The sequence below is a fragment of the Olivibacter domesticus genome (genome assembly GCF_900109575.1).
GTDB classification, from domain to species: domain Bacteria; phylum Bacteroidota; class Bacteroidia; order Sphingobacteriales; family Sphingobacteriaceae; genus Olivibacter; species Olivibacter domesticus.
On record NZ_FOAF01000001.1, the window covers coordinates 950,675 to 1,181,360 of the forward strand.

Annotated in this window: 195 protein-coding genes (2 of these 195 cut by a window edge); 98 read left to right on the plus strand and 97 right to left on the minus strand. The window is 37.9% G+C overall.

Translation table 11 applies throughout. The features are described from left to right. Both BMY50_RS04065 and BMY50_RS04070 read right to left on the minus strand, forming a co-directional pair. Positions 1 to 4,222 carry the 5' portion of a CusA/CzcA family heavy metal efflux RND transporter gene (locus BMY50_RS04065; RefSeq protein ID WP_093318668.1) on the minus strand. 164 nt of this gene lie to the left of the window's left edge, so only the first 4,222 of its 4,386 coding nucleotides appear in the window; the start codon lies at positions 4,220 to 4,222; the stop codon falls past the left edge of the window. Between the two features lie 84 nt (positions 4,223 to 4,306). Then, the gene (locus BMY50_RS04070; RefSeq protein WP_093318670.1) at positions 4,307 to 4,720 is read right to left on the minus strand and encodes a hypothetical protein; all 414 of its coding nucleotides are present in this window, start codon (positions 4,718 to 4,720) and stop codon (positions 4,307 to 4,309) included. Between the two features lie 111 nt (positions 4,721 to 4,831). Between BMY50_RS04070 and BMY50_RS04075 the strand changes: the two genes are divergently transcribed. From BMY50_RS04075 to BMY50_RS04085, 3 genes are all read left to right on the plus strand, one after another. Beyond that, positions 4,832 to 5,722, plus strand: a complete 891-nt coding sequence (locus tag BMY50_RS04075) for a DMT family transporter (RefSeq protein ID WP_093318672.1) — start codon at positions 4,832 to 4,834, stop codon at positions 5,720 to 5,722. Positions 5,723 to 5,941: 219 nt separating this feature from the next. Then, positions 5,942 to 6,271 carry a YegP family protein gene (locus BMY50_RS04080; RefSeq protein ID WP_093318673.1) on the plus strand — a complete coding sequence of 110 codons (330 nt, stop codon included), beginning with the start codon at positions 5,942 to 5,944 and terminating at the stop codon, positions 6,269 to 6,271. A gap of 287 nt (positions 6,272 to 6,558) precedes the next feature. Continuing rightward, positions 6,559 to 8,040, plus strand: a complete 1,482-nt coding sequence (locus BMY50_RS04085) for a glycoside hydrolase family 130 protein (RefSeq protein WP_093318675.1) — start codon at positions 6,559 to 6,561, stop codon at positions 8,038 to 8,040. Here the strand turns inward: BMY50_RS04085 and BMY50_RS04090 are convergent. From BMY50_RS04090 to pnuC, 3 genes are all read right to left on the minus strand, one after another. Then, on the minus strand, positions 8,027 to 10,240 hold the full coding sequence (locus BMY50_RS04090; RefSeq protein ID WP_093318676.1) for a glycosyltransferase family 4 protein: 2,214 nt from the start codon (positions 10,238 to 10,240) through the stop codon (positions 8,027 to 8,029). The genes BMY50_RS04085 and BMY50_RS04090 overlap by 14 nt on opposite strands. Positions 10,241 to 10,409: 169 nt before the next feature. After that, positions 10,410 to 11,486, minus strand: a complete 1,077-nt coding sequence (locus BMY50_RS04095; protein ID WP_093318681.1) for an acyl-CoA dehydrogenase family protein — start codon at positions 11,484 to 11,486, stop codon at positions 10,410 to 10,412. A gap of 13 nt (positions 11,487 to 11,499) precedes the next feature. After that, positions 11,500 to 12,120, minus strand: a complete 621-nt coding sequence (gene pnuC, locus BMY50_RS04100) for a nicotinamide riboside transporter PnuC (protein WP_202907732.1) — start codon at positions 12,118 to 12,120, stop codon at positions 11,500 to 11,502. 375 nt (positions 12,121 to 12,495) lie between these two features. On the opposite strand from pnuC, the gene BMY50_RS04105 reads away from it, so the two are divergent. Further along, positions 12,496 to 13,644, plus strand: coding sequence for an AI-2E family transporter (locus BMY50_RS04105; protein WP_093318683.1), 1,149 nt, complete (start codon positions 12,496 to 12,498; stop codon positions 13,642 to 13,644). Positions 13,645 to 13,697: 53 nt separating this feature from the next. Next, positions 13,698 to 14,063: a DUF7674 family protein gene (locus BMY50_RS04110; RefSeq protein ID WP_093318685.1), complete on the plus strand. Its 366-nt coding sequence runs from the start codon at positions 13,698 to 13,700 to the stop codon at positions 14,061 to 14,063. 5 nt (positions 14,064 to 14,068) lie between these two features. Here BMY50_RS04110 and BMY50_RS04115 read toward each other — a convergent pair whose 3' ends face one another. After that, positions 14,069 to 15,907, minus strand: a complete 1,839-nt coding sequence (locus BMY50_RS04115; protein WP_093318686.1) for a DNA topoisomerase 3 — start codon at positions 15,905 to 15,907, stop codon at positions 14,069 to 14,071. A gap of 266 nt (positions 15,908 to 16,173) precedes the next feature. Here BMY50_RS04115 and BMY50_RS04120 point away from each other — a divergent pair, with 266 nt between their 5' ends. Then, positions 16,174 to 16,956, plus strand: coding sequence for a M90 family metallopeptidase (locus tag BMY50_RS04120; RefSeq protein WP_093318687.1), 783 nt, complete (start codon positions 16,174 to 16,176; stop codon positions 16,954 to 16,956). A 38-nt stretch (positions 16,957 to 16,994) separates the two neighbouring features. Here the strand turns inward: BMY50_RS04120 and BMY50_RS04125 are convergent, their stop codons facing one another. Beyond that, positions 16,995 to 17,366 carry a winged helix-turn-helix transcriptional regulator gene (locus BMY50_RS04125; RefSeq protein WP_202907733.1) on the minus strand — a complete coding sequence of 124 codons (372 nt, stop codon included), beginning with the start codon at positions 17,364 to 17,366 and terminating at the stop codon, positions 16,995 to 16,997. 258 nt (positions 17,367 to 17,624) lie between these two features. On the opposite strand from BMY50_RS04125, the gene BMY50_RS04130 reads away from it, so the two are divergent. Together BMY50_RS04130 and BMY50_RS04135 are read left to right on the plus strand one after the other, a co-directional pair. After that, the gene (locus BMY50_RS04130; RefSeq protein ID WP_093318689.1) at positions 17,625 to 18,257 is read left to right on the plus strand and encodes a nitroreductase family protein; all 633 of its coding nucleotides are present in this window, start codon (positions 17,625 to 17,627) and stop codon (positions 18,255 to 18,257) included. 224 nt (positions 18,258 to 18,481) lie between these two features. Next, on the plus strand, positions 18,482 to 20,110 hold the full coding sequence (locus BMY50_RS04135) for an NADP-dependent glyceraldehyde-3-phosphate dehydrogenase (protein WP_093318691.1): 1,629 nt from the start codon (positions 18,482 to 18,484) through the stop codon (positions 20,108 to 20,110). A gap of 76 nt (positions 20,111 to 20,186) precedes the next feature. Here BMY50_RS04135 and BMY50_RS04140 read toward each other — a convergent pair whose 3' ends face one another. Further along, entirely contained in the window at positions 20,187 to 21,464 is a 1,278-nt protein-coding gene (locus BMY50_RS04140; protein ID WP_093318701.1) for a M16 family metallopeptidase, read from the minus strand. Further along, positions 21,457 to 22,701 (minus strand): M16 family metallopeptidase, encoded by a 1,245-nt coding sequence (locus BMY50_RS04145; protein WP_093318704.1) that lies wholly within the window; start codon positions 22,699 to 22,701, stop codon positions 21,457 to 21,459. Before BMY50_RS04145 ends, BMY50_RS04140 begins: the two co-directional genes overlap by 8 nt. Before the next feature lie 121 nt (positions 22,702 to 22,822). Here BMY50_RS04145 and BMY50_RS04150 point away from each other — a divergent pair, with 121 nt between their 5' ends. The 3 genes from BMY50_RS04150 (at position 22,823) to BMY50_RS04160 (ending at position 25,696) form a co-directional block, all read left to right on the plus strand. Further along, on the plus strand, positions 22,823 to 23,716 hold the full coding sequence (locus tag BMY50_RS04150; RefSeq protein ID WP_093318708.1) for a 1-aminocyclopropane-1-carboxylate deaminase/D-cysteine desulfhydrase: 894 nt from the start codon (positions 22,823 to 22,825) through the stop codon (positions 23,714 to 23,716). 145 nt (positions 23,717 to 23,861) lie between these two features. Continuing rightward, positions 23,862 to 25,193 carry an L-lysine 6-transaminase gene (gene lat / locus BMY50_RS04155; RefSeq protein WP_093318714.1) on the plus strand — a complete coding sequence of 444 codons (1,332 nt, stop codon included), beginning with the start codon at positions 23,862 to 23,864 and terminating at the stop codon, positions 25,191 to 25,193. A 113-nt stretch (positions 25,194 to 25,306) separates the two neighbouring features. Then, complete coding sequence (locus BMY50_RS04160) at positions 25,307 to 25,696, plus strand: hypothetical protein (RefSeq protein ID WP_202907734.1); 390 nt, start codon at positions 25,307 to 25,309, stop codon at positions 25,694 to 25,696. 19 nt (positions 25,697 to 25,715) lie between these two features. Here BMY50_RS04160 and BMY50_RS04165 read toward each other — a convergent pair whose 3' ends face one another. From BMY50_RS04165 to BMY50_RS04180, 4 genes are all read right to left on the minus strand, one after another. Next, a complete protein-coding gene (locus BMY50_RS04165; RefSeq protein WP_093318715.1) occupies positions 25,716 to 26,696 on the minus strand; it encodes a GlxA family transcriptional regulator in 981 nt (326 codons plus the stop codon). A gap of 99 nt (positions 26,697 to 26,795) precedes the next feature. Beyond that, positions 26,796 to 27,719: a DNA-3-methyladenine glycosylase family protein gene (locus BMY50_RS04170; protein ID WP_093318718.1), complete on the minus strand. Its 924-nt coding sequence runs from the start codon at positions 27,717 to 27,719 to the stop codon at positions 26,796 to 26,798. A 273-nt stretch (positions 27,720 to 27,992) separates the two neighbouring features. Further along, positions 27,993 to 28,214: a CDGSH iron-sulfur domain-containing protein gene (locus BMY50_RS04175; protein WP_093318720.1), complete on the minus strand. Its 222-nt coding sequence runs from the start codon at positions 28,212 to 28,214 to the stop codon at positions 27,993 to 27,995. 92 nt (positions 28,215 to 28,306) lie between these two features. Beyond that, positions 28,307 to 29,134 (minus strand): aminoglycoside phosphotransferase family protein, encoded by an 828-nt coding sequence (locus BMY50_RS04180; protein WP_202907735.1) that lies wholly within the window; start codon positions 29,132 to 29,134, stop codon positions 28,307 to 28,309. Positions 29,135 to 29,383: 249 nt separating this feature from the next. On the opposite strand from BMY50_RS04180, the gene BMY50_RS04185 reads away from it, so the two are divergent. From BMY50_RS04185 to BMY50_RS04200, 4 genes are all read left to right on the plus strand, one after another. Next, entirely contained in the window at positions 29,384 to 29,782 is a 399-nt protein-coding gene (locus BMY50_RS04185) for a hypothetical protein (protein ID WP_093318723.1), read from the plus strand. A 797-nt stretch (positions 29,783 to 30,579) separates the two neighbouring features. Beyond that, positions 30,580 to 37,593 (plus strand): type I polyketide synthase, encoded by a 7,014-nt coding sequence (locus BMY50_RS04190; protein ID WP_093318729.1) that lies wholly within the window; start codon positions 30,580 to 30,582, stop codon positions 37,591 to 37,593. A gap of 18 nt (positions 37,594 to 37,611) precedes the next feature. Then, positions 37,612 to 41,928, plus strand: a complete 4,317-nt coding sequence (locus BMY50_RS04195) for a type I polyketide synthase (protein WP_093318737.1) — start codon at positions 37,612 to 37,614, stop codon at positions 41,926 to 41,928. Continuing rightward, entirely contained in the window at positions 41,916 to 42,218 is a 303-nt protein-coding gene (locus BMY50_RS04200) for a phosphopantetheine-binding protein (protein ID WP_093318740.1), read from the plus strand. The genes BMY50_RS04195 and BMY50_RS04200 overlap by 13 nt, the downstream gene beginning before the upstream one ends. 93 nt (positions 42,219 to 42,311) lie before the next feature. On the opposite strand, the gene BMY50_RS04205 is transcribed toward BMY50_RS04200, so the two are convergent. Then, a complete protein-coding gene (locus BMY50_RS04205; protein WP_093318744.1) occupies positions 42,312 to 42,533 on the minus strand; it encodes a hypothetical protein in 222 nt (73 codons plus the stop codon). 195 nt (positions 42,534 to 42,728) lie between these two features. On the opposite strand from BMY50_RS04205, the gene BMY50_RS04210 reads away from it, so the two are divergent. From BMY50_RS04210 to BMY50_RS04240, 7 genes are all read left to right on the plus strand, one after another. Then, on the plus strand, positions 42,729 to 44,180 hold the full coding sequence (locus tag BMY50_RS04210) for a DHA2 family efflux MFS transporter permease subunit (protein ID WP_093318748.1): 1,452 nt from the start codon (positions 42,729 to 42,731) through the stop codon (positions 44,178 to 44,180). Between the two features lie 194 nt (positions 44,181 to 44,374). Beyond that, on the plus strand, positions 44,375 to 45,343 hold the full coding sequence (locus tag BMY50_RS04215; RefSeq protein ID WP_093318754.1) for a fatty acid desaturase: 969 nt from the start codon (positions 44,375 to 44,377) through the stop codon (positions 45,341 to 45,343). Positions 45,344 to 45,499: 156 nt separating this feature from the next. After that, a complete protein-coding gene (locus BMY50_RS04220) occupies positions 45,500 to 46,351 on the plus strand; it encodes a helix-turn-helix domain-containing protein (protein ID WP_093318764.1) in 852 nt (283 codons plus the stop codon). A gap of 64 nt (positions 46,352 to 46,415) precedes the next feature. Next, on the plus strand, positions 46,416 to 47,387 hold the full coding sequence (locus BMY50_RS04225; RefSeq protein ID WP_093318776.1) for a multidrug resistance efflux transporter family protein: 972 nt from the start codon (positions 46,416 to 46,418) through the stop codon (positions 47,385 to 47,387). Positions 47,388 to 47,466: 79 nt separating this feature from the next. Beyond that, entirely contained in the window at positions 47,467 to 48,132 is a 666-nt protein-coding gene (locus tag BMY50_RS04230) for a FadR/GntR family transcriptional regulator (RefSeq protein WP_093318780.1), read from the plus strand. 38 nt (positions 48,133 to 48,170) lie between these two features. Beyond that, positions 48,171 to 49,403, plus strand: coding sequence for an MFS transporter (locus BMY50_RS04235; protein ID WP_093318784.1), 1,233 nt, complete (start codon positions 48,171 to 48,173; stop codon positions 49,401 to 49,403). Positions 49,404 to 49,552: 149 nt separating this feature from the next. Next, positions 49,553 to 50,455: a helix-turn-helix domain-containing protein gene (locus tag BMY50_RS04240; protein ID WP_093318789.1), complete on the plus strand. Its 903-nt coding sequence runs from the start codon at positions 49,553 to 49,555 to the stop codon at positions 50,453 to 50,455. 88 nt (positions 50,456 to 50,543) lie between these two features. Here BMY50_RS04240 and BMY50_RS04245 read toward each other — a convergent pair whose 3' ends face one another. Further along, the gene (locus BMY50_RS04245; protein WP_093318794.1) at positions 50,544 to 51,005 is read right to left on the minus strand and encodes a hypothetical protein; all 462 of its coding nucleotides are present in this window, start codon (positions 51,003 to 51,005) and stop codon (positions 50,544 to 50,546) included. A gap of 229 nt (positions 51,006 to 51,234) precedes the next feature. On the opposite strand from BMY50_RS04245, the gene BMY50_RS04250 reads away from it, so the two are divergent. After that, a complete protein-coding gene (locus tag BMY50_RS04250) occupies positions 51,235 to 51,597 on the plus strand; it encodes a VOC family protein (RefSeq protein WP_162276531.1) in 363 nt (120 codons plus the stop codon). A gap of 36 nt (positions 51,598 to 51,633) precedes the next feature. On the opposite strand, the gene BMY50_RS04255 is transcribed toward BMY50_RS04250, so the two are convergent. The 10 genes from BMY50_RS04255 to BMY50_RS04300 form a co-directional block, all read right to left on the minus strand. Further along, the gene (locus BMY50_RS04255) at positions 51,634 to 52,977 is read right to left on the minus strand and encodes a sigma-54-dependent transcriptional regulator (protein WP_093318813.1); all 1,344 of its coding nucleotides are present in this window, start codon (positions 52,975 to 52,977) and stop codon (positions 51,634 to 51,636) included. 100 nt (positions 52,978 to 53,077) lie between these two features. Beyond that, a complete protein-coding gene (locus BMY50_RS04260) occupies positions 53,078 to 53,641 on the minus strand; it encodes a hypothetical protein (protein ID WP_139202199.1) in 564 nt (187 codons plus the stop codon). A gap of 60 nt (positions 53,642 to 53,701) precedes the next feature. Next, complete coding sequence (locus BMY50_RS04265) at positions 53,702 to 54,214, minus strand: SAM-dependent methyltransferase (protein WP_238383656.1); 513 nt, start codon at positions 54,212 to 54,214, stop codon at positions 53,702 to 53,704. 95 nt (positions 54,215 to 54,309) lie between these two features. Further along, positions 54,310 to 55,659: an APC family permease gene (locus BMY50_RS04270; RefSeq protein ID WP_238383657.1), complete on the minus strand. Its 1,350-nt coding sequence runs from the start codon at positions 55,657 to 55,659 to the stop codon at positions 54,310 to 54,312. A 146-nt stretch (positions 55,660 to 55,805) separates the two neighbouring features. Further along, the gene (locus BMY50_RS28410; RefSeq protein ID WP_093318826.1) at positions 55,806 to 56,336 is read right to left on the minus strand and encodes a hypothetical protein; all 531 of its coding nucleotides are present in this window, start codon (positions 56,334 to 56,336) and stop codon (positions 55,806 to 55,808) included. A gap of 17 nt (positions 56,337 to 56,353) precedes the next feature. Further along, positions 56,354 to 57,637, minus strand: a complete 1,284-nt coding sequence (locus BMY50_RS04280) for a condensation domain-containing protein (protein ID WP_093318854.1) — start codon at positions 57,635 to 57,637, stop codon at positions 56,354 to 56,356. 6 nt (positions 57,638 to 57,643) lie between these two features. Next, a complete protein-coding gene (locus BMY50_RS04285) occupies positions 57,644 to 58,930 on the minus strand; it encodes a condensation domain-containing protein (protein ID WP_093318858.1) in 1,287 nt (428 codons plus the stop codon). A 22-nt stretch (positions 58,931 to 58,952) separates the two neighbouring features. Next, positions 58,953 to 60,143 (minus strand): glycosyltransferase, encoded by a 1,191-nt coding sequence (locus BMY50_RS04290; RefSeq protein ID WP_093318861.1) that lies wholly within the window; start codon positions 60,141 to 60,143, stop codon positions 58,953 to 58,955. 10 nt (positions 60,144 to 60,153) lie between these two features. Beyond that, the gene (locus BMY50_RS04295; protein ID WP_093318865.1) at positions 60,154 to 61,365 is read right to left on the minus strand and encodes a glycosyltransferase; all 1,212 of its coding nucleotides are present in this window, start codon (positions 61,363 to 61,365) and stop codon (positions 60,154 to 60,156) included. Continuing rightward, on the minus strand, positions 61,362 to 62,138 hold the full coding sequence (locus BMY50_RS04300; RefSeq protein ID WP_093318869.1) for an alpha/beta fold hydrolase: 777 nt from the start codon (positions 62,136 to 62,138) through the stop codon (positions 61,362 to 61,364). The genes BMY50_RS04295 and BMY50_RS04300 overlap by 4 nt, the downstream gene beginning before the upstream one ends. Positions 62,139 to 62,358: 220 nt before the next feature. Here BMY50_RS04300 and BMY50_RS04305 point away from each other — a divergent pair, with 220 nt between their 5' ends. Next, positions 62,359 to 62,733 (plus strand): YccF domain-containing protein, encoded by a 375-nt coding sequence (locus BMY50_RS04305; RefSeq protein ID WP_093318873.1) that lies wholly within the window; start codon positions 62,359 to 62,361, stop codon positions 62,731 to 62,733. Positions 62,734 to 62,761: 28 nt separating this feature from the next. Here BMY50_RS04305 and BMY50_RS04310 read toward each other — a convergent pair whose 3' ends face one another. The 5 genes from BMY50_RS04310 to BMY50_RS04330 all read right to left on the minus strand — a co-directional run bounded on the left by BMY50_RS04310 (position 62,762) and on the right by BMY50_RS04330 (position 66,410). Then, on the minus strand, positions 62,762 to 63,283 hold the full coding sequence (locus BMY50_RS04310) for a hypothetical protein (RefSeq protein WP_093318877.1): 522 nt from the start codon (positions 63,281 to 63,283) through the stop codon (positions 62,762 to 62,764). Positions 63,284 to 63,507: 224 nt separating this feature from the next. Next, positions 63,508 to 64,737, minus strand: a complete 1,230-nt coding sequence (locus BMY50_RS04315; RefSeq protein ID WP_093318882.1) for a TCR/Tet family MFS transporter — start codon at positions 64,735 to 64,737, stop codon at positions 63,508 to 63,510. Between the two features lie 214 nt (positions 64,738 to 64,951). Continuing rightward, positions 64,952 to 65,251 carry a hypothetical protein gene (locus tag BMY50_RS04320; RefSeq protein WP_093318885.1) on the minus strand — a complete coding sequence of 100 codons (300 nt, stop codon included), beginning with the start codon at positions 65,249 to 65,251 and terminating at the stop codon, positions 64,952 to 64,954. A gap of 285 nt (positions 65,252 to 65,536) precedes the next feature. After that, positions 65,537 to 66,058, minus strand: coding sequence for a GNAT family N-acetyltransferase (locus BMY50_RS04325; RefSeq protein ID WP_093318890.1), 522 nt, complete (start codon positions 66,056 to 66,058; stop codon positions 65,537 to 65,539). 133 nt (positions 66,059 to 66,191) lie between these two features. Further along, positions 66,192 to 66,410, minus strand: coding sequence for a hypothetical protein (locus BMY50_RS04330; RefSeq protein ID WP_139202200.1), 219 nt, complete (start codon positions 66,408 to 66,410; stop codon positions 66,192 to 66,194). 76 nt (positions 66,411 to 66,486) lie between these two features. Between BMY50_RS04330 and BMY50_RS04335 the strand changes: the two genes are divergently transcribed. From BMY50_RS04335 to BMY50_RS04345, 3 genes are all read left to right on the plus strand, one after another. Further along, positions 66,487 to 67,587, plus strand: a complete 1,101-nt coding sequence (locus tag BMY50_RS04335) for an AI-2E family transporter (protein WP_093318900.1) — start codon at positions 66,487 to 66,489, stop codon at positions 67,585 to 67,587. 149 nt (positions 67,588 to 67,736) lie between these two features. Beyond that, positions 67,737 to 68,216 (plus strand): hypothetical protein, encoded by a 480-nt coding sequence (locus BMY50_RS04340; protein ID WP_093318905.1) that lies wholly within the window; start codon positions 67,737 to 67,739, stop codon positions 68,214 to 68,216. 318 nt (positions 68,217 to 68,534) lie between these two features. Next, positions 68,535 to 68,975: a low affinity iron permease family protein gene (locus tag BMY50_RS04345; protein WP_093318911.1), complete on the plus strand. Its 441-nt coding sequence runs from the start codon at positions 68,535 to 68,537 to the stop codon at positions 68,973 to 68,975. Between the two features lie 225 nt (positions 68,976 to 69,200). On the opposite strand, the gene BMY50_RS04350 is transcribed toward BMY50_RS04345, so the two are convergent. Beyond that, positions 69,201 to 71,384, minus strand: coding sequence for an ATP-dependent helicase (locus BMY50_RS04350; RefSeq protein WP_093318915.1), 2,184 nt, complete (start codon positions 71,382 to 71,384; stop codon positions 69,201 to 69,203). Positions 71,385 to 71,731: 347 nt separating this feature from the next. On the opposite strand from BMY50_RS04350, the gene BMY50_RS04355 reads away from it, so the two are divergent. Beyond that, positions 71,732 to 71,917 carry a hypothetical protein gene (locus BMY50_RS04355; protein WP_093318920.1) on the plus strand — a complete coding sequence of 62 codons (186 nt, stop codon included), beginning with the start codon at positions 71,732 to 71,734 and terminating at the stop codon, positions 71,915 to 71,917. A gap of 87 nt (positions 71,918 to 72,004) precedes the next feature. On the opposite strand, the gene BMY50_RS04360 is transcribed toward BMY50_RS04355, so the two are convergent. Continuing rightward, positions 72,005 to 72,871, minus strand: a complete 867-nt coding sequence (locus BMY50_RS04360; RefSeq protein ID WP_093318925.1) for an AraC family transcriptional regulator — start codon at positions 72,869 to 72,871, stop codon at positions 72,005 to 72,007. Between the two features lie 164 nt (positions 72,872 to 73,035). Between BMY50_RS04360 and BMY50_RS04365 the strand changes: the two genes are divergently transcribed. Beyond that, positions 73,036 to 74,049 (plus strand): zinc-binding alcohol dehydrogenase family protein, encoded by a 1,014-nt coding sequence (locus BMY50_RS04365; protein WP_093318930.1) that lies wholly within the window; start codon positions 73,036 to 73,038, stop codon positions 74,047 to 74,049. A gap of 247 nt (positions 74,050 to 74,296) precedes the next feature. Beyond that, entirely contained in the window at positions 74,297 to 74,833 is a 537-nt protein-coding gene (locus tag BMY50_RS04370; RefSeq protein ID WP_093323555.1) for an OmpA family protein, read from the plus strand. A gap of 71 nt (positions 74,834 to 74,904) precedes the next feature. Here BMY50_RS04370 and BMY50_RS04375 read toward each other — a convergent pair whose 3' ends face one another. Both BMY50_RS04375 and BMY50_RS04380 read right to left on the minus strand, forming a co-directional pair. Further along, positions 74,905 to 76,635, minus strand: a complete 1,731-nt coding sequence (locus BMY50_RS04375) for a HAMP domain-containing sensor histidine kinase (protein ID WP_093318935.1) — start codon at positions 76,633 to 76,635, stop codon at positions 74,905 to 74,907. After that, complete coding sequence (locus BMY50_RS04380) at positions 76,632 to 77,756, minus strand: histidine kinase (RefSeq protein ID WP_093318939.1); 1,125 nt, start codon at positions 77,754 to 77,756, stop codon at positions 76,632 to 76,634. Before BMY50_RS04380 ends, BMY50_RS04375 begins: the two co-directional genes overlap by 4 nt. 407 nt (positions 77,757 to 78,163) lie before the next feature. On the opposite strand from BMY50_RS04380, the gene BMY50_RS04385 reads away from it, so the two are divergent. The 10 genes from BMY50_RS04385 (at position 78,164) to purL (ending at position 93,123) form a co-directional block, all read left to right on the plus strand. Next, positions 78,164 to 78,559 (plus strand): VOC family protein, encoded by a 396-nt coding sequence (locus BMY50_RS04385; protein ID WP_093318944.1) that lies wholly within the window; start codon positions 78,164 to 78,166, stop codon positions 78,557 to 78,559. 12 nt (positions 78,560 to 78,571) lie between these two features. Next, positions 78,572 to 79,417 (plus strand): SRPBCC family protein, encoded by an 846-nt coding sequence (locus tag BMY50_RS04390; RefSeq protein ID WP_093318949.1) that lies wholly within the window; start codon positions 78,572 to 78,574, stop codon positions 79,415 to 79,417. 416 nt (positions 79,418 to 79,833) lie between these two features. Continuing rightward, a complete protein-coding gene (locus BMY50_RS04395) occupies positions 79,834 to 82,224 on the plus strand; it encodes a TonB-dependent receptor (RefSeq protein WP_162276532.1) in 2,391 nt (796 codons plus the stop codon). Between the two features lie 121 nt (positions 82,225 to 82,345). Then, the gene (locus tag BMY50_RS04400; protein WP_238383658.1) at positions 82,346 to 82,657 is read left to right on the plus strand and encodes an ArsR/SmtB family transcription factor; all 312 of its coding nucleotides are present in this window, start codon (positions 82,346 to 82,348) and stop codon (positions 82,655 to 82,657) included. A gap of 39 nt (positions 82,658 to 82,696) precedes the next feature. Beyond that, positions 82,697 to 83,107 (plus strand): SRPBCC family protein, encoded by a 411-nt coding sequence (locus BMY50_RS04405; RefSeq protein WP_202907737.1) that lies wholly within the window; start codon positions 82,697 to 82,699, stop codon positions 83,105 to 83,107. 13 nt (positions 83,108 to 83,120) lie between these two features. After that, entirely contained in the window at positions 83,121 to 83,651 is a 531-nt protein-coding gene (locus tag BMY50_RS04410) for an SRPBCC family protein (RefSeq protein ID WP_093318972.1), read from the plus strand. Positions 83,652 to 83,792: 141 nt separating this feature from the next. Beyond that, positions 83,793 to 85,349: a sulfatase family protein gene (locus tag BMY50_RS04415; protein ID WP_093318976.1), complete on the plus strand. Its 1,557-nt coding sequence runs from the start codon at positions 83,793 to 83,795 to the stop codon at positions 85,347 to 85,349. A 233-nt stretch (positions 85,350 to 85,582) separates the two neighbouring features. Further along, positions 85,583 to 87,451, plus strand: a complete 1,869-nt coding sequence (locus BMY50_RS04420) for a M1 family metallopeptidase (protein ID WP_093318982.1) — start codon at positions 85,583 to 85,585, stop codon at positions 87,449 to 87,451. 12 nt (positions 87,452 to 87,463) lie between these two features. Beyond that, the gene (locus BMY50_RS04425; RefSeq protein ID WP_093318986.1) at positions 87,464 to 89,350 is read left to right on the plus strand and encodes a M1 family metallopeptidase; all 1,887 of its coding nucleotides are present in this window, start codon (positions 87,464 to 87,466) and stop codon (positions 89,348 to 89,350) included. Between the two features lie 113 nt (positions 89,351 to 89,463). Then, entirely contained in the window at positions 89,464 to 93,123 is a 3,660-nt protein-coding gene (purL, locus tag BMY50_RS04430) for a phosphoribosylformylglycinamidine synthase (RefSeq protein ID WP_093318990.1), read from the plus strand. 135 nt (positions 93,124 to 93,258) lie between these two features. Here purL and BMY50_RS04435 read toward each other — a convergent pair whose 3' ends face one another. Next, positions 93,259 to 93,489, minus strand: a complete 231-nt coding sequence (locus tag BMY50_RS04435; protein ID WP_093318994.1) for a hypothetical protein — start codon at positions 93,487 to 93,489, stop codon at positions 93,259 to 93,261. Positions 93,490 to 93,752: 263 nt separating this feature from the next. Beyond that, positions 93,753 to 94,421, minus strand: a complete 669-nt coding sequence (locus BMY50_RS04440) for an HAD family hydrolase (RefSeq protein WP_093323558.1) — start codon at positions 94,419 to 94,421, stop codon at positions 93,753 to 93,755. Positions 94,422 to 94,611: 190 nt separating this feature from the next. Between BMY50_RS04440 and BMY50_RS04445 the strand changes: the two genes are divergently transcribed. The 9 genes from BMY50_RS04445 to BMY50_RS04485 all read left to right on the plus strand — a co-directional run bounded on the left by BMY50_RS04445 (position 94,612) and on the right by BMY50_RS04485 (position 105,433). Beyond that, complete coding sequence (locus BMY50_RS04445) at positions 94,612 to 95,991, plus strand: MFS transporter (protein ID WP_093318999.1); 1,380 nt, start codon at positions 94,612 to 94,614, stop codon at positions 95,989 to 95,991. Positions 95,992 to 96,149: 158 nt separating this feature from the next. Next, on the plus strand, positions 96,150 to 98,417 hold the full coding sequence (locus BMY50_RS04450; RefSeq protein WP_093319004.1) for a GH92 family glycosyl hydrolase: 2,268 nt from the start codon (positions 96,150 to 96,152) through the stop codon (positions 98,415 to 98,417). 149 nt (positions 98,418 to 98,566) lie between these two features. Next, positions 98,567 to 98,863, plus strand: coding sequence for a hypothetical protein (locus tag BMY50_RS04455; RefSeq protein WP_093319009.1), 297 nt, complete (start codon positions 98,567 to 98,569; stop codon positions 98,861 to 98,863). Positions 98,864 to 99,232: 369 nt separating this feature from the next. Then, a complete protein-coding gene (locus tag BMY50_RS04460; protein WP_093323561.1) occupies positions 99,233 to 99,919 on the plus strand; it encodes a response regulator transcription factor in 687 nt (228 codons plus the stop codon). Further along, positions 99,906 to 101,162, plus strand: coding sequence for a sensor histidine kinase (locus BMY50_RS04465; RefSeq protein ID WP_093319012.1), 1,257 nt, complete (start codon positions 99,906 to 99,908; stop codon positions 101,160 to 101,162). The genes BMY50_RS04460 and BMY50_RS04465 overlap by 14 nt, the downstream gene beginning before the upstream one ends. A gap of 94 nt (positions 101,163 to 101,256) precedes the next feature. Further along, complete coding sequence (locus BMY50_RS04470; RefSeq protein ID WP_093319016.1) at positions 101,257 to 102,246, plus strand: PLP-dependent cysteine synthase family protein; 990 nt, start codon at positions 101,257 to 101,259, stop codon at positions 102,244 to 102,246. Then, positions 102,246 to 103,298 (plus strand): DUF6695 family protein, encoded by a 1,053-nt coding sequence (locus BMY50_RS04475; protein ID WP_093319021.1) that lies wholly within the window; start codon positions 102,246 to 102,248, stop codon positions 103,296 to 103,298. Before BMY50_RS04470 ends, BMY50_RS04475 begins: the two co-directional genes overlap by 1 nt. 16 nt (positions 103,299 to 103,314) lie before the next feature. Then, positions 103,315 to 103,683 (plus strand): aspartate 1-decarboxylase, encoded by a 369-nt coding sequence (gene panD, locus BMY50_RS04480; RefSeq protein ID WP_093319024.1) that lies wholly within the window; start codon positions 103,315 to 103,317, stop codon positions 103,681 to 103,683. Between the two features lie 250 nt (positions 103,684 to 103,933). Continuing rightward, on the plus strand, positions 103,934 to 105,433 hold the full coding sequence (locus BMY50_RS04485; protein ID WP_093319029.1) for an acyl-CoA dehydrogenase family protein: 1,500 nt from the start codon (positions 103,934 to 103,936) through the stop codon (positions 105,431 to 105,433). A gap of 101 nt (positions 105,434 to 105,534) precedes the next feature. Here BMY50_RS04485 and BMY50_RS04490 read toward each other — a convergent pair whose 3' ends face one another. The 3 genes from BMY50_RS04490 to BMY50_RS04500 form a co-directional block, all read right to left on the minus strand. Next, positions 105,535 to 105,726 carry a cold-shock protein gene (locus BMY50_RS04490; protein WP_093319034.1) on the minus strand — a complete coding sequence of 64 codons (192 nt, stop codon included), beginning with the start codon at positions 105,724 to 105,726 and terminating at the stop codon, positions 105,535 to 105,537. A gap of 277 nt (positions 105,727 to 106,003) precedes the next feature. Further along, positions 106,004 to 109,267, minus strand: a complete 3,264-nt coding sequence (gene ccsB / locus BMY50_RS04495) for a c-type cytochrome biogenesis protein CcsB (protein WP_093319039.1) — start codon at positions 109,265 to 109,267, stop codon at positions 106,004 to 106,006. Positions 109,268 to 109,487: 220 nt separating this feature from the next. After that, positions 109,488 to 110,069, minus strand: a complete 582-nt coding sequence (locus tag BMY50_RS04500; RefSeq protein WP_093319045.1) for a DUF4202 domain-containing protein — start codon at positions 110,067 to 110,069, stop codon at positions 109,488 to 109,490. A gap of 212 nt (positions 110,070 to 110,281) precedes the next feature. Here BMY50_RS04500 and BMY50_RS04505 point away from each other — a divergent pair, with 212 nt between their 5' ends. Next, entirely contained in the window at positions 110,282 to 111,646 is a 1,365-nt protein-coding gene (locus tag BMY50_RS04505) for a BamA/TamA family outer membrane protein (RefSeq protein WP_238383659.1), read from the plus strand. A 23-nt stretch (positions 111,647 to 111,669) separates the two neighbouring features. On the opposite strand, the gene BMY50_RS04510 is transcribed toward BMY50_RS04505, so the two are convergent. Next, complete coding sequence (locus BMY50_RS04510) at positions 111,670 to 111,963, minus strand: glycoside hydrolase family 2 TIM barrel-domain containing protein (RefSeq protein ID WP_317040829.1); 294 nt, start codon at positions 111,961 to 111,963, stop codon at positions 111,670 to 111,672. Next, the gene (locus tag BMY50_RS04515; protein ID WP_093323566.1) at positions 111,933 to 112,613 is read right to left on the minus strand and encodes an arylesterase; all 681 of its coding nucleotides are present in this window, start codon (positions 112,611 to 112,613) and stop codon (positions 111,933 to 111,935) included. Before BMY50_RS04515 ends, BMY50_RS04510 begins: the two co-directional genes overlap by 31 nt. A 51-nt stretch (positions 112,614 to 112,664) precedes the next feature. On the opposite strand from BMY50_RS04515, the gene BMY50_RS04520 reads away from it, so the two are divergent. Both BMY50_RS04520 and BMY50_RS04525 read left to right on the plus strand, forming a co-directional pair. Continuing rightward, the gene (locus tag BMY50_RS04520) at positions 112,665 to 113,321 is read left to right on the plus strand and encodes an ABC transporter ATP-binding protein (RefSeq protein WP_093319050.1); all 657 of its coding nucleotides are present in this window, start codon (positions 112,665 to 112,667) and stop codon (positions 113,319 to 113,321) included. A gap of 20 nt (positions 113,322 to 113,341) precedes the next feature. Then, entirely contained in the window at positions 113,342 to 115,858 is a 2,517-nt protein-coding gene (locus tag BMY50_RS04525) for an ABC transporter permease (protein WP_093319054.1), read from the plus strand. 16 nt (positions 115,859 to 115,874) lie between these two features. On the opposite strand, the gene BMY50_RS04530 is transcribed toward BMY50_RS04525, so the two are convergent. Then, positions 115,875 to 116,081 carry a hypothetical protein gene (locus tag BMY50_RS04530; RefSeq protein WP_093319058.1) on the minus strand — a complete coding sequence of 69 codons (207 nt, stop codon included), beginning with the start codon at positions 116,079 to 116,081 and terminating at the stop codon, positions 115,875 to 115,877. A 286-nt stretch (positions 116,082 to 116,367) separates the two neighbouring features. On the opposite strand from BMY50_RS04530, the gene BMY50_RS04535 reads away from it, so the two are divergent. Next, the gene (locus tag BMY50_RS04535; RefSeq protein WP_162276534.1) at positions 116,368 to 116,721 is read left to right on the plus strand and encodes a PAS domain-containing protein; all 354 of its coding nucleotides are present in this window, start codon (positions 116,368 to 116,370) and stop codon (positions 116,719 to 116,721) included. A 32-nt stretch (positions 116,722 to 116,753) separates the two neighbouring features. Here BMY50_RS04535 and BMY50_RS04540 read toward each other — a convergent pair whose 3' ends face one another. The 6 genes from BMY50_RS04540 to BMY50_RS04565 form a co-directional block, all read right to left on the minus strand. After that, positions 116,754 to 117,350: a GNAT family N-acetyltransferase gene (locus tag BMY50_RS04540; protein WP_093319066.1), complete on the minus strand. Its 597-nt coding sequence runs from the start codon at positions 117,348 to 117,350 to the stop codon at positions 116,754 to 116,756. A 117-nt stretch (positions 117,351 to 117,467) separates the two neighbouring features. Further along, positions 117,468 to 118,847 carry a sulfatase-like hydrolase/transferase gene (locus BMY50_RS04545; protein ID WP_238383660.1) on the minus strand — a complete coding sequence of 460 codons (1,380 nt, stop codon included), beginning with the start codon at positions 118,845 to 118,847 and terminating at the stop codon, positions 117,468 to 117,470. 150 nt (positions 118,848 to 118,997) lie between these two features. After that, positions 118,998 to 119,903: an NAD(P)/FAD-dependent oxidoreductase gene (locus tag BMY50_RS04550; RefSeq protein ID WP_093319077.1), complete on the minus strand. Its 906-nt coding sequence runs from the start codon at positions 119,901 to 119,903 to the stop codon at positions 118,998 to 119,000. Positions 119,904 to 119,990: 87 nt separating this feature from the next. Further along, positions 119,991 to 120,542, minus strand: a complete 552-nt coding sequence (locus tag BMY50_RS04555) for a TetR/AcrR family transcriptional regulator (protein WP_093319081.1) — start codon at positions 120,540 to 120,542, stop codon at positions 119,991 to 119,993. 94 nt (positions 120,543 to 120,636) lie between these two features. Then, positions 120,637 to 123,072 (minus strand): glycoside hydrolase family 2 TIM barrel-domain containing protein, encoded by a 2,436-nt coding sequence (locus tag BMY50_RS04560; RefSeq protein ID WP_093319084.1) that lies wholly within the window; start codon positions 123,070 to 123,072, stop codon positions 120,637 to 120,639. Positions 123,073 to 123,347: 275 nt separating this feature from the next. Next, on the minus strand, positions 123,348 to 123,863 hold the full coding sequence (locus BMY50_RS04565; RefSeq protein ID WP_093319088.1) for a DinB family protein: 516 nt from the start codon (positions 123,861 to 123,863) through the stop codon (positions 123,348 to 123,350). Between the two features lie 194 nt (positions 123,864 to 124,057). On the opposite strand from BMY50_RS04565, the gene BMY50_RS04570 reads away from it, so the two are divergent. From BMY50_RS04570 to BMY50_RS04580, 3 genes are all read left to right on the plus strand, one after another. Beyond that, on the plus strand, positions 124,058 to 124,609 hold the full coding sequence (locus BMY50_RS04570) for an LURP-one-related/scramblase family protein (protein ID WP_093319093.1): 552 nt from the start codon (positions 124,058 to 124,060) through the stop codon (positions 124,607 to 124,609). A 270-nt stretch (positions 124,610 to 124,879) separates the two neighbouring features. Then, positions 124,880 to 125,815 carry an endonuclease/exonuclease/phosphatase family protein gene (locus BMY50_RS04575; protein ID WP_093319097.1) on the plus strand — a complete coding sequence of 312 codons (936 nt, stop codon included), beginning with the start codon at positions 124,880 to 124,882 and terminating at the stop codon, positions 125,813 to 125,815. A gap of 57 nt (positions 125,816 to 125,872) precedes the next feature. Next, positions 125,873 to 128,173, plus strand: coding sequence for a GH92 family glycosyl hydrolase (locus tag BMY50_RS04580; RefSeq protein WP_093319100.1), 2,301 nt, complete (start codon positions 125,873 to 125,875; stop codon positions 128,171 to 128,173). Positions 128,174 to 128,216: 43 nt separating this feature from the next. Here the strand turns inward: BMY50_RS04580 and BMY50_RS04585 are convergent, their stop codons facing one another. Continuing rightward, positions 128,217 to 129,455 (minus strand): hypothetical protein, encoded by a 1,239-nt coding sequence (locus tag BMY50_RS04585; RefSeq protein ID WP_093319104.1) that lies wholly within the window; start codon positions 129,453 to 129,455, stop codon positions 128,217 to 128,219. 147 nt (positions 129,456 to 129,602) lie between these two features. Between BMY50_RS04585 and BMY50_RS04590 the strand changes: the two genes are divergently transcribed. Then, positions 129,603 to 131,864: a GH92 family glycosyl hydrolase gene (locus BMY50_RS04590; protein ID WP_093319109.1), complete on the plus strand. Its 2,262-nt coding sequence runs from the start codon at positions 129,603 to 129,605 to the stop codon at positions 131,862 to 131,864. Positions 131,865 to 131,946: 82 nt separating this feature from the next. On the opposite strand, the gene BMY50_RS04595 is transcribed toward BMY50_RS04590, so the two are convergent. After that, positions 131,947 to 132,579 carry a LysE family translocator gene (locus tag BMY50_RS04595; RefSeq protein WP_093319114.1) on the minus strand — a complete coding sequence of 211 codons (633 nt, stop codon included), beginning with the start codon at positions 132,577 to 132,579 and terminating at the stop codon, positions 131,947 to 131,949. Between the two features lie 363 nt (positions 132,580 to 132,942). Here BMY50_RS04595 and BMY50_RS04600 point away from each other — a divergent pair, with 363 nt between their 5' ends. Continuing rightward, the gene (locus tag BMY50_RS04600; RefSeq protein ID WP_093319119.1) at positions 132,943 to 135,330 is read left to right on the plus strand and encodes an ABC transporter permease; all 2,388 of its coding nucleotides are present in this window, start codon (positions 132,943 to 132,945) and stop codon (positions 135,328 to 135,330) included. Between the two features lie 93 nt (positions 135,331 to 135,423). Here BMY50_RS04600 and BMY50_RS04605 read toward each other — a convergent pair whose 3' ends face one another. The 4 genes from BMY50_RS04605 to BMY50_RS04620 form a co-directional block, all read right to left on the minus strand. Continuing rightward, complete coding sequence (locus BMY50_RS04605; protein ID WP_093319123.1) at positions 135,424 to 136,392, minus strand: 3-keto-disaccharide hydrolase; 969 nt, start codon at positions 136,390 to 136,392, stop codon at positions 135,424 to 135,426. Positions 136,393 to 136,567: 175 nt separating this feature from the next. Next, entirely contained in the window at positions 136,568 to 138,058 is a 1,491-nt protein-coding gene (locus BMY50_RS04610; RefSeq protein ID WP_093319128.1) for a RagB/SusD family nutrient uptake outer membrane protein, read from the minus strand. Positions 138,059 to 138,129: 71 nt separating this feature from the next. Further along, complete coding sequence (locus tag BMY50_RS04615; protein WP_093319132.1) at positions 138,130 to 141,483, minus strand: SusC/RagA family TonB-linked outer membrane protein; 3,354 nt, start codon at positions 141,481 to 141,483, stop codon at positions 138,130 to 138,132. A 468-nt stretch (positions 141,484 to 141,951) separates the two neighbouring features. Beyond that, positions 141,952 to 144,297 (minus strand): ABC transporter permease, encoded by a 2,346-nt coding sequence (locus BMY50_RS04620; protein ID WP_093319137.1) that lies wholly within the window; start codon positions 144,295 to 144,297, stop codon positions 141,952 to 141,954. Positions 144,298 to 144,712: 415 nt separating this feature from the next. On the opposite strand from BMY50_RS04620, the gene BMY50_RS04625 reads away from it, so the two are divergent. From BMY50_RS04625 to BMY50_RS04635, 3 genes are all read left to right on the plus strand, one after another. Then, positions 144,713 to 145,120: a GNAT family N-acetyltransferase gene (locus BMY50_RS04625; protein ID WP_093319141.1), complete on the plus strand. Its 408-nt coding sequence runs from the start codon at positions 144,713 to 144,715 to the stop codon at positions 145,118 to 145,120. A gap of 51 nt (positions 145,121 to 145,171) precedes the next feature. Next, the gene (locus BMY50_RS04630; RefSeq protein WP_093319146.1) at positions 145,172 to 145,564 is read left to right on the plus strand and encodes a hypothetical protein; all 393 of its coding nucleotides are present in this window, start codon (positions 145,172 to 145,174) and stop codon (positions 145,562 to 145,564) included. Between the two features lie 164 nt (positions 145,565 to 145,728). Further along, positions 145,729 to 146,151: a GNAT family N-acetyltransferase gene (locus BMY50_RS04635; RefSeq protein ID WP_093319150.1), complete on the plus strand. Its 423-nt coding sequence runs from the start codon at positions 145,729 to 145,731 to the stop codon at positions 146,149 to 146,151. A 183-nt stretch (positions 146,152 to 146,334) separates the two neighbouring features. Here the strand turns inward: BMY50_RS04635 and BMY50_RS04640 are convergent, their stop codons facing one another. Continuing rightward, positions 146,335 to 148,848, minus strand: coding sequence for a family 20 glycosylhydrolase (locus BMY50_RS04640; RefSeq protein ID WP_093319155.1), 2,514 nt, complete (start codon positions 148,846 to 148,848; stop codon positions 146,335 to 146,337). A 245-nt stretch (positions 148,849 to 149,093) separates the two neighbouring features. On the opposite strand from BMY50_RS04640, the gene BMY50_RS04645 reads away from it, so the two are divergent. Together BMY50_RS04645 and BMY50_RS04650 are read left to right on the plus strand one after the other, a co-directional pair. Beyond that, complete coding sequence (locus BMY50_RS04645; protein WP_093319160.1) at positions 149,094 to 150,467, plus strand: amidohydrolase family protein; 1,374 nt, start codon at positions 149,094 to 149,096, stop codon at positions 150,465 to 150,467. A gap of 225 nt (positions 150,468 to 150,692) precedes the next feature. Next, a complete protein-coding gene (locus BMY50_RS04650) occupies positions 150,693 to 151,676 on the plus strand; it encodes a lipase family protein (RefSeq protein WP_093319165.1) in 984 nt (327 codons plus the stop codon). A gap of 53 nt (positions 151,677 to 151,729) precedes the next feature. On the opposite strand, the gene BMY50_RS04655 is transcribed toward BMY50_RS04650, so the two are convergent. Continuing rightward, the gene (locus BMY50_RS04655; RefSeq protein WP_093319171.1) at positions 151,730 to 153,244 is read right to left on the minus strand and encodes a choice-of-anchor I family protein; all 1,515 of its coding nucleotides are present in this window, start codon (positions 153,242 to 153,244) and stop codon (positions 151,730 to 151,732) included. A 161-nt stretch (positions 153,245 to 153,405) separates the two neighbouring features. On the opposite strand from BMY50_RS04655, the gene BMY50_RS04660 reads away from it, so the two are divergent. Beyond that, entirely contained in the window at positions 153,406 to 153,696 is a 291-nt protein-coding gene (locus tag BMY50_RS04660) for a hypothetical protein (RefSeq protein ID WP_093319174.1), read from the plus strand. A 122-nt stretch (positions 153,697 to 153,818) separates the two neighbouring features. Here the strand turns inward: BMY50_RS04660 and BMY50_RS04665 are convergent, their stop codons facing one another. Beyond that, positions 153,819 to 154,022, minus strand: coding sequence for a dodecin family protein (locus BMY50_RS04665; protein WP_093323569.1), 204 nt, complete (start codon positions 154,020 to 154,022; stop codon positions 153,819 to 153,821). Between the two features lie 188 nt (positions 154,023 to 154,210). Between BMY50_RS04665 and miaE the strand changes: the two genes are divergently transcribed. Beyond that, positions 154,211 to 154,792, plus strand: a complete 582-nt coding sequence (miaE, locus tag BMY50_RS04670) for a tRNA-(ms[2]io[6]A)-hydroxylase (protein WP_093323572.1) — start codon at positions 154,211 to 154,213, stop codon at positions 154,790 to 154,792. Between the two features lie 100 nt (positions 154,793 to 154,892). On the opposite strand, the gene BMY50_RS04675 is transcribed toward miaE, so the two are convergent. The 7 genes from BMY50_RS04675 to BMY50_RS04705 all read right to left on the minus strand — a co-directional run bounded on the left by BMY50_RS04675 (position 154,893) and on the right by BMY50_RS04705 (position 161,714). After that, complete coding sequence (locus BMY50_RS04675) at positions 154,893 to 155,513, minus strand: HAD family hydrolase (RefSeq protein WP_093319178.1); 621 nt, start codon at positions 155,511 to 155,513, stop codon at positions 154,893 to 154,895. Then, positions 155,513 to 156,640, minus strand: a complete 1,128-nt coding sequence (tal, locus tag BMY50_RS04680; RefSeq protein ID WP_093319181.1) for a transaldolase — start codon at positions 156,638 to 156,640, stop codon at positions 155,513 to 155,515. The genes BMY50_RS04675 and tal overlap by 1 nt, the downstream gene beginning before the upstream one ends. An 83-nt stretch (positions 156,641 to 156,723) precedes the next feature. Then, positions 156,724 to 157,179, minus strand: coding sequence for an RpiB/LacA/LacB family sugar-phosphate isomerase (locus tag BMY50_RS04685; RefSeq protein ID WP_093319184.1), 456 nt, complete (start codon positions 157,177 to 157,179; stop codon positions 156,724 to 156,726). Positions 157,180 to 157,265: 86 nt separating this feature from the next. Further along, on the minus strand, positions 157,266 to 159,278 hold the full coding sequence (gene tkt / locus BMY50_RS04690; RefSeq protein ID WP_093319187.1) for a transketolase: 2,013 nt from the start codon (positions 159,276 to 159,278) through the stop codon (positions 157,266 to 157,268). A 346-nt stretch (positions 159,279 to 159,624) separates the two neighbouring features. After that, positions 159,625 to 160,122 carry a thiol peroxidase gene (gene tpx / locus BMY50_RS04695; protein WP_093323575.1) on the minus strand — a complete coding sequence of 166 codons (498 nt, stop codon included), beginning with the start codon at positions 160,120 to 160,122 and terminating at the stop codon, positions 159,625 to 159,627. A 243-nt stretch (positions 160,123 to 160,365) separates the two neighbouring features. Then, positions 160,366 to 161,148: an exodeoxyribonuclease III gene (xth, locus tag BMY50_RS04700; protein ID WP_093319190.1), complete on the minus strand. Its 783-nt coding sequence runs from the start codon at positions 161,146 to 161,148 to the stop codon at positions 160,366 to 160,368. A gap of 137 nt (positions 161,149 to 161,285) precedes the next feature. Continuing rightward, positions 161,286 to 161,714 (minus strand): CBS domain-containing protein, encoded by a 429-nt coding sequence (locus BMY50_RS04705; protein WP_093319194.1) that lies wholly within the window; start codon positions 161,712 to 161,714, stop codon positions 161,286 to 161,288. Between the two features lie 318 nt (positions 161,715 to 162,032). On the opposite strand from BMY50_RS04705, the gene BMY50_RS04710 reads away from it, so the two are divergent. Together BMY50_RS04710 and BMY50_RS04715 are read left to right on the plus strand one after the other, a co-directional pair. Further along, a complete protein-coding gene (locus tag BMY50_RS04710) occupies positions 162,033 to 162,287 on the plus strand; it encodes a hypothetical protein (RefSeq protein WP_093319198.1) in 255 nt (84 codons plus the stop codon). Positions 162,288 to 162,439: 152 nt separating this feature from the next. Then, entirely contained in the window at positions 162,440 to 162,628 is a 189-nt protein-coding gene (locus tag BMY50_RS04715; protein ID WP_093319202.1) for a hypothetical protein, read from the plus strand. 57 nt (positions 162,629 to 162,685) lie between these two features. Here BMY50_RS04715 and BMY50_RS04720 read toward each other — a convergent pair whose 3' ends face one another. Then, positions 162,686 to 163,942, minus strand: coding sequence for a sialidase family protein (locus tag BMY50_RS04720; protein WP_093319207.1), 1,257 nt, complete (start codon positions 163,940 to 163,942; stop codon positions 162,686 to 162,688). Between the two features lie 176 nt (positions 163,943 to 164,118). Between BMY50_RS04720 and BMY50_RS04725 the strand changes: the two genes are divergently transcribed. Both BMY50_RS04725 and BMY50_RS04730 read left to right on the plus strand, forming a co-directional pair. Further along, on the plus strand, positions 164,119 to 164,946 hold the full coding sequence (locus tag BMY50_RS04725) for a sulfurtransferase (protein WP_093319213.1): 828 nt from the start codon (positions 164,119 to 164,121) through the stop codon (positions 164,944 to 164,946). Between the two features lie 105 nt (positions 164,947 to 165,051). Continuing rightward, positions 165,052 to 165,243: a cold-shock protein gene (locus tag BMY50_RS04730; RefSeq protein WP_093319217.1), complete on the plus strand. Its 192-nt coding sequence runs from the start codon at positions 165,052 to 165,054 to the stop codon at positions 165,241 to 165,243. Positions 165,244 to 165,390: 147 nt separating this feature from the next. Here BMY50_RS04730 and BMY50_RS04735 read toward each other — a convergent pair whose 3' ends face one another. Then, on the minus strand, positions 165,391 to 166,425 hold the full coding sequence (locus BMY50_RS04735; RefSeq protein WP_093319222.1) for a fatty acid desaturase: 1,035 nt from the start codon (positions 166,423 to 166,425) through the stop codon (positions 165,391 to 165,393). A 550-nt stretch (positions 166,426 to 166,975) separates the two neighbouring features. Between BMY50_RS04735 and BMY50_RS28550 the strand changes: the two genes are divergently transcribed. From BMY50_RS28550 to BMY50_RS04750, 4 genes are all read left to right on the plus strand, one after another. Continuing rightward, positions 166,976 to 167,107, plus strand: coding sequence for a hypothetical protein (locus BMY50_RS28550; protein WP_262496881.1), 132 nt, complete (start codon positions 166,976 to 166,978; stop codon positions 167,105 to 167,107). 69 nt (positions 167,108 to 167,176) lie between these two features. Then, the gene (locus BMY50_RS04740; protein WP_093319225.1) at positions 167,177 to 167,368 is read left to right on the plus strand and encodes a cold-shock protein; all 192 of its coding nucleotides are present in this window, start codon (positions 167,177 to 167,179) and stop codon (positions 167,366 to 167,368) included. 140 nt (positions 167,369 to 167,508) lie between these two features. Then, a complete protein-coding gene (locus BMY50_RS04745; protein WP_093319230.1) occupies positions 167,509 to 168,366 on the plus strand; it encodes a sigma-70 family RNA polymerase sigma factor in 858 nt (285 codons plus the stop codon). A gap of 141 nt (positions 168,367 to 168,507) precedes the next feature. After that, positions 168,508 to 168,726, plus strand: coding sequence for a hypothetical protein (locus tag BMY50_RS04750; RefSeq protein ID WP_093319234.1), 219 nt, complete (start codon positions 168,508 to 168,510; stop codon positions 168,724 to 168,726). A gap of 104 nt (positions 168,727 to 168,830) precedes the next feature. On the opposite strand, the gene BMY50_RS04755 is transcribed toward BMY50_RS04750, so the two are convergent. Then, the gene (locus tag BMY50_RS04755; protein ID WP_093319239.1) at positions 168,831 to 169,409 is read right to left on the minus strand and encodes a peroxiredoxin family protein; all 579 of its coding nucleotides are present in this window, start codon (positions 169,407 to 169,409) and stop codon (positions 168,831 to 168,833) included. A gap of 43 nt (positions 169,410 to 169,452) precedes the next feature. Continuing rightward, positions 169,453 to 171,741, minus strand: a complete 2,289-nt coding sequence (locus tag BMY50_RS04760; protein WP_093319244.1) for a M28 family metallopeptidase — start codon at positions 171,739 to 171,741, stop codon at positions 169,453 to 169,455. Between the two features lie 282 nt (positions 171,742 to 172,023). Here BMY50_RS04760 and BMY50_RS04765 point away from each other — a divergent pair, with 282 nt between their 5' ends. After that, positions 172,024 to 172,788, plus strand: coding sequence for a methyltransferase domain-containing protein (locus BMY50_RS04765; RefSeq protein WP_093319247.1), 765 nt, complete (start codon positions 172,024 to 172,026; stop codon positions 172,786 to 172,788). 14 nt (positions 172,789 to 172,802) lie between these two features. Here the strand turns inward: BMY50_RS04765 and BMY50_RS04770 are convergent, their stop codons facing one another. The 3 genes from BMY50_RS04770 to BMY50_RS04780 form a co-directional block, all read right to left on the minus strand. Beyond that, positions 172,803 to 174,395 carry a gluconokinase gene (locus tag BMY50_RS04770; RefSeq protein WP_238383661.1) on the minus strand — a complete coding sequence of 531 codons (1,593 nt, stop codon included), beginning with the start codon at positions 174,393 to 174,395 and terminating at the stop codon, positions 172,803 to 172,805. 88 nt (positions 174,396 to 174,483) lie between these two features. Next, positions 174,484 to 176,028 carry a M61 family metallopeptidase gene (locus BMY50_RS04775; protein ID WP_093319257.1) on the minus strand — a complete coding sequence of 515 codons (1,545 nt, stop codon included), beginning with the start codon at positions 176,026 to 176,028 and terminating at the stop codon, positions 174,484 to 174,486. Between the two features lie 128 nt (positions 176,029 to 176,156). Further along, positions 176,157 to 176,438 carry a hypothetical protein gene (locus tag BMY50_RS04780; protein WP_093319260.1) on the minus strand — a complete coding sequence of 94 codons (282 nt, stop codon included), beginning with the start codon at positions 176,436 to 176,438 and terminating at the stop codon, positions 176,157 to 176,159. Between the two features lie 121 nt (positions 176,439 to 176,559). On the opposite strand from BMY50_RS04780, the gene BMY50_RS04785 reads away from it, so the two are divergent. Continuing rightward, complete coding sequence (locus tag BMY50_RS04785) at positions 176,560 to 177,186, plus strand: LysE family translocator (RefSeq protein ID WP_093319265.1); 627 nt, start codon at positions 176,560 to 176,562, stop codon at positions 177,184 to 177,186. 348 nt (positions 177,187 to 177,534) lie between these two features. Next, the gene (locus BMY50_RS04790; protein WP_093319270.1) at positions 177,535 to 177,960 is read left to right on the plus strand and encodes a nuclear transport factor 2 family protein; all 426 of its coding nucleotides are present in this window, start codon (positions 177,535 to 177,537) and stop codon (positions 177,958 to 177,960) included. Positions 177,961 to 177,963: 3 nt separating this feature from the next. Here BMY50_RS04790 and BMY50_RS04795 read toward each other — a convergent pair whose 3' ends face one another. Together BMY50_RS04795 and nudK are read right to left on the minus strand one after the other, a co-directional pair. Next, positions 177,964 to 179,175 (minus strand): MFS transporter, encoded by a 1,212-nt coding sequence (locus BMY50_RS04795; protein ID WP_093323581.1) that lies wholly within the window; start codon positions 179,173 to 179,175, stop codon positions 177,964 to 177,966. Positions 179,176 to 179,303: 128 nt separating this feature from the next. Then, the gene (gene nudK, locus BMY50_RS04800) at positions 179,304 to 179,891 is read right to left on the minus strand and encodes a GDP-mannose pyrophosphatase NudK (protein WP_093319274.1); all 588 of its coding nucleotides are present in this window, start codon (positions 179,889 to 179,891) and stop codon (positions 179,304 to 179,306) included. A 168-nt stretch (positions 179,892 to 180,059) separates the two neighbouring features. On the opposite strand from nudK, the gene BMY50_RS04805 reads away from it, so the two are divergent. Beyond that, complete coding sequence (locus BMY50_RS04805) at positions 180,060 to 180,599, plus strand: pyridoxamine 5'-phosphate oxidase family protein (protein ID WP_093319278.1); 540 nt, start codon at positions 180,060 to 180,062, stop codon at positions 180,597 to 180,599. Between the two features lie 53 nt (positions 180,600 to 180,652). On the opposite strand, the gene BMY50_RS04810 is transcribed toward BMY50_RS04805, so the two are convergent. Next, a complete protein-coding gene (locus BMY50_RS04810; RefSeq protein WP_093319284.1) occupies positions 180,653 to 182,089 on the minus strand; it encodes an MATE family efflux transporter in 1,437 nt (478 codons plus the stop codon). Between the two features lie 261 nt (positions 182,090 to 182,350). Between BMY50_RS04810 and BMY50_RS04815 the strand changes: the two genes are divergently transcribed. Together BMY50_RS04815 and BMY50_RS04820 are read left to right on the plus strand one after the other, a co-directional pair. After that, positions 182,351 to 183,379 (plus strand): DNA topoisomerase IB, encoded by a 1,029-nt coding sequence (locus BMY50_RS04815; RefSeq protein ID WP_093319289.1) that lies wholly within the window; start codon positions 182,351 to 182,353, stop codon positions 183,377 to 183,379. Positions 183,380 to 183,627: 248 nt separating this feature from the next. Then, the gene (locus BMY50_RS04820) at positions 183,628 to 184,491 is read left to right on the plus strand and encodes an SDR family oxidoreductase (protein ID WP_238383662.1); all 864 of its coding nucleotides are present in this window, start codon (positions 183,628 to 183,630) and stop codon (positions 184,489 to 184,491) included. Between the two features lie 160 nt (positions 184,492 to 184,651). On the opposite strand, the gene BMY50_RS04825 is transcribed toward BMY50_RS04820, so the two are convergent. Further along, the gene (locus BMY50_RS04825; RefSeq protein ID WP_139202202.1) at positions 184,652 to 184,930 is read right to left on the minus strand and encodes a DUF7677 family protein; all 279 of its coding nucleotides are present in this window, start codon (positions 184,928 to 184,930) and stop codon (positions 184,652 to 184,654) included. A gap of 73 nt (positions 184,931 to 185,003) precedes the next feature. After that, on the minus strand, positions 185,004 to 185,672 hold the full coding sequence (locus tag BMY50_RS04830; RefSeq protein ID WP_093319299.1) for a hypothetical protein: 669 nt from the start codon (positions 185,670 to 185,672) through the stop codon (positions 185,004 to 185,006). A 163-nt stretch (positions 185,673 to 185,835) separates the two neighbouring features. Between BMY50_RS04830 and BMY50_RS04835 the strand changes: the two genes are divergently transcribed. Next, on the plus strand, positions 185,836 to 186,261 hold the full coding sequence (locus BMY50_RS04835) for an acyl-CoA thioesterase (RefSeq protein ID WP_093319303.1): 426 nt from the start codon (positions 185,836 to 185,838) through the stop codon (positions 186,259 to 186,261). A gap of 147 nt (positions 186,262 to 186,408) precedes the next feature. On the opposite strand, the gene BMY50_RS04840 is transcribed toward BMY50_RS04835, so the two are convergent. Further along, positions 186,409 to 187,830, minus strand: coding sequence for an amino acid permease (locus tag BMY50_RS04840; RefSeq protein ID WP_093319308.1), 1,422 nt, complete (start codon positions 187,828 to 187,830; stop codon positions 186,409 to 186,411). A 223-nt stretch (positions 187,831 to 188,053) separates the two neighbouring features. Between BMY50_RS04840 and BMY50_RS04845 the strand changes: the two genes are divergently transcribed. From BMY50_RS04845 to BMY50_RS04855, 3 genes are all read left to right on the plus strand, one after another. Continuing rightward, positions 188,054 to 188,245, plus strand: coding sequence for a hypothetical protein (locus BMY50_RS04845; protein ID WP_093319313.1), 192 nt, complete (start codon positions 188,054 to 188,056; stop codon positions 188,243 to 188,245). Positions 188,246 to 188,432: 187 nt separating this feature from the next. After that, positions 188,433 to 189,701: a hypothetical protein gene (locus BMY50_RS04850; protein ID WP_093319316.1), complete on the plus strand. Its 1,269-nt coding sequence runs from the start codon at positions 188,433 to 188,435 to the stop codon at positions 189,699 to 189,701. Positions 189,702 to 189,994: 293 nt separating this feature from the next. Then, the gene (locus tag BMY50_RS04855) at positions 189,995 to 190,210 is read left to right on the plus strand and encodes a CsbD family protein (protein ID WP_093319320.1); all 216 of its coding nucleotides are present in this window, start codon (positions 189,995 to 189,997) and stop codon (positions 190,208 to 190,210) included. A gap of 18 nt (positions 190,211 to 190,228) precedes the next feature. Here BMY50_RS04855 and BMY50_RS04860 read toward each other — a convergent pair whose 3' ends face one another. Both BMY50_RS04860 and BMY50_RS04865 read right to left on the minus strand, forming a co-directional pair. Next, entirely contained in the window at positions 190,229 to 190,597 is a 369-nt protein-coding gene (locus BMY50_RS04860) for a hypothetical protein (RefSeq protein ID WP_093319323.1), read from the minus strand. Positions 190,598 to 190,808: 211 nt separating this feature from the next. After that, positions 190,809 to 191,036, minus strand: coding sequence for a hypothetical protein (locus BMY50_RS04865; protein ID WP_093319327.1), 228 nt, complete (start codon positions 191,034 to 191,036; stop codon positions 190,809 to 190,811). Positions 191,037 to 191,395: 359 nt separating this feature from the next. Between BMY50_RS04865 and BMY50_RS04870 the strand changes: the two genes are divergently transcribed. Next, on the plus strand, positions 191,396 to 191,665 hold the full coding sequence (locus BMY50_RS04870) for a hypothetical protein (RefSeq protein ID WP_093319331.1): 270 nt from the start codon (positions 191,396 to 191,398) through the stop codon (positions 191,663 to 191,665). Positions 191,666 to 191,715: 50 nt separating this feature from the next. Continuing rightward, entirely contained in the window at positions 191,716 to 192,192 is a 477-nt protein-coding gene (locus BMY50_RS04875) for an ankyrin repeat domain-containing protein (RefSeq protein ID WP_093319335.1), read from the plus strand. 28 nt (positions 192,193 to 192,220) lie between these two features. Here BMY50_RS04875 and BMY50_RS04880 read toward each other — a convergent pair whose 3' ends face one another. Next, on the minus strand, positions 192,221 to 193,348 hold the full coding sequence (locus tag BMY50_RS04880; protein ID WP_093319339.1) for a class I SAM-dependent methyltransferase: 1,128 nt from the start codon (positions 193,346 to 193,348) through the stop codon (positions 192,221 to 192,223). Between the two features lie 116 nt (positions 193,349 to 193,464). Here BMY50_RS04880 and BMY50_RS04885 point away from each other — a divergent pair, with 116 nt between their 5' ends. Together BMY50_RS04885 and ligD are read left to right on the plus strand one after the other, a co-directional pair. After that, entirely contained in the window at positions 193,465 to 194,502 is a 1,038-nt protein-coding gene (locus BMY50_RS04885; RefSeq protein ID WP_093319344.1) for an AI-2E family transporter, read from the plus strand. 93 nt (positions 194,503 to 194,595) lie between these two features. After that, entirely contained in the window at positions 194,596 to 197,325 is a 2,730-nt protein-coding gene (ligD, locus tag BMY50_RS04890) for a DNA ligase D (RefSeq protein ID WP_093319349.1), read from the plus strand. A 2-nt stretch (positions 197,326 to 197,327) separates the two neighbouring features. On the opposite strand, the gene BMY50_RS04895 is transcribed toward ligD, so the two are convergent. The 5 genes from BMY50_RS04895 to BMY50_RS04910 all read right to left on the minus strand — a co-directional run bounded on the left by BMY50_RS04895 (position 197,328) and on the right by BMY50_RS04910 (position 201,662). Then, positions 197,328 to 199,511, minus strand: a complete 2,184-nt coding sequence (locus BMY50_RS04895; RefSeq protein ID WP_093319354.1) for a catalase — start codon at positions 199,509 to 199,511, stop codon at positions 197,328 to 197,330. 15 nt (positions 199,512 to 199,526) lie between these two features. Continuing rightward, the gene (locus tag BMY50_RS04900) at positions 199,527 to 200,078 is read right to left on the minus strand and encodes a YciE/YciF ferroxidase family protein (protein WP_093319359.1); all 552 of its coding nucleotides are present in this window, start codon (positions 200,076 to 200,078) and stop codon (positions 199,527 to 199,529) included. A gap of 296 nt (positions 200,079 to 200,374) precedes the next feature. Further along, the gene (locus BMY50_RS28555; protein WP_262496883.1) at positions 200,375 to 200,944 is read right to left on the minus strand and encodes an aldo/keto reductase; all 570 of its coding nucleotides are present in this window, start codon (positions 200,942 to 200,944) and stop codon (positions 200,375 to 200,377) included. Beyond that, the gene (locus tag BMY50_RS28560) at positions 200,917 to 201,378 is read right to left on the minus strand and encodes an aldo/keto reductase (protein WP_262496884.1); all 462 of its coding nucleotides are present in this window, start codon (positions 201,376 to 201,378) and stop codon (positions 200,917 to 200,919) included. The genes BMY50_RS28555 and BMY50_RS28560 overlap by 28 nt, the downstream gene beginning before the upstream one ends. 71 nt (positions 201,379 to 201,449) lie before the next feature. Next, positions 201,450 to 201,662 carry a hypervirulence associated TUDOR domain-containing protein gene (locus tag BMY50_RS04910; RefSeq protein WP_093323587.1) on the minus strand — a complete coding sequence of 71 codons (213 nt, stop codon included), beginning with the start codon at positions 201,660 to 201,662 and terminating at the stop codon, positions 201,450 to 201,452. A 268-nt stretch (positions 201,663 to 201,930) separates the two neighbouring features. Between BMY50_RS04910 and BMY50_RS04915 the strand changes: the two genes are divergently transcribed. Further along, positions 201,931 to 203,538, plus strand: coding sequence for a polysaccharide lyase (locus tag BMY50_RS04915; RefSeq protein WP_093319363.1), 1,608 nt, complete (start codon positions 201,931 to 201,933; stop codon positions 203,536 to 203,538). Positions 203,539 to 203,607: 69 nt separating this feature from the next. Here BMY50_RS04915 and BMY50_RS04920 read toward each other — a convergent pair whose 3' ends face one another. Then, positions 203,608 to 205,236, minus strand: a complete 1,629-nt coding sequence (locus BMY50_RS04920) for a beta-N-acetylhexosaminidase (RefSeq protein WP_093319369.1) — start codon at positions 205,234 to 205,236, stop codon at positions 203,608 to 203,610. Between the two features lie 157 nt (positions 205,237 to 205,393). Next, positions 205,394 to 207,091: a GH39 family glycosyl hydrolase gene (locus BMY50_RS04925; protein ID WP_093323590.1), complete on the minus strand. Its 1,698-nt coding sequence runs from the start codon at positions 207,089 to 207,091 to the stop codon at positions 205,394 to 205,396. 299 nt (positions 207,092 to 207,390) lie between these two features. On the opposite strand from BMY50_RS04925, the gene BMY50_RS04930 reads away from it, so the two are divergent. Further along, positions 207,391 to 207,828, plus strand: a complete 438-nt coding sequence (locus tag BMY50_RS04930) for a VOC family protein (RefSeq protein ID WP_093319374.1) — start codon at positions 207,391 to 207,393, stop codon at positions 207,826 to 207,828. 248 nt (positions 207,829 to 208,076) lie between these two features. After that, positions 208,077 to 209,282: a GAF domain-containing sensor histidine kinase gene (locus tag BMY50_RS04935; RefSeq protein ID WP_093319379.1), complete on the plus strand. Its 1,206-nt coding sequence runs from the start codon at positions 208,077 to 208,079 to the stop codon at positions 209,280 to 209,282. Positions 209,283 to 209,330: 48 nt separating this feature from the next. Here BMY50_RS04935 and BMY50_RS04940 read toward each other — a convergent pair whose 3' ends face one another. From BMY50_RS04940 to BMY50_RS04960, 5 genes are all read right to left on the minus strand, one after another. Next, complete coding sequence (locus tag BMY50_RS04940; protein ID WP_093319384.1) at positions 209,331 to 210,272, minus strand: hypothetical protein; 942 nt, start codon at positions 210,270 to 210,272, stop codon at positions 209,331 to 209,333. A 260-nt stretch (positions 210,273 to 210,532) separates the two neighbouring features. Continuing rightward, positions 210,533 to 214,546 (minus strand): cobaltochelatase subunit CobN, encoded by a 4,014-nt coding sequence (locus tag BMY50_RS04945; RefSeq protein WP_162276535.1) that lies wholly within the window; start codon positions 214,544 to 214,546, stop codon positions 210,533 to 210,535. Continuing rightward, a complete protein-coding gene (locus tag BMY50_RS04950) occupies positions 214,536 to 214,880 on the minus strand; it encodes a DUF2149 domain-containing protein (RefSeq protein ID WP_093319400.1) in 345 nt (114 codons plus the stop codon). Before BMY50_RS04950 ends, BMY50_RS04945 begins: the two co-directional genes overlap by 11 nt. Positions 214,881 to 214,957: 77 nt before the next feature. Beyond that, positions 214,958 to 215,551 (minus strand): MotA/TolQ/ExbB proton channel family protein, encoded by a 594-nt coding sequence (locus BMY50_RS04955; RefSeq protein ID WP_202907738.1) that lies wholly within the window; start codon positions 215,549 to 215,551, stop codon positions 214,958 to 214,960. Between the two features lie 15 nt (positions 215,552 to 215,566). Continuing rightward, the gene (locus BMY50_RS04960; RefSeq protein ID WP_093319405.1) at positions 215,567 to 217,894 is read right to left on the minus strand and encodes a TonB-dependent receptor; all 2,328 of its coding nucleotides are present in this window, start codon (positions 217,892 to 217,894) and stop codon (positions 215,567 to 215,569) included. A 422-nt stretch (positions 217,895 to 218,316) separates the two neighbouring features. On the opposite strand from BMY50_RS04960, the gene BMY50_RS04965 reads away from it, so the two are divergent. After that, positions 218,317 to 218,889, plus strand: coding sequence for a Crp/Fnr family transcriptional regulator (locus BMY50_RS04965; protein ID WP_093319410.1), 573 nt, complete (start codon positions 218,317 to 218,319; stop codon positions 218,887 to 218,889). A gap of 200 nt (positions 218,890 to 219,089) precedes the next feature. After that, positions 219,090 to 219,791, plus strand: a complete 702-nt coding sequence (locus tag BMY50_RS04970) for a type 1 glutamine amidotransferase domain-containing protein (RefSeq protein ID WP_093323599.1) — start codon at positions 219,090 to 219,092, stop codon at positions 219,789 to 219,791. 87 nt (positions 219,792 to 219,878) lie between these two features. Here BMY50_RS04970 and BMY50_RS04975 read toward each other — a convergent pair whose 3' ends face one another. Beyond that, entirely contained in the window at positions 219,879 to 220,523 is a 645-nt protein-coding gene (locus tag BMY50_RS04975; protein WP_093319414.1) for an NAD(P)-dependent oxidoreductase, read from the minus strand. Between the two features lie 313 nt (positions 220,524 to 220,836). Continuing rightward, a complete protein-coding gene (locus BMY50_RS04980; RefSeq protein WP_202907739.1) occupies positions 220,837 to 221,859 on the minus strand; it encodes a zinc-dependent alcohol dehydrogenase family protein in 1,023 nt (340 codons plus the stop codon). 110 nt (positions 221,860 to 221,969) lie between these two features. Between BMY50_RS04980 and BMY50_RS04985 the strand changes: the two genes are divergently transcribed. Together BMY50_RS04985 and BMY50_RS04990 are read left to right on the plus strand one after the other, a co-directional pair. Continuing rightward, the gene (locus BMY50_RS04985; RefSeq protein WP_093319419.1) at positions 221,970 to 222,323 is read left to right on the plus strand and encodes a winged helix-turn-helix transcriptional regulator; all 354 of its coding nucleotides are present in this window, start codon (positions 221,970 to 221,972) and stop codon (positions 222,321 to 222,323) included. A 235-nt stretch (positions 222,324 to 222,558) separates the two neighbouring features. After that, a complete protein-coding gene (locus BMY50_RS04990; RefSeq protein ID WP_238383663.1) occupies positions 222,559 to 223,170 on the plus strand; it encodes a hypothetical protein in 612 nt (203 codons plus the stop codon). Here the strand turns inward: BMY50_RS04990 and BMY50_RS04995 are convergent. After that, positions 223,162 to 224,682, minus strand: a complete 1,521-nt coding sequence (locus BMY50_RS04995; RefSeq protein WP_093319424.1) for a GH3 family domain-containing protein — start codon at positions 224,680 to 224,682, stop codon at positions 223,162 to 223,164. The genes BMY50_RS04990 and BMY50_RS04995 overlap by 9 nt on opposite strands. Positions 224,683 to 224,965: 283 nt before the next feature. Between BMY50_RS04995 and BMY50_RS28415 the strand changes: the two genes are divergently transcribed. The 4 genes from BMY50_RS28415 to BMY50_RS05010 all read left to right on the plus strand — a co-directional run bounded on the left by BMY50_RS28415 (position 224,966) and on the right by BMY50_RS05010 (position 228,073). Then, the gene (locus tag BMY50_RS28415) at positions 224,966 to 225,550 is read left to right on the plus strand and encodes an ABC transporter permease (protein WP_238383664.1); all 585 of its coding nucleotides are present in this window, start codon (positions 224,966 to 224,968) and stop codon (positions 225,548 to 225,550) included. 74 nt (positions 225,551 to 225,624) lie between these two features. Next, positions 225,625 to 227,343, plus strand: coding sequence for an FtsX-like permease family protein (locus BMY50_RS05000; RefSeq protein ID WP_238383665.1), 1,719 nt, complete (start codon positions 225,625 to 225,627; stop codon positions 227,341 to 227,343). A gap of 213 nt (positions 227,344 to 227,556) precedes the next feature. After that, positions 227,557 to 227,787: a hypothetical protein gene (locus tag BMY50_RS05005; protein WP_093319428.1), complete on the plus strand. Its 231-nt coding sequence runs from the start codon at positions 227,557 to 227,559 to the stop codon at positions 227,785 to 227,787. Next, on the plus strand, positions 227,774 to 228,073 hold the full coding sequence (locus BMY50_RS05010; RefSeq protein ID WP_162276536.1) for a type II toxin-antitoxin system RelE/ParE family toxin: 300 nt from the start codon (positions 227,774 to 227,776) through the stop codon (positions 228,071 to 228,073). The genes BMY50_RS05005 and BMY50_RS05010 overlap by 14 nt, the downstream gene beginning before the upstream one ends. 449 nt (positions 228,074 to 228,522) lie before the next feature. Here BMY50_RS05010 and BMY50_RS05015 read toward each other — a convergent pair whose 3' ends face one another. Further along, entirely contained in the window at positions 228,523 to 229,743 is a 1,221-nt protein-coding gene (locus BMY50_RS05015; RefSeq protein ID WP_093319438.1) for a PepSY-associated TM helix domain-containing protein, read from the minus strand. Between the two features lies 1 nt (position 229,744). Beyond that, on the minus strand, positions 229,745 to 230,686 hold the 3' end of the coding sequence (locus BMY50_RS05020; protein WP_093319443.1) for a TonB-dependent receptor. It continues 1,431 nt past the right edge of the window; the window shows 942 of its 2,373 coding nt (coding positions 1,432–2,373); its start codon lies off the right edge, out of view; its stop codon occupies positions 229,745 to 229,747.

Sequence of the window (230,686 nt, forward strand, 5' to 3'; positions counted from 1 at the left end):
CATTTGCTTCTTCCAGTCCTCCAGATTCGTAAAATTCAACTGCTGATCTAAGCTGTCGGTAATAACTCAATTGTTGCAGATAAGAAGTTTTCATATTCATTAAGGTCTGCTCATAGTTATAGGTGGAAGCTTCAGTAGCTAATTTGGCAGCTTTTACTCTAGCTTTCTGTGCATTCATATTGAACACAGGAATAGTAATTCCAAAAGAAACCCCAGCTATTCGCGTATTTTGACCATAAGATTTATCGATTCCTTCTGGGTTCCAATTCGCAAAAATCAGTTGTTGTTGATACCCTAAGGTAATGTCTGGTAAAATGCTCGTTCGTTGCACTTTTAAATTTTCTTCGCTCAATTTTAGTTGTTGAGCCGCAAACAACAATAAGGGATTACTTTTAATGAATGCTGTATCTGTTAACTTTTCCAACTCCATTTTGAATCGCCCTTTCTTAGGCGTATCGTAAATGAACTCGCTGTTTAAAAGTTTTTTCATTTCTTGTAGTGCGACTACCTTATAGGCCTGTGCCTGTTGCTTCCATAACTGTAATTGACGATAGCGGTTTGTTGCTGCAAGCAATTCTGTTTTAGAGGTTTCGCCCGTTTTGTGTCGTAACCCTGCAATTTTTAGAAATTCGTTTAATATACTATCCTGCTTTTCCCATAAAACAAGCGATTGATTGGCGAAAAGAAGATTTGAAAAAGCTACTCGAACATCTTTAATTAATTCGTTTGAAGTAATATCTACGCGCTTTCTTTCTAAATTGGTTTGCTCTTTCAGTAGCCTTGTTTTTCTGACATATACAGTTGGAAAGCTAAAAGTTTGACCAACACCAATGTTATTATCAGGACTTACACCTTCAAGTGGAGATTGAGCTATCGAAATAGCCAGATTTCCCGGATCGAAGGCTGTTTTTTCTAACGCACTCTGTTGTAGAACATTTAAATTTGCCTCTTTTAGCCCAGGATTATTCTTTAATGCCAGTTCAATTGCCGCTTGTAAATCAATCTCCCTTTCAGCTGCTATCTGTTGTGCATAGGTTGTTTTGGGGATCATGGTTAAACCCACAACCGTTAAGCATATTATCGGGATAAAACTATTCGCCATGCGGGTAATGGCTTTTCTCCCTGTGGAATAAAAAAGAAAGTAGAGAATTGGGATTACAAATAATGTTAAAAATGTTGCCGATACCAACCCTCCAATCACTACAGTAGCTAAGGGTTTTTGCACTTCCGCTCCAGCGCCAGATGAAAGAGCCATGGGAAGAAAGCCCAAGGAAGCAACGGTGGCGGTCATCAAAACGGGTCTTAATCTTATCGATGTACCTTCCAAGATTCTTCGGAGAATATTCGTATGGCCCGACTTTTTTATCTGGTTGAAAGTACTGATTAAAACGATTCCATTGAGAACAGCCACTCCAAATAAAGCAATAAAACCTACTCCTGCTGAGATACTGAAAGGCATTCCACGCAATTCAAGCGCAAGCATTCCTCCAATTGTGGACATCGGAATAGCTGTAAATATGAGAATAGATTCTTTTACTGAGCCGAACGTAAAGAACAACAATGTAAAGATCATAGCCAAGGCAATTGGCACCGCAATCATCAATCGGGATTTTGCCTCTTGCAGATTCTCGAATTGCCCACCGAAGGTATAAAAATAACCCTCAGGAAGCTTCAGATCGGCGTTTAGTTTTGCCTTTATATCATCTACCACACTTTGCACATCACGACCAACTACATTAAAACCGACCACAATGCGTCTTTTGGCATCATCTCGACTTATTTGTGCTGGGCCTTCTTTGAAGGCGATATTGGCCAACTGCGAAAGCATAACCTGCCCACCACCAGGAATAGAAACAAATAAATTTTGTACATCTTCAATACCTTGTTTGGCGGTGCTGTCTAACCGAACTACGAGATCAAATCTGCGTTCGTTCTCATAAATTAGTCCCGCGGTTGCTCCAGCAAAAGCAGTGCTTAAAGTAGTATTTAAGTCTTTTATGGTCACTCCATAACGTGCAATTTGGTCATAATTATATTCAACGGTAATCTGTGGTAAACCAGTTGTTGGTTCTGGAATTACACCTGAAACGCCAGGTATGGAAGCGATACTAGCGGCTACTCTTTTTGAATATGCTGCAAGAACATCCATATCTTCGCCAAATATTTTCACTGCCACATCTTGCCTGATCCCAGTCATCAGCTCATTGAAACGCATCTGTATGGGCTGATTCGCCTCCATGTATACTCCAGGCAGCAATTTCAATGCTTCTTCCATATCCGCAGCCAGCTGGTCATACGTTCGCCCGCTATTCCACTCCTGCTGGTCTTTTAGTATAACCATCATATCTGATGCCTCCGGCGGCATAGGGTCTGTTGGTACTTCTGCAGAACCCGTTTTTCCTACCACCATTTTAACTTCGTCAAATGATTTTATAATTCGAGCGGCTTTCATGGATGTTTCGATACTTTGAGATAAGGACGCTCCTTGAGGCAGAACACATTGAAATGCAAAATCGCCCTCCTTTAATTGAGGAATGAATTCGGCACCCATTTTAGAAAATAAATAGGCTACTCCTGCAAACACCAATACTGTAGCTATCAATACTCCATACTTCATGCGTAGTGCACCTTTAAGTAAAGGGGTATAAAAGTGCTGAATCTTTACCATCATTTTATCTGAAAAACTCTTTTTGACAATAGGTTTTTTCGAAAGAAATAGGGCACACATCATAGGTATATAGGTCATCGAGAGTATTAATGCTCCTATGATAGCGAAACTTACGGTTTGGGCCATTGGACGAAACATCTTACCCTCTATGCCACTAAGTGTTAGGATCGGGATGTAAACCATCAGTATAATGATCTCTCCAAAGGCAGCGCTGGTTCTGATTTTCACCGCCGATTCATATACTTCGTTATCCATTTCTGATTGACTTAGCGTCTTAATTGACTTCCTTAGACCTAAATGGTGTATCGTAGCCTCAACAACAATGACTGCACCATCTACAATTAAACCGAAATCGATTGCTCCTAAACTCATGAGATTAGCACTTACACCAAAAATATTCATAAGTGAGAGTGCAAAAAGCATTGATAATGGAATGGCCGATGCTACAATGAAGCCTGCCCGTAGATTACCTAAGAATATAACCAAAACAAAAATGACAATCAACGCACCTTCTATTAGATTATTTCTTACTGTATTGATTGCTCGTGTTACTAAATCTGTACGGTCTAAATAGGCTTCTATAACCACATCTTCGGGAAGTGACTTTTGGATAGTAATCATACGGTTTTTAACAGACTGAACTACTTCTGCACTATTTGATCCCTTCAACATCATAACAACACCACCTACTGCTTCACGTTCACCATTGTAAGTCAACGCCCCATATCTTACAGCCCCGCCGAACCTCGGTGTGGCAACATCCTTGATGAGCACAGGAATACCTTCATTATTCTTCTTTATTACGATGTTTCCGACATCTTCTAAGCTATTAGCGAGGCCAAGAGAGCGTATGTAATAGGCATTTGGTTTTTTATCTATATAAGCTCCTCCTGTATTCTCATTATTATTTTGCAGTGCAGCGAATATCTCGGCAATGCTGATACGTTGTGCCCGAAGTTGATCTGGTTTTATAGCTACTTCATACTGTTTCAATATTCCACCGAAACCATTCACCTCCGCTACGCCGGGTGTACCATATAGTTGTCGCGCTACAATCCAATCTTGCATCGTTCGAAGATCGGTAGTTGAATACTTTCGCTCACTACCTGGCTTTGGATGAATAACGTATTGGTATATCTCTCCTAAGCCAGTACTAATGGGACCAAGAGTGGGTTCTCCAATTTCTAACGGAATTTGACCTTGAGCCCCCTTTAACCTTTCGCTGATCTGTTGCCTTGCCCAATAGATATCTGCGGATTCGTCAAAAACAACCGTTATAACAGAAAGGCCAAAACGACTGATACTGCGCATTTCGACCAATTTTGGAACAGTAGCGACCGACTGTTCGATAGGAAAAGTTACCGAACGCTCCACTTCTTGTGCAGCGAGACTGGGTGTACTGGTAATAATCTGTACCTGATTATTGGTAATATCAGGCAATGCATCTATAGGAAGTTTACTGGCAGACCAGATGCCCCATCCTACAAGCGCCAACGTAAAGACGCCAACTATCAGCTTATTCTTTATGCTGAAAAGAATGATTTTATTTAACATAAATTACACTTAAAATCCAAGAAATATTAAAACAGGATAGTGTGTAATGAAAAAAGAATTACATCAGACCCGATAGGTCCAATGCTACACTATCCTAAAAGAGAATAGCATTTCTTGTTGAGGCGGCTGCCAAATACTAAATCGGGGTTCGTTGGGGAAGTATATGTTGAAAGGAATAATATGCTTGACGATCTGATAATTTAGAAAAGACCAGTCATATGCCGAGGAAACCATTTTTAAAAGCTGTATCGAATATCCACAACTTTCGGAATGGTGATGATCACATGGAAATTTACGTTCATGAGCATGCTCATCAGACGGATGGTTTTCAGCACCTTGAATATGTTCATCGATAAAGCTAAGTAAAGACACTTGTCCATGCTCAAGTAGGTGATGAGAAAAATGAGCAGGGACAGATACAAAGAACAAAATAGCATCTTTCGGAATCACTATCCAAATAAAAAAATATATAATGCTAATTTTCTTTAATATTGCCATCGCTAATCTTTAGCTATTGCTGTAAAGCTATCAAATATTCATCATTTTAGCAAAAAGCGAGCCGAATTTTAAATATTTTAAGTTATAGATAGATGAGCCCCCATACCAATCATGAAAACATTATTTAAGCAAGGAAGGTATATTATTACCGGTGTTATTTTTGCCATACTTTGGTCATCAGCTTCCATAGCTACGAAGTGGGGTCTGGAAGCTTCACAGCCTTTTGTACTGGCAATTGTCCGTTTTGTAATTGCGGGTACTATCATGGTTTTTTTAACACATGTTATTTTCCGTCATAGACTTCCTTCTGGCAAAGAATGGAGACAACTCTTTATTTATGGTGTTTTAAATATCGGCGTTTACCTAGGACTTTATGTACTAGCCATGCAGCACGTTTCAGCCGGCCTTGGCTCATTGTTCCCTGCTACCAGCCCCGTCTTTGTTAGCATTATATCCGCGATAGTATATCAACAAAAGATAAAAAGGGAAACGATTCTCAGCCTTGGATTGTGTTTAATAGGAATTATGATAGCTTCATATCCTTTACTTTTGAAAAGTTATGCTTCAACTATCGGGCTGATGTTATTACTGTTAAGTATGTTATCTTATTCTTTTGGTTCTGTTTATTTTTCGAGAAAATATTGGGCAGATTTGCACATCCTTACTATCAACGGTTGGCAAACGATACTTGGGGGAGTTCTATTGTTACCTTTAATGCTTTTTTACTACGACACTACTTTAAATGAATTCAATACCAAATTTTTAGGAGCTGTTATTTGGTTGGCTATAATTGTTTCTATTGGAGCCGTTCAATTATGGCTCTATCTAATAAAAGAGGATGCAATTAGATCTTCCTTTTGGCTTTTTCTTTGTCCCATTTTTGGGTTTATAATGGCGTGGCTCTTTATGAATGAACCTATAAATGTTTTTACAATTCTAGGTGTTTCTTTAGTGATTTTAGGACTATATACCGTTCAGAGAAAAAATTTTAGTAATAAATGAGGTGTATTCGTATTGTTTTATTTCAAAGATTTTTCATATCGTTTATACCTCTATCAATTATCATTATGGATGTCAGCTAATATTTGGAGAGCTGCTTAAATATAGTGTATAACATCATAGTGTACATCATCAACTTAAGTTTGAGAAATAAAAAACTATAAAAGACATTGGTAATAAATAACTTAATTATTATGTTTGTTAAATAATAAACTTATTGTTATGGGAAAATTTGTTATTAAAACAGCTAAAAACGGCCAATTTCATTTTAATCTAAAGGCTGACAACGGCCAGGTTATTCTTTCAAGTGAACAGTATACTACTAAATCTGCTTGTACTAATGGTATTTCCTCTGTAAAGGAAAATGCTAAGGTAGACGAACGGTATGATAGTAAACAATCCAGTAATGGAAAGTACTTTTTTAATCTGAAAGCTCGTAATGGTCAAATAATTGGTACCAGCGAAATGTATGAATCCACCTCTGGACGTGATAATGGTATTAACTCCGTTAAGAAGAATGCACCTGATGCTTCGATAATTGACGAGGATTAAACACTAATAGAAATTCAGGCAATTTTTTACAGATAAATTACTATCTATTATTTAAAGTCATGTATTTGCCAATTGGTAAATGCATGACTTTTTTATTTCTTATAGCTAATTTTCTTCTCTATCACGTTTTTGTTTTTGAACGCAATACGATCAACATCAGCTCATCAATTAGAAACAAATCCAAACATATACTTTGTATATTTCCTGTTCTTAAAAGAAAAAGTGTTAACTTTATTTGAGAAGAATATTATACCTCTGAAAATATAATCTACAGAAAACTACTTTTTATGTCAGTAAATGTTATTAGAAAAAATATTTTTTTTCAGCCAGATTCCAAACGAATAATTACTCGTTTTTTTTTTATTAATGAAGCGCGTAGCATAAAAATAATATCTAGGATACTTAGCCTTCCAGAAAACCAACAAAAAGAGACATTGGGGCAAGTGCTCCGGGGATATGCAAAAAGACACAGAAGCATAGTCGATACTTTCGAAAGACACTTTAACCGTTTAACAGCATGTTTTGAGGTTTTAAAGATTGATCCTGCCTCCTTAACTCAAGTACAAAAACTTTTAATTGGTTCCTATTTTACAATGGAATATTCGATAGAAGCTGCCGCTTTCTTCAATCCTTCAATTGTAGAAGATTTAGATCAAACGCAACTTGCCAGTGGCGAGAAAAGAATCATCCTGAGCTTTAGAGCAACAGGTGAAGGTCACGTCTCCTCTATCGTCTTTAGATCGGCCATCATTGATAAAGATCTTAATATAAAACTGGAACATGTGGGCAATATGCTTGATAAGCCAATACGCATAAAAAACCATCGATATCACAAAAAAAGTTTTCTGAAAAAGCTTCATGAAATGCATTGCACCCAAGGTCCAATATATGATGTGATATCTGATAAATTTACCGATACCTTTACCTATGAAGAGTTAAAAAGGTATGTGGAAGAAACCAGAAGAGAGACAACTTTAGATCAAGAGGGCCAAGTATTATTGCAAGAAGTGATGTGGTTAGCTTCATCGCATTATGAGATGACTTTTTCATTGGATACTTCAATTTCTGAGCGGGTCATTTTCCCAATTGCTGACACCGAAAAGAGAGGAATTGAAGATGCCCGTTTTGTCAAATTTCAAGAAGATGACGGTAGTATTATGTATTACGCTACTTATACAGCTTATGATGGTGTTACTATTCTACCTAAGTTATTAATAACAGATGATTTTTATCATTTCAAAGTACTTCCTTTTCACGGTGAAATTGCGCAGAATAAGGGTATAGCGCTTTTCCCCAGAAAAGTCAATGGAAAATACGCCATGCTATGTAGAATGGATGGGGAAAACAATTACATCGCGTTTTCAGATACGATTAATGTATGGCGTGAGCCTGCTAAACTCATGCAAACACCGCAACACCCTTGGGAATTTGTTCAATTAGGAAATTGTGGATCGCCATTAGAAACGAGTGACGGTTGGTTGGTTATTACTCACGGGGTTGGCCCGATGAGAGAATATGTATTAGGGGCATCGTTGTATGATCTTAATAATCCAGAACAAGAGATTGGCAGAATGACACTTCCGTTATTGAGTCCCAACGATAAGGAACGCGAAGGATACGTACCAAATGTAGTATATTCCTGTGGGTCAATGATTCACAATGATCACTTGATTTTACCCTATGCCATGTCAGACCATGCCTCTACTTACGCAACGATAGCTATTAATGAGTTAATTAATGAAATAAAGATATCTGCTAGAGGTTATTAAAGGTTTTATGAACCGTGGTATAGGCTATTAAATATGAGAGTGTGCTTTCTGCTCCTTGATTCCTATTTACACCGTAGTTTTCAAGTCCATCGCAACAACCTTTCGTTTCATAATCATAAAGTGAAATGCGAAGATCATTTTCACCAAAAAACCACATAAAAGAAATATACATTTTTTCAAGATATTCTTTTTGCCCTGTTAATTGAAAGGCTTGATCGAACATAAGCACGGTTGCAAGCACATCCAAAGGTTGCTGTCCAAATTTACTTATATTCTTATCTTTATGATACCATTTTTGATTTCCGACAATAGACAAATAGCCATTTTTTAATATTATATTTTCTAGGAAAGTCATTGTTTTTAAGCCTATTGATATAATAGTATCATCATTTAAAAATTTAGCCGACTGCAATAAACAAAGAGGTAAAATGGCATTGTCGTAAGCCAATAATGGCTCAAACCAATGCCACCTTTCAGTAGCACTTATATTATACTCGTTTATTATCTGTTGGATCAAATTTCTCATTCGTTCTATCATACCTTCATCATTAGGGTTATACTCAAGATAAAAACATATTCCAATAATTGTATAAGCGATGCCTCTGATAGAACGTAAAGAATCAAAATTCTGGACGGCCTTAAAGAACATTTCGTTTCCTAACTGATAATAACCATCACACGGTGCGGTATTAAATAGGTAACCAAGGGCCCAGATCGCTCTTCCGAAAGAATCTTCTGAGCCTATTTTATCTAAGAACCCATTATTAAAACTCAGAAAATTTTGAAATTTCCCATCCGTTCGTTGCATATAATGAATGTAACCCAAGTAAGTTGGCATCAAACTTAAAGCCATCGGATCTTTATATTCCTTATAAGCCATTAGTGAAATAAGAAGAGCCCTTGCGTTATCGTCCAAGCAATATCCTTCTTTATAATTTGGAAGCGCGTAGGTAGCATGCTGAATAATACCCACATGATTTGTTAATCGCTTGATATGTTCTAGGCTAAAAGCAGGAAGTTTTTCTAAATTCAACTCAACGCTCTTTTTTGGTGTATGAATATGAACAGCATTGACAGTACTGTTGAAAATATTTATATATTTTTCAGCTACTTTTGGCCATGTTATTTGCTGCCCATAATAGCTAGCAGTTTCTCTCAGTTCTTTTAGCTTCGTTGGATCACCTAATAACTCTGTTAATAAAGAGCTTAAACCATCTATATCTTTAAAACCAAATAATCTACCTTTTCCATCTTTTAATAATTCCTTAGCGTGCCAATATGGAGTAGATAAAACCGCAGCCCCAGCCCCAATAGCATATGATAGTGTTCCACTTGTAATTTGCGCTTCATTTATATAAGGTGTTATATAAATATCACATGCGGATAAATAGCTTAATAAACCTTCTTGATCGATAAATTCATTAATAAATAAAACATGTTTATTTAACGACAATTGATCGACAAGATTTTCAAGATAGGCTCTATATTCCTCTCCAGAGTGTTTCAAAACATTTGGATGTGTTTTCCCGAGTACAATGTAACGAATATTCGGAAATCTGCTGATTACTTTTGGAAGGGCCTTTATAACCGTTTCAATACCTTTATTACGACCGATAAATCCAAATGTCAGTAAAATCTCTTTATTCATTAAATTGAGATCCTCTTTGGCTGCTACTTGTTGTTGATGAAATACGGGCACTCCATGAGGAATGTAAATGATCTTCTCTATAGGAACATTATATACTCTTTGCAAAAGTCCGATAGCCTTATTACTCATTACTACTACGGACGAAGCCATTTTACAGATTTCCGTTAGAACAGCGCGTTCATTATAAGAGGGTTTTTCAAGAACCGTATGAAGCGTTACAACAAGTGGAATACGCAATCTGCTCAGTAGTGGTAGAATATATATACCACTTTGCCCACCGAAAATTCCATACTCATGTTCTAGAACGCAACAATTTGCAGTATCATTAATATAATCTGAAGCAGTTAGATATTCTTCCTGATTTTCCTGTTGTATGATGAACTTAACTTCTGGTGGATATTGATATAGTTGGCCTGCATCATTGATAGCAACAACCTCGTAATCTATATCAACTTCTTGTATTATATTTTTAGCTGATTCTAACAAATTATTGGTAAAAGTACCTATACCGCACTCTCTTGGCACATATGTACTTATATATACAACCTTCATAAAAATGGATAGTAAATGAATATTAGCATCCAGTTAGAAAACGTTGCCCATTTTAAAATCTCTTATCAAGATTGAACATAGTATTCTTCTAAAAGGATGTTATCCTATAAAGCCATTTTAACAGACAATTGTTTTAAGTATAAAGGTTATATGAAGAGAAAATATTGTATTAAAGAAAAATACTATGCTGACTAGCCGTAAATATATTTCGCCATACTCTATTGATTTCCTCACTCGGTTTGGCGGCCGACATACCGCAATAAGGGTATAATTGTGATACCCACTTGAGCGCGGTTTTAACTAATATACGGCTTGTAGTAGAAATAATTTCAAGTAAATCTTCTTCTATAAAATTAGTTTCTGCTAGTTGTAGCCATGATTTGTTTACTGCTGCGTAAAATGATTTCCTTTGTTCAAATAATTCACTCTTAGCGTCCAAAAGAAGCTCCTTATGTGTTTTTATAAACGTTTGATCCCGGTTGTTTACAGTTCGCTGTTTGTTTGTTAAGATTTCGCCGCAGAGTTCTAAAAACCTTAACGTCATACCCAATGTATTAACAGCAAGTGTTGTTTCCGCAAATTGCTTAAATGGATAACGATAAATGACGTTATTGAGGGTTGTATATTGCGTGTTTATTTCAAATGCTCGATCTTTTTTTACCTTTAAATTCTTTACACTAAAAGTATCACTGGAGGTCGCTTTTAATCCCATAGCTTTCCAATCCTGAATCAATTCTACCTCTTGCCTTAAAAACATAAATGATTTAATAATGGGTGTACCATCATGATTTAATAAGGTTTTGTTGTCTTCAACCAGTTCACAGTTAGCTGTAAAAACAGTATTGTGAAGAGCTCCGGTTGCATATTGCCACTTGCCTGAAATTAAATAACCATCTTGAATTATTTCGGCTTTACCGGATGCTCGTCCACTTCCGCCAAAACAAACTTTCGTATCATAAAATAAGTCTTTGGCAATATCCTGATTTAAATACCCAACAAACATAGTGGCACCACTGCATAAAGTGATTGTCCAGCCTAAACTTCCATCGATTTTTGCAAGCGATTCCTCTAACATTAAACCCTGCGGTAGAGAAAGGTTTAATCCGCCAAATTCATTGGGCACGAACAGTTTAAACCATTTTTGCTCGTATATAACGGCTAACTGCTCGTCGGTAAGTCTTTCCATTTTCTCAGAAAGAAATGTTTGGCCACGTAGTTTTTCTATCAGATTTTCAGGTATTTCCATTTCTTTGTATATCTCAAGTTTGACTAATTAATCTTTCAGTAAGTTTATTTTTCCAGGAAATGTAGCCAAAAATGGCAACGATAAACAAGAATAATGTTAGTAATGCGTACAGAATTAAATCTTTATGGATAAGTAGCGGTATTGCAAAGGCATTACTTATGTTTAATAATATCCAATTTTCCAGTTTTCTTTTAGCTAGTAACCACATTCCGGCCCATGCAGTTATGCTTACCCAAGCATCCCATACCGGCACTGTAGAATCTGTGAAATATTTTAACGTAATAAATAAAGCAGGAAAGCCAATAGCAATAATGATAAAGGTAGATACCACTTCTTTTTTGGTAGACGAGCTAATAGGTAATATTTGATTATTTTTCCTTCGAAGCCAGTAATACCAACCATACAAGCTCATCACCAAGTAGTAAATATTTAGCAATATTTCGGCATAAAGACCTGCCTCGTAGAGCACAATTATCGTTATTATCACACTGATAATTCCGCAAGGATATAGTAAAACTTTATTAGCCTTAGCTAAGAAGACTTCTGCAATACCAAAACCTACACCCGTTAACTGCAGCAAAGGAGTTTCAATAATTTGTTGATGAAAAAGCTTTAGACTTTCCGAGATATTCATAGTATAATTACTTGTATTCTAAGAGAGCGAATTCAGAAAGATATTAGCTGGATGAAATTTATTTCCCTCCGCCGGTATTATCCGGATCAGGTGTCCAGCAAATAAACAGCGTAAGTAGCTCAGTGTCTATGCTGGAGGGTATAATCTCAGCCTTTATGAATAAAAGCACCCCTTTTAGATCGCGAAGATAAGTTTATTTCTTGCCAAACTCAAGATTTAAATGGATAGTATGAATGATCACTAAAAATCTGATGAGAGAGCGTTAAACTGGACGTGAAGGAATCTTATCTTACAGTTTGTTTTTTGAAACTAATTTTTGTTTTTTTTGTTACAATATGGATAAATATATAATCTGTAATTAGAATTTTAAATTATATGGATAACTCTACCAATAAAAAGCCCTATTCTTACGAATTAGCATCAAGTCTTCTCACACTTATTTTGATCATTGCCATTTTATACTTTTTACAAAGTGTGTTGGTACCGCTCATGTTTTCCATATTGATAGCTATATCATTATTTCCGGTAGCACGCTTTTTAGAAAAATTTAATATAAACAGGGCCATTTCGTCTATTTTGTCGGTTATACTCGCTATTGTGGTAATTTCAGCTCTCATTTGGTTTATTATCCACCAAGTGATTGTAATAGGTCATAATGGTACAGATTTACAAGATAGGTTCTTTACTATTTTCAACACGATACAGCAATGGACAACAGCAAAATTTGGCGTAGAACCTGGAGATCTTACACAAAAATTTAAAGAGCTTTCTAATAAAGCTTTGTCTAATGCCGGTACTTATTTAACGGCAGCTTTCGGATCTGTAGGTGGAATTTTAGCGGGTTTAATAATTGTTCCCTTGTTTTCTTTCTTTTTACTGTACTATCGTGATTTTTTTAGAGAATTTTTTTTCCATGCGTTTAAAAGTACTCCACAGGATAAAGTGCACGAGACACTCAACAAAATTTATATTGTGGTGCAAAGCTATTTACTGGGGTTGGTCACCGTTATGGCAATTGTAGCTATCTTAAACACCGTTGGCTTAATGATATTGGGGGTTGAGTACGCATGGTTTTTTGGAACCCTAGCATCGCTTCTTATGCTTCTCCCCTATATTGGTATAGCTATTGGCTCTATACTACCGGCTTTATTTGCACTAGCAACAAAAGATAGTTATTGGTATGCAGTTGGCGTAGTGGCATGGTTTCAGATAGTACAATTTTTGGAAGGAAATTTAATTACGCCAAATATTGTAGGAGGTAAAGTAAGTATTAATCCATTAATGGCAGTAATTGCTATTTTATTAGGCGGTATGTTGTTTGGCCTAGCTGGATTAATTTTAGCATTGCCATTGACTGCCGTAATTAAAGTTCTATTTGACGCTATACCGTCAATGAAAGCATTTGGGTTTTTAATTGGCGAACCGGAAAAGTACCATCTTAAAAGATACTCTACTATGGTTTTGTTAAAACGTTGGCAGCTTAAAGATAAGTTGCAGGAAAATGACAAAAACAAAAAAAAATAGGATAATTTTAACGACAACTACACGTTATTGTTCTATATTATTGAATAAACATCATGGAGCAATATGAAATTTCCGCCATAATGGCTGCTGCGTTGCCTTCGCTATTTATCGAGACAAAAAATAGTCGGCTAATGAATAATATCAACGGAATAATGAAGTCTGTAGTAGTTTTTACAAGACGTATGCTAATAAAGCATGATCTTAATTCTGTTGAGACATGTATGGCATTGATTTATGAAATTTATAAGGAAGGAGACAGAAAAATAAAAACAGCTATCGAACGTGTTTATATTTTTTCTTTTTCCAGTTTACGAAAAGAGTGCTCATTACAAGAATGGAATGATATTACCAGTAATATGCCAAGACCGCTGTATAATATTTATATTAAACAACTGAAACATGGAAAGATTACCACTTAAGTCTGCTATTCTGAGGACAGTACTGGGTTTATTTCTTTTCCAGCAACTAATAATTCATTGGTAATGGTTCTAGTATAAGCTTTTATCTCTTCTTTAAATTCTTTAACACTTGATCCAGATCTTATTTCTTCTAATCTTTTCTCCCATTGTCCGGTTAATTCAGCCTGTGCGATCATTTTATCTTTCACAACATCGTAGACAGCCAGTCCCATTGTTGTGGGAAACAAATTCTTCTTTTGCCTAACGATATATGATCTCTTTATTAGTGTTTCAATAATAGCAGCTCTAGTAGCCGGTGTTCCCAAACCACTCCCCTTCATAGCATAACGCAACTCCTCATCTTCTATTTCCTTACCCGCAGTTTCCATTGCTTTAAGAAGGGTCGCCTCGGTATAAAAAGGTTTTGGCTTGGTTTGTTTTTCAAGCATGCTTTTTTCTGTAATGGGCAAATGTTCACCCTCTTCTATTTTTGGTAAGCTTGGATTGTCTTCCTGTTCCTTATCCTCCTCTTCTTTTTCATTATATATAGATCGCCATCCCGCGGATCGGATAACCGTTCCACTGGCAATAAAAGTTGATCCCGATTCTATAATTATTTTAGTTAAATCTTTTACGCATATTTCATGGAATGCTTCTAACATTCTTGCTATAATCATATCGTAAATTTCTTGCTTATCCGAAGGTAGATTCCTAGGCGTCTCGCCTGTAGGAAGGATCGCATGATGATCTGTAACCTTTTTTGCATTGACGCTTCTTTTATTTAATTTTTGGCTTTTTAAATATGCAGCGTGTTTTCCAAATTGTGGATGTCCCTGTTGTTTTTCGATGAGCGCTGGTACTGTTGCAAATACATCGTCGCCTATATATTGACTACCCGTACGTGGATAAGTAATCAATTTCTCCTCATATAACCGTTGTAATATGGATAAAGTCTCATCAGCGGTATATCCTTTCTTTTTATTTGCTTCTTGTTGTAAGCTACTTAAATCATGTAATAAGGGAGGTGGTTCTTTTTTAGTTTTTGCTTCTACTTTTATTATTTCTGCACCGTTAGGGAATCCACTCGCTTGGTCTTTAACAGCTTGTAGAATTTGTTCAGCTTCTTCCTTTTTACTATAATTTTTCTTCGAGATAGCCTTAAAGTACTGTTCGTTTTTATGTAGTTGTATGCTGATCTGATAATAGGTCTGCGGAACAAAATTTTTGTTTTCTAAGTATCGAGAACAGATCATTCCTAATGTTGGTGTTTGAACACGGCCCAACGATAGGACTGTTTTTGAACCTGCAGAAATACTCAAGGCTTGTGTGGCATTCATACCCACCAGCCAATCCGACTCCGATCTACAATGAGCAGAGTAAAATAATGTATCATACTCCTTTCCAGGTTTTAAGTTTCTAAAACCATCTTTAATAGCCGCATCAGTTTGCGAAGAAATCCATAGTCGTCTAAATGGTTTTTTACATTGAAGATAGTGATAGATATATCTAAAAATGAGTTCTCCTTCTCGTCCCGCATCTGTAGCCACAATAATTTCAGATGCCATATCAAACAACATCTTAATTGTATTTAGTTGCTTTCTTATAGATGGGTCTTCTACAATACCGTCTTTTGTTTTAATCTTACGAACACTCAATTTCAATCGCTGAGGTAGCATAGGTAAGTTTTTAGCCTTCCATCCTATATACCCGTATTCCTGTGGAGGTGCTAATTGCAATAAATGACCAAATGCCCAAGTAAATGAATATCCTTTACCTTCTATGTACCCTTCTCTCTTAGTTGTTGCGCCAAAAACTTTTGCCAAATCGCGAGCAACAGAAGGTTTTTCCGTTATAATAATTTTCATCCGTATAAATTGTTTTTCAGTGGAGATGAAGCTATCATGATTTTTTACATATTACGTGAGCTTTTACAAAATCATGATGGTTTCATCTTTTCTTGTTTTTGGAAGCGCTAATTTAGCCTATCTTAATATGAAAACGGTATTTTTTTACACATAGCTGATAGTCAATTATTAAGATATTAGCATTTATTTCTACTATATGCTGCTGAATTTAAGTTAATACTATTAGCTAAGAAAACATTACATTAGTAGTTTATACGCTAGTTTATATGTATCCTTTAACAATCACTTTTTTCCTCATTGTGGCAGCTATTATAGTGCTCTTTTATTTGTCGAGGAGAAAAAAATCACTGAGAAGGCTAGAATTGAATAATAAGATAAGTGCGTATAGGATACTTCTTGAAAATCATGTGTTGTTTTATCAAAAACTTAACCTAACAGAGAAAGAACGTTTTTTAAAGGAAGTTGTTGATTTTCTGGCAGGAGTGAACATTGAAGGAGTAGGCGTAGAAGTAAATGATCTGGACAAGATTTTAGTTGCCTCAAGTGCTATTATTCCAATATTCTCATTTAAAAACTGGCAATATAAAAATATTACAAACATTATTTTATATCCTGATACGTTTAATGAAGAATATCAGTACGAAGGAGAAAAAAGAAATACACTTGGAATGGTGGGAACCGGTTATATGAACGGCCAGATGGTCTTATCAAAACAAGCTTTACATCTAGGTTTCTCGTCGCAAGCGGGTGTCAGTAATACTGGAATTCATGAATTTGTACATTTAATAGATAAGAGTGATGGCAGTACAGACGGCGTTCCAGAAAGCTTACTGAATAACAGTTATGTAATCCCCTGGCTCAAATTAATGCATCAGGAAATGAAAAAAATAAAAAGAGGTGATTCAGATGTTGATCCATATGCATTAACAAATGAAGCTGAATTTTTAGCCGTTGTAGCGGAATATTTTTTTGAAAAACCTTCAAAATTAAAGAAGAATCACCCTGAACTATTTCAGATGCTTCAGCAGATCTTTAACATAAAGAGTTAAATAAAGCTCTTTCCCTTCTAGTTGGTCGCCATAAGATCTTAGCGATGACTTTCTTCTTTTATTTTTTCGCGATGATTTAATCCCCAATGAATCATCTCTTTTATGATATTTTGAAGTGTTTCTCCATATGCTGAAAGTTCATATTCGACTGTTATTGGTTTTGTATCGCATACCTTGCGTGTAACCAAACCATTTATTTCCAATTCTCTCAATTCTTTGGATAACATTTTTGCTCCAACCCCTTCTACCTCTCGCTGTAATTCCATAAAACGTCTTTTACCAAAACTTAATGATGTAATAATCGAAATTTTCCATTTACCGCTAAGCATATCCAACGTGTCATGTACAGCTCTGAGCTTTACTTTACATCCATCACTGGTAATAGATTTTTTTTCTATTTCATTTTTCATTAGTGTCAATTTGATTTTTGTGTTCGAGCGCTCGCAAGCTAGGTTCGTTACCGTTGGTGAGTGCTCTCTCATGTGGTTTCATCTGTAAACAATTTTACTTCCATTGCTTGGATAGGGCTCGCCATCCAATATAGTTTCTCGGAGGAAAGTACTTCCTTATTTATAATTACTTTCAAAAGTAAACTATTATTCTGACTTTTGCAATGACATTATACAAGTGTGTAGAGAATGTGTTCAGAAATATCAATTTGAAAAAATATGGAATTATTAAAAGCTTTAAATTGGCGATACGCCACAAAAAAAATGAATGGAGAATCCGTTCTTCAAGATAAAGTAGATGCAATAGTTGAAGCTGCTCACCTAGCTCCTACTTCGTCAGGTTTGCAACCTTTTGAAATTCTTGTGGTAACAAACAAAGAGGTGAAAGAGAAAATCAAAGAGATTGCTTACAATCAAAGTCAAATAACTGATAGTTCGCATTTATTGATTTTCGCTGCGTGGGACGACTATACTGCTGAACGGATCAACAGTATATTTTCTTATACGGTATCCCAACGAGGACTACCGTCTGATGCCATGGACGATTATAAAAATAAAATTTTAGGACTCTATACGGCGCGCTCCGCGGATGAAAATTTTCAACATGCAGCACGTCAAGCCTATATTAGTTTCGGGATAGCGATTGCTGCTGCAGCCGAACTTAAAGTGGATGCTACACCAATGGAAGGATTTGATAATGCTGCCTTGGACAAGTTATTAGGGCTGAATGAAAAAGGGCTTAAGAGTGTAACATTATTACCTTTGGGTTACCGGGACGAATCAAATGATTGGCTCGTAAATTTAAAGAAAGTTAGAAAACCACGTACAGAGTTCGTTACGGAGGTCGCTTAAGCCATTCCAATTATGTAATATCTTTAGAAATGAAATCTCTAAAGATATTATTTTTTTGTTAATGTGTAAACGTTTGTTTATTGGTATTTGGTAATATATTTCATTTATTAATATGAATATATCAATGAAATGATTATTTTCACGCCGGCCAAAATAAAAAAAGAAATACAATTATTAACTCTGTAATACCCTATTTCTGTATTTATTAACATATTCAACAAAAAATGGAATTTAGCGATCAATTAAAATCGATTTTTGTGCCAGAAAGCACAATACCGATTGAATTTAGCCTTCCGCAGGAAACACATCAGCGGGAGTATTTGTGTGACGGCGAAATGCGGCAATGGAATGGAGACGTGAGTGAAGTTTATTCACCAGTTTGTATACCAGATGAACAAGGTAATTTAGTTCGTAAATTTATAGGCACCTATCCTGTTTGCACGGAAAAAGAAGCAATGGAAGCACTTGATGCAGCTGTGAATGCCTATGATAACGGTCGGGGCGAATGGCCTACGATGAGCGTTGATAACCGTATTAAATGTTTGCAGAAGTTTGTTTTTAAAATGAGTGAGCAACGCACACTGGTTGTTAATTTGATTATGTGGGAAATAGGGAAATCGCAAACCGATGCTGCAAAAGAATTTGACAGAACAGTTGATTATATCAATGCTACTATTGATGCTTTAAAGGATATAGACCGACAGTCCTCCCGATTTGAAATAGAAGAAGGCGTAGTTGCGCAAACAAGACGCTCCCCAATTGGAGTAGTGCTTTGCATGGGGCCATTTAATTATCCATTAAATGAAACGTTTACCACGCTTATCCCTGCAATTATTATGGGAAACACCTTATTATTTAAACCGCCTAAACATGGCACGTTACTACATTACCCATTATTGAAGGCGTTCCAGGAATCTTTTCCTAAAGGGGTTGTAAATACGATATATGGTAGAGGAGCTACCATTACGCCAGGATTGATGCAAACAGGAAGGATAAATGTGTTAGCTTTTATAGGCTCGAGCAAGGTAGCAAATGATTTAAAGAAACGTCATCCTAAAATTAATAGATTAAGAGCTGTTTTAAGCTTAGACGCTAAAAATGCTGCAATAGTTACGAAGAACGCTGATATTGCACTTTCGGTGAATGAAATAGTTTTGGGTGCTCTATCTTTTAATGGGCAGCGATGCACCGCCATCAAAATTGTTTTTGTACACAAAGACATTGCCGATAACTTTTTAATACAGTTAAGCGCTGCTGTTGCCAAACTTAAATTTGGTATGCCATGGGAACCTGGTGTAAGTTTAACCCCTCTTCCTGAACCTGGTAAACCGGAGTACCTTAAAGAATGCATCGAAGATGCACAAAAAAATGGAGCGAGGGTAGTAAACGAAAATGGCGGTAAAAATGTAGCATCGTTTGTATACCCAGCGATAGTATATCCTGTAAATGAAAAAATGAAGCTCTATAGAGAAGAACAATTTGGCCCGATCATTCCTGTTATTCCATTTGATTCAATTGACGAACCAATTCAATATCAGATAGACTCTCCTCATGGCATGCAAGTGAGTATTTTCAGTAATGATGCGCAAGAAATAGCTTCGTTAATAGATCCTTTTGTGAACTTGGTAAGTCGCGTTAATATTAATAGTCAATGTCAACGAGGACCGGATAAATTTCCCTTTACAGGTAGAAAAGATAGTGCAGAAGGTACACTTTCGGTAGTTGATGCGTTAAGATCTTTCTCTATACGTTCATTAGTGGCAACCAAAATGAATGACACGAATAAACAATTGATTAATGAGATTGTAAATCATCAGAATTCTAATTTTTTAAGTACTAACTTTATTTTTTAGTCAGATGTTATCTATAAACAAAGGGCATAGGAGTTCTCCATGCCCTTTGCTCTAAGTTTTTATAATATACTAGTATTTAAATTTTCCCTACGATTACTTTAGACATTTCGGAGAAATTTAAGTATTTATTTGCTATCGCTAAAACATCTTCGGGAGTGCTTTCCTTTATTTTTTGTAAATGGCGGGTATAGTAATGTAAATCCAAACCGATAAAGTGAACATTTTTAAATTTATCAACATGAGAAAAAATATTCTCCAATGACCCTATAAATGCACCATTCATATAGTTTTTCACAAGATTAAGTTCATCTATCGGCATAAGATCTGTCCGTAATTTGTCCATTTCTTTATGAATCTCATCTAATGTAGCCTGCGTAACGTTTATACCAACTTCGGTAGCAATTGTAAAGAAGGCGCTGTGCTTTAATGAACCTATGCCTGAACCAATACCATATGTATATCCCTTCTCCTCTCTTATATTAGACATTAACCTCGACCCAAAATATCCACCTAAAATGGTGTTTACCAGTTGCAATGATGAAAAATCTTCATGAGCTCTGTTTACGGTTCGGCAACCTATGCGTATAGCAGATTGAAGTGCATTGTTTTTTTCTATAAGAATCGTTTCATTAGGGTTTATATCAAAAATATATGGATGATCTTCTAGTGGTTCGCCTGTTCTTTCCCATTCATCGCCAAATATCTTATGTATAGAACTTATGATCTCTGATGAAACCTTACCCGAAACAAACATAGTACAGTTGTCGGCCACAATTTGCTTATTAGACAAATTAATTAAAGGTTCTTGTTCTAATGTTTTATAATCAACTAGGTCAGGACTGAAGCCATATCGGTTGTCGCCAAAAATAGTTTTGTTAAAGACTCTTCTCGCTACAAAATCATTTTTTTCCAAAGAAACAGAAAGAGATTGCCTATTATTTCTTTTATAAGTTTTTAATTCTTGTTCAGGGAAAATGCTATTTGTTAAAATATCTTTTATCACCGGTAACAAAAAATCAACGTACTTATTTAGTACATATAGCGTAAGTGATGTATGGTCAAAAGAATATTCAGGTTGCAGAAATGCTCCGTAAAAATCAACTTTTTCTGCTATTTCAGCACTCTCGAGGCTTTTCGTTCCTTCTATTAACATACCTCCTAAGGCCATGTTAAGGAGCGGTGTACTTCCTTTCGGACTGATGTTGTTAAAAACCCACTCAATGCGAACAAGGTCTTGAGCATCCGTATTAAAAATGAAGAGATTAATCCCATTACTCAAATTTTCTTTAACTGGCTCAAAAAGTTTTACTTGCTCGATATCTTTAAATTCAGGTGCGGTGCTTCTATTAATCATCTTTTTTTGCTAAGTATAATAACGTTGATGAATTTTCTTTGGTAAATAGTCTGTTGGCCGTTTCTTGAATTTCTTCAGCGGTAACTCTTCGGTACTTTTCAATTTCCTGGTTGAATAAATCTGCATCCCCTAAGAGTTCAAAGTAGGCTAAATTCATCGCCTTATCCAAAATTGACATCTCGGAAAATACCATAGTTGATTCGATTTTATTTTTAACTTTATCCAGCTCGTAATCCAATATAGGTTCGTCTTTCATTCTTTTTAGTTCGGTCCAAATAGCTGCTTCTGCATTTTCCAATGGAACATGCTCTAGAGGCTTACCTTCCACTATAAACAAACCGTTGTCAATACTTCCTAAAAGGTATGCATTTATTTCACTAAATAATTCTTGCTCTTTCAATAGCTTTCTAAATAACCTTGATGACTGTCCACGAGAAAGTATATCAGAAATTAAATCACAAATATAATAAGATGGCGAAGATCTATCATCCATATGGAATGCGATATATATACTATTTACCGGTACTTTGGCTTCAATTATACTTCTTCTGGCTTCAAGTTGAATAGCTTCACGCGCTATACTTCTATTATATTTCTCTCCGGCAGGAATGTTTTTAAACCATTTTTCTGATAGCCTTTTTATATCACTTGTTTTAACATCGCCTGCTACCACCATGATGGCATTTTGCGGTGTGTAGTGTTTTTTAAAGAATGCTTTAACATCCTCTATAGAAGCTTGTTCTATGTGGGATAGCTCTTTCCCAATAGTTGCCCACTTATAGGGATGTGTTTTATAGGCTAATGGCCTTAATTTTAACCAAACATCCCCGTAGGGTTGATTCAAATAACGCTGTTTAAATTCTTCAGCTACAACATTTCGTTGTGTTTCTAAACTCTTTGTATTAAAAGCTAAGCTTAACATCCTGTCGCTTTCCAACCAAAATGCTGTTTCGATATTATTCGCAGGAAGTGTAATGTAATAATTGGTTATATCGTTACTTGTAAATGCATTACTTTCTCCACCAACACGTTGTAGCGGCAAATCGTACTGAGGTATATTAACAGATCCTCCAAACATGAGATGCTCAAACAAATGAGCAAATCCAGTTTTATCTGGATCTTCGTCCCGAGCTCCTACATCATATAAAATATTTACAACTGCCATAGGTGTAGCTTCATCTTCATGAACTAATACTTTTAGGCCATTGCTCAAAGTAAAACGGTTGAAAGTAATCATGTAATAAGTATTCTTTTTTTGAAAAAACAAACCTAAACAATTTTCACAATAATACTGCTCCAATTAGAATATTGTAAAGCTATCTTGACTTTAAACTATATTTTTGTGAAAATTAGTATCGATGATTGATTTGAAATTTTATAGCCCCGTAGAGATGATTAACTATCATAAGTTTGAAAATAAGGGTTGTCACGTTCATATAAAACGAGATGACCTTATTCATCCATTTATTTCTGGGAACAAATGGCGAAAATTGAAATATACACTCAGGCATGCTAAAAATGAGAATAGAATGCATTTAGTAACCTTTGGAGGTGCATGGTCTAACCATCTGTTAGCTACCGCTGCCGCTTCTGCCAAGTTTGGATTTAGTAGCACAGCCTATATAAGGGGAGAAAAGGTAAGTAATGCGAGTCTCGATTTATGTGAGTTATTCGGTATGCAACTCGTATTTACAGATCGAAATACTTATAAAGACAAGGAGCTAATCTTTAAAAAGCATCACAAGGAAGATCCTAATACTTATTTCATTGACGAAGGTGGAGCGTCTGTCCACGCGCTGGAGGGCTGTGCGGAGATCATAGACGAGCTAACTGACGAATATGACCACATCTTTTGTGCTAGTGGAACAGGCACAACCTTGGTTGGTTTAAATAAGGGGATAAAACGCAACAATAAAAAGACGAAGCTTCATGGTGTGCCTGTTTTGGCTGGTGGGAATTTCCTTTATGAAGAAATGAAAAGATTGGATCGAGATTGCCAAGATGTTTTATTACATACAGAATACCATTTTGGAGGATATGCGAAAACGAAATCTTCTCTTATAGATTTTATTAAAGATTTTGTTTCCAGCACTGGTATTTTAATTGAACCAGTATATACTGGAAAAATGATGTTTTGTGTGATGGATTTAATAGAAAAAGGATATTTTAAACCAGGAACGAAAATTTTAGTATTGCATACAGGGGGGATTATGGGAATTATGGGGAAACTAGATTTATTCAAAAAACAGTGAATCAGTATTAAATTTTGTAAAAAACATAATTTATATTGGTTTTTTACCATAAAAAATTATATATTCAAATTATATCAACAATAAAATTGCATTTTTCAAAATTTTACACTATGTTTGGTTATTAACCAATACAAACATCGTTCATATGGAAAAGATTTCTGTTACTCCTCAAAATGCACAATCCATTATTAGCAAGCATGTATTAGCAGATGGTTTAGATCTGACCCTTGATTTAAAAAGAAGTAAGGGAGTTGTTATGTACGATTCTAAGCATGACCGCGAAATTTTAGATTTTTTCACGTGCTTTGCCTCTGTTCCTTTAGGATATAATCATCCAAAAATGTTAAATGACGAAGGCTTCAAAGAAGATCTTTTTCTAGCCGCGCTTTCAAATCCGTCAAACTCAGACGTCTATACCATGCAATATGCGAAGTTTGTTGAAACCTTCAGCCGTGTTGGTATACCGCCTTACTTACCTCATGCTTTCTTTGTTGCTGGTGGTGGGCTAGCTGTTGAAAATGCGCTTAAAACTGCGATGGATTGGAAGGTTCAAAAGAATTTTCAAAAAGGCTACATAAAAGAACGAGGCTTTAAGGTTATTCACTTCGAAAAAGCTTTTCATGGCAGAACAGGATACACTATGAGTCTAACAAACACGCAACCGGACAAAACAAAATGGTTTGCTAAATTTGATTGGCCAAGAGTAAGCATCCCTGCGATAGAATTCCCTTTTTCTGATGAAGGATATGAAAACCTACAACGTAGGGAACAACAATCTTTAGCGCAGATTAAACAAGCATTTGCAGATAATAAAGATGATATTTGTGCCATTATTATAGAGCCTATACAATCTGAAGGGGGTGATAATCACGTTAGAAGAGAATTTCTCGAGCAGCTCCGAATTATAGCAAATCAAAACGATGCGCTACTCATTTATGACGAAGTGCAAACTGGTGTGGGGTTGACGGGAAAATTTTGGTGTCATGAACATTTTGGAGCAAAAGCTAGGCCCGATATTATCGCTTTTGGAAAAAAAATGCAGGTTTGCGGAATTTTAGTGGGCGACAAAATTGATGATATAAAAACTAATGTTTTTAAAATTCCTTCCCGTATCAATTCAACATGGGGCGGTAACTTAGTAGATATGGTTCGCGCGACAAAGATATTGGAAATAATTGCAGAAGATAAATTGTTGGAAAATGTAACGGAATCTGGTAATCATCTCCAACAAGAATTGTTGACAATCGCTGAAAAACACCCTATCATTAATAATGTTAGAGGAAGGGGGCTTTTAGTTGCATTTGATTTTCCAAATAAAGAAACTAGAGATAACTTTTTAAAGAAAAGTTTGGAGCGAAACGTCTTGTTTTTAGGTTGCGGAGAAAAAAGTATTCGTTTTAGACCGGCATTAATTATACAAAAAGACGAAATAGATAAAGGTTTGTCGATACTGGCAGAAGTATTGCGTATACTTTAGAAGACGAAAAATAAGATCCTAAAACAATTTTTTAATAAAATAATGCCGTATATTTTAACTAAAAACGTCCTTCCCTATCGCGAGATGTTATTTGAAGTTTTATTAATATTATCATGATGAACAAAAGACGAACGTTAGGATTTGGCATTGGTATCTTGTTAGTGCTTTTGTTTATCTTTAAAGATGTTTTTTTTCTACCTAATGTTGAAAGTTTGAAAGGCGAATTTCATGAAGTTACTTTTGTTAGAAATGAACAAAATACAGGGCCTGTGATCAGGCTATATGTGGTTTCGGTAGGAAAAAAAGAAGACGCGCAATTTGAGGCTTATGGTAATTTTATGCCTCATACTAAATATGGAATAACCACAGTATTCTTTTTTGATAAAAAATCCCCTATACCGAGAACAATATCAGAAAACGAGCCTTACTTTAATACTGTTGATTTTAAACCAATAGCAAAATATGAAAAGAATCCTATGGGCAACACTTCCTTAACATTTTAAGAGGTTATCTCAACATTGTCTAGACATTCTGCATTCGATTATACTTATTTTTATATTGTACAGGAGATATACCAGTAATGCGTTTAAAAGTTGTTCTAAATGATTTTGTATCGCTGTAGCCAACATTATACATTACTTCGTTTACATTTTCATTCGTACTTTCTAAACTTATCTTAGCAGCCTCAATTTTAACACGTTGAATATACTCCAATATCGTGTTCGCAGTTGCTTTTTTAAATCTTCTTTCAAGGTTTCTTCTTCCAACACAAAGAACAGAGGCTAATTGATCGACAGTTATTTTATTGCGAAAGTTGTTTTCTATGAATTCTTGTGCTCTTTTTATCGTCGTATCTTCATGCTCTTTCTGCCGCTGGAATATTATAAAATGTAATTGACTATTACGCTCAATGTCAATTTCAAATATTTTAGATGACTGAATTGCCATATCTCTACCGGCATATTTTTCCAATAGATATAGAATCAGATTTAATGAAGAGTAGGCTCCACCACTTGTATAAATGCCATTTTCATCCGTTATAATCTTATAAGGTGCTAAATTTACCTTGGGAAACAAACTACTGAATTCGTCGGCAGATAACCAGTGGGTGGTACAATTTTTTCCATCAAGTAAGCCTGTTGAAGCTAAGATAAATGCGCCCAAACAAAGAGAAGCAATTTCCGCTCCCAGTTCATACTGTTTACGGATCCAATCTTTAAAATCACTATTCAATGATAAGATCTCACTCATATCTCCATGTACAGCAGGAATGATAATTAAATCTGTTTGATGTACCTCTTGAATCGTTGTATCAGGTTTGATACTGAACATGCTGTTTGATAACATTATTTCATTAGTGAGTCCGACTAACTGTATCTTAAAAAGTGGCAGTTTACCCTCCTTCTGTCGTGCCTCATTAATTTTTGTAAACATTTTGTAGGTAGCCTCAATATTACTTAAGCTAGTATTACCTATCGGGATGAGTATTGAAACATGTTTCATTTATTCCTAATTTTAATTTCTACAGTCAAAATTATAAGAAAATGACGTCGCAAACAACACCTTCCGCTGCCGTATTTACCCCAATAAAAAGAGTTTGATTTAATTATTTTTTATAGCCAAGCTCCTCCAAAGATAAAAGACAACGTAGCTCTCCCAACCTACAAATTGAGTAAAAAAGTGTTCTATTTTTTTTAAATCGCCTTTTTCCTTTATTATTTGATGATTAACTAACGCATTTAATAAACCTGCATCTCCATATGGTATACTTGAGGGCTCTCTTAGGCACTTCATAAGCGTATAATTGGCTGTCCAGATACCGATACCTCTTAAATCAGTCAAAACCTTTTGTCGGACCATCATATCCGGTAAGCCAAGCAAAAAGTCTTTGCTTAAGATATTGTTGTCGAATGTGCTTGCTAATTCAATGAGGTACTCCCCCTTTCTACTTGAAAATTGCATATCTTTAAGATCCGCCAACTTTGCTTTAGCCAAGGTACTATAATCTGGAAAAATATAATAACGAGTGTTTCCATACGAAATAAAATCTCCATATTGCTCTACTAGTCGTCTTTTAAGTTTATAAGCAAAGGATAAATTAATCTGTTGACCGATGATGCTCCATGCAAGTGCCTCGAAAAGATCTGGGATTCCAACTAAACGTAAACCATAATATTCTTTTGACATATATGCTAAAATACGATGGCCCTCGAGTAACTTATAAAATGGAGTCAAATCTCGAGCAAGATCAAACCATTCTGTAATGAATTCAATGATTTGCCTTTTAATATTTTCTGTCACATTTCCCACAAGTACAGTCGCCCTTAAACATCCTATGTCACCTGTAATTTCTAATAGCAAAAGATCGTTATTGAACTTTATGGCTTTTCTTATACCTTTCTCATGGATAACATGTAAGCAGTCGTCAAAATTTCGATTGAGAAACCAAAGACATTCATCGTAATCAACGTGATTTCCATAAGGTATAGTGATACTCTCAATACAATCATCTTTCTGGTTTAGCATGTTTTGAGCGTTAAATTTTATTTACAAATTACCATACTTGCATACATTAACTATTCGCCCAACGTGTATTGCGTAGGAAATAGACTATAAAGATAGTTAGTCTTTCTTAGTTATAGAACCCGTTATTTGCTAAAAGAAATCCTTCAGCTTGAGAAATATATGTAGACAGAAACTTCAAGATTCATCAATTAAATATGTCACAAACGGTGTAACAGTAATTTAATTAAATTTTTTACAGATACCATTTTTACAAATGGTATCTAGATAGAAGAATTATTTTTTAGGAGGTAATTCGAAGGCTATCGCTTCATGTTCAAAGTGGCCTTTGTGGGAGCCATCGCAAAATGGTTTATTTGTAGATAAACCACATCTGCATATTGAAACTACTGTTCTTCCTTGTAAACCATAGGTATTACCATGCTTGTCCAAGATTTCAAAATCACCCTCAACCCTCAAAGATCCGTTGTCATTAATAGTTAGTTTCGTGCTTGCCATAATTATTTTTTGCCAAAAATAACGAGAGAAGTGAACTTTAATAAATCATATTCTAATTCAGATTCATTCTTCCTTTTTTATCATTCATGCTATTACAATTCGAGTTCTCCTATCGCTATTTCCACGATCCGAAGATCTAAGTGATTTTTCCCGCCATCATTTAAAAGCCAGGTGGCCGACAACCCACCCCAAGCTATAATCCATTTAAGTAATCGCTTTTTAGACAAATCGGCTTCTTTCGCGACAACTTCTAATTGCTTAGCTAATCTCCCAGGTTTCAAAGCGGTTTCTATATCGGGGTTGCAAAAAATATTTGCATAGTCAAAACCGAACTCTCCAATTAGTCGTTTTGGATCGATCGCCAGCCAACCCCTCTCCTCTGAAAACAAAACGTTTTTATGGTGTAAATCACCGTGTAAAACAGTCACTTGTTCTTGCTGATCAAGTAATTCACGAGCAGTTAACGAACAAACTTCAAGAACACCTCCATGCCTTCGCGCTGCCGGAAAAAGCTCTTTAAACCAAACTTCTAGCGGAATTAATTCAAGTAGTTCTTTCCTGCGTGGTTGGTGTAGTTTTTTTGCAACGGTGCAGATGATCTTGCTAGCATCATCATCTGCACCCCTTTTCACTAAATCAACAAGTGAATGATGTCCATCGATACGCTCCATCAAGATCACATCATTCCACTGATTATAAACTTTCGCCGCGCCATCACCATCCCACCATGTCATAAGAGCGCTTCCCCATTTTTCTTCCGGTTCAATTGGAACTTTAATCATAGCAGGAAGGTTCCTATAGGTTACACGTTGCAATAAACTTGAAGTAGATATAAAGGATTTCTCGTCTGATTTTAATTTCCAAAGTTCCATGCAATATTTAAGGTGCCTTTTTGCTTCAATAATTTCAAGTCTTGTCATATAATGTTAGTTTTGAATCCCGAAAGACCTTATAATGTGCTTATTAGATGATTTTGTGTAAGCCACAAACCATTTCGTGTAAATTATTCTTTAAATATAACTTTTCATAATAACTTAACATTTTGAGCGATTAATTTACATCGTATTAGATACAATAGATGCATAGTTTTTTATGATAAGAGGATTATTACCTGCCACTCGACTCGGATTTAATTTGACGTAACAGTAAGATCTTTTAAAAAAAAACGAATGAAAAGGAGAGGAAAACTTAGTTTGATTAATCGTACGGTTTATGATTGGATCAAAACCAGCCAAAAAAATGATCATATGGCACGATGGCAATTCCCTGAAATAATCCCTGCTAAGAGTTCTGTTGAGGTGTTTATTGAATGGAAAAAAAACGAGAACATCTGCCTCTTAGGAGATAATTTTATCAACTATGTATTATTTGGTAGCCGAGATAGATCATTTCAAATAAAAACATCGTCTTTTGATTTTTGTGATCTTGAGATTCATTTTTTAAATCTAAAAACATCCAGACACCCCGTAGGAAGTGTACTCAGTTTGGGATGGACGAAAAGCGATATGACAGAATTTACTCTTTCCGGTACTGCGGACGAATTCGAGGTTAAAAGTCCTATTCATTAAACACCTCCTCATTATAATAAAATCTGGAATAGTAATATTAATATATAGTTTGTTCTTGAAATTAATTTCAAATTTTATAATATCGCAATTTTTTAGCTTCATCATCGAGCAAATTCACGATTAACCTTTAACGTTATTCAATTTAACGTTGCTATTTGCTACTTCTTAGTCGATTTCGTAAAATAGGTAAAATCTCCTGCTCATTTTAACTTATTTACTATATTTTTTCGATGTGCATTATCTCATTTTCTGACAATAAATATTAATAAATAGTTAAATGAAAATAAAAAAAACATGTATACTGTTAAGAAATTATTTCATTTGCTATTGAGCCACGCTATTTCGCAACTTTATACTGACAAAATCCTTTAAAAGGACTCACATAGCTATTCGATGTAATAAATAACTGACTCTCCAGCACGAAAACCACTGAACAAAATGAACAGATAAAGAGAATACATGTTTTACTATCTTGCATAAGAAATATTAAGGGATAGTTAAAAAACACTTCAAAACTCTTATTATTATAAAGATAGATATGACTAGTTTACAAATTACCAAAAACTACCAAAGTGGAGATATAGGAGAATTCCAAACTTTCAAATGGCATCTTTAACATTGGCTTTAGGCAATTTATTCAAGCAAACAGCAGCATTCACGGTAAAATCACATAGACTGTTTCTCCATTTAAACACTTGTTAGCAATGAAAACGCAAAAAAGTTTTGTTACATAACGGTATATAACAATATCCCAACCAACTAATTTATATCGTTTTACATCATTAATTATTAGCACCATGAAGAGTACAAAGTTGATTGGTATCACCCCTTTCGAGATTCCTGATCTTGTTTTACTTAATGCGTTAAGCAAAACAGGAATTTTCCCAGTTCTACATATGGGAAATGATTCAGATCAAAAAGAGCATTTATTTAAAGAAATAAGTAACTACCCTCCGAAATCAATAGGCATTTGTTTTGGACAAACCGATATATCAGATCCGCTGTTACCCGAAGCAGTCGGCTTAGTCATCATTCCTTTTGGAAATACAATCAATGTCAATTCAAATGTAACAGAAGTTATTTATCAAGTACACACATATGATGAGGCGCTGGCAGCAAAAGAATCGGGAGCTAAAACCGTTATCATAAAGGGTAACGAGGCTGGCGGTAAAATTGGAAATGATTCTACATTTATCTTGTTCCAGCGAGTTATCCAAAATGCAACTTTAAGAGAAATGGATATTTGGGTTCAAGGAGGTGTGGGAATTCACTCCGCCGCCGCGCTGATTGCTCTTGGAGCCGAAGGATTGGTCTTAGATAACCAATTTGCTTTGTTTCCGGAATGCAGTGCTCCTAATCCACTAAAAAATATTATTGAAAAACTAAACGGTAACGAAACGAAAGCAATCGGCGGACACAGAGTCTTAGTTAGACCTAATTCACCCATTTTACCCGGAGAACCTACCTATGAGAATCTGCGCCCTTATTTAATGGGTAACTATAATTTAGAAAACTCTTACCTCAGTGTTGGCCAAGACATTACATTATCAAAAGATTTAGTTAAGAAGTACAAAACGCTTGATCGTTTCTCATTTGGTCTATTAGAGGCTATTGCTGGTCATATAAAACAAGCGCAGTATGAAAATGTTATTCGCCCAGAAAATTCCTTAGCAAAAGAATTAAACATCAAATATCCAATTGCTCAAGGCCCTATGACGCGGGTTAGTGATGTACCAGCTTTCGCTAAGGCTGTATCAGATGCGGGCGCACTTCCTTTTATTGCACTGTCATTAATGACTGGGAATAAAGCAAAAGAGTTAGTTCATACAACACACGCGTTGTTAGAAGGCAAAACGTGGGGGGTTGGAATTTTGGGTTTTGCTCCACAAGAATTGAGGGAGGAACAAACACAATATATTATGGAAGTTAAACCGCCAGTAGTACTGATAGCTGGTGGAAGACCTTCGCAAGCTATTTCCTTCGAAAAAGCTGGCATAAAAACTTTTCTACATGTTCCTTCCTTATCGCTTTTGGATATATTCATTAAAGAAGGGGCTAAAAAATTTATTTTTGAAGGTAGAGAATGCGGAGGACATGTAGGTCCATTGTCTTCATTGGTATTATGGGAGCAACAGATTGAGCGGATTTTACAAGAAGAGAACTTACCTGCCTTCGAAATGTTCTTTGCTGGTGGTATTCATGATAGCCTTTCCAGCGCATTCGTATCTATCATGACTGCACCATTAGCTACCGCTGGAGCTAAAATTGGGGTACTAATGGGTTCTGCCTATATCTATACCAAAGAGGCTATTGATTCGGGTGCTATTTTACCAGGTTTTCAAAAACAAGCGCTAGAACAAGCAGAAACTGTATTACTAGAAACTGCCCCAGGCCATGAAACGAGGTGCCTACATTCACCATTCACTTCTTTTTTTAAAGAAGAAAAATCAAGATTACAAAATAATGGTGTTGAAAAGCAAGAAATATGGAAATCTTTAGAACAGCTTAATGTGGGACGTTTACGTATTGCAAGTAAGGGTTTGGAAAGAAATCAAGATACGCTAGTAAATGTAAGCGAAAAAGATCAGTACCAGCACGGAATGTACATGATAGGCCAGGTTGCTGCACTTAATAACGCTGTTCAAACGATGGATCAGCTTCACAAAGATGTTGCTTACAACAATTATAAACACATAACGAATGTAAATACCTCTACTTTGCAAGTAAAATCAGCTAAAGAGGCACTGGATATTGCCATCATTGGGATGGCATGCGTCTATCCAGATGCCCAAGATCTAGATGCATTTTGGCACAATGTCCTTGCCTCAAAAAATTGCATAACAGAGGTCCCAGATGAGAGATGGAATAAAGAAATATATTATGATCCAAATGATAGTAATGGTAAGAAATCACCTTCTAAATGGGGTGGATTTATTCCTCAAATAGATTTTGATCCACTTGAATTTGGAATACCACCTCAATCGCTAGCAGCTATAGATCCTACGCAATTATTGAGCCTACTTACAGCAAAAAGGGCGCTGGAAGATGCAGGATATGCGTCTAATCAAGTAGATAAAGAAAATATATCGGTAATTATCGGTGCTGAAGGAGGAAATGATTTAGCGAATAACTATAGTTTTAGAGCTCTTTTTCCGCAAATGTTTGGGGAAATACCAAAAGAAGTAGATGATGCTCTTCCAAAATTAACGGAAGATTCCTTTCCGGGCGTATTGGCAAATGTGATAGCTGGTCGTATTACGAATCGATTGGATTTAGGTGGTCGCAATTATACGGTAGATGCCGCCTGTGCCTCCTCCCTAGCAGCTGTTGATTTAGCATGTCAGGAGTTAATCCTTAAAAAATCGGACATGGTAATTGCAGGAGCGGCTGACCTTCATAATGGTATCAATGATTACCTGATGTTTGCAAGTACGCATGCGCTATCTAAAAAAGGTAGGTGTGCAACATTCGATGCAGAGGCCGATGGTATTGCCCTCGGTGAAGGTGTAGCAATGATCGTCCTCAAAAGACTGGAGGATGCACAAAAAGATAATGACAAAATATATGCTGTCATAAAAGGAGTCGGTGGCTCTAGTGATGGAAAAAGCTTGGGACTTACGGCGCCTAGATTATCAGGGCAAACAAAAGCTTTAGAAAGAGCATATGAACAAGCGGGCGTTTCTCCATCTGCTGTGGGTTTGATAGAAGCACACGGAACAGGAACTGTGGTAGGAGATCGTACGGAGTTAAGTGCTTTAACGCAGACAATGATTCAAAGTGGAGCAGTTAGAGGGCAGACACATCTAGGGTCAGTAAAAACACAAATAGGCCATACGAAATGTGCCGCAGGTATGGCCGGTCTAATTAAAAGTGCGCTGAGTGTGTACCATGGAATCAAACCACCAACGATTAATTTAAGACAACCAAATGGCTATTATAAAGAAACAAACAGCCCTTTTGTATTTACTGATAAAGCCGGTTTATGGAATGAACAGGAGAGAATTGCTGGGGTAAGCGCTTTCGGATTTGGTGGAACTAATTTCCATGCACTTATTTCAAACGTCAAAGAAAAGAGTGATAATGTATTTTCTGCGACTAAACAATGGCCCGCCGAGCTCTTTGTGTTTAGAGGACATGATTTCTCTGAAGCATCCCTCCTACTTCAGCAGGTTAAAAAATTAATAGATTTAAATGATACAATAAAATTAAGAGATATCGCTTTTTCTTTGACTACTTATAGTAAAGCTCCTATACAGTTTACTATATTAGCTGAGTCCATAGATGACCTTATCTTTAAAATGGATCTGGTACTTTCTGGTACCCATACAAAAGACACTTATCATACCCAACCAGTTACAGGAAAAACGGCCTTTTTATTTGCCGGACAAGGGAGTCAGCGCATCCATATGGCTAGAGAGCTGATGGTCAACTTCCCTAAAATGCGGTCAATTCTCAAACTATATCCAGAATACGAAAATGTGCTTTTCCCTAATCAGACATTTGACGAAGAAGCACTACAAAATCAAAAAACGGCAATAAAGGATACCCGGATGGCTCAACCATTATTGGGTATTGTTGATTTAGCAATTGCTAGATTTTTGGAAGACCTTGGTATCATTCCTGACATGTTAGCTGGCCATAGTTATGGTGAATTACCCGCTTTAGCTTTTTCGGGTGTTTTTGATGATCAATATCTTGTACCAATGAGTAAACAGCGAGCCGAGTCTATTCTATCTTCATTAGCTGAGGATAAAGGTATGATGGTTGCCGTTAATGGTAACAAACCCTTAATCGACGGCTTAACAGAAACTAGAGGAAATGTTTTTGCTGTAAATCACAATTCTCCTCAACAATGGGTGCTTGCAGGGACCTCAGCGGCCATGAATGACCTTATAAAAGAACTAAAAGATAAGAAAATATCTTACCGGCAATTGGAGGTTGCTTGTGCTTTCCATAGTCCTTTAATTGAAGGGGCTGCTCATAGTTACTATCAATCAATTGAATCAATACCATTTAATAAGCCAACTATAGCAGTTTGGTCAAACACCACAGCAGCGCTTTATCCCATAGACGGTCAAGCGATCAAAGAAACACTTGCAAATCATATCATTAAACCAGTACATTTTTCTGATGAAGTGGAAGCTATGTATAATGATGGCGCACGTGTATTCATAGAAGTAGGGCCAGGAAAAACGCTTATAGGACTTGTAAAATCAATCTTAGGTAAGGATGAAGTGCTATTGCATACAGAAGAAAATGGAAAAGGTGGAATCTTACAGCTATTAACGATGATAGCACAGTATATTGCTACAGGAAGATCAGTTAATTTAGAAGCATTATTTACCGATAGAGATGTTCGAACCATTGATTTTAATCATCCGGAAAAATATAAAAGAAGCGCATCTACTTGGTTAGTAAATGGCCAAATGGCAATGCCTTTAAAAGGAAAATTACCTTCTTACAGCGTGCCGCCTGTTGTAAAACCCATACTTAACTTTAATCAATTGAATGCGGTACAAGGTGGCGCTTCACAAGCCCCTTCTTCAATACCAGGAACGGCAGAACAAATGACGTTAGAATACTTATCAAGTATGAAGTTGTTGATTCAGGCGCAGCGTGATGTATTACTTGCTTATCTGGGGCATAATATTTCTCCTATGGCCAACCCAAGTGATGTAACCCCATTACGCACTGAGGCAAAGAAAAGTACTCCTGTTGTAGAAGCGAAGACTTCAGAAATAATGCCAGAATCGCCAAACAACATTGTGATCGATTTGACAACCATTTTATTGGACGTAGTAAGTGATAAGACCGGATATCCAAAAGAAATGTTAGGTATGGATTTAGACTTAGAGGCAGATTTGAGTATTGATTCAATTAAGCGACTGGAAATTATTGGAGAGTTACGTGTGCAATTGAGTTCTGCTGAATTTAAGGGCAAAACGCAAGATGAAATGGTAGAGCAGTTGGCCTCCATCAAAACTCTAAATGGTTTGTTAAATTGGTTCAATGAAAACCTTGAAATACAGAAAGAACCTAAAATATCTCAAGAAACTACAGTAGTTAACGCACAACAAGCATTGTTGTCAGAACAAGATATTCGCGACATCTTACTCGAAATTGTAAGTGAAAAAACTGGTTATCCTCAAGAAATGCTAGGTATGGACCTGGACTTAGAAGCTGATTTAAGTATTGACTCCATCAAACGGATAGAAATAATTGGTGAACTTCGGAATAAGCTTGACAACGTGCTTCCTCTTAACGAAGAGGGGCATGCAAACATAGAACAACTCTCCTCTTTTAAAACCTTACAGCATTTAGTTCAATGGATAGTTACTAATAGCGATAGCAAAGGTAGCACTTCTTCCCTAATGGCAATTGAAGCAATGGATGATATTGCCATTAATGAGCATTTGAAGCGAATAAAATTTGAATTGGTAGATATCCACGCTGCATTACAGCATGATAACCCAACTTCATTTATGGGGCACAAGCTGGCTATTACAAGAGACGGGAGCTTAGGAGAGGTAATAAAAAAAGCGCTGGAAAAAGAAGGAGCTATTGTTGATGTTATTAATCAGGAAGCAAATTTAGAGGCTTATGATGGATTAATTATTTTAGATATGGTTGCATCTAATCATCGTCTGAGTATTATCGAAGCTGTCCAAATGGTAAAATCCTTAGATATGCAGCGGGTGAAATGGGTGTATGTGCTGTCAGACCATTCTGCTCATGTTGATAAAAATGATGATCCAAAATTTTTAAGAAGCTATCAAGGATATACGGGATTCATTAAAAGCTTGGATAAAGAATATGAACATACAAAGTGTAGAACCGTTCATTTTATGAATGAATTAGATGAAATAAAAATTTCAGATTTATTACGCAAAGAAATGCTTTGCAACGATGAGCCATCCGTTATTTATTATAAAAACGAGCAACGGCATACTATTCAAGAAGCCCATCATCCATTACTTACTGAAAATCAAGAAGCTTTAATGCTTGACAAAGAAGCAGTAATCTTGGTATTGGGTGGTGCTCAAGGGATAACCTCTGCTCTCACCACGCATTTATCAAAAGAATATCCTTGTCATTATGTATTAGTTGGTAGGTCCGTTTATCCAGATGTAAAGGGCATACCACCAGATGTAAAAACCAAAGAAGATATTAGAAAGTTTCTCATTAGTCAAGCATACTCTAAATCGCCAGCTGAAATTGAACAAAAGACATCTCAACTTTACAAGGCAATGCAAATTGTTTCCACAATGGAAACCATTAAATCGCAAGGTGCACGGGTAAGTTATCATACCGTCGATGTGAGAGATGAAGAAAAACTTATTCAACTTATACAAACATTATACGCTAAATATGGGCGAATAGATGGCGTCATTCATGGTGCAGGTATTTTAGAAGACAAATTATTCCAAAATAAAACACCTGACTCTTTTGAACGCGTATTTTCTACAAAAGTTACGCCACTTCGCGTCTTAGCTGAACATTTAAAGGTTGATACCAAATTCATTGTCTTCTTTTCGAGTATCGCATCTGTTTACGGTAACCGCGGTCAAACTGACTATGCAGCGGCAAACAGTGTATTAGATCATTATGCCGAAGTGTTAAGAAAAAAGATGAAAGGAAGGGTAACCGCTATCAATTGGGGGCCTTGGAAAGGTGCAGGTATGGTCTCTGCAAGTCTAGAAAAAGAATATGAACGAAGAGGAATATCCTTAATTCCTTTAGAAAGTGGAAAAGAAACTTTTGCCAATGAAATTAAGTATGGGAACGAAAGCAGAGTTTTAATTATGGCTTAATTCAGAAAAGAACAGACAATGACGAAGGACATAGCAATTATTGGAATGTCGGCCATATTTCCTGGAGCTCCAAATGTACAAACCTACTGGGAAAACATACTTAATAAAATAGATGCTGTTAAAGAAGTACCGGCTAACAGGATTGATAGCCGGTATTTTGGGGCCCATATAGCTACCGTAGATAGATTTTATTGCGATAAAGGTGGCTTTATTGATGATTATGCGCGCTTTGATCCAGTTGCTTTTGGCATTTTGCCATTAGCAGTTGAAGGTATGGAACCGGATCAATTGCTTACTTTACAGTTAGCCCATCAAGCTTTGGAAGATGCAGGTGTTTGGAATAAAAGATATTCGCTTGATAATACTTCTATTATTATAGGAAAAGGCAATTATGTTGGTCCAGGAGCGACAAGAGCTGTGGAGGTTGTGCACGTATCTGAGCAAATGATAGAGGTGTTAAGAAATCTTATGCCTCACCTGAGTGAGGAAGAACTTGACAAGGTAAAAAAAGAGTTTCAATCGAAAAAGGGGCGCTTTACTCCAGACACAGCGATGGGGCTGATACCCAATTTAGTCGCATCATTGGTAGCTAACCGCCTGAATCTAGGTGGTGCAGCATATACTGTTGATGCCGCTTGTGCCAGCTCATTGTTAGCAATAGACCATGCGGTAAATGAATTGATCTCTGGTCGTGCGGACATGGCGATAGCTGGTGGTGTACACGTAGCTCAAAATGCAACCTTTTGGAGTATCTTCAATCAGTTAGGAGCGCTATCCAAAAAACAACAAAGCAGACCATTTGATGAGGAGGCTGATGGGTTAATCATTGGAGAGGGTTGCGGATTTGTGGTGCTAAAGACGCTGGAAAAAGCGCAGCAAGATCTCGACAGAATTTATTGTGTTATTAAGGGAGTAGGTATAAGCAGCGATGGTTCGGGTACAAGTGTCATGAGCCCATCAGTTAAAGGACAAGCTAAAGCAATTGAACAAGCATTAAGAAATGCTGAAATATCACCAAATGACGTGGGCTATATTGAAGCACATGGAACAGCCACACCGCTAGGTGACCGTACAGAATTAGAGACTTTAAAACAAGTCTTTGGAACATATCAGAGTGGGTTAAAAGCAAAAATAGGTAGTGTAAAATCAATGATAGGCCATACTATGCCTGCAGCGGGTGTTGCAGGTGTAATTAAAACGGCTCTTGCTCTTTACCATGATATATTACCTCCTACACTACATTGCGACTCACCCATCGAAACAATGATGAGTACGCGCTTCGAGCCCTCTCTTAAACCAATTGCATGGTCGGAAAGCGGATTACCCCTCGTGGCAGGTGTAAATGCGTTTGGCTTTGGAGGAATTAATGCACATATTGTGCTAAAGGCTTATCCACAGCAAACAAAAATTGCATCCAAGCCAGCAACAACTTCCGTACTACCTGAAGAAAAACTCCTTTTATTAGCACGCACTAACGTAGAAGAATTGGTAGCAGCTTTGAAAGTACAGGATACTACACTAGGTGAAGGAAGCCACAGGATTGCTATTTTTAACCCTACAGAAGATAGGATAAAAAAGGCAATAAATATTGTAAAAAAAGGCAAACCATGGCGTAATCGCCAAGATATTTGGTTTAGCAATGAGCCACTCTTGAGTGATAATGGAAAGATCGCATTTCTATTTCCTGGCCTTGATGGATTATCATCAGGTGAGACAGACAGTATTGTTCACTATTTTGGAATTGAAAAGGAATTTTTGCTAGACAACTCGATGGAGGAGGCAAACGTACTAGGCTCTGCTTTAAGTCAGCTACATAATAGTAGAGTAATAGATTTGGCGTTAAAAAAATTGGGAGTATTACCTGATTTAAATGCGGGACATAGTATGGGTGAATGGCTCGCGGGTATGTCGGCGGGGCTCGTAACCACAGAATCAGTCAAAACACTAGTCGAAAATTTAGATCCTCGATCTTTTGAAATATCTGACGCACAATTTATTGCAGTGGGTTGTAGTTATGAACGAATCAGTAACCTGCTAAGCGTGATACCGAATCTCTACCTAGCCAATGATAACTGTCCTCAACAAGTTATTTTATGCGGGAGTCATGTAGCAATACAAGAGCTTACGCATCAGCTTAAACAAGACCAAATCTTTCATCAGGTCCTTCCATTTCAATCAGGGTTCCACACACCATTTATTAAGGATAAGGTTCCACAGTTACTTTTGGGAATAAATGAAATTGAATTTTTAAAAAATAAAGTACCAATATGGTCTGCTACCACTTTATCTCCTTATCCAACAAATGTGGACGAAATCCGTGCACTCACCGTTGAGCACCTAATACAGCCTGTTAGATTTAGAGAACTTATTGAAAAGTTACACCAGGAGGAAGACGTTAAAATTTTCTTGCAGATTGGATCAGGAGGAGTGACTGGTTTTGTAGACGATATTTTAAAAGGTAAAGCATATAATGCATTTGCGGCTAATTCTCCTCATAGAAATGGTTTGGCGCAATTAAAAAGGGTGCTTGCTTTATTGTATGTTGAAGGCAAAGAAGTAGATCTGGATTTCTTAGGAGTATCTAAAAAGCAAAAACTGGACTCCAGTATACAGCTCCAATTGGGTTCTTCACTCGTAACCGATTGGAAATTTTCACTCCCCCTTTTAGCACATCAACCTGAAAAGAAACAGAACAGAAGTAGTTTACTGTCTGCTGAACAGGTGAAAAATCCTTTGGCGAAAGCGGTAGTTGAAAATATGGAAGAAGCCATTGGAATGTATTCAGAGCTTATCACTATTTTAGAAGAGAGCGCTGTTCAATCAGGTAATTCTATACATAAAGAATATCGAGACACGCAGAAAGAGACGGTTATAATATCGTCTGAACCGCAAGTAATGTACGCCCCACTCTCTGTTTCTCTAGCAACACACCCCTACTTAATAGATCACGCATTAGTAAAACAAAAGAAAGGATGGCATTGCCCCGAGGATATGGATCCTGTTATTCCAATGACAATGATTTTTGAATTATTTGGAGAAATAGCTGAGTCATATGCTGAAGGAAAGATCTTAAATAAAATACAAGATATCAGAGTGTTCCAATGGATGAATGTAAGTAAGCCATTCAAAGAATCTGTAGAGGTGCGATGGATGGGTGCCGATAAACTCTCACTTAGTATCCAAAAATACGCTGAATTAATCGCTATTGTTGATGCAAATCGGAGTGTTGCTCCGCCTATCCAGCCCTTAGATATTGGAAAGCCACTAAACATTTCTATTGAAGCCAAAAGCATCTATGATCGCCATATGTTTCATGGACCTGCCTATCAAGGTATACGGTCTATATTAAGTATTTCTGATAAAGGAATAAGAGGAATGATTTCTGGGAATGGAGGAAAAGGTTCCTTACTGGATAATGCCGGACAATTATTTGGACTTTGGTTACAATTAACTTTGCCTATCAATCGTGTAGCATTTCCCGTTAAGATAGATGAAATTACTTTTTATCAAGATTTCCACGATCAAACTGGTGTCTTTGAATGCACCTGTATGCTAACGGATTTAAATAGTGAAACCGCTACTGCAAATTTTCTGCTGACTAGAAATGGAAAATTATGGGCCTCTATTCATGGATGGCAGAATATTCGTTTGGAATTTGACGAGCGTTTATGGCAAGTTTCTATGGCCCCAAAAAGTAATATTCTCTCGGATGAAATATCCCCAGGGGTATTTAAATTTCATAAAGCCTACCAGAAAGTTATCTCTTGGGATTTTATTGCTAAACGTTATTTACCACTTGACGATAGAAATTACTTACAGGAAATGCCGCTTAACAAAAGGAAAAAATGGCTAATAAGTCGCGTAGCAGTACGGGATGCCATTCGCTCTTTACTTCTAAAAGAAAAAAATGAAGCTCATTTTCCTATAGAATTTAATCTTGGAAAGTTGTCAAGTGGCCAACCAATAGTTAAAGGCGAAAATAAAGAAAATATTCATATTTCTATAGCCCATAAAAATGATGAGGCAGTTGGAATTGCAAGTATGGGCAAACCCGTTGGGATAGACATAGAAGAAATTAAAGAAAGAGGTAGTGGTTTCGATGAAATTGCGCTAACACATGCCGAGCAACTATTGCTAAAAGGCAGATTACATGATGAGTGGGTAACACGTTTTTGGGTAGCGAAAGAAGCGTACGGAAAATATTTAGGTAAAGGACTGCAAGGAAACCCAAAGAAATATCAGGTAAGCGCTGTAAATGGAAATGATCTATTAATAGAAGGCATTAAAATAAAAACTATTAAACATAACAATTATATTATAGGATGGACACTTTAGTAAATAACAGTAATGAAATTCAAAGTATATTTTTGACACTTAAACAATTCATTACGGAAATTATAGGGGAAGAATTTGTGGAAGAAATGGATATTACAATAGACAGTTCTTTTACAAAGGATTTAGAAATGGATAGTATTGAGATAGTTTCATTTTCTGAAAAGGTAAAAAACTACTTTGGCGAAGAAATAGATTTCACCGGTTGGCTTTCTAGCTTGGATCTTGATCAATTAATAGATTTGAATTTAAAAGACATTATACAATACATACTTTCGAATCAGAATAAATAAAATATTATACTAGTCCTTCTCGCAGAGCACTACTGACGAATCGAGATAAACTTTACTATAATATTCTCCATTTCAGTGAAGTTTATTTCGATTTTATCTTTCAGAAACATATGTAATATTATTTCCTTTTTTCGTTAAGACTAACTGCCACACATTGTTATACTTAGCTTTAAAAGATGCAGCACTAACACTAGCGATCCAAGGCTCAAACGGCACTATAAAAACGCTTGTCATTAACTGTAAATCATAGGGTCGGTCCCCACCTATCCTAACATCACTGGGTCTTAATAATTCCGTTAAAAAATCATTCATCATAATTGTAAAGTTTAAGCGATTTATGATTGCATCTTTACTATAGAAAAGGTTGTTAAATATATTCTAGTACAAAGATCTCAACAAATAGTTTAAAATATTTTTCATACTCAATTTGTTGGTTGAACTGAAAAATATTATTGATAATACATTGACAATAAGAAGGAATATTGCGGTTTTGAGTATATTTGCATACTCATGTTAAAAAGTAAGTCTTTCGTACTCATCACCCTCATGATGGCTACTTCCATGGCAGCAATAGACAGTAGTATCGTAAATGTTTCTTTACCCGTAATGAGGAGTGACTTTCAAGTAGAGTTAAATCAAATTGAGTGGGTAGTCACCGCCTATATGATTTCCTTTTCACTTTTCATTCCATTGACAAATTGGTTAAAAAAACGTTTTGGATACTATCACCTTTTTTTGGGAAGCATTTTAATATTTACAATTGGCTCTTTAATGTGTAGCATATCTCCTACACTTGACCTACTAGTCATTTCCAGAATTATACAGGCTATTGGCGGTGGAGCATTGTCTCCTACTTCGTTAGCTATATTAAGCGAAACCTATCCTAAAGAAGAACGTGGTACGGCCATTGGTTGGTGGGGAATGGGTAATGTTATGGGGCCAGCACTTGGTCCTACTTTAGGAGGAATACTTACCCATTTCCTTGGCTGGCAATCGATATTTTATATAAACATCCCCATAGGTATCCTTACAATTATATTTACAGTTAAATACCTAGGATTTCTTAAAAAGAAGTTTGATACGGCCAGTAAGTTTGACTTTAAAGGATTTGTTTATTTCTCCTTATTTATTATTGTATTGCAGTATACAATATCGATTATTAGTAAACAGGGATTCTTTTCGTTGTATTTTTTTATAGGATTGATCGTTTCTGTGCTAACGCTAACCCTATTTATAAGATCGTCAAAACGTCCACAATCGCTTTTAGATTTAAACGTTTTTAAAATATTCCAATTTAATATCGCGGCCGCAATAACAATTATTCGCTCATTGGCCTTGTATGGCGGCATGTTTTTTCTCCCTTTTCTGCTCCAAGGCTTACTTGGTTATTCTGAAATTGAGTCTGGTTTACTCATGTTGCCAAATGCCTTGATAATGCTTATAAGTAGACCCATATCTGGACGATTGGCCGATAAGGGACTAATAAGATACATTTCCATCACTGGAATTATAATAATTTCGTTTTCTTTTTTTCTATTTTCCCGCATTGACATTGGGGTATCTATTTGGTTTATCATTATTACAATGCTTTTTAGAGGTCTTGGGATGAGCTTATTAGTCGCACCGGTATCAACTGCGTTATTAAATGCAGTGACACCTTCACAAACACAAACAGCTACAGCCTTAAGTAGTCTTTTTTTGCAAGTAGGCGGTTCTATTGGTATTGCAATAAGTGCTGTTATTCATACTTTTATCTATGATCGTTATCTAGGCCAGGGGTATGAAATTAAAGTAGCAGAACATTTTGCATTACAAAACAGTTTTCTAATTACGGCGATTATTATCTTGTTAGCTGTCATTCCTGCCTTTAAGTTACCCCAACGTTCTAAAATTGCTTATCTACGGGAAAAACTTAAACATAGAATCGACAAAAAGAACATGGAAAACACTTTAGAAATATAAATGATGGACCTTTTATATAGGTATTTACCAGTCAGATCCTAAATAATCTTAGTCACTGCAATTCTTGAAAAAAAATATATATCTTGCACACGTAAAAATAACGGAGGTTTATACCAATTATAAATACTTCAGTATATTATACTTTTTATAGAACACACACGTTAACTTTGTTATAAAAAGAACACCTAACATAAATGAGTAAGAAAAAAAGCTTCAGCTGGTCTGAACAATGTGAACCGCACAAGCTACGCACAAAAGAAATAATCTCCCAGCATCCTGAGATACGCCAGTTAATCGGTAAGAATCCATATACTTTTCTTGTCATCTTGTTGTGCGTAGGTATACAGATTGGAATGTCTTGGATTTTGTACGATGAAAGTTGGTGGTTCATATTCCCTTGTGCATATTTAGTTGGAGCCTTTGCTTGCCATACTCTTTTTATTTGTATTCATGAATGTTCACATAACCTTATTTTTAAAAATCGTACATTAAATACTATCTCAGGAATAATTGCCAACCTGCCATTGGTATTTCCGAGTTCTGTATCCTTTCAAAAGTATCATTTAAAACATCATGCTTTTCAGGGAATAGAGGAGTTGGACGCAGATATGCCAAGCGAATGGGAGGCTCGATTGGTGAACAATTCATCTTTAGGAAAAGCACTATGGTTATTGTTTTATCCTATTGTTCAAGCATTAAGGCTCCACCGAATGAGCAAAGAAATCAAAATGTTTGATAAATGGCTTGTGGTAAATTATTTAGTCCAACTAGTATTCGTTGCTTTTATATTTTATTTTTTGAAATGGAAAGCTATTGTTTATTTGCTAGCTAGTTTTTTCTTTTCGGTAGGGCTACACCCGCTAGGTGCACGTTGGATACAAGAGCATTTTCTTACACATGATGAAGAACAGGAAACAAAAAGTTATTATGGCGTGCTGAATACAGTTAATTTAAATGTAGGCTATCATAATGAACATCATGATTTTCCATCCATTCCTTGGAATAATTTGCCAAAAATTAAGAAAATTGCTGGTCAACATTATACTTCTTTAGGTTATCATAGCTCATATACAAAATTACTCTTCAGATTTTTGTTTGACAGGAGATTATCGTTATATTCTCGTGTTGCCCGAAATAATCGTGGAAAAACTAAAATGTCTTAATTTATTTCTTTTAGCAAATACCGACAAATTCTTATTTAAGGCTATCTAAAACAGAAGATTAGGTTAATTGCACAATCGCCAAGAGAAGTTGATTGATTTTTTGATTTTCATATATGTGCCGAAATCTAATTGTTTACCAATATATGTGACACGAATATGGCTAAACTACATAGTCTGCCAATTCAGATTTTGCTTGCTAAAGACTTTTTAAGAATTGAGAGGCTTCGCACCGATTATCATTATCTATCAACTGTTCCCCATAGACATGATCATTATGAATTACTTTGGATAACTTCTGGCAAAGGATTTCATTATATTAATTTCAAACCTTACCCTTTTATACAAAACAGGGTTTATCTCTTACAGGAAGGTCAAATGCATCTCATTCCTGAATTTGAAAGAGATGGTTGGATAATTTTAATTAGCGAACACCTTATACATCAGTTTTTTGCTATGCACCCAACAGAGGAAGGTTCGGGCTTATTTGATCCTTTTGGTACCGATCCGTTCCTTGATTTAGACGACCATACTAGTTTATTTTTCAATAATTGCCTTTCTCTATTGCAAGCAGAATTGGCAAGCGGCTATCCAAGCAAAAATGTACTATTTCACTTATTAAGTATAATGCTTCTAAAGATTAACGGACAGCATTTAAAAGCATACGGAAAGGAACCTTTAATACAACGTGACAAGGAAGTTCTTCTAAAGCTTAGAAGACTTATTAATCAACATTATCGAAAGGAACATAATACAGATTTTTATGTACAAAAACTTGGAATAAACGTAAAAACAGTTAACCATATCTGCCAGAAATTAGTACAAAGAAGTGTTCACGATCTTATTCAAGATAAGCTTTTAACCGAAGCCAAAATGTTGTTATTAACCAGCGGTATAAATATGAAAGAAATTGCCTTTAAATTAGGTTTTAGTGATCCTGCCTATTTTGGCCGTTTTTTCAAAAAGCTTACTAAGCTTACGCCAGCGAACTATAGGTCTGATAATTCGTAATAATACCATACTTTTCTTAAAAGTTCATATAACGGAAAGCCATACTGAGCTAATTTTGCTCAGCATGAACGAACAAAAAAAAACGTTATCTGCTGTGTTCATTGGAGTGTTAGCAGCTTTATTTTTATCATCAACCTTTACAATTAATAGCCTATTAGCGCATACAGGAGGGCACTGGGCATGGACCGCTTGCTTGAGAAGTTTATTTATGATTCCGATAATGTCATTTCCTCTTCTTCTGTCTAAAAAGCTATTTCCCTTAATAGCAGTACTCCTAAGATTTCCATCGATTTTTTTGAAATGGGGTATTTTTGGGTTTGGAGGATTATATACCTGTATTGCACTTGCCTCTCTATACCTCCCCGGTTGGTTAATTGCCGCTATTTTTCAAATTAATATTCTAGCTGGCATATTAATTGCTCCTTTCATTTATAATGATCACCGGAAGAAAATACCCCTGAAAGCCCTGCTCTTATCATTATTCATTGTACTAGGTGTATTTGTGATGCAACTAGACAGATTAACACATCTCCAAAATATTCACTCGCTTTATTTCAGTTTCTTACTAATAATTATTGGAGCCTTTGCCTGGCCTTTGGCAAATCGAAAGCTATTAATTGATTTGGAAGAAAAAGGGTATAATCTAAATGCAATGCAGCGGGTAATGGGACTTACACTGGGTTCGTTACCCTTACTGCTTTTGCTAGTATTCTATGCGTACTCTCAATCAGGCAGTGCTCCAATTAGTCAAATACAAGCCTCACTTTATTCCGCGATCTTTTCAGGTTTTTTTGGTGGGGTGTGCTTTTATCAAGCTACACAAATGGTCAAACATAACCCAATAGCACTTGCGACCGTAGAAGCCACTCAAGTATTTGAAATATTCTTCGCGCTAATTGGTGAAATGATCTTGATAAATGCTCCAATGCCTAGTAAATACGCTCTTTGGGGTATGTTGCTAATAGGTACTGCAATGCTGGTGCAAATCTTGTTAGCAGTCCGTACATCGCGATCCTTAACTGCTACTATTAGATAGTCCTGTCATTTTTCTTAATTTTATTAAAGATAATTTTGTTCTCGGAATTATTTTGTAATTTTGAAATTCATCAGATGATATGACGAATATAATTTTTAAAAGATCATTGGCAGACGAGGTGGCCATAAAATTAACCGAAGAGATTACCTCTGGCCATTACAAGTTAAATGAAAAACTTCCTACTGAGCCCGCGCTTATGAAACGTTTTGGAGTGGGGCGGTCTACCATAAGAGAAGCGACAAAAATTCTCGCCAATCTCGGTTTATTGAGAATTCAACAAGGAGTAGGAACTTTTGTGGAAAGTGCCGAACCAGTAAAAGAACCTATAGATCAGCGATTGAAAAGGGCTAAGGTACAAGATCTTGATGAAGTGAGGCAACTGCTTGAAATGAAAATTGCTGAAAAAGCGGCTAAAAACCGTACTGCTGAAGACATCAAATCAATTGAATTTCATCTAGCTGAAAGAAAGAGAACTGCAGAACATGGTATGCTTAGTGAATGTATTGAAGCAGATATTAATTTTCATGTTGCAATAGCAGAAGCCTCTAAAAATGAAATTTTAGCTGATTTATACAAATCAGCCTCTGTACATTTGAAAAACTGGTTTTTACAAATACATACTGATACGAAACCTTTTTTGGACACCTATCATCTACATCATGAACTTCTCCAAAATATTGTCAAAGGTGACTCAAAAAAAGCCTGGGCAGTTGCAGCAAAAATTACTGGACATTTTTCAAAATAATTATAACATAAATCGTAAGCGCATTTGACAATTCAACTATGAAAACGTTAACGGAAGCACCTATTACTCCACCAACAAAAGAAATAGTAAATAAAACAGTTTTTTCGATTCTGTTTACTATAAGCTTTACACATTTACTTAACGATATGATCCAGTCAGTTATCCCTGCTGTTTATCCGTTGATCAAAACAAATTTTCATCTTTCATTCAGCCAAATTGGAATGATAACTTTCACCTTTCAATTAACGGCATCTCTGCTACAACCTTTCGTTGGCTTCTACACAGATCGTACGCCACGTCCCAATTCATTGGCAATAGGTATGGGTTTTACCTTATTAGGCTTGATATTGCTATCTTTTGCGACTAGCTTTTTAATGATTTTAGTTTCTGTTAGTTTGATTGGTATGGGCTCTTCTGTCTTTCATCCAGAATCGTCAAGAGTTGCGCATATGGCATCGGGGGGGCAAAAAGGATTAGCTCAATCCATTTTCCAACTTGGGGGGAACGCAGGCAGTGCTATAGGCCCTCTTTTAGCAGCTATTATAATTGTTCCGTATGGTCAAGCGAATATTATTTGGTTCGCTTTTGCAGCAATTTTAGCTATTGCAGTTTTATTCCGTATTGGAAAATGGTATCGAGAACATCTATATCTAAAGAATTTTAACAAAGTAAAATTATCATCTGATTTCTCTCCTAGCTTACCTAAAAAGAGAATAATATTTTCAATTTGTATTCTATTAGTACTTATTTTTTCAAAGTATTTTTATATGGCAAGTATGACGAGCTATTTTACTTTTTATTTAATAGAAAAATTTCAGGTTTCTGTACAGCAATCGCAGATTTATTTATTTGCATTTCTAGCAGCGGTTGCCGCAGGAACTATGATTGGTGGGCCGTTGGGAGATCGTTTTGGTCGTAAACATATTATTTGGGTTTCTATCTTAGGAGCTGCGCCCTTTACTTTACTGCTTCCATATACTAATTTGTTTTGGACTGGAGCTCTTTCAGTAATCATTGGATTAATAATATCTTCTGCTTTTTCAGCAATATTAGTATATGCAACTGATCTTATGCCAGGAAAAGTAGGTATGATTGCAGGATTATTTTTCGGCTTTGCCTTTGGGATGGGGGGTGTAGGTTCGGCTGTTTTAGGGAGGCTGGCTGATCATACTAGTATCGAATATGTATTTAAAATTTGTGCATATTTGCCTTTAATTGGAATTATTACGGGCCTGTTACCCAATATTGAAGGCAGAACTAGACGTAGTTAGTTTTTGACACCTTGTTTTCTTTTGCAACCGAAAACAAGGTGTCTTATTTTTATAACTATTTTTATTTTGTTTGAATATTGCAATCATATGTTTGAATATTACTTCCCTTTAGTCGTTTATCTCTTTATCTTTGATTGAATATTTGGTTTATGGAAAATACAGAGACATTAGAACAGTTTTACCAACACAAAATGAGTTGGTTGCCAAAAAACCTAAAGCAAGATATTGGACATGTGAATGTTTTTCGCTTAGAGGACTGTATGGGTGTTGGAAAAAGACCAGTCAAATATAGCAGGAGAGATTTTTACAAAATAGCTTTGACACGCGGTAAACACATTTACCACTATGCCGATAAAAGTTTAGAGGTTACTGGATCAACCTTAATATTCTTCAACCCATTAGTCCCTTATACTTACGAACAGCTATCTGAAGACGATCCGTCTGGCTACTTTTGCATCTTTAAAGAATCATTTTTTACGGAACGTATCAGAGGAGGAATAAAAGATCTACCAATGTTTGTTCCTACAAATAAGCCAAGCTACTCATTAAGTGTTGAACAGGACCATTCTGTTAGTCAAATTTTTGATAAAATGATAGCAGAAATAAATTCAGATTATGTTTTCAAATATGACTTGATTCGTAATTATATCATGGAAATGATACACTACGCAATGAAGATACATCCCACAGAAACATTATATACGCATACAGATGCCAATGCACGTATTACAGCTGTATTTACTGAACTATTAGAACGTCAATTTCCAATAGAATCGCCTACCCAACGATTTACTATGCGCTCTCCTCGAGATTTTGCAGATCAGCTTGCTGTCCATGTGAATCATTTAAATCGTGCTATTCGCTTAACGACGGGTAAAACTACTACTGACCACATTTTTGAAAGACTTGTTAGCGAAGCCAAAATATTACTTAAATATACAGATTGGAATGTAGCCGAAATAGGATACTCTTTAGGTTTTGAAGAGCCAGCTCATTTTAATCATTTCTTCAAGAAACAGACAGATCTAACACCGAGTTCTTTTAGAATTTAAATGGGCATCAACGCTTGTTTATGGTCTATTTTCTCGATAATACGAAGATTGGATTTCTTACTCACAATGAGTGGCGATGAAAATAGCATTAATGGACCGATTTAATTTGGTAATTTTTGCCGTTAAAAATAAAATGTTCTTTTGCTGCCCTTCCTATTAAATTTTTGCCAATCGGTGATTCGGGTGATATCACAAAATAGCTTTGTCCACGCACAACGAGCTCACCAATACTTATTGCAATAAAGAAACATCCATTGTTTGTTTCGATCAAATTACCAATTTGAATGGTTACGGTGGTTCTTTTTTCATTTATTTGATTGAGTATTTGTTGCATATGCTTAGCAGTATTCAAGAGTTGCTCATTTCTATTGATCTCCTGATTCATCATTTCTCTAGTAGTTTCATACTTATCTCCGGCACTACTTTTAGCATCGCTATTCGCTGCATCACGAGCAGAAGCTATTGCTTGTTTTGCCGTCTGCACTCTCTGCTCCACGTATTCTTTGCAAGCTAATAAAAGAGCCAACTTTTGATTTTGAAAATCTGTCATAGGACAAATTTATCATGAAAATAATGGAAATAAAACTTTTTATGTTCGTTCATGCGGGCTCGATAGTCCAATATTTACGATTGCTATACCTATATATTGCTTATTACGATAATAGTTTTTTTGTTCTTTTTATTATAATTCAAAAACAGAATGCCAGGAATATCGTTAATATAGTAATTTCGCCCAAATGAATAAGGAGAACATCTTTTCACTACTAAAAAACTGGTCTATGAAAACTTTAGGTGTTGCAGCAGTAATCCATGTGAAGAACATGAATCAATCTTTGCCTTATTACATAGACATTCTCGGATTTACTATAGACTTTCAATATGGTGAATATATAGGAATTAAGCATGGAGACGTTCTATTGCACTTAAGTAGCTCTTTAAACCCCGGAAGAAAGAAAGCGCCAGGATCTGGGCATGTTTGTATAGATTGTGATGAAGTCGACACCTATTATGCCCATATCCAAGAAAAAGGAGCAGATATTTCTGCACCTTTAGATAATAGACCTTATGGCATGCGTGATTTTGCTGTCGATGACCCAGACGGAAATACACTCGTTTTTGGTAAAAGCATTTACGTCTTATAAAACCACTATAGTTCTTTAAATAAAAGAATTGGAAAACTATATTTTTATTTTATATTCCTCAATTTTTCTGTATAGGGTGGCTAATCCTAATTCAAGCAAACGAGCAGTTTCCGTTTTGTTACCCTTCGTATAATTAAGCACGTGTTGGATATGTTTTTTTTCAATACTCCACATGGAAAAAGTTGACTGCAGTTCAGCATCAGGATATGAAACTGTTTGTATTTCATAAGGTAAAGAAGAAATATCTAATGTATCGTCATTAGACAGTATAACGCTTCTTTCAATTACATTTTTTAATTCTCTAATATTACCTTTCCAATAATGTTTTTCTAACGCCGCAATATATTTGGCATCAAGTTTCTGTATTTTCTTGTTAGTTTTTGCGGCAAATATGCTAGCAAAATTTTTAGCTAAAATGGATATGTCCGATTTCCGCTCTCTTAGTGGGGGCAGCAAAATCTGAAAAACAGAAAGCCTATAATATAAATCATTCCTAAAGCGATTTTCAGCAATTTCAGTGTCTAAATTACGATTAGTTGCAGCTATAACTCTTACGTTCACTTTAGTGGTCACAGTATCACCTACCTTTATAAATTCTCCGGATTCCAATACCCTTAAAAGCTTCGCTTGTAGTTCTGCTGCCATCTCCCCGATTTCATCTAAAAAGATTGTTCCACCATTAGCTTCTTCGAATAATCCTTTCTTATCTTTTAAAGCACCTGTAAATGCACCAGCCTTGTGTCCAAATAACTCACTCTCTAGCAACTCTCTTCCAAAGGCAGAACAATTGATGGCAACAAAATTTTTTCTATTTCTTTCACTTGCTTGGTGTATAGCTTGTGCGAATACCTCTTTACCAGTGCCGGTCTCCCCTAACAATAGTACTGTTGTATCAGTGACAGCTACTCTTTTTGCTAAATCAATAACTTGTAATATGTTTTCAGCATTACCCAATATACTGTCAAATGAATACTTCTTGCCTACACGTTCCTCTAATTGCTTCACTCGTCGCGATAATTCTACCTTTTCGAGTGCTCTATAGATGAGTGGTAAAATTTTGTTATTGTCATCGCCCTTGGTAATATAATCAAAGGCTCCGTTTTTAATGGCTTGCACACTATTTGGTATATTGCCATAAGCAGTAAGCAATATTACCTCTGCATTTGGTTGTATATCTTTTATTCTTGGTATAAAATCGACACCATTGCCATCCGGTAACTTTACATCGCAAATAATCACATCAACCTCTTGTTGCATTAATTTTTTCTCGGCCGACTTTAGGTTTTCCGATTGCATGACATGAAAACCTTCAAAGCCAATAATTTTAGCCATCAGATTTCTGAGCTTCTCCTCATCATCTATAAGTAAAATCTGTTGCACGCTTTATAAAATCTATGTGAAAATTAAATTATCTAATGAATGATAAAATAACGATTTACAATATCCATTAAGCTTATTAGGACTTTGCATATTATTGCAATTATTTGATTTTCAATTTATTCCACCAAACAGAAAGCTTATTATCATCGAGATTTTCCTTCTCTGATAAATCAATCGATTTATTAATCATGTATAAATTGTTCTCACGTAAGGTGTCAGGATCGGGAAATGGGGACGGGTAAGCTTTGGAAACCCTTATAGTGCCTTTTAGTGTTTCAATCGACTGCCCTTGGTCTTCATCGTAAGCAGTAACTCTAAAGGCAGAAGGTGTTAAAACTTGAATTTCCATCAAACTCGTAAATATATAAAGCGGAAGATTACCACCCTCTATATTAAAGAAAACATCCCCATTTAATTTAATTTTTTTTTGATCGTTGACTTGAGTATCAATAAGTAAACTCGAATTGTCTATATAAAACACTTTAGAGCTATCTGATAAAATATTTTCAATTTTAGAAGGGATAGGTATACTATCATTTAAAGAAAGTTTTTTTGAAATATCGGCCTCCTTTATATTATTGTTAGTTGTGCTGCTACCACAGCCAGAAAAAAAAAATATTAATGTATTTAATAAAATGGAAGCGAGAGATTTGCTAAACATCATTGTACTTTATCGATTAAAGACAAAGCTATGATTTTTTATTGTTTCACAATAGTTTTTGTATTATTGTTTATTTGGAACCGTCCATAAATAAATGGTGGAGCTCCCAACAGACATTTGTTTATCAGGTTTCCAGTCGCCCATATCAAATGAATGGGATACAATTCTTGTTCCCGGTTTTAAATTAAGTAGTTTTGGTTTAAGCTTTAAATTCACAGAAGGTAACAGATAGAGTGTGACAACGGTGGCTTTGGTAAAATCTGCATTAAAAAGATCGTCTTGTATAAAAGTAACCTGATCTTTTACTTTAGCTTTCTTTGCGTTTTTTTTTGCTTCTTCTATACGTTGAGGGTCAATATCTACTCCAACGCTTGTCGCTCCATATTTTTTTGCAGCGGTTACCACAATACGCCCATCTCCACAACCTAAATCGTAAAGTATATCGTTCTTATTTACCTGAGCCAAATTAAGCATTGCTTCTACAACCTGCTGGTCAGTAGGAACAAATGGCACATCTGTTTTAATAGGTTCTTGAGCAAAAGCTGCTTGAGAACTGCATATAAATGCAAATAACATTCCGATTATAATTTTCGCCCTTTTCATGTTTTCATATAACTAGCTGATAATCCAACATATCAGTAAAATAATTGTTTTATTTTTTTACTATTCCTTCATTTCGATTTATCATCTACGAATAAGACAAATAGCAAACCTACCATCAGCACACCAATACCTAGCAGTGCGCCCTTTCCAGTATATAGAACGCTGCTAAGTAATAGGAACCCGCTACTTAAACAGAAAACTAATGGCATAAACGGATAAAAGGGAACTTTAAATGGCCGATTTCTACTCGGATCCTTAACTCTCAAAATCAAAACAGCCAACCCTACTAATAAAAAGAAAAACCAAAAAACAGGCGCAGTATATTCCACAATGGTTTCGAAGCCATGTCTCGTAATGACACCGAGTGCGATAAGCATTAAGGAAATAATTGCTTGTAAAATGAGTGCATTTACAGGGGAAGACACCTTATTATTCCATTTACCGAGAGTAGCAAAATGGGAAAAGTCATTTCCGACGGCATAGTTAGATCTTGCTCCTGTTATTATCGTAGCGTTTGCTGATGTCAATGCAGAAATAGCAACAAGTAAACCGATAAATTTAACTGAAGCCCCACCCCAAGCTAGTTGAACCAAATCAGCAGCAACGGCCTTTGAATTGGCCACGCCTTGATGGCCTAGCGCATAAATATATGCGTAATTAACCAATATATATACAATGGTTATAATCAGGATACTTGCAATCATAGCGAACGCCATACTTCTGCTACCTGATTTCATTTCAGCTGAAACATAAGCAGCTTCGTTCCAGCCCCCATAGGTTAACAAGACAAAAACCATTGCCATGCCCCAATTACTCATGAACGAACTTGTATTTTCGTGTACATTTGGTGAAGGTGGGGCTTCGGTAGTAAAAAACAGACCAGCCACGATTACAAGCAATATACCAGTGACTTCCATCAAAGTGAATATCTTCTGGGTACCTGTTCCGATTTTTATACCAAGTATGTTCACAAATGTGAGCAAAACAATAATGCCCGAAGCATAGATTACTTCAGTATATGGTCCCAAAGTATAAATTTGTGAAGCATAATCACTAAATATAAATGCTAATAAAGCAATAGATCCGGTTTGGATAACTGTCATCCTAGCCCAAGCAAATAAAAAAGCTAATCGTTTGCCATACGCCCTATAGAGGAAGTGATAATCTCCTCCTGTATGCGGGTAAGCGGAGGTTAGCTCAGCATAGCTCAATGCTCCAGACAACGAAACTGCACCCCCTAATAGCCATGACAGTAGAAACATAGAGTCATTAGAGGTATTTGCTGCTACCAATGCTGGTGTTTTAAAAACACCGGCTCCAATTACAATTCCAACAATAATTGATATAGCATCTACCGATCCTAATATTTTTTTGGGTTCGCCAATGTTTTCATTAGTTGATTTTTTTACATCAATCACGCTAACATTAATTTTGGTTCATCATACTTAATATAAAACATAAATTAAGTACAAATGAGAACCATTAATTGTTTAAGCATCAATTTGATTAGTTAGCTCTAAAAAGACCTAACCGTAACAAGCTGAATTAACTGTTGATTGACGAATCAATTTCGTTCTACAGCATTGACATATTCTTCCAAAATAGTATTAATTTGTTTGACACTAACTAGCGTAAAATAAGCAGCCAATGAGCAGGCTAAAATCCCATTTATACAGGCCAGTAGCAAACCATTGAAAGTGCTCTCAGCTGGCAATAACCACTGTACCACCAGCATAATAATCAAAATAGCAAGAAATGTTTTTAAACCATTATAAACACCTTCACGCAAAAAAAAACGCATATTTACTTGCTCATCGTCCCATAATTTCCCTAGGTTGGCTGTGGTAAAAAATTCAGTGATTTTTTTCATAAAATCAACTGTAATGGCTAATGGTACAAATAATGCCATTGGTAATATAAATCTGGCAAAACAAAACTCCCCTTCAAATAACGAAACTGCTGTGGGGTTTTCAAAACTAAAATAGGGTATTATCCCATTAAATAACAGATTAGGAACCAAATACCAAAAAAGCTTCCTTTTGAGAAAGGCTTTTGCTGGTTTATAATCAGTAATAGTTTTAATCTGGTCTATCATTACGTACTAGTGCAATTTTAATTTTCTAATAGATCCTGATGTATGATTGACCTTAACGTCTCAAAAGTAGTTTTAATAAAAACGTTTGCTTCCTTTTCTGCCATTATTGCCTCATTAGACATAAATGTTAAGTCCAGAATACCTTTATAAGAACTAATCACAATTGTATTGGGGTTGCGCCATGGAAATGACACTGACGGACTATAAATAGATTGTACCTCAAACGTATTAAATGTTTCTTGTATAGCTAAACTGCCCATATTAGAAAATGTAAAATCATGTGTACCATCTTTCGTAAGAAGGTGGTTTATAAGCTTCGGAACTATTTTTTGAAATCCCTCGCTCATTTCTAGAATTTCAGCAATATTGATCTTTTTGATTCCACGGTTGATTTCTTCTTTCATTTTTTTAGCTGATGGCCAAATAGCATCTAAATTCCTTTTGTCTAAGTTCAATTCAATAATTGGAGCAAAAGCAAAAAGTTGATCTTCTTCTATGTCAGTTAAAAATTTTCGTATATCAATTGGACATATTAATTTCCCTTTAAATTTCTCAGGAAAGAGATTAAAGTACGTCTTTAGTAAAGATACACCCACTACCGTATACAATGAAGCACCTTGTGATTTACACAACCTAAGTATTTTTTTTGTCTCCCCAGCTTCTAAACGGTGATGTATCATGTAAGACAATTCCGGTTTTAATAATTTTTTTTGATTTACTTTGCTCGGTAACAAAATATTCGCCAGTCCCTTACCAACATAACCTTTAAGGGATAAATTCAATTTTTTCCAGCCAGAAAGTGCTATAGGAGAAGATAACTTTTCTATGAACGGCTGGCCTTCCAAATGGTGTTGTGGATCATCAATAAGTAAGAGTAATTCTCTTAAAAGAGTAGTCATGCTTGTTCCATCAGCAATGCAATGGGGGCAAACGAGTATAATTTCAGAAATCTCATCTCCTTTCACCCAAATAAGTCTTGCCAAAGGTCCGCTGACCACATCGAAAAATGATTGCCATTGCATTTTAGAAATAATCTGCCAGTACGCATCATCCTTTCTTTTATGTTCGATTATTGGAATAGGTTCAATCTCATTTTTAAGCATGAAATAGGGTTTCGTGTCCTGTTCGCAAACGATCGATCTTAAAAGAGGATGTTTTTTCTGAAGTTTTTCTAAGGCCGCACTAAGTATAGGTCGGGATAATTCTCCTCTAATGCTTACAGTAAATAAACAATTGACGGATTGATGTTTACCGACATACATTATTCGCTCACCAACAGAAAGTGCTCTTTGCTTCGTCATCGTTATTTATTTATCTGTTAGTAACTCGATTTTTTCATGCAAATAATCTATTAATTCTACTGCTTTATTTTGGGGAAGAAAGGCTTCATTCGACACAAACGAGAAGTCTAATTTGTCCCTAAAGGTCGAGCAAATTAGCGTGGATGGGTTTGCAAAAGGACCTATAACCATTGGGCTAAAAACAGTATCAATCTCAAACTTACCATATTTTTCCTTTAAGGGAATTTTTCCGATATTAGAAAACATCATATCATTACCAACTTTACCATAAGTAAGCATGTTTAACATATTTGGTAAGGCACTGTGCAACCGCTCAAATGTCATTAAAAATTCGTAGGGACGTAATTTTTTTGTTTGCCTGTCAACGGTTGTTTGCAATACGGTAGCTTCTTTCCAAAAATCTTGCTCTTTTTTGCCATCACGACTTAGTGTTAATACCAAGCCAAATGAAAATAGTTGATCATTGGTTATCTGTGTTGCAAATCTTCTAATATCAACCGGACAAGAAATTTTATTTTTTGCATGATTCCCTTGTACATGTTGATATGCCTTCAACATCAGAAGTCCCGTGGCCGTATTTACAGTGGTTGATGCTTCTTTGCATTTTTTTATCCATCTATCCGTCAATTCTAAAGGTAATTTTCTATGAATAATATAATCATCCAATCGCGATAGTCGTAATTTATTTTTTGAGATAAATGGTGCAGAAACGGTAAGGGCAGATTTTACAAGAGCTGCTAAGATAGTCGTTTTTAAGTGCACCTTCTTTTGCTTCAATATGTCTTTGGGTACAATATCCTTATAATCAAGTAGGCGATCGTGTCTTCCAATAGAAACCCCTGGTTCCTTTAATATTTCCAATAGTTCATGGAGCAAGAGCACTCCCCCACCACCATCGCAGATGCAGTGGTGAAAGGTGATAATTAAATCAAACATTCCCTCAGTATTCAAACAAACAGCTTGTATAAGTGGACCGTTTTCTAAATCAAAATGGTGTCTTAAGCCAAGTAGTGATTGCTCTTGCCATTCATGTTCATGTTTCCAAGGAAGGAAGCTCACCGGTATTGGCTTGATTTCTGTTGGTATAAAAAAATACGGCCTTTTCTCTTTTATATCAGCTATTGCTATTTGCAACTGCGGATGTTTCCTTTGGATCTTGCTAAATGCGTTTGAAAGTTCTATTGAATTTACTTGGCCTTTAATTCGTATGGAAAATACACCGTTAAAGGGTTGGCTGCCATCGCCAGCTAATGTCCGTTCTAAAAAAAGAAGGGGTCTCTCTTTTCGCTGCATTTTTTTCTATTATAATTACTCGTTAAACGGCAATTGCATTATGGGTCATTTCCTCCAATAATGACGCTGCTTTATCATTACCCCCAGCTTCTCTGAAGGTTTTGTTTACATAGGCCACACCTCTTTTATAAGTTGGTTGTTCAATTAGATCCCAAACTGTTTTCTTTAATTCATCCAAACGCATACGCTTATACCTTATTTTTCGACCACAACCTGACTTTTCAACTAAATCAGCCGTATGAAAATGATCATACGCAATGGGAGTTATAAGAAGCGGTAATTCGTTTAAAATTGCGTCATTAACTGTGTTAAAACCTCCGTGACATATTACAATATCCATCTTTTCCATCACCTTAGTTTGCGGTACAAAACCTTGGACTATAAAATTTGATGGCCAGCTCTCAATAATGGCTGGATCTGTTGCCGCAACAATTGTTAATGGTTCATCTTTAAAGGCCTCTATAAGCTTTTCAAAGAATTCCTTCCTAATATTTTCCAGTAAGGTGCCCAAGGATACAAATACTCTCGGGCGATTGCTATTTTCTAATTTCTGCCAATCAAAACCAACTTTATTTGGTCTACCTTTAACTGGGCCAACAAACTGCATATGAGATTCCGAATCTTTTATAGCTGCAAAATATTGAGAGGTGAAAACAATATTTAACTGCTTAGAATGAAAAATCAATTCGTTAGTATGTACATCTAAGTCCTTTTGTAAATTAAACATAAGTTGTTGCTGCCACTCCCAAATTTTTGGAGAATTAATTGCATTCGCACCAAGGTCGGGTGGTACGGGAGTGGTGGTGACGTAAGGAATTCCCTTTTTATATGCGCATATTCCTCCTACAAAGGTTATACAATCACTGATTATCAAATCTGGTTTAAAATCATCTATTACCGCATTTACACCGTCATGCATGATTTTACAAAACGGAATATAGGTCTCTTCCAATGCTAGTTTCCAGGTTTCAGCTCCAGAGAGTAAGGGGCCATTATCTTGTTTTTTCAGTATGTCGTCTATCTGCTTTTTATGATTATTCCAATAAGACGAAGGAACAACAAATTTTCCACCAGCCGGAACTTGATCCTCTTTTATCTTAAGCAAAGATACCCATTGCACCTCATGACCTCTTTCTAACAGAGTTGCTCCTACACTTAAAGTCGGACTAACATGCCCGAAAAAGGGGGGCACAACAAATAAAAATTTAGCCATTTTTTATAAATTATATTGTATTCTTGTTATTGTAAATATTATTAAGAGCCAAGTCTTCCAACAATCTTACAGCATAGCCAACGCCACCTGCTTGTTCAAATGAACGACGAAGCTTTTGAGCTGCCAATCGATAATTAGATTCAAATAAAACAGATTGTAAAGAACTTAAAAGATGGTGCGCTTTAAACCGTCTGTAATTCAATCGTAAGCCAGCTCCAGTGGCGACAACTCTTCCTGCAACATATGATTGATCATAAGCAATTGGAATAACAACCAACGGAATGCCGTTATTTAAAGTCTCACAAACGGTATTATGCCCACCGTGGCAAATAACAGCATCAAAAAACGGTAATAAATCCAATTGAGGAATTTTCTTTGATACCATAAAATTGGAAGGCCATTGATCAAATAGACTTGGATCGGAAACTACCACTACTCCTAAATCCTGGTTGCCGAATGCCTCTATAACTTTCGAGAAAAAGTCACGCTTAAAAGAATGATCGAAAGTTGTTCCTATAGAAACCAAAATTTTATGTGCATAAGGCATTGCGTGGAAATATTCCCAATTAAAGTCGAACGCAGTTGGGCGATTTAGCGTGGACAAACCAATAAATTTATAATTTCCATTGAGTTCCATTTCACCAAAAAAATCCAACGATGTGTAAACAAGGGTTAAATCGTTCGAACAGGCTACGGATGTTTCCATTGCTAGTCCTAACTCGTATTGAAGCTTTATAATTTGATTATCCTCCCAAGCTGATACACCTGGCAAATCTTGCTGCATTTTTATAGCAGCCGGTGCTGTCACTGATGTCGCATACTTTATTTGCTGCTGCTTAGCAACTATTGCTCCGCTAAAAAGCTGTTGGTCGTTAATAATGACATCGGGGTTAAAAGAACCAACACAACTGTTAATGTGCTCATACATATACCTATTTAGCGGTATTAACACCTCTTCATATAAAAATCTTACACTTTCTATTCCTGTTACATTCTTACTTGAAATTTGGTTCTGATAAGCTTCATGTTCATTTTTATTGACATCCAGTTCTTTATGCGTTATACAAAAAAACACACCGCCAACCGGAAGGAGCTTTTCCAAATTAGCGTCTACGCTGAGCCAAGCCACCTCATGCCCACCTAATAATAAAGCCTTTCCTAAACTTAATGTCGGGTTTACATGACCCGAAAGCGGGGGAACAACAAATAAAAACCTGCTCAAAACAATACTTTTTCTTTAGTTAAAAACTCAATTAATGTTTCGGCTACTATTTCTGGATGCTGTATGGGTAAATTATGATCACCTTCAAGTGTTTTTAATTGTGATTCAATAATTTTGGACGACAAAATTTCTCCCGATTCCAGACAATTAGATGCTAAACCATACAAGAGAAGTGTTTCATGATTAATTATATTAAACGGTGCATCTTCAAAAAAAGCCATTTCACATTCCATATCGTTCTTAATACTTGTGTTATTAAAAAGATACGTATACATACGATGATTTTTCTCTAGTTGTCGCCTCCCCATGTTAATCTTCGTCGTATCCGTAAAATTCTGAATATAGTTTTCGAGAAATTCTTTACTATACACATCAATTAAATCCATGGCTTTACGATCGCCAGGATTTGGGGCTTCAATTACACACAATTTTTCTATCCGCTCAGGACAGCTCATACAAGTATTTAACGAAACTAATCCACCAAAGCTATAGCCCACAAGATGCACTTTATCTAAGTTTAACTGATCCAGTAATTGAATTAAATCGTCTGTCATATGTGAAAATCGATACCCACTTTCCGCCCGGGCCGAAAGACCATGGCTTTTAAGATCATACATGACTACATGAAATCTTTTAGCTAAGATTGGTGCTATTTTAAAATAGTAAACAGAAAGGTTGCTAAACATGCCGTGTACCAGCACTAAAGTATCAGAAGCTCCTTTGTTTAATTCCTGGATATGTACACTTCTATTATGTATATCTATGTAGGGCATCGGCTATGTAATTATTAAAAATGTTTAACCGTTGACTAAAAAAAGTCATTGATCATCGAAAGGCTAAAATACGTTCTTTGATATTTTAAGACACGAAAGACAAGTAAAGCATTTTGTTCACTTTTTTTTACGCATCTAACCCTGTCCAATAATTAATACTGTAACAATTTTTTAAATTGTGCATCTTTGTTAAGAACAACATTTTAAAAACTATTAAAGGATGAATTTTTTAGGGAATATAATATGGTTAATTTTTGGTGGATTTCTTGCTGCTTTGGGTTATTTCATAGGAGGCCTTGTCTTGTGTGTAACTATTGTTGGAATTCCTTTTGGAATCCAATGTTTTAAGTTAGCGGGTCTCATGTTGTTTCCCTTTGGAAAAAGAGTTGTCAATACAGCCGGTGCATCGGGGTGCTTTAACTTGTTCGCTAATATTATCTGGATTTTCTGTGGAGGAATATATACAGCTTTGAATCATCTTTTTTGGGCAGTATTGCTCTCTATTACAATTGTAGGTATACCATTTGCTAAACAGCATCTCAAATTGCTCGAAATATCATTAATACCATTTGGTAAAAAAGTTATTGAGAACTGAGATAATACCTATCAAAAAACGTCTACTGTTAGGGATTCTTTAGGTATTGCGATTGACCAGGCAGTATAACAGCTCTTCTATAAACAATATCTAAATAAGTCAGTATTCTTCTTGAATAGCTATGTAGTTCATTTTTGTGGTGATTAATGCCATTACGCAGCATAACAAAAGTTAATAGCCAGCCACCTATTGCAATCGTTGATGGTATGAGTTTCATCCCGCCTAAATAAAAAACGTATGTGGTAAATACAAGTAAGAAAGACAAAAGCGCCAAAGACCAGTTTCTTATGAATTTTTTAGTAAAAGGTTCTATTGTGCATTTAATAGTTGTTCCATTATCTGCGGCTGAAAGTCTAAAATTCACGACCCCCTCCCCTCTGAAACTCTCAAATATAGAGGGATTTCTTTCCACTCTTATGCAATCTTGATGTATACTAAATTTTCCTTGATGGTCCTGCCCTACTTTCTCACATATACTATCAAAAACATCTTCCAAAGATAACTCTGTATATACCTCATAATAATACTGTAACTTGTTTAGATTTCTCACGGTCTAATTGTTGTAAATGTTCAATCGATAGGACAATAAAATTACGTTCTCACTATATATAGCTAATGTAAATAAGTAAATTTAATTTCACAAATTTTTAGAGAAAATATGTAAAATTACGTGCAACTCTGAAATATTCCTTGAAATATTTCACAAATCTAAAAAAGAATTTTTGGCCCTATAAGTCAATTAGGAATTCGGGAAAGAAAAGACTAATTACAAGTCTATCGAGCACTACTTTTTTTAAAACTACGAATCGCTAAGAATGCGCTAATAAGCATTAAAATAGCCGCAATATAATATGGTGCCGCTGGTAGGTATATAGGTGCTTTACCACTTGTAAAAAAATAAAAGATATAAGTCATGAACCATGGGCCAAAGATAGAACTGAGACTCATCAAACTTGTCAATCCACCCTGAAGTTCACCTTGTTCGTTTGCAGGCACTTCATTTGTCATCACTCCTTGGAGCGCGGGACCCGCAATACCCCCTAAAGAATAAGGAATCATATAGGCAAACATCATCCAACTTTGGTTGGCGAGTCCAAACAATAACATACCAATTGAATATAAAATGAGTCCAACCCATATACTTCTTTCTTGACCTATTTTAGGAATAACCACTCTAATTAAACCTCCCTGAACTAATGCTATTAACAAGCCTATAAATCCAAGCGAATAACCTACAAGATCTTCATCCCAATTAAATTTTTGCATTGTATAAAATGTCCATACACTCTGTACCGCGTGCCCTGCAAAATAAACAACAAATAAACATATAGCTAATCCTATTACTGCTGGATATTTTTTTAGTTGAACCAATGTGCCTAGCGGGTTAGAACGTTTCCAACTAAAGGGGCGTCTATGTTCCTTAGCCAAAGATTCTGGAAGAATGAAAAAACCATAGGCAGCATTTAAAAGAGCTAGTGCTGCTGCAGCATAAAAGGGATAATGGACATCCATTTTCCCTAAAACACCCCCTATCACAGGGCCAATAATAAACCCTAGTCCAAAAGCTACTCCTATCATTCCGAAATTCTGCGATCTCTTTTCTGGGCTGCTTACATCAGCTATGTAAGCAGAAGCAGTGGTAAAGCTAGCTCCAGTAATACCTGCAATAACCCGCCCAATAAATAACCATCCAATACTTGGCGCAAATGCTAAAAAAAGATAATCAATGCCAAACCCTAATAAAGAGAACAACAGTACAGGTCGGCGACCATATTTGTCACTTAAGTTACCCACTAAAGGAGAAAATAAGAACTGCATAACAGCATATGCAACAAGAAGTAAACCTGAGATTCTAGAAGCATCACTTATATTTCCATGAATCAGTCCTTCAATTAATTTAGGAAAGACCGGAATTATAATGGCCAGACCAATAACATCAATAAGTAAAGTGATAAAAATAAATCCTAATGCTGCCGGTTTTTTGCTGCTGTTCGTTTGATTCATATCTTAAAAAATCTATCTGCAAAGAAAGCATATAGATTTAATTTTTCTTAAAAAACAAAGAAATTTTGAACAATTAGAAGTCATGATTATTTAGGAAAGTCCAAAGGTCAATTGACTATCAAGTCCTCATTATCGTAAATAACGGCGAGACTAGCATATTTTGGCTTACCAAAAGACGATTCTTATTTAAAATTATTGGTAAATAACAAGTTATTTACCTCTTTCTAAACTTAAACGGATGCTCCCCTTGGTTCGAAAGAAAAGAGAAAACTTCTTCCTTAGAATAGACTATTTTTCCTTTTTTTGTGCCATAATTGATTGCAGCTGATGTTATGTGTGAGGGGTCAATATGACCGCCACAATTTTTTGGATAGTGCTCTTCAATACCTATCCATGGTTTATCTTTGTGAATATAATATCGTATAACAATATAATCGTAATTATTTGTTAATACGGGACCTTCAGAATCCTCAAAACCTAATTCTAAAAGATCATTTCTGTTAATCGTTGCCATAATACGCTCTATTAAATATCTCTCGCACAGTTGTATTATAATAACAGATTCATCTATATGTTTGTTCTGTCTAAACGATAAATAGCTTTACCAAGAATGCATTTTCAAAACAGATGTAATGTTTAAATACGGGATTCAAATCGTACCTATTCTGTACATGTAGCACTATCCGTACATTTATTGAATTATCTTTTGTAGATAAACGTTAGCACAAAAATTAAGATAATGGCCATCAGCGTATAATCCAATGCTATAAATAAAGCAGTTGACAGCTTTTCCATTAAATTAATATAATAAATTAGTAGTTCTCCTTGGAATATATTGCTGAAGGATCTTAGAATAAATTGTGTTTCCGCTGTTCTTTTTATCCTTTGCGAAACCTAATTTTTCCATGACACTAATCACGTGGTCGTTTATCGTATTTAATAAAATTTTCACTTCATAAATACCATAGTAATACCTAGCCATTTCAAGCATTTGATTAAACGCGTCGAGCATAAGCCCTTTATCTCTATATTCAGGCAGCAAAGTACCGCCAACATATATTTCTTTTCTATTCTGTCCGCCTTTATAGATTTCACATGCCCCAACTATTACGGTGGGGGCCGATTTTAATCTGATTGTATACATGCATTTAGAAAGCCACAACAATCTTCTTGTAAAGTCCTCAGGCGATTCGTCATTAGCATACAAGTCTTTACAATAAGTGCCATATTGTTCAGGATAATCAAGCAAATGACAAACTTCACGTGCATCACTTAGACATAGTTTTCTTAAAACTACACCTGCTTTCTTTTCATTTTCCATTAGATAAGAGTATATTATATATGTTAAGAATAAAATTCTCAAGACGTTTATAGCTATAAATTCTATAGTAGATGTTCCATATAGCCACTACAGCAAATTGTTCTAAAATTTTTAACCTGAAAAAAGTTAAATACTATTGCAATAAAGAATTCTTTTCTCCAATGATATGATAGTTGTCCATTATGGCACTGTAACTTGGGTAATTCTTATCTATTTTGGTAATAGGAAGTGTACCCACTTCTCGGAGAAATTTTTTTAAATGAGGAGAGCTGGCACTATTTAAATTCCTTAGATCCACATCATCATTTATTGCAACAGCCATTTCTAACTGATAACAAACTAAATAATACATAGCTTTAAATAAATTTTTCTTTCTTTAATACAACACTTGCCGATTTTATTTGTTTTGAATTATAAATTATCTCCAAATGCATAAACTTCAATATAGTATCTATATTCTTCTTTTTATTATATTAAGTGTCGCAATACTGTTCTTCTCTAGGAGCTTTTTAATACCCATCGCCTTAGCCGGAATTCTCGCTATGTTATTCATAGGTATTTCTAATAAATTAGAAAGTTTCGGCATAAGAAGAGTATTTTCCGCTCTAATCGCTATATTATTTTTTTTATTTGTAATAGCGTTTATCTTTACGTTACTCACTTGGCAACTAAGTGATCTTCCAGATAACATGGAAAATATGAAAGAGCGTTTACTATCTCTTGTAGAAGAGGTAAGAATCTGGTTAAATGAAAAAATAGGCATCAGCAATCAACAACAAGACGCTATCGTTAACCAACAAGGCGCTCAAAATGCTAAATCACAGGGCAATCTATTAGCAAACTTTGCCATTGGTATTCTTGATGTTGTAATTAACATTATTTTAGTCTTAGTTTACACGTATCTCTTTTTACTGTATCGATCACGAATTAAAAAATTTATTTTAAAGCTTGTATCTCCTAAAAATTACAATCAAGCAGAAGAAATTATTCAGCAATCAACAAAGGTATCACAACAATACCTCATTGGTTTGGCCACTATGATTTTGATGCTCTGGGTACTTTATGGCATTGGTTTCAGTTTAGTTGGTGTTGAAAGTGCGTTATTTTTTGCGATATTATGTGGGCTTTTAGAAATCATTCCATTTGTAGGAAATATTACCGGCACCTCTATTACGGTATTGGCAGTTATCGCGCAGAATGGTCAAAGCGAAAAAATATTAGGTGTTATTGTTGTGTACCTCATTATACAATTTTTTCAAACATATATTTTAGAACCATTGGTAGTCGGTAATCAAGTAAATATCAATCCGTTATTTACAATCTTGGTCCTAGTAGCCGGAGAATCAGTATGGGGGATTGCTGGAATGATTTTAGCCATCCCCTTATTAGGAATGGCTAAAATTATATGTGATCATGTTCCTTACTTACAACCTTATGGATACTTGATAGGTACTGATAGGAAGCCAGAAAAAGGGATTATTACGAAAATAAAGAAGATCAAAAACCGATTCATCAATAAAAGCACTTAAAGATAGACTAAACGAATTTTATATAAGGCAAAGCATATTGGTTTAAATAATTTATATCGTTTTGTTAGAAAGGTTTGATGAAGGAATAATCTCTTTTAAGAGAGGAATAATATTTGTAACAGTGTATAAAGCACCAATGATTGATTTCTATGCCCTTCGCAGCTATCATACTTTCCGGATTAATTGGTACAGCAGCAATGACAGGAATAATGTACATATGTTCTTTTATGAATGAAAAGACGATAAGAGTTCCAAAAATTCTTGGTACCATGTTATCTTTCAGCACTACTGCCCATGGCAAATTGTGCAACACCCCCCTTTGCATAAGTATAGGAATTGTATCTCATTACGCCATGGGAATTTTTTTTATGTTTTGCTACTATTTACTTTGGTATTTTAACTATGGTAAACCAGATATATTCTATGCGCTTGTTTTTGGTTTAGTTCATGGAGTGGTAGGGATAGGCATTTGGCGCATATTCTTTAATCTTCATCCAAACCCACCCTATATTCCTCTAACTAGTTATTCAATAGAGCTTTTGATAGGACATTTCGTTTTCGCCCTGACCGGCATTATCTCCTATAATTTAATAAATCAAGTTTTGAGAATAGGAGAAATACAACCGTAATTAATAATAATAACATATGGAGGGGGTATAAATCAATTAATTGGCCAGTCTTCGTTACAACCTAAGCAAAACTTTGCTATAAACAAGTACATAAGTAGGTGTCTGGCTGTATTCTTTTTTATATAGAATATCCTTTATTATATACAGTAATCAAAACTGTACCAAACCCATCACTGCGGGTTAAATCTCACGGTTTAATAGCATTGAAATATACTTAAATAAAATACGCTAAATTTAAACCTCTTCCCAAACGTGCTGAGTTTCGCTTTATTTTTTAGCATTCTATTTGCTTATATAAAAAAAACAAAAAACACTCCTATGTCAATAAATAAGTTTTTCGAAAAATTTTCTGATAAAATCACCAGTTGGACCGGAAGTTCAATGGCATTCGGTATTGCTTTGGGTGTAATCATTGTCTGGGGTATTTCAGGTCCTATTTTCGGTTATTCAGACACCTGGCAGCTAGTGATTAACACAGGTACTACTATTATCACTTTCTTAATGGTTTTTTTAATTCAGAAAACACAAAACAAAGACTCAAAAGCTATTCAACTGAAATTAAATGAACTCGTCGCAGCTAACAAAAAGGCAAGCAACCGAATGGTAGACGTTGAAGACTTTACAGAAGAAGAGCTGGATGTATTACATAAATTTTATCAAAAGCTTTCGGAGAAAGCAAAGGAGGAAGATGATATTCACAAATCGCATTCTATTGATAATGCTGAGGAATTGCAGAAAGCCAAACAAGCAAATAAATAGGAACACCCTCCAGCAAGTCGATTAATTTCAAGACACAAAAAGATCAAATCAATCGATTTGCTTGATTCCTAGATTTTTAATATTAGCTTTAATGACCTATTAGCTCTTTACGACAACACATAAAATGAGGAGATAAGAAAATCTATCATGCGAAAAATTGGGAGTAGGAAGCAATGTAAGTCCGCCCGCCATTTTCGAGAAGCAATTACCAAAAAAAATCAATTACTATAAATCGTAGTAATTCTTAGCAATTTCATTTAAAAAACGAGTTGGCTTGGTAAATACGGCGTCCCACGACGCTACATATGCTGGCATTGTTAAAAAAAGATATTCTTTTGCTCTGCTACATGCTACATAAAAAAGTCGTCTTTCCTCCTCCAGTTCTTGAAGAGATCCTAAAGATCTTACAGATGGTATAATTCCATCAAGCACAAATGGAATAAATACGGCATACCATTCTAGTCCTTTTGCTGAATGTATGGTGGAGATTGTTAAAGGCTTTTCGTCGCCTTCGTTGAAAGGAACTGATTTATCTTGGTAACGGTTAGCAGGCGGTTCAAGCGTAAAATCAGTTAAAAATTTTTCTAAATCTTCATACTTACTAGCTATCTCTGCGAAAATTTCTAAATCCATTTTCCGCGCTTGAAAGTCATCCTCTATTTGTTGTAAAATTGGCTTATAAAACTCATAAATACGTGGAATTACCATCGAAGGAGATTCCACACTCTGCAATTCATTCAATAAAGTCATTAATGGTCTAAGGTTATCGATATGTTTTTTACTTTTAAAATTTTCAGGGTCAATATTACCTGCCTGCTCGTGGATGATGGTAATGATCTCTTTGGCTCGTACATCTCCTATCCCTTCCAAAAGCTTTAAAATTCTATGCCAGGCAACGGCATCCATGGGATTCATTAATATCTTTAAAAATGAAATCATATCTTTAACATGCCTACGTTCACTAAATTTTATGCCGCCTACAACGACAAAAGGAATGTTTCTTTTCATTAATTCAGCCTGTACAAAATTAGATTGCCATGAAGCTCTTGTAAGAACAGCGAAATCTTTATACGTTAAATAATTCTCTTTCATTGCCATAATGGTATCCACAATAAATTCGGCTTCTGTCTGCGTGTCTGTCAAGCGCTTTACAAGTGGTTTTTTCCCTTTTTTTATTCTTGAGAAAAGCCTTTTTTTAAATCCTACCCGAGCGTTTAAAGCAATATCATTTGTAAAGTCCAAAATAGGTTGATTGCTTCGATAGTTTTCTTCGATTTTCACCACTTTGCAATCTGGAAAAGATTGAGGAAAACGAAGTATATTTTCGAAGTTAGCCCCTCTAAAGGAATAAATGCTCTGGGCATCATCTCCAACTACCGTTACTTTCCCACTATCCGCTGTAATCAGCTCCACTATTTCTCGTTGTATAGTATTTGTATCCTGATATTCATCTACCAAGGTATAAGCTATCTGTTTCTGTAATGTCTTTCTGAAAACCTCATTTTCTCTTAGTTTATTACGTAGCATATCAATGAGATCATCATAGTCCATTAAGTTTGAACGCCGCTTGTAGGCAATTAATACTTTATTAATCTTCTCTATATCTTCTATATGCCGTTCATGATCAGAAAAATACTCCAAAATGGTATCTCTTATTCTAAGTTCCAAATTTTTAGATTTAGACAGAATTGTTTGTATTGTAGCAGATTTTGGAAAATGTTTACTTCCCTTTTTAGGAGTCAAATTTAATTCGGCTTTCAACAAACTGATGATATCAGTCACATCTTCACCATCAACAATTGTAAAGTTAGCAGGTAACCCTATTAATGCATGATATTTTCGAAGCGCGAAATTAGCAAAGGCATGAAAAGTACCACCTAAAACGCCAGTTATAGACTTAGATCTAAGTAATTGTTGTACACGGCTAAGCATTTCGTTAGCAGCTTTTCTCGTAAATGTAAGTAATAACAATTGGTTTGGCTCGTATCCTTGCTCGATAAGATAGCTTACTTTATAGGTAATAACCCTCGTTTTTCCGCTACCTGCCCCGGCAATGACTAACAAGGGGTGTTTCAGCATACGAACAGCTGCTAGTTGCTGACTATTTAACTCTTGTGCATAATTGATTTTGAATTTGCTAGCGTCAAAAGGTTGGTGGATATCCACCAAACGACTTTCAATACTGTCAGTAATTACTTTTAATTCTTTGAGATGATTGGAAAGTTCGTCATTAAAATCATCTTTATTTACTATTTCTTCAGCTAATAGTGATTCCAAGCTACGATATCCTTTATCAGAATGAGTGACAATATTGGTGTTTAATAACAAACCATCTAATAAATTATCAAAATTTAATGAAGATTCCTTATTCCAATCATGCTCATTTTTATGGCTATCTTTATTGTTCATAAACTCAAAACTAGTTATGGGATTACTCAAAAATACACTAATTTTTTTAGCATAACAAAAGTTTATAGGCAGATCTATTTAATTTAAATTATCAAAAGCCACTCTTCCCACCCGGCAGGCCTCGTAACTTCCTTACATAAAATTTCAGTGATAAGTTAACCTGTTATCATGCAATAACCTAAGCCATTTTCCTGGCAGTGGTCAACACCGTCTTCCATACATCTTAAAAAACGTTCCAATCGCTATATTTTATATTTTAACATCATTAGATAACACTTAACTCCGTTAAAAAAACAGAAAAGTCCCTTATGTGTTACAATATATAGAACCAACTAACAAATGATCTAATGGAAAATAATTCAAATAGTACAAAAGTGAAAGTCGAAACAGATTACAGCGCTCATGAAGAGAATCCAGGACCTGCGAAAAACGCAATTGAAGAAAAAAATGATAAGGGAGTTGGAAATACAATCAAGTGGGTCATATTAATTGCTGTGATAGCTTTAGCAATTATTTATTTCTTCTTTATTTGAACCATTTAAACTATCCTTTTCTAAAAATAATAAGTTAACAGACGGAAATAAATTGCTATTTAACAAAAAACTTTACCAATTAATCGTTTATACTAAAGCAGAAGAAAGATGCAACTTCTGATAAACTTTAGGAGTTCTTCCCGTTACTGATTTAAATATTTCATGAAAAGATGTATAATTGGTAAAACCGCTATCATAACATATCTGCTTTATAGTATCATGATTTTCAAGCAGTAATTTGCAAGCATATCCTATACGGATATTCTGCAAAAATTGCGTATAAGTTTTGCCCGTACGATGTTTGAAGTATCTGCAAAAGGAACTGGGAACTAAATCTGCAATAGTCGCAACATCCTCCAAGTTAATTTTGCTCTTAAAATGTTTAAGTGTATAGTTATATATATTATTGAGCCGATCCGTTTCTTCCACACTATGTTTATATTCAAAACCCACAGAAGATAACAAATGGTGAGATTTTATGGAGGCAATCATCTGTAAACATTCCAACAAATACATAACACGCTTAAAACCATCCGATTCATAAATACGGTTGATATGGTTGGCTATTTCTATCTCTTTAATAAGAATGCCCCGATCTGCCGTCGCCAATAAAGATCGTATAGATCTGAATTCAGGTAAGTTTAACCAACCTTCCCCCATGAAGTCCTTATTGAAATGAAGTACGGTTGAATAAGAATCTTCTTTACCGTTATCTTCAGAGTCTAGATCATATCTCCAGTAATGTGGCAAATTAGAACCAACAAGTACGATGTCTCCTGCGGCAAATCTTTTTATATTATCTCCTACAAATTGCGTTCCCCCACCTTTGTGAAAACAAATAAGTTCTACTTCTGTATGACAATGCCACCGATTATTAATATTAGGTATCTGTTCCTTTCTTATAGAAAAAGAATTTGTAGTAGTATGGGGAACAATTAGTTTTTGTGGCTTCATCGGTTTAGCATCTATTATTAAAGACAATTTTCATAAAAAAATATCACTATTCAAAATATATGTTAAAAACTCGTAAAAACTTGTAAAAATAGCTAATGGTAAATTCATAAAAATACAGGTTCTTTGTATAATTAATGATGATTCAAAATGAATAATAGAATTTTATGAATACGCTGATTTGCTCCACACCTTATACCTTTGAATATATACAAACGCCGATGCCTGTACTAACTACCGATAGCTCTATTCTGAAAATAGAAAAGGTAGGTATCTGTGGCACCGATATACATGCTTTTGAAGGCACACAACCTTATTTTAGTTATCCCCGTATTCTTGGTCATGAAATAGCTGCGGAAGTCTACGAGACACAATTAAATAGCGGATTCAGCAAAGGAGACAAGGTAACGCTTATCCCGTATCTACATTGTGGTGAATGCATAGCTTGCAGGAATGGTAAAACGAACTGTTGCGTGCATATGCAGGTGCTTGGAGTACATACAGATGGAGGAATGAGAACTTTTTTAAGTGTTCCTAATAAACATATTATTAAAGGAAACCAACTATCAAGCGATGAATTAGTTTTGGTAGAACCGCTTGCTATAGGTGCACATGGCGTAAGAAGAGCGAACATACTACCAGAATCATATGTTTTAGTTGTAGGAGCGGGTCCTATTGGTTTAGGGACCATGGAAATGGCAAGAATTGCTGGAGCGAAAGTAATTGCATTAGATATTAATCAGAATAGATTAGACTTTTGTCAAGATCGTATAGGTGTTTTTGCTACTATTAATGGAAGAAAAACAAATGTATTAGAAAAGCTACAAACGATAACAAACGGAGATATGCCGCTTACAGTATTCGATTGTACAGGAAATTTGCAATCTATCAATCATGCATTTCAATATGCTTCACATGGTGGAACTTATGTGCTTATCGGTCTTCAAAAAGGCGAAATAGCATTTAGTCATCCAGAATTTCATAAAAAAGAGCTAACGCTCATGAGTAGTAGAAATGCAACTAAAGAAGATTTCGAACATGTAATGAAAAGTATTGAACGGAAACAGATCAATCCAAAAAACTATATTACTCACCGTTTTGATTTTAACCAAGTAAAGGATGAATTTGAATCATGTCTAAATCCGCAAAATAATATCATAAAAGCGATCATTAATTTTTAAGACCGGGTCCAACTAAAAGGCAATACAAAAGCTAAGGCTGGGGAAGCCAATGTTTTTATCAGCGGTTATCGTGCCCTTGCCAAGACCGAGAATACATCATAGACCGGAATAAAATACAATATCAAGATCTTAATTCTGTTAGCAGCGTGAATAAAACAAGGAATTACCGGATTATTTGCATTAAACTGGCATACATATTGGTAGCATTAGCCGAATATTTTATATGTTTACAAAAAGTTTAATCCAAATGAATATTTCAAAAGCTTATTTATTAATTTTCGCGATGGCCGTTTCGACTGTGGCGATGCAAGCATGTAAATCTAAAAAGATGGCTGTTCAGCCAAGTGCGGATGTAGAAACCGTTAAAAAAGAACCCGTAGAAGAAAAGCAACCCGAAAAGCCGCCTGTTGAAGAAAAAGAAGAGGTTGCCCCAGTTGTTGAAAAACCTAATTACGATTTTAAAAATATACAGTTCGAATTTGATTCAGGTGTATTAAAAACCGATTCTTATAGTATATTAGATCAGATTGTAAGGGAAATGAAAAAGGACACTTCCGTTAAATTTATCATAAACGGTCACTCGTCTATTGAAGGGTCGGCAGAACATAATATGGCTCTTTCTGTAGATCGTGCAAATGCTGTAAAGTTGTACCTTGTTAATGCAGGTATTAGTCCCGACAACTTAACTAGTAAGGGATTTGGAGCAACTAAACCAACAACTACAAACGATACCGAGGAAGGACGGACTTTAAATCGTCGCGTTGAAATAGAAATTATGCAATAAAACAATTTGTCTCTTCATTTTTCGATACACTGATAAAATGAAGAGACAAATCTGCTAAGTTTGATGTTATATTAAGCAACTTGTAAGACCTTAAAATAAAACCTACTCCCCTGCCCAAGAGCACTTTCTACTCCAATCTCACCGCCTTGTGCTTCTATAAAATCCTTACTGATGGCTAAGCCAAGTCCTGTTCCTGATTTACTACTTCCCGGAATTTGGAAATATCTTTCAAATATGCGTTCTTGATAACGTTTGTCAATGCCCTGACCATAATCCCTTACTGAAAACACCAAATAATCATTATCTTTTGTTAAGGATAGGGATATTTCGCTTTGCTCGGGGGCATAGCGTATCGCATTACTCAAAAAGTTAGTTAGTACCCAAGCGGTCTTTTCCACATCAGTTTTAATTCGCGGTGAATCCTCGGTAGTGATAACTTTAATATGAATATTTTTTTGCCCGGCCGATATTTTTGTTGCTTCAATGGCATAGTTGATGATTTGCATAGGGTCACACGTTTGCAAGTTCAATTGAATATTTCCAGTTTCCACTTGCGACATGTTCAATAATTCCCCCGTAATCCGCAATAAACGGTCGCTATCTTCCTTTATACTTTCTAACAAATATTTCTGGTCATCATTTACTTGTCCGGTCTTTTCGTTATTAAGTAACTGCAAACTCATCTTTATAGAAGCAATTGGTGTTTTAAGTTCATGTGATACAGTTGCAATAAAATTCGTTTTCGCCAGATCTAATTCTCGGAAAGGGGTGATATTTTTAAGTAGGATAACGTAACCAATATGTTGCTTTATTAGCTCTCCAGCGGGAGTGATACTAATATCTAGTAGCTCTTTTTCAAAATAACTCTCTTTTCCATTCGCAAATATTTTGATAGGTTCGTGTACAATCTTTTTGGCCGACTGATTATTGATATCCTTAATCAATAATCTGGTAAGATCATTATATGAGGCAACATCTGTAATGAACTTACCAACTATTTTTTCTTTTTCTAAACCTAATACTTTTAACGCTTCGTCATTCGCAAATAATACTGTTAATTTTTCATCTAAACCAATCACAACATCCTGCATGTTATTTATCAACGTATCAATGCGCCTTTTCTCCATTAATATTTTAGATAAATTGCTACCTGCATATTCTTCCAATTTACTGGCCATGGTGTTAAAGGATCTCGCCAGTTCTCCAAATTCACTATGGCTTTCAAAATGTACGCGCTCTCTATAATTATGAGAGGCAATTTGCTTGATACTTGCCGTCAATTCGCCTATTGGATTTGCTATATTTCCTGGTAAATTAATCAGCAGTGTGAAAGCAATAATAAAGCAGGTGGCACCCGTAACACCAGCCCATACCATAGCTTTATCAGCAGTATCGGTTGCAATATTGCTTTTTCTAATAATTGCGTTCATATTTAAGCGCATAATTTCCATAATATCACTACGTATGAGCGGTAAAAGAATTTTGTCCTTTGGGCGTTTTTCAAATGCGTTAAAATGTTCACTTAATTGGACGGTTAAATCGCCCTCTCCTTCTTCCGTTAAATTTACTTGCTGTTTAGCAAGATTACTCTTGAAAATAGTCAAGGCATTTGACTGAGAGTCAAGCTCATCAAGGGCTCTTAGCATATTACCTGAATAAAGAAGTGTATTATAATTCGCTGCTAATATTTTTTTTGTATCTCTTTTTAAAGTGTGAATATACCATACGCTTAACCCAGAAAGCAATGTAATGAGTAGAAATAATACACCTATTCCCAACGTTAATTTTGTTTTAATATTCATGATAGAATAATCAAATCTATATTTTCTTTAGTTAACTGTTTTAATAAACGGTTAAATACTCCAGTTGCTAAAATGATACGAAATAAGTTCAATCGCGGTTTACCAATGCAGACAGTGGTAGCTTTGTATTTAACAGCCTGCTCAGAAATCATTATAGGAACATTCTTTGCCTGTACCTGTAGCACTGTACCGCCAAGCTCAGTCGCTAATTTAAAGTTGTTAATCAAGAACCTTTGTTTGTACAATGCTATTTTGTCGCTACTTTCTTGAGGAGTTTGTACATATAAAACGAACCATTTACCACTATAATAGCTCGCTAAGCGGGCGGTCTTTCGTATAACATCCTTTGCCTTATTTTCGTTAGAACTTATACAAGCAAGAAAACGCTCATGACGCATCCCAGCAGATTTTGACATAATGATATCAACTTTTCTTTCAACATGTGAAGCTACTTCCTTTAAAGCTAGTTCTCTTAACTGTAGAATATGTTCATTTTTGAAAAAATTCTCCAACGCCCCCTGTATTTTGTCGGCAGTATAAATTTTTCCCTCTTTCAGTCGTATAATTAGCTCTTCTGCAGTTAAATCAATATTAACCACTTCATCAGCCATACCAATAACTCTGTCAGGTACGCGTTCTCTTACCGTTATGCCGGTTATATTATTAATCTCATCATAAAGACTTTCAATATGTTGAATATTAACCGCACTTATAACATTGATCCCTGCTTCCAGGATCTCAACAACATCTTGCCAACGTTTTTCGTTCTTACTTCCTTCAATATTCGTATGTGCTAACTCATCTACGATAACTACTTCCGGGTGCTGGTTGATTACTGCTTGTACATCTAGTTCTTCTAGTTCCTTCCCCTTATAGAAAATTTTTCTGCGTAAAATTATTGGCAGTCCTTCCAATAAGGCCTCTGTCTCTTTTCTATTATGCGTTTCTATGTAGGCAATCTTAACATCAATTCCGTTTTTTAAAAGCGTATGTGCCTCTTGTAGCATCCGGAAACTTTTGCCAACACCGGCACTCATACCAATATAAATTTTAAATTTCCCTCGTCTAGATTGCTGAACTAAATGAAGAAAATGTTGCGTATTATAGTCTTTATCTTCCATAATTTATACGGCTTCCAAAACCAACTGTTGGTGCAATAATCTGGCTATTATCCCGATCAGTAAAGATATATTCTTTACGTTGCAAATCTATAATCTTTACGCACGACAAACATCTTGCAGTTGATACCATTTTGATTATTTACGAAATACAATTTCATCTATCAATTCCTTTTTGCGATACATTATTGATAACGAATGAAGTGCCAAAGAAAAATTATTTCACACAATTAATTGATTAATAACACTTTAACCAGACACTTTCAATAACAGAATGCGATGCCTTTTTACCATAATGAGAAGTTTTTATCAAAATGATAAAATAACATTAAATTGCGAAACCAGAAGGTTTCGTTACATTTGTAACCATATAGTTTCAGATAGTTAATAATTTAATAAAGAATCTTGTTATGAGCAACAACATCACACCTTTCTTAATGTTCGAAGGGAAAGCAGAGGAAGCAATGAACCTTTATATCTCTTTATTTAGCCATAGCTCCGTTATAAAGCTAGAAAGATATGGCGTTAATGACGGAGAGATGGCAGGAAAAATCAAAATTGCTTATTTCGAACTAAATGGCCGAGAATATATGGCTATTGACAGTAACGTAAAACATGCATTCACCTTTACGCCCTCTTTCTCCTTATTTGTGGAGTGTGAAACGGAAAAAGAACTAACGCATTTCTTTAATAGTCTAACTAAGGAAGGAGAAGTGCTGATGCCACTTGATCATTACGGTTTTAGTAAGAAATTTGCTTGGGTTAACGATCAATTCGGCATTAGCTGGCAATTAAATTTATCATAAAATAATAGTACTATGAGTTTACAACCATTAATAATCGAAAAGACGTATCAAACGTCCTTAGAAAGTGTATGGAAAGCGCTTACTGACAAAGATCAGATGAAAGAATGGTACTTTGAGTTGCAAGAATTTAAACCTGAAGTGGGTTTTGAATTTCAGTTCTACGGAGGAAGCGACGATAGGAAATTTTTACATATGTGTACGATAACGGAGGTTGAATTTCTTGCGAAGTTATCATATACATGGCGGTACAAAGATTATCCGGGTCAATCGATCGTCACGTTCGAACTCTTCAAGGAGTCGAAAAATAAAACTAGGCTAAAGCTAACCCATACTGGCTTGGAAAGTTTCCCTCAAGACATAGAGAATTTTGCTATCGACAATTTTAGGACTGGTTGGAATTTTATTTTGGGAGAATCCCTTCCAAATTATGTTGAAACGGCAACGGTCTCTAAATCCATTTCCATAAAAGCATCGGCACAATCGGTATGGAACATTTTATTGCATCCCAACAATCAATGGGGACAGGCATTCGGAGAAGGAGCATTTATAGAAACAGATTGGCAGAAAGGGAGTCCAGTTATCTGGAAAGATATTGAAGGTAATATCGGTGCTAATGGAATCGTAATGGTAAATAATATTAATGACTACTTACAAGTTGGGTTTTACGATGAAGTTAATCCACCACAAGGCACACCACTAGGAAGTTATGTTGAGAAATTTAAAATCACCGAAAATGAAGCTAATGAATGTATACTTCATATAGAGGCTGGCTTATTGTCTAAGAAGGATGTTTCCTTTCATAGTCAAATGTGGGATAAAGCATTAGAAATTATGAAGACGCTCTCTGAAAAAAAATAAAATTACTTTTAAATACATTCTTGTGTAAGGTGCCTCGATGGCACCTTTAATTTTATAATATCTGTTGCCAATCAGATTCACCATAATTAAAAAAACTTCTCGAAGGATATTGTCAGCCATTGCATTAAAAAAAAGAAATATTTTTTTGCAACGTTTTACAGTTTAAAGCGTCTATCCTATTAATAAGCGAACTAAATTGCCGTTTATTTAAATATAATTAATTCAGGATGCAGTTTTTATTCGTTAAAAAATATTTAAATGTTTTTCACCTAAATCTCATCTTACTCAAGTAGAACACGAGCTACTTTTAACTAAATCAAAAACAACAAAAACTTTATATGATCCACGTATTTTTACCTAAACCCACAACAAATTTAAAATGCTTTACATACAGCTGCGCGCTTGCTATCATTTTAATGACGAGTTTCAGCTATAAAAGAACTTTCGCTCAGGAAAATCATATCATCAACGGTCAAGTAAAAGATGAAACTAACGCACCGATAGATCTAGCGACCATTTCTCTCCTTAATCCTAAAGATTCCTCCTATATCCGCTCGGTATTTTCCAATGAGAAAGGGGTGTATGCGTTAAAATCCATACCACAAGGTAAGTATATTTTAGCTGCGACTATGATAGGCTACAGAAAAACCTATGTGAAAGTAGAAGTAAACCAAGAACAAAATATAAATGCTTCCGATTTAGTACTTCCACTTGAAGCGAAAGCACTGGGAGAAGTCACCATAACAGCCAAAACCCCACCTGTGGAGAGAAAAGACGGTGCATTAGTGGTAAACGTTGAAAATTCAGCATTGGCAGCGGGGAATACAGCTATGGACATATTACAACGTTCGCCTGGCGTCAGCGTCGATAAGGATGGAAACATAAGTTTGATGGGAAAACAAGGCGTAACAGTTATGTTAGATGGAAAACAAACCTACTTATCTGCAGAACAATTGGCTAATATGTTACGTGCAATGGATGGCAATAATATACAATCTATTGAATTAAACACAAATCCTTCAGCTAAATACGATGCGGCAGGCACTGCTGGTATCATTAATATCAAGTTAAAAAAGAACAAATTAGAAGGCACAAATGGAACACTTAGTTTAAGTGCAGGATACGGTAAAACGCATAAGTCTAACAATTCTTTACAAATCAATCATAAAGTAGGAAAAGTCAACTTGTTTGGTAATTACAGCTATGTTAATAATGGCTTTAATAGTGGTTTAGAGCTTTATCGGACCATTGGTCAAGGTGAAGATGCTAAAGTTTTTGATCAATATGCCCAATTTGAAAACAGGCGTGCAAGCAGTAATGCGCGGTTGGGCATTGATTATCAAACAAGTGATAGAAATACCCTCAGCGCATTGTTCTCTGGCTTTTTCATGAATGGGAAAGACGAATCAAACAGTAACAACTATATCTCAGATATCGGCTCATCGCTTGATTCTACATTAACAACATTGAATAGAGGAAATAATAAATATAATAGTTTAACATTTAACATCAATAATACTTTCAATATAGATACCTTAGGAAAGAAGCTTGTGATAGAAGCAGATATATCTCGTTTTAATGATAAAACGAAAAACTTTTACGATAATTTTTTTTACAACCCTTCCGGCGGTTATATTCGTGATCCAGAATTTATCTTAAATGATATGCCTTCCACCATTAATATTCAAACAGCTAAAGCTGATTATACACATCCTTTTAGTAAAAAAAACAAGTTGGAAGTTGGCGCAAAATACGGCAATGTAAAAAGTGATAATAACATGGGTTTTCTTAATCTTATTGATGGAAATTGGCAAAACAACGAGGGGCGTTCCAATCATTTTGTATATACCGAACGTGTCACAGCTGCATATGCAATATTTAGTCAACAATTGAATAAAACAGAAGTTAAAACAGGTTTACGTATGGAACATACCTACTCGGATGGTAATTCTATTACAATGAACGTTCGAAATAAACGCGACTATCTCAATTTTTTTCCCAACATAAGTATCAATCAAGAACTATCTAATAAACATAGTTTAGGTATTTCTTATAGTAGACGTATTAATCGACCAAATTATAGTAATTTAAATCCATTTCTATATTATGTAGATCCTTATAGTTATCAGCAAGGGAATCCATTTTTGAATCCTTCTTTTACCAATTCGTATGAGCTAACCTACACGTTATTGAAAAAGTACAATGTTACAGCGGGCTACCAAAAAACAAAAGATATGGTAGGAGAAATCATGTATCAGAATGACGAAACAAATGTATTGTACGTTACCAGAGAAAATATTGCTAGTGAGAACGTGTACTTTGTAAACATAAATGTGCCAATAGCAATTGGAGAGTTTTGGAGTAGTAATACAAACCTAAATGCATTGCATTTGGGATATAAAGCCGAAATTCCAACCGCTCCAATAGATTATGGCCAGTTTGGCTTACAGGCAAATAGTAACCATACATTTAATATTAGTAAAAGTCTACGCGTAGAGGCGACGGCACAATACCAATCCCCATTGAGGTGGAGTATTTACCAAATCGGTTCATATTGGGGCTTGGATCTTGGTGTAAATAAGTCTTTTTTGGATAAAAAAGCACAAATAAAATTAGCTATAACCGATATTTTTAGCACAATGCCAAATACTGTACGAACTAACTATGCCAACCTTAATGTACGAATTATAAATAATTATGAAAGTCGTGTAGCTCGTTTAACGTTCACTTACAACTTCGGAAACCAAAAGTTAAAAACATCACAACGTAACCTAGATAGTACCGAAAAAAACCGAGTGGGTAAATGATAAAACAATCCATTCATTTAGCTGACATTAATAAGGTGTCAGCTTTTTTTTAAAAAATAATTTGCGTAACCGAATGGTTTCTCATATATTTGAAACTAAATGGTTACTAATTAAAACAATATTGGAAACGAGAAGAGATGTATTTCAGGCAATAGCCGATCCTACTAGAAGGGCAATTATTCATTTGATTGCTCAACAACCACTTAATTTAAATGCCGTGGCTGATAATTTCGACATCAGTCGTCCAGCTGTTTCGAAACATATCCGAATTTTAACAGAATGCGGACTGATTATAATAAAAAAACAAGGACGAGAACGTTTTTGTAATGCTAATTTAAAATCGCTGCGTGAAGTAGCCGATTGGGTAGCACATTATCAATTATTTTGGACCGATCGTTTAAATGCATTAGAAGATCTATTAAAGAATGAATAAATATTATAAGCACCTTAAATTATGTATCAAATAACAACTATGAATTATATTAATTCATCTATTGAAACCGTTTATAAAAGTTTAACCAGTAATGAAGGGTTATCAGCAGTATGGACTACAGATTGCCAAGTTAAAAATAAGGTAGGTGAAACTTCTATTTTCGGTTTTGGCAATGAAGAACCTACCGTATTTAGAATTGTGGAATTAATTCCCAACAAGGAGATAACTTGGATCTGTACAGATTCTGATCCTGAATGGATCGGTACTCAAGTATCTTTTGAACTTAAATACCATAATGGAAAAACAGCAATAACACTTGTACATAGTGGATGGAAGAGTCCAAGTGAGTTTTTTTGTTGGTGTAGTTATAACTGGTCGTTCTTTCTCTACAGCTTAAAATTATTTTGTGAAGATGGCAAAGGAATTCCCTTTCAAGAACGTAGATTTTAACTAGTTAAAGATTATGAATAATCAAGGAGAAATTATTGCACCAGGCACATTGCGTTTTAAGCGATTATTACCTGGATCTATCGAAAAAGTGTGGTCATATTTAACCGATTCCGAAAAAAGAGGTAAATGGTTAGCAAAAGGCAGTATGGAATTATATGTTGGAGGTAAAGTGGAGTTACATTTTTTCCATGCAGATCTCTCACCCCATAAAGAAACACCCCCAGCTAAATACAAGTGCTATGAGACGGGAGATAGCATTTCTGGAGAGGTAATTGCCTGCTTCCCTCCTAGGCTGCTGAGCTTTACTTGGGGAGACCATTCTGAAGTGACCTTTGAATTAAGCGAACAGGAAAATAATTTAATACTTTTAATCCTGACTCACCGTAAGATAGAAGATAAAATAGATACGCGCATTAGTATTGCAAGCGGGTGGCACACGCATTTGGGAATTTTAGATGCTCATTTAAATGACCGCATACCCGATGGCTTTTGGGAAGTTCACAACAAAATGGAAAAGGAATATGGCACGCTATTTTCAAAATAATATTAGAAGCAAATAAAGCTTAAAGAATTAATATTTACTTTGGATTATTTGCATATTTTAGGATAGTATCACTATCTTTAGAACTTATAGCGGTAGGCACGTCGATATGGACACATCATACTGATCAAAAGGCAATAACTTATGAATAAACCACTTCTATTTATTCTTACCACATGTTTAGCAATAGGAATGTACTCCTGCCAACAGTCCGCTAATCAGAAGAAGAAACACAAAAAGCCTAATATCATATTCATTTTTTCTGACGATCATGCTTATCAGGCGATCGGTGCTTACGGCAATAAAATCGCAAAAACACCGAATATTGATCGTATAGCTCAAGAAGGAGCTATTTTTAAGAATTTTCTAGTAACAAATTCAATATGTGGTCCCAGTAGGGCAAGCTTACTTACAGGAAAATATAGTCATAAAAATGGCTATAAAGGAAACGAAGGCAAATTTGATGTTAATCAACAGCTTTTTACCCGGCTGTTAAAAGAGGGCGGTTATCAAACCGCTTGGATTGGCAAATGGCATCTTGGCACGCTTCCAGGCAATGCCTTTGATTACTGGAATATTCTTCCTGGCCAAGGGCATTACTATAACCCTGATTTCATCAATCAGGAGAATGATACAATACATATCGAAGGATATGTATCAAATATTATTACGGAGCTAGCCACCACATGGTTAGATAAACGTAAAGAAGGTGAGCCGTTCTTTTTGGTAGTAGGAGAAAAAGCCACGCACCGGGAATGGCTACCGGACTTACAAGACTTAGGTGCCTATGATGACAAAGACCTACCCATTCCTGAAACTTTTTATGATAAGTATGAAGGAAGACAGGCTGCCGCCGACCAAGATATGACCGTTGACAAAACGATGCGTTTGAAAGAGGACTTAAAGGTGCATGCCGATTATGAAAAAAATGGCATCTATAATCGTTTTACTCCAGAACAGAAAAAAGTATTCACCGACTATTACGAAAACAAAATCAGTAAAGATTTTGACAGTAAAAAACTAAGTGGCAAATCTCTTGTTGAATGGAAATATCAGCGTTACCTTAAAGATTATTTGGCAACCGCAAACGGATTGGATCGCAATATTGGCAAATTGCTGGATTATTTAGATCAAAATGGCTTAGCGGAAAATACTATTGTAATTTATGGCTCCGATCAGGGTTTTTATTTAGGCGAACATGGTTGGTTTGACAAACGTTTTATTTATGAAGAATCCTTACGTACGCCATTTGTGATTCGCTATCCGGGCGTTGTCCAAGCGGGTACAAATATCGATCAGCATGTCCTAAATATTGATTGGGCACCTACACTACTTGAAATCGCTGGAGTAAAAGTACCTGAAGATATTCAAGGAAAATCTTTTTTACCTGTTCTTAAAGCAAATGGTCAAAATGTAACTACTAGGAAAGCAAGTTATTATCATTATTACGAATTCCCACAACCTCATCATGTCTATCCACATTTTGGTTTACGTACAGAACGTTATAAGTTAATTCGATTTTACGGTGGTAAAGATTCCTGGGAGCTCTATGACCTTCAGCACGATCCACATGAACTTCATAATTTATATGGGCAAGATGCGTACAACACACTTACAGACGATCTTAAGAAGGAGCTTAACTTGCTAATAAAGCAATATCAGGATGAAGAAGCTGCGTCGGTTTTATCCAAACAAATTTAATTATTGATAATTGGTTATATCTTTAAAATAACAAAAGACATATTATCTCAGGCGTATAAAACATATGGAATCTTAAGACCTCTAAGGTTATGTTTCATTATTTAGTAAGATCTGCCAGATAATAATTTTGAATGCATATTCTAAATACCATTTTCCTTTAGGTGTTTTGGTAAATATTGTGCTTTTTTCTATCTTAGTTGTCAAATTCACCTCGATCATTTCATCGTTTAAGTATGAACTACTTTTATTTATTCACTACATTATTTTTTTTAATTATACAGACCGGTCAAGGACAAGAACTTTATCAACCTCGTAATATAAAAGCTGCCTTCGCACAAGGAACACGTGCTAAAAGCGGTGCTCCCGGCGAAAATTACTGGCAAAATCATGGAAAATATGATATGGATATTAAAGTCGACCCACAAAGTAAGTTAGTGAGTGGCAAAGAAGATATTTATTACAGCAATAATAGTCCAGATACACTGCACAAAATAGTCATTCGTTTTGTCAATAACCTTCATAAACCTGGCGCTATTCGATCGAGTAATGCTTCTGAAAATTTTTTAACTAGTGGATTAAATATCCTTCAACTCCGCATCGGAAACAACACATACCCTATTGATGCCAAATCTTGGGGAACAGAGGCAGAGATTACACTGAAACAACCTTTACTACCGAAAAGCCAAACCAAACTGTATATCGAGTGGGAATACCCGTTATCCAAAGAAAGTGGTCGCGAAGGACAAATAGATAGTACAACGTTTTTCGTGGCTTACTCCTATCCGCGCGTATCTGTCTACGACGACTATAATGGTTGGGATATATTGCCTCACAATGGACGGCAGGAGTTTTACAACGATTTTAACGATTATTCCTTCCGCGTATCAGTCCCTAAAAATTTTGTTGTTTGGGCTACTGGGGATTTCCTAAATCCAGAACAAGTATTAAAACCGGCAATCGTCAAACGTCTTAAGAAGTCCTATACAAGTAATAAACTAATTAAGATTGCCTCTACAGAAGAAATGAGGAAGAGGCAAGTGACACTCACAAAAGATTGGAATACTTGGGCATTTAATGTTAAAAACATACCTGACATCACGTTTGCAGTTAGTAACCATTATCAATGGGATGCCAGTAGCGTTGTGGTCGATAGTAAAACAAAACGACGAGCTAGTACGCAGGCAGCATATAGCAGCAATGCTAAAGATTTTGAGCATTCTGTTGAATGGAATAATTATGCGTTAGCTTGGTTTTCTAACAATTGGCCAGGCGTGCCCTACCCTTATACTAAAATGACTGCCGTTCAAGGCTTTGCCGATATGGAGTTCCCCATGATGGTAAATGACACACCTGTACCTAATGATTTCCGACTTGCTAGATTAATTCAAGATCATGAAGTAGCACATACTTATTTCCCTTTTTATATGGGTATTAATGAAACACGTTATGCATACATGGACGAAGGATGGGCGACCACTCTTGAATATTTAATTGGTATAGATGAATTCGGAAAAGAACAAGCAGATGACTTTTATAAAAAGTTTCGAATAAGTCCTTACATCACCAATTCATCCTCCGAAGAAGATCAACCCATCATTACCATGTCATCACAGGTATCAGGTTATGGCTATGGGCATAATGCGTACGGAAAACCATCTTTGGCCTACTTAGCGTTAAAAGATTTACTGGGTGATGAGCTATTCAAAAAAGCGCTGCATCACTATATGAACCTGTGGAATGGTAAACACCCTATTCCATGGGATTTTTTTAATGCTATCAATACCGGCGCGGGTCAAGATTTAAACTGGTTTTGGCAGAATTGGTTCTTTTCTAACCATTATATTGATCTCACCGTTACTAACGTAGAAAACGACAAGATAATCTTGCAAAATATAGGCGGTTTTGCTATTCCTTTTGATATTCATATTGAATATGAAGACGGAAATATGGGAAGCATTCACCAATCCCCTTCTATTTGGAAAACAGACATCCAAAAGGCTATAGTTTCTCTTAAAAATAAAAAACCGATCAAAACCTTAAAGGTCGACGGCAGACTCTTCATGGATGCAACACCGAATAACAATAGTTGGAGTAAAAAATAAAAGAATAAAAAAATGAAGAAGAATATCCTATTACTCCTTCTTTGGCTAGTAAATACTTGCCCTTTAATAGCTCAAGATCTTTACATACCCAGAAATATCAGAGCAGCAATAAATAAAAGATCACGAACAGAAAATGGCTTGCCAGGTCAACATTATTGGCAAAACCATGGAAAATATGATTTAAATATCCAATTGGATCCAAAAACAGGCATCATTCATGGAGAAGAAAAAATCATTTATTCTAATAACAGCCCTGACACACTAAACAAGTTGGTTTTCAATTTTGTAAATAATGTCCATAAGCAAGGGGCATTTAGAAATACAATTCCAGAGGAGGGGTTCATTACACGAGGACTTCAAATAAGAAAACTAGCAATTGATGGTGAGATTTACGATATAGACGGAAAAGAATGGGGTACCGTGGCTGCAATTCAACTAAAAAAGGCACTTCGTCCAGGTAGTAAAGTAGACGTTTTACTTCATTGGGATTATCCCTTATCAAAAAAAAGTGATCGAGAAGGTCGGATTGACAGCACCACCTTTTTTGTTGCATATGCTTACCCACGTATTGCGGTATACGATGATTATAATGGCTGGGATATGCTTCAACACAATGGTCAGGTGGAATTCTACAATGACTTCAATGATTATAACTTAAAGGTAACTGTACCCAACAATTATGTTGTTTGGGCTACCGGTGAATTTCAGAATCCAGATGAAGTATTGCAACCGCCCATTGTTGAACGCTTAAAGCAGTCGATGCAAAACGAACAAGTTATTAAGGTCGCTTCTAGAGAAGAAATGGCCGCTGGCAAAATCACCAAACAAAATAATTGGAATCAATGGAGGTTTACGGCGCAACACATTCCTGATGTAGCTTTTGCTGTAAGTAATCACTATGAATGGGATGCAAGTAGTACTATAGTGGACACTAAGACAGCAAGAAGAGCAAGTACACAGGCAGCTTATGGTCCCGATGCTGAAGATTACCCTAATTCTGTAAAATGGAATAACTATACTTTGAATTGGTACTCAACAGTATGGCCTGCTATTTCTTATCCTTATAGTAAAATGACTATATTTCAAGGTTTTTCAGCCATGGAATTCCCGATGATGGTTAATGACATCAGTATTCCTGATACATATAATGCCATGCGGGTACAGAATCATGAAATAGCACACACTTATTTTCCTTTTTATATGGGAATAAATGAAACCCGTTACGCTTTCATGGATGAGGGCTGGGCAACCATATCAGAATACATGATTGGCAAAAGTTTGTACGGAGAAGAGAAAGCCGACAGTATATTTAAAATCTATCGTGTTAAAGATTATATTAAAGATCCTTCTGCTGAACAAGATCAGTCTATCATTTCTCAATCTTCCCAAGTCTCTGGAAGTGCATATCGTACAAATGCCTACAGTAAATCTTCCTTAGCATTGCTAGCCTTACAGGATTTACTAGGTAAAGAAAAATTTAAAATCGCCTTTCAAAAATATGTAGAAATATGGAATGGTAAGCATCCCAATCCTTGGGATTACTTTTATTGTATCAATGCTGCAACGGAGCAATCATTAAACTGGTTCTGGAATAATTGGTATTTTAGTAATAACTATATAGACCTTAAAATTAAGGATATACAAGATAAAAGTGTGGTAATAGAGAATATAGGCGGATTTGCTATTCCCTTCGATTTAGTTATTCATTATGTGGATGGTTCTCAGAGCAGGCAACATCATTCTCCAAAAATTTGGCAGTCATCTCCAAACAACATTTCCCTTTCCATTGTTGGTGAAAAAAAAATGGCCACTGTAGAGCTTGATAACGGAATATTTATGGATGCAACTCCGGCAGATAATTTTCAACAGATCGAGGACGTGACAGCGACTAAACATTAGTCTAATATCGCTTAGTTTAACCATAAAAAGGGCTATAAAAATTGCTTTTATATGTTTCATTTAATTGGATATAAAAGCAATTTTATCTAAATTTGTGACTTCTAAAGAACAACATGATTTTTTTCTTTCAAACCCCTCAACGTAACATTTTTGCTTTACAAATAGAGCGACTATTAACCCCCGAAGAAATTGCTAAACTAAACTGGTTATTCGGAGGTTCATCATTACTCCAAGAAAGCATATTGACAAGCTTTTATATCGGCCCTCGTGCAACAATGGTTACTCCTTGGAGTACTAATGCCGTAGAAATCACGCAAAACATGGCAATTTCTGGTATTATAAGGATAGAAGAATTTCAACCAGTGGAATCAACTTTTGAAGCCTATGACCATATGCTTTTTCAAAAGTATCCAATACTAAATCAAGAAATATTCACCATAAATATTCAGCCTGACCCTATCTTAGAGATCGCGGATATTGCTGTATACAATAAACAAGAAGGCCTATCCTTAAGTGAAGAAGAAGTAGTGTATCTTGATGAGCTTGCAAAGAAGCTGGGGCGAAAACTTACCGATTCAGAAGTATTCGGTTTTTCACAAGTAAACTCCGAGCATTGTCGCCATAAAATATTTAATGGCACATTCATCATAGATGGTGACAAAAAGCAGCTTTCATTATTCAAATTAATTCGTAAAACTTCTGAGGAAAACCCTAACACAATTGTCTCCGCTTATAAAGACAATGTTGCCTTCATAAAGGGGCCAAAGGTTCAGCAATTTGCACCTAAAAGAGCTGATGAGCCAGATTATTATCAAGTAAAAGAGTTCGATTCAGTTATCTCATTAAAAGCAGAAACACATAATTTCCCCACCACTGTAGAACCTTTCAACGGTGCCGCGACAGGATCAGGTGGAGAGATTCGTGATCGTCTGGCAGGAGGTCAAGGATCCTTGCCTCTAGCAGGTACAGCCGTTTATATGACTTCCTTCTCTAGACTAGAGAAAAATAGACCTTGGGAAGAAGCAATGGAAGAACGGCCTTGGTTATATCAAACGCCTATGGACATTCTTATTAAAGCTTCTAATGGGGCCTCCGATTTTGGTAATAAATTTGGGCAACCGCTAATTACAGGTTCGGTACTTACCTTTGAACACGAAGAAGATGCTCGTAAACTTGGTTTTGATAAGGTTATCATGTTAGCAGGTGGAGTGGGATATGGAAAGGCCGATCAATCAAAAAAACAAGAGCCTTCTTCAGGTGATAAAATTGTTGTACTTGGTGGCGAAAACTATAGAATTGGTATGGGAGGTGCTGCAGTTTCCTCAGCAGATACAGGTGCCTTTGGTTCCGGAATAGAGTTAAATGCTATTCAACGTTCTAATCCTGAGATGCAGAAACGGGCAGCAAATGCCGTTCGTGGCTTAGTAGAAAGTGATCATAATACCATTGTTTCTATACATGATCATGGAGCTGGAGGACATTTAAATTGTCTTTCGGAACTCGTTGAAAGTACAGGAGGCAAAATTGACCTGGATAAACTTCCTGTAGGTGACCCTACCCTATCCGCTAAAGAAATTATTGGTAATGAATCGCAGGAGCGAATGGGACTTGTAATTAGAGATCAGGATATCGATGTTTTAAAGAAAATTGCTGATCGAGAAAGAGCTCCTATGTATACCGTTGGGGAAGTAACCGGTGATCATCGTTTTACCATTGCTTCTCAAAAAAACGGAACTGCTCCAATGAATCTTGCCTTGGAAGATATGTTTGGCAGCTCCCCGAAGATGGTGATGGAAGATAAGACTATTAATCGTACTTATGAAGAGATAACTTATAATATACAAGATCTCAATATTTATCTGGAACAGTTACTACAATTAGAAGCTGTAGCCTGTAAGGATTGGTTAACAAACAAAGTTGACCGTTGTGTTGGCGGTCGTGTCGCAAAGCAACAATGTACAGGGCCGCTACAATTACCATTGAATAACTGTGGTGTAATGGCTCTTGATTTTCAAGGTAAAGATGGGATTGCAACATCAGTAGGCCACTCCCCCTTATCGGCGTTAATTAATCCCGCGGCAGGCAGCCGTAACGCCATCGCGGAGTCTTTATCTAATATTATATGGGCGCCTCTTAACGAAGGTTTACAAAGTGTATCACTCTCAGCCAATTGGATGTGGGCATGTAAAAACGAAGGTGAAGATGCCCGCCTTTATGAGGCAGTAAAAGCATGTTCTGATTTTTCAATCGCGTTGGGAATTAACATTCCTACTGGAAAAGACTCGCTTTCCATGAAGCAGAAATATTCAGATCAGGAAGTAATAGCTCCGGGAACGGTTATTATTTCTGCTGGGGGGCATTGTAATGATATCAGAGGAGTGGTAGAACCTGTTTTACAAAAAGATGGAGGCTCCATTTTTTATATAAATTTATCAGCAGATGACTATAAATTAGGTGGCTCTTCCTTTGCTCAAATCCTTAATCGCATTGGCTCGGAGGCACCAGATATTTTAGACGCCCTTCAATTAAAAAACACATTTAATACCATACAGGAACTTATAAAATCTGGCCGTATTCAGGCGGGTCACGATATTGGCAGTGGAGGTTTGATTACTACGCTCTTAGAAATGTGTTTTGCAGATCGTGATTTGGGAGCTACTATTGATCTAACGGGCTTAGGAGAAGAAGACACTATTAAAGTATTATTTTCAGAGAATATTGGCTTGGTATTTCAAGCAGATAACAACGTAGCGGATATACTTACTGCAAAAGGCCTAGTATTTCATAAAATTGGAGAGGTGACCAATCGCGCCAGCCTTCAATTAAAAAATAATGTAGAAACTTTTAACTTTGATATTGATCATCTACGTGATACTTGGTTCAGAACATCTTATTTGTTAGATCAAAAACAAAGCGGGCAAACAAAAGCAAAAGAACGTTTTGAACATTATAAACACCATGTTCTGAAATATACATTTCCAAATCACTTTAATGGAAAAAAACCCGTAATAGATAATAGTAAACCAAGGCCAAAAGCAGCTATTATTCGAGAAAAGGGAAGTAATTCTGAAAGGGAACTTGCTAATGCTATGTATTTAGCAGGGTTTGATGTAAAAGACGTACACATGACTGATTTAATTTCCGGGAGAGAAACCTTAGAAGATATTCAGTTCATTGGTGCTGTAGGTGGTTTCTCTAATTCGGATGTATTGGGCTCGGCAAAGGGCTGGGCAGGTGCCTTTCTTTACAATGAAAAAGCACGCATAGCATTGGAAAAATTCTTTAATAGAAAGGATACCTTGTCTGTTGGTATTTGTAATGGTTGTCAGCTTTTCGTAGAATTGGGTCTTATAAATCCCGATCACCAAGAAAAACCTAAAATGCTCCATAATGAGAGTCACAAGCACGAAAGTGGTTTTACATCTTTGAGCATACAAGAAAACAATTCAATCATGTTATCAAGCCTTGCTGGGTGCACTTTAGGTGTCTGGATATCGCATGGAGAAGGAAAGTTTCAACTTCCGTATAGTGAAAATCAGTACCGTATCGTGGCTAAATATGGTTATGAAACCTATCCTGCCAATCCGAATGGCTCTGATTATAACACTGCGATGCTGTGCGATGAAAGCGGTCGTCATTTAGTGATGATGCCACATATTGAACGCTCGCTCTTCCAATGGCACTGGGCCAATTACCCAAAAGGAAGGAAGGATGAAGTATCACCATGGATAGAAGCATTCGTAAATGCTAGAAAATGGATTGAAAAGCAATAATAAACAAGAAGAGTCCTACACAGTAATAGGGCTCTTCTTGTTTATTATCAACATATAGTATTTAATCTGTACCTAAAAACTATAGTTAAACAATGCGCGTAGCTAACCGATTAATACTGTGTTCCAATAAGGTTTCTATAATCCAAAATAGTTCTTTAGTGCGTCTCCAATATTATCAACGCTTTCTTGATCAGCAACTCCATTTACTAAACTCCATTCATTGCCACCCTTTCGTATAATGGACAATTGGTCTCCCTTTATATTAACTACAAACACATCTCCTTGTCGTAACACATCGAGTGTTTCTATTTTGCCAGTGCCAGACACATCTATGTTAATTTTGCTATTTTTATTAGAAAGCATCATTTCCTTTACTTAATTTTTCTGCAATTATCTAAAATGTGTAGAGCCTATACCATCCTTGAGTAATAATTTGTCATCCATCCTTTGTATAATTACAATCATATTAACGTAACAAATCATTCAGTAGGTAGTTTTATAAATCTTTTCAAAACCGATACTATCCTATCATTTCCCATCATACATCGAAAAATCAATTCTCTTTCACCACAGCACACAACCTTTTTAAAATTAAAGTACTATACTCGTCAATTTAGGAAATTAACAGCTTAATGATTTAACGATATGGTAGTGATGCCATTTTTCAACCAGTATACAAAATCTTCAAGGTGAAAAAAGATATGCTCTGGTGCAAGTGGTATTAATTTCTTCGGTTCTGCAGTTTCAGCCCATGCTGCAGCAACAATTGGTATACCTACTATTTTACAGGCCTCAATATCACTAGGCGCATCGCCCACATATATTACCTCTTCCGTTTTTATATTTGGGTAATGAGACATAACAGCCTTAATACCATCTACTTTTCGTGGCCCAACTGATGAACCTGTTTCTATATGTTGAAAAAAATGCCTGATACCAAAACGTTTGAGCGAAATTTCTGTGCTATACAATCCTTTTCCAGTAACAAGCGCTATTGGAAACTTCTTTTCATTCAGCCATTCAAGCAAGTCCCGAATACCTTCGAAAGGTTCAGGACACATTTCATGTAAGTTCTCATACAAGCTTAAATAATCGGCTACACCTCTATCATAATAATCCGGAGCTAATTGCTTAATAGTGCCTTCTTCCGAAGGGCCAAAAGTTGCAATAATCTCACTATCTGTAATAGATCGGTTAATCAATGGCTCTACAGATTGTCTAAATGCTTGAATACACAAAGGAAGCGTATTGGCAAGCGTTCCGTCTAAATCAAAAATAACTAACTTAATGGTTTGCATAAATTCTTTTATTAAAATTGCTTGCTTTTGCTGTTCCAACCAACATAATGAAGCCCAATTGAATAAAATTATATATCAAATGATTTTCTTCTAAAATAAAAAATATTCTGGAAAGAGTTCGTTTTTCAAGACCCTCCAATCCTTTTAAATTATTTTGGACAGCGGTTTAAATAGACATATCTTTGAATACATGGAAGAAATAACAGATTGCATAACCAAAGAAAAATTACCCTCTTTTGGTTTTGTTGTTGGTACTACAAGTCTAGCCTTTGTAGTATCGCAACTGGACGTATCAATAGTCAATATAGCACTTCCCCAAATTGCCCAAACATTTTCCGCAGATATCAGTGCATTACAATGGATTGTAGACGCTTATACTATTGCTTTTGCAGTGTTAATGCTGTCAGCAGGCGGTATGGGCGATTTACTAGGCTCCAAACAAATTTTTCAATTAGGCCTATTTGTATTTGGAATAGCTTCATTAGGATGTGGTTATGCATGGAACGTTCCTAGTTTGATATGTTTCCGTGTTTTACAAGGCGTCGGTGCAGCCACTATGATTCCCAGCTCATTATCAATTTTAAATCAAACCTTTTCGCATGACAAAAAGCAACGTGCCCGTGCAGTAGCACTTTGGACGGCCGCGGGTGGTGTTTCCATTGCCGCCGGCCCCATTTTGGGTGGCTTACTTATCCATATCAGTAGCTGGCGAATGATTTTTCTCGTCAATATCCCTATCTGTCTCGGAGGACTTTTATTAAGTCGGCATTTACATGAAAGTGATCGTCATCCGAATAAAGGATTTGACATTCTTGGTCAGTTCTTATGGATGTTTACGTTAACAGCCTTCATAGGAGCTATTATTGAATGGCATGATTTAGGCTATAAACATCCTTTTATCATCAGTAGTTTGCTTTTTAGTGTCATCACGTTTTGCTTGTTTATCATTACAGAAAAAAGGGCAATTGCTCCTATACTACCGTTGGATTTATTTAGATCAGCAAATTTTAATGTATTGATTTTACTTGGTATTATCTTAAATAATGCCTATTACGGAACTGTATTTGTGCTAAGCCTATACTTACAGGATGTATTGCTATATTCATCATTACATGCAGGTCTTGCATTTATTCCATTAACGGCGGGGTTTATTGTTTCCAACCTAATAAGTGGAAAATTAATGGCACATTATGGTATCCGCCTACCCGTTTTATTGGGTACTTCTATTGCTTTGATTGGTTTTACGGCACTTTTAATTGCAGACACAGATACGCAGTATTGGCAACTATTTTTCCCGTTCATAACTATTCCGCTTGGCATGGGACTTGCTGTGCCAGCCATGACCACCGGCATTCTGGCAAGTGTAACAAAAACGAGGTCCGGCACAGCTTCAGCAGTATTAAACACTACACGGCAGGCTGCGGGAGCGCTCGGAGTTGCAATATTCGGCGCTATGGCAAATGGAGGCTCCGCAGCAATAGTCCATGCCATCAGCGTCAGTTCTATTATTTCGGCATGTAGCCTTTTCTGTTGTGCAATACTTATTTTCAAATATCTAAAGGCGGTTTAAAGAATATACGTCTCGCATAATTAGCTATTGAAAAGCTAAAACGTTTTATATATATTTGTGTGCATATACGAAATGCGGTGTATGCAGACTAAGTCGTATTATAAAACCAGTTTTTAATAACCAATTGAAATCGAAATTTAACTATAGCCAAGAATCTAATGAGACTTAAAACCTTTTTCTCCCTATTGTTAATAGGATTGAGCTATCCATCCTTAGCCCAGAAAAAAGAACTTGTAAATTATGTTAATACACTTCAGGGCACTAATTCTAAACATGAACTTACACGTGGAAACACCTATCCAACAACGGCGCTTCCCTTCGGAATGCATACCTGGACACCGCAAACTGGAAAAAATGGCGACGGCTGGAAATATCAATATTTTAAAAAGAAATTAAGAGGTTTTCAACAAGCACATCAATGCAGTTCTTGGACAAGGGATTATGCAGTACTTTCTTTTTTTCCAACACTTGATAGCCTTCAGGTTGATGAAGAAAAACGTGCTACCGGTTTTAACCACAAACAAGAGATAGCCAAACCTCACTATTATAGCGTTAAGATGGACAATGCCATACAAACAGAGATTGCTCCAACCGAACGAGGGGCACATCTTCGTTTTTCTTTTCCAAAAGGGCATAAAGCTTTTCTAGTATTAGATGGTTATACAGGTATAAGTATGGTGAAGATCTTACCAAGAGAACGAAAAATAATTGGATACGTAAATAATGGAGAGGGTTTTAAAGAGGGTTTCAAAAGTTTCTTTGTAGCACAGTTTGATCAAGACTTCACAGATTACGGTACTTGGGAAAACAAAAAGAATACCGTTTCTCCAAAATCTATTACAGCCACCGGAGACGGAAAGGGCGCTTACATTGCTTTTAAAAATGGTGCAAAAGTGCAAGTAAAAGTTGCATCTTCTTATATTAGCTTAGTACAGGCAGAACTAAACTTAGCACGAGAATTAGGTGAGCATAAAAACTTGGAAGCCACAAAGGAAAAAGCTGCAAATGTATGGAATAGTCATTTAAGAAAAATAGAAGTAGAGGGTGGCAGCGAGGAAGATAAAGCTACTTTTTACAGCTGTTTTTTCAGAGCGAGCCTATTTTCGCGTCAATATTTCGAGTATGATAAAGATGGGAAACCGTATTATTTCAGTCCCTACGACGGAAAGATATATCCCGGCTACATGTTCACTGACACCGGTTTTTGGGATACCTTTCGAGCACAATTCCCTTTAAATGCACTTCTCCACCCCACTATGCATGGTAGGTACGTCCAAGCCCTATTGGAGGCTTATGATCAATGTGGCTGGTTACCGTCTTGGTCTTTTCCAAGTGAAGCAGGAAGTATGATTGGTAATCATGCAATTTCGTTATTAGCAGATGCGTGGGCAAAGGGCATACGTACATTTGATCCGCAAAAAGCGCTGAAAGCCTATTTACATGAGGCCACTAACAAAGGACCATGGGGCCCATCAAATGGTAGAGACGGTTGGAAAGATTATTATCAGCTTGGGTACGTTCCCTACCCCGAAGTGAGAGAAGCTACAGCAAAGACCTTAGAATATGCTTACGATGATTTCTGTGCCTACCAATTGGCCAATATGACTAACCAACCCTTCTACTCCAACATTTTCAAAAAACAGATGTATAACTATAAAAATGTATTTGATCATCAAACAAAATTCATGAGGGGTAGAGACCGTAACGGTAATTGGAGTAGTAATTTTGATCCTATGGAATGGGGTGGTCCTTTCACAGAAGGAAATGCCTGGCATTGGGTATGGTCTGTCTTTCATGACCCTGACGGACTTGCAGATTTGCTGGGCGGTGAAAATGCCTTTGCGACTAAGCTTGATTCCGTATTCACAGAGCCGAATCGTGTGAATGTGGGTAGCTACGGTGGTATGATCCATGAGATGACAGAAATGGTGATGGCTAACATGGGGCAGTATGCACATGGAAATCAACCCATTCAGCACATGGTTTATCTTTATAACTATATTGGACAACCATGGAAAACACAGTTTCATACCCGAGAGGTGATGTATAGGTTGTATAATAGCACCGAAAACGGTTACCCAGGCGATGAAGATCAAGGACAAACCTCTTCTTGGTACGTATTGAGTGCTTTAGGATTTTATAGCGTTTGCCCAGGAACCGATCAATATGTTCTAGGAAGTCCAATGTTCGATAAAATAACTATCAATCTAGAAAATGATAAGAAATTTATCATACAGGCTCATAATAACAGTAAAGAGAATGTTTACATACGAGAGGCTAAGCTAAATGAAAATCCTTATACAAAAAACTTCGTTACTTATAAAGATATTACCGAAGGGGGCAACCTGATTCTTGAGATGGCCGATAGGCCCAACAAGGAAAGAGGGGTCAACGATGAAGATAAACCATTTTCAGTAAGTCGATAACAAGCAATTTCCCTCAAGGTAAACGTCCCGTTATTTTCATTTGGTTAATAAATGTTAAAACGTATTTGTTACTGGGGTAATGGAACATTTTTTGTTTCAAATCGCAAAAGCCTTGTAAAACAATTTACGTAGGAAAGTGATCTAGCTGAATGAAACATATAATCGTTTTTTTTATTTTGAGCATGTTATTTTCATGTAGTAAAGATGAAATAGATTTTGCGACAGAAGATGGAAAACATGCTTGGAACAGGGAGTTATATAAGGTAACACCTACTTATAAGTATGTTAACAATATTAGGATTGAAAGCGATCCTACAGAAAAATTCATATCCTATGATATTGTTCATTTAAGTTCTATAGAAGCGCAAAACCAACAAGATAGTTTATATAAAACATCAGCAGGCAAGTATCTCTACCGTTTTAAAATGATCAAAGAGGACAAGTAAACAACTAATACTCCCGTAAATAATAGTAACTATTTATTGTTTATTTTACTCGCCGCGGGATTTAAATCAATGTGTCCCGTTAATTTTCTTTTAATTCTATAATGTTTCATTTAGTACTTCCGCGCCTTCTTGAAATAGTTTTTGTTAAATTGTCTTCTCATCATACGAGAAAAACAGCGAAAGGGTTTTCAAAAATTAATAAAAGGTCAGTCGTTTAGGCAAATTAATATTCGATGGAAACGACATACTTCTCCATAGATTTGATTATGAATTCTCTGGAGAATGAAAATATTTCCATTTTTGATTTTGGTGTCCAAATTTTTTAGTATACTTAGAAACACATTTTTATCCTTAATATTCAATGCAAACATGAAAATCTTAGTCATAGAAGATGAGCAGGATTTAATTGATATCATAGCCGTTTCTTTAGAAAAAGAAGGATATTTAGTTGAATGCGCTAACAATTTTAATAGTGGATTGCAAAAGATAATAGATTATGAGTACGACTGTGTTTTGTTAGACATCATGTTGCCAGACGGTAATGGTCTTACCTTGATCGAAGAGGTAAAAACACAGGGTAAAGAAGTAAACATCATTATCATATCAGCGAAAGATTCATTAGATGATAAGGTTTATGGTCTTAATCTGGGAGCAGACGATTATCTGTTAAAACCTTTTCACATCGCTGAATTAACTGCTCGGATTAACTCTGTGGTACGAAGGAAAGTGCTGAATGGTTCATCCGTATTGGAGTTTTGCAATCTTAAATTAGATCTCCAAAATCGAACAGCTTCAACAAACAATACGGGTATTCCGCTCAATCGAAAAGAATTTGATATTATCACTTACCTTGTACTAAATAAAAACAGACTGGTAAATAAAGCAGCATTAGCCGAACGGGTTTGGGGCAATTACATCGACGAATCAGATGATTTTGAATTCATGTATGCACAAATTAAAAATTTACGAAAAAAATTGCGTCAACATTGCATACAGCTGGAAATTCAATCTATTTATGGTATAGGTTATAAAATTACTGCTAATGAAGCTACTTAATTATATGTCGCTCTATTTGGCTGTAGCAATATTATTAATAGTCAGCGTCTGGGGAACGATCTATTATTTTATTATGCTTGGCGATGTAAAAAGAGATGTAGACGAGGGTTTAGTAAATTCAAAATATATTATATTACGAAATGTCGCCGCCAATCCCCATATTTTAGACAAATCTGCATTTTTTGGAAACAATTATTCCATTCGAGCAATTAGTAAAGCAAATAACCTGGCAAAAGACCACTATCAAGATACAACACGATTTATACAGCATGAAATAAAATATGAACCCGTTAGAATGCTTAAAACTGTATTTAAGCATAAGAACAAACTTTATGAATTAAGGGTTTTTGCTTCTATGGTTGAAGAAGATGACCTAATATCAAGTTTATTTAAAGGACTTATCGGACTATATATGGCTATTATAATCAGCAGTTTAATTGTACAACAACTACTTGTACGAAGAATCTGGCAGCCCTTTCGTCAATTACTTGATAAGTTACGGGATTTTCAATTAGACAGCCACCAAGACATCCTTCCTATCTCCACTAAAATAACAGAGTTTAAGGAAATGAATGACGTTATTACTTCACAGATGAAGCAGGCAATGGAAACCTATAATAGTCAGAAACAATTTCTTGAAAACGCGGCTCATGAATTGCAAACACCCCTAGCCGTTAGTATTAATAGACTTGAGCTGCTTATTGAGGAAGATCTCAAAGAAGAAGATAGAAAACACGTTGCACAAGTAATACGCACATTAGAACGTTTAAGTAGGTTAAACAAATCATTATTACTGCTCACTAAGATTGAGAACCGTCAATTTATCAGAAAAAGTCCCGTTTCGATCAATGATATTTTCCGATATTTACTTACCGAATTTAGAGACCTTATTGAACAAAAAGCACTGACTTATTCCTTGCATGAAGAGCAAGAATTACAGTGGACGATGAATAGAGATTTAGCCATTGTACTCATTAGCAATCTGTTAAAGAATGCCATCGTTCATAATCATCAACATGGAAAAATCAACATATATATTTATGACCAATTATTTGCCATTGAAAATAGTGGTGAGAGCACTGCTTTAGATGAAAAAGAACTTTTCAAGCGATTTAAGAAGCAAGGCAAAAACAAAAACAGTATAGGGCTTGGTTTAGCCATCACTAAAGCGGTTGTTAATACTTATGGTTTAGGAATCAAGTATCGTTTTTCAACAACGCATCAGTTTATTGTTTCCTCCTAACACAGCTATTCCCAATTGTTTTCAGATTTCTCATTTATATTTGATTTATATCGTTTAACCGCCCTCTGGGCCTGCCCTAAATAAGAACTTGTTGATGATAGATCAAATAGGCAATACACCCCTTACCAAATCTGAAACACTCTCAGATCAATACCAGTGTCAAATTTACATAAAAGAAGATTTTCACAATCCAGGCATGTCTTCAAAAGACAGAGCTGCTTTGTATATGATTCGCGATGCAGAAATTAAAAATTTTCTGAAACCTGGATATACTATCATAGAAGCCAGCAGTGGCAATACAGGTATTGGGCTGGCCTTACTGGCTAAAGAACTCGGATATAAGTGCCACATATTTATGAGTAGCAAAGGCTCATCAGAAAAAGTTAACCTCTTAAATAGTATTGGTGCAGAGGTTACCATTTGCCAAAATTCAAACGGGCCTAAAGATCCGGCCTCCAGTCAAGCTCGAGCAAAAAGCTACCATGAACGTCACCCGCACTCCTTCTTCTGCAATCAATATTTCAATCAAGCAAACATAGATGCTCATTATTATATGACGGGTCCCGAAATATGGAAACAAAGCGAGGGCAAAGTATCTCATATCATTGCTGGAGTAGGCACTGGAGGGACAATATCAGGTTTAGGAAGGTATTTTAAAGAAAGGAAAAAAAACGTAAACATTTTAGGTGTAGATCCCGAAGGATCTATTTTAACGGATTACCACCTTAAGGGTGTTGTGAATACAAGTCCAGGTAAATATCTCATTGAGGGAATTGGGCGTCACTTTATACCCGGAGCATTAGATTTTTCGGTTATTGACCAATTTATACAGGTAAGCGATCAAGAAACCGTTACCGCTGCATATAATTTCAAAGAAATGACTGGTTATCTAAGCGGTTTTTCGAGTGCTGCCGTCCTAGCTGCTCTTAATAAATTAGATCAACAACAACATTTTAAAACAACTGATTTTGTTGTGTTGTTCTTTGCCGATCACGGTAGCCGCTACATTAGTAAATTATATAATAGTGACTGGCTCAAAAAAGAACTTGGTTATAAGTATATTAATCGCAGTGAACTAACCTAATGATGGCAATAGACAAATATGAAGATCTAGCAATTGTTCTCGCTTGGCCTGAGCAAACTGCCCGGGGTGATGAGGGTTGGATGGCATTTTTTAAAAAATTAGGCATTGTAAAGAATCTAAATTTTAAAGTGGGTCATTCGGCTATCATGCTAGTAGAAAAGAGAACGGGCAAATTGGCTTATTTTGATTTCGGAAGATATATTTCACCTAGAGGCTATGGTCGTGCTCGCTCAGCGCTAATAGATCCTCGGTTGAGAATTGAAAATACTGCACGGATAGCAAACGGAGAAATTGAAAATCTTTTAGAGTTGTTAAATGAACTTAAATCTATTGAATATGCAACTCACGGCAGTAAAAGTTTATATTTCTCCATTGCCAAGCATTTGTCGTTTACAAATGGAATAAAATTTGCACAATCAGTTGTACAACAGGGCCATATTTTGTATGGGGCACTGGCTCGAAACAACAATAGTTGTTCTAGGTATGTGGCGCAGATCTTATTGGCCGCTCTAAAGCCAAAACACCCTTCACGCCGAAGTATTTATCTTCCTGAGAGTTTTAAAGCAAGCCCAATGAGCAATGTAGTCAATGCAGTTCCAGATCGTACGATTTACTGTTTTGAAAATGGAAATCTTCGAAAATTTAGCATGACCAGATATCAGTCGCTTACTTTTCAGCTCTCTCTCCTATTCCATAATATTATTCCTAAAAAGGCTGCTCTTTTACCATGCGATAGACAGGCTGGGTTTATGATTGAACCGATGCGACCAACAACTATTCCTGATCACGCTCAGTGGCTCGGTGGCATTGGTGAAGGAGTTTGGTATTCACTTAGATTAGCCTCATTGAACACCTATCTTATTACCCGATACAACAGTAAAGGAGAAGCAGAATATCATGAGTACTGCCAATCGGAAGAGTATCTTGATCCAAAAAAAGATTATCAATTTACTTATAACTGCCATTACGGAAGCTACACACTTAAGTTTCAACAAAAGGAAATTAAGTTAACAGCCACTGATAAAACAATTACACACGCAATTAAGAATTAAACAAATCCTTGAAAATATGTCTATCAATATATTAAAATCGAAAATACATACTGTCAAAGTAACAGAGGCAAACGTAGCTTATAATGGGTCTATCACAGTAGATGTTGATTTACTGGAAGCAGCGAATATCAAAAAGTATGAACAGGTATATGTAAATAATGCAGTTAACGGAAGTCGCATTATGACTTATGTATTGCCCGGAGAACGAGGGAGCGGTGAAGTCTGCATGAATGGTGGTGCAGCTTTACATGCCCAAGTAGGAGACATCGTTCATATTTTGAGTTTCTTTCAAATACCTGAAGACGAAGCAGATGAATACCAACCTATCTTAGTATTTACCAAAGATGAAAATGTTATTGAGTCTGTAGATTATTATAAATATTAGCACGTTCTCCGTAACGATAAAAAACAAATTTCGGCATAATCAATGTCAGCCAATAGCTAATGTTTATAGGCTGTCAAGATTAGAGTCATATAATAAGTACGTAATAATAAATAAGTGCGTATTTTTGCTGATACAGCATCAATATCGATACAAATAAAAGGTAACAATGAATATTTAGTTTCGAAAGTCTTTGAAAAGATTCTAAATAATATTAAGTTTACAAAAATCAACAAAAACATATACATCTCTCTTGAAAACTGAAAACACCCATAGTCTTACTGCTTTCATCAATAACTTTGAACGAACATTAAAAAAGGTCTTTTATGAACAAGCTGATATTAATCAGCTCAGCTTGGAACGAGGCTTACCCCCTGCTCTATGGAAAAATATTATGGATGCCAAACCACTTTCAGTGGCGATACCTGAAAAATTCGGGGGGCGAGGATGCATTGTTAAGGAATGTTTAGCGTTGCTTTCAGCAGCTTCATATGAATCACTACCACTTTCTTTGACCTTTGGAATCAACATTGCACTATTTTTAGAACCAGTGGCCAAATATGCTGATGAAAGTATAAAAGCAAATATATTCCACCGATTTTTGGAACAGCAGAGTATGGGTGGCCTGATGATTACTGAACCAGATTTTGGCAGTGATGCTTTGAATATGCGAACAGCCTTTAGAGAAGAGCAAGAAAATTTCCTAATACAAGGAAAAAAACATTGGCAGGGCCTCACTGGGCAAGCGGATTTCTGGATAGTAGCTGCCCGAAAGGAACTGGAAAACGGTGACTTGGCTAGAGATATAGATTTTTTTGTCACCGATAATACCATCACGACGCAACATATCCAAGTTGAGTCTTATTACAATAATTTAGGCCTTTATATGATTCCGTATGGTTTAAATAAAATAAATATTACCATTCCAAAAAATCAACGGCTAAAGGTAGAAAGCACTGGAATCAAGATGATGCTAGATATTTTGCATCGAAGCAGAATGCAGTTTCCTGGCATGGGTATGGGCTTTATCAAGCGCATGCTCGACGAAGCATTAGGCCATTGCAAAAATAGGATCGTCGGTTCAGGTAATCTTTTATCCTTCGATTCTGTACAATTCCAGCTGTCGAGAATTCAATCTGCTTTCACTATCTGTTCTGCTATGTGTAGCAGGAGCAGTAATATCAGTGGTATTACAAATAGCTTGGCGACAGAAGGCTTAGAAGCGAATAGTATGAAAGCCTTTGTTACCGATTTAATGCAAGAGTCGGCGCAACTATGCCTGCAAGTTTCTGGAGCTAATGGTTATAAAATAAGCCATATAGCAGGCAGAGGAATAGTAGATAGTAGACCTTTTCAAATCTTCGAAGGATCCAACGAGATGCTTTATTCCCAAATTGCTGAAATCATTTCAAAAAAAATGAAAAAAGAGAAAGAAATGAATCTCTATAGTTTTCTCGCTTCCTTTAACTTGGCCCAAAGAGCGTCAGAGCATTTCAAAGATCAATTGAATTTTATTCCAGGTGAAATGATTACGCAAAGAAAAATGGTAGATCTTGGTAAGATCATCAGCAGAGTAATTTGTATAGGCTATGTACTTGATATGTTTGATAAAGGTTTTAGAAAGGACCTAATCGAGAATTGTATTAATAATATAAAAATGGATATCGCTCACCTGGCTTCTAACTTGTCTTTAAACAATCGCACAGAGGTGGTTTATGATTATGCAGAAAACAGTAATTGGCTTGGATATTAATCTTATAGCCATCGATAATATTCTCAATGAAGCAAAACAAAAAAGCTATCCGTAAAGATAGCTTTTGCTAAATAAATCAGAAATTTATTTTAAAGACCTAATTAGATTACGCGAACGTTAACGGCATTTGGTCCCTTTTTACCTTGTTCTACCTCGAAAGAAACATCATCATTTTCGCGGATACGATCCACAAGACCAGACGAATGAACAAAGATTTCTTTCCCGCCACCTTGCGGGGTAATAAATCCGAAACCCTTGGTTTCATTGAAGAATTTTACTACTCCTTCTTGCATTGAATTAAAATTTAAATATTAATAATATGCAATGATAACTATAAAATATTGTTAATCAAAGGCTTTTATTCCAAGATTGGTTTTTTTTTATAAAATCACCACTATTGATTTTGTAACTTAAAACAGATCAATGATCTAAACGATTTATTTCATCTAAAAATTCAACTTTTACATACGTTTCGATAGGTTTCATAGCCTTTACTTCATCATATTAGTGTCTTCATAAATTGAAAACATAGTGCAATATCATGTGATTCCCATGAGAGTTAACGATGTTCTATGTACGGCTTCGTTTATAACGCATAAAAGATACACCAGCTAATATAAAAATACTAACTACCGTAATATAAACCCAAACAGGAATAGGTACTGGATCTCCCTGTGCATAAGAGTGTAAACCAGACAAATAATAATTTACACCAAAATAAGTCATGATTACACTTGAATAGCTCAATAAAGACAACAGATTAAACAGGTATTTTCCCTGCATTTTAGGAATCAATCGTATATGCAAAACAAAAGCATATATTATAACGGAAATAAAAGCCCATGTTTCCTTTGGATCCCAACTCCAATAACGTCCCCAGCTTTCGTTTGCCCATATTCCACCCAGAAATGTACCGATAGTTAACAAAAATAAACCTACCGTAAGCGACATTTCATTTACTAAAGTTAGTTCGTTGATAGATGCAAGTACTTTCCTTTCTATTTTGCGATTATTTATAATATACAAAATTAAAACCACCATACCTAGTAGTGCACTTAAGCCAAAGAAACCGTAACTGGAAGTAATAATGGCAACATGAATCATAAGCCAATAGGATTTAAGTACCGGAACAAGTGGCGTAATCTGAGGGTTCATCTGAGAACCTCCATGTGCAAACCCCATTAATATAACGGCAATAAGGCATCCTGCTGCCGGTATAAAAGCGTTGCTGTTTCGATACATCAGTAAACCTGAAACAATGCCAATCCAGCTAATAAACATAACAGCTTCATAGCCATTACTCCATGGTTCATGACCCGAGATATACCACCTGATCCCTAGGCCTGTCGCCTGTATAATGGCTCCAATAGTAACCAAAACCAATAGTAAAGCAATAGATTTATCAACCCATTTTAAATTGATAAAAAGTTTGGTGAATGCCAGTGCCAATATCAAGGTACCAAGCAAAGCATAGCCCATCATGAGTTTAAAAAAGATATTCCAGGAGTTATAGCGTATTTCCCATTCAATTTTAGACCGAGAGGGTATCACATCATTCCCCCAGCGATATTGAAGATCTTTAATTGCCTGTAAATGCCGGTCTGCTTGGGGCCAGGCTCCAGTCGTTTGAGCACTAATAACTCCTCTAAAATAATCTTCGACAGGATTAGACTTACTACCTCCATCATGGTTATGGCCACTTTCCCAAGCAATCCAAGTGTTATTAGGATCATTTGGAATAGGAAGTATTCGCAAATACTGACCACTTATTAATAGTTGCATTACCTGCAATTTGTCATTTAGCTCAATGACATCCTTATCATAACTATTTTGCTCGGCTGGCTTTTTTGCAAAGGCTTTTTGATAATCTGCTTCGAGTATAAAGTGCGGACTGTTATCATTGCCAAATTTTAATAAATTGATAAGTGAGGTGTATCCTTGCGTATTTGCTCGAGTCGCCTCTGCAAGCTGAGCACCTCCTTTTGTCCCTACCTTAATCATCGGAATCTGTGCCCAGGCAAAAGGTTGAGTTGAAACTGCAAGAAGAAACTGATTGGCATCTAACTGATAAAACTGATCCTTATGATATAGTTTTCGAAGAATTTCAAGTGCTAACGTATTTATAGGTTCAATTCTGCCATCAAAATTTTGTACTAGCAGCGAACCGAACCTTGTCGCATGGCTTTTGTCTATTTTAATGGAACGCGCAAACTGTTCAGCATCTTTTGTTTGGAGAGAGAGGAGCCCTTTAATTTCATTGTTACCGATTGTTTCTTTGTTGTGCTCTTCATGATCGTGTGTATCGTGTTGGTGCACATCCTCTTTCAATTGATTTCCCTGAGAAGGCCCGTGCATATCTATTTGTTGTGCAAAAGTAGTGCTTAAGGGCAAAAATAATAAAAGAAGTACCGCGAGCTTTTGTTTTGAAAGCGCCTTCAATTGACTGTTCAGTTTTGAAAAACGGGTCCCTTTCCAGAATAAAGTAACAAACATACCAAAGAATAAGAAAGTGTAACCTATGTACGTAATCGTTGTTCCCCAGTAATCATGATTTACCGAAAGAACGGTTCCCTTTTCATCATGATCAAAACTCGATTGAAAAAACCGGTAACCGCCATGGTCTAATACATGGTTCATGAAAATAGTGTAAGGTACTTCCCTACCGCCATCAACAATAGAAACATCAGAAGAATAAGATGCTGGACTATCACTACCTGGGTATTTTTCCATTTTAAATTTGCGCAGTTTGAGATCAAAAGGAGTGTAGTATATTTTAGACCCATAACCTAGCGAAATAGTAAGACCATCAATTTCAGATTGATGTTGAAAACTTGTTATCCCTTTCCCGCCATAAAATGAAACGGTATCAGCCACATTAGCAGTAGCCAGCTCAAGTTTTACAAGGTCGGCATCATTTTCATGTGTTCTCTTATCTCCTTCAAAATGTACAATTTCACCAAGCATCGGCGCTTGAGGTACAACGAAGGTCAGCCCAGGTAATGTATATAAACTCCTTAAATAAAACGGTTGCTTTTCATTTGATCCCTTAACTGTCTCTTGTGTCTGGGTAGCCATCACCATATAACTGCCATCTCCGGGAGAAGAAATCACGAGCCCTTCACCCTCATCTAGGATATTGATAGCGCCGGCAGTTTCTTTGTTATAGCTTACAAGCATATTCTGTATCAGTTGCACGCTACCAGAACTAATATACTTGTTCTCTCTATTGCCGTTTATCAGTGCGACCAGATGCAAAATGGGTTTTCCCGACGATGATTGAATAAGTGAATCCTGTGCTCTGGGAATAAAGTCGATCACTTTCATCTTTACCCGTTTCCCCATAAAATCATATTCTGCCGAATAATCCTTCTTGAAGGGTTTAAGGTAAATTGGAATCTGCTGAGAGGTAAGTATAACAGGCACATCGTCATATGCCAGTGCTTCATTACCATTTGTTATTTGTACTTTGAAAAAAGACGCATCAGAAATAATCTCATTATTCGAATCACCTTCACGAATATGCATGGATCCTTCAAAGCTTACATACCGGGTAATACATCCGCCAACAAATATTAATATAAAAGCAAGGTGAAAAACTAGTAGCGGCCATTTATTTCGCTTAAATAATTGATACCGTTTAATATTTCCTATAAAGTTTAACACGAGTATTAGCATAATTAGCTCAAACCACCAGTTATTGTAAATAAGCGCCTTCGCAACCGGTGTACCATAGTCATTCTCGACAAAGGTGGCAACCGCCATTGACAAAGCATATAATAATAACATAAGACCCATCGTGCGGGTAGAAAACAGTACTCTTCCAATAACTTTCATTGGTATATATTTGAACGTAATTTATAAGGGCCGATGGTAATATTCGGCATAAAAAGGCTGATGCGTTTATCTTGCAAAATCGAAGTATTTCTATTTTGTTGTGGATTGATTAATTAACCAAAAATTGGTCAAACTTCCCCTTTTTTAAACGCAGAATGGTAATATGAATATAATTTTTTTGTAAAAAAAATGTGAATAATTGCTAGTTAACTTGCAACACTTAATTTCCCAACGCCTTATTCAACAGCATGCTTCCCTTATCGCTGTATTGAAGTGCCAATGCGGCTTCTTGCCCTTCCCTGCTCATTTTCGCCCATGTTTTTTGAAGGATACCTACCATTTTCTCTTCCGAATGTTTTTGAAGTAAGTCATCATATTGAAATTCAAGAAAAACCAAGCAAAGCGCATTTTCTATAGTCTGGACGTCTTGATCTCTTTTTATTCCCTTCTTTAAAACAATTTCCTTAACTTTTGCAATCACATCAGCTTCATAGTTTAATGAGTCCATTATTTCGGTAGCTTTCTGAGCATGGTGTTTCGCAAGATCACTTCTCCATTTCAAATACCCTACCCTACCTTCAGGATAGGTTTTCCTTTCAATTTCCCATCTTCCAATGTGTTGGCACCTAGAAGCCAGCAACAATGCTTCGCTAGCATGTTGGTCAAGATTTCTCACCCACTCATACAATTTGATAGCATAAAAATACTCCGAAGGGTAATCCTGCCCTTTCCAAGTAATTCTTTCGGGCGATTGCTGGTTGTATTTATCAAATAATGTAAAAGCTTGTTCGAGTTTTGTCATGGAGAATAAAAATAATTTCTGGTAGCAAACTTAAATAAAATGGCCTTCATATGCAAAGCACCGAGAATCAAATTAATTCACTCATTAACAGCATATTAAAATATATTTATTTATTTCGGCGTTATTATTGCAGCAAAAAGATCAAAACAATTTCGCTCCTTTTAGGTTTAGAAATTTGCAATCGTATATTAAAGTATTTAAGCGAATTGAAATTGAAATTTAACTCTTTATTCCCTATACCCGCACTACAGGTTAATCGCTGTAATATTTATGTAGTTTTCAGAACATTATTACTAGTTGTGTTATTAAGTTTACATAACAAGGGATTTGGCCAAGCAACCGTACCTACCGACTCACTGAAGGCTGATTCAATAAGAGCAGATTCTTTAAAGGTCCAACAGGATCTTCTCTCCACAAGTGGTCAATACGATATCAGTGATTTGATCCGGAACGTTATCCATCCCAAAAGAAAACCAGATTCACTTCGAAAACCATCGGGAATAACGCCTATGCCTAATATAGCTTACAATCCTAGCATTGGAGCACAGATCGGAATTAAGGCAGTAGCTGGTAAAGTACTAGGCAATGACCCAAATACCTTGATGTCGGTCGCTGCGACCTCAGCTTCCATTACTACAAAAGGTATTATTTATTTTTACCTCAGCCACAACATTTATACACCTGGAAATAAGTGGAATTTTCAAGGAAGTCTGGTTGCAGCAAAAACAGTTTCTCCCGATTATGGGTTGGGCATTGGCCATGTTGCAGGAAATACCGAAGCGGATCGTATATTAACGAATCCAGATCGTAAAGTATATGTACAACGGGCACAGTTTTATAATTTTCGAGAAAAGGTGTACAAACAAATTCAAGAGAACTTATTTGTTGGAGCAGGTGTTTCCATTGATATCAGAAGGAAAATTGACGAGAGAGTGGAAGAAGATGTATTAACTCCCTATAAAATTTATAATCAAAAATATGGCTTTGACGGAGAAGACTATATGTCAAATGGTTTCCTCTTCAATGTACAATACACAACACGCGATAATCAAAACCGTCCCTATAACGGTATCTATTCGGATGTTGGTATTCGGGTAAATCAAACGTGGATTGGAAGTACAAAAAGTGCCGTACAACTCAGCACAGACTTTAGAAAATATTGGAGCCTATCCGAACGTAATCCAGAACATGTAATTGCCTTTTGGAACTGGGGTTCATATTTAGTAAGCGGAGCCCTGCCCTACTTGGAATTACCTGGAACGGGTAAGGACATGAACTTTCGCAGCGGCAGAGGTTATACCGTAGCTTATTTTAGAGGCCCTTTATATTTCTATTCAGAAGTAGAATATCGTTTTCCCATTACACGAAACAAATTTCTAAGTGGTGTTACATTCTTTAATATACAAACAACTAATGATGAACTTGGCACCAAACTATTCGAACGGTGGCAGCCAGGAGGAGGTGCTGGCCTACGTGTACTCTTTAACAAAAATACACGTACAAATCTATGCCTCGATTATGCTTTTGGTAAATACGGCGCAAGGGGCTTTTTCCTAGGTTTAAACGAGGCCTTCTAAATAGAAAATTACCTTTTCTGCCATCAGGTTAGTTCGTCTATCACAAAAAGTCCCAAAGAATCACATACATCTAAAAAACGACTGTCGGGCGGATGGTGCGACATCCTAACCGCATTCATATTCATATCTTTAATCAGGTTTACATCCAACTCACTTTTTGCCTTACTCATCGTCCTTCCGATGGTAAGCCATGCGCTGTGTCGATTTACACCTTTAAATTTTACTTTAATTTCGTTGACAAAGAATCTAATACCTTTCTTAAAAACATTAGCATAAAATGCAAAGTCTACTGAAGTAATGGCTCCAGCACCTTCCAGACGTTTTCTGCTAAAATTTTTTGCCCAGCACTGGTGGGATGGATTCCATCTTTTTGGTTCAGTTCAACTTCCCCACCTACACCCTCTAGTAAAAAAGGAATAAGAAATAACCGATATTCCTTCGCCAGAGCAGGAAATATCGCTTGAAATTTTTTCACATAAGTACTTCCCATACTCGGCGGAACCATCATACCTGCTAGCACAATCTGGCAATCGGGATTGATAGCCCTTACTTTTTTTATAATGCTTGCTAAGTTCTGGTATGTTGCTTCAGTAGCTAATCCACGAAGACCATCATTGGCACCAAGTTCCAGCACAAAGATGTCAAAAGGCTGTTTTAGTACCCATTCAATACGCTCATTTCCACCTGCACTCGTTTCTCCACTTAAACCTGCACCAATTACTTTATATGGTAATTTCAAGGAATCTATCTTCTGTTGAATCCTCGCGGGAAAGGCTTCTTCTGGACTTTCTAACCCATAGCCCGCAGTAAGGCTGTTGCCAAAAAACAAAATATTCTTACGAGTAGATGTAGATACTTCTTTTTCGTTCTTATTTTCCTGTTCCGCTGATGCTTTTTCTTTACTGCTGTTTGAGCAAGATATGGAAAGCAATGTAACAATTGTTGATATAATCAATCTTATCTGCATAATTAGAGCTAATTTAAACAAAAAATTCATTAGCTCGTCATTTGTAGGACAATGCTCAGCGTTAAAAATATTTCAAAGATTTATCAAAGTGGTTTCAACAAGTTAACAGTGTTGAACAATATCAGTTTCGAAGTAGCACCCGGAGAAACCGCTGCAATCGTTGGCCCTTCTGGAAGCGGCAAGACCACCCTATTGGGTCTCTGCGCCGGACTTGATCGCTACGATGCAGGAAGTATTACCCTATATGATTCATTACTTAGTGAACTTGATGAAGATGGGCTGGCACAAATCCGTAATCAACATGTTGGTTTTGTATTCCAAAATTTTCAGTTGTTACCTACCTTAACTGCGCTAGAAAATGTAATGGTTCCTATGGAGCTTCAAGGAGCTTTAAACGCTAAAAAGAAAGCCTTAGCTTTGCTTGATAAGGTAGGATTGGCCGACAGAGCCACGCATTACGCCAGTGAATTATCTGGTGGCGAACAGCAGCGTATCGCTTTGGCAAGAGCTTTTTCTAATAATCCTAAAATTTTGTTTGCTGATGAACCAACGGGCAATCTTGATACAGAGACAGGCCAAAAAGTGGAGCAGTTGCTCTTCAACTTAAATAGAGACGCTGGTACTACGCTCGTGTTGGTAACTCACGATCTAGAACTTGCAAACAAAACAGAACATATCATTCGCTTAAAAGGAGGAGTCTTAGTGTGAACGGATGGTGGATAATCAAAATGGCTTGGCGCGATAGTCGTAAGAATAGATCTCGACTGCTGTTTTTTATCTCGTCCATTGTGTTGGGTATAGCGGCATTAGTGGCAATAGCTGCCTTCGGTAAGAACCTTAAACAAGAAATCGATAATCAAGCTGCAAGCCTAATAGGTGCAGATTTAGAAATAAGCAGCGGCAAGCCGTTGACGGTTTCCGCTCACAAGCTGATCGATTCGTTGATAAACCTTAGTCAATCGCACGCAGAGGAACATCAGTTTGCTTCTATGGCAAATTTTATAAAAAATGGTGGCACGCGTTTAGTACAAATACGAGCATTAACGGGTGCTTATCCATTTTATGGGGCTTTGGAAACCTCACCAGCAGCAGCTGCCTTCACTTTTCTTGATGATCAAAAGATACTTGTAGATAAAACATTGCTTCTGCAATTTAATGCCGCAGTGGGTGATACCGTCAAACTTGGCGATTTGAACTTTCAGATTGCTGGGTCATTAATTAATACTCCTGGAAAAACAGTCATTTCCGGATCGGTGGCCCCTACCATCTTTATGCCACTGTCACTTCTTGAAAAAACAGGGCTTTCACAGAAAGGTAGCCGTATTAATTATAAATATTATTTCCGTTTTTTAGATAATTATCCGGTAGATAAACTTGTCGAACATTTAGACGATCAATTTGAGCAGCTAAGTCTTCGAACCGAAACCATTGCTAGTACGAAAGAAAATACCGGAAGGTCCTTTACAGATCTCACTGACTTCCTTGGATTAGTAGGATTCATTGCCTTAATGTTGGGCTGTTTGGGAGTGTCCAGTTCCATCCATGTGTACGTAAAAGAGAAATTACCTAGCGTAGCTATCTTGCGATGTATAGGTGCTCGTTCACACCAAACCTTTCTTATTTATTTGGCGCAGATTATAGGTATTAGCACCATTGGAGCCCTTTCAGGGGTTATATTAGGTGCCATAGTACAGCAAGTGTTACCTTGGATATTAAAAGACTTTTTACCAGTAAATGTTCGTAGTGACATTTCATGGTCGGCCATTGTACAAGGCATCTTAATTGGCCTTTCTATGTCCCTTCTATTTTCGCTTATTCCCTTGCTTAGTGTACGGAAAGTATCACCACTCTACACATTAAGAATTCAAAGTAATGATCGTTTAAGCATTAGTAAAGGTGACGCTCTTAAAAACTTAGTTTACTTGTGTATAATTATCTTTATTACAATATTTTCCCGTTTCCAATTAAATAGTTGGTATCAAAGCATAGCCTTTGTAATGGGCATTTCCATGGCCTTTGTTGTCCTCTATGGAACAGCCGTTCTCCTAATGAAAGCGTTAAGACAGTATACGCCACTTTCCTGGCCCTATGTATGGAGGCAGGGTTTAGCAAATCTATACCGCCCCAATAATCAGACAGTGATGCTGATAGTTGCTATTGGCCTTGGTACAGCTTTAATTGCTTCACTCTTTTTCATACAAGGGATTCTTCTTAATCGCGTTACCTTATCTTCTTCTAAGAATCAACCCAACATGGTGTTATTTGATATTCAATCTTCACAAAAGGATGAAGTCGCCGCTCTTATAAAGCGATCTAAGCTTCCAGTATTGCAAAAAACACCTATAGTAACCATGCAGTTAACAGCCATAAACAATTATACTTTAGAAGATGTAAGAAAAGATAGCACCTTAGGTTTTTCCACGCGTGCCTTTGGAGGAGAAATTAGAGCCACCTATAAAAGTACATTAGATCCATCTGAAAAAATAACTGATGGTCAATGGATTGAAAAATCTATGGTGGGAGATACCGCTAAAATATCCTTAGATCAAAGCTATGCCAAACGATTAAAGGTAAAGGTAGGTGATCGTTTACAATTTAATGTGCAAGGGGTAGTTATACCTACTATAATTGGGAGCTTAAGAGAGGTAGATTGGAATAGGATGCAAACAAATTTCAGGGTGCTCTTTCCTCTTGGCGTAATTGATAATGCGCCGCAATTTCATGTAATTATGACAAGAGTACCAAATGATAGGGTCTCTGCAGATATACAGCAATTGCTAGTTAAACGATTTCCAAACATATCTATAATCGATTTAGATTTAATATTAAGCGTGTTAGATAGCATTTTAGATAAAATAGGTTTTGTAATCAAATTTATAGGGGCCTTCAGTATACTTACCGGTATTGTTGTATTGATTGCCGCTATTATGATCAGTAAATACCAACGTATACAAGAAAACGTATTATTAAGAACATTGGGTGCTTCTCGCCGCCAGCTATTTACCATTACAGGCTGCGAATATTTATTGTTAGGTTTATTGGCATCTATAACCGGAATTATATTGGCATCAATTGCTAGTTTTTTGTTAGCATTTTTTATTTTTGAAGCATCGTTCAAACCTTCTATTTCAGTTATCTTGTTGTTATTATTCGGTGTGTCGGGCCTAACTTTATTTATTGGGCTATTTAATAGTCGCTCTGCTTTAAATCAACCACCCTTAGTCGTACTGAGAAAAGAAGTTTGAAGTCAACGCGCACGCTTTAACCTTCCATCTCTAGAAACCATTCTTTCGCTTTAGCAACAGCCTTATCGTATAACAAATCCCCCTCCGGCTCTCCTTCCTCATAAAGTTTATTAGCAATTTCTACTGCTTTTTCCTGAACATTCGGGTTTAAATTACTCTCATTAAATGGAAAATTATTTACGGTCCATTTTCCATGGTCGTCGTCATATCTATAAATTTTCATAACACTTCAGTTTAGTAGCCTATCATTTTGTTTTGCTTTAATTTCTAACAACTCAATTTATTCAGATTTTTCGTCCCTACTGCTATTCTTCGATGTCTATTTAATAACAGCTGAGGATGCTAAGGGTTTTAATCTGTTAAATAAAATTCATTGATTTTTAAATATTTAAACATATCCATCTCAACAAGTCATATTCAAAGGCAGACTTCAATATTTATCTATTTTTTTAAAAAAAATTATGCTAACAAAAACAAGGCATAATTGTTATAAAGTAAAAAACAAAGACATGCGTACAGCACATAACAAATATCGCGGCATTAGATATAATGGTATTCCTTCATTTAATCCTATCCAGACATCTGGGTATTTAAAGACGAATTTGCAAAACGAAATAATTTCTGTTGACGAAAGAGCCGCTCAGTTGTTGGGATATGATGCCAAGACATTACTAGGACATAATTTTTGGGATATTATATGTGTGAGTATACCCGCCCATTGTCATCAAGCTATTAATGCAAGTATTATGCAGCGAAAAAACACGGTTATAAAGATGAATTCATTGAAAACAGGTGCACTGATTCATTTTACTATCAGTCACACGGAATTCGATTCAACCATAAAAATTGAAGGATTAGTGTAAAGCACAGCCCAATTAGGGCAGATAGAGGCATTTCATATCAATTTGCTTTCTAATTGAGCTTTGATGGCCTCGTGCCATTCCTCTTTTAGTATACTTAAAACAATGGAAGTTCTTCTACTTCCATTTTCTTTTTTCAGATGATTTCTCAATACACCCTCTACTGTACAGCCAATACTTTTCATCGCGGCAATACTTGCTTCATTATCCACGTCTGCCCTAAACTCTACCCTTTCAGCGCCTAATTTTTCAAAGGCATATCGTAATAGCAAATACTTGCAGTGCTTATTTAGCCCCGTTCTTCTAAAGTTTTCGCCATACCAGGTATAGCCGAGCTGGAGCGTCTTGTGGTCATGCTGTATATCATAAAACCTGGTACTACCAGCATACTTATTCGCAAGTTTATCAAAAATAATAAAAGGGTATTCCCTACCTGCCTCCCTAGCGCTGAGAGCAGTATCAATATAATTTTTGATGCCTAGTCCACCTGCAACGGAGGTAATCGAATACCTCCAGATATCTGGTTCATTCAATGCAAAGGGTAAAAGATGATCATAATCCTCCAGCTGTAACGGACGTAATAAAACACGTTCATTCTCTAAATGCACATTATTTACCAGATTGAAGTTCATAAATTTAGATCTATAATAGTAACCGATTATCGTTAGCTAGAGCCCAATATACGACTAACAATAACAACTTCCGAATTTTCACTATAATTAAACAAAAGCTTTCAATACACTCCGTTGCTATTTATGCTCTTCTGGAAAAGCATTGAAGAGCGCTTTCAGTTCTTTAGCTTTATCTGGAAATTCTTCTATTACATTTGTACGTTCGCTTGGGTCATAAGCAGTATTAAACAATTCTTTAGCAGCATCATATGGTTTTCCTGAATTATTATTGATACCAGCCGGTAGCTCTCTATATTTCCAATTCCCACTTTTTACGGCTTCCACTTTACCATGATTTACCAAATAAATAGGTCGATGCTCATACCCGTTACTATTCACTTCCCCAGTTAATAAAGACGCGATCGACTGTCCATCCAAGATACGATTTTTCGGTAATGGAGCCCCGGTCCATTCTGCCAGTGTCGGTAATATATCCAGGTTGCTGATGGCATTTCTCAGGAGCCCTCCATCAAGTGTATGACCTTTCCAATATACTATAAAAGGCACGCGTACTCCTCCCTCATAAGTTTGCGCTTTTGAGCCTTTGAAAACGCCAGCTGTGCCCGCATGCCAGTTTTTAGTAGCGCCATCGCCACTCATACGCACCGGATACTCTATCCATGGGCCATTATCGCTAGAGAAAAATAAAATGGTATTATCCGCTAAGCCTTGTTCTTCCAATACTTTCCACAACGCAGCAATACGTTTATCCAAATCTTCTACTACTGCTCCCAATGGCCCAGCTTCCTGCATATTTTTCATTGCATCCGCCTGCGCAGCAAATGCAACAGGCAAATGGGGCATATTATGGGCATAATATAGAAAAAAAGGTTGATCCTTACGTTGGGCTTTGATAAAGCGTATAGCCTCCTCATTATAAATACGGCTAAGCGAAGAGTCTGCCGGGCGCACAACTTCCGGTGTACGATTTCTGAAAATTTTAATGGTGATATCCGTTTTTACGTAAGGGTCTCGGTAATCATGACTATACAGCATGCCAAAAAATGAATCAAAACCTTGCGCAGTAGGATAATTATAGTCATGCTTTTCTCCTAAGTGCCACTTTCCTATAAGTGCGGTACGGTAGCCAATTTCCTTTAACATCTCTGCAATAGTTATTTCTTCATCAGGCAGTCCAAGCGGTGAGCCAGGCCCAATGGGATCAGGTAAGTTATAGCGTGAAGCATACCTGCCCGTTAATAACGACGCACGTGAAGGCGTACAAGAAGGGCTTGATACAACATAATCAGTTGCTCTAACTCCCTTGGCGGCCATCTCGTCTAAAAAAGGTGTCGATATACTTGGATTCCCGTAACAGCTTAGATCTGAGTATCCCATGTCATCTGCCAATACAAAAATAATATTTGGTTTATCCTGTGCACTAATGTTTGTTAATGAACAGATAAGAAACAAACTAACTAAAAGGACTTTATCGAATGGAGCAACTGACTTTTTCACAATCATTAATTTAATTTTCAGTAAGAGGGTTAAGCAAGCAAGATATAAAAATATTTCTCAAGCATACCTACTTTCAAGCTTGGTTTTTAAATTATTTTCTCACCTAAACCTACAAAAACATTAGCAGACAGTTAAAATCATAATATTCATTTAATAACCTTCAGTAATAAGCTCATGGTTAATAAAAGCTCCTGCAACGGTGCCTGCCCCTACCGCCATTGATACGCCCCTAAACATAGTGGTGTTATCTCCCGCAGCAAAGACACCAGGAATACTTGTTTTCTGAAAATTATCTACTTGTAAATGTCCTGTATCAGTTAAAACGCATCCCATGCTCGCCGGTATCTGACAATGTTGCACAAATGGAACCTGCGCATAAAGCGCTGTAAGCGGAATAGAACTGTCGTCCGTAAAATGAAGACGACTGAGATAACCATCTTTATGTTCAATCTTTTTTAATGGTATTTCAACTATATTTATGTTCATAGTTGCTAATTTTTCTTCCTGCACAGCACCAATCGTAGAACTGCCATTCGTAAAAATGGTAAGCTGTTTCGTCCAATTACGAATCAGCCGTGCCTTTTCAAAGGCCATTTCTCCATTCATGAACAAACCTGTACGTTCTTCCCGATACTCATAACCATGACAATAAGGGCAATGGATAACAGAAATCCCCCAACACGCAGCAAAGCCGGCTATCAACGGCATTTCATCTTTAATACCCGTCGCAAAAATTACTTTTTTAGCCTGTATTCGTTTTCCGCTAATAGTCTCAATACGAAACTGAAGGTTTTCACCTTGCACTGAAGTCACCTCGTCATCAACCAATTGCACCGTTGGATAAGCAAGCACCTGTTCGCGCCCCAGTCTAGTAATTTCAGCAGGAGTGTTACCGTCTTGCGTAAGGAAATTATGCGAATGTGGTGTTTGTTGATTACAAGGTTTACCCCCATCAATAATAAGTACTTTACGGATTGCGCGTCCTAGCGCCATTGCTGCCGACAAACCAGCATAGCTACCACCTATAATGACTACTTCAAAATTGTTGTTTTCCATATGATATTGCTTAAATTTTTTATACCTGTTTTGTGAGATCACCCACCACCCATGTCTCAAAATTGAGACATGGGTGGTCAAATTTTTTTAAATTCCGATTCCCTTACTAAAAGAAAACCATGCAAATTGCTTTAAACTTTGCTTAGCTACCGTACCCATTGAATCTGCTTTAACTGTTGCACTAACAACCCCTGTGAAAAACATAAATATCCATTCGTTGGTTAGTTGTTTACTAACCTTTCCCTCATCCTGTAACTTTAAAATAACCGCTTGATAATGCTGATACATGGCATCATATTCTGCACAATCTTTGTTCTGATGATGATGCTGATGCCCCTCCTTATTATGCATTTTATGAAAAAATGAATATTTAGCGCCGCAATCCACTCCTGCATATAACATCTGCTCCAACTGCTCTAAAGGATTAGTAGAGCTATTTAACGCATTCGCCATAGCTTTACTACAACGTCTTCGCATATCCGTGGCACAGGCGGCTACCAATTCACTTCTATCTTTAAAATACCGATGAAGTGTTCTTCTTGTTACCATCGCCTTATCTGCCACCTTCTCCAGTGATGCCGAAAGATCATCGTTGAAAACCAAAATGGCCGAATCGATTATATTTTGTTGCGTATCCATCGTACTACCTCCGCACAATTGTATGACTAATTTCTCAGATTTGTGACATATATTTGTCACAAATAAGCAAGCATTATCGAAAACAGGCAGCGCACTATTTGACAGCCAATGCCATTCCCTTGCTTTTAATGCCTTTGCCTTCTATATTAAGATGAACTATCCCCGCTTTTTTATCCGCTTGTATAATCACCACTAACTTTCCGTTAAATGTTTTCATCATCGGTTCGTGAAACAATTCTAATGAGGTGGGATCACCATTACAAACCGCTTTAAAAGCCCCTGCGCCTTTTGCTTTAAAAGTAAGTGGAAGGTTCGCTTGAGGGCATAAATTACCGTCTTTATCTACCACCTCCACCGTTACAAAGGAAAGGTCATTCCCATTGGCAACCAGCTCCTCCCTATCAGCCGTTAATCTTAAACCAACAGGCTTTCCGGCAGTATGTATTTGTCGCTCCTCTGCCACTGTTCCGTTTTCATCATAAGCCACCACCCTGAGGGTACCTGGTTGATAGACAACGTTATTCCATCGCAGTCGATAGCGATCCAATTTCGAATCACGGTTCTTCTTAATTTTACCCTGACTGATACCATTCACAAAGAGTTCTGCCGAAGGATAGTCTGTATAACAATATACGGGTATGGTATCCCCTTCGTGCCCTTCCCAATTCCAATGTGGCAAAAGATGTAAAGTATGAGTCACCTTGTTCCATTTGCTTCGGTAAAGGTAATAACGATCTTTAGGCAACCCGGCCAAATCGCATATGCCAAAATAAGAACTTCGTGCAGGCCAATATTCATCATAAGGAGTAGGCTCACCCAAATAATCGAAACCTGTCCAAACGAATTCACCTATAACCCAAGGTTTATCATCCTGTAATTGCCAATCATCTTCTGGCAAATTGGACCAACTACAGCTTTCCAGATCATATGAAGACGACTGCCCATCCGAATAAGTTTTTTGTTTTAACACTTCCACCGGCAACTTATAAACGCCTCGCGAACTTACAGTAGAAGCCGTTTCAGATCCCAATATAAATCCTTGCGGCAACTTATCATAAGCAAGTTCGTATTTTTGTGTTCTATAGTTAAGTCCAGGCACATCTAAAATAGCAGCAAAACCGCTCGCAATAGCGTTATCCACTCTATCCATTCCGCAGGTTACCGGTCGTGTCGGGTCTTCGCGATGACAAATATCCTGTAAACGCTTGGCAATACGATTTCCGCCTGCTATACTCTGTTCCGGCACTTCATTACCTATACTCCACATGATAATGGAAGGATGATTACGATGAAGACGAATGAGATTAATCAGATCGCGTTCGGCCCAATCCTCAAAGAAACGATTATAACCATTTTTACATTTTGCAGCTTTCCATTCATCAAAGCTTTCAGCCATCACCATAATACCCATTTCATCGCACAGATCCATTTGCCAAGGCGCGGGCATGTTATGCGCGGTACGGATAGCATCCGCACCCATCTCCTTCATGATCAATAACTGCCGTTTTAATGCGGCCTTGTTAATGGCAGTTCCCAAAGGCCCCAGATCATGATGTAAACACACACCCTTAATCTTCCTTGCTTTTCCGTTTAAGATGAATCCCTTTTCGGCATTTATCTGTACCTCTCGAATCCCAAAACGTACTGAATCCACGTCCAATAAATCCGTCCCTTCATAAATAGACACCCTAGCATAATATAGACTAGGGCTTTCGGGAGACCATAAGCTGGGGTTTTCCAATTCTATATTGTCTTCGAATAGGCGACCAATCATTTCTACATCTCTTTCGTGGTTCTTGATCACTTTCCCCTGATTATCTAGGATAGCTGTTTTGATCCGTAACTTTCTATGCTGTGCTTCTTCCAACGCAGCTTTTATGTTGATCTTGGCATACGTTTCCGACACTACGGGTGTGCTCACTGCTAATCCCCAAGTAGCGATAGCCGTTGTATTCGTTAATAACAAACGTACCGGGCGATAGATTCCCGCTCCAGGGTACCAACGGGACGATTCCGGCGTATTCTGCAACCGAACTGCTAGTATATTTCCACCCTGCTTGTTCAAATAAGGCGTAATATCGAAATAGAAGGAGTTATAACCATAAGGCCAATACCCCACCTTTTTACCGTTCACAAAAACGGTGGCTTCACTCATTGCACCATCAAAAATCAGGGTAGCTTTTCGGCTGTCAAAAGATTCTTTTGGTAGATCTGTTCGATACCAGCCAACCCCTACATAAGGCAAGGCACCTGTTCTTCCTGTTTTTTCGGTTGGTATTGTTTCACCATTTTGCGTTATTGCTACTGTCTGTTTATCAACCTCTTTATCGAAAGGACCTGTAATCGCCCAATCGTGTGGCACTTTTACATCCTGCCACGCCTTGTCATCATAACTAGGCTGCTCAGCGCCAACCTGCTCTCCCTTTATAAAGCGCCACCCTTCTTCTAGCATTAGTTCTTTTCTACTCTGAGCCGATACAAAACAGCTATAAAAACAACATAAAATCGTAAAAACGGTACGTATATTCATTTTATTTACTTAATATTATTCTAACCAAATTGCGCCAACATCCCAACTAAACGTTGTACCAGCGGGCATTTATCGTGTGCTATGAACAGCTGCAATTTATCCAATTTTTTTAAATTGATGCTTATATATATAGAATAGCATGAGGGTAAATCCTGAGTATAGATAGGTAATAATAACAACCCGCCCAATTCTAGAAGAACAATCGGAATTCTTATGGGCACTTTTTATCAGGTATGGAAGATTCCTGATAGCGCAGATGCGCTCCATAAACGATATCAATCTTCCTTCGCTAATTGTAGCATCTGTTTTAATTGTTTCACATGGCGCATAGTATGATAAGTATCAAACCATAGCCACTCTAGACGCGTAAATTCACCATATTCCGGAATAGCAAAGTCAGTACAAATAACAGCAAGATCCTGATGCAAAAGCACTTCTTTATAGGCAACAACCCTTTCCTCTAACCCTTTGAGCAGTCTTCTCTTCTGCACCGGCGCACCTGTTGGAATAACTTCTACGGGTGCCTCATAGCTGTTATCGAAATTCAGTAAGACACCTTTAATTTTTGCTACTTTTTGATCGATGGGCCTGTTGGCAGGCTTCGTATTTCCCTTTAAAATATAGATTGCAGCGTATGCCTTATAAAGATGCAGACCTAGCTGACCAGGTGTCCATTTACCAGGAATAAGTACGCCATTCAATTGCCCCTCCGTTAAAGAATGAAGTAATTGTAGCAATTCGTTGGTAATTCCATCAAATGCTTGTATCAACTCATTATATTGGTTTTTCATAAAATAGCCTCTTTATAACCATAACTTTATAGTAAACAAAAGTATAACATTCCGTCCATTGCTTTCTGGTGTAAATACGACAGAATATGAGTGATTTACGACTATACCCCTTACTTTCTATCGCTAAGTACATAGTTAGAACCAAAATCTTTCTTATCAGAAAGATTATATTTGTGAAAACATATCAATGAAGAATGGAAATTATTGTTGCACAAAAAAAAATAGCAATAGGCGGCAAATATAGTATATTTACGAATGGTCAGCCTACGCACAAAGCCTCTAGGCAGCTTTTACAACTGTTGGCAAAAATTCTTCTTTTCGAAAGTAGTGGCGTTACGCCGCATTTGATCATCAACAGAAAATTCACTTGGTTAAAGCCTGCATATGATATTACCAAAAAGGATCACCAGGTCTTAGCATTCAGAACAAAATCATTCTGGAAACGACATTATCAATGTCGATCTAACGCCGATATATACGATATATATAGGCACAGGGGGCTAAAATACTCGATTTTTAAAAACAATCAGCAAGTTGCATGGTGGGAAAAAAGCATCATTACCTGGTTTGAAGGAGATAGTTATAAGATTATCGCTAATGACGATTGCGATGTCGATTTAATGATTTCTTTTTGTCTAATCATTGATAATGTATCAGGCCACCACGATACCCAGGTGATGACCATCAACATAGGCAACATAGGTTTTCAAGCAAAAAAATTTGATTCCCAATGGCAAGCAAGGTAAAGCGTTCGATGCGCGCGTAAGGCCTCGACTGGAATAACAACTATAAAAATAAAATAGATCATCCGATAGATCACGAACTGCTTCTTTATACATTATTTTTAGTTTTAAAAGCTTAGTTTTGTCTGGCATATATAATCGTATGTAACAATTTTAACCATATCCCTTGTTTTTCAGCTAAAAAAACTTGCGATAAAAGGATAATCTAAGCATATTAGCTAAATCAATTTAGCTATAGAATAATCGATAAAAACTAAAACAACAGCACATATTATGTATTTATTCAAAGAAAAATTCTATTTATTACTTATTGGTCTATCCTTATTTTCATCCGTATTACAGGCGCAACGTCTCAATATCGCCACCTACAACATTCGTAACGACAATAACAAAGAAGATGCTGCGAGAGGTGATGGTTGGCAACAGCGTTATCCGGTTATAAGCGACTTGATACGTTTCCACGATTTTGATATTTTCGGCACGCAGGAAGGTCTTCATCATCAATTGGAGGATCTCAAAAAAAATCTTCCCCATTACACGTATACCGGTCGCGGTCGCGATGATGGCAAAGAAGCAGGTGAATATTCAGCAATTTTTTATAATACCGATAAATTTCAGTTAATAGACCATGGTGATTTCTGGCTATCCACCCAAACAGATAGACCTAATAAAGGCTGGGATGCCGTGTTGCCACGTATCTGTAGCTGGGCAAAATTGCAATTGAAAGAGAACGGGAAGACACTTTATTTTTTCAATGTTCATTTTGATCACGTAGGTACTACAGCTCGAAAGGAAAGTGCAAAGCTTATTTTAAGCAAAGTAAAAGAACTAGCCGGTAATCATACAGCTATTCTAACGGGAGATTTCAATGTAGACCAGCATAGCGACAGCTATCAGGTGTTAGAACAATCTCATATTATGGAAGATGCTTATGGAAAAGCGAATATTAAATACGCCACCAACGGTACTTTTAACAATTTTAATCCAAATAGTAAAACCGATAATCGTATCGACCATATCTTTCTCACAACTGATTTTAAGGTATTCAGGTATGGTGTCTTAACGGACAGTTATCGATCCCCTTTGAAAAATCCTGCAGAGGCCTACCAGTCGGGCAACTTTCCAAAAGAGGTGAGCTTAAAAGACTATCGCGCTCGTGTACCGTCCGATCATTTTCCAGTGATGGTAAGTATTGAAATGCCTGAATAGTAAGTTAAATATGAATTTTTAAAAAACAAGTCAGTAAACCCTTTCTAAAGAAACGAAATGAATTTACCAATAAGCCTTAAAAGGGCCTTTCTTATTATTTTTTGTACAGCTATCTCTTCAATAGTTATTGCACAGGAGCAAGCAGATCCAGTTTCTTACGTCAGTACATTGGTTGGCAGTCAGTCTAAGTTTGAACTTTCTACAGGTAACACCTACCCAGCTATCGCGATGCCATGGGGTATGAATTTTTGGGTGCCGCAAACAGGAAAAATGGGCGACGGCTGGGTGTATACCTATGCAGCCGATAAAATTAGAGGTTTTAAACAAACACATCAGCCAAGCCCGTGGATGAATGACTATGGGCAATTCTCATTAATGCCATTAACTGGCAAGCCAATATTTAATGAAGATGAGCGTGCTAGCTGGTTTTCACATAAAGCGGAAGTAGCGAAGCCTTATTATTACAAGGTCTATTTAGCCGATCATGATGTGCTCACCGAAATCACACCAACAGAAAGGGCAGCAATGTTTCGTTTCACTTTTCCAAAGGCTGACCATTCTTATGTTACGATAGACGCCTTTGATAAAGGTTCTTATATCAAAGTAATCCCTGAGGAACGTAAAATTATCGGCTATACTACCAAAAATAGTGGCGGAGTGCCAGCCAATTTCAAAAACTACTTTGTTATTGTTTTTGATAAGGACTTCACCTACAAAGCTACTGTAGCACAGCAGCAAATACAAGAAAATCAGTTAGAAGTCGATGCCGATCATAGTGGTGCTATCATCGGTTTTACCACAAAAAAAGGTGAACAGGTACATGCTCGTGTGGCATCATCCTTTGTCAGTTTCGAACAAGCAACCACTAATCTTAAAGAATTGGGGGTGCTGAACTTCGATCAATTGGTAGAAAACGGCAAACAGACTTGGAACAAAACCTTGGGGAAAATTGAAGTAGCTGACAGTAATATCGATAACCTGCGTACTTTTTATTCATCTCTTTACCGTTCTGTACTTTTTCCAAGAAGCTTTTATGAGGTCGATGCTCAAGGAAAAATTATACATTATAGCCCATATAATGGAAAAGTGTTACCCGGTTATATGTTCACCGATACCGGATTTTGGGACACCTTTCGCTCACTATTCCCTTTCCTTAACCTCGTATACCCATCCATGAATACCAAGATGCAGGAAGGTTTAGTGAATGCCTATAAAGAAAGTGGTTTCTTACCAGAATGGGCCAGTCCCGGGCATCGTAATATTATGGTGGGTAACAACTCCGCCTCTGTGGTGGCAGATGCTTACATTAAGGGTCTGAGAGGTTATGCTATTGACACTCTTTGGGAAGCATTGAAGCATGGAGCCAATAATGTACACCCTACTGTAGCGGCTTCAGGCCGTAAAGGATACGAAGAATATAACAAATATGGTTATATTCCGAATGATGTAGATATTAGTCAGAACGTTGCCCGCACGTTGGAATACGCTTATGACGATTGGGCCATTTATTCTTTGGGGAAAAAGCTAAACAGACCAAAAAAAGAAATTGCTATTTACGCAAAAAGAGCCTTAAATTATAAAAACGTATTTGATTCCACCTATAAATTGATGCGTGGCAGAAAGGCAGATGGCAGTTTTCAATCCACCTTTGATGGTACTGATTGGAGCAGAGATTTTACGGAAGGTAATAGTTGGCATTACAGCTGGTCTGTTTTTCATGATCCACAAGGCCTAATCGATTTGATGGGTGGTCAACAATCGTTTAACCAGATGCTCGACTCGGTGTTTATCATTCCAGGTGCAGAAGGTATGAAAAGTCGCTCTGTAATTCATGAAATGCGTGAGATGCAGGTAGTGAATATGGGGCAGTATGCGCATGGTAATCAACCTATTCAACATATGATTTACCTTTATAACTATTCTGGTCAACCATGGAAGTCGCAATACTGGGCACGAGAAGTGATGGATAAGCTTTATGCCGCAGGTCCTGATGGTTATTGTGGTGATGAAGATAACGGACAAACATCTGCTTGGTATGTGTTTTCAGCACTAGGTTTCTACCCTGTTTGTCCAGGTACTGATCAATATGTAATTGGCTCTCCCCTTTTTAAGTCGGTAAAACTTAACTTAGAAAATGGCAAAGAGGTAACAATAGAAGCCCCTAATAATGGCAAAGACAAGCGTTACATCAAAGGCTTAACAGTAAACGACAACGTCTACACCAAGAATTTCTTTCTCCATCAAGATCTTAACAATGGGGCAAAGATCAAGTTCGATTTAAGCGCAGAACCAAACAAAGAGCGAGGCGTAAATCTCAAAGATGCGCCCTACTCGTTTAGCAGGGAAATTTCCGAATAGTTTAGTCGGCAATAACATGGCCCTACAAAATGATAGGGCCATGTTATTTTTCCCATATTTTTATCGCGGTAATTTCACCCGTTGCGATATTCCAGTTGTATTCTACAATCTCTGCATAACCAATAGCCTGCACTTTCCAGACATCTTGCATATCACTAGGTGCTGCCCGGTGCTGAAACCCTACTATAGCATTATGCCGCAGTTTTTTGCTTACGTTTGCTTGATCGAAATGCTGAGATGAATTTACGAATATATAGGCATTCATTGTGAGGTCTTCTGGCTCCATGACAATAGGGTTCAAATTAGACAATTGCTCTTCAACATCTTTAAAGTCAGATCCTTCATAAAGTGAATGATACATAACCGGAATAGGAATAGGCAATTCTTTCTCGGCCAAGAGCTGCTTTCTTATACGCACGTACTGCTGTTTATTTTCTTTAAAAAAATCTTGCAGACGAATTGCTAAATCATTGTTAATAACATAATACGCATTTTCCTCTACCTGCATGCTGTCGTATAAGTTCCATTGGTATTCTCTTAAATGTAGTGAAAGTGAATCCGCTAGTGTAACAGGTTGGATAAAAGGAAAAAATTTAATATCACCTATCATTCGAGTATTCGGTGGTGTATAACCAAAGTCGCTCAACACACCCGTTTTAATATTCCAAGAAAAACGAATAGCGTACAATCTATTCACGCTCCATATTTTCCATTCATACAGGTCTTGCTGCTTTACGTATGTTTTTGTGCCATACAATTGAGATATGCTAAGCTGCTTTCGGTAATCCTCTCCGCTAGCATTTAATATTTGAGGTATCAGCAAACTGCCTACGATAGAAGCGATGTCTACCGGGCGTAATGCGCGAATAAATAATAAGCGGGCAATTTCTGGCGTTTTATAAAAATTCGACAAACCCTCATCCATCGGTATAGATTTATATGATAGTTCCACCAACTGTTTGGGAGGAGCAAGCGATTTGGCCAATTCTTGCTGCCTTAATGTCAAGTACTCATGCTCGTGCCGATGAAGAAAATCAGTTAGTTTAATAAAAAAAGATGTCTGCTTTAAAGCGATCCTCCGTTGTTCTTCACTGAGTTTTTCCAATGAATCACTAGCGCTGTCAAAAGTTACGAGGTCTCTTGCAATTTCAAGCATGAATGTCGTCGTTTCTTTCTTTAAGGAAGATTTTATGAAGGTATTATCTTGAGCATGCAAATAAGATCCGCATATCACCAGCGAGATGGCCAGTAAGATTTTTCCAAAACAAGCTTTAATATTCATTATCATTTCAACAAAACTATCAACATATCATGAACAAGGCAATAGCGATAAACAGGGATTCCATTATAACAAGTCGATTTATGCTAAAACAAATTAGCTCATTATAAATCAAGAAATATGCTTTAGTTTTAATACTTTTACCTTATTATGAAGCAGCCAAATTTTTCAACCCTACTACTCTCATTCCTGTTAACGACAACAGGCTTATGTGCACAAGCTTTAAAAGAACCCGTCGATTATGCAAATCCATACATTGGCAATATCAGCCACATGCTGGTGCCCACCTACCCTACGGTTCATTTACCAAATAGTATATTGCGCGTGTATCCAGAAAGAGAAAATTTTACTGGCAATATCTTAAACGGACTGCCGTTAATTGTAACCAGTCACCGCGGGAGCTCGGCATTTAACCTGAGTCCATTTCAAGGAGCAGTGCATGATATTAAAAATATCATTCCCTTAGGTTACGACAACGAAGTGATCAAGCCCAACTATTACAGTGTAGATTTAGACGATCAGGATATTGCTGTTCAATACGCGCCATCTCATCAATCAGGTATTTATGAGTTTGATTTTAAAGCGGCACAGGGCTCCCCCTATTTAGTGTTAAACACCCGTAATGGTGCACTGACAATCGATGGTAATGCCATTAGTGGCTACCAACAACTTGATAACAATACGAAGGTTTATATTTATTTTGAAACAGAAAGCAAGCCGTTGGAAATTGGCACACATCAAGGTAATCAACTAAACACAAAAGAAAAAACAACAGAAGGAAAAAATGCCTACTTCGTTATAAAATTCCCAGCTAATACCAAGCGGCTAAACGCACGTTACGGCGTATCATTTATCAGTGCAACACAAGCGAAAAAAAATTTATATCGTGAGATTAAGCACTATGATTTAGCTTCTGTAGCAAAAGAAGGACGCGATATTTGGAACAGCACTCTAAGCAAAATTAAAGTCTCTGGTAGCGATGAAAATGCAAAAACCGTATTCTACACTTCCCTATACCGCACCTACGAACGGATGATTTGTATATCAGAAGACGGGCAGTACTTCAGTGCCTATGACGGCAAAGTACATAGCGATGAAGGAAAACCTTTTTATACCGATGATTGGATCTGGGATACCTACCGTGCTACCCATCCCTTACGCGTGCTTATTGAGCCTAAAATGGAAAGCAATATGATTAATTCTTATATTGTGATGACACGTCAGATGCCACGTGCTTGGATGCCTAACTTTCCTGAAGTAACGGGTGATAGCCGTCGAATGAATTCCAATCATGCAGTAGCCATGGTGGCCGATGCCTATAGCAAGGGTTTAAGTGGTTTTGACCTAGCGGAGGCATATAAGGTTTCAAAAGCTGCCATCACTGAGAAGACATTAGCACCGTGGTCATCAAAACCAGCAGGCGTATTAGATCAATTTTATAAAGATAAAGGCTATCTCCCTTCACTGGCTCCGAACGAAAAGGAAACTGTTCCCGAAGTTCATTCCTGGGAGCGCCGCCAACCGATAGCGGTAACCCTCGGTACGGTGTACGATGAATGGTGTTTGTCGGTTATTGCCAATGCACTTAAAAATAAAGAAGAAGCGCAGTATTTTTCCGAAAGAAGTCTCAACTATCGGAAGGTATTTAATCCAGAAACAAAATTCTTCCATCCAAAAGACACACTTGGTGCATTTATGCCTAACCTCGATTACCGTTTCCCTCCGGGCATTGGCGGACGCGATGCTTACGATGAAAATACCGGGTATGTATATCGTTTTGATGTACCCCATAATGTGGCTGACCTTGTACAGCTCATAGGTGGCAAACAGGCGTTCGTAGATGCTTTGGAAGACATGTACAGCACGCCGCTTGGTAAAGGCCGACCAGATTTTTACCATATTTATGCAGATCATACCGGTAACGTTGGTCAATTTTCCATGGGTAATGAGCCAGCCATGCATGTTCCTTATCTCTATAACTATGCTGGTCAACCTTGGCGTTCACAAAAGAGAGTGCGTAACTTGTTAAATCAATGGTTCCGAAACGACCTCATGGGAATCCCTGGCGATGAAGATGGTGGAGGACTCACCTCTTTTATAGTATTTTCACAATTAGGGTTTTACCCTATAACACCTGGACTTCCCATGTATGTAATAGGTAGTCCTACTTTTGAAAATGCTACCCTATCCCTAGGAAATGGAAAAACGTTTAGCGTTGTTTGTCAGAACTATTCGCCCGACCACAAATACATTCAATCTGCCAAGCTAAATGGTAGAGATTGGAATAAATCATGGTTTAGTCATGAAGAATTAATGAAAGGCGGAACATTGGAGCTAGTCATGGGTAAACATCCTAATAAAACATGGGCTTCAGGGGACGATGCCATCCCTCCATCTTTTAAAATGGACTAAACTTAATTTTAGAAAAACATAGCTATCTAATGTAGTAGATAGCTATGTTTCTAAAAACTTATGAAAACAAGATTATTTGCTTTTACGTGTTTTTTCCCGAGAAGAGTAATTTTATCCCCAAAGAAACATACACCAGTCCTAAAATCTTATGCAATTTATTTTTAAAAAAATTACTGGAAAATACTTTGTCCTTCACACGGCTTAATAGCGTAATTAGCATTAAATCCCAAAGTAGGCATAACATAGCTATTATAGATCCAAGCACAATAAATTGCAAGGCAGGAGATGCTTTAGCAGGATTTACAAACTGCGGTAAGAAAGAAACAAAGAATAGCGCTACTTTAGGGTTTAAGATTCCGGTATATATACCCTGAGCAAATGTCCTTTTCAAGGATTGCAAAGTAACGTTTTCAAGTTCTTGCTTATTTTCTTTCCTTTGAAAGCTGCTTATTCCCAAATAAATCAGATACAATGCCCCAGCAAATTTTATCACCTCATAAGCAATGGCAAAAGTGGAGAGTAACGCCGATAAACCAATCGCCATACACAGTGCATGAAATAAGGTACCAACATTTAATCCAAGCGTTGTCATCAGGCCATGACGCTTTCCATTACAAACAACTTGAGAGAGCACCAATGCTTGACCAGGCCCGGGTATTAACACAATAATCATAGCAGCCATTAAAAAGGCAATAAAGGTAGTAGGATCGAACATAACTAGAATAAATAAAATACTAACCAAGAAAGAAAGCTCTTTACCCAAAATATTATAATGCCCCTTGGCCTCTAACGCAAATATAATTATTTTAAAAATATAACCATTTTAAAATATGCGGCTTATGGTTCGTTCAAGTCATAGATTTACAGCTTGCACAGCGGGGCGATGCAGAATGAGATTCAAAATAGATGACGGCTAACGAATTTTACTGTTCGAAAATGAACGAAAAGTGTCCGAATACGAACAGAGACGGCGAAACCCCATAGCATAGGAACTAACAAAGTAAGATTTAAACCTTTGGCAGCTTTATTGATTTAAAATAGTACAACAATTATATTTATAAGCACAAAACACCTGTTTATGTTTACTAATTATCTTAAATCAGCCTGGCGCAATCTTTTGAAAGATAAGTATTATGCGCTCATGAATGTATTCGGACTAGCTATTTCGATTACCGTTTTTCTGCTGATCATCAATTTTGTTAAGTTTGAGTACAGTTATGAGCAACATATAAAAAATGCAGACGATCTGTACCGGATCACCCTCGATCACTACAAAGGATCAGAATATATAGATACAGACTGTGAGACCTATCCTCCATTGGGTTCCTTCCTTAAAAATCAGTTACCTGAAGTGGTTGATTTCACTCGCATACAGATGCTGGAAGACAATAATGAAATTCAATATCATAACCGGGCCTTTAGAATGGAATACATTTACGCGGTTGATCCTTCTACCTTCCACCTTTTGGACGTTCCGTTCGTACGTGGCAATGCCGCTAATTTCGACAAGCCCTATCAGGCTGTGTTAACTGAGACCCAAGCGAAACGCATCTTCGGAAACGAAGATCCGATAGGGAAAACAGTAAAAGACGACGACATGCTGCTAACGATCACGGGCATTATTAAAGACTCACCAACCAATACCCATCTTAAATTTGACTTCTTGCTCTCCTTTTCTACCCTTACTGCACTGGGGTGGTCAATGGATAATTGGGGGGGAAACAATAACTACTTATATGTGCAACTGAACCCCGGAATAGATTGGAAAAAATTCAACAGCAAATTACAAACCTTAACAAAAGAAAAGCTCAGCGATAAAATTGCGAAAGGCAATCGTTTTACTGCTGAGCCAATTAAGTCAATACACCTTTATTCGCATAAATTTTTTGAACCGGAAGTAAATGGCGATGCCAAAACAGTTAAATTCTTAACAGTTATAGCCCTTTTGATCTTATTGGTCGGTTCAATCAACTATGTCAACCTAACAACTGCGAGGGCAACGGAAAGGATAAAAGAAATTGGTATGCGAAAATTACTGGGTTCTTCCAGATCACTACTCATTATCCAGTTGATGATCGAAACCTTACTAATCAATATCGCAGCAATGGGCCTAGCACTTCTGCTAATCTGGGGGTCTCTGCCCTTTTACATGCAGTTGATTGGCAGACCTATTGCACTTGATTTTTTTAGCTCGGGAACCTTCTGGCTAATAGTATTGACACTTTTGGCATTCAACTGCCTGATTTCCGGAATTTATCCTGCCTTTAGTCTATCTGCTACTAAACCCATTAAAGTAGTTGGTAGAACATTTACTTCCAATAACAAGGGTAATTTATTTAGGCGATCATTAATCGTCGCACAATTTATTGCCGCTATTGTTGTCCTTTCGGCCACCTTAATTGTTTTTAAACAGTTAAACTTCATGAAAAAACAAGACCTGGGCTTAAATCCTTCCGAGGTACTCGTGATAAGAGGTCCCAAGTCGGGCACTGATTCTTTACGGAATCAAAAAGGATTCAGCTTTAAAAACAGTCTTCTGCAAATGCCTGAAGTAGAAAAAGTAGCTATCTCTGGAGCAGTACCCACTATACTATATGATGTGAGCACCACCGTTGGCGTTACGCGATATGGATCGGACGAAGGGAAAGATTACAATTATACCCTCTATGGTATCGATGAGGATTTTATTCCAACCAATGGCATGACATTAGTAGCTGGGCATAACTTCGAAAAAGGATCTTCAAATGGCGGCAAAGTTATTATTAATGAAACCACGGCCCGACTATTAGGTTTCACGAAACCGGAAGAAGCTATAGGTCAGCGGATAACTTTATGGCAAGGATACACTATTATCGGTGTCATGAAAGATTTTCGCCAGCTATCCTTGAAAGAAGCTGTGCTGCCCATGATCCACTGGTATGGAAGTGCATCCGATTTTTTTTCTATTAAATTACAGACAAAAAATATCCATCATAGTATTCAAACAATAGAAAAGCTTTGGAAAATCACCTATCCAGAGTATCCCATGAACTACCATTTTATGAATGAGCTAGTTGATAAACAATACTTCGCTGATCGTCAATTCGGTAAAGTGGTAGGTGCCTTCTCCATTTTTGTTTTATTTATCACCTGTTTAGGTATTTTAGGATTAACCGCCTATAACATCAATAAGCGCAGCAAAGAAATAGGTATCCGTAAAGTATTAGGTGCAACTATAGTCGAAATTTTCAAGTTGATATCATTCGACTTTGTAAAACTTATATTGATAGCATTATGTATTGCTGCCCCCATAACCTGGATAGTCATGAGCAGTTGGTTGGAAAATTATGCCTTGCACATCGAAATTAAATGGTGGATATTTGTATTCGTTGCTTTCGTAGCCATTCTGGTTACCTTAATTGCCTTAAGTTATCAATCCATTAAAGCCGCTCTTGTGAATCCGGTAAAGTCGCTTCGGTCAGAATAGAATAAGCAATTTGCCAGCGTTCAGATTTAATAACTATAGCCAGCATAATATCATGCTGGCTATAGTTATTGAAGCCTATTAAAGGTAAAAACCCTACTTAACAGGTGTAATTTCGATTTTCTTGAATTCAATCGGACCGTGGTCTCCCTGTATATAGATCGGACCAGGGTCTCCTTCATTACTGTTTAAAGCTCCACCCGTGATGCCCGGTATTTCCTGGTTAGCAATAATAGTTTTGCCATTAGCTACAATGGTAACCATACGGCCAACCAGTGTAATATCGTAGGTTTGCCATTCATTAGGACCTAAAGTAGGCATTTCGCTCGGCACCAAAAAACCATATACACCGCCAAATAAATGACTGTTGGGATGATCTGTTTTCGGATTATCAATAATTTGCACTTCATAACGTCCTCGTAGATAAACACCACTGTTACTCTCTTCTTTATACCTAAACTCAACGTGCAACTTAAAATCCGTAAACTCTTTTTCAGAAACCAGGTTGGCACCCGATTGTGCACTTGTCAAGACACCATCCTTTACAATCCACTGATTTTCACCCAATGCTTTCCATCCTGTCAAGTCCTTTCCATTAAATAAGGCGATCGGTTTTCCCCATTCTGGTTTATTAGTTCGCGCAAGATCAGGCGCTTTAACTCCTGTAAATGAATAGGTATCACCGGCGCTGGTAGTAATAGAACCTTGAATTCGATCGTCCTTTACCGTTCCTTCCAAAACAAGGTCCCGATCTTCTTTTTCCCATTGTGGTGGAATAGCAAAACCGAACTTACCATTTTCAAAATTGACTTTAGATACTGGTCGTGCACTTCCACCTGTACTTACAAAACGTCCTACCAACGTTTTAAAGCCCGACAATTCCACTTCCAACCAAGAAGGAGCTGGCTTACCATTTTCATCAACAGTGATATCCCAGCGACCAATAAGCTCACCTCCGTGAACGGCATTAGAATGAATAGGCGCTACTTGCGCCTGTGTACTGAAAGGTTGCGTTAACGCAATTATTAAACAACATGCAAAACCTAAAAAAAAATTCTTCTTCATAAACGTTGGTCTTCAAAATAAATTAATAAGGAGAAATAAAGGTATTGTTTTTTTACCATTAATTAATTTTTGAATGCGAACTTATACAATCACGTCAACAACCTCTGGCTATACGAAAGAAAAAAAGGCTCTGCCTGATCCATTAAGCAGAGCCTTTTATAAAAATTAACACACTTTACAATGGATTTTGCGTTACAACGCCATTAGTATTGTTAATTTCATCTTGCGGAATTAAAAACTGCCATCTTTTATCTCCGACAGGTACCTCCATCACACTATTGGCATAGGTTGCATTGTGGTTACCACCCGTCCTATCTAAAGCGGTATCTGTTCTTTTCAAATCATAAAAGCGAAAACCTTCACCCCATAGTTCCACGCGACGTTGTACAATAATTTCATCAATCAAGGCTTGGCCACTGTTCATCGACAATTGATAAGAAGGATCTCGGTTCACCGCAAAGGTCCGTAGCACCTCTGCAGCAGCGGCATCACTACCACTCCTTGCTAACGCTTCCGCTTCGATCAGGTACATCTCTGCTGCGCGCATATACGGCACATCTCCAATACTCAAGCTTTCATCGGCCACTAAAAATTTACGGCTTATATACGGATATCGTGATCCGTTATTTGGTACCGGAAATTCTGCTGTATTTTTACCCGTCGGATCCCACCATTTTTTCCTGACATCAGTTTCAGAAATTTTATCATATAAAACCGAGAAGATCGATTTGGGGTTTGTACGAATAGCTGTAGAATTATAATTGGCAGACATATATGCAAAAAAAGAATAAAAATAACTTGTCTGATCAGACTGAATGCGAGATGCCCACATCCATTCTGTATTATCATAATTATTAAATCCTTCCAGCATTGCGTTATTATTCATCAAGTTAAAACCTTCGCGTGCTTGCTTTGCGTTTTCTGCAGCCGCATTCCAGTCGCCCTGTGTCAGTGCTACTCGTGCTTTTATGCCCTTTGCAACATGCACATCTAAATGTGATTTATTTGCCCGACTATAACCTTCCAACAATGTAACGGCTTGCGTTAAATCAGTATTAATTTGGGCATAAACCTCTGCGACAGTATTTCTCGGTGTAGCTGTAAGTTTCGGATCTAGCACCAAGGGAACACTCAAACCATCATTAGCAGCACCTGCCACATAACGCTCACCGAAAAGCTGCACCATCTGAAAATACGACCAAGCCCGATAAACGAGGGCTTGCCCCTTCAAGATATCTTTATCTTCCTGCGGTCCTTCCGCTTGATCCACATTAGCCAGGATCTTATTAGCATTTCCTATAATGACATAATAGAATTGATAATTATAAAAGAGCATGCGATTTGTGGGATTTCGATGGCCTATCCATTGATATTCATCCCGTAACCAGGCATTTGCTGTGCTATTAAAAACCATATCTTCACCTATAATATCCATATAAAGTATATTCCCGCTTTGGCCACCTTGCGATTGGACACCGAAAATCTGCGAATACATAATGCGATGGATACCATTTAAAGCCGCCCACACATTTGTTGTCGTGCTAAAAACCTCCTCCTCCGAAACTTCGTCGGTTGGCCTTGTCTCCAAATAATCCTTACCACAGCTACTTAAACACAGCAAAAAGATAAGTATTAAGGTATTATTATTGTTTAAAAAATTTTTCATTTCTGTTCATTATTAGCGTCAAAGCGCGTTGATAATCTTTTTATTTATCCTTATCCCTACAAATACAGACATTAAAAAGTCAGGTTTACCCCAACAGATACAATACGGTTCAGGTTATATGTATTGTCAACTGTTCCATTGAAAGCACCAACCGTATTCATACCTTTTCTTTTTGTCCACAATGCTAAATTCTCAGCGCTGCAATAAATATTCGCATTTTGTGCTTTCAAATGGTTTAACCATTTCTTTGGAATCGAATAGCTTAAAGACACGGTATTTAGCTGAAAATAGGAAGCATCTGTTAAAAAGCGATCGCTAATACCAGCATAGTTAGCAACCTGACCGTTGTCTAATCGCGGTACGTCTGTGATATCTCCAGGATTCTGCCAACGTTTAAGCGCATCAACATGCATAGCTGTTCCATAAGTACCTCCATGCATGAGAGAACGGTAGGCATTATCGTACACCTTACCACCTACCTGATAAGTAAATTGCACGAACAACGAGAAATTCTTACAACTAAAATTATGACTCATCGCACCATGAAAGTCAGGGATGGCTGATTCTCCCGTATAAGTGTAATTTGCCTCTGCAATCTGGTTGGTTACTGTATCCTGACCAATGATTCGTGTATTATTAGTTTGCTGATTGGTATAGTACAATGCCTCTCCATTGTCTGGATCTACCCCATAAAAGCGTCTCATATAAAAATCATATACAGAATGCCCTACACTGTAGGCTTTGGTACCATCCTGAATCAATGGTTGGTTATCCGGCATTTTCGTTATTTCGTTCTTGAAAGTTGTCCAATTCAGTGTAGCCGAATATTTAAAATCACCGGTATTAACGATCTGTCCGGTCAACTGAAGTTCAACCCCTCGATTATACAGGTTACCGATATTACTATTAATTTTAAAGTAGCCTTCGCTACTTCCAAGATAATTTCCTCCATTAGACATTGGTTGAGGCACCGCGAAAATTAAACCGCTTGTTTCCCTATTAAAGAACTCAAGGCTACCTCCTAAACGGCCTTTAAAGAAACTGAAGTCTATACCGGCATCAAAATTTTTAGCTGTTTCCCAAGTGAGCTCCTCGTTTGGTAAGGAGTTCTGCGTAAATCCTGCTTCGCTCTGATTATTACGCCCCAGTAAATACAAAGCTTGATACGGATAGTAACCAAAGGCATCTCCACCTCGGTCATTGCCAACCGTACCGTAGGAAGTACGGAACTTTAGCTGGTCAACCCAGTCCACATCAAAGAAATCTTCACGATCGATGTTCCAAGCAGCACTTAAAGACCAAAAATTTGCCCAACGTACTCCAGGAGCAAATTTTGAGTTACCGTCCCTACGCAAACTACCGCTAAAGATGTACTTACCGTCGTAGTCGTAGTTAACCCGCGAAAGGTAGCTTTCGATCGTTGCATTATGTTCATAAGATTGTAAGCCCAAAACGGTAGCAAAATTATCCAACTCTGTAATTCCCTGTGCAATCAAACCACTTCTGCTACCATTAAAGTTATTGTATTTATAGCTGTAGTTTTCGTGACCGGCCAACACGTTTAAGTTGTGCTTCCCGAAGCTTTTTGTGTACTCTATTAATTGATTAAAAGTATAGCTTGTGGTGCGGTAAAAATACTGATAAGCCCTGCCGGAAGGAGCTCCATCACCTAGAGTGGGATTGTCGTAAGTTCTATTATGTGTATCGAGCAGGTCAAAGCTAATATTGGTCGTTGCCTTTAAACCTGGCACGATGAAAACCGTTCCATAAGCCCTTGCATTCACCTGTCCCCGTACCTGATTCTGTGCATCCATTAAATTTTCGTAGATCGTATGCCTTCCGGGTGCAAAAGGTCTATTATCTCCAAAATCATACCGGGGCTGTCCATTCGCATCTAAAACCAATGCACCTGTTTCATCGTGCAGATGTACCGGATAAATAGGTCCGATAAAACGGGAAATATAGAAAGGATTAATGTAACCAGTACCACCGTCTCCCACATTGTCATACTGTGCCTTTGAATAGTTACCGCTTACATTCAAGCCAGTTTTGAAAAAATCCAACGGTTGCGTGTTGACGCTTAATCTGGCGGTATATCTTTTTAAGCTCGACTTCACCAGGTAGCCCTCTTCGTCAGTGTATCCGAAAGACCCATAATAATCTGAGCTACTCGATCCACCGCTGTAGCTCAAATTATAGTTTTGGCGTTGCTTCCCCCCTTGCGTCGATTGTTCCTCCCAATTGAGATCGTCAGGATATAAGAGTTGCGCGTTTGGATTCAGTTCGCCATTTGCATTGACAATCTGGTTATCCGGTACGTTAAAAGGATTATAACCCAATAAACTGTTTATTCCCGAATATCTTCGTCCGTTATATTCCGTTGTAAGCCCCGCTGCAATACTACCTGCCACATCCCTGGGTATCCTAGCACTGCCATATGCTAACGAATTTCGATATGTTTCCCACATCAGTGGATAATATTGCGTTGCCGTCACCCGATCATACTCAGGCAAGCCTCTACTAATCCAACCCTTACTGGCTTTTACGTTTAGATTTTTACTATCAATCTTACCTTTTTTTGTCGTGATTAACACTACGCCATTAGCGCCTCTAGAACCATACATTGCCGTTGTGGCAGCATCCTTCAGTACCGATATGGATTCTATATCATCTGGGTTAATACCGGCCATATCTCCTTCGAAAGCGGCTCCATCTAATACAATAAGCGCACCATTTTCAGCTGATAGAGAACCAAAACCTCTAATACGAATAGACGGACTGGCCCCCGGAGCGCCACCTGCCGTAGTCGATTGTACTCCTGGCGCAGAACCGGCAATGGAGCTTAATGCGTTGGTGATAGGTCTCTTCTCAATTAACTCAGCACTGATTTTTCCGGATGATCCGGTAGCTAGGGCTTTATTTATACTCCCGTAGGCCACTACCACTACCTCGTCCAAAGCATTCTCTCTCGAAGCCAGCTGTATTGTCAATAAAGTTTGTCCCGATGTAGCGATCTCTTTTGTGGCATAACCTAAATAACTTGCTACGATAATTCCGTTCTTAGGCACACCCCCTAAGCTGAAATTACCATTTTCATCTGTTTGCGTACGCAATGTTGTACCTTTTACAGCAATTGAAACACCAGATAGCGGTGCATTTTGTCCATCTACAACCTTACCCATTATTCGATCCTGTAGCATTACCGAAGAATAAACTGGCCGTTCGACATTTAGCTTAGGTTCAGCAGCTAAACTATGAATCTGGCTACAAGCTAAAACAGTCAAAAAAATTGGATAGCGAGCTTTTTTAATGACCTCCCATGGCATTCCATTTTTTGGAAAAACATGATGGTCACTTTTTGCCAAGATCCCGCTTTTCACAGCAATAGGATCCCCAGCACTCTTTTTTTGTTTAGTTAAATACATAGTGTGTTTGTTTAGGAAGGTATAAATCAAAAACTACTAATCAGGTTGATTTTTAGATAAAATATAGAAAGATTTAGCAGTATTTAAGTAAAATTATACCATAGTAAATAGTAAAAAAATTGAAACCAAATAAACTTATTTGTTTTTTTTAACAAGTATCGTAAATATCTGTCAAAAAAAATAAATTTATTAATCATTTTTTCTCAAAATATGTAAAATAACTTCATATATTATAATTTTAGAATAAAAAAACTACTTTTTGAAATAAAAAAATACAAAAAATAACGATAAAAGATGTTTATTCAAAAAAAAACACACCATTATAAATATAAACAATAATACACAGACACATATAGCTGTGCATATAGAAAAAATCAACCAAATTAAAGGTATTTGGCAATATTGATATAGTTATTTGCAAGGATGGTAGACTATTCCCTCCCTCAAACCCTTCATTCTAGTGCGTTTCTACTCTTCTTTTATTGCTTTAATCGGATTACCCGTCGCGGCTACGAAGCTCCGGACAAAAACAGTAATCCCCGCGACAAAAAGGGTGGTGAGCAAGGCCACAATAAAGTGCAGGGGCACAATGTTAATCTGATAAGCAAATTCTTGCAGCCAACCATGCATCGCATACCAAGCGACGGGCACCGCTATCACAAAGGCCATCAATATTAATACTACAAAGTCTTTTAAAAAGAGAGCGACGATATTTTGCACCGAAGCACCCAACACCTTGCGCACACCAATCTCTTTTACACGCTGCACAGCCATTAAAGACACAAGACCCAACAATCCTACACAGCTGATGATGATAGCAATGATAGTAAAAACCTTAAAAGTACTATAAAGCGTTTGCTCTCGCTCATACAATCTGGCAACTTTATTATCGAGAAATTCATAGTTAAATAAAGACTCCGGGTTTAGTATTGACCATTCCTTATTAATCGCTGTAATTGTTTCCTTTATATTTCCCGATTGAAGCTTCACACTTGCCTGGTAGAACCCCTCAGGATCATAATATAGAAAACAGGCTCTGATTTTTTTATGTTTCGACTCACTTTGAAAATCAGCTACGACTCCCTGAATCTCTGCGCGACGATCTCCCACTATCACCTGCTCGCCCAGGGCATCGTTTGGATCACGTATACCCAGTCGTGTTATAAACGTTTTATTGACTACAATTTTCTGGATACTGTCTTTTGTTGTCTTCTTAGCAATAGGCAGGCCGGCTAACATCTCTATTTTAAACATGGAAAGATAATTTTCATCAACCACTTTCGCCTCCGTGACATCCACTTCATCCATTCCTAAGTGGGGTGCTGAAAACGGCATGTATCGCATATTATATGCTGGTGCAGCCGATGCAAAACTAAAGTCTTTAACCCCGGGTTGCTTTGAAAGGAGGTGGCGCAATCCTTCAGGATTTTTTCCTACACCAAAAGTTATAATCGATTCTTTGTCAAAACCTATATCCTTATTAAGGAAAAAATCCATTTGTTGAGCAACAATGAATGTACTCATAATAAGCAATTGAGTCACTAAGAATTGTACACCAATCAGTCCTTTTTTTAAGGTTGAACGCCCCTTAACAGCTGTAGAAAAAGGCGATTTTAAGATTTGTAATTGATTAAATCGCGACTGTATCAAGGCAGGGTATAAGCCGGAAATCAAAACAGCAAACAACGAAATCAGCAAAAGGCCGATGACAACATCAGCCTGAAAGAGCTGATTTGAAGAAATACGAACACCGAACACATTCTCTGTATGAGGCATAAATAACAATAGGCTTCCCAATGCTAATATTAAAGCCATCAACACTTGAAGTATTATTTCCAAAAGTGCGCTCTTTATGATCTGTATAGGCTTGGCCCCTATTACCTTACGAATGCCTACTTCTTTTGAACGCTTTACAGCAAATGCCGTCGCTATATTAACGAAATTTATACAGGCTATTACTAAAATAAATAGGCCAACGGCCGCTAAACCATAGATACTCTTTTTGGAGCGTGGCATGCTGGTCTGGTTGATATATCGCTGATCGTAATGTATATCGGTTAATGGCTGTAATAATAGTTTGCCTTCTTTTTCAATTTCTTCACCCCAATTCTTTTTAATAAATGCGGGAAGTCTTCCCTCTATACTTCGGGCAGACAGTCCCTCAGGTAAGGTGACGTACAGATATCCCCCTTGTATAGACCAAAAGTTGGTTGTTTTATCATGAAATGTCTCCCATGATACCAGTGATTTAAATGTTAAATGAGTGTTACTGGGCAGATCTTTAATTATGCCCGTTACTTTCAGGTCCCAATTATTATCCATGCGGATTACTTCTCCGACAGGATTTTTATCTCCAAAATATTGTTTCGCAATACTCTTTGTAAGTACAATCGTATTTGGAACCGCTAGCGCCGATTTAGGATCGCCAGCCAACCATTCTAAATCGAATATCCTTGCAAATTCACCGTCGGCCGCGCCTATATCTTTTATAATACGACGCTCATGGCCAATTTCGATCATACTCTCTTGCCAATAATAATATTGCGAAATATGTTCCAATTCCGGGAAATCATTCCTGATAGCTGGAGCTACCGCAAAAGAAACACTAGGATTATAGTCTAAGCCAAGTGATGTTATCCGATAGGTCCGGTCCGCCTGACCGTGATACTGATCGTAACTGAGTTCATTTCTAACGATAAGAAAGATTAATATACAAGAAACAAGTCCTAAACCCAGACCGAAAATATTAATGGCCGTGTACGATTTATAACGCAGCATGGAGCGCGTAGCAATCCGAAAATAATGTTTGAGCATATCACAATAAAATATGGTTGATAGCTCAGCTTCAAATACAAAGCCATTTCAAAGAAACGAGCGATAAAGCGGTTCCATGCACATTGCTATTTAAAGTACTGTACGGATTCGAACACTTATTGTTCGTTTTGAGACATATTTTTTTGTAAATTTATTATTGAAGCAACAAAGGCTCCGCTTTGGGAAGCAAGAGCCTTTGTTATATAATCAACCTAAACCTACTACTCTAAACGAGATTTTTGCTTATTTGTTTTAGCTATTCCGATTTTTTTTCGGATAATACTTCGGCAATTAATCATCATTCCTTTTATCATCATGGGATCATTAGTAAAAATAGACCTGAGGGAGTATTTAAGCGAAATATTTATTAAAATAATAATTATATTTACCTTATAACATCCCTAAATTTATTTTAATGACTATAACAATTTCTGAAAGAAGAGACATCTCATCATCAGCCATTATTGATTTATATCGTGCAAATAAATGGAGTTCAGCAAAAAAAACCGTAGAGCTGATCAACGCACTTAGAAATTCCCATTCGTTGTTTTCCGCATGGGATGACGATAAATTGGTAGGTATCTGTAACGCTATCTCGGATGGTCACTTGGTTGTATATTATCCGCATTTGCTTGTTCACCCAGACTATCAGGGAAAAGGTATTGGTCAGCTAATTATGAACAAGATGAAAGACAAGTATGGTCATTTTCATATGCAAATGTTAACTGCTGATGAGCAGGCAATCGATTTCTATAAGAAAGTCGGATTTGTAAAAGCTGGAAAAACAGAAGCTATGTGGATCTATAATGGAGATGAACATTAAATAATAGAACGGATAACCAACAAATTAAGAAGAAAAAGATACGCTAAAGCGATGAAAGATCAACAAGTACTATTTGAAAACCAAGCACTGTGGATACATGATTTTGAAATTCAGAATATGAACTACGATGAGCGGTTTAGTATAAGACACTTTTCATTTGTTCCTCCACTCTCAAAACATAGTGGTAATATACTTTTAACCGAAGCAGAAATTATTTTATATGGAGATGAAGCTACAAATATATCATTAAGAAACATAACGGAATTATATTACGGCTTTGACGAATTATATACGGCTTCTTCAGTCAAAAATTTCGGTATATTCTGGAAGCCTTTGAGAATAAAATATAATCTGTATAACGTCATATACCTCATTGTCAATTATCGCCATTTTTACACCTCAAATGAACAGTTTTTATCCATTTTAAAAGATATGTTATTATAGTTTTTTGTTCTGAATCGAGATTTATTAGTAAAGTCATGGATCCAGTAAAATTTCTAATGATTATGAACCGTCCATGTTTAAAATTTCATTTTTATCACACAGGGAAATGTAAATTTTCAACATGGTAAGCTCCATCTGACCGATGGATAAAAAATTATTTACAGATGAAAAAAGATAACCTTTATATTTCTACGGATAAATCACTTTTAGATATCAACTTAATCTATCATTACCTAAGCCTAGAATCCTATTGGGCAAAAGGCAGAAGCAAAGAAACAATTGAAAAATCGATTCAACATTCATTATGTTTTGGTATCTATGATAACACGAATAAACAACTTGGTTTTGCTCGAGTGGTGAGTGATTATGCTGTATTTGCTTGGTTAATGGATGTATTTGTGTTAGACGATTATCAGGGAAAAGGTCTGGGGAAACAACTTATAAACGCAGTAGTTAACCATCAAGATCTACAAGGACTTAAAAGATGGGGACTTGGCACAAAGGATGCCCACAGCTTGTACGAAAAGTTCGGTTTTCAATCGCTTTCAGAGCCAGATAAAATGATGGAAAGATTACCTTTTTCATAGAAGAAACCAGTACTCTTTCCTCGCGAACGAAAATTAACCAAATAATTTATTCATATCAGAATAGGATGCTGCATCATTAGCGTAACCAAATGTTCCCTTCTCCAAAACCTCCCGTTCAACGCTATAATCTCATGTTTGTCTAACCTAGGGAGAATGTTGACAGGACCTTTGTTTAATACAAAACTACAACTGCACGCTCCTACCGCTTCTTCCTTGATTGTTAAAGGCACTGAATTTCATTCCCTTTTCAAACGGAAGTGGGTCTTTATAAACCGGGCTCTTTATGGTAGGTTCAGAACCATCTGTTGTATAATGTATGGTAAACCCTGGAAGTTGGATATTAGCATGTATTTTATCTCCAATCTTCTTGACCCCAGGAGTTGAAACCCGATAAAGGTAGCCGCCATTATAAAAATCAAGCCGAGCAAGCTCACGCTTAGCTACTGTATGTAAAAATGCCGACCAGGCCTTCTGGTATTCTTCTTGATTACCCGACCTAGCCCACGAAGGATCCGGAGCCCATGCCCGTTCTACCAAACCCAAAATCTTAGGTAATAACAGGTATTCCTGTTTCTCTTTGGAGGTAATTTTTTCTGCCCAAAGGGGAGATTGAACGCCTACAATGTTCGTTTTACCAAACGCGGTTAGCTTTTCCTTACCACTAAAATGACCCGACTTCAGTGGATTTCCCTTTTCATCTTCGGTCTGATTCTTATAATAGTCGTACGGAATAAAACTAAAGGGCTTCTCTATGTCAACATAACCGCCCCAATATTGCCCCATCTCATAAAAACTAGGATTGTAGGCCAAATCAACATACATATTGGTCACATTCGTTAAGACTACCTTATAGCCGGCATTTGCCAATTTGTATGCAAGATCTTCATTACCGGAAAGATTATTCCAAACGTCCAAATAGAAATTATTATGCACAAAACGTTTTTCCACTTCCATCTTCTTGGTTCCATCTGCTGCCGTTACTTTACGTAAACCAACTTCCTCCCATCCAGAAAGAAAAAGCTCCCTGCTAGCAAGCATTTCATGGAGTTTATTGAAATAATAGTACCATAGGTCTTCCGGCGATTTAATAGCAACGTTACTGGCCATGAGCTTTTGAACGGCCGGGGAGTTTTCCCAAACACCATTGGGCACCTCATCTCCTCCAAAATGGATAGTACGCAAAGGGGCTCCGGCCTCTGCATACATAGCGATGAGTTCATCGCTTACCTTGGTGAGAAAAGTATATACAGAGGGTAAAGCAACGTTAATTACGTTATCATGAAAGCCTTGAACCGATTCGTAGGATGATTTATCTGCTAGATCCCGTAACAGATACATGGAAGCTTCCTTTTCTTTTCCTTCGGCTTTTAGCCTTGCATAACGTTCGTCCATCGCCTTAATAGCCGCGCGCGCATGCCCGGGTGTTTCGATTTCCGTTATCACTTCGATATGCCGATCTTTGGCGTATCGCAATATTTCAATAAAGTCTTTCCTTGAATAGAATCCGTTTCCTGACAGATTATCTGTAGTAGGTCCTGATCCATAAGAAGGCAAAAGACGGTCCTTCTCATCCCGTGTATGCCCTCTGTGAGCACCTACCTCAGTAAGCTCCGGCAAACCTGGGATTTCCAGTCTCCAGCCCTCATCCTCCACTAAATGAAAATGGAAGACATTTAGTTTATAAAGTGCCATTAGATCCAACACTTTCTTTACCTGATCTTTCGGCTGAAAGTTTCTTGCTACGTCTAACATAAAAGCACGATGAGCAAATCGGGGTTCATCTTGTACAACAAGTGATGGCAATGATATCTCTTTTTGTTTATTCTTCCAAAGGTCGGGCGCGGTAAGTGTTTTAATAGACTGTATTGCGTAAAATGCACCTGCACTGCCCGACGCTCTTATAACAATATGCTGAGATGTTATCTCCAACTCATAGGCTTCATTGGAAGCTAGTTTCTTTTGTTGGATCTGTATCGTAGCCGTGTTTTGCTGTTGCAGAACGTCTATTTCCGAACCGGTAAATTCTCCCAATGTTTTGGCCAAGTATTTTGCTTCGGCAAGAAATGCCGTGTCAGCGGAAATCGTTGTCTGCGCATTTAGTTTAAAAACCCCTTCATTTCTTTTATAGTATTTTGGTGTTGGAAAAAGTGGAGGTATTTGGTTGCTATCTACAGCTGAAATACGCGTATTTTGGTCGTATATCTTCGCGTTTAACATTTCTTCATGCTGACGCACGTATGCTGGCGTATCGATGGAAAAAGGAATGGAAATCCCTTTACTCGAATCGCTCTCCAGCACTATATAAAAACCATTAGGAAAATCTGTTAAATTCTTAAACCGGCGTGATGTGACGTTCACTTTCAGTGAATCCCCAACGTTTAACCCCGCGAAACTCGAATCAGGTTCCAGCAAAAAGAAATCTCCGTTAACATGTCGAGTATGGAGGTGACTACTATCGCCTTCCGCTATTTTAATATTCCCTATATTGAAGTAGAGCTTCCATCCATTTTTAGGTAAGGCCTCTTCGGTGGTATTCAAAAGCGTTAAGGTAGAAAGACTCTCATTTGCATGCTGCTGTGAATGATCAGACACGCGCCATTTTAATGTTATAGGAGCGGTTACATTATTACCTTCTCTTTTACCGGAGCATGCCATTAAACAAATCAATGAGAGGCTTAGTATGTTAATTATCTTCATCGGAATATTTATTTTTTTACTGGGGGCCTATACTTGCCATAAAAATCGTATTATATTTTTAATTTCGAAATTTTTTCCATAAATCTTTCATTCAACCCAATGAAAAGCTTAACAACGATTCCATCGAGACAGCTGATTAATAACAAAAAACCTTATCTTTAACAGTTAAAATAATAGCGTAACTCAACATTGGCTAACCATTAAAATAGCATGAATGAGTAAATGAGAACCTAAAATCAATAGCTATGAGAACAAATATCCGTGTAATAAGCCCCATCCTGTTCGTTACAAGTCTATTAATGGCCTGCAATAATAGACCGTCCACCAATACTGAAAAAGATAGTATACTTTTAAAAAATGTAAATCTAGTAGATGGCAATGGTGGCATCCCGGTGAAACAAACCAACATTCTCATACAGGGGGATACTATTTCTGCCATTGGAAAAGATTTGAATACCTCAGCGAAAAAGGTTATCGATCTGAAAGGGAAGACCATTATACCAGCATTGATCAGTGCGCACACACATATTGGAACGTTAAAAGATTTAAGCACAAGGGAAGAAAACTACACGCGCGAAAACATCCTCAACCAACTTAAAAAGTACATGGATTACGGTGTTACCAATATCCAGGTGATGGGAACAGATAGACCCTTGCTATTTGAAACAGGTCTTGGCGACTCTAGTAGAAAAGGACTTTTACCCGGTGCACGTATTTATTCCGCAGGCTATGGATTTAGTATTCCAAATGGCCCCTCACCCGCATTGGAGCATGGTAAGGATTATATTTATCGGCCTAAAACTGCAGAACAGGTACCTGGTGAAATCGATAGCCTTGCCCGGTTGAACGTTTCTATCATAAAATTATGGCAAGATAATTTCGGAGGAAGCTTCAAAAAAATGGAGCCCGCCATCTACCAAACAATCATTAACGAAGCGCACAAGCATAAGATGCGTGTGGCGGCGCATGTATACTACCTCTCGGATGCGCGGAAATTAGTGGCCAGCGGTGTCGACATCATTGGGCATAGCATTCGTGATAGTGTTATAGATGATGTATTGATACAGGAAATGAAAGCACGGAAGGTAGCCTATATCCCCACGCTATCGCTAGATGAATTTTCCTTTATTTATGCACGTAAGCCCGATTGGATCAATGATCCATTTTTCAAGGCTTCCCTTGAGCCAGGCGTATATGAAATGATTACATCAACCAAGTACCAGGAAAGCGTAAGGAACTCACCAGCTTATGCGCGTAATGTGAACGGTTTTGAAATCGCTTTAAAAAATCTTAAAAAGCTTTATGATGCAGGTGTCTTAATCGCCATGGGTACAGATTCAGGCGCAAACCCCTTACGTGCCCAAGGTTTTTCAGAGCATTTAGAACTGGAATTAATGGTGCAGGCTGGCATCGATCCTTTGCAGACCATTACCGTGGCCACCAAAAATGGTGCCGCCGTTTTACAAATAGCAGCGCATTATGGTACCATCGAAGTTGGAAAAATTGCCGACTTTATTGTGCTCAGTGAAAGTCCGGAAAAAGACGTTAAAAATACACGTAAAATTGAGGCGGTATATAAAGCTGGTAAAACAGTAAGTAAAGGTCCTTTAGTTAAGTAATAGGTTGGAAATCGATTCATCTTATTTTTAGCGGATTCATTATTCTCTGCTCTGTTCTATATCGATAACTTAACTATATTCATTCCACCGTCTAAACATTCTTATAGGTATAAGTACCTGAAAAAAAAATCGGGTATTTATACTCTTTTTACCGTTGTTTATTGCGCCTAGCTTTGATATGTACAGAAGAAAGCACTTTTGTATTTCACTTTAAAAGTCAAACATATGAACACTAGCATTAAACAACTCAATACACAACAGATTGCTGTGCTCCTTGCTGCCATTACCTATAGCAATAATCCACAGCAAGATATGGACATACTCCTACCTGGCTGGAAAATTGTTTGGGATGGTAATCAAACCATTGATGGTAATTATGCTTTTATTGCTACCGACTCCTTGCAAACACAATATGCGCTAGCAATACGTGGTTCATTACCCCCCAATGAAGTTTTTACAGATTGGTATGCTTTTGCTAATTGGGTAATCGAAGACCTCGACGTAATAACACGTGTTAATTGGCCTTATGCTGTATCAAACAGTGCTTTAATAAGTCAGGGTGCTTTTACCGCCTTCACGAATGTGCAGAACATGCAAGACTCCTTAAATTCCGGAACACTCATTTACGATTATCTTAAAAATAATGCGGTCATACCGGGAAAACAAGTTATTATTACCGGGCATAGTTTGGGAGGTAACATTGCCAATGTGTACGCATCTTATTTTGTTGCTGCGCTGGCACAAGATGGACTCACCTTTAGCAACACCTCTTTATTTACATTTGCGGCACCTGCTGCTGGCAACAGCGATTTTGCAACAGATTTGGACAGTAAAATTTCAAATGCCTGGCATTACGAAAACAGTAACGATATCGTTCCAAAATTCCCCGTTTCAGCAGCAATTTTGGAGCTTACTTTATTATATTTTCCAGCACCTTCCGCGGGAAAAATCACGTTTACCTACAAGGGACACGTTATTAGTCTAAGAGAGGCCTTTATGCTGCTGGCAGGTGTATTTTATCCATATCACTACCAGCAACAAGCTGCCAATTATAAAATATTCTTCAATGCACTAGACACCAAATATGAAAGCAATACTATTGAAGACTGGTTTTACCAAGCCGGTTCTCAACATGCCATGAGCAATTACGCCAATTATTTAGGAGTATCCTTGACGAACGAATTAAATGAACGAAGCCGTTTGATATAGATCAAAGAGGGGTGCGCCATGCACCCCTGAATGCGAATACCTGTAGAAGAAAACTAAATGGTTTTTGGTGTATATACCTTTATGACGCCATCCTCTTCACTACTAACAATCAATAAAGTCTTTTTAGTCGGGCTATCTTCCGCCTTGACCATCATAATTCCTTCAGGCGCATCACCAGATTGTAATAGCTGCAAAAATTTTGGTTGAATTGGATTATTGATATCATATACAGCAACAGCATCGGCTCGCTCCATTCCTACGAAAGCTACATTTGTATTACCAATTTTTCCAATCGTGATGCCTTCCGGCTCAACTGATTTATCATCACTCCTACCATCATCATAAAAACCTGCTTCTGTTACTTTTTTATCTAACTCGTTTTTGCTGTCGTATACCTGTGAGCCGTCATTTCCATTCCACACACTAAAAGATCTGGCGCCTAAAGAATAAAGTGTTTCGAAATCACCATCATGGTCATTATCTCCTAAGGTAGTAGTGATGTTTAGCCTGCCAAGCATTTCATCCTTTTGTAAGGTAGCAGCATCAGGAAAACTTGTGGGGTCTAAGCTTACATTCTTTATACGATCCAATTCCTCAAATGCGTCATATTCACGAGCATCCCCTTCATTCGCCGTAAACAAAAACGGTGTACCATTCGTTTCGAGTACTGCAATGGCATCTGGCATATAAATCCCTTTTATATTCCATTTCTTTGGCTCCATACCATCATCCTTGTCACTAACATCAATCTCGTTTCCTGCTAAATTATAGTCTTTAAAGCCTAGTGGATAGATATCCGTTATTGTTTTTGAACTAATATTGATTTTTGCAATCGCATTATTTTCCTGTAAAGTAACCCAAGCGGTCTTTGAATCAGCAGAAACCGTAATATATTCCGGCTCTATGTCTTTGGCGAAATCATTGGACGGACCGAAGATTCTAAAACCTTTGGATTTAAGGTCCTCCTCTTGATTAGCAAGATCAGCAAAGTCTAACGTAGACACTGTATAGTTTTCCTCCACAGAAATAATGGAAATACTACCAGTAGGATCATTTGTATAGTCGGCATTAGGCTCTCCTTCATTGGCAGTTAAAATATACTTTCCGTCTGGAGAAAAAGTTACCATATCTGGCAAAGCACCCACCGAGACCGCTGCCAGTTCGTGATAATCACTTGTTTGAAATACCACCAATTTACCAGCGGCTTGTTTATCAAGTGACTCAATAGCCGCCGCTAATTTTCCATTAGAAACACTCACACTATTAACCACACCGCCATAAGGTTGCACGCTGATCGAGCCGATAACAGTCATGGAGACCGGGTCCTTCATATCGATTACATCGATTTTATTGACTTCGCTATTATTTACAACAAATAAACGGTTGGTGGAGGGGTCAAATGCAGAGATTTCTGCCGCACCGACATCGCCGATATCAATTTGACCAATTTCTGTAAAAGTGCTGGGATCTTCATTTACAACAGGTTCCTCTCCCTTTGTGTCATTCTTTTTGCATGCAGCTAATGCAATGATACCTACCAATAGGCTTATTTTGATTTTATGATACATCTCGATTTTTAATGTTGTGAAACTATTTAATCGAGATGAACAAATTATTAACAAATCATTACATAAACACTAAATATATAGCAAACAAATTTATATATTTGCTAATTAAATTAGTATAAATAAACTTTTCAGTAAAAGGCTTTTAGCAATTTCTTACCCACATGGACAATACGCATTATTATAAAATAGTAGCCGCCCAATTTAAGTCGAACGTAGATAGAAAGAAACATCTTATAAAGCTATACCCAAAAACGAAATGGGAAGATATCTTAAAAATTCGTCAGAACGACTATAATAATGATACCATTATTCAATACCTTATACAGAATATCGATGTACTTGAAACATTTGGATACCGAACCGTCGCTGAAAAGCATCTTAGAGACTATCAATTACAGGCTTATCCCGAGTTATTCATAGCCGAAGAAACCGACTCACAGCGTGAGTGCTAAGAAAATGGTTCCGACAAATGAGGTTTGTTCTGCGACGAGTAAGCGTAGCAAAACCGCTTCTCGGAACAAATAGGGGAACCATTTTTAACAAAGACTGTGAACAAAAGTTGTATAAAAAAACATCAATGTTCAACACGAAAAGCCACTTTACAGATAGCCCCAAAAGAGGCAATTTCTCCATTCTTAACATGCACTTTAAAATCTTTTACATAAACCGAATCTATGTTTTTTACCGTCAATGATACCTCTTTAACTGCATTACGTACAGCATCTTCAAAACCGTTTTCTGATGAGGCTATTACTTCTATTACTTTTACAATACTCATGATCTTTGCTTTTTTTGTGAAAAAATAATTGGTTCTTAGTGAACAAACGGCCTTAATTTTAGTTTCAATTTTATAAAAATATATGATTGTCACATATCACGTAATAAAAAACGCCAATGTTTTGCTACATAATATTTATAAACTTGATAGATATTTCTAAATTGGCGAATCGTAAAAATGAAATCTTTATGCTTGGACTAAAATTATCAACAGATCCCCGATGGGCTATTATTGCTGAATCAAATCTAGAAGAGATATTAACTGATCATGCCTGGTGCGAACAAAAGGCTGCCTCCAATGCAATATCTTTAATCGCTTACAATTCAGAGCATCAGGAATTAGTACACGAGCTAACCATAATAGCGATCGAAGAAATGCAACATTTTCAAATGGTAATTGATATCATTCACAAACGCGGCTATACTTTAGGTAGGGAACGTAAAGACGATTATGTAAATCAGCTCATGAAGTTCGCCAAAAAAGATGGAAGCCGTAATATGGCCTTTATAGATCGCCTACTTTTCGCCGCTATGATCGAGGCCCGTAGCTGCGAGCGCTTCCGGGTATTATCACAGCATATTAACGACAAAGAGCTGGCTAAATTCTATTACGATCTAATGGTATCAGAAGCAAACCACTATACAACTTTTTTAAATTTTGCGCGCAGGTACAGCGTGGATGTTGATGTAGATAAGCGATGGAAAGAATGGCTTACCTTTGAGGGAAAACTTATTCAGCACTATGGAAAAACACAAACAGTTCATGGTTAAAGCAAGAAAACCAAGTAAGTTGCAGCAATAAAAAGGGGCACCGCAATCCATGCAGGCTGCCCCTTTTTATTGAGCTATTACCTTTTACAAGATATTACAGTTATTTTAATCCATACTGAGCAAAAGCTATTTCGGTGTTCGCTGTGTCTGTATGATGAATGGTCTTTATACCTAATCGCTCGGCAGCCTGTATAAAAACAGGTCGATCATCTACATAAATAGTTTCAGCGGGATCAACCTGTGCCAAGTCGAGTGCAAACTGATAAATATCTTTATCTGGCTTGCGTGCATGAACAAAACATGACGAAGCGAACACATCGATAAAATCTTTTAATCCAAACTGTTTAATGCGATACTCATTAAGCTCACGGCCCTCATTATTTACAGCAATTGTACGTAAACGATACTTGTGTTTCAGTGTACTAACTAACGTAATCATATCAGGATATGCTTGAGATTTTTCCATCATGAAGTCTTTGAGTGCTTGTTTAGAGAAAGGTCGCTGCTCATAAAAAACCAGTAAGTCCAGGTATTCGTCCAGACTTGTTTTACCCGATTCGTAAGCATCGAATATAATACGATGTCGACCATTCAGCTCTTCAAAATCTAATGAAAACTTATTTGCTGCTTCCTTTCGAGCTTGTGTATCCCACCCATTTGTTAAAAACACTCCTCCTATATCTAGAAAGAGTGCTTTAATTGTTAACTCTTTTGCTGGCATTAAATAGCGGCCTCCTCACGTTTTTGAGCAAGTACATCCATTAAACTATTAAAAGGCTTAATAAATTTCTGAATACCTTCATCCTCCAATTGTTGGGTAACCTGAGAAAGTTTAATACCCACCACATCTTCTAATTGATAAAGTTCATAACGTGCATGTTCTAAATTTTGCTGCAAGCGTGAGGCTGGATCCCCATGATCGCGGTAAGCATCAAGTGTCTCCTTGGGTACCGTGTTAACAGTATCGCGACCTATGAGCGCTTCAATATACATCAAATCATCATATGCCTTATTTTTAACGCTGGTGCTGGCCCATAACAAGCGTTGTGGCTTAGCACCTTTCGCTTCCAAAACGCTGAAACGTTCTGAGAGGAAAAGCTCCTTATAAATCTGGTAAGCAACCTTGGCACTGGCAATAGCAATAGTACCTAATAGTTGTTTAGCTTTGGTGGCCCTGCTAGGATTATCCTGAATAACCTGCTCCAACATAGGATCAACAATCGTGTCAATACGACTTAAAAAGAAGCTGGCCACCGATGCGATATTTTCTAAGGATTCACCCTTCGCTGCGCGTTCCTCTAAGCCAGCAATATACGCCTCTGCCACCTCACGATACCTATCCAACCCAAACAATAGGGTTACATTAATATTAATACCTTCACTGATTAATTGCTTAATAGCAGGCAAACCTTCTTTTGTACCTGGAATTTTGATCATCACATTCTCACGATTTAATGCTTTCCAAGATGATCTTGCCTCTAATATAGACCCTTCAGTATCCAAAGCTAAACCAGGTGAGACTTCTAAACTTACGTAGCCATCAAGCGCCTTTGTATCATGATATACACCTTTAAATAGATCTGCAGCATGCTGCACATCTTCAATGGCAATTTTTAAAAAGATATCTTCCGTTGAAAGGTCTGTTTTGGCCAACTCCTGAATGGTTTCATTATAGTCGTTGCTTCGGGCAATAGCCTCCTCAAAAATAGCAGGGTTTGATGTTACCCCTTTTAGATTGTCTTCATCAATCAACTTCTTTAGCTCACCCGATTGAATGAATGACCTTTTTATATAATCAAGCCAAATACTTTGGCCAAAATCTGGAATTCTTGCTAATGGATTTTTCATCTGTTTATTTTTTGTTTTTTAATGGTGATGAAGCTATCAGATTTATCCATCCCCTTGTGTGGTTTGAATAAATCATGATGGTTTCATATCCTATATTTTTTTTCTAATGCAATAACTTTATCCAAGCGACGCTGAAAGCGTTCACCACCATCATAATTAGCTTTAAGATAAGCCTGTATTATTTCCCACATCAGCACTAAACCAATTACCCTACCACCTAAACAGAGTAGGTTCATATCGTCATGCTCCACCCCCTGATGGGCGGAATAGCTTTCCGTTACTAAGGCTGCCCTTACACCAGGAATCTTATTTGCCGCCACAGACACCCCCACCCCACTTCCGCATACGGCAATTCCCTTACTTACTTCTCCATTAGAAATCGCCTCAGCCAAGGGAACAACTATATCGGGGTAGTCATCCGTCGCGTCATACGTAAAAGCGCCGTAATCCTCCACTTGGTAACCATTATCAGCCAGAAGTTTTAGTAACTGTTCCTTCTGCTCAAATCCGGCATGGTCTGCCGCAATACCTATTTTCATCCTATTATTTTCGTTTTAATTGCTAATGAGCGCTCGAGTAAATAATAATTGCGCTGTGTGTCAGTATTATTTACATCTCTATTTCATTAACTATTTTTAAGAAGTGCTTTTGCTCTATTGTAAATATTTTCCGTGGTGAAACCAAAATGCGCCAGAACGGCGTTTCCTTCCCCTGATTCACCGAAGGTATCAATACCTATCACATCTCCTTCACTACCAATGTACTTGTACCATGGTAGCGTCACACCAGCTTCCACTGCTAGGCGCTTAGGCTGATTTGGTGATAATACAGAATCCCGGTATACTTTATCCTGCTGATTAAAAATCTCGAACGATGGTAAGCTCACTACACGTGCCTTAATGCCTTCGGCAACTAATTTCTCTTGCACTTCTAAAATTAAATGAACTTCAGAACCAGTCGCAATCAAAATAATATCCGGTTCGCCTTCCGAATCACTTAAGATATAAGCGCCTTTTTCTACGTTGCTAGCTGGAGCATATTTTTCCTGATCTATCACCGGTAATTTTTGTCGTGATAAAATCAATGCTACTGGTCCCTTCAGCCTGCTCATTGCAATTTTCCATGCAAAGATTGTTTCATTGGCATCTGCGGGCCGAATTACCGTCAAATTCGGCAACATACGTAAGGAAGAAACTTGCTCGACAGGTTGATGAGTTGGGCCATCTTCACCCAGTGCCACACTATCATGTGTAAATATATACGTAACAGGTGCTTTGGTTAGAGCAGCCAAACGGATAGCCCCACGCATGTAATCAGAGAAAGTCAAAAAAGTACCACCGTAAACCCGCGTGCCTCCGTAAGAAGCCATCCCATTTAATATAGCTCCCATACCATGTTCCCGCACACCAAACCAAATATTGCGTTGATCGTAATGCCCTGGCTGAAAACTTTCGTCGCCTTTTCCGGGTGTACTGTTAGAGCTGGCTAAATCTGCGGAACCACCAATGAGCCAGGGCACATTTTTACGCAAAACCTCTAGCACTTTGCCAGATGCCTCTCGTGTAGCCAACGCATCACCTGCCTTAAAAACAGGGAAATCGACATCCCACTGCTCGGGTAATTCACCGTCGAAACTAAGGGTAAAATCATGCGCCTCCTGTACGTGGCTTTCCTTATACTTACCAAAATCTGTATTCCATAAATCCTGTAACTTAGCGCCTCTTTCCCCTGCTTCAGAAAGATGATCTTTCACACCTTCCGGAATAAAGAAATTCTTTTCAGGATCCCATCCAAAAAACTCTTTGGTTTTCTTTAGGTTATCAACACCTAGGGGGCTCCCATGTACTTTATTGGTTCCCTGTAGCGGACTACCGTATCCAATAATTGTTTTTACCGATATTAATGTAGGCCGGTCTGTTTCTGCTTGCGCATCTTTTATTGCCTGTTCAATTGCATTTATATCATTCCCATCTTCAACGGTAAGTGTATGCCAGTCGTATGCTTTAAAACGCTCCTGTACGTTTTCAGTGAAGGCCAAGCTCGTTGGTCCGTCTAAGGATATTTTGTTGTCATCATATAAATAAATTAGCTTGCCCAATTTAAGGTGCCCGGCCAAAGAGGCCGCTTCTGAAGCAACTCCTTCCATTAAATCGCCATCACTCACAATGCTATAGGTGTAATGATCAATCAATTTATGTCCGTCTCGATTATATTTTGTAGCTAAAAACTTTTCTGCCATGGCAATTCCAATACCATTGCCAAAACCCTGGCCCAGTGGCCCTGTAGTTACTTCGATGCCGGGAGTTAAGACAGATTCGGGGTGACCCGGTGTTTTAGACCCAAGCTGTCGAAAACGTTCCAATTCAGATAGCGGTAAATCATAACCATATAGATGTAATAAGCTATATAACAAGGCAGAACCATGTCCCGCAGATAATATAAAACGATCCCGATTTGGCCATTTAGGATCATTAGGATTAAAGCGTAGAAAACGGCTCCATAACACATAAGCCATAGGAGCAGCACCAAGAGGTAAGCCAGGGTGACCCGAATTGGCCTTCTGCACCATATCAGTTGCTAAAAAGCGAATGGTGTTAATACTCAATTCGTCGATCGTAGTGATGTTTTTCTCTGTCATATTCAATGATAATTTGTTCAACTAATAATTGAAGATTTACGTTAATTCCTTTAAAGTATATATTACAAACCTATATTATATGAACAACATAATGTGGTTATGTTTTGTCAAAAAAAAGGTAATTTTGTATTACGCAAGATAAATTACCATAAAATTACAATTAATAAGATCAAGAATGGTCTAGGCTATAACCATAAAGTTTGGCAAAAACATAATGGCTGTTAAATAGGCAAACCGGAAGATTCTAATAGAGAAATCTATTTTTTTGATTTACAAACGAATAGACCTCTCCATTTCAACGTGAAGTAAAGAAACTGCTTTTAAAAAAAGTAGCCTCAATTTTCAATTATTTAATAGCAGATAAGGCTGCCTTATAATCAGGTTCTTGTGCAATTTCAGGCACTTGTTCTTCATATACAATTTTACCCTCAGGATTAATAACAACAACCGCTCTACTCAATAAGCCTTTCATTGGGCTATCTGCAATCTCCACACCATAATCCTTTCCGAAATCTGATCTAAAATCAGAAAGCATCACAACGTTCTTAATACCTTCGGCACCGCAAAACTGCGCTTGCGCAAAAGGTAAATCTTTGGAAACACAAAGAACCGTGGTATTAGGCAAATTGGCTGCATCTTCATTGAATTTGCGTACAGAAGCTGCGCACACGCCTGTATTTACACTAGGAAAAATATTTAAGATCACATATTTCCCTTTAAACTCTTTGAGACTTTTATCGGATAAATCAACAGCTGTTAAAGAAAAATCCTTTGCATCAGTTCCTACTTTCGGTAATGTCCCAACTGTGTGAATGGCGTTGCCTTTTAATGTAATAGATGTCATATTTGTTGTTTTATTTAATTGTTGATATACGTTAGATTGTTTTTGTGCATATGAGATGCTATAAAAACAAAAAGTAAGACAAAAAAAGAGTGAGTATTTCATTTTATTACAGATTAAGAGAACAATGGTAACACTTTTAGACCAAATAAGTTTGGGTCATCAGTTATTTTACAAAAAATTGATATCCTATTAATTTGGTAAATAATTATGTTTTTCATTAGGAGCCTTATCCGTTCGCTCCTTTTAATAAAGGCTTTCATTTAATTCAATCCAAACAGGCGCATGATCGCTTGTCTTTTCCCATCCACGGACATGGCGGTCAACACCAGCCGCTATCAGGTGCTTCTCAAGTTGTGGGCTCAGCAAGAAGTGATCAATACGTAGCCCTGCATCACGACCATATGCATTCCGAAAATAATCCCAAAATGTATAAATTTTATCTTCAGGATACAGCTTTCGTATCGCGTCCGTCCACCCTTGCATAAGCAACTCCTCAAATGCTGCTCGGGTTTCCGGGCGAAACAAGGCGTCGTCAATCCAGCGTTCCGGTTTATATACATCCCGTTCTGTTGGAATAACGTTATAATCCCCTACCAGCACTATCGGTATATCTTTTGTAAGAAGTTCCTTGGCATGAACGGTGAGCCGTTTAAACCAACTAAGCTTGTAGTCGAATTTTGGACCAGGAGCCGGGTTTCCATTCGGCAAATAAAGACAGCCCACATGTATGCCGTTAACTAAAGCTTCGATATAACGGCTATGAATATCTTCCGGGTCACCTGGAAGCGCCCGTTGAATCTCTTTAATTTCTAAATTGCGCGTTAGAATCGCAACACCATTCCAGCTCTTTTGTCCATGCCAGATAGCATTATAACCTGTGTTACGAATAGCTTCTTCCGGAAATTTCTCTTGAGGCGCTTTTAGTTCTTGCAAACATACAACATCGGGTTTCGTTTCGTTAAGCCAACGGAGCAAAACCGGTAGATGCCCGTTAACTCCATTGACATTATAGGTAGCTATTTTCATCCGTATATAATTTGCTTTTTAAGGATCAAATGGAGCCGCAAGATAGCCATTATTATCTTTCTTGGTCATCTTTGTATACCTTTTTTCAAAAGTATGCAACGGACCAAATAGTTTACCTCTAAGAATAATTTATAGATCTAACTATTTATATAGCTTTCGAGCTGATTAATAGTTTGTTTTTGGTCTTCAATAATGAACTTTACTAAATCGCCAATGGATATAATGCCTATTACGCGGTCATCTTCCATCACAGGTAAATGCCGAAAGTGCTTATTAGTCATAAGTGCCATACAACTGTCTATGCTTTCAATCGGTGAAATTGTATGAGGATTCGGTGTCATCGCTTCGTAAATAGGCGTATCCTTGGAAGATTTTCCCTGTAGAATGATTTTTCGGGCATAATCCCTTTCGGTGAAAATGCCAAGTAGCTTATCTTCTTCGATAACCAGTAGCGCACTGATATTTTTTTCCATCATAAGCTGCAAAGCATTCAAGACAGAATCATTAGTCGATACAGCGTAAACAGCCGCTGGCTTGCTATTAAGAATGTGTTTAACCGTTCTCATAGAGTGTTTAGTTTATAATTGGTAAATAAATATCGCTAAACGTTAGTACGTAAAACTATTCAAATAGATAAAATGGTAATAAAGGTATAATAATGTTGCAAAGTAAAGATACGTGTTTTTACTTGTAAATAAAAGAAACGAATTTACCCACACGTTAACTCATCGCCATGAGGCTATTCCGATGACCGCTTTCCGTTTTCTCTCCATGGAATCAATAACAGATTATCATTCCGGCAGCGAATTTCAAACCCTTCATTTCAATTTACTTTGTTTCCAAGAATTTATATTAACTTTGAGATCGCAACGACCTTTGTGTTTATGAAAATGTCATTGGTATCTTTAAGTAAATTACTGAAGATCAGAATCACTTATGACAATGTTAGAGTTATGCCTTATTTAAGAATAAATAAGCGGTATATTATTACAGAACATTTTCTGACGAAGGAGTTAGAATTGAATAATTTAGACACGTATGAATGGCATACTTTATCCACTGCTGAACTGTCAGACATTTTGACTTTTCAATCAACTTTTCACTTACAAAAGGAATATGATCCCATCTTACCTAAATAAATAATGCATTAATTGTAAAACAGTAGATTCATTATAGTAAGAAGATTTTCTAAATTTATATCTTTAAAGCTTCGTTAAATGATAAGATTATCGATTAGGTTAATAGGAAAAACAATGAGTCCGATATACCTTGAATAAATATTAGCATATATATGAGCAACTTTCTGAAAGTAATACATCCTACCGGTCAAGTAGAGTGGATAAACATCGATCATATTTTTTCTTTTTATCCACTGGAAAACCCTAGTCCAACACAACAGACGGTCATTAAGCTGATAAACGGAAGTAAAGTCACTATTTCCCAAACGGTAGATGAAATACTAAAGCAAGTAAATCTTTAGTCAAGGGGGGCTATTTACCTCTTTAATGCTTCGTGACTACTGAATAATTTTATAAAATTAAGGTTCTGTACTTCCATTCAAAATCCATGCAAGATTAAATTTATTAAACTCTATAGATTTATTACTATTAGCAGAATCATGCACATTCTCATTGTATTCTATTAAGGCACCAATACAGTAGTCGGAAGTTTTCACCATGCTGGAGTAGCCGCCGTAAACTACTGTACTGGAAGTATAGTTGCAATTACTGCTACTATAAAGCGCTCTACTTTTAGGCCAAGTATCACCATCATCGTAACTGATCCTCACCGTCATATTACAACGCTGACTGGTACCATTTGGATTCAGAAAAATAATCCTGTTAGGGTCATCAACATTATACCGAAGAATTGATCCTTCACATTTAGGGTCAGGAAGCGCAGAAACGGTAGAAAAAGCAGGGAAACCAGTAGAAATAGATCCAACAGATTTTCTACGCGTCTTAGACAAATTCCATTGCGTAGTATTCGGACGATCGTTTCTCATTAAACTACCGTTCATCAGTTCCACTATTGTACTTTCGTCTGTACCTTCCGAAACAAGTTCGTAATGCCATGTAGCACCATGATCGTCGCTGTAAATATTCCTTCCATAAGCTGGAATAACCAACCTTCCAGGATTATTATAGGCAGTTCTAATACCGATACCAGGTCCAACACAATCCCATTTGTAATGAGTGGGTGTCAACGCATTTGTTCGATCAACGGGGTCAGACCAGGTAATACCATCGTCATCACTGTATGCTGTATGAATTCTTCTGTCTCCCCAAGCTTGAAAATCCGACCATTGCGTCTTGAATTCATCATTCCATTCCATAAAAAGCCATATTCTACCATTCTCACCTTCACTCGGGTCATAAACAGCAGTAGGATTACCCCATGTACCGGCTCCCTTTCCTACCACTTCTCCCAATGCAGACCAATCTGTTCCATTGTTAATTGATCTTTTAAATACGATATTGATATCCCCGTAATCGCTCGGGCTCCATCTTCTGCCTTCTGCAAAGGCAATCAACGTGCCCTTTTTTGTTTTAACAATAGACGGGATACGAAAGGAATGATAGATACCTTCGTTACCGCCATTAAACAATATTTTACGTGTACTTATAGGTGCTGCCATTGAGGAGGCATCTACCGCTGCTTTTGCAGACACATTTGGGCCTTCAAGGGTACTAGCATCTACAGCTCTTTTGGAACATCCTGTTACACCAAAAGCCACACTTAAAATGCAATAAATGATTGCAAAATAATTAACACCGATTTTAAAATTAGTCATAGGAAGTATATTGGTTATTAGTTATTATGTAGAACATATCAAATGTCTAAACTATTTCTTATAATTCCAAATATTTCTTTTTATAGAAGAATCTACCTAAGTGAATGATACAGCCAGTACAACAAAATATTATTTATTATTTTTGAAGAACACGGCGATCGCAAAAAAATAAATAAATGGAGAATACAATAGTAAGTGTCGAATGGTTGCATAAAAATCTTGAAGAGGTTGATTTGATTGTGCTAGATGCAAGCCAGAAAAGCAACAAGGCCAATATGGAAAGCAGTGGCAAAAATTTTCAGATTGCGAATGCCCGTCCAGTTAATTTGGAAAAAGATTTTAGCGATCCTACACATAAATTTCCGCATATGCTTCCAAGTCCTCTTCACTTCGAAGCAGCTTGTCGAAAACTAGGCATCAACAAATCCAGCAAAATCGTTGTATACGATAATCTGGGCATCTATTTTAGCCCGAGAGTATGGTGGATGTTTAAGGCGATGGGTCATTCTGCTATAAGTGTGCTTGACGGCGGATTGCCGGCATGGAAAAACAAAGGTTATCCTGTTGAGCCTGTTCAAAATGCTTATGGAAAACAAGGAAATTTTAAAGCAACTTTTATAGCAGAAAAGGTGAAAGACTATACCTTTATAACCGACAACTTAACGTTGCAGCAAGCCATTGTTATCGACGCCAGAGCAGCTAACCGATTTAATGGATTAGATCCAGAACCCAGAGAAGGTCTGCGATCCGGACATATTCCCGGGTCGCTAAATATTCCTTTCCAGGAGGTTCTTTTAAACGGGCAATACAAAACGAAAGAAGAGCTGACGAAAATTTTCGCCCCTGTAGGTACCGATAATAAAACATTGGTTTTTAGTTGCGGATCTGGTGTTACCGCCTGTATTGTTTTACTTGCAAGTGAATTAATTCTTAAAAATGCCAAAGCAGTATATGACGGTTCATGGGCCGAATGGGGCTATTATGATAAAAACATTGCAGATTGAAAATGGCAGCGCTAAATAGCTAAAATAATAAAAAGTAAAAAAATCTATATATCAATTAAATATACCTACCTTTGTCCTAATTAATTTTTATTTTATTTTTATACAATGCAAGAAGGCGTAGTAAAATTTTTCAACGAAACTAAAGGTTTCGGATTTATCACCCCCAACGATGGTGGACGTGAAATTTTTGTTCATTCATCTGGGTTAAAAGACCGTATTCGTGAGAACGATGATGTTGTATTTGATGTAGAACAAGGTCAAAAAGGTTTAAACGCAGTAAATGTTAAGTTGGCATAGTTCAACATTCAGATATTGACAAAAGCCATCCTTAGGGATGGCTTTTTTTGTGCAATATTTTCAGCAAATTGCATGCTCATGTGCAGTAAAATAATTGCAGTGCTTACAAATAGAACAGATTGTCCTACCGATAAAATGTTAAAAGAATTAGTTTACTACTTCTTTTGCTATAGCTTTATTTGCGTATTTTTCTAAGAAAGAGGCTTTAGAGTCATGATAAGAAGTCACCCCTCCTATAAAATGCAAGAATTTAATATAATACCAAGCCAGGTCAATCTGGTGAACCAAAAATCCAGAACGGGCACTTCTCGGATAGAGGTGATGATTATTATGCCACTCCCCTGCTACGATACCTGGCCAGAGCTGATTAATAGACATATCTTTTTCATTGAAATCATAGCCCTTTCTTCGTTTATCTTCTCCCTTTCCATGCCCTTCATAATTGAATGTACGCACGCCAACAGCCCAAAATGCAGCAGCTCCAAATAGTGCACAGGCTAAACCATGTCCGCCGATCAGATAAAATATAGCATACCATATGGTCCAATTTAGGGTACATTCCAGCAAAGCACGTCCTGGATGAACGATTGATCCCCATTTTTGGTAACTGTTATAAGAATTGGGCTGCACACCGGTATGGGACATAAGCTGAATCGTACGGCTATATTCGTCTGTCGTTAAGTCCTTTGAAATAGGTTGATGGTTTACATCTGCCAGAAAACAATAAAGAAAACCTCCGTTCGCATTATAAGGATCTCCCGGTTGATCCGACTTTGCGTGGTGTACGTGATGAGAAATAGCATATATTTCTTCTGGAATCATGCTTATCGTTAGATTTTGAGTTAGAATTCTCCAGAAGCGATTTTTAAATTCATATGCCTTGTGTGTACAGTAGCGATGATGCCAGATGGTCCCATGAGTCCCCATAATAATCATGCTGTATACGAATGCGATAAGCAGCAAGCCTATGCTGAAAAATTTAAAAATAAAAAGAAACAGCAGCGGTATTAATACAATCACTCTTAACCAGCTAAATAAAGGCAGCCAATTTTTTCTTGATCGAAAAATATTTAAACGTTTGAAAAATTCTCGCAGGATTTGTTTTGTGGTTGGTTTACTTAACGCTCCTCTTTGATCTGCCCACCCATAAGAAGGTGGATCTAGCACTTTATCTAATAACATCTTTACCAATAATTCACGGAAAGTACAACCTTTTATTGGTAAAACATGCAATTTGACAAAAAATTAACATTACTTAACATTTTATAGACCAGCTCAACATGCCTTTTCTACACGCTTATCCAACCAAATCAAATATTAATTCTTTGGTTTCCAATTAATTTATTATATTTACGAATGTCTCGAAAAAGATTGAAGACAGGATTTTTAAAGATGGAGATATTGGTATCTCTCATTCAACTTAATAGCCTTCAAATATAAAAGGCTATTTTTGATTGAAACCTATTGAAAAGTTTACACCTTTAAAATACTCTTTCATTGTAAAACATAGTAGTCATTTTTTTAATATCATTACAATGGAAAACTACCACCAATACAATCGTATATTTAGAAACGAAATACGCAAGCAGTCTTATTATTTCCACCCGGATTATCTAATCCAGGCTATTTAGATTATGTAATAGCGATAAAATAGTGCGCTACATATATCAAATATTCTATTGTTACAGAGTAGATAACAGCGGATTAAATTTTCACACTTATTCATTTTACTATGAGCAGAGATAAAAAAACGCCAAAGAGCACAGAAAAGAAGACCGCTTCAGATTACCAGAGCGGCAAAAATGCTTCAACAAAAGCAGAAATTATTTCAACAGGAAAACCAGCTACCAAGAAAGGGAAATAGCAAATATTATTGTAATAATTAATTAAAGAAAATCCTTAAACAATTTAATTTGAAGAGTAAAAATATATTATGCAAAAAGGAACTATAAAGTTTTTTAACGAAAGTAGAGGATTTGGATTTATCACATTACAATCCAGTGAAAACGAAATATTTGTACATATTTCAGGATTAATTGATAAAGTACGGGAGAATGATGAGGTTGTATTTGATGTTGTACAGGGCCCTAAAGGCTTAAGTGCTGTCAAAGTAAAAATCGCCTAATTCTTTGGTCTTTCTGAAGCATTCTTTTTGACGAAAGAGTGCTCTTTTATTTAATACAAAATCCGTTTACTATTTGCATATTCTTATAATGAAAGATCTGCTTTGAAAAGGGGGTCTGCAAATAAATGTAAAAAATAAAAATGAGACAGCTAAAGATTTCCGAATCTATAACCAACCGTAGTAATCACTCCTTAAGTTTGTACCTAACAGAAGTAAGTAAAATCGAATTAATCAGTGCCGATGAAGAAGCTATTCTTGCAAAGAAAATAAGAGAAGGCGACCAGGCTGCATTAGAACGTCTTACAAGAGCAAATTTGAGATTTGTAATATCTGTTGCCAAACAATATCAACATCAAGGTTTAGTACTTGAAGACTTAATAAATGAAGGCAATTTAGGATTGGTAAAAGCGGCAAAGCGATTTGATGAAACAAAGGGATTCAAGTTTATCTCCTATGCCGTTTGGTGGATAAGACAGAGTATAATGTCTGCCGTTTCCATTCAATCGCGTGTGGTGCGTCTTCCCGGTAATCAGATTTCTAACCTAATTAAAGTCCGAAAAGCACAAGCTTCACTTGAGCAACGGCTTGAACGGGAACCTAGTATTGACGAGTTAGCTTTAGACTTAGACACTTCGCCCGAAAGAATTATTGACGCATTAAAAAATGCCGAAAGGCAGATCTCCGTTGATGCCCCCTCCATTATGATGGAAGAAGGCACTCTTTTAGATGTTTTACCAAACTTCGAAGCGCCTACCGATCAGCAATTGGTACTGGATTCACTTAATATACAAATTCATAAAGCACTGGAAAATCTTTCTTCACGCGAGCAGCAAATACTGGTACTGTTTTACGGTCTTTTTAGCAATGAGCCACATACGCTGGAAGAAATAGCCGACGAGCTTCAGCTTACCCGTGAACGCATTAGACAATTAAAAACAAAGGCTTTACTTCATATTAAGCATTCATCATCCGGTAGAGACTTATTATTAAATATGTAGACAGTAAACCAATAATGCGAGGTAAATCCTGATCACATGACCTGTTATATTAATCTAAGGCAATCAGTTTGCCTACTCTATGGATTTAACAAACAAATTGCTTTTTTAATTGTAATAAAAGTATAAAAAGCAGATAAGATCATGAGCATTATTAAAAGTACTATTGGCATTGTATTCCTTGCAGGAACCTTAATATTTTCTAGCTGTGGCCAAAAGAGCAAAGAAAATAACCTTGAAAGCGAAACAGATTACACAGATACTGTGGAATCCGCTACGCCTTTAAATGATAACAACATGCGTAATGATCAACCGAATGAAGAGCTAACTAAAAAAGATTCGCTAAAGAAGGATTCACTGTAGGTAGCATCCGTTTCTCAACATCCCATTTAAACACAAATTAAGGGCGTCAGCAGGCATAGACGCCCAAAAAATGAAAATGGCATGAGCTTGTGAATAAATAAATACTATTCTAACCCTTTTTCAGCGGATTTACCCCGCCCATCTTTACTAAGTCTATCAACGACCTGCACCAGATTACTGAATTCTTCTTTATCAAACAAACGCGTTAAATATTGAATCTTACCGGCGCGGTCGATGAGTACATTACGCGTTACACCAGCCTTTTTATCCGCAAATTTTTGAAAAATAGCAGCATTAGGATCTAATGCCAATGGATAGCTTATCTGCATATTCTTATGGAATTTTTGCACGGTTTCTAGTGGTTCATCACGATCAACACCAATAAGCACTACATCCTTATCCTTATAGGCCTGCCATATTTCGCGCTCTAGATGCGGCATTTCCTCGCGGCACACTTTACACCAAGATGCAGTAAATTGTAGCACAACAATTTTTCCTCTCAACTCTTTCAAAGATGTTTTGCTTCCATCTTGCAGTACCAGCTCAAAATCATCAGGAGCAATGTCTCCTACCCGCACAAGGTAACCGCGGTTGTCGCTATTAGGATTTTCAAATTTACTATCCTGCGCCTTAACGGTAAAGGCAACCAATATAATAATCAGGTTTAATATATACGTTTTCATTAGAAAATGATTTATCAATTTAATAGATACAACATTATAAAACTTATTCACCAATCTCTTTTAATGCATTTGTTAAACTTCTAATTGCATTAGTGAGTTGCGAAAGACCCTCTTCTGCTTCTTTGTAGTGTCCTTCTTCCAATCCTTCCCGCACACCTGGAAGCGTTTTCACTCCATACCCCGTATAATAGCCTGGTGCATAAATGCTATGACTGTACCAGGCGCGTCGGGGCAATCCGCTCGCGAGCAGCAATTTCTTTTCCGCTTGAAATAATTTATTGTTGATGGTTGGTATATCTGAAGTTTTTCCACTGAAATTTTTCTGACGTTCCTTTAGCGCCAGCGACTCCCGTTTGAGAGAATCTATAGAAGAGAGCAGCAACGTAAAATCAAACGGTGGAACCTGCGGTTTTCTTTTGGGAGCTATAAAACTAGTTTTCGGATCAGCTGCTTCCCGATATACACCTTTTTCAATCAACTCATTATATAAAGCATTGCTCTTACGAAGCGATTTCGCTTGGTTAATAAGATTCTCCGCATAATGAGCGATGGCATCAGCTAAACCATCATACGCGAAAGGCAGAACGGTGGCATCGGCAAGCCGTAAAACTGCTCTTCCCGACACTTGGGAAAGGGCTAAACCGTAGCTAAAATCCGGGTCTTTAAAGCGGATATAATTATCATAGGAGTCATAGATGGAATGGTACTCTCCTCCCTCACTTTCCCCGTCGAAAGCGAAATTTAAACTAGGTATACCGAGGTGCTGCAGAAAAGCAGAATAGTCAGATCCTGTGCCCAGCGCTCCAAGGCTAAAATCTGTTTTCTCCAATAAAGAACTTTGCGAAGGACCGGAAGCTTGTAGTATTTCATTCGCTCGTTTACGATCAAAAATCGTCGTCTGTGTTCGCGGATCTTTTACATCCTTTGCTATCTCCGTTACCAGTTGCGTAAGCGCATGAGAACCCCCAGCATTAAAAAAGCCTGCACCGTTATTATCCGTATTAATATAGGCTACAGCTTTCGCGCGGAGTTCCTCCGCATGATCTTCTACCCATTCCGTAGAGCCCAACAGCGATTGCTCTTCACCATCCCATGCACAATATACCAATGTTCTTTTTGGTTTGTATCCGTCTTTAACGAGCGCTCCTATTGCCTTAGCTTCCTCAAGAAGAGACGCAAGTCCGCTTACAGGATCGGAGGCGCCGTTTACCCAGGCATCGTGATGATTTCCTCTTATTACCCATTCATCAGGAAATTCGGCCCCTTTTATTTTGGCAATAACATTATAGGCCGGTACAATATCCCAGCTTTGCTTTATCAAAAGATGCACAGCCGTTTTTGCACCTCCGCCTACTCTATACGTTAAGGGCAATGCACCGCGCCATTCCTCCGGGGCCGCCGGTCCATCTAAAGCCTCTAATAAAGGTTTTGCATCATGAAAGCTGATCGGGAGAACAGGAATTTTCAAAATAGTGGTAGCTTCTTCCCTCGTCAAACGTTTCGCATTTTTTAACGACGGAATTCCGGGCGTAAGCGGATCTCCAGGATAAACAACCATATCCATAACGGATCCTCTCTGCACAGTGTGTTCATTTTTAAAAGGTCCTATCGGATAGGGATCCCCCTGGTAATAACCGTCATCTTTGGGGTCAGAATAAATAATACAACCTATAGCACCATGTTCATAAGCTACTTTAGGTTTAATGCCGCGCCAGCTCTTTCCATATTTTGCAATAACAATTTTACCCTTCACATCAATTCCCAATCGCTCTAGTTGCTCATAATCAGTAGGCAAACCATAATTCACATAAACCAATGGGGCAGTTACATCACCATCCGCACCCCAAGCATTATAAGTAGGCAATTGTCCGTCCTGTCCTGAAGTAGCATCTTCAGCGAAGGCCGGTTCTTTTAAAACAGCAGTGAACTTGTTTGGTGCCAATAATTCCAATTTGCGTTCAATAGGCGTAGGGAATAATACATAATAGGTCTCTATGTTTGAATCCCAACCATACGATTGAAACTGTTTATGAATGTTCTCCGCTACATCTTTACCTGCATCGGAGCCCAAATGATGCGGTTTAGCAGACAGCTCCTTTATATTTCTACCGATACTTTCTTTTTGTAATAAATTATCAAATTTCTGCTCCAAAACCTGCTGCTCTTTTGTTTGGGCATAAAGTCCTATAGAAAATGCTGATACAAGCAAGTTTGTGACTATTATCGTTTTTCTATAAACACTTCTCTTAAATAGTTGGTGGATACCACTATTTTCAGTATTCACCGGTAAATTAATATTGCTGTGGAGCACTTTGGGTAAGCGTATGTTCATGTTTGCTAAAATTGATAAGCCAAAAATACATTATATCTACCTTTTTAGTAGTTTTATTTAAAATAAATTGACATTTATTTTATAATCAATTTCTACCCCTCATTTATCTTCCGATTGCATCTTTAAACGAATTCCTATTATATTTTACATATAAACGAATATGCATTACGAATTCGTTTTTGATAAACCAATTGAAAATAGTAGTTTCACTGCCCTAGCCATCTCTGCATATGTTCAAGAAGGCTTATCATCATTGGATAAATTTAACACTTACATAACATTATGGCCTGGGACCCAAATAAATACAACAAGTTCAAAACTGAGCGATTTGCACCTTTTTACGATTTGCTATCACTTATTGAGATCAAACCAGATATGGAGGTGATTGATTTAGGTTGTGGAACAGGTGAGTTGACTAGAAAGCTAGCCGACAAGTTAGCTACAGCAAACGTAGTAGGAATTGATTCTTCAAAAGAAATGCTCAATGAAGCACAAGCATTCAGCAATGAGCGCATCAGGTTTGTGCAAAAAACGATAGAAGAACAGCTTAATAGTAATCAAGAATGGGACCTGGTATTTTCTAATGCGGCTATACAGTGGTCTGACAACCATGAAGTACTCATACCTAAAATTATTGCTAGCCTTAAAAAAAACGGACAATTAGCCATTCAAATTCCATCGCAAAAGGACAATCTATTAAACAAAATGCTCGATGAACTGGCTAATGAAGAATCCTACCAAAAAGCCCTGAACAGTTGGCACCGAACCTCGCCTGTATTAAGAACAGAAGTTTATGCTCATTTACTTTTCGACAATGGCTGTAAAAGTATGACCGTATACGAGAAAATTTATCCGCTCATTGTACCTAACCCTGACGATTTATTTGAATGGATTGCTGGTACAGCTTTGATACCTTATGTAGAAAAGCTTGAAAGTGGAATAAAAGAGGATTTTATACTGGAATTTAAGAATCGTATTCATAAAAAATTCCTCAAAAGCCCTGTCTTATATCCATTTAAGAGAATTCTTATAGGCGCAACGTTTTAATGTCGATGGCAGCACTAAAACTCATCCTTCAGTTTCTCATATAAACGTTCAAAGGTGCCAAAGTTCTCCCTATAAATAGCATGATTTTCCTTATTTGGATCAAAGGCAGCAATGGAAGGAACAAATTCATCATCATCTAGAATAAAACCATCTATAAGCTGTAATGCATTCATAGCAACTATTGCTGCTCCAACGGCAGAACTTTCCACGCTTTCTTTTACATATACTTTTTTGTTAAAAACATCTGCAAGCATTTGCACCCACAAGTCTGAACGGGCGAAACCTCCACTGGCTAAGATTACCTTGAGCTCTCCCGCCGTTTCTTCTAGCGCTTTACCAACACTAAATATTCCAAAAATAATACCCTCCATCATTGCTCTAATAAAATGAGCGCGCTGATGGTGCATTTGTATCCCAAAAAAAACGCCCTTTGCGCTCGCATCCCAATGAGGTGCCCGCTCCCCTGTCAGGTAAGGTAAAAATATCAGTCCATCCGAGCCCGCATTTACAGACGAGGCTTCTTTGGTCAGCAGATTGAACGCAGTAGGTAAACTCTTGTCTGAAGGCTGATCTTTAGACGCAACAAAACCGTCTTGAAACCATCTCAGTATATTACCTCCATTATTTACCGCTCCACCCAAAACAAACATCTCCGGTGAAATTATATAGCTAAAAATACGTTCCTTATGATCAGCAACAAGTTTGTCGGAAACAACACGAATAGCACCACTTGTACCGATCGTAACAGAAGCAACCCCATTGCGCACAGCTTGTGCCCCTAAATTAGCAAGACAGCCATCACTTCCACCAATTATAAAAGGCGTATCAGCATTTATTTGCATTTTCTCCGCATAACGAGCATCCAGCGTCGTTAAAGCATGCGTGATGGGAACAAGCGTAGAAAGCCTGTCAGCAGCAATACCAGCGATCTCCAAAGCAGGTCCATACCATTTTTGTGTAAGCGTTTCGAACAAGCCTGTAGCCGAGGCAATAGAATAGTCGACCACGTATTCTCCAAAAAGCTTATAAAACACATACTCTTTGATAGAGATAAATTTATCGGTAGCTTCAAAAACTCCTTTCATATGCTGCCGCATCCAGCCTAATTTGCAAAGAGGCGACATGGGATGGATAGGCGTTCCAGTATTCATATAAATATCATGCCCCAAGGATGTTCCCTTAAGGTGCTCCGCAAATGACTCACTTCTGGTATCTGCCCAAATAATACAATTGGTCAATGGCTTTCCATTGCTATCCATTGCTATTAGTCCGTGCATGGCGCTGCTAAAACTTACGCCTAACAGGTCCAACTGCTCATATTTGATTTTCATGAGCTTAGAAACTTGTGCTATACAAGTGACAACAGCATCAAATAAAATTTCAGGGTCCTGTTCTGAATAAGAAGGACGAGGCGAAATAATGGGATACGAAACATAATGCTCTGCTATAATTTTTCCGTTAAGATCTAAGGCAATTGCTTTTGTACTTGACGTTCCAATATCAACTGCAACAATATGTTTCATCCGTAAATAATTTTTATCCATCGGTCGTATGGAGCTTACCATGTTTATCCGCCAGCTGGCGGATAAACATGGACGGTTCATCATTCTTTAAAGTCTTTTTTTTCCTAAATACAGATTCAGTTCAAACAGGCATCTATTTTTGCCCTGTTCATGCCAAAGCGTTAATCGTCAGCTAATCAGCTTTTAACCAAGCCTTTTGTACCATCAATGCTTTTTTTCCAGCACCGCTATCCGGCACGAGCTTTCTTTCACCCGAAGCTTGGTATTTAATTCCTGCAAGTCCAAAATAGTAATCATACGGAATCGGCGTTGTTCCCTGTACATATTTCACTAGAAATTGCTTTATTTCCGGGTAGCTTAGCTTTTCAATTTCATCAAACAATTGATCATCTTCAAAATAGCGCTGTTTTCCAAAACGAACCCCTAAATCATGTGTTAAGTTTTTAAAGCCATAGCCACCGTCCGACAAGTGAAGCAGATAGATGTCTAAGCATGCTGCAATTAATGCTCCTTTTTGGTACACGTTGCCATATTGTTCAGCATAGGTTGTCGCAGCATATTTACTTAATTGGGTAAACGCTAACGTGTCATTATATTTACTTTCAGCATCCGCTATTTTTTTTGAAAGTTTGTCCAAAAATTCCTGCTCCGTATTAATGCCACTCTTTACCTGTACATGATGGGCCGTATATTCTGTTGATCCCTCGTATAGCCAAAGATGTTCCGATAGTATGGGCGTATTATAGTTAAACGCTTTAACTTCTTTCGAAGCAATTGTTAGTGGCGTAATAATATGAAAGAACTCGTGGGAAGAAACATCTACTATGAAGCTCTTAAGCTGATCCGGTGGCAATTCAGGCAGGTAATAAAAAGAAGAAGTTGTATGTTCCAAAGCACCCGCAAGGCCCGGTTTGAAAGATTGTTTCTCCATCGGATCTTTAAAATAGTAAAGAAAAGCGTAGCGATCAGTGGGAAGTTTACCTCCTAAGTATTTTTTAGCCCCTTGAAGTAAACTGGTGAGCCAACCCGCAATTTCCTTTGCATGTATTAACTGATTGGGTGAATAAACAGAGATCAATACATCACAATTGCCTACCTTTACGGAAGTAGTATCTGCTACCCCATACATGATTGGTGTGTCATAGAGGTCATCAAGATCCGACAAATGAAAGACATCTGTAGTGGTATTAGTGACGGTGGGAATCCTGCTGGAAGACGCATAAAAATTTTCAGGCTTACTAAACGTAACTTCGAAAGGTAATTTTCCTTTTTCTTCTAAATACCCAAATACCCCTGGCGAATTGATAACTACATTTTTATTTACTTCAATATTGGTAGCCGCCATAGGATAAATGTTATGCGACTTATCTGTGTCAAATATATCTTCTACAGTGTAGGTAATTTTAGCTAGCTTTTTCGATTTAGAAATCTCCCATTGATTAACGTTTATTTGACGAACAGGAAGCTTTTTACCTTTTTCATTCAAGGCAACGAGCTCCGTGATAAAATTACCGTAATCGCTAATTGCATAAGTTCCCGGGATAATTTTGGGCAAAGAAAAGATCACTTTTTTACTTGTTACTTTTGGTGTAAGAAGCGTAACGGATAATTTATCGTCTTGTATGTTCTTAAGGTCAACCGTATATTGATATTTCTGTGCAAAGGAAAAATGGATACAAGCAAAAATAGAAACTAATAATAGAAGCGTTTTTTTCATAAAATGTATTTACCCCAAAGTTAATTTAATTTTTTAAAACACCTCACCAATAAAGAAAGCCTGTCATTATCAGTGACAGGCTTCTTAAAAAATTGATATTATTATGATTTTTGATTAGTCTAAATGTTCTATAGCGTCATTCTTTTCAGGTTTATGATCTGTTTATTGCTTGAATAAGTGATAACATAACTATATAACTTATTCGGGTGCTTCATGCCGTCGATAAAAACAACGTCCATGTACCGCGTATATTCATGATCAGAACTTAATCTAACATCTGTCCATGCGCTTTGGAATGGTTTCACTTGAAATTCATTCAAGTTTACATCGTTTGGCAACTCTTCAGGATGATCCGCCAAATATTTTTGCAAATACTCGGGAAAGCCGGTTAAAGCGGTAAAATTTTCCATAATGTTTGTTTTAGTGCCATAAAATTAAGTTAAATAGAAAAAACTTTGGTATACATATTTTACACAGCTTTATGTGAAAATATAATTAAACATGTGCTTTCTATGTATTATCTTTGACATTATGGGAATTACTAATTTCACCTCTTTTATTTTTGCCTCATTTATCTTTGTTGTTTCTCCGGGTATTGACACTATATTTGTGTTAAATAAATCAGTTACACAAGGAAAAAAAGGAGGTATCTACGCCACATTGGGTATTTGCTCCGGTGTATTAATCCATACAATTTTGGCCGCTCTAGGACTTTCTTTGCTATTAGCAAAATCTGCTTTGGCATTTAGCATAATTAAATATTTAGGTGCCGTTTATCTTATTTACTTAGGCTTTTTAAAATTGGTTCTAAAAAAGAAGTCACTTGAATTAACAGAGCCAACAACTATGGCATCAACTAGAAAAACATTTTTGGCAGCCGTATTAACCAACACCCTAAACCCGAAGGTAGCTATATTCTTTCTTGCCTTCTTTCCACAATTTATCAGTCCTAATGCAATAACCGACGCCTTTCCATTTATTGTATTGGGTGCAACCTATGCACTCATCAGTTTGTTATGGTTTATCACGCTGGCCTTATTTGCCGGAATCTCCACCAGCAAGCTTAAATCTAACACGTCCTTTTTTTATTGGTTGAATAGGTTTTCAGGTTTAGTATTTATATCGATGGGAATTAAAATTGCTTTTACAAAGCGCTAAATACAACCCTATAGCCAATCTGAAGGCTTCTGCCCAAGCAAAAGGCAGCGCACTGTTGCCTTATATAAATAGTGTCTTTCCCTCCATTGTATTTTTCAACAATTCAATAAATATCTAATTTATTTAGCAACAATAACTAATAAAATTAGTAATATTGTCGAATAAATAGTTCAATGTACTTAGGTATTGCTAAAAGCCATATGCACTAAAATGAAAAATTACGCAAAACACCCTTCATTTGTCGTTTTTGAACATTAAAAATACCTCATCATAAGCCGATGTTTGTGTTTTAATAACAATAATGATAATCGTAGCATATGTGCAGTACCCTTAAAAATTACGAAAATTATGAATCTGATTGGAATTTTAGGTAAAATAAAAAGTATTTATACCCAAGCAAACACAGGAAATTTTAGCACGGTTCTCGATAGTTTAGCAGAGAATGTTATTTTTAAATCGACTATTTTAGATGGCACCCCTATTAGCGGAAATTTCGTAGGAAAAGAAATGGTTGAGGATTATTACACCAGACTACTTCCTTCGGTAGCTACATTTAAGCAATTAATGCCTATGAAATTTGTGATTCGCGAAGATAAGGTTATTATTATCGGCGAAAATATTTTTACGCTTGTAAAAAATGGCAGCACCTATCAACGGCCTTATGTTTCTATCATTAGAATAAAAGAAGGATTAATTAGCGAAATAACACTTATTCAAGATCTATTTGGCATTTACCTCGCTTATCGGGCTTCAGCTCAAGAAGGTAGTTGGTAATCATCATTGTGTAAGAAGCGTATTATTTTTCTTTTCTTTTTCAAAATTTAATACAGCACATACAAATAGTCCAATAATTACCATTGCCATACTAAATGGAAAAATGTAAGCCATGCCAAACACCTTCGCCACAAAGCCCACCAGCGGTCCAGTAATACCTAATGAAATATCAATAAATAACCCATAAGCACCTAAAGCAGCCCCTTTATTAGCGGTAGAAACCTTACTCACAGCTTCCACCCCTAGTGCAGGAAATACCAAAGAGAACCCTAAACCCGCAAGAGCCGCCCCGAATACAGCTACGTCTGAATCGGTGGCCATGCAAAGAACTAAAAGCCCCAAACTCTCAACGATCATGCTAACGATGGCCACTTTAGTCCCCCCATATTTATGAATTGCACCCGCAAAAAGTAATCTTCCTACTACAAACAATAAACTAAATGCAGTAATACAGATCGCGGCCTGATCCCATTTGTTATAAGCATAGTATAAGGTAATAAAAGTAGATAAAGTACCAAACCCTATACCAGCCAGCGCAAGTCCGGTACCATAAGGGCTCACCGATTTCAACACCTTGAAGAACGGTTTTCTCGGTTCATCTTGCTCCGCCTTGAGAGCGGGCTTACGTAGAGCCGACCAAAGCCCTACCATTCCCATCAATATCGTTAGTCCGCCGATACTCCAGTTACCTAAGCTACTTGACATCCATACACCTAAGGGAGCACCGATGGCCATAGAACTGTAATTTGCAATACCATTATAAGAAATGGCAGTTGCTGTATGTTGTTCACCCATTCGCAACATAGCCCAATTAACGGGACTAGCGCCAACCATTCCTTCAGCACAACCGGTCATTAACCGAGAAACAGTTAATATTGCCAAGCTAAGCAAGGGTGTATCCACTGTCAAGAAGGCAGCGATTAAAAGTACACCAGTAAGTAAGAAACAGATCATACTGGCAATAACAGCAGGTTTTGGGCCTTTTTTGTCCACTATATTGCCCGCATAAGCACGCATGATAAATGTCGTTACATATTGTAAACTGATTACAGCTCCTGCTATTACAGTATTGAATCCCAGCTGTTGATGAATAAAGATTGGCAATACCGCCAATGTTAAACCGATAGAAAAATAACCGTAAAAAGTTAAGATAACGTAATTTGCAATAATAATATTTGGCTTTTCAGAGAAGCCCGAGATAGAGAGATTTTTCATGATAACACGGCGAAAAAAGCCCATTAGAGGGGAATTCCATTAATCGCCGCAAAGATATAGGTATTTTTAAAGTTGTACTAGTTTAAAATCATTTAAGACATTCATTTGATAAACATGTTGCTGGCAGCTTATAGAATGGCGTGCACTTTAAGATATTGCAATAAGATAATAGTTTTAGCATCCTTGATTTCTCCCGTCTCGATCATCTGATAGGCTTCATTGAAAGGCAGCTCCAACACTTCTATATGTTCTTGTTCATCTTCTAAGCCTCCGCCATCACTTATCTTCATCGATTCAGCATATTCTGCGATAAAAAAATGGAGGGTTTCCGTAACAGATCCAGGTGACATATAGGCTTCAAATATTTTACGCACTTCTCTTACTTTATATCCTGTTTCCTCCTCGGTTTCCCGCTTAATGCAATCTTCCGGATTATCTAAATCGAGCAGCCCGGCACACGCTTCAATAAGCATACCCGAAGGGTTTCCATTAATATAGGTTGGCAACCTAAATTGTCTGGTCAGTATAACGGTTTCTTTCTCTCGGTTATATAGCAAGATTACGGCTCCATTGCCGCGATCATACGCCTCTCGTTGTTGCGTTAACCATTCATTGTTTTGTTTATACGCGTAAGTAACCTTTTTTAATATGTACCAGTTATCGGAAAGAATTTCCGTATTTAATATTTTAACATTGTCGTTATTGGCATCATTCATATGGGATCGTTCTTAAGGCACAAAGCTACTTATTTCATTGCATGTTTTAATAGCGAATCACCCATCGAGCTTCTTTTTACTTCACATATACTTATAAGTAATTAAGCAGATTACGAAAACCAATTTGCTCGTGTACGGTTATATAATAGAACGTAATTAAAGAATGTCATGGATAGCATAAACAAGCAACAAGAAGAAGAAAATATAAAAAACTTAGCGGGTGACGAAGCTATTAAGAAAGTAAAGGAACTCGTTGAAATAGCAGAGGCCTGTTTTTTTTGCACCGATTTGAATAAAGTGGGTGTTCCCTTATCAATAAGGCCAATGTCTGTTCAAAAAGTTGACGACGAAGGAAACCTCTGGTTTTTAAGTGCAAAAGACAGCCATAAAAATGAGGAGCTTAGCAACGATCCTTTCGTCCACCTGCTTTTTCAAGGATCCCGTTATTCAGATTTCTTAAACATTTATGGCTTGGCCTCTGTTAGTGACGACAAAAAGAAGATAGATGAGCTTTGGGTGCCCATTCTAAAAACCTGGTTCACAGAAGGCAAAGACGATCCAAGAATAACCGTTATTAAAGTGGAACCCACTGAAGCCTATTATTGGGATAACAAACACGGAAATGCTATCGCTTTTGCAAAACAATCCATCGGATCCATTTTTGGCAAAACAATAGACGATTCCGTTGAAGGAAAACTCGATCTTTAATTTATCGGTTACCAATAACTAACAACCAATAATTAACAATGAATAACAAACATTTACACGCTGGCTATTTTCCATTTTCCTTTAGAAAATAGCCAGAGCGTAAATATGCCGACAGAAGTTTCTGAAAAAAAGACGCTCCAGAACACCCCTGTATGCCCCCAATCAAATATAATCGCCAGTAAATACGATAAAGGAATCTGTATAAACCAGAAAAACACGAGATTAATCATCGTGGGAGTCTTTGTATCTCCGGCTCCATTGAATGCTTGTACCGATACCATCCACCAGCCATATACAAAATAAGAATAAGATAGTATCTGTAACCACTCCGCTCCTATCGCAATGACAGTACTATCATTCGTAAAAATACCAATCAGCTCTTTATTAAAGAAAAAATAAACAATCGAAACAAGCAATAAGAACACCATATTATAACGCCCTATTTTCCAAACAGAAGACTCGGCACGCGCAGGATTTCCGGCGCCCAGGTTTTGCCCAACCAAGGTAGCCGCGGCATTAGACATTCCCCAGGCAGGCATCATTGTCAACATCATAATGCGCATGGCAATGGTAGAACCGGCAACAGCTTCGCTGCCTATTTCCGCCAATATCCGCATCAGAAAAATCCAAGAGGTCATTGCTACAATCATTTGCCCTACGCCACCTAGTGAAGTACGCAGAATGTTATATATGATCTTCGCGTCCCATACAATCTGCTTAACACTTGCTTTGATATGTTTACTGCCTTTAAAAAGAACCCATAACTGCATCACAACACCAACACCTCTGCCTATATTCGTTGCGATAGCCGCTCCTTGAATACCTAATGCAGGAATTGGCCCCCAACCGAATATTAAAATAGGATCTAATAGCATATTAACGCCGTTCGCAATCCAGAGAATACGCATCGCTATAGCCGCGTCACCGGCCCCTCTAAATACTGCGTTCATAATAAAAATCAACATCACCACTATATTTCCTCCCAACATCCACTGTGTGTAGCGGTAACCATATTCAACACTCCATTGATCAGCGCCCATTAATCCGAGTAGGTCCTTTGCGAAGAAAATACCTGAAACAGCAAAAGGTATAGATATGATGACAGCAATGAAAACAGCTTGAATCGCCGTTACACCTACCTCCTTCTTTCTTTTTTCACCTATACGTCGCGCAATAATCGCTGTAATAGCAGTAGATAGTCCCATAGCGACAGCATATAACAAAAAGAGATAGGTTTCGGTGAGTCCAACAGTTGCTACAGCAGAAGCACCCAGTTTACCCACAAAATAAATATCGACCACCGCAAAGAGAGATTCCATTACTAACTCTAAAATCATAGGTACGGCTAATAGAAAAATCGCCCTTTTTAAATTAATTTGAGTATAGTCGGCTTCCGTACCTTTGATGGCATTTTTTAATTCCTGCCACATTGTATTCGATGATGAAGCAATTACCTGCTGAGAAACTTTTTCTTTATTTTCGTCTACCATGGTTTTTATAAAAAGTGATCGCCCATTCTTTTTAAAATTGTTATTGCTTTGTCTGAAGAGTTCTTCAAATGCACATATGAATTAAACAAAGATAGTATCGATAAGCCTTTATAAAGATAGGGTGTTTTGACAAAATACGGGTTAATTGCGACAGATAATTGATTAAAAATACCGTTCAACATTTTGCATAAAATAGCTTATATGAATAACAATCTATCCCTTTTTGATGTTAATGAAATGAATGATAGTCGAGCATGATATATGGATATTTTGGAATGTTCAACGCTTAGGTTCACTTCCGACCAACAAGCGGGGTATACGAGAATTAAAAAAGGAAAAGGGTATGCCTTTTTAGATAAACATGGAAATGTGGTAGATGATGACAGCATAAAACAACGCTTACAAGCGCTCGTTGTACCACCTGCATGGAAATCAGTTTGGATAAGTCATTATGCTAACGGACATCTGCAAGCTACAGGATTAGATGAAAAAGGAAGAAAGCAGTATATCTATCACGCACAATGGAATCAATTGCGACAAGAAAGCAAATTAACCCAGATTCTTGCGTTCGGATACAAATTACCAAAACTCCGAAAAGCGATCAGCAGCGATTTAAAGAAAAGAAAGCTTGATAAAGCAAAAGTTACGGCAATCGCATTAGACATAATGGAAGAAACGCTTATTCGAGCAGGAAACCATCATTATAGAAAAACATACAATAGTTTTGGTTTAACAACCTTGCATAATAAACATGTAAAAATTAACGGACAGCTGATTTTCTTTAAGTTCGTGGGAAAAAAGGGAAAGGAACACCAAATAAAAGTAAGCGATAAAAGTTTAGCAAAAAGATTAAAATCCGTAATGGAAATACCTGGACAGGAGCTGTTTCAATATTACAATGAACGGAAGGAAATATGCACACTAGATTCAGGTGATCTCAATGAATACATTAAACATTATACAGCTGAAGACTTTACTTCAAAAGATTTTCGCACCTGGTATGGTACCCTATGGGCTTTCAAATATTTAGCAGCACTAGAAGCATTTCAGAGCAAAGCCACGTGCAAGCGTAACATTAACCAATGTTTGGATTTTGTAGCAAAAAAATTAGGTAACACACGAACCGTATGTAGGCAATATTACGTTTGTACCGATCTTATAAGAGCATATGAAGAAAACAGCTTACAACCCTATTTAACCCGGATGAACCGTTCTAGAAGCAAACTAAGTGAAGATCTCAAAGCCGAGAAATTTTTAATGAAATTCCTGGAAAAAATCAAGGTATCCTGATAAAACCGATTTTTATCGTCCACATTGCATCATTCGGGTACGATTAGAAACCATTTTTCTCTAACAATAAAAAAATTCATCATGAGTAACCCCATTATTCGACATAAATATACCTGCGACCCCACCGTATTAGCATATGCTAATAAAATTGTTTGATTTTCGCAATTACTTGTTTCAATTCCACTAATAGCCGGGGCGATTGTCATTGTACTTTTGTTTTATTAAATCATTAAAATTTAAACAGCGAAATGAAAGCAATGAACAATCAAATATGGTATATTACCGGTGCATCTAAAGGACTTGGACTTGCACTAACCAAAAAGTTATTAAAAGAGGGGCATAAAGTAGCAGCAACATCACGCAATAAACAGGAACTGGCAACAGCAGTGGGTGCAGATGAAAGCATCTTTTTACCCCTTGCTGTGCATCTTACGGATGAAAACAGTGTGCAACAGAGCATCAGCGAAACCATAGCGCATTTTGGAAGAATTGATGTTGTAGTAAATAATGCAGGATACGGCCTGGTTGGCGCATTAGAGGAGTTAACAGATGTAGAAGCAAGAGAAAATTTTGACATCAATGTATTTGGCTCCTTAAACGTTATCAGACAATCCTTGCCCTATATGCGTAAACAACAATCCGGGCATATTTTCAACATCGCATCTATTGGTGGTTTCGCAGGGGGTTTTCCCGGATTTGGAATTTATTGCGCTACGAAATTTGCCGTACACGGTTTTACGGAATCCCTAGCGCATGAAATAAAGGACTTCGGCTTGTCCGCCACCGTTGTCATGCCTGGTTATTTCCGCACCAATTTTTTAAGTGATACTTCATTAAATGTTCCTAAAAATGAAATAAGTGATTATAAAACGGTAAGAGCAGCACAAAATGCGCATACAAACGATTATAATGGCAACCAAGCGGGTGATCCAGATAAAGCGGCTGAAGTACTCATCGAAGTAGCACAGATGGAGCAACCGCCAATACATTTATTTCTCGGGCAAGATGCTTATGATTTGGCTGAAACCAAAATGAGTATTGTAAAAACAGATATGCATGCGGTAAAGGATTTGGCAACAGCCACTGCTTTATCAACTAAGCTTAACTTCTAGCGTTAACAGGCCCTCTTTAATGCAAAGGACTTCGAGTTCTTTGCATTAAATTATTAAAAATCTTTTTTTGTCTTATCCAACATATTGCGACCGCAAATTGCCTGGAATTTTTTAAGTTTAAATTAGTATAAATAGGTTTCCCAATCTTCAAGTTCAGGGTCTACGGTATAACCATCCCCTGCCTGCAAGCGTAACGTATCCATTGGGCAGCTCTTTTCATTGCATACATATTGTTAAGTACCTTACCCGTTTCATCCATTTGAATATTATTGGTATATATCGCAAATACAGTTTCAACTAAGCTGGCCTCATGCTTAAGATCTTCCCGATAGTCAATCCCTTTTAAAATCTCATCTTCAATCACATAAGGTAAAGTGCCATTAGTGTAATAGTAAACAAAGTGTCTTAAACAAGATTTAAAATCATTTGATAGTTCCATAATAGCATTTATTAAAAAAATCATGCTAACATTAAACGTTAAATCTATCCGCATATTACACACAATTTCACAGCTATTTAAGTTTTTTTATCTCCAGGTTAGCCCATTCACCGCCGGAGGTAGCGCCCACCCATAATCCTATACGCTTCCCACCCCCCTTTTTTATGGGTTTAACCTCCAAACTTGGTTTGCTTTCCGCATTCACAAAAACCTGTATATTATTTTCCCCAATCATGATGCGAACATGAAACCAGTCATTCGGTTTTGGTGCATCCTTTATTTCATTTTCATATACACCTTTGTAATTCGTTCGCAGGAAGTCCCAGTCATAACCAGGAATAGAGATGTACTGAACCGAATGGTTTTTTCGATCCGGGTTAAAAAAATTAAATGGCCTGAAATAGACGGCTTCATAATTCGTCTCATCAACGCCGTGAAAGGCTAACCCAACAAAACTACCCCCTATTTTATCTTTACCTTTTATGTCAAACTCTACCGTCCCTTCGTCAAAAGATACGTCGTTCAGCCAAGCAAAGCCAGCTCCGCCGCTACTTTCCCCCATGGCTACCCCCTGGTGCGTGCTATTCACGTGAGAAAGTGTTAATGCTCTATTCTCTCCTTTAAGTTTATGCTCTTTAAAAAGTGTTGGAAGATCTAGTTTTATGAGCTTTTTTTGTTGAGCCATCACTGGTGTAACCACTATCAAAAGAAATACAATGGTTAGCAATCGATTTGTTTTCATAAGGCACGATATTTTTATAATTTTACTAATGTCAGAGCAATTTATCAAATCTTAAAGTTAAGGAGATGCTGGAACTTGTTCATTTTCGTTCAAGTTTATTCAGCACCGTTCTAATTGCTTCGTATCGTAACAGGGTATTTAATAAATTTAAAATATAATTTCGATGAACTTCATACATTTAAGATGGGCAGATCTCGACCCAAACTTTCATCTCCGCCATAGTGTCTATTATGACTTAGCTGCTCAAGAAAGGGTTATGATTTTAAATAGTTATGGTATTAACACACAAACGATGAAAGAACAAAATTTCGGTCCGGTTCTTTTCAAAGAAGAATGCCAGTTTAAAAGAGAAATACACCTTTCGTCAAAAATTCACATAGAGACAAAGCTCTTGAACATGAAAAAAGATGCTTCGTTTTGGGTTATCCAGCATGAATTTCTTTCTGAAGAAAACAAATTGCACGCTTTGATTAAAGTAGAAGGAAGTTGGATCGATACACTGCTGAGAAAAATTGCCAAGCCAGTACCAACAGTTGTTTTTCAAGGATTGGAACGGTTTCCGAAAACAGCTGATTTCGAATATATATAAACGTTTTTATTATTATTTCTTTAGTGTTTTAACCGCCAAAACGAACGTTTGCCAAAGAATTTCATCGATCAGCACAAATTCTTGTTCGCCGAAGCTATTTCCACCTCTATGAAATCTAACAAGTTGATACAGAGGCGGAAATAGCGCTTATTTCTTTACGATACGGTAACTTACATATAACAAAATTAACCAAATAGGAATCAACTCAACAGGTACTTTCATTCCCGTAATCCACATAATAATCAATACACCGAATAAAAATATCAAACAGATATAATTCGTTAAAGGAAAACCAAATGCAGAGAACTTAGGCTTTATTCCCTCTTGTATTTTACTCTTCCGAAAATACAAATGTGTGATGCTAATCATAATCCAGTTAATGATCAGTGAAGAAACAACTAAAGACATGAGAATATTAAGAGCTTCCTCAGGTATCAATTTATTGATCACGATACAGATGGCGGCAAAAATAGCTGAAACCAAAATGGCCATAATAGGCACATGATTACTGTTTAATTTAGCTAAAAATTTTGGTGCATTTCCCTGCTTAGCTAGGCCGAAAAGCATTCTGCTATTGCTATAAACACTGCTATTATATACCGAGAGAGCGGCGGTTAAAACAATGACATTTAGCACGTTTGCTATTAAACTTGTAAAATAAAAAGTTCTTCCCAGGAGTGTAAATTCAAATCCCTTTAGGGTATCAAATACCGTTACAAAGGGACTGCTTCCGGGTGTAATTTCCCGCCAAGGCGACAATGAAAACAGAATAACCAGGGCACCAACATAAAAAATAAGTATCCTATAAATAACCTGGTTAGTGGCTTTTGGTATATTCTTTTCTGGATTTTCGGCTTCAGCTGCCGTAATACCAATCAATTCCAAGCCACCAAATGAAAACATAATGAGCGCCAATGCGGTCAGCAGGCCCTCAAACTCACCGGTCTCATTTTTAGAAAATAACCCTTTAGGAAAAAAGCCGCCATCGTTCCAAAGATTATGGATGCTAGCTTGACTGCCACCACTTCCGCTTATTAAAAGATATGCTCCAAAAATAATCATGGCAATTATAGCGATTACTTTAATGATGGAAAACCAAAATTCTGCCTCACCGTAAATTTTAACCGACGCTAGATTCAATGCGTTTATTACTAAAAAGAAAAATAAACTGGAAGCCCATAAAGGGATCTCCGGCCACCAGAATTGAACGTAAATACCGATAGCAGTAAGTTCAGACATGCTCACCAGTATATACAAAATCCAATAGTTCCATCCCGAAGCAAATCCGGGAAAAGGGCCCCAGTACTTATATGCAAAATGACTAAAGCTTCCCGATACCGGTTCCTCCACCACCATTTCGCCTAATTGCCTCATAATAAGAAAAGCAATGAAACCAGCAATAGCATATCCTAACACTACTGCAGGGCCTGCGAGTACTGCGGCAGGGCCAATCCCCAAAAAAAGCCCGGTACCAATGGCCCCTCCTAATGCAATTAATTGTATATGCCTATTTAATAGTCCTCTTTTAAGTTCTTTCTGTGATGAACTGACTTTTTCTTGGTTTTCCAATGTTTAAACTTTATTTTAGTGGAGCAAAGGTAAAAGATATCCTTCTATTTGAAGGTTCGTTTTTCTAATTAACTCAATTTTTGACCATTTAACCCAAAACCCGATTCGATCGAATCATTTTATATTTCGTTAAACAAACAAAAAGTTCCTATGTTATAGAAACTAGATACGTAAAGAACAATTTCTACCAATATAAATTAAATTAATTATCAATAGCAAAATTATGAGAGAAGAATTTTCAAAAGAACAGATTGAAGAATATGCAGATGGACTCTTAAATACGCATAAAGAAGAAACAAAAAAGGGAAAACCCTTTAGTTTTACCGTAAACATAGGCGATCAGCATTATACGGTATCTTATGCCAAAAATGACGATGGGTCGTGGAAGTTCCAGGATTTTAAAGAGTTGGAATAGGCCTTATACGCGATAAACCTACCTCTCTGCTTTTACTACATCCCCAATCTCATTCCGGGCAATTGGGTGTTGTTTATTTGATTTCTTTAAATAAATTTGTTCACGGATTATCGTTAATAGCAATTTATACCCAATCATAACCAATCAGATTTAGTTTAAATTGATTAAAACACCTAATTATTAGCTCGTGGCAGCACATAGAGAAACTGAGCTTCAAAAATGCTTAAATAAAATAGAAGAAAAACTTGCTTGGGGAGATGGAAAAAAATGGTCGAGTGCAGACTTCCAGCAGCTAAGCGACCTGATCCATCAGCACACAAAAATTTTGCTAAGCGCAAGTACTTTAAAGCGCATTTGGGGAAGGGTGAAGCATGACGGGAAACCTGCTACTTCCACCTTAGATGCACTCGCTAAGTTTATTGGCCATGAAAATTGGCGTGCCTTTGTAGTATATGAAAATAACCATTCCAAACAAGAAGAAGTTCCTCCAAAAAAAATCATATACAAAAAGAACTTTCTTATTTGGGGACTAGGAATAGTTGCACTCTCATTTTTAGTCTTTTCCTTCCTTTATAAAACCGACAAAAAAAACACCATAAAAACGGTACCATTAGCGGCGAAGGACTTTGCTTTTAGCAGTCAACCCATCGTTAGAAATATACCGAATTCGGTTGTCTTTACTTACGATGCTTCTAAAGCACCAGATGATTCTATTTTTATTCAACAAAATTGGGATCCTCGAAGACGTGAGAAAGTATTAAAGGAGAATAAAAAACATACCTCTATCTATTACGAACCGGGATACTATACAGCCAAATTAGTAGTAAGTAATCAAGTTGTCAGTGAACACCCACTCCTTATTCCAACAGCCGGTTGGTTAGGAACGATTGATCACTCCCCTGTTCCTATTTACCTAAAACAGCATGAATTTATACAAAAGGAAGAACTTAATGCATCTATTTCGAGCATACTGTCTTATATTAACCCAAAGACGGAACAAAGCATCGTTAAATATTTCAACGTGGGGAACTTTGAACCCCTAACAGTTGCCGATTTTTCCTTCACGACCGATATAAAAAACAATTACGCGGAAGGAAACAAAGCCTGCCAATTGTCGCAGATTATGTTAATAACGGATAACATGCCTATTGTAATCCCCCTTTCCGTAAAAGGATGCGTCTCTGCATTAAATATTATGAGTGTCGATCAAGCTATTTCAGGCAAAAATGCTGATCTTTCTAAATTTGGTGTCGATTTTTCTAATTGGGTGAATGTACGTTGCCAAAGTGATGGCAGAAAGATTCAATATTACGTAGATAATGATTTGGCCTATGAATTACCGCTTATTTCGAAGAACACAAAAATAGTAGGATTAGCTTTTATATTTAACGGAAGTGGCGCAGCAAAAAAAATAATGCTTCGAAATAAAAACAATATCGTATTTCAGGATTTTTAATCCTATCACGCGCCCAACTAGCGCTAACAATATGTATATCCATTCGTGAGCCCCCTTCACCCACCTCAAGCTAGTACAAATAAACGCAACGATTAAGAGGCAACGAGTTGTTCTATATAATGACAATTTATACACAAAATTGCGTACAAATTGTGACTTTTTTCCGGTCTAATTCTAGTAAATTTGACTATTACCTAATAAAAATCAAGAACATGATAACTTTAAATAGAATTAACGGGTAATTAAAATGAACGAAGTATTTTTATTTATTGCACATTAAAAAGACAACATATATGGCCGAATGGAAATTAAAAAGTTCGTGGAGAAGTATCAAAAACGAAATAAAACATAAGTGGAGTGGATTAACAGATGAAGATCTATTTTATGAAGAAGGTAAAGAGACAGAACTAGTACAAAGATTAGAAACTAAAACCGGTAAGAGCAGAGAATATATAGTAGATTACCTGAACCACTTATCTTTCCTATCCGGATTAAAACTAAAGCCTTAAGAAAAACCAGCTATAGTATTATTCACTTTCTTGAAATAATAATTGATAATTATTATTTTCATATCTTCTTTTAACGCAAAGTCCTTTTGAGAAACGAGCGTCTCGAAGTGCATTTACAATACATCCCACATTTAATGTTGGAGGTGGAGCTATTAAACTCACGCGATAAACCAAAACCTGCTGTAGTTGGCCTTTACCCCATAGAATTTCGAGCTCAGTATTCCTAATAATTATATTTTGTGTTAGTATAGCCTTATGAACAAGCGGTATTACGTCTTCATCGACAGTACTATCCAAGCCACGCTCCTCACTTAATTCTACCAGCACATCGAGTGGAAATTCCAACTGGATGTTTACTACTTGCGTATAAGGAATTTTGACTATCATAATTCATCAAAATATGTTTCAATATTAACCAAAACATACCGTACAAGACCATATTTAAAATTAAGGCAGAAAAAAGTATCTACAGCGATTGGTTAGCGCTAATTTGCATTAGACATTTAATGGTCTTACTGGTTATATAACATAATAGAAAGAAAAAAGTTTCTTATAAACCACCTTATAGCGAATTCCTTAGGTGCCTCACAAGCGATCCTTATTTAATTTTATCGGTTACATGAAAAATCAGGTAATCTGTTATATTTTCATTCGATAAAAGTTGCCACTCATACGTTTCCAGATTGTTTATTTCCAACTCCCTGGTTAGATACTGCTCTGTAATGATATATTTATCATTGAGCTTCAAGTAAGGTACTTCGCCAATATTGTCACACCGGACATCTATTTTAAGCATTTTACTCAATGTTAGTAAAGTTAATTCCATATTTTCTTAGTATTTAGGTATCTTAAAAATGAAAACAACCTCCTTCACGCAACCCTTAACCACATTGCTCCATATGAAGAACATCTTGTGTCTCATTTTTTGTCGTTTAAACAAATTATCCAATTTTATTAATTATAGTACACGGTTTAGAAAAAATTCAGAACAATATTCTTAGATTGAGTTGTAAATTTAAAGAACACCCTTTAGATTAAGTTACACAATTTCTTTATAATTCTTTGAGAAAATATGTATAACACGCTATAATATTCTTCATTAAGAGCGCTATTAACTTATTTTCTTATCCTCAGCCAAACAATTCGAATACAGCCTACGTTACCATCATATAGCCTGCGAGGATCATGCTAAGTCAAAATGCCATAAGTCTGTTACGTGTATTACGTAGATGGTCGGTCGGATCGATCGATAAATTTTCGCAAGAAATGAGTCTACCTGTTGAGTCTATTGAACGTGGAGTAGCCGAACTTTTGACCAATCAATACATCTTGGCAGAAGACATAAACGAGCATTGCAACTACCAGAACCGCATGCTAGAAATTAGTGAAAACGGAATAGCCTATTTGGAAAGTGTAGATGGTCCGATAGAGACTTTTCCTAAAAAAAATGAATAATCTAAGTAAGCTTTCCATCCATTATATTTTATAAATTAAGCATATAACATATGAACAATAACCTAATTAGTGCTGCAAGAGCAGGGAATCTTCAAGAGTTGCAAGCATTCATCAGTGATCATATTAACTTAGATGAACAAGACGAAAAAGGCTATACACCACTTATCATCGCTTGCTACAACAATCGATACGACGCCGCAAAATTATTACTAGAAGCAGGTGCAGACGTAAATGCGCAAGATTTCGGAGGGAATACAGCGTTAATGGGAGTCGCTTTTAAAGGCTATGCAGACATCGCCGAATTACTGATCAATCATGGCGCAGACACAGATCTACAACATGGCAACGGTGGTACAGCAATTATGTTTGCAGCGATGTTTGGTAGAAACGAGTTAGTAGAAGTATTACTCAATCATGGTGCAGACACTACACTTCTAGATGCACGTGGACTCACAGTGCTTGATTTAGCCGCTCAGCAAGGCAATGAAGAAGCGATCACACTGATCGAAAAAAGCATGGCTGATTAAATTGGTTCAACTTGCTTTTTCTAGGTACTTAAGGTGTTGAATTGTTAGTTTTCTGCTGCAAAGTAAGGCCATTAAGGAAAACATGATCCATATTTTTTGACTGAATAAGTACTTTATACTTTTCGCCCATTTCCATGAGCAGCGACCGACAGATATATGCTTCTTCTCTTGCCATTTGAATCACATCTCGTGTTTGGTTTTCATAAAGTCGTCGTAAATGTTCTTTAAAGCCAAGTGCCAATAAGAACTTCGCCTGCGTGGTTATTCCACAAGTATCTAAACCCCTCTTCTTTCCCCAATGGATAAGTGCACTGAAATTCACATGCGCCGTTATATCTTGCTCCCCAATATTAGCAAACACATCGTCATTTACACGATGCTTATTGTAACACCTAACACTTCCGCTTCGCCGGTAGTTACTATATAATTCCCTTGACTGCTCACCGTAATCAATCGTCAATAAAAATCCTTTCTTAAGCTTTAAACTAATTTCATTAATCCACTGCAATGCCACCAAATTGACCTCCGTTTGGTAGCCTTTGGGTAAGTCTATAAGCAGTTCTTTAAAATAATTTTTCAACTTCGGAGGTGCCGGTCGCAAAACTTTTGTGAACGCCCCTTGATAATCAACATACACCTCCAATAGTTCGTGCTCCTTTACCACCGAGTGCACCGGAAAGTTATCAAGCAGCTCATTCGAGATCACGCAGTCTATCTCTCCCTTTATAGCATCTATAGCATTATACCATGCAACCTTATCATTTAGCTGTCCTTGCGCAATAGTACGCATAGTGGGACTGATTTCAACAATACAATACCTCAAGTGCTTATATAATAGTGGAATGTTCTTCAAATAAGCTAAAATATCCTTACACAACATCCCTGTGCCTGCTCCGTATTCCACAACAGTCAACTCCTTACAACCTAAGAGGCGCCACATTTCTTCTAACTGTTTCCCCACCATTGCACCAAAAGAGGGTGTTAAGTAACAGCTCGTATAAAAATCTCCATTCACACCGATTTTGTTACCCGCGGTGAAATAGTAGCCAAATTGATGATCATATAAACAGCTGTCCATATAGTCACGAAAGCTAATGGGCCCATCCTGCTCAATTTTAGTGATGATACTTTCGGCTAATTGGTTATTTGTTTCCATTGTATAACAACAAAATTTTCCCTTCGTAGTTCAGAAAAATAAAAACTTTACCAGAAGAACATGCACGTTACAAAACAATTAAGGCACCTATTCCTTTATTATCATAAAGAGATTATATGGCAGCGGAAAAACCTGATTCAGCACAAGGTGATCTAAATTTATTCACGCGGAAAGTATGGATTACGATGGGTATCATTACCCTCATTGTATTGCTTACCTTTATATTGAAAGCTGCCTTTAATGTTTTATTAATGGTATTTGCAGGCGCGTTGATAGCCGTTTATTTTCATGGTTTAGGTAATTTACTTCAAAGAAAAATTAAATTATCTCATCGATGGTGTGTATTGATAGGTGTCCTGATCACATTACTATTGGTAGGATTTTTATTTTCGTTTCTAGGTGCTAAAATATCAACGCAAGTAAGTGAGCTTTCGAAAGATATACCTGCCATATTGGAGGATGTAAAAGGCCGTTTAAACGGTTCAGAAGTAGGTCGCAAAATTTTGTATTATTTTTCTGATGGAAATAGCTCAAAAATGATGAATTCTTTTCAAGATGTATTCAGAACAAGTTTTGGCGTGGTGGGCGACGTTTACATCATCCTTCTTATTGGTATCTTTTTTACCGTGAACCCTGGCTTATATAGAGAAGGCATTATCAAGTTAATTCCAACGGCAGGAAAAAACAGGGCTCGTGCCGTAATAAAAAGACTAGATTTTACGCTTAAGGGCTGGCTAAAAGGCATGCTGATAGCCATGTTGTTTATTTCGATTCTGAGCTTCATTGGTTTATCCATTATTAATGTACCGATGGCACTGGCACTGGCTTTTTTTGCTGGCCTGCTCAATTTTATACCAAATTTTGGCCCACTCATCGCCATGATACCGGCCGTGTTGATCGGATTCACCGAGAGTGCCAATACAGCCTTGGTAATAGCCTTATTGTATATTTTAATCCAAACGATTGAAAGTAACATCATCACACCAACGATTCAGAATGTCATGATTAAAATTCCGCCTGCTCTTATCATCATAAGTCAAGTGTTATTTGGAACGTTAACCGGCGGACTTGGAATTATCCTTGCTACCCCACTTCTGGTGGTTGTCATTGTGATCGTCGATGAGCTATATGTGAAGCGGCAATTGGACACATAATACCAAACCCTTGTTCAACAATCTTGTTATAACAGTACCATTCAATGTAATAACATTTAGTAATTACGAAAGGTCCACTCAAACGTTCAGTCTATGGCACTTGATCAATATCGTAAAAAACGAGACTTCAAAAAAACCAGCGAACCAAGGTCCGGTAAAAGCATCAGTAAAACACAGTTAACGTTTGTCGTACAAAAACATGATGCCTCCCGTCTGCACTATGATTTCCGCTTGGAAATGAGAGGCGTGCTAAAGAGTTGGGCAGTTCCAAAAGGGCCATCATTAGATCCGCAAACAAAGCGGCTTGCCATGATGGTGGAAGACCATCCGATGGATTACAGGTTGTTTGAAGGTGTGATTCCGAAAGGTGAATACGGCGGCGGAACCGTCATTGTCTGGGATGAAGGTTATTATGAGCCCATAGAACCAATTAAAGGCAAAAAAGCGCAGGAAAAGCATTTATTGGATCAGTTAGGTAAAGGGTCCCTGAAGATCAAATTACATGGCCAAAAACTTGAAGGGGAATTCGCTTTAGTGAAAACCCATGGCATGGGCGAAAATGCCTGGTTGCTTATTAAGCATAAGGATACCTTTGCAAAGACAGCAGATGTGACCAAAAAAGACAAATCTGTGCTCTCCGGCAAGACGATAAAAGCTGTGGAGACCGATAGTACTCATGTTTGGAGAAATGGCCATGCAGAAAAAAAACAAGCAAACAAAAAAGCAACAAAACGAAAAAAAAACACGAAAGCTGCGGATGAGCACCTCGCTGAAGATGTGGATGAAAAGGTCAAACCAAAAAAGCTAAATGTAGCTACACTGCTTAAAAAGGCACCAAAATCGGCTGTCCCCACTAAGGTCAAGCCCATGAAAGCTACATTAATCGACGAACCCTTTGATGATCCTGATTGGCTGTATGAAGTAAAATGGGATGGCTATAGGGCTATCGCCAACGTCAGTAAAACAGCGGTCAAGCTCATCTCGCGAAACAACATACCCTTTGATAAATATTACCCGCTGGTTGATCTTTTGACGGGATGGCGTATTAATGCCGTGATTGACGGAGAAATTGTTGTATTGAATGACAAGGGATTATCAGATTTCGGAGCTTTACAGAACTGGAGAAGCGAGGCAGATGGCAACCTGGTTTATTACGTTTTTGACATTCTTTGGTATGAGGGCAAAAACCTGATGCAACTGCCTCTGCTGGAACGGCAGGCAATCCTTCAGGATATGCTGCCTACCGATGACGACCGTATTCGCCAAAGTAAGGTTTTCGCTGCTAGAGGCATTGATTTCTTTGATGCGGCCGAACAGGTAGGTTTAGAAGGTATCATTGCAAAAAAAGCTGATAGCAGCTACGCCCCTAATATTCGATCAAAACAATGGTTAAAAATCAAGGTGCAACGTCGTCAGGAAGTAATCATAGCGGGCTTCACAAAAAATGCGGGCACCTCTAAGGTTTTTAGTGCGCTTATTTTAGGCGTGTATGAAGGGAAAGAACTGCGCTACGCTGGAAAAGTAGGAACGGGATTTTCCGACAAGCTACAAAAAGAAATGATGAAACGGTTTAAACCGCTGATTACCAGTAAGAGTCCATTTGAAAAAGCACCAGATGTTGATAAACCTTCCCGATTTCGGCCACAGCGAGTGGGCGCCAAGCCTACATGGCTAAAGCCCACATTGGTATGCGAAGTTAATTATGCGGAAGTAACAAGCGAAGGTTTGTTTAGGCAAGCATCTTTTAAAGGTATGCGAGAGGATAAGGATGCCGATGAAGTGGTGATGGAAGAAACTACAGATACTGAAGCACTTGTGACCGATGTAAAAAACAAAACAGCAAAAAGGGTAACGAAACCTGCTAAAAATGAGCGACGCACGCTCCTGAATCCACAAGAAGAAACCCAAACGCGTAAAGTACAAGGGAAAGATCTCAAATTCACCCACCTCAGTAAAGTTTACTGGCCAGATGATGGTATTACCAAAAGGGATATGTTCAATTATTACTATAGAATTGCCGAGTATATCCTCCCCTATCTGAAAGACCGTCCCATGTCATTGAACCGTTTTCCAAACGGAATCAAAGGGCCTAGCTTCTATCAGAAAGACATCAAGGGTAAGGCGCCCGACTGGGTCAATAAAACCTATCCATATGTAACCAGCGAAGGAGAGCACAAAGAATACCTGGTGGGTGACGATGAAGCGACACTTCTGTGGATGGCCTCTTTAGGCTGCATCGAAATGAACCCTTGGTTTAGCAGGGTGCAATCTCCAGACTATCCAGACTATTGCGTGATAGATCTCGATCCAGATAAAAACACCTTTGATCAGGTTGTCGAAGCGGCACAGGCAGTACGGAAGGTGCTCGACGATATTGATGTGCCGAGCTATCCCAAAACTTCCGGTTCTACAGGCATACATATTTACATACCGCTCGGTGCAAAATATACCTATGATCAGTCGCAGCTTTTTGCAAAAGTTATTGTCAGTCTTGTGCACGAAGAATTGCCAAATTTTACGAGTCTCGAACGTAAAGTAAACAGCCGGAAAGGAAAGATGTATCTTGATTTCTTACAGAACAGGCCTGGAGCCACTATAGCATGTCCTTATTCGCTACGGCCAAAGCCCGGCGCAACAGTCTCCATGCCACTCGCATGGGACGAGGTAAAACCAGGTCTCAAGATGAGCGACTTCACCATTCACAACGCATACGATCGATTAAAAGAAACTGGTGATCTTTTCAAAGGTGTGTTGGGAAAAGGGATAGAACTTGTTAAAACTATCAAAATCCTGCAACAAAACCAAATAGACCACCAGTATTAACGTTATGCAGGTACTTGACGTGGCTTTTCACGTTCCCAAAACCGATGCAAAGCAATAGCTTGAATAAATTGTTCTGATAATTTTTTTAAATCTCCATTTACCACAATCCCTTCTGTCAATACCGTTTCATCAGAAAAATCCGATGGTAGCTTATTCGCAAAATAAGTAGCTTCCAGTACCTGTAACCCCTGCTCATCAGCGGCAATCGCTTTACAGTGCTTAAATGCTTCGTTTAAAAAATGGACAGCATTTGCTTCCGCTTCCAAGGTTGCCACGCTATTTTTGCCACCAGGTACATACACGGCGTCATATAGCACAGATGCTGCTGTCAGAAAACTTTCATCAACGGCTATTTCTTTATTATTCATCCCAATAACGGCGTTAAGTCGTGGCGCAATAACATGTACTACCGCCCCGCCAGATACAAGGGCATCTTTTACGCCATTTACAGATCGCTCATCCACCCCATCAGCCACTAAAAAGGCAATTTTTCGCGATATGATGCTGTCTTTAATAGTATTCTTCATACTCAGCGCTTCGGAAGACGCCAGTGAAGATTCCACCTGCGTCGGTTGGTAATCTGCAACTTTGCCATCTGCTGGAATACTATGGTTAATAGGCTGTTCAGGTTTCAATACCTTTAATCCCAGTGCATAGGCAACTTCAGTCGCAAGCCCCCTATCGATGAGTGATAATATACCAATCATTCGCTGCCGCACGGCAACCGTTTTAACCTTTCCAAGCTCGAAAGATAGTGCATCAATCAAATGGTTTTTCTCGGGGTCAGACTGGCTATTGAAAAATAAACGCGCCTGGCTAAAATGATCAAAAAAGCTTTTACTTCTAGCACGTACCTTCTTCGCATCGATACGTTCTTGATAACTTGCAAAACCACCTTCAGCAGCCTTCGCTTGTACCGGGTCGCCTCCGCCTAGCGAGTTTGGGTTATAACTAGACTTGCCTTTATTGATTTGCTGCCGCATAAAACCATCCCGTTGGTTATTATGGATAGGCACTACCGGCCGGTTAATAGGAATCTCGTGGAAGTTGGGGCCACCAAGTCGAATAAGCTGCGTATCCGTATACGAAAATAAGCGTCCCTGAAGCAAGGGATCATTCGTAAAGTCTAATCCTGGCACAATGTTCCCTACATGGAAGGCCGACTGTTCCGTTTCGGCAAAAAAGTTATCCGGATTGCGGTTCAATGTCATCTTTCCGATACGCTGCACAGGCACCAGTTCTTCTGGAATAATTTTAGTCGCGTCTAAGAGGTCAAAATCAAATTTAAATTCATCAGCCTCCGGAACAATCTGTACACCAAGCTCCCACTCAGGAAATGCACCACTTTCGATGGCTTCCCATAAATCGCGACGATGAAAATCGGGATCTTTACCAGAGATATTCTGCGCCTCATCCCAAGCTACGGAGTGAACACCCAGCAGCGGTTTCCAATGAAATTTGACGAAACTCGCTTCCCCCTTGTCATTTATAAAGCGAAACGTATGCACCCCAAAGCCTTCCATCATACGATAGCTGCGTGGAATAGCGCGATCACTCATGAGCCACATAATCATATGTGCCGATTCTGGCATCAAAGAGATAAAATCCCAAAAGGTATCATGAGCCGATGCCGCCTGCGGGATCTCATTATCCGGTTCAGGTTTTACGGCATGCACCAGATCTGGAAACTTCAAAGCATCCTGAATAAAAAACACCGGCATATTATTTCCAACCAGATCAAAATTACCCTCTTGCGTATAAAATTTTACGGCAAAGCCACGAACATCCCTTGCCAGATCGGTTGAGCCTCTTGAACCCGCCACGGTAGAGAAGCGTACAAAGACCGGTGTTTCAGTAGCAGTATCATTTAAGAAATGTGCTTTTGTAAATTTATTTAGTGGCTTATAGACTTTAAATACCCCATGTGCGGCAGAACCGCGTGCATGCACAACACGTTCCGGGATACGCTCATGATCAAAATGCGTGATCTTTTCCCGCAATATAAAATCTTCCAGGAGCGTAGCACCACGATCGCCCGCTCTGAGCGAGTTTTGATCGTCATTAATCTTGACTCCCTGATCGGTCGTCATGAATGCCCCCGTGCTGTCTTCCTTATCGGGTTCCAAATTTTCAATCTTTTTATTAGGTTGATTGGTCGCATGTTTTGTTTCTTGTTGTTTAGCCATTGTTGTTGTTTATTATTAGGCTTCATCAGCAGCCTGGTAGTTCACATTATTTTCTGCAACAGCTGTTAATAATTCATCAGCTGCCTTTTCTTCCTTAAGCGTTTGTTCTAAAAGACTCGCCACTTCATCCAGCCCCAGCGTAACAGCCAATTGGTAGAGACCGCCATAGGTGGCAATTTCATAATGTTCTACTTTCTGGGCAGCTAGAATAATACCCACATCGCGCGTCGCTGTTTGGGCCTCCGTACTTTCAATGATGCTTTCCCCCTCTTTAGTTAATCCTTCCATAGCATCACATTTCTTTGCAATGGCCTTCTCCCCAAGCAATTCAAATACCTGTTCAAGCCGGCTCACATGTTCTATCGTTTCTTTTAAGTGATTTTCGATTGCAGTAGCAAGTTCAGCAGAAGTGGACTCTTTTACCATTTTAGGTAAATTTTTTACCAAATGGTTTTCGGCCCAGTAAATGTCCATGATGCCGTCCAAAAACAACTCGCGGAGAGCAGGTGCTGCCGTCACAGAAGTTTTTGTTTTAAATTTAGGCTCGGTGCCTGTTTCATTTTTCATATCGATGGTTTTAATGATATTACCTATTAATAAGGTGAATTATATTGTTCTTGGAATCCATTATTACAACTCATGACTTATGAGTATTTTTTGTAACAATTAGTATTACCCAACAACCCTACCGATTCATCAATACATCCAGCAGTGTGCATTTTTTATCTGTACATGTCATGTGCACAAAAAATAAGACACGGTAAGCGAATATTTTTTTAAAAAAATGATTGTAATTATAAACTTTGGCAGGCTTTTTTCTGTGTCCTATTTCGCGTATTATATACTCTCAAATTAAGTTCAACTTACTGACTGGGCACCTGGGCATTTTCATAAATCAGTCCCTCCGTTTTTAATTCTTGCCAAAAAGCCGCCGGCACTGTTCTATTTAAAGCATTTACGTTCAATTCTACCTGCTGGGGCCTGCTTGCTCCAGGAATAATAGATACAAACTCATCTGCCGCCAATACAAAATGTAAAGCAGCAGTGATGATATCTATCCCATGTTTTCTTGCTATCAAACTGATGCGGTCTCTCTTTTCCTCAAAGCCTTTCGGTATAACATCCTTATAGTTATAACGTTTACGTCCAGAAATAAAACCTGAATTATAGCCTGCGCCCGACACCAGTTGAACACCTGCTTTCCTTACCGCGGGTAAAAGGCGGTCAACAGCATCTTCATGTTCTATAATGGAATACTGCGTTGCAGATAAACAAATATCCGGGTCGGCCATGCTTAAACAATCGAGGATAGGCTCTATTTTGTTAACCCCCATTCCCCAAGCTTTGATAAGTCCCTGACTTCTGTAATCACTTAATACCCTAAATGCTCCTTCAGCTGCCTGCTTCAGAAAATAAGGATAACGGTCGCCCACTTGATCCTCTGAGAGATCATGTATATATACAATATCGATATGATCAGCCCACTTCTTTCCAAACTATCGGCTATCGCTTTTTTAACGGCATCTGCCGTGTAGCTATGTTCAAAATCATAAGGCAATGGGTCCAGCCACATGGTTGGTGGCACCTTGTTTTCCGGAACTTTACGAAAAAGCCTACCTACCTTGGTGGAGAAAACGAAATCCTCCCGGGGCTTATCTTTCAAAAATGCGCCAAATGTTCGCTCGCTTCTCGTAAGGCCATACCAGGGCGATGTATCATAATAACGAACACCTAGATCCCAAGCCTTCTGTAAAATATACTGTGCTTCACTCTCTGATATCTTCTCAAACGCAGTACCTATAGGTACGCCGCCTAATCCCAACTGCTCATTTAGCTGAAAAGCATTCTTTTTTATCCAAGTTTCCATAGTAGATTATTATACGGTAAGAAAAACTAATTATTAGTAAGGGATTTTTAGCATGTGTTTGCCTGATGATTTTATTTAACCAATTTTAATGCTGTGCCTTTATGGGCCGCAATATGATCTGATTTGTCACTCTTAATTTCATACTGTGGGTGATCCTCATCAGCATGGTGTGTATAGTTTTTATATTGAAAATCACTGGTATGTATTTTAATTATTGTGCCAGAAACATGGCCTGCTTCTGAGTTCCAAGTAACATGGTCGCCTATTTTAAATTTCCGTTCCATTTTAGCGTTTAATAGATAACAGGCAGCATAAAATATGGTTTTGAAATCTATCAATCTAATGAAGCGTCAAAATTCCCGTAACGGGTAAGCCTACATACAAATTAAACATCGCCGAATAATAAGGTAACATGTTACAATAACATGTAAACATCTTATATATAGACTTTTTTCAAGGCGATTATATTTGGGCTTTAACTAATTACCGAGCCCGCGAGCTCATGGATACCTTAATCAACAAACATAACATCAATAAACAAAATATAAACAGATGAAAAGAACTGTTAAATTATCACTTTGGATTGCTGCAGCCTTAACGGTTAATTCGGCAAGTGCACAATTCCCTAAAATCACAGAAAATTATTCTGCAGATGAAAACAATGTAATGGATAGTGTGAAAAATGATTCAGAGCAAAAGTGGGAGAAAGTATCCGCCATCGTTGATGAAGACCGTAAAAAGGGCAAACATTTCATTCCCTGGGCTTCAACACCGGGCGACTTGGTTCAGGCAGAAATCCCTGCTTTCCCTGGCGCTCAAGGAGGGGGAGCCTATTCTTTTGGTGGTCGTGGAGGAAAAGTCTATGTGGTAAGCTCCCTAGCTGATAGTGGACCGGGCACACTCAGAGAAGCTTGTGAAGCTGGAGGCGCTAGAGTGGTTGTTTTCAATGTTGCAGGTATTATCAAGCTTAAAAGTCCGGTTGTTGTAAGAGCGCCTTTCATTACAATTGCCGGGCAAACCGCTCCTGGCGATGGTGTTTGTATCGCAGGAGAATCGATATGGCTCAATACACATGACGTCGTAATCCGACATATGCGTTTCCGACGTGGGGAGACCGACAAGAGCAGGCGGGATGATGCTATTGGTGGTAACCCGGTAGGAAATATCATGATTGATCACGTATCCGCAAGTTGGGGATTAGATGAAAACATGTCGATGTACCGACATATGTACGATCCAGAAGATGGTTCTAAAGTAGAGAAACTCCCAACGGTAAATATAACGATACAGAATTCCATTTTCTCCGAGGCCTTAAATACCTATAATCACGCCTTTGGCAGTACAATTGGTGGTTTTAACAGTACTTTTATGCGTAATATTTGGGCAAGTAATACAGCACGAAATCCATCTATTGGCATGTATGGAGATTTCACTGCCAGCAATAACGTCATTTTTAACTGGAAGTATCGCTCCATAGATGGTGGAGATTATCGTTCCATGTACAATATTTTTAACAACTATTTTAAACCCGGGCCAGCCACACCTAAAGATAGCCCTGTAGGCTTTCGGATTTTAAAAGTTCAGTCGGGACGAAATAAACTACCTCAAAAAGTTTATGGACGAGCCTATATCAACGGAAATATTATGGAAGGCAATGAGCGTGTAACAAAAAACAACTGGGATGGCGGTGTACAGGAAGAAGGAAATCCAAATGCAGATCCTTACACCGATTATATAAAAGTAACAACCCCGTTTCGACATGCACCATTTGATATTATGAGTGCGAAGGAATCCTATAGTTTCGTGTTGGCCAATGCGGGTGCAATGCTTCCTAAAAGAGACGCAGTAGACCACAGAATTGTAACACAGATCAAAAGTGGAAAGGTAAGCTATAAAGATGGAATCATAACAGACATTAGCCAAGTAGGCGGTTACCCCGAATATAAGGGCAGCCCTTATAAAGATTCAGATAATGATGGGATGCCCGATGAATGGGAACTAAAATTTGGTTTGAATCCCAACGATGCTACCGATGCAGTTGAAGATGTAAATGGCGATGGGTATACGAACATTGAAAAGTATATTCATAACATCAACCCCGCTAAAAAAGTAAATTGGAAAGATCCCAAGAATAACTTTGACACCTTAGCACAGAAATGATTTTTTGGTTTTCCTTTGGTATAATAGGTATTGGCCTGGTATGGACGCGTTTCAAGCGCGCCATACCTATCATCTAGTCGTCTTGTTAGCATTTTCGACCTGCACATATTTTTTACTATAATGCACATTCATTAGATCGTAACGTTTTAACTGTTCATTTAAACGCTTTAAAAAGTCGGTATAGTTTCGCTGACTTTTTGGCGTCCATAACATTTCACTCAATGCATCTAAACGTGGAAAGAGCATATACTCCGCTTTAGCAGGGTTGGCTACGTATTCGCTCCAGAGGTTCCCTTGTGCGCCCCATATATAGGCAGCAGCCTCTTGGTTCAAGGATTCCGGTACCGGATCATAACGATATACATCCTCGAGTGGCAAATACCTCGCAGCAGTTAAAGAATCGTCTTTAGCAAATTGAGCATGATTAAAATATAAAAATTTTTCCGGCGTCATGATTACCTTATGCCCCTGTCGCGCGGCAGCGATCCCACCGCTTTCCCCTCGCCAGCTCATGACCACCGCGTTAGGTGCCAACCCTCCTTCCAAAATTTCATCCCAGCCAATAATTGTTTTGCCTTTACTGTTTACAAATTTCTCAATGCGCTGTATAAAATAGCTTTGCAGCTCCTTCATGTCCTTCAAACCTTTCTTTTTAATGAAGTTTTGACAAAAAGCAGATTTACTCCACCAAATCTTCGAGCATTCATCACCACCTATGTGAATGTAAGAGGAAGGAAAAAGATCCATAACCTCTGTCAAGACATTCTCCAGAAAACGAAAGGCACTGTCAGAAGGTACCAGTACATTGTTAAATTTGTTAAAAATACCCCATGTTTGCGCTACCTGCTTAGGTTGATTAGGGGTGGTGCTGAATTCGGGGTATGCCGCTAATACGGCGATATTGTGACCGGGCATTTCAATTTCCGGGATAATGGTTATATAACGTTCACTCGCATAGCGGATAACCTCTTTAATCTCTTCCTGCGTATAATATCCACCATAGCGTTTGCCATCGTTGCCGGTACCCGGATATAAGCCTATAATCGTTCCGTTACGCCATGCACCTATTTCAGTTAACCTTGGATACTTTTTGATTTCGATACGCCAGCCATGATCATCTGTTAAGTGCCAGTGAAAATAATTCATCTTATGCAAAGCCAGGTAGTCAATGTATTTTTTCACGAAAGAAACATCAAAAAAATGCCTACTTACATCTAGGTGCATACCCCGGTAAGCAAAGCGTGGATAGTCCAAAATATCTACTGCTGGTATGAGTAAGTTAACGCTTTGTTGAACGGGCAATAGCTGAATCAATGTTTGTACACCCTGAAAAACACCTTCCGGATTAGCTGCTCGGATATACACTTCTTCTTTTGAAGAGGTTAACTGATAACCCTTAAGGTCTTTAAAGATCATGGAATCAGCAGCCAAATGCAACCCATCACCATATAAAGCAGTACTATCACTTGTGATGGGTAAGGTAAAACCATATAACTTTTGTAGATATTCATTTAAAAAATCTGCAATATGCCTTAATGCGGGATTGTTAAGGTAGATTGTCGTTTTCTCGCTTAATTGAAATGGAGCTTCCGTTAGATGCTGCTTAACCTGAACAGGTTGAGGTATAATGGCCGGTGTTTGCGCTTTTGCGAAAAGTAAAAAAGAGATAGCAAAGATTACGGTGACCAGTTTTTTCATAGCAATAGCAATATATTAGAGGCTCCTGCATCATAAGCAGCGGCTGTATTAGCGCTTTACAAATAACACTCAATCAAAAAATGGTCAATTTAAGGAAAATTGTTGTAAATGCTCTTAGGAGTAAACACTAATTATCTCGGCATGGCACGAGGCTTTGTCACCAATCCAGCTTGATAAACGCTACCGCCTGCCGTTTCAGTTTTAGCGGCACTACCGTTTTCCCCTCACTTATTTGGATCGTGCTGCTGGAAACACACTTTAGTTGACCGGCCTGTTCAAGCTTCGTTATTTGTTGTTGAGTAGGTTTTTGCGGTGAACCCATTTTCTTCCATACCTCATATGAATTACTGTTCTCATCATCGATAAGATAAATGTTCAGCATTGCCTTTTTTACCGGCACGTGGTTGAGAACGACGCTAACAGTTTCTGCAGGCCCCTGTTTATCAACATCGTGATAATTCCACACCATCACGGCGGCAGATTTTTCATCTTTCGTAGCAAACGCCCCTATATCAGTTCTTTGACCACGGATACTCGAATCCAGTACTGTTTCTAAAAGATACATTCTGTCACTTTCAACTCCTATACGATCGCCTTTCATCATGCCAAACATTCTAAAAACGTTCAATACCGGTTTATCAACGCCATTGGTTGCTAGGTCACGGAAACCATAAAACCAAGGTTGGTTTTCAAATTCGAAGGACCAAGATACCGCTCCCAGAAAATTCACCTTGGCACGGTCGGCCAACAAATATTTCCGTGCAAAAGAAGCTGCAGTATAGCTGGAATACATGGTTCCATTGCGATAGGCATTTTCCGGGTTGGTAGCCATACCACAGGCTGCGCACCCTTCAGGATCCGATTCACCAATAATTAAGGGCAAATCTTTTGTCTCCGAATAAGAAGAGGCGATGCGAAAACCAGCAGCAATATCGCGCATTTGTGGAGCCATATTCATCACTACCCTACCATCTACCAACTGTGGCGCCCCTTTGGCGTGAAAAAGTAACGCTTCTAAAGGAGATCCTCTTTTTCCTGTGGCATAATTGGTGCCCGATATGCAGTGTTTTATAAAGTTATTCATCCACTCTGTAGCCTTCTTACCCGATGTTCCAGCTATATTGGGCCCTCCTATTTTAGCTGTTGGTAATGCGCGCTTAACACCGTCTGCCGCATAGTCGTAAAGTTTAAAGAATTCTTCCTGACTGGCCATCCAGTAATGCCCATTAGGTTCGTTCCAAACTTCCCAATACCAACTTTCTACTTCCGCCTTTCCATAGCGTTCTACCGCATGTTTTACCCACTGGTAAACCAGATCACGCCATTTATTATAATCTTTTGGCGGATAAGCCCAACCTGTTATAATATCTGTATAGGGATCTCCCGGCTTCCAATGATGTCTGTAAGGTTTGGGATTATTTGAAGATAAATCTTCGGGCATAAACCCTATTTGGGCCAAGGGCTTCATCCCTCTTTGAATATAGGTATCAAAAATACTGTCGATGATGGTCCAGTCATAAACTGGGTTGCCATCTGTATCTTCGGTATAAGCATTAGTTGAACCCCATTTTAACGCCGCTTTACCATCACCGCTTACCAATAAGCTATGCGTGCGGACGTATACGGGAACCGGACTTAACTCAGCTAATTCCGAAAGGAGCTTTTTACCATCTTTCATATAGGTATAATTCGGTTCGTCATATCCGAACCATGACCATACAGGTTTCATGGGAGCTATTTTCTTTTGAAGATCTACCTCAATGGAATTTTCAACTAACGAGGCCTGCTGTGCCTTGACACCTATACTAGCAACCGTTAAAATTAGAAGAAAGAGACATCTTAATGTCTTATGCATATCTGTTATCATCTTAGGTTTTTATCTGATATACCAAATATAACTGTAAAAATAACATTTATCAAACTTCTCGTAATAATCACCCTAAAAAGAGGCATTGGAAGTCGCAATCCGCCCCTTTGTTTGACGTATATATACTAATATCTCCATAGAATTTTCTATAGCTTTGTTTCCAAGCAAGACATCCACATTTTAATTTTGGTTTATGAATACACAAGCGTTCATAAGACAAAACAAAGTACCAAGTAAAGTGTGTATATATATAAATAAACATAGTAATAAATCTAAAAAAAACAATCATGGCAAAGATGAATCCCTATCTGAACTTTGACGGCAATGCCGAAGAAGCGTTTAATTTTTATAGATCTGTGTTTGGTGGCGAATTCGCCGGTGGCATCATGAAAATGGGCGATTCGCCCGGCTGCGAGGGTATTACCGAAGCAGAAAAAGACCGGGTGATGCATGTAGCACTACCTATTAAAGGTGGTGATATGCTAATGGCGTCCGACACGGTGCCTTCTATGGGGCAAAAACTTGAGGCGGGCAATAGCAATTACATTTGTATCAGTCCGGAAAGTCGGGAGGAAGCAGACCACCTCTTTCAAAATTTATCTGCAGGCGGTGAAGTAGAAATGCCCATGCAAGAGCAGTTCTGGGGCGGTTATTTTGGCAGTTTTAAAGATAAATTCGGTATATGTTGGATGATAAATTATGATTCATCGCCAAAAACACCCTAGTAAAAAACATATCCGAACTGATTAAGGGGGCGTGGCTAATCACGTCCCCTTTTTTAAGCTTAGACACATGGGATGCATTGCTTGCCATCAACATACCTTCGATGAGCTATTACCCTTCCATCTTATAATTAGTAACTAAAAAATTATTGTTTTAATTATTTATTCCGCATTTTAAAATACTATCTTTATCAGCAATTAGACAACATCTTGTTACGGTAGCTAATCCTAAACTGTAAAGATTTCAATTAATGAAGAATGATGACACCTCTGAAATAAAAGACTTTAAAGCCGATATAGAGGCAATCGCTAACATTGGCTCGGTGCCAATGATTCTTGAAATCATCTGCCGCACAACTGGCATGGGCTTCGCAGCCATTGCCCGCGTAACAGAAGATCGATGGATTGCCTGCGCCGTAAAAGACAAGATTAATTTCGGACTTTTACCCGGTGGAGAGTTGGAGGTACTTACCACCATCTGCAATGAGATCAGGCAACACCATCAACCGGTAATTATCAGTAATGTAGCACTCGATAAGAAGTATGTAGACCACCACACCCCCGCAAAATACGCCATTCAAAGCTATATCAGTTTTCCTATATTTTTGAAGAACGGCGCTTTCTTTGGCACCTTGTGCGCTATTGATCCCCAACCGGCAGACCTTGATGCGCCCGAAATAGCCGGACTTTTTGGTATTTATGCAGATCTTATTTCAAGTAACATGATCGCTGGTGACCAACTATCCGATTACAAACGGGAACTGGAAACAGAAAGAAAAGCGAAGGAAGCCCAAGAGCTTTTCATGGCCATTTTAGGACATGATCTGTTAAATCCTATTAACGCTGTAGGTAATGCCGGGCAGCTGTTGAGCCGCTATTCAGCGGATGAAAACATTAAGCGTATTGCCAAGATGTTGAACAACTCAGCCCATCGCATGAAAGAGATGGTAGAAAATGTAATGGATTTTGCCCGTAAGCAGCTTGGTGAACGTATATCAATTGATAGTCATTCTATTGATTCGATAGAGGATGCGCTTATACAGGTGATTCTTGAAACCAAGATGGTTGCTACAGATGTCGATATAACGACTGAATTTGATTTACCGCATGCCGTGAACTGCGACTCCAGGCGCATCTGCCAGCTGTTTTCGAACTTATTGAGTAACGCTGTTAAACATGGAGATAGAAATCACGCCGTTCATATTAAAGTAACAAGTACGCCTAGCATGTTTTCACTAGCCATCAGCAATAGTGGAACTAAAATACCGAAGGAAGAAATCGCTACATTATTTGAACCCTTCTCTAGAACAAAAAGTGGTTCCAAAAAACGTGGTTTGGGCCTTGGGCTATTTATTGCCTCCGAAATTGCAAAGGCCCATGATGGCACTATTCAGGTCTTCTCTACCGACGAAGAAACCTCCTTTGTTTTTAATATGCCCAACGATCTAAGCAATTAATGTATTGAGGAAAACCTTATTTATTAGAAAGGAATACCATCAATGCATTTAAGTTAGGCAAATAAAGGTAGTAATATCTCCCACAATTTTTCCTGCTTCGGTTTTTGCGATACCACGAAGTCTGAAATCAGTACCGGTGCGGGCTAGTTGCTCCACCTCCAAAGAAACTGTGTCAGCAACCATGGCTAGGTTATCGGCCGTTAAAGTACACTCTTCAACCATAATTTTAGCCTGCTCGCTATTTGTGAGGTGGTGAACAAGGTGTATACAAAGATCATGTAGCACACCGAGCAATACCGCTACAGGCAATGCCGGATAGTTAGGAAAATGACCGCTGCAGTGGTATTCCTCAATCTCGCCCAGTGTGGCTGTCGCTCTTACATCGTAGAACTGCAGATCATGGAGTTTATTTTTATGTATGTAAGGGCTTGATATGGTGGGGAGGTAATCTCTATAGCCATGTGCAAAGAGCCTGCCGAACATTCCTTGGGGAATTACATGGAAGCTAACATCAATACCGCAAATCAGCTCATTCTCCTCATCTATAAGGCAAGCCTTTGCCATGGCAAGCCTCTTATCGAACGAAACACATTCGGCTAGTAATGTTAATTGTTTACCTGGTGTTGATTTTTTATTTGATACACGCTTATACGTTCCTTTATGCGCCAAATAGTAATGTTTCGATTTTGTTGGGTTCATCATGGCGCTAGCAACAGAACCAAGAATAGCAAGGTGCCGGCAGGCTTCCGCCATGGTAATGGGCCATTCTTCGAACCCAATAGCCGATTCAGATGTCACTCTTGCCGCTACTATATTCTCTTTTAATACAAATACGTCCTGAAGAGCATAATATGGCGTATGCACATCAATAAGTTCAAAAATCTCCTTCTGGGTTAAGAAGCGTTGATTGTTTTCGTTACCTGAGTGATCTGCGTATTGAGAATGAATAAGGGCTAATGATCTGGGGCTAATCGTTGCTAATGCTTCCATAATTTCTCTTAATGATAATACAAATAGATTTAGTGTCTGTTGATATAAAGAAAGCGATTGTTTACGCTTTTGCAAAAAACATTACACCGAATGGCAATCTCCTTACACCAAACGGTCCTTACCGTTATTGAAGTTAACCCAGTGTAAATTCATCATGAAATACGGATAAAGCAAGTCTTGCCATCATGTTAACCTATATCGGTTCTTTTTGCATGGTTCTTCCCGAGATATTAAATAGGATAACAAAACCTAAGAATAACTCACAGCCTCTTGCCAAACCAAAATCCCATACCAATCAATAATGCCATAACGCTTAACAACCAAAAGGCATACGGTTCTGACGAAGCATGTCGAGTCTTCTGATGCTGATCGCTTGCTTGCCTACTGCTTTCTTCCATTTTATATCCCTTCACCGTGGTAGGTTTTCCCCCCTCTCTTCCTGCGGCGGCTTTTTGCATAGGCGTTCCAGCATTTATCGGCCTCCTACTCGATCTCGTCCGACTTCCAGAAGCAGATTTTTCCTTTCCGGCTACTACTTTCGCCGTATTATTCCTCGTGGCAGGTGCAGATGAGTTCTTATGGATGTTACCTAGCTGTGCTACCAGACTGTTCACCATATCTTTTTCCGTATAGTTAGCCTTTTGCTGCACAAAATCCACCAATGCCTCATTTCCACATACATTATCAGCACAAGAAAGCCCCGTTTCTTCTGCCGTTTTCAGGTATTCGGCTACGAGCTGTTGCAAACGCCGCTCATCAGGCTTCCAGTAATCTTTCCTGACCACTTCCAGCATCCGTGCCAGCATCGTCTGGTAAGCATAAGGATTACCAGCTTCCCTAAATCGCTCTTTGATATCCAGCTCATATCGATCATTGACATAGGTATCCATCCAATCTTCCCATTTCTGCGCGTCAATTGCCTCCGGCGTTGTTACCTGCCAGCCCCACATATTATCGGCTACCTGACCAATCATCCGTGCCCCGGCGTACCCTTCATTCAGCATCTTCTCAATCCATTTAGGATTCAGGTAACGGGTATTCATTTCTCGTCCAATAAATTTGTCGAGTGATTCCTGCCGGGTATTCCCCGGATCAGTCAGATTGGTAATCATCACATCGGGCGACGTTCCATCCACATGGCGTACTGCCATCGCCATCCCACCCAATGCCTGAAAGAAGTCGTCATTATCCAAGGCCCCATACACATTGGTGGAGCGGCTATGAACAACCGCTTTGGTACCAGATAGTGCCTTTTGAAAAAGTGATACCGCTAAATCCTTTGCCGTCTCCGGAAGTGCACCTTCCGGCATATTCCCCCAAAGACCTTGCCCATAGAGGTGACTCATCCGGTTAAAGTAAACGGCACCAACCTCCTGGTCTTTTTCCCATTTATCGGAAGCCTGCACCACATCGTTCAAGCCATTGCCATAACTTCCACTCTCCGTACTGAACAGGCGTACGCTCGCCAACTGACGGGCCAAGGTGGTATCACTTATTCCGTCAGACAAGAGTTTCTCCATACTTTCATCGATATGCTCCCGCAAATAGTTAACACCTTTTTGCTTATATGCCATTGAAACGGCCTTGTCCAGCAACAGCATTAGGTTAGGAAACATATCACGGTATAAGCCCGAAGGTGTGATCACCACATCGATGCGCGGTCGTCTAAGAGCCGTATCCGCAATGGCCGCTACCCCTTTTAAACGGCCGAAACCATCGTAAGTAGGTTTTATTCCCAATAAACTTAACATTTGTGATTCCATAATGCCTTCATGTCGAATGGTTTCTACCGACCATAAATTAAACCCCACCTTATCCGGATACTGTCCCTTGTGCCTACTACGGTAATCATCAATCAGCTGATTGGCGAGCTTCTCCCCTTCCCGATATGTGTCGATGGTTGGAATTCGATCAGGGTCAAAAGAATAAAAATTCTTTCCCGTGGGGAGTGCCGAAGGATTCCGGATAGGATCATTGCCCGAGCCCGCCTCCACATACTTTCCATTAAGAGCCGTCATCAACGCATCCAGCTCCCGCTCGCCACTGATCATGATACGTTCGTATACATCCCTTAGCAGCACGGCAAGCGAGTCCTTCGGCAGATCCTTCATCCTTCCAACAATAGCCTCAGCCGTTTTCATCGCCATGACCGAATCTGGCGACTGCCCAAACGTATGCATCCCCATGGGTGTAAGTGTTTCCTGAACCTCCTGAAGGTAATGTTCCACCCGCTGTACATCCGCTACTTTAATATCGCCATCCACCTGTAAGTCTTTCAATATATTCGCTTGTCTGGCCAATCGATTTATCGTACGCAAATGAACAGCAGCCAATGCCTCACTTTTACCAGTGGCCACATCATAGTCATTAATCGCTCCTGCAAGCGCACGCAGCTCCGGTCTTAAAGCCGCCTGATCAAAAGGTGGGGTGAGGTGATCAATAATCACGGCCATTCCACGCCTTTTAGCCTGTGTTCCCTCTCCTACATTGTCCATGATATACGGATAAATATTCACCAGGTCGCCAATCAATGCCTCCGGTGCATCGTCATCATCAAAACCAACCTCCCTTCCCGAAAGCCATTCATGCGTTCCGTGCGTACCTAAGTGTATCAGCGCATCGGCCGGCATGCCTTTTTGCAGGTACAGATAAAAAGCAATATATTGGTGATGAGGCGGCAGCGATACGTCATGGTACAGCGCCTCCGCATTTTCCTCCCAACCTCTGGCTGGTTGAGGCATCAAGTTAACCTTTCCATAAGCAACCTTGGGCAAGACGAAATAACGTTTTCCTGCCGCATCACGCCATGTCATGATTGTCGCCTCCTCCGGTTCGCCCCATTTTTTTACCACCTGTTGCCGAAAGGCAGGATGCAATTGACTAAACCATTTCTTATACCTCTCCACCGAAATCAATACCGGATGTGTTTCCCGCACCAATCTATCCAGTTCTGCCGGTGCCCAAGTGCCAATATTACGGCCTCCGTTCATTACATCAGCAAACACGGTGGCGGAATCAGGAACCTGCCCACCAAGGTCATATCCAGCTGCTCCCATACGGGTTAAAATGTTTGTCATACTTCTCGGCAAAACGTTCAGGTAACTGGCGCCAATATTGTTCTTTCCCGGATGACCATTATAATAGATGAGGACAATTTTTTTCTCCGAATTAGTTTGGCTTTGCAATCTTGACCAAGCCTTAACACGTCCCACCACCCTCCTGACACGACTTTCCGGAGCGTATTTGACACGGTATTCGGCAGTACCGGTTTGTCCTGACAATTCAGTAGTTGCTGCAATGGTGGGCTGTATCTGACCACTCAATTCCTGACGAGCGAGCGATAGCGCACGTGCCGCAATCGGTATACCCAAAGATGAAGCATGCCAACTGGCGGTGTCATCACTGATCGTTATGGCATTCATTACCGGTACCCCCATATGGGCAAAAGCCGTCTGGAGCCGTTCGTTGGATGCTCCAGGTAACGATGAAAAATTAAGCAAAACTGATAAGCGCGATTGCCCACCACTATCCAGGCAATAGCTATTAATTGCCTGATCAAGCGGATGGCCATAGAAGGCCATCACATCAAAACCAGCGGTGTCCAAGGCGTCCGCATAAGCTTTCATATAATCCCATTGCCGAGTAACCGCTTCATAACGAAACATATATAAACCAACCAAAGGGCGTACACGCAGTTTCTCCGTTTGCGCGTACCGCGCAAAATTAGTATACACCTCACCGTTCCGTAGCGAGACGATCCCACTTTCGGGAAATGGGACAACCGGTTTTACTGGATACGCAGCACCTAAATGCCTATGCAGCAGCATCAAGATCATATTCGCCAGGTTATCCGGACTCGGGTGTTCAAAATAAGCCGCCACTTCCGGATCAAAGCGAATGCCTTGTTTGCCATAAGTATCCGCTTCCGGGGTATTGCCAAGCGCGTATACATGACCACCGTGTTGAACAACACGCTGTAAATCACCAGCAAAAAGCTGTAACACGGCGGGCGTATGCACATAGCAGACAGCTATATCAGCATTTCCCACATTCATGGCCGCAGCACGATCGCTAGCCGTCGACACCAGGTAAGCTTCCTTAAATCCCGGAAGCTTTTTCAATTGTGCAATGGCCTCCGCAACAGGTTTGCTATAATTTTCAGAAACCAGTATCACCATCTTTTTCGGAGCAGGCGCACAAAACCCCTTTAACACGAAACAAAGGATAACCTGACCTATTAATAGGATACGGAAAAGCAGCTTACTACCCATCATTTTCAGGCACATAGATAATTTGTCCGTCCTCCAATTGATAAGCCGTCCCCAAGCGTTCACCATGACCGGCGGCTTCTTCCGGCGACAGTTTTTTCACTTTTATTTCCTTTCCCTTTTTTGAAATAATTTCCATCTGCCCTTGCGCATTCTTCTTCGTCAAAGTTACCTCCGTATTCGGGTCAAACAGTTCCAGCATGTTAAGTGCTGTCATTAAGGCTATAATCATAGCGACGATGAGTACCACGCTCACGTCAAAAAGGTTGGCAATACCACTTATGGGATCCTCCAGAGGCGCTTGGTCCTGCTTGCTATGATGTTCTGATAATAATTTCATATGTATACTGCTTACTTTTTAATGGCCATATGGAATACTCATGTGTGTTTGTGTTAGGGAGACATGCGTATTTCATGCTAAAGTGATTGATTATAAACCGAAGATACAGCAGTGTCCATTTGCTGTGAATCGGCCATCCTTAAACGCGTTTCCGCCTCTACTTCACAAGCAAGAAAATCTGCGTGTAGCCACTTTTCCCATTTTAAGCTGATCAGGTAGGCAATCGTTCCGCATACCAATCCAATGATGGTAGAAGTAAAAGCCGTTAGCATATTGCCCGACATCGCAGTCATATCGCCACCAGATAAGGAAGCCAACGCTTTTCCCATCGGTATCAACGTACCCACCAAGCCGATGGACGGTCCTGTTTTAATCAGAAAGCGGATATTGTCCAAACGCCCATTCTGCTTTTTTTCCCAGGACCGCACCAGTTCCGTCAGCCTGATATCCGGATAAGGGCTTTCTGTCAAAATAGCCTTTATCTCCCCTTCATGCTGCTTAAAAAAAGCATGAACAGCTTCCTTCGGTTTTCGTATACGCACCATTCCGGTACGCAAAAAAATCCCAATACCGATCAAGGTCCATACCACCATCGCAAAAAGTGCCCATAAAACAGGAACGTGCAAAAGTTCCGTGAGCTGAAAAAGAAAACGATCAATAAATGCTGCCATTTTTTTATTTTTATATTATAATTGATAAGATACCCCGGCAAAAACACTTCTTCCCGGCGCGTAGTAATAACTGGTTGGCGACGTATAGCTTCCATAATAGCGCTTGTCGAACAAATTGGTCACATTAACATTGAGTGTAAGTGGGCCGATAGCCTTACCAAATTTGATATCGAAGACCGTTATGGCAGGCATCCTCTTTTCAGATGTATTTTCCAGATCACCATAATAAGAACCCGTATGTCTAGCCCAAAAGCTCAGATGGAACAGTCGCTGGCGATCAAAAATCAAGGCTCCGCTCACATTGTGAGCGGGGTTATCGCTCATATCATTACCTTCATATTCCGGATTAGTCTCATAACGTTTAATCTCAGATGAATTATAAAAGTAGCTGGCCTGCAGGGAGAAATCCGGTCTTAGCCGATAACGCGCAAAGGTTTCTGCCCCCCATAAATTCACTTTTCCAATATTGATATATTGCCTTACCGGCAACCCTTGCACATCCAAATAATCAGGAACTTCGCCCTCATTAATCAATACTGCTGCCAGAAAATCACTGTATTGAGACGTATAAAGCGTACCGGAAAGTTCCAGTTTATCAGACAGCTGGAAGTCAGCCCCTATATCATAAGAATACCGCATCCGCTCCGGCTTCAATCCCGGATTTCCCAAACGGAAAGACGAACCTAATGGAGCAGCATTGTACATATAGAAACTGCTCGGTGCCCGGAATCCGGTAGCATATACCGCTCTTAAACGCAAGTTGCTTAGCAAGTCATAACTCAATCCTACTTTAGGATTGACAATATTAGAAGAAGCATTATCATAGGCGATGGAAATATCGTTGCCCGACATATTATCAAAGAATTTTCCATTTCGGTTAGCCCAATGATCGTACCTTAGTCCCACATTCGCATGCAAGCGATCCGTAATGTCCAGGTCGTCATTAATAAAGAAAGACACAAAATCCTGCCTTCCGGTAAAATCCTGGATGCCCTGACCATAATAATATTTCCGGGATACCACCTCCGTAAAGCGGGCATCTGCTCCCACCGTCACGATATGCGCCCCCCAAGTGCGGTGCACCTTTGCGATCAGGCCATACGTATCAAGCGGTACCCGCGAATCATAGTAGCGGTTATCAAAGGCATTATGCTCCTGATTCCAGCTAATAGCGTTCGATTCACGATCCTGCACATTATAATAAACAAGCACATCGGGGGCGTATAAGGCTGTCGGATTGGTATAACGCAACTGGTAATTCCCAGCCATACTACGGTCATCATAGATGGTAGCCGTACCAGAACGGGGCTGTTGAAGGTTATAATCTGCGATAGCGGTAAGCGTTCCCGCCGACGGAAAATCATAGGAAACTTTAGCATTGACATTGAGCAGTTTCATGCTCGGTTTTAAGTAATAACTTTTCCAAAGGCTATCCGCCATGTAAGCATAGCCATCCGTTTGCTTATACTCGGCAAACACGATAGCGCCCCAGCGATCGGCAAATCGCTTTCCGGCCTTTATACTGGCCTGATAAGTATTCATGGAGCCGTATCGAAAATCCGCTCCAAGCGTAGGTTTATCTGAGGGGTTCTGCGTTACCAAGTTGATGGTACCACCCATGGAATTGGAACCGTAGATGGAAGAACCCGGCCCCCTTACCACTTCAATACGTTCAATGCTGTTTCCCGCCAAGCTGTTCCATTCAGAAACCCCACCCGTGTAGGAATCGTTGATGGGTACACCATCTTTTAATATTAACGTCCTATTTGCCGATCCGGTTCCGCGCATGATCACACTGGTGTGCGTGCCGGTGGTGGTTAAGCCACGGGAGCGGTCTACCGACACGCCGGGCAGATAAGCCAGCGCCTCATCCAATGTCTGGATTTGGCGGAGCTCGGGAGCGTCTTTTTGTATGATGGATACACTTGACGCAATTTTCCGGAGTTCAAGTGGCTTCGCAGAGGCCGTTACCGAAATAACGTCCAACATATTGACTTTAGGTTGTAATATCCAATGAAAAGAGGGCGATGAAATGGAATCCACATCCACCTCCAGCGATTGATAATTGATATGCCGTAGCGTAAAAGACTTCATCTGCAATAACGAAATAGAAAAGGTACCCTTGCTGTCAGAAGATGCTACGGTACCTTTTCCACGCACTTCGATCGTCACGCCAGCGATAGGTCTTTTTGCGGAATCAGTCACCAGCCCCTGCAGTTTCACAGAACCGGCAGTTTGTGCATATGTTGGAATGTAAAGAACAATAAGTAGCGAAAAAACAAAAACTGACAATACTAGTGGAAGCCACATGGCGCTGTTCATAGCGCGATCAAAACGTTTCATGAAATTTAAATATAATCTGCCGCAAACATAAGAAAGAGATTAATCAAATGCAACATTGTATATTTAATAAGTTAAGCTAATCTATTTCTTATTCATCTGGAAAATTAGAGTCAAATAAGATTATGATAAATAATGTCTCTTATTATAAGGTAGTATCTTCTTGAAAAAGGGCGAACAATAAACACTAAATAGCATCAAGGTTGCATATTATTTCATTCAAGAGTTAACGAAGGGAATACGCCCATTGTTGCGGCAATAGGAAGTCTATAACAATCACGTTCAGAAATAAGCTATTTTTGTATAATAACATTAAAATACTAATTGCATATAATACACCAATGCAATGATCCCATTACAGCTTGAACGCTCTATAGGGCATTTTTCGCGAGGAGGAGACACCTTTTTTATAATAAGATTACCATATGAACGCACAAGAAATTCTGAGGACACATATTAAGAAAACAGTCGATCTTACAGATGAGCAGTTTGATTATTTTTTTTCCTTCTTTAAACCCAAATTTTTTAAAAAAGGTCAGGTCGTCATCAGCGAGGGCGAACAGGTTGATCACGAATATTTTGTTCTAGACGGCTGCTTAAAAACATTTTATATAAACGATAATCTGAAAATGCATATTCTTCAGTTTGCAACAGGCACCTGGTGGGCTTCAGATTATAATGCTTTGTACAATAACGAAAAGGCTTCTGTTAATGTCGATTGTGTTTCGGACGCACATACGTTATGCCTTTATAGTGAAGACAGGGAAAAAGTATGTCGGGAAATTCATGAAATAGAACGCTTTCTTCGTTGGCGTTCAAATAGAGGTTATGTTGGGTTACAAAAGAGAATCCTATCTCTCTTGAATAATAACGCACGCAGTCGATATGAGGAGTTAATAGCACAGCATCCTGAATTGTACAATCTTGTACCCAAACAGCTAATTGCAGCCTATTTAGGCGTTTCTAGAGAGACGCTAAGCCGTCTATATCATTTCTAACAATTGATCTATATCACAAAAAAGCAGTTTCTATTTAATGTGATGTAGGTCACACAAGGTTCTTCTCTTTTTACTTCAAATTTGTATTGTTATTTAAAAACAAGAAGAATAGAACTACACATCGAATCAACATAACATCATTAAGTGAGCCAATCGCTATACTTAAATAGATGGATGAAAGATTCTTAAAACGCGAAACAATGACAACATCAATTTTTAAAGTACTTATTGTACTTACATCACATGATCAATTAGGTAACACCGGAATTAAAACCGGCTTTTGGTCGGAGGAACTTGCCGCTCCCTATTATGCACTTACAGATAGCGGTATTGAAGTTACGCTTGCTTCCCCGCTAGGCGGCAGACCTCCCCTCGATCCTAAAAGTGAGCTTCCCGACTTTCAAACGGATGAAACCAGACGTTTTGACGCAGATGAAGCCCTGCAGGAGAAACTTTCTCATACCCTGAAACTTAGCGAAGTGAAAGAGGAAGATTACGACGCCATTTTTTATCCCGGAGGCCACGGACCACTTTGGGATCTGACCAATGATGAAAAGTCTATTGCCCTGATTGAAGCCTTTTACCGGAATGGTAAACCCGTCGCAGCGGTTTGTCACGCGCCGGGAGTATTGAGATACGTAAAAGAGGAGGACGGTTCGCCCTTGGTAAAAGGAAAACAAGTCACAGGATTTGCGAACACGGAAGAAGAGGCCGTTAATTTGACCGATATTGTTCCATATTTAGTTGAAGATGAACTAAAAAACCTTGGAGGAATTTACAGCAAAACGGCGGATTGGCAAAGCTATGTCCTACAGGATGGTCATTTAATTACAGGACAAAATCCAGGATCATCCACAGGAGTTGCTCAGAAATTAATTGAATTGCTGAACAGCAAAAAGTAATTTCTCCTACTAAATAGCATTGCATTATTCATCTGAGTTTTAGCATTATAAAAAGGCAGGTTCAAAAATGACCTGCCTTTTTTTGCTTTAAACACTTGCAATAAATGGAGACTTTCGAACGTATTGATTGTCCGTCAGTTGCTCATTAAGAAAGCATGCCAAATCAGTTGCACTTACTTTTTCGCCAGGACAATCCGTTAAACTGACACGAATTTGCATTCTTTTATCAGTCTGTTCTATCATTGGGAGTCTTACCAAAGTCCAATCAATATTACTTTTTGACAACAACTCGTATTCCAACTGCTTGTTAATGGTAGAAAGCGGATACGTGTTTTTCATCCAGTCCGTTGCAGCTAAAACTTTCGGGCTTTTCCTATCAAAAGGCGTATCGACGTTTAGTCCGGTCGTTACAATATAACGGCGGACACCACATTCAGTCATAGCACGAAGAATATTGGATGTCGATAAACTAAAGATGGTTGGTTCACTTGCAGGGTTTCCCAGGCCCAACGTACTAATTACTGCTTGACAGCCGTTCACCAAATTAAAAACGGCATCATAATCGGCTACATTGCCGTTAACAGATTCTATCAAAGGATTTTTAAGAGTAAGATTATGGGGATTTCTTAGTAAAACTTTAATGCTGAAGTGCTGGTTTAGTAAATATTTAACGAGGTATTTACCAGATTTGCCAGTCCCACCGATGACGGCAATTTTTATATTTTGTTCCATATTATTCTTTATAAAATTATTGAAAAATGAATATCCATCTGATTTTCATAAGTTTGAAATCAGCCTGCAAAGCCCTCGGCTTTTTACAAGTAAATCAATATTTATAAAGAGATTTTAATAAAGCAAGGTTACAAAATATCCTAAAAAAACAGAACAGCAATGACATAATATTTATTAACTTTCCTTTACGGAGTCAGGATAGGCACAGTAAATTGAAGTGAAGGGAAAGTCTAATTCGGTGCCCATTGATAAAATCAAAGATACTACCAAGAGATAGAAGCTAAGCACGGCGTTGACCACCGAGAAAGACCGTTTATATTTTAATTACAATCTTACCAAAGGGACCTCGATCCAGGTGATCAAGGGCTACCAGCAGATCGGAAATCGAATATATGGTATCAATCATAGGTTTCATTTTCGCCTGATCAATTGCACGGACCAACCTTTCCAGCGCAAGTCGATGTCCTGTACCGATTCCTTGGATTTTTATATCCTTAAATAGCAGTGGCATAACCGGCGATGAAACCTCAAAACCTTCCAACGCACCAATCAGTGAAATCGTTCCGCCAACAGCCACGGCGGCCGCCGCTTTACCCAGATGCGAACCACCAACCAATTCGAGAATATGATCTACTCCACGGTTTTCGGTAATTCGGTGTACCCCCTCAACCAAATCTTCTTTATGTCGGTTAATCACGTGATCCGCTCCTACCTTTTTTGCACGTTCAAGCTTATCGGCAGTTCCAGAAACGATCACTTCCGCTCCGAGCATTTTGGCAATTTGAACACCAAATAACGCAACACCACCTGTACCTTCGATCAGTACCGTTTTTCCTGGATGTAGGTTACCCCGTTCAACTAAGGCAAACCAAGCTGTCAAACCAGAACAAGGTAAGGTGCAAGCTTCAATAGCACTCAATGTCTTGGGAGCATGCACAAACCATTCTTCAGAAAATGCGACGTATTCAGCTAATACGCCCGGATAAAAGCCACCCAATGTTCGATAAGCTAAGGTTTTGGCATCTCCGGGGCGGGCACCATCTATCCAATCAGGTGTAAACATCGATATTACTTTATCATCAATATTGAATCGAGTTACCTGATCGCCAAGTGCAACAACAGTGCCTGCGAGGTCTGAACCCGGGGTAAAGGGAAAATGAAGCGGTAATCCACGGCCGGTTTCAATTACCATTTTATCACGATAATTAAGGGAAACTGCGGATATTTTCACCAAGATTTCGTCACTTTTGGGTTGCGGAACCGGCACTTCCCCCAGTGTCAATCGTTCCCTTCCAATACCATCTAGCTGCCAACTTTTCATTTTATTATCTACCATTATCATTTATATTTATTCCACGGCAAAGTTATCCAGCTTCTTAAAGGTGCACAATAACTGATAAATTTATCAGTACCTAACCTGTTTGTAATATTTTTTAGTTTTGTGCGATGGCACATTACGAACGAAAAATTCCAATATTGGATTGTGGGCATGAGTACACCAGAAGAGTTCTTCACGGTAAATGGAAAATCCGAATCTTGCTGTATATAGCAGAGGGCATTAACCGACCAAGTGAATTGGAACGTCATATTCCGCAGGCCACCAGAAGGGTGCTTGACGCGCAATTGGCAGAACTCTTAAAGCATGAGATCATTGACAGAACTGTATTTGATGAGTCTGTAAAGCATGTGGAGTACTTCCTTACAGACCTAGGAAAATCTTTAATGCCCATTATTGCCGTAATGGGAAAATGGGGCAACGAACATATTGACAAGCTGCGGAAAGCCATCAATAGCAATTAGAAAAAAATGTTTGATGAGTTTATAAAAATTCGATTCTCATTTGTGGCGTTATGCAAATTCAAAATTTATTTCATGTATTTTCAAAATTTACATTTTGTTTAAATAACATTTTTCGTTGGTTCTTATCTTTTAAATCGGCTAAACATTTCGGAAAGCCATTCGTTAGTAAGATAATGACGCTTCCAACACAACACCAATAATGGCGATAATCTGTGTTTTTACTAAAATATTACTCATGACGCACGTTTTACAGCTTGACAGTGACACTGCATCGTTTGGCGGGTTCAAGCAAAATAAGGATATTCCAAAGGTTATTGAATCAAATGTATTGAAGGCACTTTCCTATTATCCGGAGCTGAAGAATACCCACATTCGCTTTGAATTTAAACAACACATAAAAAAATCAGTTATGCAGGCGCAACCGGTAGCCTTATCATTGCTCCGAAAAAAAGAAAACAGAATCTACAAAATAAATATCAGTGCCCTCTTTCAGCTTAACCATACCGCTATCCCTATCCATCAGCTCCCGGATAGCATCATGATTGGATGGATTGGCCATGAGCTCGGGCATATTATGGATTATGAATCGAGGAATACCTGGAGCATTATTGGGTTTGGAGTTTCCTACCTGTTTTCAAAAAAGTTTATTCAGCGCGCCGAACTTACCGCTGATACCTTTGCAGTAAATCATGGCTTAGGAGCTTATATTATAGAAACAAAACGCTACATTCTGGAAAATGCAGATATCCCTCAAGTTTACAAAGATAGAATTGCCCGATTATATACTTCGCCCGACGAAATTGTAGAACAGGTTAGAGCACTGGAAGAAGATCGAACATTACCCTAAGTCGTTAAGGAACTTCTCAAAGGATAAAAACTCGTCCTCCTTCATCACTCTCGGTATTTTTACCTGTCCACCTAGCTTCTTTGTTTGTGCGCTCCATTCGTAAAAATGATCAACAGGAACAAGTCTCACCTCTACGGATTTCAATGCCTTGTTTCTGGCCACGTCGTAGTTTTTATTCAAGGTACGCAATTGTTTATCTAAGTACTCTGCCATTTTCACCCCATCGGCCAATTCACTTGCCGTTCCCATGATCCATCGATTTTTGTATTCCTGTTCATTCACCAAGGCCGCAACGGTAAATTCCTCAATCGTGATATTAAATTCCCGTTCTACCAAGGCCATGGCCTCATTCATTTGGTAAACTGACAATTGCTCCCCAACAACATTTAAATAATGTTTTGTTCGGCCGCTTATTTTAATCTCCATCTTCTCTTTGTTGGTTACCATCACCGTATCGCCGATCATATAGCGCCACGCTCCCGCTACGGTCGAAATTAGGAGTACATAATTTACGTTCTCTTCTACTTCAGCAATACATAATACCTGGACATCCTGTTTAACCGTTCCATCTTCCGCTATATTTTCATCGGTAAAGGGCACAAACTCGAAGAACACACCATTATCCGTAATGAGGGCCATGTCAGCATCGGGTCGTTTTTGCGTCGCTAGGTAACCCTCAGAGGCCAAATAGGTGTCAATGTAAACAATAGGTCGCCCCACCAGTTTCTCAAAGCTCTTCCGGTAGGGTTCAAAGGCAACACCACCAGAAGTATACACTTCCAAATTCGGCCATACATCGTGGATAGTGTTCAATTTATTAAAAGAAATGATTTCCTTTAACATAAGTTCCGTCCATGACGGAATACCCGTAATACTGCCAATATCCCAATCGGGGGCATGCTCCGCTATCTTCCTTATTTTCTGCTCCCAGTTATCCAGCGAAGCAATTTCGTTACCCGGTTTATAGAACTTTCTGAACCAAAAAGGAATATTGGCCGCACTGATCCCGCTGATCTCTCCTTCCAAGTGGTCATCCTTTTGAATCAAATTGGTGCTGCTGCCCAGCATCAATATCTGTTTCTCAAAAAATGCGGGCGGAAGATCAAAATTTCTTAAACTGGTTATTTGCTGGATCCCCGCTCTGCGGATGGCTTCAAGCATATCCTCCGTTACCGGTATGTATTTGCTGTTGCTGGTTGTTCCGCTACTTATAGCAAAATATGACTGTCCGCCGGGCCAGGTAACGTTTTGATGTCCAGCTAATAGGTGATGCCACCATTCCTTATACAACTTATCGTAATCGAAAATAGGTACCGCCTGCTGGAATGCCTGCACCAAGGATTCGTGCGATAAAATCTCCTGAAAACCATATCGCTTTCCAAAAGCAGTTTGCTTGGCTTTGTTTAAGAGCTTTCTCAATACCTGATGTTGCTCCTTCACGGGATCGGTTTCTGTACTAATTGCATCCGAAAGATGAATAGCTTGCTTAATGATTTTACCTACTATAGCCATACTTCAGTTATTTTATACTACAGTTTAGGTACTGAATCGTTTTAAAAACTTCAAAACAGAAATCATTCAGTACTTAACCATTTAACTACTTCCCTACTTAACTAAGAATCAGGAGCAAGCAATTAGTGTACTAAAAGCGAACAATTCTGTTTCGAAAGCGAACAGCCTTCTTTCTAAAAAAATACACATCATACTAAAAACCAACAACATACACATATAGCATCCCTTTGGTAGTTGATATAGAACAACTTTCTATTAGGTTTTATAGAACGACCGGTATGCTATGATCAGGAATTTTTTAAAGGTAGTTTACAGAAACCTTTTTCGACATAAAGGGTTTTCTGTAATCAATATTACAGGACTAGCCATTGGCATGGCCACCACCATACTTATTCTCTTGTGGATACAAGATGAGGTAAGCTATGATCGCTTTCATCAAAATAAAGATAGGATATACGAAATCTGGAATCGAGCACCCATTGATGGAGAAATCTCCAGCTGGAATACCACCCCTACACCGCTCGCACACGCTTTGGAAAAAGATTTACCGGAAGTAGAGCGTGCGGTAAGAGTAAAAACCGATGTGAACGCGCTCCTTTCTATTGGCGAAAAAAGAATAGTGAAGTCGGGAAACATCGTTGATACTGGTTTTCTGCAAATGTTTAGCTTCCCTCTATTACAAGGTGATCCTTCAACCGCATTGGATAATGTGCATTCGGTGGTGCTTACGAAAAAAACAGCCAAAAGCCTGTTCGGCAACGAAGATGCGATGGGTAAAACGATAAAAATTGGAGATACAGACCATTTTACCATTGCAGGTATTTTAAAAGATCCACCAAGCAATACACGGTTCAATTTGACTATCTAATACCCTGGGCTTATCTAAAATATGGAGAGGGACAGGATTTGGGCTGGAATGATAATAGTATTTCCACTTATGCGATGTTAAAGCCCAATGCAAGCTACGCCGCCGCAGCTGCTAAAATAAAAGAGCTGAAGCAACAATACACAGATGAAGCAAAAACGATGAAATGGGAACTGTTTATGTATCCGCTTGATCGCTGGCGATTACACTCAAGCTTCACCAATGGCGTAGAGGATAATAAGGGCCGTAGTACATTTATAAACTTATTTGGCATCATTGCAGGGTTTATATTATTGATTGCATGCATCAATTTCATGAACCTGAGTACTGCACGAAGTGAAAAACGGGCAAAAGAAGTAGGTATACGGAAAGTGGCGGGTGCTCAGCGAGGTTCGCTTATCGTCCAATTTATAGCAGAATCTGTCTTTCTCTCCGTTCTGGCCGGGCTGGTAGCTATCCTTATTGTTTGGATAACCCTACCCGGTTTTAACCAGCTTACCAATAAAGAGCTATCCATAAGCTATAACAACCTCAATACATGGGCGGCACTTATCGGATTTATTCTATTCACCGGCTTTCTAGCAGGCAGTTATCCTGCCTTTTTTCTTTCATCTTTCAAGCCCGTTAAAGTACTCAAGGGAACATTTAAGAAAGCAAACGCCTTGTTAACGCCCAGAAAAATACTGGTGGTATTACAGTTTACTTTCGCCATCATTCTTATAATCTGTACCATCATTATAAAACAACAGATAGATTATGCGCGCGAACGGAATACCGGATATAACAAAAACAATCTCATTTATCACTTCATGACGGGGGATGTAACGAAGAATTACCCCTTAATAAAAAATGAGTTGATTGCTTCGGGCATTGCAGAATCGGTTACAAAAACAAATTCACCCCTTACGGAAAGGTGGAGCGATGGATGGGGACAGGCTTGGGAAGGAAAAGATCCAAATGATAGAACATCTTTCGATCGGTATTTAGCAGATGAAGGATTAGGAGCTACGGCAGGATTAAAATTTATACAGGGCCGTGATTTCGATCTGAAGAACTTCCCTACCGATTCAACCGGACTCATTATTAATGAATCATCCCTTAAAGTGATGAAGTTTAAAGACCCTATTGGGAAAATAGTAGAAGATCTTGGAATTAGTTGGCATATCGTAGGCGTGGTAAAAGATTTTATACTTACCAGCCCTTATGAACCTACAAGGCCCATATTAATATGCGGAGCGAAGAGCCGCTTCATGACTTTTAACGTAGTGCAGATAAAATTAAATGGAAATCATTCTATAGCAAAAAATCTAGAAAGGACAGAAGCGATCTTCAAAAAATACAACTCCGAATATCCCTTTGATCCAAGATTTATTGACGAAGAATATGCCAGAAAATTTGAAGATGAAAATCTTCAAGGCACCCTTGCCAGCTTGTTTGCAGGCCTCACCATCTTCATTTCATGTCTTGGTTTATTTGGTCTAGCAGCCTATATGACGGAAAATAGAGTTAAAGAAATCGGTATCAGAAAGGTTTTGGGTGCATCGGTTGCCGGTATTACTGCACTCTTATCGAGAGATTTTATAAAACTCGTGATCATTTCGTTTCTGATAGCAGCACCACTGGCATGGTACGGCATGTATAAATGGTTGGCAAACTACACGTACCGAATTGGCATTGAGTGGTGGGTGTTTGCATTGGCGGGATTTTTATCTGTGATAATAGCATTATTGACCGTAAGCTATCAGTCGATAAAAGCAGCAATCGTAAATCCTGTAAAAAGCCTGAGAACAGAATAAGATGATTTAACAGCAGTATACCATGAAATGGAGATGACGCATTTTTGTTTAAGTTGTTAATGCATTTTATGGAATTGATTATAGATATTGATAAAATCAAGGACACCATCAAGAAAGAGTGGCTTTTGAGTACATTGAAATTAATGGAAAGATTTCAAAAAACCTAAAAACTTAATTTTGCCATGATTTTCAATTTTAGTATATTTGATCATTATGACTACTATAACTGCTACACTTCATAACAACAAGGATGTTAAGCTCTTACAAGAGGTACTCAACCGTTTCGGTATTGCATATACTATAAACGAGGATACAAATGAATATCCGTTTACTGAAGCCGAGCTCAAAAGTTTCCGCGACACACAAAAGGCTTTTAAAGAAGGTAAAATAATCGCGAAAGATTGGAGCGAAATCCAAAAAGATCTTGACCGTGCGTTCCATTAAATTATTAGAAAGAGCTGAAAAAGAACTATATGCTTCTGCTGAATGGTATGAAGAACAACAAAAAGGCCTATCAGGCAAATTCGTTAAACGGATTTCAGCAACACTGAATTCAGTCAAAAATTCTCCACTTCTTTTTCCTATAAGAACAGGTGACGATATCCGTTTTGCTCCGGTAAAAGTTTTCCCTTTCGTCATCATCTATTGGTTTGATCAGCCTAACGATACCGTATACGTTATCTCAATTTTTCATACCTCAATGGCCCCAAACTATCCCAATAAAGGTTAATACAGCCATTATTCGGTGAACTAGCAGCGACACAGCAGATGAATAAAACATTGATTTATGGTGGTGGTGAAAATCAGCAGCGAAAAAAATACAGCGTATTAAACTGAGAAATATGGGCAGCAGATAAGTTTTCTCAAGGTTACTAGTTAGACTATAATAGCTTAATCTATTACAAGCACATGTATAAAAAAAGTCTTCAACCGGGGAGATTGAAGACTTTTAACTAACCAATTATAAACCTAAATTATGATGACACAAAGATAGTGTACAAATCACACTTTGCAAAATATTTTTTCCATTTTTTTTGAGTATGATATTAGCATGACATAAGCTCTTAATTTTTCCAGGAGATGTACAGAGTCAACCCTACTTCTATTCTAAACTATTTAATTATATTAAAACATATAAATAATTGAAAAATAAAATATTAAATGATTCATTTAAACTGATTATAGAATAACAATCTTTCGGTTTTTCTTTTTCTTTCCCCATTTCCGATTGTACCATATAATAAACCCAGTTACTGGTAAACCAGCACCAATGATACAAGCAAAAAAAGCTAAGATCTTACTGGGAAGTCCGATAATCTGACCCGTATGAATATCAAAATTCATTCGAAATATTTTTTCTCCGAGCGATAGGTTTTTGTAAGGCTTCGTGCGTTCGGTTGTGCCAGATAGTTCCTTAAGACTACCTTGATCGAAATAACGAAAATCCATATTATAGATCAGCGTGCCATCTCCAAAACCGACGTAGGTTTCATAGGTGTCCGCTGGCCTTTCTGGAAATCCGATAAACAAACGCGCAAAGCCATTCGGATATAAGCTGTTTATCTTATGAAAGATCATATCCTCTGGATGATTCAGTTTCGGCAGCCCTACAGTCAGCGTATCAGAGAGCGGCGTTTCTGCGGTAGCTGCTGGTTGCTGCTTCCAGGTAAGCGTACTGTAAACCGCTTTCTCGAACCATTCGAAGGTAAACACCACCCCACTGATTGTTAACGCCATCACAACAAGCAGCGAATAAAAGCCCAGCACATTATGCAGGTCGATGTTAAGCCTTTTCCATTTCGCACCCCACTTTATTTTAAAGCTCTTTTCTCTAGCCTTTTTATTCCACTTGCTCGGGTACCACCAGATGAAACCCGTAATGAGCGTAATAAGAAATAAGATACAAGCGGCACCAACGATGGGACTGCCTATTTTCTGCGGTAGCCAGAAGAAACGGTGGCCTGCCCGAATAAAAATAAAAAACTTCTCCGAAGGTGAGGGTTCCCTTTTATCTTTTAATTTTTCGCCAGTGTAAGGGTTTACATAAACTAGTGCACCTCCATCCTTCCCCAGCTTAAAGCTCAAATAAGCCGCCCGGTTAACTTTTCCATAGGTAATCGACTGCGCGTTAACCGCCTTGCCCGACTTTTCGCTGAGGTATTGCCCGGTACGCGCAATAAGTCTTGAGGGAACGAGAAAAGAAGCCTTTTGAGGAGCAACCTGTTGGTACCTTTCCGTAAAATGCCAAACCTCATATCGCCAAACCCATATACCGCCCGTGAGGCACACTACAAACACAATAATCCCAGAGAAAAGACCAATCCAGAGGTGAAGCCATTCAGAGACCTTTCGGAAGGTAGACTTATTAGCCTTAACACTTCTTTCTTTTTTAATTAGCATATTAAAACTTAAAACTGATCGTACCCAGGTACTGCCTTAACGTTTCCGGGATACCGTAATTAGTCCAGTACCGCTCATTGGAAAGATTATTAGCCTTAAGGCTTAAGCGCCATTTCGGCTGATCATAAAAAACAGACGCATTCAGTACCGTATAGGCTGGAATAACGATGGTATTTTCTGCATCGAAGAAACATGAAGACACGTAATTACCGCCAAATCCCAATCCAATATTCTTCAGCACATTTCCCGTGAATTTATAACTCGCCCAGAAGTTGATGAAATCTGTAGGAACCTGTGCCTGGTAGTTCCCGATATTAGCCGAGGCATTCAATATCCGGTAGCTGTTGGAGGCATATCCAGCAATGATATTCAAACCATCCACCGGGTTAGCAATCAGTTCCGCCTCAAAGCCCTTACTTTTTGAGGTAGCATCCTGAATCATTACACCTTCCACATTACGCGTGTCATTGCTGATCTTTATGTCGTAATACGATAGCGTGGCATTTAATTTTTTATTAAGCACCTCCAACTTTACGCCACCCTCCCATTGGTTTGCTTGGCGAGGCTTGAAGATATCCACCGTACCCGTAGGCTGCGTAACCGGGCCCACATTCTGGAAACCATTCATGTAATTTCCAAACACCGAGAGCTGGTCTTTCACCAGCTGGTACGTTAAGCCCAGCTTAGGGGAGAAAGCCGTTTGGTTATAAGCACCCGTAGCGGCCTTCACACCATTGGCAATGGGTGCTGCGTTCTCAAAACGATCTACACGAAGGCTCAACATAGCCATTAAGCGATCAGTAATATTCAATACATCAGACGCATAAGCACTGTAAGAGCCCTGTTTATTCTCCGTATTGGATTGCGGCTTGGTAGCAACAATCGCATTTACCGCTTCCAGGTTGATGCCGGGAATAATCGGCGAAGCCGAAAGATCTATCTG

Coding starts and splice junctions, on each gene's coding strand:
- BMY50_RS04070 (WP_093318670.1), bottom strand. CDS start 4,720: ATGGCAATATTAAAGAAAATTAGCATTATATATTTTTTTATTTGGATA.
- BMY50_RS04075 (WP_093318672.1), top strand. CDS start 4,832: ATGAAAACATTATTTAAGCAAGGAAGGTATATTATTACCGGTGTTATT.
- BMY50_RS04080 (WP_093318673.1), top strand. CDS start 5,942: ATGGGAAAATTTGTTATTAAAACAGCTAAAAACGGCCAATTTCATTTT.
- BMY50_RS04085 (WP_093318675.1), top strand. CDS start 6,559: ATGTCAGTAAATGTTATTAGAAAAAATATTTTTTTTCAGCCAGATTCC.
- BMY50_RS04090 (WP_093318676.1), bottom strand. CDS start 10,240: ATGAAGGTTGTATATATAAGTACATATGTGCCAAGAGAGTGCGGTATA.
- BMY50_RS04095 (WP_093318681.1), bottom strand. CDS start 11,486: ATGGAAATACCTGAAAATCTGATAGAAAAACTACGTGGCCAAACATTT.
- pnuC (WP_202907732.1), bottom strand. CDS start 12,120: ATGAATATCTCGGAAAGTCTAAAGCTTTTTCATCAACAAATTATTGAA.
- BMY50_RS04105 (WP_093318683.1), top strand. CDS start 12,496: ATGGATAACTCTACCAATAAAAAGCCCTATTCTTACGAATTAGCATCA.
- BMY50_RS04110 (WP_093318685.1), top strand. CDS start 13,698: ATGGAGCAATATGAAATTTCCGCCATAATGGCTGCTGCGTTGCCTTCG.
- BMY50_RS04115 (WP_093318686.1), bottom strand. CDS start 15,907: ATGAAAATTATTATAACGGAAAAACCTTCTGTTGCTCGCGATTTGGCA.
- BMY50_RS04120 (WP_093318687.1), top strand. CDS start 16,174: ATGTATCCTTTAACAATCACTTTTTTCCTCATTGTGGCAGCTATTATA.
- BMY50_RS04125 (WP_202907733.1), bottom strand. CDS start 17,366: ATGAAAAATGAAATAGAAAAAAAATCTATTACCAGTGATGGATGTAAA.
- BMY50_RS04130 (WP_093318689.1), top strand. CDS start 17,625: ATGGAATTATTAAAAGCTTTAAATTGGCGATACGCCACAAAAAAAATG.
- BMY50_RS04135 (WP_093318691.1), top strand. CDS start 18,482: ATGGAATTTAGCGATCAATTAAAATCGATTTTTGTGCCAGAAAGCACA.
- BMY50_RS04140 (WP_093318701.1), bottom strand. CDS start 21,464: ATGATTAATAGAAGCACCGCACCTGAATTTAAAGATATCGAGCAAGTA.
- BMY50_RS04145 (WP_093318704.1), bottom strand. CDS start 22,701: ATGATTACTTTCAACCGTTTTACTTTGAGCAATGGCCTAAAAGTATTA.
- BMY50_RS04150 (WP_093318708.1), top strand. CDS start 22,823: ATGATTGATTTGAAATTTTATAGCCCCGTAGAGATGATTAACTATCAT.
- lat (WP_093318714.1), top strand. CDS start 23,862: ATGGAAAAGATTTCTGTTACTCCTCAAAATGCACAATCCATTATTAGC.
- BMY50_RS04160 (WP_202907734.1), top strand. CDS start 25,307: ATGATGAACAAAAGACGAACGTTAGGATTTGGCATTGGTATCTTGTTA.
- BMY50_RS04165 (WP_093318715.1), bottom strand. CDS start 26,696: ATGAAACATGTTTCAATACTCATCCCGATAGGTAATACTAGCTTAAGT.
- BMY50_RS04170 (WP_093318718.1), bottom strand. CDS start 27,719: ATGCTAAACCAGAAAGATGATTGTATTGAGAGTATCACTATACCTTAT.
- BMY50_RS04175 (WP_093318720.1), bottom strand. CDS start 28,214: ATGGCAAGCACGAAACTAACTATTAATGACAACGGATCTTTGAGGGTT.
- BMY50_RS04180 (WP_202907735.1), bottom strand. CDS start 29,134: ATGACAAGACTTGAAATTATTGAAGCAAAAAGGCACCTTAAATATTGC.
- BMY50_RS04185 (WP_093318723.1), top strand. CDS start 29,384: ATGAAAAGGAGAGGAAAACTTAGTTTGATTAATCGTACGGTTTATGAT.
- BMY50_RS04190 (WP_093318729.1), top strand. CDS start 30,580: ATGAAGAGTACAAAGTTGATTGGTATCACCCCTTTCGAGATTCCTGAT.
- BMY50_RS04195 (WP_093318737.1), top strand. CDS start 37,612: ATGACGAAGGACATAGCAATTATTGGAATGTCGGCCATATTTCCTGGA.
- BMY50_RS04200 (WP_093318740.1), top strand. CDS start 41,916: ATGGACACTTTAGTAAATAACAGTAATGAAATTCAAAGTATATTTTTG.
- BMY50_RS04205 (WP_093318744.1), bottom strand. CDS start 42,533: ATGATGAATGATTTTTTAACGGAATTATTAAGACCCAGTGATGTTAGG.
- BMY50_RS04210 (WP_093318748.1), top strand. CDS start 42,729: ATGTTAAAAAGTAAGTCTTTCGTACTCATCACCCTCATGATGGCTACT.
- BMY50_RS04215 (WP_093318754.1), top strand. CDS start 44,375: ATGAGTAAGAAAAAAAGCTTCAGCTGGTCTGAACAATGTGAACCGCAC.
- BMY50_RS04220 (WP_093318764.1), top strand. CDS start 45,500: ATGGCTAAACTACATAGTCTGCCAATTCAGATTTTGCTTGCTAAAGAC.
- BMY50_RS04225 (WP_093318776.1), top strand. CDS start 46,416: ATGAACGAACAAAAAAAAACGTTATCTGCTGTGTTCATTGGAGTGTTA.
- BMY50_RS04230 (WP_093318780.1), top strand. CDS start 47,467: ATGACGAATATAATTTTTAAAAGATCATTGGCAGACGAGGTGGCCATA.
- BMY50_RS04235 (WP_093318784.1), top strand. CDS start 48,171: ATGAAAACGTTAACGGAAGCACCTATTACTCCACCAACAAAAGAAATA.
- BMY50_RS04240 (WP_093318789.1), top strand. CDS start 49,553: ATGGAAAATACAGAGACATTAGAACAGTTTTACCAACACAAAATGAGT.
- BMY50_RS04245 (WP_093318794.1), bottom strand. CDS start 51,005: ATGACAGATTTTCAAAATCAAAAGTTGGCTCTTTTATTAGCTTGCAAA.
- BMY50_RS04250 (WP_162276531.1), top strand. CDS start 51,235: ATGAAAACTTTAGGTGTTGCAGCAGTAATCCATGTGAAGAACATGAAT.
- BMY50_RS04260 (WP_139202199.1), bottom strand. CDS start 53,641: ATGATGTTTAGCAAATCTCTCGCTTCCATTTTATTAAATACATTAATA.
- BMY50_RS04265 (WP_238383656.1), bottom strand. CDS start 54,214: ATGTTATTTGCATTTATATGCAGTTCTCAAGCAGCTTTTGCTCAAGAA.
- BMY50_RS28410 (WP_093318826.1), bottom strand. CDS start 56,336: ATGATAGACCAGATTAAAACTATTACTGATTATAAACCAGCAAAAGCC.
- BMY50_RS04280 (WP_093318854.1), bottom strand. CDS start 57,637: ATGACGAAGCAAAGAGCACTTTCTGTTGGTGAGCGAATAATGTATGTC.
- BMY50_RS04285 (WP_093318858.1), bottom strand. CDS start 58,930: ATGCAGCGAAAAGAGAGACCCCTTCTTTTTTTAGAACGGACATTAGCT.
- BMY50_RS04290 (WP_093318861.1), bottom strand. CDS start 60,143: ATGGCTAAATTTTTATTTGTTGTGCCCCCCTTTTTCGGGCATGTTAGT.
- BMY50_RS04300 (WP_093318869.1), bottom strand. CDS start 62,138: ATGCCCTACATAGATATACATAATAGAAGTGTACATATCCAGGAATTA.
- BMY50_RS04305 (WP_093318873.1), top strand. CDS start 62,359: ATGAATTTTTTAGGGAATATAATATGGTTAATTTTTGGTGGATTTCTT.
- BMY50_RS04315 (WP_093318882.1), bottom strand. CDS start 64,737: ATGAATCAAACGAACAGCAGCAAAAAACCGGCAGCATTAGGATTTATT.
- BMY50_RS04320 (WP_093318885.1), bottom strand. CDS start 65,251: ATGGCAACGATTAACAGAAATGATCTTTTAGAATTAGGTTTTGAGGAT.
- BMY50_RS04325 (WP_093318890.1), bottom strand. CDS start 66,058: ATGGAAAATGAAAAGAAAGCAGGTGTAGTTTTAAGAAAACTATGTCTA.
- BMY50_RS04330 (WP_139202200.1), bottom strand. CDS start 66,410: ATGTATTATTTAGTTTGTTATCAGTTAGAAATGGCTGTTGCAATAAAT.
- BMY50_RS04335 (WP_093318900.1), top strand. CDS start 66,487: ATGCATAAACTTCAATATAGTATCTATATTCTTCTTTTTATTATATTA.
- BMY50_RS04340 (WP_093318905.1), top strand. CDS start 67,737: ATGCCCTTCGCAGCTATCATACTTTCCGGATTAATTGGTACAGCAGCA.
- BMY50_RS04345 (WP_093318911.1), top strand. CDS start 68,535: ATGTCAATAAATAAGTTTTTCGAAAAATTTTCTGATAAAATCACCAGT.
- BMY50_RS04350 (WP_093318915.1), bottom strand. CDS start 71,384: ATGAACAATAAAGATAGCCATAAAAATGAGCATGATTGGAATAAGGAA.
- BMY50_RS04355 (WP_093318920.1), top strand. CDS start 71,732: ATGGAAAATAATTCAAATAGTACAAAAGTGAAAGTCGAAACAGATTAC.
- BMY50_RS04360 (WP_093318925.1), bottom strand. CDS start 72,871: ATGAAGCCACAAAAACTAATTGTTCCCCATACTACTACAAATTCTTTT.
- BMY50_RS04365 (WP_093318930.1), top strand. CDS start 73,036: ATGAATACGCTGATTTGCTCCACACCTTATACCTTTGAATATATACAA.
- BMY50_RS04370 (WP_093323555.1), top strand. CDS start 74,297: ATGAATATTTCAAAAGCTTATTTATTAATTTTCGCGATGGCCGTTTCG.
- BMY50_RS04375 (WP_093318935.1), bottom strand. CDS start 76,635: ATGAATATTAAAACAAAATTAACGTTGGGAATAGGTGTATTATTTCTA.
- BMY50_RS04380 (WP_093318939.1), bottom strand. CDS start 77,756: ATGGAAGATAAAGACTATAATACGCAACATTTTCTTCATTTAGTTCAG.
- BMY50_RS04385 (WP_093318944.1), top strand. CDS start 78,164: ATGAGCAACAACATCACACCTTTCTTAATGTTCGAAGGGAAAGCAGAG.
- BMY50_RS04390 (WP_093318949.1), top strand. CDS start 78,572: ATGAGTTTACAACCATTAATAATCGAAAAGACGTATCAAACGTCCTTA.
- BMY50_RS04395 (WP_162276532.1), top strand. CDS start 79,834: ATGACGAGTTTCAGCTATAAAAGAACTTTCGCTCAGGAAAATCATATC.
- BMY50_RS04405 (WP_202907737.1), top strand. CDS start 82,697: ATGAATTATATTAATTCATCTATTGAAACCGTTTATAAAAGTTTAACC.
- BMY50_RS04410 (WP_093318972.1), top strand. CDS start 83,121: ATGAATAATCAAGGAGAAATTATTGCACCAGGCACATTGCGTTTTAAG.
- BMY50_RS04415 (WP_093318976.1), top strand. CDS start 83,793: ATGAATAAACCACTTCTATTTATTCTTACCACATGTTTAGCAATAGGA.
- BMY50_RS04420 (WP_093318982.1), top strand. CDS start 85,583: ATGAACTACTTTTATTTATTCACTACATTATTTTTTTTAATTATACAG.
- BMY50_RS04425 (WP_093318986.1), top strand. CDS start 87,464: ATGAAGAAGAATATCCTATTACTCCTTCTTTGGCTAGTAAATACTTGC.
- purL (WP_093318990.1), top strand. CDS start 89,464: ATGATTTTTTTCTTTCAAACCCCTCAACGTAACATTTTTGCTTTACAA.
- BMY50_RS04435 (WP_093318994.1), bottom strand. CDS start 93,489: ATGATGCTTTCTAATAAAAATAGCAAAATTAACATAGATGTGTCTGGC.
- BMY50_RS04440 (WP_093323558.1), bottom strand. CDS start 94,421: ATGCAAACCATTAAGTTAGTTATTTTTGATTTAGACGGAACGCTTGCC.
- BMY50_RS04445 (WP_093318999.1), top strand. CDS start 94,612: ATGGAAGAAATAACAGATTGCATAACCAAAGAAAAATTACCCTCTTTT.
- BMY50_RS04450 (WP_093319004.1), top strand. CDS start 96,150: ATGAGACTTAAAACCTTTTTCTCCCTATTGTTAATAGGATTGAGCTAT.
- BMY50_RS04455 (WP_093319009.1), top strand. CDS start 98,567: ATGAAACATATAATCGTTTTTTTTATTTTGAGCATGTTATTTTCATGT.
- BMY50_RS04460 (WP_093323561.1), top strand. CDS start 99,233: ATGAAAATCTTAGTCATAGAAGATGAGCAGGATTTAATTGATATCATA.
- BMY50_RS04465 (WP_093319012.1), top strand. CDS start 99,906: ATGAAGCTACTTAATTATATGTCGCTCTATTTGGCTGTAGCAATATTA.
- BMY50_RS04470 (WP_093319016.1), top strand. CDS start 101,257: ATGATAGATCAAATAGGCAATACACCCCTTACCAAATCTGAAACACTC.
- BMY50_RS04475 (WP_093319021.1), top strand. CDS start 102,246: ATGATGGCAATAGACAAATATGAAGATCTAGCAATTGTTCTCGCTTGG.
- panD (WP_093319024.1), top strand. CDS start 103,315: ATGTCTATCAATATATTAAAATCGAAAATACATACTGTCAAAGTAACA.
- BMY50_RS04490 (WP_093319034.1), bottom strand. CDS start 105,726: ATGCAAGAAGGAGTAGTAAAATTCTTCAATGAAACCAAGGGTTTCGGA.
- ccsB (WP_093319039.1), bottom strand. CDS start 109,267: ATGAAAGTTATTGGAAGAGTACTGTTTTCTACCCGCACGATGGGTCTT.
- BMY50_RS04500 (WP_093319045.1), bottom strand. CDS start 110,069: ATGACAAAACTCGAACAAGCTTTTACATTATTTGATAAATACAACCAG.
- BMY50_RS04515 (WP_093323566.1), bottom strand. CDS start 112,613: ATGCAGATAAGATTGATTATATCAACAATTGTTACATTGCTTTCCATA.
- BMY50_RS04520 (WP_093319050.1), top strand. CDS start 112,665: ATGCTCAGCGTTAAAAATATTTCAAAGATTTATCAAAGTGGTTTCAAC.
- BMY50_RS04525 (WP_093319054.1), top strand. CDS start 113,342: ATGGCTTGGCGCGATAGTCGTAAGAATAGATCTCGACTGCTGTTTTTT.
- BMY50_RS04530 (WP_093319058.1), bottom strand. CDS start 116,081: ATGAAAATTTATAGATATGACGACGACCATGGAAAATGGACCGTAAAT.
- BMY50_RS04535 (WP_162276534.1), top strand. CDS start 116,368: ATGCGTACAGCACATAACAAATATCGCGGCATTAGATATAATGGTATT.
- BMY50_RS04540 (WP_093319066.1), bottom strand. CDS start 117,350: ATGAACTTCAATCTGGTAAATAATGTGCATTTAGAGAATGAACGTGTT.
- BMY50_RS04550 (WP_093319077.1), bottom strand. CDS start 119,903: ATGGAAAACAACAATTTTGAAGTAGTCATTATAGGTGGTAGCTATGCT.
- BMY50_RS04555 (WP_093319081.1), bottom strand. CDS start 120,542: ATGGATACGCAACAAAATATAATCGATTCGGCCATTTTGGTTTTCAAC.
- BMY50_RS04560 (WP_093319084.1), bottom strand. CDS start 123,072: ATGAATATACGTACCGTTTTTACGATTTTATGTTGTTTTTATAGCTGT.
- BMY50_RS04565 (WP_093319088.1), bottom strand. CDS start 123,863: ATGAAAAACCAATATAATGAGTTGATACAAGCATTTGATGGAATTACC.
- BMY50_RS04570 (WP_093319093.1), top strand. CDS start 124,058: ATGGAAATTATTGTTGCACAAAAAAAAATAGCAATAGGCGGCAAATAT.
- BMY50_RS04575 (WP_093319097.1), top strand. CDS start 124,880: ATGTATTTATTCAAAGAAAAATTCTATTTATTACTTATTGGTCTATCC.
- BMY50_RS04580 (WP_093319100.1), top strand. CDS start 125,873: ATGAATTTACCAATAAGCCTTAAAAGGGCCTTTCTTATTATTTTTTGT.
- BMY50_RS04585 (WP_093319104.1), bottom strand. CDS start 129,455: ATGAATATTAAAGCTTGTTTTGGAAAAATCTTACTGGCCATCTCGCTG.
- BMY50_RS04590 (WP_093319109.1), top strand. CDS start 129,603: ATGAAGCAGCCAAATTTTTCAACCCTACTACTCTCATTCCTGTTAACG.
- BMY50_RS04595 (WP_093319114.1), bottom strand. CDS start 132,579: ATGTTCGATCCTACTACCTTTATTGCCTTTTTAATGGCTGCTATGATT.
- BMY50_RS04600 (WP_093319119.1), top strand. CDS start 132,943: ATGTTTACTAATTATCTTAAATCAGCCTGGCGCAATCTTTTGAAAGAT.
- BMY50_RS04605 (WP_093319123.1), bottom strand. CDS start 136,392: ATGAAGAAGAATTTTTTTTTAGGTTTTGCATGTTGTTTAATAATTGCG.
- BMY50_RS04610 (WP_093319128.1), bottom strand. CDS start 138,058: ATGAAAAATTTTTTAAACAATAATAATACCTTAATACTTATCTTTTTG.
- BMY50_RS04615 (WP_093319132.1), bottom strand. CDS start 141,483: ATGTATTTAACTAAACAAAAAAAGAGTGCTGGGGATCCTATTGCTGTG.
- BMY50_RS04620 (WP_093319137.1), bottom strand. CDS start 144,297: ATGCTCAAACATTATTTTCGGATTGCTACGCGCTCCATGCTGCGTTAT.
- BMY50_RS04625 (WP_093319141.1), top strand. CDS start 144,713: ATGACTATAACAATTTCTGAAAGAAGAGACATCTCATCATCAGCCATT.
- BMY50_RS04630 (WP_093319146.1), top strand. CDS start 145,172: ATGAAAGATCAACAAGTACTATTTGAAAACCAAGCACTGTGGATACAT.
- BMY50_RS04635 (WP_093319150.1), top strand. CDS start 145,729: ATGAAAAAAGATAACCTTTATATTTCTACGGATAAATCACTTTTAGAT.
- BMY50_RS04640 (WP_093319155.1), bottom strand. CDS start 148,848: ATGAAGATAATTAACATACTAAGCCTCTCATTGATTTGTTTAATGGCA.
- BMY50_RS04645 (WP_093319160.1), top strand. CDS start 149,094: ATGAGAACAAATATCCGTGTAATAAGCCCCATCCTGTTCGTTACAAGT.
- BMY50_RS04650 (WP_093319165.1), top strand. CDS start 150,693: ATGAACACTAGCATTAAACAACTCAATACACAACAGATTGCTGTGCTC.
- BMY50_RS04655 (WP_093319171.1), bottom strand. CDS start 153,244: ATGTATCATAAAATCAAAATAAGCCTATTGGTAGGTATCATTGCATTA.
- BMY50_RS04660 (WP_093319174.1), top strand. CDS start 153,406: ATGGACAATACGCATTATTATAAAATAGTAGCCGCCCAATTTAAGTCG.
- BMY50_RS04665 (WP_093323569.1), bottom strand. CDS start 154,022: ATGAGTATTGTAAAAGTAATAGAAGTAATAGCCTCATCAGAAAACGGT.
- miaE (WP_093323572.1), top strand. CDS start 154,211: ATGCTTGGACTAAAATTATCAACAGATCCCCGATGGGCTATTATTGCT.
- BMY50_RS04675 (WP_093319178.1), bottom strand. CDS start 155,513: ATGCCAGCAAAAGAGTTAACAATTAAAGCACTCTTTCTAGATATAGGA.
- tal (WP_093319181.1), bottom strand. CDS start 156,640: ATGAAAAATCCATTAGCAAGAATTCCAGATTTTGGCCAAAGTATTTGG.
- BMY50_RS04685 (WP_093319184.1), bottom strand. CDS start 157,179: ATGAAAATAGGTATTGCGGCAGACCATGCCGGATTTGAGCAGAAGGAA.
- tkt (WP_093319187.1), bottom strand. CDS start 159,278: ATGACAGAGAAAAACATCACTACGATCGACGAATTGAGTATTAACACC.
- tpx (WP_093323575.1), bottom strand. CDS start 160,122: ATGACATCTATTACATTAAAAGGCAACGCCATTCACACAGTTGGGACA.
- xth (WP_093319190.1), bottom strand. CDS start 161,148: ATGAAAATAGCTACCTATAATGTCAATGGAGTTAACGGGCATCTACCG.
- BMY50_RS04705 (WP_093319194.1), bottom strand. CDS start 161,714: ATGAGAACGGTTAAACACATTCTTAATAGCAAGCCAGCGGCTGTTTAC.
- BMY50_RS04710 (WP_093319198.1), top strand. CDS start 162,033: ATGAAAATGTCATTGGTATCTTTAAGTAAATTACTGAAGATCAGAATC.
- BMY50_RS04715 (WP_093319202.1), top strand. CDS start 162,440: ATGAGCAACTTTCTGAAAGTAATACATCCTACCGGTCAAGTAGAGTGG.
- BMY50_RS04720 (WP_093319207.1), bottom strand. CDS start 163,942: ATGACTAATTTTAAAATCGGTGTTAATTATTTTGCAATCATTTATTGC.
- BMY50_RS04725 (WP_093319213.1), top strand. CDS start 164,119: ATGGAGAATACAATAGTAAGTGTCGAATGGTTGCATAAAAATCTTGAA.
- BMY50_RS04730 (WP_093319217.1), top strand. CDS start 165,052: ATGCAAGAAGGCGTAGTAAAATTTTTCAACGAAACTAAAGGTTTCGGA.
- BMY50_RS04735 (WP_093319222.1), bottom strand. CDS start 166,425: ATGTTATTAGATAAAGTGCTAGATCCACCTTCTTATGGGTGGGCAGAT.
- BMY50_RS28550 (WP_262496881.1), top strand. CDS start 166,976: ATGAGCAGAGATAAAAAAACGCCAAAGAGCACAGAAAAGAAGACCGCT.
- BMY50_RS04740 (WP_093319225.1), top strand. CDS start 167,177: ATGCAAAAAGGAACTATAAAGTTTTTTAACGAAAGTAGAGGATTTGGA.
- BMY50_RS04745 (WP_093319230.1), top strand. CDS start 167,509: ATGAGACAGCTAAAGATTTCCGAATCTATAACCAACCGTAGTAATCAC.
- BMY50_RS04750 (WP_093319234.1), top strand. CDS start 168,508: ATGAGCATTATTAAAAGTACTATTGGCATTGTATTCCTTGCAGGAACC.
- BMY50_RS04755 (WP_093319239.1), bottom strand. CDS start 169,409: ATGAAAACGTATATATTAAACCTGATTATTATATTGGTTGCCTTTACC.
- BMY50_RS04760 (WP_093319244.1), bottom strand. CDS start 171,741: ATGAACATACGCTTACCCAAAGTGCTCCACAGCAATATTAATTTACCG.
- BMY50_RS04765 (WP_093319247.1), top strand. CDS start 172,024: ATGGCCTGGGACCCAAATAAATACAACAAGTTCAAAACTGAGCGATTT.
- BMY50_RS04770 (WP_238383661.1), bottom strand. CDS start 174,395: ATGATGAACCGTCCATGTTTATCCGCCAGCTGGCGGATAAACATGGTA.
- BMY50_RS04775 (WP_093319257.1), bottom strand. CDS start 176,028: ATGAAAAAAACGCTTCTATTATTAGTTTCTATTTTTGCTTGTATCCAT.
- BMY50_RS04780 (WP_093319260.1), bottom strand. CDS start 176,438: ATGGAAAATTTTACCGCTTTAACCGGCTTTCCCGAGTATTTGCAAAAA.
- BMY50_RS04785 (WP_093319265.1), top strand. CDS start 176,560: ATGGGAATTACTAATTTCACCTCTTTTATTTTTGCCTCATTTATCTTT.
- BMY50_RS04790 (WP_093319270.1), top strand. CDS start 177,535: ATGAATCTGATTGGAATTTTAGGTAAAATAAAAAGTATTTATACCCAA.
- BMY50_RS04795 (WP_093323581.1), bottom strand. CDS start 179,175: ATGAAAAATCTCTCTATCTCGGGCTTCTCTGAAAAGCCAAATATTATT.
- nudK (WP_093319274.1), bottom strand. CDS start 179,891: ATGAATGATGCCAATAACGACAATGTTAAAATATTAAATACGGAAATT.
- BMY50_RS04805 (WP_093319278.1), top strand. CDS start 180,060: ATGGATAGCATAAACAAGCAACAAGAAGAAGAAAATATAAAAAACTTA.
- BMY50_RS04810 (WP_093319284.1), bottom strand. CDS start 182,089: ATGGTAGACGAAAATAAAGAAAAAGTTTCTCAGCAGGTAATTGCTTCA.
- BMY50_RS04815 (WP_093319289.1), top strand. CDS start 182,351: ATGGATATTTTGGAATGTTCAACGCTTAGGTTCACTTCCGACCAACAA.
- BMY50_RS04820 (WP_238383662.1), top strand. CDS start 183,628: ATGAAAGCAATGAACAATCAAATATGGTATATTACCGGTGCATCTAAA.
- BMY50_RS04825 (WP_139202202.1), bottom strand. CDS start 184,930: ATGGAACTATCAAATGATTTTAAATCTTGTTTAAGACACTTTGTTTAC.
- BMY50_RS04830 (WP_093319299.1), bottom strand. CDS start 185,672: ATGAAAACAAATCGATTGCTAACCATTGTATTTCTTTTGATAGTGGTT.
- BMY50_RS04835 (WP_093319303.1), top strand. CDS start 185,836: ATGAACTTCATACATTTAAGATGGGCAGATCTCGACCCAAACTTTCAT.
- BMY50_RS04845 (WP_093319313.1), top strand. CDS start 188,054: ATGAGAGAAGAATTTTCAAAAGAACAGATTGAAGAATATGCAGATGGA.
- BMY50_RS04855 (WP_093319320.1), top strand. CDS start 189,995: ATGGCCGAATGGAAATTAAAAAGTTCGTGGAGAAGTATCAAAAACGAA.
- BMY50_RS04860 (WP_093319323.1), bottom strand. CDS start 190,597: ATGATAGTCAAAATTCCTTATACGCAAGTAGTAAACATCCAGTTGGAA.
- BMY50_RS04865 (WP_093319327.1), bottom strand. CDS start 191,036: ATGGAATTAACTTTACTAACATTGAGTAAAATGCTTAAAATAGATGTC.
- BMY50_RS04870 (WP_093319331.1), top strand. CDS start 191,396: ATGCTAAGTCAAAATGCCATAAGTCTGTTACGTGTATTACGTAGATGG.
- BMY50_RS04875 (WP_093319335.1), top strand. CDS start 191,716: ATGAACAATAACCTAATTAGTGCTGCAAGAGCAGGGAATCTTCAAGAG.
- BMY50_RS04880 (WP_093319339.1), bottom strand. CDS start 193,348: ATGGAAACAAATAACCAATTAGCCGAAAGTATCATCACTAAAATTGAG.
- BMY50_RS04885 (WP_093319344.1), top strand. CDS start 193,465: ATGGCAGCGGAAAAACCTGATTCAGCACAAGGTGATCTAAATTTATTC.
- ligD (WP_093319349.1), top strand. CDS start 194,596: ATGGCACTTGATCAATATCGTAAAAAACGAGACTTCAAAAAAACCAGC.
- BMY50_RS04895 (WP_093319354.1), bottom strand. CDS start 199,511: ATGGCTAAACAACAAGAAACAAAACATGCGACCAATCAACCTAATAAA.
- BMY50_RS04900 (WP_093319359.1), bottom strand. CDS start 200,078: ATGAAAAATGAAACAGGCACCGAGCCTAAATTTAAAACAAAAACTTCT.
- BMY50_RS28560 (WP_262496884.1), bottom strand. CDS start 201,378: ATGGAAACTTGGATAAAAAAGAATGCTTTTCAGCTAAATGAGCAGTTG.
- BMY50_RS04910 (WP_093323587.1), bottom strand. CDS start 201,662: ATGGAACGGAAATTTAAAATAGGCGACCATGTTACTTGGAACTCAGAA.
- BMY50_RS04915 (WP_093319363.1), top strand. CDS start 201,931: ATGAAAAGAACTGTTAAATTATCACTTTGGATTGCTGCAGCCTTAACG.
- BMY50_RS04920 (WP_093319369.1), bottom strand. CDS start 205,236: ATGAAAAAACTGGTCACCGTAATCTTTGCTATCTCTTTTTTACTTTTC.
- BMY50_RS04925 (WP_093323590.1), bottom strand. CDS start 207,091: ATGCATAAGACATTAAGATGTCTCTTTCTTCTAATTTTAACGGTTGCT.
- BMY50_RS04930 (WP_093319374.1), top strand. CDS start 207,391: ATGGCAAAGATGAATCCCTATCTGAACTTTGACGGCAATGCCGAAGAA.
- BMY50_RS04935 (WP_093319379.1), top strand. CDS start 208,077: ATGAAGAATGATGACACCTCTGAAATAAAAGACTTTAAAGCCGATATA.
- BMY50_RS04940 (WP_093319384.1), bottom strand. CDS start 210,272: ATGGAAGCATTAGCAACGATTAGCCCCAGATCATTAGCCCTTATTCAT.
- BMY50_RS04945 (WP_162276535.1), bottom strand. CDS start 214,546: ATGATGGGTAGTAAGCTGCTTTTCCGTATCCTATTAATAGGTCAGGTT.
- BMY50_RS04950 (WP_093319400.1), bottom strand. CDS start 214,880: ATGAAATTATTATCAGAACATCATAGCAAGCAGGACCAAGCGCCTCTG.
- BMY50_RS04955 (WP_202907738.1), bottom strand. CDS start 215,551: ATGGCAGCATTTATTGATCGTTTTCTTTTTCAGCTCACGGAACTTTTG.
- BMY50_RS04960 (WP_093319405.1), bottom strand. CDS start 217,894: ATGAAACGTTTTGATCGCGCTATGAACAGCGCCATGTGGCTTCCACTA.
- BMY50_RS04965 (WP_093319410.1), top strand. CDS start 218,317: ATGAACGCACAAGAAATTCTGAGGACACATATTAAGAAAACAGTCGAT.
- BMY50_RS04970 (WP_093323599.1), top strand. CDS start 219,090: ATGACAACATCAATTTTTAAAGTACTTATTGTACTTACATCACATGAT.
- BMY50_RS04975 (WP_093319414.1), bottom strand. CDS start 220,523: ATGGAACAAAATATAAAAATTGCCGTCATCGGTGGGACTGGCAAATCT.
- BMY50_RS04980 (WP_202907739.1), bottom strand. CDS start 221,859: ATGGTAGATAATAAAATGAAAAGTTGGCAGCTAGATGGTATTGGAAGG.
- BMY50_RS04985 (WP_093319419.1), top strand. CDS start 221,970: ATGGCACATTACGAACGAAAAATTCCAATATTGGATTGTGGGCATGAG.
- BMY50_RS04990 (WP_238383663.1), top strand. CDS start 222,559: ATGACGCACGTTTTACAGCTTGACAGTGACACTGCATCGTTTGGCGGG.
- BMY50_RS04995 (WP_093319424.1), bottom strand. CDS start 224,682: ATGGCTATAGTAGGTAAAATCATTAAGCAAGCTATTCATCTTTCGGAT.
- BMY50_RS28415 (WP_238383664.1), top strand. CDS start 224,966: ATGATCAGGAATTTTTTAAAGGTAGTTTACAGAAACCTTTTTCGACAT.
- BMY50_RS05000 (WP_238383665.1), top strand. CDS start 225,625: ATGTTAAAGCCCAATGCAAGCTACGCCGCCGCAGCTGCTAAAATAAAA.
- BMY50_RS05005 (WP_093319428.1), top strand. CDS start 227,557: ATGACTACTATAACTGCTACACTTCATAACAACAAGGATGTTAAGCTC.
- BMY50_RS05015 (WP_093319438.1), bottom strand. CDS start 229,743: ATGCTAATTAAAAAAGAAAGAAGTGTTAAGGCTAATAAGTCTACCTTC.